This is a genomic window from Burkholderia sp. 8Y (assembly GCF_902506145.1).
Classification (GTDB): Bacteria; Pseudomonadota; Gammaproteobacteria; order Burkholderiales; family Burkholderiaceae; genus Caballeronia.
This window is the reverse complement of sequence record NZ_LR733548.1, coordinates 1-167,985: the sequence shown is the minus strand read 5'-3', so window position 1 is coordinate 167,985 and position 167,985 is coordinate 1. Positions and strand designations below refer to the sequence as shown.

General features: G+C 63.9%; 160 protein-coding genes, 6 pseudogenes and 1 CRISPR repeat array. Of the genes and pseudogenes, 68 read left to right on the top strand and 98 right to left on the bottom strand.

Features of this window, described 5'->3' with window-relative positions; translation table 11 throughout:
* Window positions 1-133: 133 nt before the first annotated feature.
* Window positions 134-711: direct repeats of the CRISPR family, unit length 29 nt; unit sequence GGGCCTATCTCCGCGTGCGCGGAGGAACC.
* A gap of 91 nt (window positions 712-802) precedes the next feature.
* The 15 genes from cas2e to GV035_RS28460 form a co-directional block, all read right to left on the bottom strand.
* Window positions 803-1,102: a type I-E CRISPR-associated endoribonuclease Cas2e gene (gene cas2e, locus GV035_RS28530; protein WP_159839397.1), complete on the bottom strand. Its 300-nt coding sequence runs from the start codon at window positions 1,100-1,102 to the stop codon at window positions 803-805.
* The gene (gene cas1e, locus GV035_RS28525; protein WP_159839395.1) at window positions 1,074-1,961 is read right to left on the bottom strand and encodes a type I-E CRISPR-associated endonuclease Cas1e; all 888 of its coding nucleotides are present in this window, start codon (window positions 1,959-1,961) and stop codon (window positions 1,074-1,076) included. The genes cas2e and cas1e overlap by 29 nt, the downstream gene beginning before the upstream one ends.
* Before the next feature lie 15 nt (window positions 1,962-1,976).
* The gene (cas6e, locus tag GV035_RS28520; RefSeq protein ID WP_159839393.1) at window positions 1,977-2,741 is read right to left on the bottom strand and encodes a type I-E CRISPR-associated protein Cas6/Cse3/CasE; all 765 of its coding nucleotides are present in this window, start codon (window positions 2,739-2,741) and stop codon (window positions 1,977-1,979) included.
* On the bottom strand, window positions 2,728-3,492 hold the full coding sequence (gene cas5e / locus GV035_RS28515; RefSeq protein WP_159839391.1) for a type I-E CRISPR-associated protein Cas5/CasD: 765 nt from the start codon (window positions 3,490-3,492) through the stop codon (window positions 2,728-2,730). The genes cas6e and cas5e overlap by 14 nt, the downstream gene beginning before the upstream one ends.
* Window position 3,493: 1 nt before the next feature.
* Window positions 3,494-4,669, bottom strand: a complete 1,176-nt coding sequence (gene cas7e / locus GV035_RS28510) for a type I-E CRISPR-associated protein Cas7/Cse4/CasC (RefSeq protein ID WP_159839389.1) — start codon at window positions 4,667-4,669, stop codon at window positions 3,494-3,496.
* Between the two features lie 46 nt (window positions 4,670-4,715).
* A complete protein-coding gene (gene casB / locus GV035_RS28505) occupies window positions 4,716-5,342 on the bottom strand; it encodes a type I-E CRISPR-associated protein Cse2/CasB (RefSeq protein ID WP_201304086.1) in 627 nt (208 codons plus the stop codon).
* Window positions 5,339-6,949: a type I-E CRISPR-associated protein Cse1/CasA gene (gene casA, locus GV035_RS28500; protein WP_159839387.1), complete on the bottom strand. Its 1,611-nt coding sequence runs from the start codon at window positions 6,947-6,949 to the stop codon at window positions 5,339-5,341. The genes casB and casA overlap by 4 nt, the downstream gene beginning before the upstream one ends.
* Before the next feature lie 19 nt (window positions 6,950-6,968).
* Window positions 6,969-9,608 carry a CRISPR-associated helicase Cas3' gene (gene cas3, locus GV035_RS28495; RefSeq protein WP_159839385.1) on the bottom strand — a complete coding sequence of 880 codons (2,640 nt, stop codon included), beginning with the start codon at window positions 9,606-9,608 and terminating at the stop codon, window positions 6,969-6,971.
* A 2,255-nt stretch (window positions 9,609-11,863) separates the two neighbouring features.
* A complete protein-coding gene (locus GV035_RS28490) occupies window positions 11,864-12,127 on the bottom strand; it encodes a hypothetical protein (protein WP_159839383.1) in 264 nt (87 codons plus the stop codon).
* Window positions 12,124-12,552: a dihydroneopterin aldolase gene (locus GV035_RS28485; RefSeq protein WP_159839381.1), complete on the bottom strand. Its 429-nt coding sequence runs from the start codon at window positions 12,550-12,552 to the stop codon at window positions 12,124-12,126. Before GV035_RS28485 ends, GV035_RS28490 begins: the two co-directional genes overlap by 4 nt.
* The gene (locus GV035_RS28480) at window positions 12,549-13,214 is read right to left on the bottom strand and encodes a sarcosine oxidase subunit gamma (protein ID WP_159839379.1); all 666 of its coding nucleotides are present in this window, start codon (window positions 13,212-13,214) and stop codon (window positions 12,549-12,551) included. The genes GV035_RS28485 and GV035_RS28480 overlap by 4 nt, the downstream gene beginning before the upstream one ends.
* Window positions 13,204-16,206, bottom strand: a complete 3,003-nt coding sequence (locus GV035_RS28475) for a sarcosine oxidase subunit alpha family protein (protein WP_159839377.1) — start codon at window positions 16,204-16,206, stop codon at window positions 13,204-13,206. The genes GV035_RS28480 and GV035_RS28475 overlap by 11 nt, the downstream gene beginning before the upstream one ends.
* Complete coding sequence (locus GV035_RS28470) at window positions 16,203-16,502, bottom strand: sarcosine oxidase subunit delta (RefSeq protein WP_159839375.1); 300 nt, start codon at window positions 16,500-16,502, stop codon at window positions 16,203-16,205. The genes GV035_RS28475 and GV035_RS28470 overlap by 4 nt, the downstream gene beginning before the upstream one ends.
* Window positions 16,503-16,515: 13 nt before the next feature.
* Complete coding sequence (locus GV035_RS28465; protein WP_159839373.1) at window positions 16,516-17,760, bottom strand: sarcosine oxidase subunit beta family protein; 1,245 nt, start codon at window positions 17,758-17,760, stop codon at window positions 16,516-16,518.
* 25 nt (window positions 17,761-17,785) lie between these two features.
* The gene (locus tag GV035_RS28460) at window positions 17,786-19,180 is read right to left on the bottom strand and encodes an L-serine ammonia-lyase (RefSeq protein ID WP_159839371.1); all 1,395 of its coding nucleotides are present in this window, start codon (window positions 19,178-19,180) and stop codon (window positions 17,786-17,788) included.
* Between the two features lie 309 nt (window positions 19,181-19,489).
* Here GV035_RS28460 and GV035_RS28455 point away from each other — a divergent pair, with 309 nt between their 5' ends.
* The 3 genes from GV035_RS28455 (at window position 19,490) to GV035_RS28445 (ending at window position 21,802) form a co-directional block, all read left to right on the top strand.
* Window positions 19,490-19,804 carry a hypothetical protein gene (locus GV035_RS28455; RefSeq protein WP_159839369.1) on the top strand — a complete coding sequence of 105 codons (315 nt, stop codon included), beginning with the start codon at window positions 19,490-19,492 and terminating at the stop codon, window positions 19,802-19,804.
* Window positions 19,805-19,922: 118 nt separating this feature from the next.
* The gene (locus tag GV035_RS28450; protein ID WP_159839367.1) at window positions 19,923-21,011 is read left to right on the top strand and encodes a GlxA family transcriptional regulator; all 1,089 of its coding nucleotides are present in this window, start codon (window positions 19,923-19,925) and stop codon (window positions 21,009-21,011) included.
* A gap of 26 nt (window positions 21,012-21,037) precedes the next feature.
* Window positions 21,038-21,802: a class II aldolase/adducin family protein gene (locus GV035_RS28445; RefSeq protein ID WP_159839365.1), complete on the top strand. Its 765-nt coding sequence runs from the start codon at window positions 21,038-21,040 to the stop codon at window positions 21,800-21,802.
* Window positions 21,803-21,880: 78 nt separating this feature from the next.
* Here the strand turns inward: GV035_RS28445 and GV035_RS28440 are convergent.
* Window positions 21,881-22,459 (bottom strand): annotated as a pseudogene (locus tag GV035_RS28440) (GlxA family transcriptional regulator); the annotation flags it as partial.
* A gap of 214 nt (window positions 22,460-22,673) precedes the next feature.
* Between GV035_RS28440 and GV035_RS28435 the strand changes: the two are divergent.
* The 5 genes from GV035_RS28435 to GV035_RS28415 all read left to right on the top strand — a co-directional run bounded on the left by GV035_RS28435 (window position 22,674) and on the right by GV035_RS28415 (window position 25,517).
* Entirely contained in the window at window positions 22,674-22,871 is a 198-nt protein-coding gene (locus GV035_RS28435; protein ID WP_159839363.1) for a hypothetical protein, read from the top strand.
* Window positions 22,872-23,017: 146 nt separating this feature from the next.
* Window positions 23,018-23,341, top strand: coding sequence for a hypothetical protein (locus GV035_RS28430; RefSeq protein ID WP_236572895.1), 324 nt, complete (start codon window positions 23,018-23,020; stop codon window positions 23,339-23,341).
* Between the two features lie 362 nt (window positions 23,342-23,703).
* Window positions 23,704-24,201 (top strand): type VI secretion system tube protein TssD, encoded by a 498-nt coding sequence (gene tssD, locus GV035_RS28425; protein ID WP_159839359.1) that lies wholly within the window; start codon window positions 23,704-23,706, stop codon window positions 24,199-24,201.
* A 2-nt stretch (window positions 24,202-24,203) separates the two neighbouring features.
* Entirely contained in the window at window positions 24,204-24,680 is a 477-nt protein-coding gene (locus GV035_RS28420; protein WP_159839357.1) for a DUF2778 domain-containing protein, read from the top strand.
* 360 nt (window positions 24,681-25,040) lie between these two features.
* A complete protein-coding gene (locus GV035_RS28415; protein WP_159839355.1) occupies window positions 25,041-25,517 on the top strand; it encodes an Hcp family type VI secretion system effector in 477 nt (158 codons plus the stop codon).
* A gap of 58 nt (window positions 25,518-25,575) precedes the next feature.
* Here the strand turns inward: GV035_RS28415 and GV035_RS28410 are convergent.
* Window positions 25,576-26,940: pseudogene (locus tag GV035_RS28410) on the bottom strand (IS3 family transposase).
* A 275-nt stretch (window positions 26,941-27,215) separates the two neighbouring features.
* Here GV035_RS28410 and GV035_RS28405 point away from each other — a divergent pair.
* Window positions 27,216-27,545: pseudogene (locus tag GV035_RS28405) on the top strand (class II aldolase/adducin family protein); the annotation flags it as partial.
* Window positions 27,546-27,621: 76 nt separating this feature from the next.
* Here the strand turns inward: GV035_RS28405 and GV035_RS28400 are convergent.
* The 7 genes from GV035_RS28400 to GV035_RS28375 all read right to left on the bottom strand — a co-directional run bounded on the left by GV035_RS28400 (window position 27,622) and on the right by GV035_RS28375 (window position 33,550).
* Window positions 27,622-28,614 carry a GlxA family transcriptional regulator gene (locus GV035_RS28400; RefSeq protein ID WP_159839353.1) on the bottom strand — a complete coding sequence of 331 codons (993 nt, stop codon included), beginning with the start codon at window positions 28,612-28,614 and terminating at the stop codon, window positions 27,622-27,624.
* A 7-nt stretch (window positions 28,615-28,621) separates the two neighbouring features.
* Window positions 28,622-29,524 carry a choline ABC transporter permease subunit gene (gene choW / locus GV035_RS28395; protein WP_159839351.1) on the bottom strand — a complete coding sequence of 301 codons (903 nt, stop codon included), beginning with the start codon at window positions 29,522-29,524 and terminating at the stop codon, window positions 28,622-28,624.
* Entirely contained in the window at window positions 29,517-30,695 is a 1,179-nt protein-coding gene (locus GV035_RS28390) for a quaternary amine ABC transporter ATP-binding protein (protein ID WP_159839349.1), read from the bottom strand. The genes choW and GV035_RS28390 overlap by 8 nt, the downstream gene beginning before the upstream one ends.
* 255 nt (window positions 30,696-30,950) lie before the next feature.
* Window positions 30,951-31,568 carry a flavin reductase family protein gene (locus tag GV035_RS28385; RefSeq protein ID WP_159839347.1) on the bottom strand — a complete coding sequence of 206 codons (618 nt, stop codon included), beginning with the start codon at window positions 31,566-31,568 and terminating at the stop codon, window positions 30,951-30,953.
* A 231-nt stretch (window positions 31,569-31,799) separates the two neighbouring features.
* A complete protein-coding gene (locus tag GV035_RS29215; protein ID WP_201304085.1) occupies window positions 31,800-31,952 on the bottom strand; it encodes a hypothetical protein in 153 nt (50 codons plus the stop codon).
* Window positions 31,953-32,165: 213 nt separating this feature from the next.
* Window positions 32,166-32,927: a hypothetical protein gene (locus GV035_RS28380; RefSeq protein ID WP_159839345.1), complete on the bottom strand. Its 762-nt coding sequence runs from the start codon at window positions 32,925-32,927 to the stop codon at window positions 32,166-32,168.
* On the bottom strand, window positions 32,867-33,550 hold the full coding sequence (locus tag GV035_RS28375; protein ID WP_159839343.1) for an MgtC/SapB family protein: 684 nt from the start codon (window positions 33,548-33,550) through the stop codon (window positions 32,867-32,869). The genes GV035_RS28380 and GV035_RS28375 overlap by 61 nt, the downstream gene beginning before the upstream one ends.
* Window positions 33,551-33,655: 105 nt before the next feature.
* On the opposite strand from GV035_RS28375, the gene GV035_RS28370 reads away from it, so the two are divergent.
* Complete coding sequence (locus tag GV035_RS28370) at window positions 33,656-34,768, top strand: AGE family epimerase/isomerase (protein ID WP_159839341.1); 1,113 nt, start codon at window positions 33,656-33,658, stop codon at window positions 34,766-34,768.
* Here GV035_RS28370 and GV035_RS28365 read toward each other — a convergent pair.
* Entirely contained in the window at window positions 34,765-36,306 is a 1,542-nt protein-coding gene (locus GV035_RS28365; RefSeq protein WP_159839339.1) for a methyl-accepting chemotaxis protein, read from the bottom strand. The genes GV035_RS28370 and GV035_RS28365 overlap by 4 nt on opposite strands.
* Window positions 36,307-36,571: 265 nt before the next feature.
* Here GV035_RS28365 and GV035_RS28360 point away from each other — a divergent pair, with 265 nt between their 5' ends.
* Window positions 36,572-37,009 carry a PaaI family thioesterase gene (locus GV035_RS28360; protein WP_159839337.1) on the top strand — a complete coding sequence of 146 codons (438 nt, stop codon included), beginning with the start codon at window positions 36,572-36,574 and terminating at the stop codon, window positions 37,007-37,009.
* A gap of 66 nt (window positions 37,010-37,075) precedes the next feature.
* On the opposite strand, the gene GV035_RS28355 is transcribed toward GV035_RS28360, so the two are convergent.
* From GV035_RS28355 to GV035_RS28340, 4 genes are read right to left on the bottom strand one after another with little or no spacing between them, the layout of a single operon-like run.
* Entirely contained in the window at window positions 37,076-37,924 is an 849-nt protein-coding gene (locus tag GV035_RS28355; RefSeq protein ID WP_159839335.1) for an ureidoglycolate lyase, read from the bottom strand.
* A 46-nt stretch (window positions 37,925-37,970) separates the two neighbouring features.
* The gene (locus GV035_RS28350; RefSeq protein WP_159839333.1) at window positions 37,971-38,714 is read right to left on the bottom strand and encodes an SDR family oxidoreductase; all 744 of its coding nucleotides are present in this window, start codon (window positions 38,712-38,714) and stop codon (window positions 37,971-37,973) included.
* A gap of 52 nt (window positions 38,715-38,766) precedes the next feature.
* The gene (locus tag GV035_RS28345) at window positions 38,767-39,612 is read right to left on the bottom strand and encodes an amidohydrolase family protein (RefSeq protein ID WP_159839331.1); all 846 of its coding nucleotides are present in this window, start codon (window positions 39,610-39,612) and stop codon (window positions 38,767-38,769) included.
* Window positions 39,609-40,655 (bottom strand): aldo/keto reductase, encoded by a 1,047-nt coding sequence (locus tag GV035_RS28340; protein ID WP_159839329.1) that lies wholly within the window; start codon window positions 40,653-40,655, stop codon window positions 39,609-39,611. Before GV035_RS28340 ends, GV035_RS28345 begins: the two co-directional genes overlap by 4 nt.
* A 193-nt stretch (window positions 40,656-40,848) precedes the next feature.
* On the opposite strand from GV035_RS28340, the gene GV035_RS28335 reads away from it, so the two are divergent.
* Both GV035_RS28335 and GV035_RS28330 read left to right on the top strand, forming a co-directional pair.
* Window positions 40,849-41,649, top strand: coding sequence for an IclR family transcriptional regulator (locus GV035_RS28335; protein WP_201304084.1), 801 nt, complete (start codon window positions 40,849-40,851; stop codon window positions 41,647-41,649).
* A gap of 88 nt (window positions 41,650-41,737) precedes the next feature.
* On the top strand, window positions 41,738-42,283 hold the full coding sequence (locus GV035_RS28330; protein WP_159839327.1) for a hypothetical protein: 546 nt from the start codon (window positions 41,738-41,740) through the stop codon (window positions 42,281-42,283).
* On the opposite strand, the gene GV035_RS28325 is transcribed toward GV035_RS28330, so the two are convergent.
* Window positions 42,280-44,715, bottom strand: a complete 2,436-nt coding sequence (locus GV035_RS28325) for a bifunctional acetate--CoA ligase family protein/GNAT family N-acetyltransferase (protein ID WP_159839325.1) — start codon at window positions 44,713-44,715, stop codon at window positions 42,280-42,282. The two genes, GV035_RS28330 and GV035_RS28325, sit on opposite strands and share 4 nt — an antisense overlap.
* 254 nt (window positions 44,716-44,969) lie before the next feature.
* Here GV035_RS28325 and parA point away from each other — a divergent pair, with 254 nt between their 5' ends.
* The 3 genes and pseudogenes from parA to GV035_RS28315 form a co-directional block, all read left to right on the top strand.
* A complete protein-coding gene (parA, locus tag GV035_RS28320; RefSeq protein WP_159839323.1) occupies window positions 44,970-45,632 on the top strand; it encodes a ParA family partition ATPase in 663 nt (220 codons plus the stop codon).
* A gap of 24 nt (window positions 45,633-45,656) precedes the next feature.
* A pseudogene (locus GV035_RS30005) lies at window positions 45,657-45,762 on the top strand (ParB/RepB/Spo0J family partition protein); the annotation flags it as partial.
* A gap of 71 nt (window positions 45,763-45,833) precedes the next feature.
* Window positions 45,834-46,721: pseudogene (locus tag GV035_RS28315) on the top strand (ParB/RepB/Spo0J family partition protein); the annotation flags it as partial.
* Window positions 46,722-46,761: 40 nt separating this feature from the next.
* On the opposite strand, the gene GV035_RS28310 reads toward GV035_RS28315, so the two are convergent.
* Window positions 46,762-48,126 (bottom strand): replication initiation protein, encoded by a 1,365-nt coding sequence (locus GV035_RS28310; protein ID WP_159839319.1) that lies wholly within the window; start codon window positions 48,124-48,126, stop codon window positions 46,762-46,764.
* A 1,648-nt stretch (window positions 48,127-49,774) separates the two neighbouring features.
* Here GV035_RS28310 and GV035_RS28305 point away from each other — a divergent pair.
* Window positions 49,775-50,971 carry a DNA-binding protein gene (locus GV035_RS28305; protein ID WP_159839317.1) on the top strand — a complete coding sequence of 399 codons (1,197 nt, stop codon included), beginning with the start codon at window positions 49,775-49,777 and terminating at the stop codon, window positions 50,969-50,971.
* Window positions 50,972-51,018: 47 nt separating this feature from the next.
* Here GV035_RS28305 and GV035_RS28300 read toward each other — a convergent pair whose 3' ends face one another.
* Entirely contained in the window at window positions 51,019-52,032 is a 1,014-nt protein-coding gene (locus tag GV035_RS28300) for a tyrosine-type recombinase/integrase (protein ID WP_159839417.1), read from the bottom strand.
* A gap of 257 nt (window positions 52,033-52,289) precedes the next feature.
* Window positions 52,290-52,646, bottom strand: coding sequence for a DUF2471 family protein (locus GV035_RS28295; RefSeq protein ID WP_159839315.1), 357 nt, complete (start codon window positions 52,644-52,646; stop codon window positions 52,290-52,292).
* 250 nt (window positions 52,647-52,896) lie between these two features.
* On the opposite strand from GV035_RS28295, the gene GV035_RS28290 reads away from it, so the two are divergent.
* On the top strand, window positions 52,897-53,085 hold the full coding sequence (locus GV035_RS28290; RefSeq protein ID WP_159839313.1) for a CsbD family protein: 189 nt from the start codon (window positions 52,897-52,899) through the stop codon (window positions 53,083-53,085).
* A gap of 94 nt (window positions 53,086-53,179) precedes the next feature.
* On the opposite strand, the gene GV035_RS28285 is transcribed toward GV035_RS28290, so the two are convergent.
* Window positions 53,180-53,782, bottom strand: coding sequence for a helix-turn-helix domain-containing protein (locus tag GV035_RS28285; RefSeq protein WP_159839311.1), 603 nt, complete (start codon window positions 53,780-53,782; stop codon window positions 53,180-53,182).
* Window positions 53,783-53,917: 135 nt separating this feature from the next.
* Between GV035_RS28285 and GV035_RS28280 the strand changes: the two genes are divergently transcribed.
* Both GV035_RS28280 and tdh read left to right on the top strand, forming a co-directional pair.
* Entirely contained in the window at window positions 53,918-55,126 is a 1,209-nt protein-coding gene (locus GV035_RS28280) for a glycine C-acetyltransferase (protein ID WP_159839309.1), read from the top strand.
* A gap of 85 nt (window positions 55,127-55,211) precedes the next feature.
* The gene (tdh, locus tag GV035_RS28275) at window positions 55,212-56,243 is read left to right on the top strand and encodes an L-threonine 3-dehydrogenase (RefSeq protein ID WP_159839307.1); all 1,032 of its coding nucleotides are present in this window, start codon (window positions 55,212-55,214) and stop codon (window positions 56,241-56,243) included.
* Window positions 56,244-56,251: 8 nt separating this feature from the next.
* Here tdh and GV035_RS28270 read toward each other — a convergent pair whose 3' ends face one another.
* Window positions 56,252-56,881 carry a YceI family protein gene (locus GV035_RS28270; protein WP_159839305.1) on the bottom strand — a complete coding sequence of 210 codons (630 nt, stop codon included), beginning with the start codon at window positions 56,879-56,881 and terminating at the stop codon, window positions 56,252-56,254.
* Between the two features lie 240 nt (window positions 56,882-57,121).
* Between GV035_RS28270 and GV035_RS28265 the strand changes: the two genes are divergently transcribed.
* The gene (locus GV035_RS28265) at window positions 57,122-57,592 is read left to right on the top strand and encodes a hypothetical protein (protein ID WP_159839303.1); all 471 of its coding nucleotides are present in this window, start codon (window positions 57,122-57,124) and stop codon (window positions 57,590-57,592) included.
* A gap of 247 nt (window positions 57,593-57,839) precedes the next feature.
* Here the strand turns inward: GV035_RS28265 and GV035_RS28260 are convergent, their stop codons facing one another.
* Entirely contained in the window at window positions 57,840-58,220 is a 381-nt protein-coding gene (locus GV035_RS28260; RefSeq protein WP_159839301.1) for a hypothetical protein, read from the bottom strand.
* A gap of 153 nt (window positions 58,221-58,373) precedes the next feature.
* Here GV035_RS28260 and GV035_RS28255 point away from each other — a divergent pair, with 153 nt between their 5' ends.
* A complete protein-coding gene (locus tag GV035_RS28255; protein ID WP_159839299.1) occupies window positions 58,374-59,036 on the top strand; it encodes a response regulator in 663 nt (220 codons plus the stop codon).
* Window positions 59,033-60,412: an ATP-binding protein gene (locus GV035_RS28250; protein ID WP_159839297.1), complete on the top strand. Its 1,380-nt coding sequence runs from the start codon at window positions 59,033-59,035 to the stop codon at window positions 60,410-60,412. Before GV035_RS28255 ends, GV035_RS28250 begins: the two co-directional genes overlap by 4 nt.
* Before the next feature lie 46 nt (window positions 60,413-60,458).
* On the opposite strand, the gene GV035_RS28245 is transcribed toward GV035_RS28250, so the two are convergent.
* The 3 genes from GV035_RS28245 to GV035_RS28235 form a co-directional block, all read right to left on the bottom strand.
* Window positions 60,459-61,046 (bottom strand): hypothetical protein, encoded by a 588-nt coding sequence (locus GV035_RS28245; protein WP_159839295.1) that lies wholly within the window; start codon window positions 61,044-61,046, stop codon window positions 60,459-60,461.
* A gap of 325 nt (window positions 61,047-61,371) precedes the next feature.
* Entirely contained in the window at window positions 61,372-62,286 is a 915-nt protein-coding gene (locus tag GV035_RS28240) for a LysR family transcriptional regulator (protein WP_159839293.1), read from the bottom strand.
* A 95-nt stretch (window positions 62,287-62,381) separates the two neighbouring features.
* A complete protein-coding gene (locus GV035_RS28235) occupies window positions 62,382-63,788 on the bottom strand; it encodes an MFS transporter (RefSeq protein WP_159839291.1) in 1,407 nt (468 codons plus the stop codon).
* 272 nt (window positions 63,789-64,060) lie between these two features.
* On the opposite strand from GV035_RS28235, the gene GV035_RS28230 reads away from it, so the two are divergent.
* A complete protein-coding gene (locus tag GV035_RS28230; protein WP_159839289.1) occupies window positions 64,061-64,831 on the top strand; it encodes an IclR family transcriptional regulator domain-containing protein in 771 nt (256 codons plus the stop codon).
* A gap of 23 nt (window positions 64,832-64,854) precedes the next feature.
* Here GV035_RS28230 and GV035_RS28225 read toward each other — a convergent pair whose 3' ends face one another.
* Entirely contained in the window at window positions 64,855-65,388 is a 534-nt protein-coding gene (locus GV035_RS28225) for a nucleoside deaminase (protein WP_159839287.1), read from the bottom strand.
* A 1,014-nt stretch (window positions 65,389-66,402) separates the two neighbouring features.
* On the bottom strand, window positions 66,403-67,008 hold the full coding sequence (gene wrbA, locus GV035_RS28220) for an NAD(P)H:quinone oxidoreductase (protein ID WP_159839285.1): 606 nt from the start codon (window positions 67,006-67,008) through the stop codon (window positions 66,403-66,405).
* 177 nt (window positions 67,009-67,185) lie between these two features.
* Here wrbA and GV035_RS28215 point away from each other — a divergent pair, with 177 nt between their 5' ends.
* Complete coding sequence (locus tag GV035_RS28215; protein WP_159839283.1) at window positions 67,186-68,484, top strand: FUSC family protein; 1,299 nt, start codon at window positions 67,186-67,188, stop codon at window positions 68,482-68,484.
* A gap of 189 nt (window positions 68,485-68,673) precedes the next feature.
* Here the strand turns inward: GV035_RS28215 and zwf are convergent, their stop codons facing one another.
* The 4 genes from zwf to GV035_RS28195 all read right to left on the bottom strand — a co-directional run bounded on the left by zwf (window position 68,674) and on the right by GV035_RS28195 (window position 74,030).
* On the bottom strand, window positions 68,674-70,149 hold the full coding sequence (zwf, locus tag GV035_RS28210; RefSeq protein WP_159839281.1) for a glucose-6-phosphate dehydrogenase: 1,476 nt from the start codon (window positions 70,147-70,149) through the stop codon (window positions 68,674-68,676).
* 181 nt (window positions 70,150-70,330) lie between these two features.
* Window positions 70,331-71,230, bottom strand: a complete 900-nt coding sequence (locus GV035_RS28205) for a LysR family transcriptional regulator (RefSeq protein WP_159839279.1) — start codon at window positions 71,228-71,230, stop codon at window positions 70,331-70,333.
* 77 nt (window positions 71,231-71,307) lie between these two features.
* Window positions 71,308-73,386, bottom strand: a complete 2,079-nt coding sequence (locus GV035_RS28200) for a 2Fe-2S iron-sulfur cluster-binding protein (RefSeq protein ID WP_159839277.1) — start codon at window positions 73,384-73,386, stop codon at window positions 71,308-71,310.
* 23 nt (window positions 73,387-73,409) lie between these two features.
* A complete protein-coding gene (locus tag GV035_RS28195; protein ID WP_159839275.1) occupies window positions 73,410-74,030 on the bottom strand; it encodes a glutathione S-transferase family protein in 621 nt (206 codons plus the stop codon).
* 237 nt (window positions 74,031-74,267) lie between these two features.
* Between GV035_RS28195 and GV035_RS28190 the strand changes: the two genes are divergently transcribed.
* Entirely contained in the window at window positions 74,268-76,292 is a 2,025-nt protein-coding gene (locus GV035_RS28190; protein WP_159839273.1) for an AI-2E family transporter, read from the top strand.
* Here the strand turns inward: GV035_RS28190 and GV035_RS28185 are convergent.
* The 3 genes from GV035_RS28185 to GV035_RS28175 form a co-directional block, all read right to left on the bottom strand.
* A complete protein-coding gene (locus tag GV035_RS28185; RefSeq protein WP_159839271.1) occupies window positions 76,289-76,522 on the bottom strand; it encodes a hypothetical protein in 234 nt (77 codons plus the stop codon). The genes GV035_RS28190 and GV035_RS28185 overlap by 4 nt on opposite strands.
* Window positions 76,523-76,736: 214 nt before the next feature.
* Window positions 76,737-77,528, bottom strand: coding sequence for a 3-hydroxybutyrate dehydrogenase (locus GV035_RS28180; RefSeq protein ID WP_159839269.1), 792 nt, complete (start codon window positions 77,526-77,528; stop codon window positions 76,737-76,739).
* Between the two features lie 95 nt (window positions 77,529-77,623).
* On the bottom strand, window positions 77,624-79,024 hold the full coding sequence (locus GV035_RS28175; protein WP_159839267.1) for a GntP family permease: 1,401 nt from the start codon (window positions 79,022-79,024) through the stop codon (window positions 77,624-77,626).
* 278 nt (window positions 79,025-79,302) lie between these two features.
* Here GV035_RS28175 and GV035_RS28170 point away from each other — a divergent pair, with 278 nt between their 5' ends.
* On the top strand, window positions 79,303-80,748 hold the full coding sequence (locus GV035_RS28170; RefSeq protein WP_159839265.1) for a sigma-54 interaction domain-containing protein: 1,446 nt from the start codon (window positions 79,303-79,305) through the stop codon (window positions 80,746-80,748).
* A 94-nt stretch (window positions 80,749-80,842) separates the two neighbouring features.
* On the top strand, window positions 80,843-81,097 hold the full coding sequence (locus tag GV035_RS28165; RefSeq protein WP_159839263.1) for a hypothetical protein: 255 nt from the start codon (window positions 80,843-80,845) through the stop codon (window positions 81,095-81,097).
* Window positions 81,098-81,151: 54 nt separating this feature from the next.
* On the opposite strand, the gene GV035_RS28160 is transcribed toward GV035_RS28165, so the two are convergent.
* Entirely contained in the window at window positions 81,152-81,721 is a 570-nt protein-coding gene (locus GV035_RS28160; protein WP_159839261.1) for a lipocalin family protein, read from the bottom strand.
* A gap of 461 nt (window positions 81,722-82,182) precedes the next feature.
* Here GV035_RS28160 and GV035_RS28155 point away from each other — a divergent pair, with 461 nt between their 5' ends.
* From GV035_RS28155 to GV035_RS28150, 3 genes are all read left to right on the top strand, one after another.
* Entirely contained in the window at window positions 82,183-83,157 is a 975-nt protein-coding gene (locus tag GV035_RS28155; RefSeq protein WP_159839259.1) for an AEC family transporter, read from the top strand.
* A gap of 141 nt (window positions 83,158-83,298) precedes the next feature.
* Window positions 83,299-83,433, top strand: coding sequence for a hypothetical protein (locus GV035_RS29805; RefSeq protein ID WP_268892306.1), 135 nt, complete (start codon window positions 83,299-83,301; stop codon window positions 83,431-83,433).
* Between the two features lie 335 nt (window positions 83,434-83,768).
* Window positions 83,769-84,320 (top strand): NADPH-dependent FMN reductase, encoded by a 552-nt coding sequence (locus GV035_RS28150; RefSeq protein WP_159839257.1) that lies wholly within the window; start codon window positions 83,769-83,771, stop codon window positions 84,318-84,320.
* A gap of 73 nt (window positions 84,321-84,393) precedes the next feature.
* Here GV035_RS28150 and GV035_RS28145 read toward each other — a convergent pair whose 3' ends face one another.
* Window positions 84,394-85,767 (bottom strand): hypothetical protein, encoded by a 1,374-nt coding sequence (locus GV035_RS28145; RefSeq protein ID WP_159839255.1) that lies wholly within the window; start codon window positions 85,765-85,767, stop codon window positions 84,394-84,396.
* 108 nt (window positions 85,768-85,875) lie between these two features.
* Window positions 85,876-88,125, bottom strand: a complete 2,250-nt coding sequence (locus GV035_RS28140; RefSeq protein WP_159839253.1) for a hybrid sensor histidine kinase/response regulator — start codon at window positions 88,123-88,125, stop codon at window positions 85,876-85,878.
* A gap of 666 nt (window positions 88,126-88,791) precedes the next feature.
* Here GV035_RS28140 and GV035_RS28135 point away from each other — a divergent pair.
* The 8 genes from GV035_RS28135 (at window position 88,792) to GV035_RS28100 (ending at window position 96,393) form a co-directional block, all read left to right on the top strand.
* Window positions 88,792-89,160 (top strand): response regulator, encoded by a 369-nt coding sequence (locus GV035_RS28135; RefSeq protein WP_159839251.1) that lies wholly within the window; start codon window positions 88,792-88,794, stop codon window positions 89,158-89,160.
* Entirely contained in the window at window positions 89,153-89,776 is a 624-nt protein-coding gene (locus GV035_RS28130; RefSeq protein ID WP_159839249.1) for a chemotaxis protein CheC, read from the top strand. The genes GV035_RS28135 and GV035_RS28130 overlap by 8 nt, the downstream gene beginning before the upstream one ends.
* A gap of 11 nt (window positions 89,777-89,787) precedes the next feature.
* Window positions 89,788-90,729 carry a GGDEF domain-containing protein gene (locus tag GV035_RS28125; RefSeq protein WP_159839247.1) on the top strand — a complete coding sequence of 314 codons (942 nt, stop codon included), beginning with the start codon at window positions 89,788-89,790 and terminating at the stop codon, window positions 90,727-90,729.
* Window positions 90,730-90,940: 211 nt separating this feature from the next.
* Window positions 90,941-91,789, top strand: coding sequence for a presqualene diphosphate synthase HpnD (gene hpnD, locus GV035_RS28120; RefSeq protein ID WP_159839245.1), 849 nt, complete (start codon window positions 90,941-90,943; stop codon window positions 91,787-91,789).
* Window positions 91,789-93,075 carry a hydroxysqualene dehydroxylase HpnE gene (hpnE, locus tag GV035_RS28115; RefSeq protein WP_159839243.1) on the top strand — a complete coding sequence of 429 codons (1,287 nt, stop codon included), beginning with the start codon at window positions 91,789-91,791 and terminating at the stop codon, window positions 93,073-93,075. Before hpnD ends, hpnE begins: the two co-directional genes overlap by 1 nt.
* The gene (gene shc / locus GV035_RS28110) at window positions 93,075-95,054 is read left to right on the top strand and encodes a squalene--hopene cyclase (RefSeq protein WP_159839241.1); all 1,980 of its coding nucleotides are present in this window, start codon (window positions 93,075-93,077) and stop codon (window positions 95,052-95,054) included. Before hpnE ends, shc begins: the two co-directional genes overlap by 1 nt.
* Before the next feature lie 89 nt (window positions 95,055-95,143).
* Window positions 95,144-95,800 (top strand): phosphorylase, encoded by a 657-nt coding sequence (locus tag GV035_RS28105; RefSeq protein ID WP_236572899.1) that lies wholly within the window; start codon window positions 95,144-95,146, stop codon window positions 95,798-95,800.
* 119 nt (window positions 95,801-95,919) lie between these two features.
* Window positions 95,920-96,393, top strand: coding sequence for an acyl-CoA thioesterase (locus GV035_RS28100; protein WP_159839237.1), 474 nt, complete (start codon window positions 95,920-95,922; stop codon window positions 96,391-96,393).
* Between the two features lie 56 nt (window positions 96,394-96,449).
* Here GV035_RS28100 and GV035_RS28095 read toward each other — a convergent pair whose 3' ends face one another.
* Both GV035_RS28095 and GV035_RS28090 read right to left on the bottom strand, forming a co-directional pair.
* Window positions 96,450-97,466: an MlaA family lipoprotein gene (locus GV035_RS28095; protein ID WP_236572893.1), complete on the bottom strand. Its 1,017-nt coding sequence runs from the start codon at window positions 97,464-97,466 to the stop codon at window positions 96,450-96,452.
* A complete protein-coding gene (locus GV035_RS28090; protein ID WP_159839235.1) occupies window positions 97,463-100,120 on the bottom strand; it encodes an MMPL family transporter in 2,658 nt (885 codons plus the stop codon). Before GV035_RS28090 ends, GV035_RS28095 begins: the two co-directional genes overlap by 4 nt.
* Window positions 100,121-100,381: 261 nt before the next feature.
* Between GV035_RS28090 and GV035_RS28085 the strand changes: the two genes are divergently transcribed.
* The gene (locus tag GV035_RS28085) at window positions 100,382-100,999 is read left to right on the top strand and encodes an MlaC/ttg2D family ABC transporter substrate-binding protein (RefSeq protein WP_159839233.1); all 618 of its coding nucleotides are present in this window, start codon (window positions 100,382-100,384) and stop codon (window positions 100,997-100,999) included.
* A 1-nt stretch (window position 101,000) separates the two neighbouring features.
* Here the strand turns inward: GV035_RS28085 and GV035_RS28080 are convergent, their stop codons facing one another.
* Window positions 101,001-101,639: a response regulator gene (locus tag GV035_RS28080; protein ID WP_159839231.1), complete on the bottom strand. Its 639-nt coding sequence runs from the start codon at window positions 101,637-101,639 to the stop codon at window positions 101,001-101,003.
* Entirely contained in the window at window positions 101,629-103,041 is a 1,413-nt protein-coding gene (locus tag GV035_RS28075) for a cache domain-containing protein (protein WP_159839229.1), read from the bottom strand. The genes GV035_RS28080 and GV035_RS28075 overlap by 11 nt, the downstream gene beginning before the upstream one ends.
* 160 nt (window positions 103,042-103,201) lie before the next feature.
* Between GV035_RS28075 and GV035_RS28070 the strand changes: the two genes are divergently transcribed.
* From GV035_RS28070 to GV035_RS28055, 4 genes are all read left to right on the top strand, one after another.
* Window positions 103,202-105,286, top strand: a complete 2,085-nt coding sequence (locus GV035_RS28070) for a carbon starvation CstA family protein (protein WP_159839227.1) — start codon at window positions 103,202-103,204, stop codon at window positions 105,284-105,286.
* 17 nt (window positions 105,287-105,303) lie between these two features.
* Complete coding sequence (locus GV035_RS28065) at window positions 105,304-105,498, top strand: YbdD/YjiX family protein (RefSeq protein ID WP_159839225.1); 195 nt, start codon at window positions 105,304-105,306, stop codon at window positions 105,496-105,498.
* 142 nt (window positions 105,499-105,640) lie between these two features.
* Window positions 105,641-105,880, top strand: a complete 240-nt coding sequence (locus GV035_RS28060) for a type II toxin-antitoxin system Phd/YefM family antitoxin (protein ID WP_159839411.1) — start codon at window positions 105,641-105,643, stop codon at window positions 105,878-105,880.
* A complete protein-coding gene (locus tag GV035_RS28055) occupies window positions 105,877-106,272 on the top strand; it encodes a type II toxin-antitoxin system VapC family toxin (protein ID WP_201304083.1) in 396 nt (131 codons plus the stop codon). Before GV035_RS28060 ends, GV035_RS28055 begins: the two co-directional genes overlap by 4 nt.
* A gap of 67 nt (window positions 106,273-106,339) precedes the next feature.
* Here GV035_RS28055 and hpnH read toward each other — a convergent pair whose 3' ends face one another.
* The 3 genes from hpnH to GV035_RS28040 are packed head-to-tail and all read right to left on the bottom strand — an operon-like array spanning window position 106,340 to window position 108,724.
* Window positions 106,340-107,494, bottom strand: a complete 1,155-nt coding sequence (gene hpnH / locus GV035_RS28050; RefSeq protein ID WP_159839223.1) for an adenosyl-hopene transferase HpnH — start codon at window positions 107,492-107,494, stop codon at window positions 106,340-106,342.
* A 13-nt stretch (window positions 107,495-107,507) separates the two neighbouring features.
* Window positions 107,508-108,479: a 4-hydroxy-3-methylbut-2-enyl diphosphate reductase gene (gene ispH, locus GV035_RS28045; protein WP_159839221.1), complete on the bottom strand. Its 972-nt coding sequence runs from the start codon at window positions 108,477-108,479 to the stop codon at window positions 107,508-107,510.
* A gap of 56 nt (window positions 108,480-108,535) precedes the next feature.
* Window positions 108,536-108,724 carry a hypothetical protein gene (locus tag GV035_RS28040; protein ID WP_159839219.1) on the bottom strand — a complete coding sequence of 63 codons (189 nt, stop codon included), beginning with the start codon at window positions 108,722-108,724 and terminating at the stop codon, window positions 108,536-108,538.
* A gap of 194 nt (window positions 108,725-108,918) precedes the next feature.
* On the opposite strand from GV035_RS28040, the gene GV035_RS28035 reads away from it, so the two are divergent.
* Entirely contained in the window at window positions 108,919-110,121 is a 1,203-nt protein-coding gene (locus GV035_RS28035) for a glycosyltransferase (RefSeq protein ID WP_159839217.1), read from the top strand.
* An 18-nt stretch (window positions 110,122-110,139) separates the two neighbouring features.
* Here the strand turns inward: GV035_RS28035 and GV035_RS28030 are convergent, their stop codons facing one another.
* From GV035_RS28030 to hpnA, 3 genes are all read right to left on the bottom strand, one after another.
* Window positions 110,140-110,670: a hypothetical protein gene (locus tag GV035_RS28030; protein ID WP_159839215.1), complete on the bottom strand. Its 531-nt coding sequence runs from the start codon at window positions 110,668-110,670 to the stop codon at window positions 110,140-110,142.
* A 219-nt stretch (window positions 110,671-110,889) separates the two neighbouring features.
* Window positions 110,890-113,136 carry an NADP-dependent isocitrate dehydrogenase gene (locus tag GV035_RS28025; RefSeq protein WP_159839213.1) on the bottom strand — a complete coding sequence of 749 codons (2,247 nt, stop codon included), beginning with the start codon at window positions 113,134-113,136 and terminating at the stop codon, window positions 110,890-110,892.
* Between the two features lie 338 nt (window positions 113,137-113,474).
* Window positions 113,475-114,485 carry a hopanoid-associated sugar epimerase gene (hpnA, locus tag GV035_RS28020; RefSeq protein ID WP_159839211.1) on the bottom strand — a complete coding sequence of 337 codons (1,011 nt, stop codon included), beginning with the start codon at window positions 114,483-114,485 and terminating at the stop codon, window positions 113,475-113,477.
* A gap of 173 nt (window positions 114,486-114,658) precedes the next feature.
* Between hpnA and GV035_RS28015 the strand changes: the two genes are divergently transcribed.
* The 5 genes from GV035_RS28015 to GV035_RS27995 all read left to right on the top strand — a co-directional run bounded on the left by GV035_RS28015 (window position 114,659) and on the right by GV035_RS27995 (window position 120,802).
* Window positions 114,659-117,799 carry a response regulator gene (locus GV035_RS28015; RefSeq protein WP_159839209.1) on the top strand — a complete coding sequence of 1,047 codons (3,141 nt, stop codon included), beginning with the start codon at window positions 114,659-114,661 and terminating at the stop codon, window positions 117,797-117,799.
* A 16-nt stretch (window positions 117,800-117,815) separates the two neighbouring features.
* Window positions 117,816-118,652, top strand: a complete 837-nt coding sequence (locus tag GV035_RS28010; RefSeq protein ID WP_159839207.1) for a CheR family methyltransferase — start codon at window positions 117,816-117,818, stop codon at window positions 118,650-118,652.
* Window positions 118,653-118,654: 2 nt separating this feature from the next.
* Window positions 118,655-119,254, top strand: a complete 600-nt coding sequence (locus tag GV035_RS28005; RefSeq protein WP_159839205.1) for a chemotaxis protein CheB — start codon at window positions 118,655-118,657, stop codon at window positions 119,252-119,254.
* A 38-nt stretch (window positions 119,255-119,292) separates the two neighbouring features.
* On the top strand, window positions 119,293-120,432 hold the full coding sequence (locus GV035_RS28000; protein ID WP_159839203.1) for a hybrid sensor histidine kinase/response regulator: 1,140 nt from the start codon (window positions 119,293-119,295) through the stop codon (window positions 120,430-120,432).
* Between the two features lie 73 nt (window positions 120,433-120,505).
* Window positions 120,506-120,802 (top strand): acylphosphatase, encoded by a 297-nt coding sequence (locus tag GV035_RS27995; protein WP_159839409.1) that lies wholly within the window; start codon window positions 120,506-120,508, stop codon window positions 120,800-120,802.
* 11 nt (window positions 120,803-120,813) lie between these two features.
* On the opposite strand, the gene egtD is transcribed toward GV035_RS27995, so the two are convergent.
* Window positions 120,814-121,782, bottom strand: coding sequence for an L-histidine N(alpha)-methyltransferase (gene egtD, locus GV035_RS27990; protein WP_159839201.1), 969 nt, complete (start codon window positions 121,780-121,782; stop codon window positions 120,814-120,816).
* A gap of 296 nt (window positions 121,783-122,078) precedes the next feature.
* On the opposite strand from egtD, the gene rarD reads away from it, so the two are divergent.
* The gene (gene rarD, locus GV035_RS27985) at window positions 122,079-123,047 is read left to right on the top strand and encodes an EamA family transporter RarD (RefSeq protein ID WP_159839199.1); all 969 of its coding nucleotides are present in this window, start codon (window positions 122,079-122,081) and stop codon (window positions 123,045-123,047) included.
* A 27-nt stretch (window positions 123,048-123,074) separates the two neighbouring features.
* On the opposite strand, the gene GV035_RS27980 is transcribed toward rarD, so the two are convergent.
* Window positions 123,075-123,986 carry a LysR substrate-binding domain-containing protein gene (locus GV035_RS27980; protein WP_159839197.1) on the bottom strand — a complete coding sequence of 304 codons (912 nt, stop codon included), beginning with the start codon at window positions 123,984-123,986 and terminating at the stop codon, window positions 123,075-123,077.
* Between the two features lie 212 nt (window positions 123,987-124,198).
* Here GV035_RS27980 and GV035_RS27975 point away from each other — a divergent pair, with 212 nt between their 5' ends.
* From GV035_RS27975 to GV035_RS27955, 5 genes are all read left to right on the top strand, one after another.
* Window positions 124,199-125,482, top strand: coding sequence for a hypothetical protein (locus GV035_RS27975; protein ID WP_159839407.1), 1,284 nt, complete (start codon window positions 124,199-124,201; stop codon window positions 125,480-125,482).
* A 40-nt stretch (window positions 125,483-125,522) separates the two neighbouring features.
* Complete coding sequence (locus tag GV035_RS27970) at window positions 125,523-126,443, top strand: glutamate/aspartate ABC transporter substrate-binding protein (protein ID WP_442859615.1); 921 nt, start codon at window positions 125,523-125,525, stop codon at window positions 126,441-126,443.
* A gap of 36 nt (window positions 126,444-126,479) precedes the next feature.
* Entirely contained in the window at window positions 126,480-127,217 is a 738-nt protein-coding gene (locus GV035_RS27965) for an amino acid ABC transporter permease (RefSeq protein ID WP_159839193.1), read from the top strand.
* A gap of 4 nt (window positions 127,218-127,221) precedes the next feature.
* Window positions 127,222-127,899, top strand: a complete 678-nt coding sequence (locus GV035_RS27960) for an ABC transporter permease subunit (RefSeq protein WP_159839191.1) — start codon at window positions 127,222-127,224, stop codon at window positions 127,897-127,899.
* Between the two features lie 126 nt (window positions 127,900-128,025).
* Window positions 128,026-128,976, top strand: coding sequence for a LysR substrate-binding domain-containing protein (locus tag GV035_RS27955; RefSeq protein ID WP_159839190.1), 951 nt, complete (start codon window positions 128,026-128,028; stop codon window positions 128,974-128,976).
* 6 nt (window positions 128,977-128,982) lie between these two features.
* On the opposite strand, the gene GV035_RS27950 is transcribed toward GV035_RS27955, so the two are convergent.
* The 3 genes from GV035_RS27950 to GV035_RS27940 all read right to left on the bottom strand — a co-directional run bounded on the left by GV035_RS27950 (window position 128,983) and on the right by GV035_RS27940 (window position 131,152).
* The gene (locus GV035_RS27950) at window positions 128,983-129,255 is read right to left on the bottom strand and encodes a hypothetical protein (RefSeq protein WP_159839188.1); all 273 of its coding nucleotides are present in this window, start codon (window positions 129,253-129,255) and stop codon (window positions 128,983-128,985) included.
* A gap of 80 nt (window positions 129,256-129,335) precedes the next feature.
* Complete coding sequence (locus GV035_RS27945; RefSeq protein WP_328699824.1) at window positions 129,336-130,295, bottom strand: putative bifunctional diguanylate cyclase/phosphodiesterase; 960 nt, start codon at window positions 130,293-130,295, stop codon at window positions 129,336-129,338.
* A gap of 383 nt (window positions 130,296-130,678) precedes the next feature.
* The gene (locus GV035_RS27940) at window positions 130,679-131,152 is read right to left on the bottom strand and encodes a hypothetical protein (RefSeq protein WP_159839186.1); all 474 of its coding nucleotides are present in this window, start codon (window positions 131,150-131,152) and stop codon (window positions 130,679-130,681) included.
* Between the two features lie 358 nt (window positions 131,153-131,510).
* On the opposite strand from GV035_RS27940, the gene GV035_RS27935 reads away from it, so the two are divergent.
* Window positions 131,511-131,843, top strand: a complete 333-nt coding sequence (locus GV035_RS27935; protein ID WP_159839184.1) for a hypothetical protein — start codon at window positions 131,511-131,513, stop codon at window positions 131,841-131,843.
* Window positions 131,844-131,949: 106 nt separating this feature from the next.
* Entirely contained in the window at window positions 131,950-132,348 is a 399-nt protein-coding gene (locus GV035_RS27930; RefSeq protein ID WP_159839182.1) for a hypothetical protein, read from the top strand.
* A gap of 119 nt (window positions 132,349-132,467) precedes the next feature.
* Here the strand turns inward: GV035_RS27930 and GV035_RS27925 are convergent, their stop codons facing one another.
* The 3 genes and pseudogenes from GV035_RS27925 to GV035_RS27915 all read right to left on the bottom strand — a co-directional run bounded on the left by GV035_RS27925 (window position 132,468) and on the right by GV035_RS27915 (window position 135,177).
* A complete protein-coding gene (locus GV035_RS27925) occupies window positions 132,468-133,034 on the bottom strand; it encodes a transglycosylase SLT domain-containing protein (RefSeq protein ID WP_159839180.1) in 567 nt (188 codons plus the stop codon).
* A gap of 104 nt (window positions 133,035-133,138) precedes the next feature.
* The gene (locus tag GV035_RS27920; protein ID WP_159839178.1) at window positions 133,139-134,533 is read right to left on the bottom strand and encodes a DHA2 family efflux MFS transporter permease subunit; all 1,395 of its coding nucleotides are present in this window, start codon (window positions 134,531-134,533) and stop codon (window positions 133,139-133,141) included.
* Window positions 134,534-134,640: 107 nt separating this feature from the next.
* Window positions 134,641-135,177: pseudogene (locus GV035_RS27915) on the bottom strand (phosphonate degradation HD-domain oxygenase).
* A gap of 157 nt (window positions 135,178-135,334) precedes the next feature.
* Between GV035_RS27915 and GV035_RS27910 the strand changes: the two are divergent.
* Together GV035_RS27910 and GV035_RS27905 are read left to right on the top strand one after the other, a co-directional pair.
* Window positions 135,335-135,598 (top strand): hypothetical protein, encoded by a 264-nt coding sequence (locus tag GV035_RS27910; protein ID WP_236572890.1) that lies wholly within the window; start codon window positions 135,335-135,337, stop codon window positions 135,596-135,598.
* Window positions 135,599-135,659: 61 nt separating this feature from the next.
* The gene (locus GV035_RS27905) at window positions 135,660-136,214 is read left to right on the top strand and encodes a J domain-containing protein (RefSeq protein ID WP_159839174.1); all 555 of its coding nucleotides are present in this window, start codon (window positions 135,660-135,662) and stop codon (window positions 136,212-136,214) included.
* A gap of 10 nt (window positions 136,215-136,224) precedes the next feature.
* Here GV035_RS27905 and GV035_RS27900 read toward each other — a convergent pair whose 3' ends face one another.
* The 4 genes from GV035_RS27900 to GV035_RS27885 form a co-directional block, all read right to left on the bottom strand.
* Window positions 136,225-136,473: a hypothetical protein gene (locus GV035_RS27900; RefSeq protein WP_159839172.1), complete on the bottom strand. Its 249-nt coding sequence runs from the start codon at window positions 136,471-136,473 to the stop codon at window positions 136,225-136,227.
* Window positions 136,474-136,772: 299 nt separating this feature from the next.
* The gene (locus tag GV035_RS27895; RefSeq protein WP_159839170.1) at window positions 136,773-137,144 is read right to left on the bottom strand and encodes a VOC family protein; all 372 of its coding nucleotides are present in this window, start codon (window positions 137,142-137,144) and stop codon (window positions 136,773-136,775) included.
* A gap of 14 nt (window positions 137,145-137,158) precedes the next feature.
* Window positions 137,159-137,467, bottom strand: a complete 309-nt coding sequence (locus GV035_RS27890) for a hypothetical protein (RefSeq protein WP_159839168.1) — start codon at window positions 137,465-137,467, stop codon at window positions 137,159-137,161.
* Between the two features lie 131 nt (window positions 137,468-137,598).
* A complete protein-coding gene (locus GV035_RS27885) occupies window positions 137,599-137,808 on the bottom strand; it encodes a hypothetical protein (RefSeq protein ID WP_159839166.1) in 210 nt (69 codons plus the stop codon).
* A gap of 242 nt (window positions 137,809-138,050) precedes the next feature.
* On the opposite strand from GV035_RS27885, the gene GV035_RS27880 reads away from it, so the two are divergent.
* The 4 genes from GV035_RS27880 to GV035_RS27865 all read left to right on the top strand — a co-directional run bounded on the left by GV035_RS27880 (window position 138,051) and on the right by GV035_RS27865 (window position 141,463).
* Window positions 138,051-138,581, top strand: a complete 531-nt coding sequence (locus GV035_RS27880) for a DUF3280 domain-containing protein (protein ID WP_159839164.1) — start codon at window positions 138,051-138,053, stop codon at window positions 138,579-138,581.
* Between the two features lie 146 nt (window positions 138,582-138,727).
* Complete coding sequence (locus tag GV035_RS27875) at window positions 138,728-139,792, top strand: beta-propeller fold lactonase family protein (protein WP_159839162.1); 1,065 nt, start codon at window positions 138,728-138,730, stop codon at window positions 139,790-139,792.
* 109 nt (window positions 139,793-139,901) lie between these two features.
* Window positions 139,902-140,312 (top strand): hypothetical protein, encoded by a 411-nt coding sequence (locus GV035_RS27870; RefSeq protein WP_159839160.1) that lies wholly within the window; start codon window positions 139,902-139,904, stop codon window positions 140,310-140,312.
* Between the two features lie 125 nt (window positions 140,313-140,437).
* Window positions 140,438-141,463, top strand: coding sequence for a sensor histidine kinase (locus GV035_RS27865; RefSeq protein ID WP_159839158.1), 1,026 nt, complete (start codon window positions 140,438-140,440; stop codon window positions 141,461-141,463).
* Here GV035_RS27865 and GV035_RS27860 read toward each other — a convergent pair.
* The 11 genes from GV035_RS27860 to GV035_RS27810 all read right to left on the bottom strand — a co-directional run bounded on the left by GV035_RS27860 (window position 141,394) and on the right by GV035_RS27810 (window position 151,662).
* Window positions 141,394-142,092 carry a response regulator gene (locus GV035_RS27860; protein WP_159839156.1) on the bottom strand — a complete coding sequence of 233 codons (699 nt, stop codon included), beginning with the start codon at window positions 142,090-142,092 and terminating at the stop codon, window positions 141,394-141,396. The two genes, GV035_RS27865 and GV035_RS27860, sit on opposite strands and share 70 nt — an antisense overlap.
* 5 nt (window positions 142,093-142,097) lie before the next feature.
* Entirely contained in the window at window positions 142,098-143,285 is a 1,188-nt protein-coding gene (gene pqqE / locus GV035_RS27855; protein WP_159839154.1) for a pyrroloquinoline quinone biosynthesis protein PqqE, read from the bottom strand.
* Between the two features lie 24 nt (window positions 143,286-143,309).
* The gene (gene pqqD / locus GV035_RS27850; RefSeq protein ID WP_236572897.1) at window positions 143,310-143,609 is read right to left on the bottom strand and encodes a pyrroloquinoline quinone biosynthesis peptide chaperone PqqD; all 300 of its coding nucleotides are present in this window, start codon (window positions 143,607-143,609) and stop codon (window positions 143,310-143,312) included.
* A 5-nt stretch (window positions 143,610-143,614) separates the two neighbouring features.
* Window positions 143,615-144,349, bottom strand: coding sequence for a pyrroloquinoline-quinone synthase PqqC (gene pqqC, locus GV035_RS27845; protein WP_159839401.1), 735 nt, complete (start codon window positions 144,347-144,349; stop codon window positions 143,615-143,617).
* A gap of 45 nt (window positions 144,350-144,394) precedes the next feature.
* A complete protein-coding gene (pqqB, locus tag GV035_RS27840; RefSeq protein ID WP_159839152.1) occupies window positions 144,395-145,315 on the bottom strand; it encodes a pyrroloquinoline quinone biosynthesis protein PqqB in 921 nt (306 codons plus the stop codon).
* Between the two features lie 31 nt (window positions 145,316-145,346).
* Window positions 145,347-145,916 carry a cytochrome b gene (locus GV035_RS27835; RefSeq protein WP_159839150.1) on the bottom strand — a complete coding sequence of 190 codons (570 nt, stop codon included), beginning with the start codon at window positions 145,914-145,916 and terminating at the stop codon, window positions 145,347-145,349.
* 63 nt (window positions 145,917-145,979) lie between these two features.
* Window positions 145,980-146,801: a formylmethanofuran dehydrogenase subunit C gene (locus GV035_RS27830; protein ID WP_159839148.1), complete on the bottom strand. Its 822-nt coding sequence runs from the start codon at window positions 146,799-146,801 to the stop codon at window positions 145,980-145,982.
* The gene (fhcD, locus tag GV035_RS27825; protein WP_159839146.1) at window positions 146,798-147,739 is read right to left on the bottom strand and encodes a formylmethanofuran--tetrahydromethanopterin N-formyltransferase; all 942 of its coding nucleotides are present in this window, start codon (window positions 147,737-147,739) and stop codon (window positions 146,798-146,800) included. Before fhcD ends, GV035_RS27830 begins: the two co-directional genes overlap by 4 nt.
* A 5-nt stretch (window positions 147,740-147,744) precedes the next feature.
* Entirely contained in the window at window positions 147,745-149,454 is a 1,710-nt protein-coding gene (locus GV035_RS27820; RefSeq protein ID WP_159839144.1) for a formylmethanofuran dehydrogenase subunit A, read from the bottom strand.
* Window positions 149,451-150,620 (bottom strand): formylmethanofuran dehydrogenase, encoded by a 1,170-nt coding sequence (locus GV035_RS27815; protein ID WP_442859614.1) that lies wholly within the window; start codon window positions 150,618-150,620, stop codon window positions 149,451-149,453. Before GV035_RS27815 ends, GV035_RS27820 begins: the two co-directional genes overlap by 4 nt.
* Before the next feature lie 343 nt (window positions 150,621-150,963).
* Window positions 150,964-151,662 carry a HisA/HisF-related TIM barrel protein gene (locus GV035_RS27810; RefSeq protein ID WP_159839140.1) on the bottom strand — a complete coding sequence of 233 codons (699 nt, stop codon included), beginning with the start codon at window positions 151,660-151,662 and terminating at the stop codon, window positions 150,964-150,966.
* A 13-nt stretch (window positions 151,663-151,675) separates the two neighbouring features.
* Between GV035_RS27810 and GV035_RS27805 the strand changes: the two genes are divergently transcribed.
* The 3 genes from GV035_RS27805 to GV035_RS27795 are packed head-to-tail and all read left to right on the top strand — an operon-like array spanning window position 151,676 to window position 154,415.
* Complete coding sequence (locus GV035_RS27805) at window positions 151,676-152,707, top strand: ATP-grasp domain-containing protein (protein ID WP_159839138.1); 1,032 nt, start codon at window positions 151,676-151,678, stop codon at window positions 152,705-152,707.
* Complete coding sequence (locus tag GV035_RS27800; RefSeq protein WP_159839136.1) at window positions 152,704-153,822, top strand: hydantoinase/oxoprolinase family protein; 1,119 nt, start codon at window positions 152,704-152,706, stop codon at window positions 153,820-153,822. The genes GV035_RS27805 and GV035_RS27800 overlap by 4 nt, the downstream gene beginning before the upstream one ends.
* Window positions 153,823-153,827: 5 nt before the next feature.
* Window positions 153,828-154,415 (top strand): amino acid kinase family protein, encoded by a 588-nt coding sequence (locus tag GV035_RS27795; protein WP_159839134.1) that lies wholly within the window; start codon window positions 153,828-153,830, stop codon window positions 154,413-154,415.
* Here GV035_RS27795 and GV035_RS27790 read toward each other — a convergent pair.
* The 6 genes from GV035_RS27790 to GV035_RS27765 form a co-directional block, all read right to left on the bottom strand.
* A complete protein-coding gene (locus GV035_RS27790) occupies window positions 154,406-155,110 on the bottom strand; it encodes a (5-formylfuran-3-yl)methyl phosphate synthase (RefSeq protein ID WP_159839132.1) in 705 nt (234 codons plus the stop codon). The genes GV035_RS27795 and GV035_RS27790 overlap by 10 nt on opposite strands.
* A gap of 22 nt (window positions 155,111-155,132) precedes the next feature.
* Window positions 155,133-155,702, bottom strand: coding sequence for a DUF447 domain-containing protein (locus GV035_RS27785; RefSeq protein WP_159839130.1), 570 nt, complete (start codon window positions 155,700-155,702; stop codon window positions 155,133-155,135).
* Between the two features lie 70 nt (window positions 155,703-155,772).
* Window positions 155,773-155,847: a pyrroloquinoline quinone precursor peptide PqqA gene (gene pqqA, locus GV035_RS27780; RefSeq protein WP_008354335.1), complete on the bottom strand. Its 75-nt coding sequence runs from the start codon at window positions 155,845-155,847 to the stop codon at window positions 155,773-155,775.
* 183 nt (window positions 155,848-156,030) lie between these two features.
* Window positions 156,031-157,431, bottom strand: a complete 1,401-nt coding sequence (locus GV035_RS27775) for a DUF6513 domain-containing protein (RefSeq protein WP_159839128.1) — start codon at window positions 157,429-157,431, stop codon at window positions 156,031-156,033.
* Entirely contained in the window at window positions 157,410-158,009 is a 600-nt protein-coding gene (locus GV035_RS27770; protein WP_159839126.1) for a flavoprotein, read from the bottom strand. Before GV035_RS27770 ends, GV035_RS27775 begins: the two co-directional genes overlap by 22 nt.
* Window positions 158,006-160,054, bottom strand: a complete 2,049-nt coding sequence (locus GV035_RS27765; protein ID WP_159839124.1) for a sigma-54-dependent Fis family transcriptional regulator — start codon at window positions 160,052-160,054, stop codon at window positions 158,006-158,008. The genes GV035_RS27770 and GV035_RS27765 overlap by 4 nt, the downstream gene beginning before the upstream one ends.
* A gap of 336 nt (window positions 160,055-160,390) precedes the next feature.
* Here GV035_RS27765 and GV035_RS27760 point away from each other — a divergent pair, with 336 nt between their 5' ends.
* Complete coding sequence (locus GV035_RS27760; protein ID WP_159839122.1) at window positions 160,391-160,864, top strand: dihydroneopterin aldolase; 474 nt, start codon at window positions 160,391-160,393, stop codon at window positions 160,862-160,864.
* Window positions 160,865-160,879: 15 nt separating this feature from the next.
* Here the strand turns inward: GV035_RS27760 and GV035_RS27755 are convergent, their stop codons facing one another.
* From GV035_RS27755 to GV035_RS27720, 8 genes are all read right to left on the bottom strand, one after another.
* Complete coding sequence (locus GV035_RS27755; protein WP_159839120.1) at window positions 160,880-161,269, bottom strand: hypothetical protein; 390 nt, start codon at window positions 161,267-161,269, stop codon at window positions 160,880-160,882.
* Window positions 161,270-161,348: 79 nt separating this feature from the next.
* Entirely contained in the window at window positions 161,349-161,858 is a 510-nt protein-coding gene (fae, locus tag GV035_RS27750) for a formaldehyde-activating enzyme (RefSeq protein ID WP_159839118.1), read from the bottom strand.
* 186 nt (window positions 161,859-162,044) lie between these two features.
* A complete protein-coding gene (locus GV035_RS27745; protein WP_159839116.1) occupies window positions 162,045-162,905 on the bottom strand; it encodes a triphosphoribosyl-dephospho-CoA synthase in 861 nt (286 codons plus the stop codon).
* Window positions 162,892-163,851 carry an ATP-grasp domain-containing protein gene (locus GV035_RS27740; RefSeq protein WP_159839114.1) on the bottom strand — a complete coding sequence of 320 codons (960 nt, stop codon included), beginning with the start codon at window positions 163,849-163,851 and terminating at the stop codon, window positions 162,892-162,894. The genes GV035_RS27745 and GV035_RS27740 overlap by 14 nt, the downstream gene beginning before the upstream one ends.
* The gene (mch, locus tag GV035_RS27735) at window positions 163,824-164,831 is read right to left on the bottom strand and encodes a methenyltetrahydromethanopterin cyclohydrolase (RefSeq protein ID WP_159839112.1); all 1,008 of its coding nucleotides are present in this window, start codon (window positions 164,829-164,831) and stop codon (window positions 163,824-163,826) included. The genes GV035_RS27740 and mch overlap by 28 nt, the downstream gene beginning before the upstream one ends.
* A 4-nt stretch (window positions 164,832-164,835) precedes the next feature.
* On the bottom strand, window positions 164,836-165,987 hold the full coding sequence (locus GV035_RS27730; protein ID WP_159839110.1) for an ATP-grasp domain-containing protein: 1,152 nt from the start codon (window positions 165,985-165,987) through the stop codon (window positions 164,836-164,838).
* Window positions 165,987-166,916, bottom strand: coding sequence for an NAD(P)-dependent methylenetetrahydromethanopterin dehydrogenase (locus GV035_RS27725; RefSeq protein ID WP_159839108.1), 930 nt, complete (start codon window positions 166,914-166,916; stop codon window positions 165,987-165,989). Before GV035_RS27725 ends, GV035_RS27730 begins: the two co-directional genes overlap by 1 nt.
* Before the next feature lie 45 nt (window positions 166,917-166,961).
* The coding region (locus GV035_RS27720) for a beta-ribofuranosylaminobenzene 5'-phosphate synthase family protein (RefSeq protein WP_442859613.1) at window positions 166,962-167,985 on the bottom strand (1,024 nt) is incomplete at its 5' end.

The following is a 167,985-nucleotide window of genomic DNA, read 5'->3' as shown; positions in this document are numbered from 1 at the left end:
GCGCTGCTGCATAGCGGCGTGCGGCGTTCGGCGCTGCGGGCTACGCCCTTCGCACCGAACGTCGCACAGAAGGATCAACTGAAACCACTGGCATCCGGTTTCTGCACAGCTTGACGCACACAACTCAAATCCAGGGCCTATCTCCGCGTGCGCGGAGGAACCAACATCAGGCTCGATGCGATCAAAATCGCCATGGGCCTATCTCCGCGTGCGCGGAGGAACCGGCGAGTTTTCCGAAATGCCGAGAATCGTCGCGGGCCTATCTCCGCGTGCGCGGAGGAACCTGGCGGTGATGTCCTCGTGCCTCAAGGGCGCGGGGCCTATCTCCGCGTGCGCGGAGGAACCTCGCAGGGGTGCGAGTGTTCGAGGATTCGGTGAGGCCTATCTCCGCGTGCGCGGAGGAACCGATCAATTGCGCATCTTCGCGCTCTTGATGCAAGGCCTATCTCCGCGTGCGCGGAGGAACCGATTCGGACTGCAGGTCTTCAATGCGGCCGGGGGGCCTATCTCCGCGTGCGCGGAGGAACCGCGCCGACCTTTTCCCTTCCCGATGTAGAACGGGGCCTATCTCCGCGTGCGCGGAGGAACCTGCTGGTAGGCGTAGCCGCCCTGTCCCCTCATGGGCCTATCTCCGCGTGCGCGGAGGAACCCGCCCGTAGGTCCTCCATGCGGTCCCCGAACGGGGCCTATCTCCGCGTGCGCGGAGGAACCTCTCCGTCATAACTCAATGATTGAGAACGCAAAACCCCGAACCTGATCCGCCAAAAAATCCAAATTTCCAAAGAACGAATGTCACCCCGACCTACCTCACTCCCCGCCTCACCAAATACATCCCATCCACATCCACGAGCTGCCTCGCAGGCGATCCCAACTGCGCGATCCCGATTCCCCCGACCGCATCGAGCTCCCGCCAAACCATCACGACGCTGCCCCTCGGCTCGGCGCTGTGCCACTCGGCGAGCACGGACCACGTCCGCTCGCGCACGCCCTTGTTCATCCGCGGCGCGACGTACACGCCAGCCGATACCTCCAGCATCACCGAGGCCAGATACCCACGGAAGCGGTCCGCCACGTCACGCGTCACCACTACGACCAGCGCCATCCGCCTCCTCCAGCTTCTCGTCCACTCGCAGTACTTGCTTGATGCGATCGATCATCGCGGGAATCACCTGCTGCTTCCGAAAGACGCGCGCCGCCTCTCGTCGCACGAGCCGGTCGATCGTCTCCGCGCCACGCTCGGCCTGCTTGACCGCGGCAAAGGCTATCGAGAGCGTCACGTCATCGCGAAATAGATCAGCGATATCCAGGACGAATGCCTGACCCGAGTCCTCGTGGATGAATCCCAACTGAGGCACAGCCGCAAGCGCCTGCACGGCGATGGCCGCCGCCGCTTGCACAGCCGTCGCCGCGTGATTGATGGCCTGATTGGCGAGATCGGCGGCCTCGGGATTCGCGCGGTCGTAGTGCCGTCCGTTCCAATCGATGCCGAATTGCTGCGCGCGCAGCCGATAAATCGTCTTCACGCGCGCTCCTTCGATGCCGCGCAGCGTATCCAGATCGCGATGCGGCAACACCTCGCCCAACCGGAGCGCATACATGTGCCGCGCAACGGCCAGGCGTCGGCGCGCGCTGCCCCACAGCTCGGCTTGCCGCCGCGCGACATCCGAGCGATCGGGCATGAGCGGCAACGCGGTGTAACTGCGCACCCCGCTCGCGCCAACCGCCGCAAGCAGGGTGCCGTGGCGCGCAAGCAAACGCAGTGCGTCATGCGTCACGCTGCCGCCGGGGCCGAGCAAAATCATAGATACCGACTGATGCGGAATCTGATCGGCGTACTGCCCGCTCGTGAAATGCAGGCATCCATCGATGACGCTGAGTTCGCCGCGCTCCAGCCACAGCAGCCCGTGACGATCCCCATGCGGCACGCGCGACGTGTCGAGCCCCAGCCGCCCCTTCAGCATGTCGCGCCTGCGCGATCAACCGTCGATAGAGGCAGGCTTCAGCACCAACATGCCGAAGCCGAACGCCCGATGCCGTCCGACGCCGCGCGCAAGCAGCCGAGCGAAGGCATCCGCCTCTTCGACACGCAAGTGTCCGCTGAACACCGCATCCGGGCCGTCGATGGAACGTGACTGTCGAGGCGTGCCGTCGCCAGAAACGGCTTGCGTGCGACGAAGCACCGGCGTGAGCTGGAACCGCGTCATGCGAGCTGCGACCAGACTGGCCGCTCCAGTCGATTGAAACTGTTCGTTCAGCCATTCGGCGTAGACGGCCTCGCGTCGAAGATCGTCGTCTTCGGGACTTTGCGAGCACGCGACCAGGAACGCATCGCGTTCGCGGACTCGTTTCTCGTCAACGTCCTCGCGGCGTCGCGTGGGCCGCACGCGCACTTCGAAGCCCAGAACGCGCCCTGCCTGCCATTGCGTCGGAAACGCGCGGATGTTGAGTCCCGCGCTACGCGGCCCTGCATCGAGGCCGAGTGCATCGGCGAGTTCCGGCGCGGCGCAGAGCGCGCTCGCCTCCCGCAACGCCTCGGCGGAGTGTGGGGAATAGGCGATCAGCCCGGCACGCGCGTCGCGGTAATAGAAAGGCTTGGGCGCGAGCGGACCAAAGACTGCCTGCAGCGCCGCGTGCAATGCGTAACCGAGATCGCCGCCGGACGGCAGCACGCCATGCCGCGATGCCCACAGCCCGAACTTCTGCGGATCGGGCTGACAGTGAATGAGATTAAGCGCGGCCATACGAGAATTCCGGCGATATCGATGGATGTTCGACGAACGATGCCCGCTTCGCGCTCATGTCGAGAACGGGACGCCATCCGCCATGCACGCCGCTCGTCCAGTTGCGCTCGTCGCAGACGTCGAGCGCCTCTGTATTTGCCTCAGACATCGTGCCTTCGTCTTTCGGCCATTGCATGCGGAAGGCGTCATCGGCGACGCCTGGAGGCAAGGGCGCGCGCAGTAGCGCATCGAGCACATGCTCGGCGTCGATGAAACCGGCGAACACGCGCGTGGACGGCAAGCATGGTTTGCGTCCGATAAAAAGCGGACGCTGCGGCCGGTCGAGCGCGCGAGCAATGTCGGCGAGCGTGGGTGACTCGTCGGCGGGATCGAGCCGCAATGCGACCAGCGCGTCGAGGCCGGCGTGATAGTCGCGGTATCGCAGATGCGGACTCTTATAGGTGTCTTCGCCGCCATCGCGCGACTCGGGAATGCCTCGCCACGTCCAGCCGCTATCTCTCCGCGAGATTTGAGCCGTCTGAAAGTCGCAGAGCCGCTCGCCGGAATTGTCCAGCCGCGTTCCCATCACGAGACGCGTCTGAAGGCGATCATGCTTCTCGCATTCGCCGCGATCCCAGCCGAGCGCGTTCGCGATCAGCCCGGTAATCATCGATAGCGCCGGGAAATCGCGGATCACGCCGTACCTGTCGATCGCCTCGCCTCCGAACGCGACGAGCGGCGCACGCAGGCGCATCAACATGTGACGCCGCATGTCACGCGCCCTTGACGATGCGCGTCTGCACCCAATTCGCGAGCTTATCCAGCGAATAGTGCTTGGCGTTCGGGATATCGGCGGGATTGAGAGCGACAAAGCCTCGGTCCAGCGCGCCGTAAGCGGCATCGTGCTTCTTCAATTCCTGCACGATGCGATCGACAGCGGCGTTGCGTATATCATGGCCCTTCAACGGCAACGCGGTTTCGAAAGCCGCACTCAGGCTGCGCGGCTGCCAATCTCCCGTCTCGACCAGCATGAGATTCGCATAGCCGAAAGGAGCGGTCGATCCGCGTTTTGCGCCGGGGCTAACGGTTGCGATCAAATGCAACAGGTGATGCACGACCTGAGCAGCAAGCTCGCGCCGGTCCGGCGACGCATTGAAGCACTCGCTGGCGGCGATTCCTTCCAGATTCGCCACCAGTTGCGGAATATCCACGACGACGTAACCGTAGTAAAGGCCCGATGCCAGTTCGGTATCGAAGAGGCCCGCCGAGCCTTGCTCGCCTGCTTCCCGAAGCAGATCGTCGACCACGGTGAAGTAGTCGTTCTCCACCTGCGCCTCGTGCACCGTGAACGCATGCGCGACGTACACAGCGGCATCGCGCTGGGCGAGCACGTCGGATGTCACCATGCGCCCGAACAACGCCGATTCGAGACCGCTGCCATGCTTAAGCGCGACGATATTGGCGGACTCGCTCTTCAGAAACGCAGCGACTGCCGCCTTGAGGCCGTCTTCGTCCTGATGCTCGCGCGCAAGGGCCGTGCAACGTTCGACCAGGTACTTGATCTCCGCCGTGCCAAGCAGCACCGCCTGACCTGTCTTGACCGCGTCGTCTCCTTTGCGGGGCTTGCCGGCCTTGTCCAGAAGACCGCCGAAGCGCAACGCTTCGACGGCGGTCTGCGCCAACGCCTCAGAGACGCCATTCTTGACCAACTCGTCGCGAACAAGCGCGAGCGTTTCGCGAGAACGAACGGCCATCGGAACGCCGAGCGTCGAAAGCGCATGACGGTCGTCCGCAACGCGCCAGTGTCGCTTCAGACATTGCGATGAAATGCGCGTGCGAATGGCATCGCCCATAGGCAGCCGCTTGGCCATGCCGGAATCGTCGCGGTTGAGCAAGGCGGCGGAATAGCTGTGCAGCGTGTGAATCTGAATAAAGCGCGGATACGTCATTTTCTTGTCCTAGACTTGTCGAACGTTGTTGCCAGCCTTCCCATCCTCAGTCGTCCCGCGATTCGCCAGGCATCGCCGAGAAGAACGCATGCGCGATATCTAGGCGAGTCTTCTCAGCGATACGCCGTCCCTTGTCATCGCGCGCGCCTTCGTTCAGGACGAGCCTCGCGAGTTGTACCCAGTTAGGCTTCACGCTTTTGCTCGCCAACAACCGAAGGACGCGGCGCAGCAACTGGAAGAACACCGTTCCGCGCGCGTCGAGCAGCCGCGTCACGCGCGCCTCCGAGACACCGGCCGTCGCGAGTTGTCGGCCGAAATTCGCGCCGATGCCGCCGCTCTCCGCGCCTCGATCGTGCCCTGCAAGCGCGATGCCGTATGCGATGAACGCCCATCGGCGCCATCGGTCGACACTCCAGTGAATGGTGTCCAGCTTCGCGCGCTGTGCGGCGTTTGTGAGCGCGGCGATTTGCGCGGTGGTGAGTTCATCGGCGTCCGGGTCGAGACGCGCGAGCGCCACGCGGTCGTTCTTCGATGCCTTGACTCCCTCCCCGGCGTCTTTTAGAAACGCAGCAATCGCTTCTATTTGGTAGCTCAGGCTGGGCGTCGCAGTCTGTGCAGCAGCTTGCCCCGCAGACTGTTCCGGCGCTCCGGCCGATGTATCTGTCGACTTCAAATCGCACGTCCTCGCATATCCGTTTCCATAGCTGCCTTGCGCGCTTGCGAACGTTGCTTCAGCACACGCGCCATGGTCTGCAGTGCTTCCTTCTTTGAATGGATACCGACGCGAAAGCGCGAGAGCGCCGCGCTCTGCGCACGATACCGTCGCGTACTCGCGCGCGGCCCTGCCACGAACGCGCGAATCAATACCTGTTGCGCGCGATCCGCCAGTTCACCGAGCCATTGCTCGTGCGCAAGTTCCCGTTCTTCAGACGTGTTGCCATCGACTTCCACGATCAGGTCGTCGAAGAAGCGACAGTCTTCGGCCTGCTCGAATGACTTCGCGAAGCGACTCGCCTTGTCTTTCTCGTCGTCGGAAGCGGTGTCTTCGCCGTTGGCAAACAGAGCGCAGAGCGCGCCCCATAGCACCGTGCGCATACCGCCGATCACGCTGATACGCCTTTCGGCCGCGTAGGCAAGTTCATCGATGTTGCCATTCAGAAACGCCAAGCGCATGTTCCGCGATATAGGTATGCGTCGTTCGTGATAGCCCTCTGTCTTTCCCTGCCCGCGCGCGACAGCTTGCGCAAGCAGCACGATGCCCTTCTCGCCGTCCTCGCGCGTGATATTTCGAGTGATCGTCTCTTTATAGTCGCCTTCGAACGCCAGCTTGCTCATCAGCTTGTAGTCGAACCCCGTAGCCGTGATGGACAACGCTTTTCCGCCGACGACTGCGACGGGCGTCCAAGCGTCTCCGGTTGCGCCCTTGCGATCTGTCGCTGCAATGCGCGTGGTCTTGCTACTCGTCGTGAGCGCGAAGAGCTTTCCATTCGCCAAGTCCAGGCGCACGCGGCGGCACACTTCGATATAAAACGGATCGAGTTCGCTGAACGAGAGACTGCTAACGCCGTCCCAAGGCTTCGTCCAGACCAGCGCAATTCCGTTGGTTCCCTTGAGCCCGATCTCGTCGACGATCTTCTGACGATGCTGAAGCAGCCGCCGCGTGTCGCGCTGCCACCGCTTGCCCCAAAGTCCTTGCGGAACCGCTCCGAAAGCCGGCCGGCTGGACAGACCGCCGTTCATGCGTGAGATGCCGTAGTTGCCAGCGCCCATGACGCCCTCTTGCGTCTGCAAACTCACGAGCGCGTACACCCAGTCCTCCGGCTGCGCGTTCGTCATGCGCGCGGCTTTCACGTCGTGATTGCGCGAAGTCACCAGCATGTCCAACGCGTCGGGCGTAACAAGCGGCGCTTTCTTCCACGTGTGCGATTCCCCTGGCGCGCACGGCGCTTGCAAAAAGGCGGGACGGTCGTCAGGCGCAACGAGCGAAAACGCGGCGCCATCCGGATCGTCGTCCGGCGTCAGAGCGAGAAGCGCCGCTCGCCATTCGTCCGCTGTTTCGAAGGGCTCCGACCGCCCCGCTGCGTGCAACGCAATTGCCGCCAGTTGGGTCAAGAACGCATGCCACGGATGCCGTTGATGCGGCCGCAACGCAGGGAAGTCGCGCACGGTGTCGGCCGTCATCGCGACGAACAGATCGGGCAGCGTGGCATTGTGCGCGTGACCCGAAGCATCGCGATAGCGCAGGAGGCGGTCGTCGAGCAAGCGATGGTGGAGGGTCATGTCAGTCATCGTCCTTGCGTCACGCGTTCACACGCTCGACGCCGTAACGGCCATAGCGGAACACGTTCGTGCCGAGCGTGAATTCGAAGCCGTGCTCAACGAGCTTAATGCTGGAGGGTTTCGCGTCTGGATCGACGCCGTCGTCCAGCATGTGATGACGCAGCGCGATACGCTGCACATCGACGCCGAACGGACCGGGCACGGGTGGATCGAATTCGACCAGGCGGTCTTCCATGCCAAGCCGGGTCGCCAAGCGTCGCTCGTCGTCCGGGAACAGAAGGTCGAGGAATGGCGTCTTGTAGTCGAGCGCATGCATGCGGGCAAGAGACCGCTCGGCCCCTTGCCCGCCTTCGAGTTGTTGATGGAGCTTTTCCCACGCGGGTCCAAGTTCGCTTTGAATCGCAAGCAAACAGTCGCGGTGCGTCGCGCGTTCGACCAGAAGACGGTTATCGCGCGGAATCACGCGGCACGGCGCTTCTTCGATGAGTCGTCGGGTGGCCTCGATCATGCGCAGATCGCGGTACACGCCGCCGCCGTTCTTCGATCGCCCGAGTCCATTGCGGGGCTTGTCGAGATAGGCTTCGAGCGAATTCCCGGCTGGCGTCAACACCCACGCATGTGCGTCCCGAAAGCCCTCCGGACGCTCTCTTGGGTCTCGCTCGTGCCGATGCAGACGCCCGATGCGTTGCAGCAGCACATCCATCGGGCAGATATCGGTGATGAGCAGATCGGCGTCGATATCGAGGCTTTGCTCGAGCGTCTGCGTGCCGACCACGATGCAGCCCTTCAGCGCCGCGCGTGTCTTGCCGAGGCGCGATTCCACCGCTGCATCGAGCAGCGGACGGTCCTGGCGGCTGAAGCGGCTGTGATGCAGCGTGACGACGCCGTTCACGTCGAACAGTATTTCTCGATCGCCCGAACCGTCGATCAGGCTCTCGATGGCACGCTGCGTCGCGATGGCCGACGGGACCGTGTTACGAATGACCAGCACGCGTGCGCCACGGCTCGCTGCATCGATCACCAAACGCGCGATCCGCTCGTGGTCATCCATTGCGTCGAGCGTGGACCAGTGGACGGTCTTGGACGCGCCACTGGCCGACAAGCCACGGATGTTCGCGCCGTCAGTCAGCGCGGGATAAGGCAAGGCGCAGGCTTGCTCCACGCTCGGCAAAGCGAGCGCCGCAGCGGACCTCTGCGCAATCTGCTGGAAGCGCGTGCGTTGCCTGGAACCGAGCGTCGCTGACAACAGCAATGCATGGCTGCCCGTACCCACGTGCGCGCTCAACACCTGCTCCAGCAGTTGCGACATATAGACGTCCGACGCATGCACCTCGTCGACGACCAGCAACGATCGGCTCAGCAAGGCATGACGCATGTGCGCGTGACGGACCATGAGCCCGGCGAGCAGAACCTGGTCGATGGTGCCGACCGCGATCGTCGCCGCCAGAAAACGCTTCGGCGATTCCGCCGCCCAGCGCGTTGCGGCTCTCGCGTCGTCGGGGTGATCGGACCATTGCACGTTGAAGTCGGGCAGCGCGATCTTGTCGCTGCCGTCGGCGCTTTCATAGCCCGGCAGCGCGCGAACGACAACGGGCGCATCGAGCGGCCAGAGACAACGCACGAACTTCCGCACACGTTCGTACACCTGCGCTGCGGCGACGCGCGTCGGTAGCGCGAAATACAGCGAATCGACCTTATGCTCGGCCAAGAGCCGGACGAAGCGCCATAGCGCAGCTTCCGTCTTGCCGCTACCCGTCTCCGATTCGAGGATGAGCAAAGGTCCGAGGCGACTGTCACCAAGCGCGGCTTGCACAGGCCTCGGCGCTTTGCCTTCGAATGCGAACTCGAACGAGATAGGGCGTTGCAGGAGCTCGATGCGCGCGGCGCACGCATCGAGGCCGATTGTCGATACAGCACGTGTCGCGCGTTCTTCAGCCTCCGCTCGCGTCCGGCGTGTGCCCGGCTCGCTGAACGGAAAAAAGCCGGGATGTGATCCGAGCCAATCCGCGAACTGCATGACGCCCGCGAAAAGATGAACGAACGCCGGAGTCGATGGCAGCGGTTCGCCATCGGTTTCGAACGCGCGGGAGAAGTCTCGCTGTAACTGTTCGCCGATGTTTAGTATTGCTTCTTTGGGACTGTAGATAACGGAGCCTGCGCGGTCTTGCACCGGCTTCCAGATGATCGGGTCTTGACCGTGCGGCATCGGCAATGGACGGCCGTGATGCGAAAGGCTCGCCAGGAGCAACGAATCCGCGCCCGGACCCCATGTTTTGATGGATTCGAGCGGCAAGCAGGAAGCGAGGTCGTCGTCGCAAAACAGCAAGAATGCTTCGACGCCATGACCCGCGGGCGACGGCCAGCCGGCCGGCGCGTTGCCTTTCCAACGCTTGGCCTGGAAGCCGCTGTTCGCCTTGCCTAAATCGTGGAGGCAAGCGAAGACCGCAAGCCGCTCGATGTCTTGCTCGCTCAAGACTCGACCCGCCACGGTGTCGAAGGCGTTGCGCAAACGCGTGCCTTGTTTGAGCGCGGCTAGAAAGCAGGCGGCGACGTCCATCATGTGGTCGTACAGCGGGTGCATGCTGCGTTCGCCGATGCAGTCGGCGGCGTCGCGGCTAAGTTTTCCCCACGGCTCTAGCGGATGCGCTTGCGGTTCCATGATTGCCTGCTGTGGTCCTCGTCGTGCTTTTCATTTATTGCGGATATTCGTTCGCAATGCTTAGGTTAGCATCGGATCAGGCCCGAAGACGCGCACTTTTCTGTCAAAGTTTTTTGATGACAGGGCGCAGGTATGTTGGGCGTCGCGTGATGGTTTCACTGCTTTTCGGCAACCGTATTCGGACGGATGCGGTCGTCCGCCGCATAGTCAACTGGCGCTCGACGCACGCAATTGACGGCGCATCTTCGACCCACCATACTCGCGTGCTGGCAGTGAATTCGGAACATCGGGTACGCTGTTTGTTCTTTAACATCATTGAGTTAGGTGGTAGGGGTTCCTCCGCGTATGCGGAGATAGGCCGCTTGTTGATCGTCAGACACGGACGCTGGTCGTGGTTCCTCCGCGTATGCGGAGATAGGCCGCGTGGTGGCGAGTCCTGCGCCACTGCCTGTGGTTCCTCCGCGTATGCGGAGATAGGTCCAGCCAGGCTCAGACCACCGTGCGCGGCACGAGGGTTCCTCCGCGTATGCGGAGATAGGTCTGAACAGGTGGCCAACTTCGGTGATGCGCTTACGGTTCCTCCGCGTATGCGGAGATAGGTCCCTAGACGCAGCAGCCAAAGCGAATATATTCGCGGTTCCTCCGCGTATGCGGAGATAGGTCCTTGTCGGTGGGAATCTTGCCGATTGCCTGAGCGGTTCCTCCGCGTATGCGGAGATAGGTCGCCGGACGCTGCGATGGACCGGCGACACGCTGGTTCCTCCGCGTATGCGGAGATAGGCCGTGGATCGAGTTCAGCGGGCAGGGCACTAAAAAGGTTCCTCCGCGTATGCGGAGATAGGCCTTTGAAGATTCCACCCATCAATCCCTCCAAGCCGGTTCCTCCGTGTATGCGGAGATAGGCCCGTGATGCCTACGCCGCGCAAGTTTTGGCGCAAGGTTCCTCCGCGTATGCGGAGATAGGCCCGCGATCTTTAGCGCGTATGTCGAAAGCCCTTTGGTTCCTCCGCGTATGCGGAGATAGGCCCAGACGAAGATAACACCGGGAGGAGCGTTGAGCGGTTCCTCCGCGTATGCGGAGATAGGCCGTTCGCGACGATCAGAGCAGTCGCCAGATCCGGGGTTCCTCCGCGTATGCGGAGATAGGCCCGTATCTATATCGGTACTATTGCAACTAATGCAGGTTCCTCCGCGTATGCGGAGATAGGCCGCTTTCCCGTCACGCCGCACCCCCTTTATATCGGGTTCCTCCGCTTATGCGGAGATAGGCCCGCGCCTGGCACATGGCCGTGCAGAAGCGTTTAGGTTCCTCGGCGTATGCGGAGATAGGCCTCGACTAGATAGACGACGCGGTTCGTGACGTCCGGTTCCTCCGCGTATGCGGAGATAGGCCCTCGCAGCCGCAGACCTACCTTCGAGCCTGGCAGGTTCCTCCGCGTATGCGGACATAGGCCCGCGTCGCGCGTCATTCTCGATCCATCGCTCATGGTTCCTTTGCGTATGCGGAGATAGGCCCGAGCACGCGGAGATGTCCAATCGGGTGGCCCTGGTTCCTCCGCGTATGCGGAGATAGGCCCGTTAAGGGATGCGTAAGAGCGGATATGGCGAAGGTTCCTCCTCGTATGCGGAGTAGGCCCTGGCTGATGGCCTTTCTCGGGCTTGCGCAAGGGTTCCTCCGCGTATGCGGAGATAGGCCTTGTCGCGAGCAGGCGGCGCTGCTCGGCGGGGAGGTTCGTCGCGTATGCGGAGATAGGCCCTCCTCGAACATGAAGCCCACTTGAGACGAAAAGGTTCCTCCGCGTATGCGGAGATAGGCCCCAAGGTGAGAAGCTCATTTCTCTTTGGTGTGAGGTTCCTCCGCGTATGCGGAGATAGGCCGTCGCCGTGAATCGACAGTACGACTTCGTAGCCGGTTCCTCCGCGTATGCGGAGATAGGCCGTACTTGACGCCGTACATGATGAGCGGCTGCCAGGTTCCTCCACGTATGCGGAGATAGGCCGGTATTCCAAGTCGGTTGGCACGACGCAATGCGGGTTCCTCCGCGTATGCGGAGATAGGCGCAGTCGTCGACGCCTCACCCCCGGAGTCGAGTCGGTTCCTCCGCGTATGCGGAGGTAGGCCGCAGTGGGAAATCGCCAAGGGCTATCTCGACATGATTCCTCCGCGCGTGCGGAGATGGGCCGTTCGCCGAAGTGCGCAGGCGCACGCTCGCGGAGGTCCCTCCGCGTATGCGGAGACAGACCAAACAGATACCTCACCCCCCAAACCTCGCCCGCGCCGCCTTCGCCACCCCCACCAACGCATCCCCACTCAACCTAGAAGCGATCTCCTCAACATACGCATGATGCCGCCCCTCAAGCGCCGCACCCAGATACTGCGCATGCAAATACCGAATCAGCGCAATCCGCCGATGCCCCAACGCGATACTCCTATCCAGCAGCGCAAGCGCCGCCTGCGCATCGTGCTCTTTACAGGCGCGTTCGGACAAACGCGCCGCCGCATCGCGCGATGCGTTCATGCGCTCGATACAGCCAACGCCTGATGCGCGCGCAACGCATCGTAATCCGCGCGCCGCCAGTCGAGTTCGAGCGCGAGCCTTCGCGTGCCCTCGCGAATCTTCGGCTTGTGCAGCGTGAGCGTCAGCGCATCGAGCTTGGGCCATTCATCGAACGATAAAGCGGCGATCTCCACAGCAAGCGTTTCGAGCAAGCGCGTATGCGTCTTCGCTTGCAGATAGGCCGTCACGCGATTGCACCATGCCTCGTAATCGATCAGCTCGTCTTCGCTCGGCATGCCGCGATACCGCAGGCTCGCATCGATGGATAAAGCCTGCGGCGCAGCATGCTCGTGCTCATACAGCCCGACGCGCGTCATCACGACAAGTTCATCGACCACGACGCGCCACCCTTGCCCGCCCGCATGCAACGGCTCGAACGGCTTCATGCGAGTAGCGGCTCGGCTGCATCGAGCATGATCTTCACGAAGTAATCCGCGAAGCTGCGACGCACGATGATTTCGAAGCGATCGCCGCCCAGCGGCACCAGCGTGATAGACGCCTTGAAGTAGTGACTCTGCGCGCACTGTCCCGCGCCGAAAACCTTCGGATGCAGATCGAGCGGACAGCCGCGCGACAGGACATCGCGCGTGCGCGGTCCGTCGATATCGAGCACCGTGTAACCGCTGCCGATATCCACCGCCGATGCGAACGCGCCCGCGAACGCCTCACGCAAGCGTGCTTCGAGCGGCGCGGCTCGCGATGCATCGTGCGGCGCTTCGGAAACCACGAGCCATTCGTCGGGTCCGAGCCACAGCATGTCATAGCCATTGCCCTTCGCCATGGTGTTCGGCTTGTCCGGCGGCGCACAGCCGATCACGCTCTCCACCGCACGCACGAACGCGGCATCGCGGGTATCGCCACGCACGTTCACGAGTTGAAGGAACAGCCGCTCCGTCAAACGGAACGCCTTCGATGCGCCCGCGTGATGCGCCTTCATCAACGCATCCGCGCCCACGAGCGGCGACTCCTGCCACGTCGGGCCCAGGCTGCCCTGCCCGACCGTCATGCGATCGACGACGGTCGAAGAACCTTTGGTTTCATTCCACATGCTGACGTGCTCCTTCGCTGTCGTAGAACACTGAACTGGTGATTTTGGCGTTGATCTGCTTGCCGCTCGCAAGCGGGATCGTGACTGTTTCGCCGATCTTGTCGAGCCCGCCCTTCACGACGGCCAACGCAATCGAACGCTTCAAAACAGGGCTGTAATAGCTGGACGTGACATGACCGAGCATCGGCGCCGTATCGCCCTGGAAGGGTCCGGCGACGATCTGCGAGCCTTCGGGCAGCACGAACGAAGCATCGTCCGTGAGCAGCCCGACGAACTGCTTGCGTCCCGCCTTCGCCGTATCCGAGCGCGTGAGCGACCGCTTGCCGATGAAGTCCTTCGACTTCGCGACGAGCCCGCCCATGCCGAGGTCATACGGCGTCATCGAGCCATCCGTGTCCTGTCCGACGATGATGTAGCCCTTCTCCGCGCGCAGCACGTGCATCGTTTCCGTGCCGTAGGGCGTGATTTCGAATTCCGCGCCGGCTTCCATCAGTGCTTCCCATACCGCGCGGCCCACATTCGCCGGCACGTTCACTTCGTAGGCCAGCTCGCCCGAGAAGCTGATACGCATGACACGCGCCGATGCACCCGCCACCGTGCCATCGCGATAGCTCATGAACGGAAACGCGGCGTTCGCGAAGTCGATGTCACGGCAGACCTTTTGCAGCACCTTGCGGCTGTTCGGGCCGACGACCGCGAACGTCGCCCAATGATCCGTCACGGATGCGAGCCGCACGCGCATGTCGGGCCATTCGGTTTGCAGCCAGCGTTCGAGCCACGTCAGCACGCGCGCCGCGCCGCCGGTGGTCGTCGTCATCATGTAGTGCTGTTCGGCGAGGCGCACGGTCACGCCATCGTCGAAGATCATGCCGTTCTCATCGAGCATCAGGCCATAACGGCACTTGCCGACTTCGAGCTTGCTCCACGGGTTCGTATAGACCCAGTTCAGCAGTTTGGCCGCGTCGGGGCCTTGAATGTCGATCTTGCCGAGCGTCGATGCATCGAGAATGCCGACGCTTCGACGCACCGCGAGCGATTCACGCGCGACCGCCGCATGCATGTCTTCACCGGCCTTCGGGTAGTACCACGGGCGCTTCCAGTTGCCGACATCCTCGAACATCGCGCCGTTCTGCACGTGCCATTCGTGGATCGCGGTCTTTCGCACGGGATCGAGAAACTCGCCGAGTTCGCGGCCCGCGAATGTTCCGAACGTCACGGGCGTGTAGTTCGGGCGGAACGTGGTCGTGCCCGTTTCCGGAATGGTCTTGCCAAGCGCCTGCGCAAGAATCGCCATGCCGTTGATGTTGCCGAGCTTGCCTTGATCGGTGCCAAAGCCCATCGCCGTATAACGCTTGACGTGCTCGACCGATTCGAAGCCCTCGCGCGCTGCGAGGAAGATGTCGGCGGCGGACACGTCGTTCTGGAAGTCGACGAACTGCTTCGGGCCGCGCGTCGCCAGATCGCGTTCGCCGACGAGCCATAGCGGCATCAACGGCGCTTCCGTGATCTCCGCGACCTTCACCGGCTGCGCCTTCGCGACGATATGACCCGCTGCGCGCGCCGCTTCTGCGCCCGCATCAGAACCGAAACGAATGCCGCGCGCCAGCGTGAAGTCGCCCGCGCATGCGCCGACGCTGCTCTCGGCCTGCATCGCCTTGCCGGGCACGAAGCACGCTTTCTCGTCGTGCCAATGCGCCTTGCCGCCCGATTGCGCGAAGAGATGCAGCACCGGGCTCCATCCACCGGACATCACGACGAGGTCGCAAGGCAGATCCGTCTGCTTCGCGCCGACCTTGCCATTTGCATACGCAGCGACTTCCACCGACGACACGCGCAGCTTGCCGTGCGCGGCCGTCACCACGGCGTTGTTCATCACGCGCACGCCGTAGCGTCGCGCGGCTGCGGGCAAGCTTGCCTTCGATTCCGCCGCACGCGGGTCGATAACCGTTACCTGTGCGCCCGCCGCCTTGAGGTCGAGCGCGCATTGATAGGCGTCGTCGTTGTTCGTGAACACGACGGCATTGCGGCCCGGCAGCACCGCATAGCGATGCAGATACGTCGATACGGCGGAAGCCAGCATCACGCCCGGCAGATCGTTGTTGCCGAAGACGATCGGACGCTCGTGCGCGCCCGTCGCCAGAATCACGCGCTTTGCCCGCACTTTCCACATCAGTTCGCGCGTGCCCTTGCGCATCGACACGGGCAGATGATCGGTCAGGCGCTGCGTCACCGTGACGAGGTTGTGGTCCTGATAGCCGAACGCCGTGCTGCGCGACAGTATCTTCACGTCGGGCATGTTGCGCAGTTCGGCTTCGATTCTTTGTACCCATTGCAATGCAGGCTTGCCGTCGATCTCCGCGCGGCACGACAGCAACGAGCCGCCGAGTTCGGGCTGATCGTCGATGAGCATCACGCGCGCGCCCGACAAACCCGCCGCATGCGCCGCAGCCAGACCCGATGGCCCGCCGCCGACCACGAGCACATCGCAATGCGCGAAGCACTTGTCATAGCGATCCGCGTCGCGCTCCTCGGGCGCCTTGCCGAGACCGGCTGCATCGCGAATGACTTCCTCGTACTTCGGCCACAGCTTGCGCGGCCACATGAACGTCTTGTAGTAGAAGCCTGCCGGAATGAAGCGCGCGATCTTCTGATTGATCGCCATGCGATCGTTCTCGATGTTCGGCTTCGCGTTCACGCTTTCCGCGACGAGTCCCTGATACAACTCGACTTCGGTCGCGCGCGCGTTCGGCACCGTATAAGCGCCTTTTTCGAGCTGTACGATCGCATTCGGCTCTTCGACGCCCGCCGTCACGATCCCGCGCGGCCGGTGATACTTCCAGCTACGCGCGACGAAGTGCTGCCCGTTCGCGAGCAACGCGGAAGCAAGCGTGTCGCCCTGAAAGCCCTGATACGTCTTGCCGTTGAACGTGAAGGTCAGCGCGATGGCGCGATTGATGCGCCCGCCCGTGGTGAGTCGGTCTTTCTGGCTCATTTCGACGCTCCCTCCTTGTTGTCCATCGCAGCCAGCGGACGGTCGAACGTCTCGTAGCCCTGAATCTCGTAGGTCACCGTGTCACGCTGCGCCTTGAACCAGCGGCGGCAGCCTTGCGCATGCATCCATTGCTCGCGATGGACGCCGCGCGGGTTCTTGCGCATGAAGAGGTATTCGCCCCATTCCCTGTCGGTGAGCTTTTCCGTGTCCAGCGGTCGCGCGATATCCGCTTCGCCGCCGCAAGAGAATTCGCTTTCAGCGCGCGGCCCGCACCAGGGGCATTCGATCAGCAACATGTTTCGTACTCCTTCAGTGCGCCACGGCAGCCGCGCCGTGTTCGTCAATCAGATGGCCGGTATAGAAGCGGTCGAGCGAGAACGGCGCGTTCAGCGGATGCGGCTCGTCGTTCGCGATGGTGTGCGCGTACGCCCAGCCGGAACCCGGCGTCGCCTTGAAACCGCCCGTGCCCCAGCCGCAATTGAAGTAGAGGCCCTTCACGTCGGTCTTGCTAATGATCGGGCACGCATCCGGCGAGACATCGACGATGCCGCCCCACTGCCGGTTCATCCGCACGCGCGAGAACACGGGGAACATCTCGACGATCGCTTCCAGCGTGCCTTCGATGATCTGGAAGCTGCCGCGCTGCCCAAAGCCCGTGTATTGATCGACGCCCGCGCCGATCACGAGATCGCCCTTGTCGGACTGGCTGATGTACGCATGCACCGCGTTCGACATCACGACCGTATTGACCACCGGCTTGATCGGCTCCGACACCAGCGCCTGCAACGGATGGCTTTCGAGCGGCAGGCGCACGCCCGCCATGTCCGCGAGCGTCGTGGTGTTGCCGGCCGCGACGATCGCGACCTTCTTCGCCTTGATATGACCTTTGGTCGTATCGACGCCAGTCACGCGATTGCCGTCACGACGAATGCCCACGACCTGACAGTTCTGGATGATGTCGACGCCCGCCTGATCCGCCCCGCGCGCGAAGCCCCAGGCCACCGCATCGTGACGCGCGACGCCGCCGCGACGCTGTATCGACGCACCCAGCACCGGATAGCGGCTATTGAGGTTGATGGTCGGCTCGAGTTCCTTGATTTGCGCGGGCGTGAGGAACTCGGCATCGACGCCATTGAGCCGGTTCGCGTTCACGCGGCGTTCGGTATCGCGCACGTCTTGCAGCGTATGCGCGAGGTTCATCACGCCGCGCTGGCTGAACATCACGTTGTAGTTGAGGTCTTGCGAGAGACCTTCCCACAGCTTCATCGCCTTCTCATACAGCGCGGCAGATTCGTCCCACAGATAGTTGGAACGCACGATAGTCGTATTGCGCGCGGTATTGCCGCCGCCGATCCAGCCCTTCTCCAGAATCGCGACGTTCGTGATGCCGTGCTCTTTCGCGAGATAGTAGGCAGTCGCGAGACCATGCCCGCCGCCGCCGACGATCACCACGTCGTACTCGCGCTTGGGCTCCGGGCTGCGCCATTGACGCTCCCAGTTCTCGTGATACGACATGCCGTTGCGCAGCAGGCTGAATATCGAATAGCGGCTCATGGGTTTCTTCCTTCGTAGCGGTGTTTCAGCATTCGATGACGTTCACGGCCAGCCCGCCGCGCGACGTCTCCTTGTATTTCGTCTTCATGTCCGCGCCCGTTTCGCGCATCGTCTTGATGACCGAATCGAGCGACACGTAATGCTGGCCGTCGCCCTTTATCGCCATGCGCGCGGCATTGATCGCCTTGATCGCGCCCATCGCGTTGCGCTCAATGCACGGTATCTGCACGAGTCCGCCGACGGGATCGCATGTCATGCCGAGGTTGTGTTCCATGCCTATTTCAGCGGCGTTTTCTACTTGCGCAGGCGTTCCGCCCATGACGGCCGCGAGCGCGGCGGCGGCCATCGAGCACGCGACGCCCACTTCGCCCTGACAGCCTACTTCCGCGCCGGAGATCGACGCCGTCTCCTTGTAGATGATGCCGATGGCCGCCGCCGTCAAAAGAAAGCGCACGATGCCTTCATCGTTCGCGCCGTGCATGAACTTCACGTAGTAGTGCAGCACGGCGGGGATCACGCCCGCTGCGCCATTCGTCGGCGCAGTCACCACGCGCCCGCCCGATGCGTTCTCTTCGTTGACGGCCATCGCGTAGAGATTGACCCAGTCGAGCATGGAAAGCGGATCGCGCAGCGATTCCTCGGAACGCGAGCGCAATTGCGCGCACAGGTCCGCGGCGCGGCGCTTCACATGCATCGGACCGGGCAACTCGCCGCGCTCCTTGCAGCCACGCTCGACGCACGCGGCCATCACACGCCACACGGCCAGCACGCCTTCACGCACTTCCTGCTCGCTGCGATTCGCGCATTCGTTCTGCAACGCGACATCCGCGATAGACAGACCTGTCTCCCGGCAGACGCGCATGAGATCCTCGCCGGTCCGAAACGGATGCGGCACGTTGGCGCCCGCGCGCACGCCGTTGACGCGATCGCCTTCGCGGTTCGTCACGAAGCCGCCGCCGATCGAGTAATACTCTTTCTCGACGAGCAATTGGCCGTGTTCATCGAACGCCTGAAACCGCATGCCGTTCGGATGCACCATGCTCGACCCCGCCGCGCCCGGCATCAGCTTGCGATAGAAGCCGATGTGCTCGCGCTCGTCGAACACAATGGCGTGCTTGCCGAGCAGGTTCAGGCGCTTCGTCGCGCGGATGTCGGCAAGGCGCGGCGCGATCGTGTCCGGATCGATCACATCGGGCAGATTGCCTTCGAGCCCGAGCAGCACGGCCTTGTCGGTGCCGTGGCCCTTGCCCGTCGCACCGAGCGAGCCGAACAATTCGGCCCGGACGCGGGTGACGAAGCCGAGCAGGTTGGCGTCCTCGATATGCGACGCGAAACGGCACGCCGCGATCATCGGCCCGACGGTATGCGAGCTGGAAGGACCGATGCCGATCTTGAACAGATCGAAAACGCTGACATTCATGGCGTGGCCTCAGAGTTGGCGGTTCGCGTCGCCCGGACGAGCGAGCGCGTTCGACATGGCCTCATTGCACCAAACCGCAATTCCGGCTGATAGAACAAAAACGGCATCGAAATGGGATGGCGGCGTCAGCCGCGTAGCAGAGCGCGTCTGACGCGGCGCGTTTTTGCGCAGCTTCGTTGCAAACCGGGGCATTTTTGAGATTGCTCCGAACGGCTAAACAGATGCGTCTCGGTATATTCCCTAGGTCCGTGAGAGCCCGCCTGAGCGCGCCTCTCGTCTTAGATCCTCATGTTTATCCCGTTTGCAGCAATGGAAAGTCACGCTCTTCCCGATCAGTTCTTCAAGTCCTGGGTCCTCGCGTTTCTTGTCGGCGTCGGCGTCGTCGGCGCGCTTCAGGCCGCAGGCGTTCTCGCCCCCGAACACGTGCTCACGCGCGAAGCGCCTCTCTGGGCCACGCTGATGCTTCTCTGCTCGATCGATCCCGCGCTTCGCTACTTCGGCGTGTTGAAAGCCGAAGTCGAGCAGCGTTGGGGCGATTACACGGTCGCGAGCCTCCTCGGCCGTTCGACGGGCGCGCTCATCGGCGGCGTATTCGCCTGGGCGTTCGCGGTGCTCGGCGCCTGATTCATCCCCCCACGCCGCGCGATCTGCGCGGCGTTCCCCGTTTTCCGACCCATGCGCCCGTTGCGCGCGCCCGGTGTTATGCTCGCCGAATAGTCCCGAGCCGCCGCACCTCACGCGCATGAATCCCGCAGAATCTCTTCCGCCGCTGTCCATCGACGGCCAATCGAAATCGCGCATCCGTTTCGGCATCGTGCTGTTGCCGAACTTCACGCTGACCGCGTTTTCCGGTTTCGTCGATCTGCTGCGTCTTTCCGCTGACGAAGGCGACTTCAGCCGCCCGGTGCGCTGCTCGTGGAGCGTGATCGGCGAAACGCTCGCGCCGGTGCGCGCCAGTTGCGGCATCCAGATCACGCCGTGGGAAACCTACGAGCAAGCCGAACCGTTCGACTACGTGGTCGTCGTCGGCGGGCTGCTGCATTCGGGCTCTTCCGCGAGCGATGCCACGCTGCAGTTCATCCGCCGCGCGGCCGGCCGCGAGGCGACCATCGTCGGCATGTGCACGGGCGTATTCACGCTGATGCGCGCGGGCGTGCTCGACGGACATCGCGTGTGTGTGAGCTGGTTCCACTATTGGGACTTCGTCGAGCGATTTCCGCAAGCGGATGAGCAACTGCTCGTCGCGGACCGGCTGTTCGTGATCGACAGAAGGCGCATCACGTGTTCGGGCGGGCGTGCTTCGATCGACGTGGCCGCGGCCATTCTGCTGCGTCACTTCGAGACCGCGACGGTGCAAAAGGCGCTGCGCATTCTGCTCGTCGACGACATGCAGAAGGGCAACGCGCCGCAGCCGCATCCGCCGGGCCTCGCGCCCGCCACGCATCCGAAAGTCAAGCGCGCCATTCTTTTGATGGAGCAGCACGTCGGCCGTTCGCTCACGCTCGATGAACTCGCGCACAAGCTCGATATGTCGACGCGGCAACTCGAACGCCTCTTCAAAGCCGAGACGGGCAAGGCGCCGCAGGCGTACGCCAAGCAGGTGCGGCTGCGCACGGCCGCGTGGCTGCTCACAAGCTCCGACAAGACGGTGGCCGACATTGCGTCGAGTTGCGGCTTCTCGGACGCATCGCACCTCGGCCGCGAGTTTCGCAAGCAGTTCGGCTTGCCGCCGATGATGTACCGCGAGCAGCGCGGCGCGCAGGACGCGGAAGAAGTGAGTCACGCAATGGACTACGACGAGACGTTTCCCGGCCGCGCACAGGCCATCTGATCGATTCCAACCGAAGGAGCAATGGCATGGAGACTGACGGATATTCTCAGGAAGAATGGGCACTGCGCTGCGATCTGGCGGCACTGTATCGTGTGATCGCGCATTTCCGCTGGACCGACATGATCTTCACGCACATCAGTGCGCGGGTGCCGGGGCCGGAGCATCATTTCCTCATCAACCGATACGGCGTGCTCTTCGACGAGATGCGCGCATCGGACCTGGTTCGCATCGACAGCGAAGGGCGCCCGGTCGATGCGAGAGCGGCCGACCATCCCGAGCGGTATCGCGTGAATCCGGCGGGCTTCACCATTCACTCGGCCATTCACATGGCGCGGCCCGATGTCGTGTGCGTCGTGCATACGCATACGCCGGCGGGCGCCGCCGTGTCCGCGCAGAAGCAGGGGCTCTTGCCCATCAGTCAGCATGCGCTCAAGTACTACGGGCAGATTAGCTATCACGACTACGAAGGCATCGCGCTCGATCTCGCAGAACGCGATCGCCTCGTCAATGATCTCGGCCCGCATAACGCGATGATCCTGCGCAATCACGGACTGCTTGCGTGCGGCAGATCGATTCCCGCTGCGTTTCAGGAGATGTATTTCCTGGAGCGCGCATGCGAGATTCAGCTGCGCGCGCTGGCGGGCGGCGCCGAGTTGAACCTGCCTTCGCGCGAAGTCTGCGAAATCACCGCCGCGCAGTATCGCAGCGATGAAATGGAAGGCATCACCGCGCTGCAATGGCAAGCCGCGTTGCGCATGATCGAAGGCGGCAAGACGGATTATCGGACGTGATCGTCGTTTTCCGGCGGCAGTTGTGCGCCGCCGGAAAGCCGTTGCGTCTTGGACGAAGCCCGTAGGATGCCTAATGAGTCACGCGGATAGACGCCGCTCCGCGCTCGGCGCATGGCCGAACTGCGCGCGGTACGCCTTGCTGAAGTGACAAGGCGAATGGAAGCCGCAAATGCTCGTCACACGGGCAATCGATGCATCCGTGTTGCGCAGCAGGTCGCGTGCGCGACGCAGGCGCAGCGTCAGGTAGTAGTGTGTCGGCGAGACGCTGAGGAACATCTTGAACATGCGCTGAAGGTGCCGCTGTGACAGATGCACGAGCCGCGCGAGTTCGTCGAGCGAAAGCGGCTCTTCGATATTCGCTTCCATCAGCCGCACGACTTCCACCAGTTCTGCCCGCGTGAAGCCGACGCGCGCATCGACCGGAATGTGCTGATAGTCGCTTGAGCCGCGTATGCGCTCGACGATGAACTGCTCCGACACTTGCGCCGCCTGCGCTTGCCCGAGCCGCAGACTCACGAGATTGAGCATGAGGTCGAGCGGCGCGGTGCCGCCCGTACAGGTCACGCGGTCGCGATCGATCACGAAGAGTTCGTCGGCGAAACGCACATGCGGAAATCGCTTGTTGACCGGCGACATGTCCTCCCAATGCAGCGTGCAAGGTCCATCCGTAAAGGGTGAGCGCGATGCGTAGAGATCTTCCATCATTTTCTTCGATCCCTTCGCCGCCCGCGCGAGCCGCGCCGCGCGCTCCTGCGGTTCTCCTACTCGCGCACGGTCGGTCTGTCGCCTAAGCTGCCGATTCAATCCCCGCCATCGATCATCACGAATCACCCGCAAGCCGTCGCATCACTGCAGCCATGCACGCGAGCGCTTGAAGCAACAGACTGCGAGTGTTGAAGCGCTGACGGGCCGCTCGCTCGATCAATCGGTATGGAAAGCCGAAGGCGGATCAGCGGACGCTAAGCCGCCACCGTACTCGTCAAACCCGCTGGAAGCGCATCCGATCATCGAGCGCGAGAAGATTACTTCGATGTATCACGACAACATTAGCGAGGAAACCGGGCAATGAATCGGTGAGCGCTGGTATTGCCGCGTGCGCGATGTTGACTATGAGGGGCACCCGCGATGCTCAGGCTTCACCGCGATCGAAGCCGCGATGCGCGCCTATGTCGCATACAAGCTCGGCGCAGACCTTGATCAATTGAAGTGATGACGATGCAGATGATGATGGCGGGCGCTGCGCTTCTGAGCGTGACCGCGTGCGCCACGGCACCCGCACCCGATGTGTTGGCGAATGCAGACTATGGCTCGTATCCCGTTAACTATCTCGATGTGATCGCGGCATACCACGAAGACACATTCAAAGAACCATCGAGCGCGCAAGTGAAGGTGCTCTTCGAGCCGCGCAAGTCGTGGACAGTCTGGAATTACAAGAAGGTCTTTGGCTATCGCACGTGTGTCACGGTGCATGCGAAAAATAGCTTCGGCGGTTACACGGCGCGAAGCTCACGAGCGTATTCATCCGCGTTGGTCACGTGATGCGGTATGACCAATCGGAAACATCAAGCCCCATGAAAGCCGTATGCGATGCACTCGCGGTAGAGGCACCGAATGAAGAGGATTGATGTATCTCCTTCGTAGCGTGCCTTACTCCGCACGATGGAACCGCAAGCTCGGTGCGTTCACTCACGCGGCAAATGTTCCATGTTCATATGCACTTGCTGGTGATGCTGGAGCACGAACGCAATTACGAAGATGGCGGATGATCGGCCGCGCTTGCTGCGAGGCAGTAAGTGCTTCGCAGCAAGCAATAGTCGTGCGACATAAAGCCATACAAAGCATTGCCAGTAAACGCTACCCTTGCCGTTCCAATCTTGGCAATTAATTAGGAGATGCTAAGTATGGTTATGCCGGTTCATCTGTTCATCGAAGACGATCAAGGAAACGCGCTATGCGGCTCGTGCACCGTTGCTGACCGTATCTGTAGCATTGAAGTCATCACACTATCGCACGGCTTAACGCTGCCGATTGATCGTGCAACAGGGAAAGTAACCGGGCACCGATCACACATGCCCTTCGTGATCGAGAGAGCAATTGATCGAGCTACGCCTTTGCTCCATCAAACGTTTATTGATGCGCGGACAGTTCAATCGGTGGGAGCACGCTCCTATCACATGACCAATGCGGGAAAGGAAGAGCCGTGTTACAGCATTCCATTAACCGGTGTGAAGATTGCGGCAACCTCGCCACTGGTCGCGAACAATAACGAGAGCAATCGACGCCATTACGATCACACCGAACTGGTTGAACTTTGCTATGAAGGCATTACGTGGCATTTTGACGATAGCATTCTCAAGGTGTCGAATTCGCTTGATCGCGTGCGCGAAGCGAGGGCCTGAAGATGCCAGTGCGATGCACTTTTACCCTAAACAATCGCGAGCATTCCACACTTGTTTGTGAGGGATATGGAACCATAGAGGCGTTTTCAGGTAACAAGAAAGGCCGTGACAACCCCGCGGAAATCGCAACCCCTGACATTGGACCAATACCGCCCGGAACGTACTATTTAATTGATCGGCGATCTGGGGGCTTGTTGGGTGGATTGCGCGATATCCTTACACCGCTATATTCGACGGATCATTCAAAGTGGTTTGCCCTGTGGAACCCTAAAACCGGTGACGTTACGATGGTCAACGGGATCATGCGCAGAAACTTTCGGCTGCATCCCGAAGGTCCGCTTGGTCTTAGTATGGGATGCATCACCGTTGTAAATCCAGCCGAATTTGAATTCCTGCAACGGTTCATCCGTCGTTCTCCGCCAATGCTGTCGGTGCCCGGCTCATCCTTGAAGGCATATGGCACGGTGACGGTTCGATGACTTCACGAGCATTTGGCTTTCTCAAGTGCGTAACACGTAGCGGCCTCATCTTCATCGCGTCGGTCGCTGGCGGTGTGTGGCTCTCACGCGCTATCGTCATTCGTCAGGGAGAAATGCCTCATTGGATGGAAGTGAGCGCTCGTCATCTACTAGCGGCATTCGGGAATCAAGACCCCCCCATTGAAGACATCATTGATACGAGCGTATTCGTGATTTTTTCTCTTTGCTCAATCCTTGTAGGTGCACTCTTGATCGCAACGCTACGCTCGCTTAAGCGCTGGCGCGCGGCACGAAACACACGATAAGGTAAATGGGTTGTGAACCCGCGCAGTGCTTCTCAATTAGGTAATCTAACCCTCAATGGCTTCAGATATTTTCATTCAGTTCGATGGGATCAAAGGCGAATCGCACGATGCCGCTTTCCCTGATGCGATCGATGTGATGCACTGGCAGTTCCTCGTGGAACAAGATGCGCGCATGCTATCCGGGTCCGGGGGAGGCGCAAGCAAGGCTTCGGTGTCCGATCTGGTATTCCAGCATGAACTAGACTGCGCATCGCCCACGCTCGCCGCGTTTTGCTTCCAAGGCAAGCACATAAGCGAGGTGAAGCTTTCCATGCGCAAGGCGGGCGGGATGCCGTTCACCTTCTATCGAATTACCCTCTCTGATGTAGTCATCACGAAGGTCTTGCCTTCGGCCGATGGCAGCTACGCTATCGAGACCGTTGGCCTTTCGTTCTCGCGTATGAAGCAAGAATATTTGCTTCAAAGCCGGCAAGGCGGAAACATGGGCGCCGTTACCGGTTTAATCGATGTTCGCCAAAGTCGAACCGCGTAGCCGCTGTTCGCGAAGCCCGCCTAAATGAACTGACCCCTCAAAGTTGGACAGTGACAAGCTAGGCGGCCAAGGGCTGAGTCCTGTAATGCACGGGACTCAGCCCTTTTAGTTTGAGCCTGATGCGTTCGTGATTGTAGTAGCGGATGTAACGTCGCAGTCCGGCCTGCAGTTGTTCGATGCAGGTGAAACGGTTCAAGCGGAAGAACTCCGATTTGAGCGTAGCGAAGAAGCTCTCCATCGCCGCGTTGTCCAGACAGTTTCCTTTGCGTGACATGCTTTGTTGTACGCGATGCCGGGCCAGTGTTTGCCGCCAGGCGCTCATCTGATACTGCCAGCCCTGATCCGAATGCAGCAAGGGCCTGTCGCCCTTGCTCAGCCGGGCGAGCGCCTTCTTCAACATGCCACTGACGAGTTCGAAGCTCGGGCGGCGGCTCGTCTGCCAAGCCACGATTTCCCCGTTGTACAGGTCCAGCACGGGTGACAGGTAAAGCTTCTGACCGTTGACATTGAACTCTGTCACATCGGTCGCCCATTTCTGGTTCGGCCCGTTCGCCTCGAACTCGCGGCTCTACAGGTTTGGCGCGATGCGTCCGACCTCGCCACGCCAAGACCGGTAGCGCTTGGGACGTACGAGCGATTTCAGTTGCATTTCACCCATGAGCCGTTGCACCGTCTTATGGTTGACGATTCGGCCTGTGTGACGGATGGCCCATGGTGATGCGCCGGTAACCATAGCGGCCCTTGTGGCGCTCATAGACCGTACGGATCGCCTCTTTCAGTTCGAGCTGACGCTCACCGGCCTCCAGCGTCCGCAACTGGTAATAAAACGTGCTGCGCGCCAGCCCCGCGATCTTCAGCAGGGTGGCCAGCGGATGCGCGGTTCGAAGTGCGCTCACGATTTGCGTTTTTTCTTTTGCGCTGCCTGCTTTTTTGCCTTGAGCAGCGCATCGAGCTTTTTTGGGTACGCCACCTCCGCGCGCAGGTACTCGTTTTCCTTAAGCAGTTCTTCGCGCGTGCGCCCGTCGGGCATCTTTTCTTCAGTCGGCTTGTCGGGCTGAGGGTTGATCATTTTCCGAGGACGCCCTCGTCGACGGGGCGCCAGAGCGTGAATACCGCCCTCATCATACCGACGTGCCCAGCGCGACACGCTGCCTGCATCACGGATGTCATACAGCGCCGTGACCTCTCGGGCCGACAGTCCGTCGCGCCACATGCGCTGCAGTACTTCCAGCTTGAAGCGCGCGTCGTAATGGCTGTGCTTGCGACGCAGCGCTTCGCGACCGTGTACACGAAAAGCCGCCACCCACCGACGCAGCATCGAATAGTCGATTCCATGCGTTGCAGCCAGCATAGGCAAGCTGGCGTCACCGCCCAGATAGGCATCCACTAACTTTTGCTTAAACCGTTCATCGTACTTCGCCATGAAAAACACCCCAAAGGTTGGATTGATGTCCAACTTTTGGGGTGCAGTTCAAAACGCGGACTTCTTTGTTGCCTGATCACGGCCGATCCATTGCCGCCGCTCGTTGCTCTTCTGCATCTGCACCGCCTTCGCCTCCCATCTCACCAAGCTCTACCATGCCTTCTTCCCGCGATTCATGCGTGTCCGATGTGCCCGCAGCTAGCACTATGTCATTCACCGTATCCTAATCCACGATCACCTGCACCGGGTGTGCTCCCAAGTTCTCAATGGTCACCTACGAAGGCATCGCGCTCGATCTCGCAGAACGCGATCGGCTCGTCAACGATCTCGGCCCGCATAACGCGATGATCCTGCGCAATCACGGACTGCTTGCGTGCGGCAGATCGATTCCCGCTGCGTTTCAGGAGATGTATTTCCTGGAGCGCGCATGCGAGATTCAGCTGCGCGCGCTGGCGGGCGGCGCCGAGTTGAACCTGCCTTCGCGCGAAGTCTGCGAAACCACGGCCGCGCAGTATCGCAGCGATGAAATGGAAGGCATCACCGCGCTGCAATGGCGAGCCGCGTTGCGCATGATCGAAGGCGGCAAGACGGATTATCGGACGTAGAAGTCGTTTTCCGGCGGCAGTTGTGCGCCGCCGGAGAGCCGTTGCGCCTCGACTAAACCGTAGGATGCCTAACGAGTCACGCGGATAGACGCCGCTCCGCGCTCGGCGCATGGCCGAACTGCGCGCGGTACGCCTTGCTGAAGTGGCAAGGCGAATGGAAGCCGCAAATGCTCGTCACACGCGCAATCGACGCATCCGTGTTGCGCAGCAGATCGCGTGCGCGACGCAGGCGCAGCGTCAGGTAGTAATGTGTCGGCGAGACGCTGAGGAACATCTTGAACATGCGCTGAAGGTGCCGCTGCGACAGATGCACGAGCCGCGCGAGTTCGTCGAGCGAAAGCGGCTCTTCGATATTCGCTTCCATCAGCCGCACGACTTCCACCAGTTCTGCCCGCGTGAAGCCGACGCGCGCATCGACCGGAATATGCTGATAGTCGCTCGAGCCGCGTATGCGCTCGACAATGAACTGCTCCGACACTTGCGCCGCGTGCGCTTGCCCGAGCCGCAGACTCACGAGATTGAGCATGAGGTCGAGCGGCGCGGTGCCGCCCGTACAGGTCACGCGGTCGCGATCGATCACGAAGAGTTCGTCGGCGAAACGCACATGCGGAAATCGCTTGTTGACCGGCGACATGTCCTCCCAATGCAGCGTGCAACGGTAGCCGTCGAGCAGCTTGGCCGCGAGCAGCGCATATGGCCCGGTGCAGATGCCGCCCAGCGGGACACCCGCTTCATGCACGCGCTGCAGCAGGGCGATCACGGTATCGTCGACATAATCGGCGACATGCCAGCCCCCGCAGACGATCAGCACGTCGGGCATGCCCGCTTCGTCCAGCGTCATCGCCGGCTTCACGGTGATGCCGTTGCTCGCGCGCGCCGGCTCGCCATCCGGCGTGATGACCGACCACGTGTAATGCTGCGCGCGGCCGATGTAGTTCGCCATGCGCAGCACCTCGACCGCGCTCGTGAACGCGATCATCGAGAAGTTCGGCAGCGTGAGAAAGCCGAAGTGCGCGAGATGGGCGAGCGGCGATTCGGCGGCTGCGGGGGCGATCGCGTCGCGCTTCATGGGCGCATCAGCCTTGTTGCGCGGCCGGCTCGCGGCGCACCCGCATCACCGACTTCAAGCCGGACAAGAGCGGTGCGCGCGCCATGCCCGGCGAACGTCCGAAGCTCTCCGTGATGCGATCCAGAATGATCGCGAGCAACACCACCGACAAGCCGCTTTCGAAGCCCAGGCCGATATCGAGCCGCTGAATGCTCGCAAGCACGTCGTTGCCGAGGCCGCCCGCGCCGACCATCGACGCGATGATGACCATCGACAGCGCCATCATGATGGTCTGATTCACGCCGGTCATGATGGACGGCAGCGCGTTCGGAATCTGCACTTTGTACAGCAGTTGCCACGACGTGCAGCCGAATGCCTGCCCCGCTTCCACGATCTCGCGATTCACGTGCTTGATGCCGAGCGACGTGAGACGCACCGCGGGCGGCATCGCGAAGATCACGGTCGAAAGAATGCCGGGCACGCGGCCCAGGCCGAACAGCATGGCGGCAGGAATCAGATACACGAAGGCCGGCATGGTCTGCATCAGGTCGAGCACGGGACGCACGACCATTTCGACCACCTTGCTCTTCGCCGTCCAGATGCCGAGCGGCACGCCCAGCAGCAAGCTGATAAACGTTGAGGACAACGTAAGACCTAGCGTGATGACCATCTGATCCCAGAAGCCCGTCGCATAGACGAGCAGCAGCGAGAGCAGCGTGAAGGCCGCGAAGCGCCAGCCGACGCGCCACAGGCCGATGCCCACGAAAATCGCCATGAGCGCCCACATGGGAACGGCCTGCAGGCTGTGTTCGATGAGCGCCGCGAAACTCTCGATGACCTTGCCGATGGAGTCGAACGTTTTGGCGTCGTGGTCGAGCAGATAGTGGACGCCGTGATCGACCCAGCTACCGAGCGGAATGATTTCAGACATGGGAACCTCGATGGCGCGTTAAGACCTGGAGCACGTTCGTCTTGTTGACCGAACCACAGTACGAACCGTCTGCATCGACGACAGGCAGTGGCGCAGGACTCGCCACCACGCGGTTCACGACGTCGTCGAGCGTCATGCTGCGCTGAATGCACTCGACATGATGGATCTGCGGCACGGCGTTGCCGCTCGCGTCCCGCCCGACAAAACCGCGAATGCGGCGCTGCGCATCCAGCACGAACGCGTATTCCGCGCTGCCGTTGAGCGTTTGCGCGACGCTGGACGCGTCGATCTGCGGCGAATGCTTCATGACCGGCACGGCGTCGGTCTGCATGAGATCGCCGGCCGTGAGGTAACGGCTCGTGTCGATGCCTTCGAAAAACGCCTGCACGTAGTCGTCGGCGGGATTCGTGATGATTTCCTGCGGCGTGCCGATCTGCACGACGCGCCCGCCTTCCATGATCGCGATGCGCGTGCCGATGCGCATGGCTTCTTCGAGATCGTGCGACACGAAGAGAATCGTTCGGCGCTGCTCGCGCTGAAGATCGAGCAGCACGTTCTGCATTTCCTTGCGCTTGAGCGGATCGAGCGCGGAGAACGCTTCGTCCATGATCATCAGGGAAGGATTGACGGCAAGCGCCCGCGCGAGGCCCACGCGCTGCTGCATGCCGCCCGACAACTGCGACGGCAGTTTCTGCGCGAACGGCGCGAGGCCCACTTGTTCGAGCACGGTCATGGCGCGCGCCTCGCGTTCCTTGCGCCCGATGCCCGCCACTTCCAGCCCGAATGCGGCATTGGATAACACCGTGCGTTGCGGCATCAGCGCGAACGACTGAAACACCATGCTCATGTCGCGGCGGCGCAGCGCCGTCAGTTCCGAGCGCGGCACGGCGGCCACATCGCGCCCGTCGATCAGCACTTTCCCGGCGGTCGGATCGACGAGCCGGTTGATAAGACGAATCAGCGTGGACTTGCCGGAGCCGGACAGGCCCATCAGCACGAAAATTTCGCCTTCCCTGACATCGAACGAGACGTTGTGTACGCCGACGATCTGTCCGGTACGCGCGAAGACTTCTTCCTTCGACGCGCCGGCGGCGAGCAGGTCGATCGCCTGTTTCGGATTGCCGCCGAACACTTTGCACAGCCCTTCGACCACTACCTTGGGGGAATCCATCGACATTCTCCAGAACCGTGGCGGACGCGCTTCCGCGCTCTGCATACATAGTTGCCAGAAAAAAGTGCCGTGAGCCGACTATTTGCGACAATCACATGTGGAAATACGACACCGACTTGTCGCGCTTTGACGGCAAGCGCCCGCGCGCCCTTACGGGACAAGGGTTTGCGGAGGAAGGGGGCGCAGCGCGGAAGGGTGGAGCGGTGTCGCGCCGCGACAAGTCGCGGCGCGAAGCCGATGCTTTTGCCGCTCGGCTCAGGCGCTCGGGCGGACCATCTGGAACATTTCGCCGATTTCGGCGTAGTCGGCGCGATAACCCGCACGCATGATCGGACGCGCGGCGGCTGTATCGAACAGACCGTCTTTCAGAAACTCGCTGCGGATATGCACGCCGACCACCTGGCCGAGCGCGAGCCAGTTGTTCATCGGCTGGCCGGCGAGATCGTGCAGGCGGACGACCTGGAGCAGCCGGCATTCGAGCGCCGCCGGAGACTCGGCCACGTGGGGCACGTCGACATTGCGGCCCGGCGCCTTCCTCAGCCCGGCGAGCTCGAACTCGTCGATTTCCGGCGCCACCGGCGCGGACGTGCGGTTCATGCGCTCGGCGAGCGGCCGCGTCGACATGTTCCAGACGAATTCGCCGGTTGCCTCGATGTTGCCGATGCTGTCCTTGCGGCCTTCGCTCGAAAAGCCGATCACGTACGGGAACGACGCGAATGCGCCAAAGAAGCTGTACGGCGCCAGATTCACGCCGCCGTCGGCGGTGCGACTGGAGATCCAGCCGATGACGCGCGGCGCGACGATCGCCTTGAAGGGGTCATGCGGCAGGCCGTGGCCTTCGCTCGGGTCGTAGAAGTGGACATCGCCGCTCATGTGGGGCCGCGCTATGCGCAAGGGTTCGTGAGAGCGAAAGGATACCGCGGCGGCTCGTCGGACGACGGGCGCGGGAGAACGGGCAGGGAAGGATGCTGCGTCGCGCGCTCTGAAGCGCGGGGGTGAACTGCTAGAAAAACTACAAGGACTAAAAACTGGCGGGCGGGTGTACGGCGCTTGCCGTCGCATCTTGCTTGTAATGGTGTGTCCCGCGCCGCCTTTAGCCGCGCATTACAGATGAATGCCGAAAGCCGTGCCGCGTGCCTTGCGTTGGCGCTCGGATTCGCGGAAACGCGCTTGATACGAGTAGTCTTTATCCATCGGAAGGTGCGGCGATTCAAACAGCGATGCGGCCTTTTGCAGCAGTGCGAAGAGGTAGCTCATGTCAGGCTCCGGTTAGTGATTGAGGGTTTTCCCTTAGCAATGATTATAGGGTTTGCCCGCACCGATTCCTAGTGCAATGCAGCATTTCTCTCGTAAAAATGTGGTAGTTTTTCTACACAACGCGCGATTTTGACCGGTTAGAAATAAGGGGCGGGACGGAGCGGGCCGCAGCCAGCGCATTCGGTCGACGGCGCGACAAGTCGCCGCAAGCGGCTATCGCGCGCTGAAGACGTCGGCGGGCGCGGTGTCCCCGGATGCCGGCAGGGCGATGCTCACGGCGAACGTCATCAGCATCGCGCCGAGGATGATCGCGAGTGACGGAAACGCGCGAGACGCGGTCGCGGCGCGGCATCGCTCGCGCGGACCAGAGCCGGGCGCATGGACGCGCGTCGCGGCAGAGAAAAACTTCGGGCTTTCGTCGGCCGAATCGGGCGCTTCCGCGATCAGGTCGCCCTGCATCGGCGTTGTCGACCGCTCTTGGTCGGGAACCGCCGTGCGCGCGCTGCGTCGCCTCGCCGACGATTCCACCGCCGCCAGAAACACCTCCGGCAATTCGAAGCCTTCGAAGGTGCCCTGACGGATATCGGTGTTCATCGCCTGCTGCGTGGCGCGTTCGGCGTCCTCGGCGAAGAGATCGAGCGTTTCGCCGGGGCGGATCGCATCGCGCAACTGGGCGACGCGCTGCGCGGTGCGCGCAGGACTCCGGCGGCTGGCTTTTGCGGAAGGAGCGGTATCGTCCGGTGAGGCGTCAGAATTTCGGGGTACAGCGGAATCTGGCATAGGTCGAAAGCTGCGGGTCGAAAGACTGCGGCCGGGACTGCTGGCGCGCAGCGCGCCCGTGCGGTCCGGCAATAAATTTCGAGGCCGCATTGTCGCACGGCTGCGCGCCTTCTCCAGCGGCTTTGCGCGATGTTTCAACCGATGTCGTCTTCGCGGAACTCGCGAACGACGCCGAGTTGCCGCAAGCGCGCGCAAATCGACCGATACTCCTGCTCCGACACGCGCGACAACTCGACCTGCACCTCGTCCGAATCGGGCGATTCCTCGCTTGGCTGTACGACGAACTGCTTCACGCGCGCGCTCCCCGGCCCGAGCGCCTCGTGCAGCGCATGAAAGGAGAGCGAACCGCGATCGACCAGCATCGTCAATTGTCTGCGCTGCTTCGCCGAGATGAAGCGTCGTTCGAGCGGCTTGAGCCCGGCCAGAATGATGAGGATGATCACGGTCGCGGCGATCGACGCCGTGTACAGGCCGCCGCCGACCGCGAGCCCGATCGCCGCGACGGACCACAGGCTCGCCGCCGTCGTCAGGCCGCGGACGATTTCACCGCGCAGCAGGATCGATCCCGCGCCGAGAAAGCCGATGCCCGATACGACCTGCGCCGCCACGCGCGACGGATCGAGCACCACGTGCTCGGCGTTGAGCGCACCGGCGAAACCGAACGCCGACACGATCATGATCAGCGCGGAGCCGACGCACACGAGCATGTGCGTGCGCAGCCCGGCGGCCCACGAGAGCCGCTCGCGCTCGAAGCCAATCACGCTGCCGAGCGCCGCTGCCATGACGAGCCGCGAAACAAGTTCGACGTTATTCAGCATGTTTTTCTCTCCTCGTGATGCCGGCGGGTGGCGCAACGAACGCCGTTTGTTATGCTTGCCAGGCTACGCCGTAGCGCCTCTCGGAACACTTCTAAAGACTGTCGTATGCAAGATCAAACCACGCCCGGCGCACCGTCGACGCGATTCGCGCATCCCCAATCCGGCGCGGCGCTGCGCGCGCATTACGCGAACGCCGTGCTGCCGATCTGGCGCGGCCCCGGCTTCAACGCGGCGCTGCGTTTGCCGTTCGAAGCGGTCGGCCCGGACGACCACGCGCCGCTGCCGCCCAAGCGTTATCGCGCGATGGCGTGCGCGCGCCAGTTGTTCGTCTTCGCCGATGCAGGCGATCTCGACCACGCCGCGACCTTGTTCGATTCCTTGCAGCATTACTTTCACGACACGCGCAACGGCGGTTGGTTCTATAGCGTGGATGCGAACGGCGCGCCGCTGGAGCGGCAAAAGGATCTGTACACGCACGCGTTCGTGGTGTTCGCGTGCGCGCACTACGCTCGCAAGAGCGGCTCGGCGCGCGCATTTGCCGTGCTGGATGAAACGGCGAAACTCATCGAAGCGCGTTTCCCGAATGCCGGAGATGTGCTGAATGCGGTCGTGGCGGAAGACTTCGCCGCGACGCTCGAAGGGCCGCTGCAGAATCCGCTGATGCATCTGACCGAAGCGTGGCTCGCCGCCCGCGAAGCAACGGGCGATGCCGCCTACGACGCACGGCTCGCGACACTCGCCGAATCGATCGCGCGCACTTTCGTGCACGAGCAGACCGGCTGCATCGCCGAATTGCCGATCGGCGCGGCAAATAATCGGCTCGAGCCGGGGCATCAGTTCGAATGGTATTTTCTGGTCAACGGCAGCAGTCATGCCGCGTTCAAGGCCGTCGCGCTCGATGAGCGGCTGGAACGCGCGTTCGACTTCGCGCAGAAGCACGGCATCGAAGCGGAAACGGGCGGCGTGTTCGCCGCGCTCGATGAAACGGGCCGCGTGATCGACGGCACGCAGCGCATCTGGGCGCAGACCGAATATTTGCGCGCGCTCGCCACGCGCGGCGATGCGCTGGGCGAACAGATCGACCGCTACGCCGCGCGCTTCCTGCACGCGCGCGGATGGGTCGAATGCCGCTCGGCCGATGGCAGCATCAGCCGGGCGGACATGCCGTCCACGACGCCGTATCACCTTGCCACGGCGCACGCGTCGCTGCCTGCTTAGGCGATCTGGAAGACCGAAACCGCCTGCTTCAACTGCCGCGTCTGTTCATGCAGCGAAGAGGCGGCGGCGGCCGCCTGCTCGACGAGCGCCGCGTTCTGCTGCGTCATCTCGTCCATCTGCGTGACCGCCTGATTCACCTGCTCGATGCCGATGCTCTGCTCCAGCGACGACGCGCTGATCTCCGCCATCATCTGCGTGACGCGCGAAATCGACGTGGACACTTCGCGCATCGCGGAGCCGGCGCGCTCGACCAGTTCCGAACCGTCGCTGACCTGCGCGACGGATTCGCCGATCAGTTCCTTGATTTCCTTCGCCGATTGCGCCGAACGCTGCGCGAGTCCGCGCACTTCGCCCGCCACGACCGCGAAGCCGCGGCCCTGCTCGCCCGCGCGCGCCGCTTCGACCGCCGCATTCAGCGCGAGAATGTTGGTCTGGAACGCGATGCCGTCGATGACCGAGATGATCTCCGCGATCTTGTCCGAACTCTGCGCGATCACGCGCATCTTCTCGACGACGTCGTCGACGACGCCCGAACCGCGCGAAGTCGCTTCGAGTGCTTCGCCCGCGAGCGTGTTGGCTTCGCGCGCGTGCTCGGCGTTCTGGCGCACGGTGGCCGTCAACTCTTCCATGCTCGATGCGGTTTCTTCCAGCGACGCCGCCTGATTCTCGGTACGCGCCGACAAGTCCGCGTTGCCGCTCGCGATTTCGTCCGCGCCGAAGTTGATCGAATCCGACGTTTCGCGCACGGTCTTGACGGTGTTGGCGACGCTCGCCTGCATCGTGGCGAGACCGGCGAAGAGACGGCCGATCTCGTTGGTGCCGCGATCCGCGATGCGCTCATCGAGACGCCCTTGCGCGATGCGCTCGAAGTGGCGGCCGGCTTCTTCCAGCGGTGCGATGACGCCCCTACGCAGCGCGAAATGCACGAGCACGATGCCCGCGATCAGCGCGACGGCGATCACGATGCCGACCGCGCGGAACAGCGCGTAGCGCGTATCGATGGAATCGAGATAGGCGTTGCTCGCCGCGTTGCCGAAATCGACGAACTTCTGCTGTTCCGCGAGATAGCGGTCCTGAAAGCCTTGCGTCGGCTGGTCGAGAAACGCCTGAATGTTGCCGGCGTCGAGATACTGCACCAACTCCGAAAGCGCCTTCGCGTAATCCGCGTACTTGGCCTGGAGCGCGTTCATGCGCGCGACGTTTTCATCGCCGGTCTTCGGGGCGTTCATGAAGGCGCCGAAGGATTTCTCGGCGCTCGCGAGCTGTTCGCGCGCGTGCTGCACAATCTCGACCGGCTCCGTGCCGCCACGGACCATGCGCGTGCCGGCGCGCGACAGGTTGATGCGCGCGTCCATCAGATGCTGCGTCGTCTTGTTGACGGCGTTGACCTGTTTGAGCGCGATATTCGAGAGGTTATTGACATCGTCATGCGTCGTCGAGAGGGACCAGAACCCAAGCCCTTCGGTCACGAGCTGAAAGACACAGAACACGACGAGTACCGCAAGCAAGCCCGATGCAACCTTGATTTTTCCAAACATCACTTCCACCCGTACTGACGAATTGACCGTTCCATGACGGCGACAGTGCGGGTTTACGGCAGGCAGCGCGACAAGCTTGAATCGTTTGCCGGCGAGCGTCCCATGCGGAATCGGCGCCGGGCGCGCGGGTGTTGCCGCTCGCGGCGATCGGCGTGACGCACCGAAACGCGCCATTGCACGATTTTTGCCGAACTTCCTTGCGAAGCGCGCGAACGCTATCTATTGTCTTTGCAGGACGGCGCCGAACCCACCAAGGAGTGTCCGAATGGCCGAAATTGTCGATATCGCACGCGGTGCACTGAACGCGCAGCCGTTCAGCGCGATGCTTGGAACCAAGCTGATGCAGGTCGATTCAGCGAGTCTCACGCTGTGTCTGCCGATCCGCGACGAATTGAGGCAGCAACACGGCTTCGTGCATGGCGGCGTGGTGAGTTATCTGGTGGACAATGCGCTCACCTTTGCGGGCGCGCTGAGGCTGGGTCCGAAGGTCGTCACGGGCGAATTCAAGATCAATCATCTGCGCCCGGCGGTGACGGGGACGCTGATGGCGCGGGCGCGCGTGGTTCATGCGGGCATGACGCAGGCGACCTGCCAATGCGATGTCTTCGTCACCGACGGCAATACCGAGCGGCTCGTCGCGGTCGCGCAAGGCACGATCACGCGCATCGGCGACAGCGCGGCCGAAGCCCTCTACGACGCGTAACTGCATTAATCCTTCCAAAAGCAAGAAACCTCGCCGCGGCGAGGTTTCTCTTTTGGCGCGCGGATTTTACTTCGCCGCGACGGTCTTCTGCTGCTGCTCGCCGAGACCCTGAATGCCGAGACGCATCGTCTGCCCGGCCTTGAGGAACACGGCGCTGGGCTTCACGCCCATGCCGACGCCCGGCGGCGTGCCCGTGGAAATGATATCGCCGGGCTGCAGGCTCATTGTCCTCGACAGATACGCGACCAGTTGCGCGACCGTGAAGACCATCGTCTTCGTGTTGCCGTTCTGATAGCGATGCCCGTCCACTTCGAGCCACAAGTCGAGCTTCTGCGGATCGGCGACTTCGTCCTTCGTGACGAGCCACGGACCGATCGGGCCGAACGTGTCGAAGCCCTTGCCCTTGTCCCACTGGGTGCCGTGTTCGAGCTGCCATTCGCGCTCGGACACGTCGTTGATCACGCAATAGCCCGCGACGTAAGCGAGCGCCGTGGCTTCATCGACGTACTTTGCTTCCTTGCCGATCACGACGCCCAGTTCGACTTCCCAGTCGGTCTTTTTCGAATCGCGCGGAATCTCGACGTCGTCGTTCGGGCCGCAAATGGCGCTTGTCCATTTGCCGAAGATGACAGGCTCGGTCGGCACCGGCAGATTCGATTCGGCGGCGTGGTCCGCGTAGTTCAGCCCGATGCAGACGAACTTGCCGACGCGCGCGACGCACGGTCCGATGCGCGGATTGCCCTCGACAACGGGCAGCGACGCCGGATCGACGGCGCGCAGTTTCGCCAGCCCTTCATCGGTCAGCGTGTCGCCGGCGATGTCGCCCACGACCGACGACAGGTCGCGAATCTGACCGTTCGCGTCGAGCAGGCCCGGCTTTTCCTGACCCTTGGGGCCGTAACGAAGCAGCTTCATCTGGTGTGATCCTCGTGGTTTCCGAAAGTTGAGAAGTGGCGGACGGTCAGTTGGACCAGCCGCCATCGATGACATGAATCTGACCCGTCGTGAACGACGACTCATCGGAGCCGAGATACAGCGCGAGCGCCGCGATCTCGCTCGCGCGGCCGACGCGCCCCATCGGCTGACGCGCGACGAACGCCGCCTGCACCTGCTCGACGGTCGCGCCTTGCGCCTGCGCCTGCTCCGCGATGCGCTCCGCAAGAGAAGGCGACTCCACCGTGCCGGGGCAGATCGCGTTGCAGCGGATGCCGCGCGTGACGAAATCCGCCGCGACCGACTTGGTCAAGCCGATGACCGCCGCCTTCGACGCGCCGTACACGAAGCGGTTCGGCACGCCCTTCACGCTCGACGCCGCCGACGACATGTTGATGATCGAGCCGCCGCCCTTTTCCAGCATCGCGGGCAGGAACGCGCGAATCGTGCGATACATGGCCTTGGCATTCAGGTCGAAGGCGAAGTCCCAGTCGGCTTCGGTTGCTTCGAGAATCGAACCGGGGTGCACATAGCCCGCGCAGTTGAACAGCACGTCGATTGCGCCGACCTCCTTCGCGAGATCGCTGATGGCCTGCGCGTCGAGAACGTCGAGCTTGCGCGCCTCGAACGGTTTGCCTTCGAGCGATTCGATGCGGATGTCGGTCGCGATCACGCGCGCCCCTTCAGCCGCGAACATTTCGGCCGTCGCGAGCCCAATGCCCTGTCCCGCCGCCGTGATCAGCGCGGTCTTGCCTGCCAGTCTTTGTACCATCCACTGCTCCAGTCCAGGTTAATTTTGAGACATGCCGGGTATATGGCGCGCGTCAGAGACGGTAGAACGCGCGGGCGTTTGCGCCGAAAATCGCGGCTTGCCCGGCTTTTTCGAGATGTGCGGTCAGGCGCGTGGCGGCAGCGTGCCATTCAGTGTAGCCGCCGTTGAGATTCAGCACCGGCCAATCGCTGCCCCACATCAGACGTTCCGCGCCGAATTGCTCGATTAAATGCGCGATGTACGGTTGCAGCGTGGCATCGGTCCAGTTCGGCGCGGCCTCGGTGACGAGGCCGGAGAGCTTGCAATGAAGCTGCGGCAGCGCAGCGAGTCGCGCGATGCCATCGGCCCAAGGCTGCCAGCCAGCGTCGATGCCATCGCGAATCGGCGGTTTGGCGCCGTGATCCACGACGATCCGCAGCTTCGGATATCGCCGCGCGAACTCGATCAGCGACGGCACATGGCGCGCGAGGACGAGCGCGTCGAAGGCGAGATCGAGGTCGATCAGACGCTGTACTGCCTCATCGCGAGGCGCGTGCGCGATCCACGTATCGTCGGGCAAATCCTGAAGCATCGGGCGCACGCCTTTGAACTTCGGCTCGCGGGCGAATTCGTCGATGATGTCCAACGCGCCGTCGGAATCGAGCGGAACCCAGCCGACGACGCCCGCGATCAATTGATTGTCGCGGGCCAACGCGAGCAGATAGCGCGTTTCATCGACAGTCGGCGCAGCCTGAACGACGACCGTGCGACGCACGCCGGTTGCCTCAAGCAGCGGGGCAAGGTCGTTCGGTCCGAATACGCGATAGAGCGGCTGAAGCTCGGGCGTGAGCCAGCCATAATCGCCGCGTGCCGGATCCCAGTAGTGCTGATGCGCGTCGATCGTTTCGTCAGCGATCATCGTGGCACCGGCGCGTTCGGGTGAAGCAAGCCTTCGGCGCGCAGCGCATCCCACAGCGCGGGTGGAATCGGCGTCGCAAAGGAAGCGGCGTTCTCACGCACTTCGTCCGGCGTCCGCGCGCCCATCAGGACGGTCGCCACGACTTTATGCGCATAAGGAAACTGGAGGGCCGCGCTCGACAGCGCCACGCCGAAATCGCGACAGACACGTTCCAGTTTGCCGACGCGTTCGACGATTTCTCTCGGCGCGTCGCCGTAGTTGAACTTGAGATCGCCGTGCGCGTTCGAATCCAGACCGCGCGCCAGAATGCCCGAATTGAACGCGCCGCCTAGCAGGATGCTGACGCCGCGTTTCTCGCACTCGGGCAGCAGGTCGTCGAGCGTTTGCTGTTCAAGCAGCGTGTAGCGCCCGGCAAGCAACGCGCAGTCGACGTCGTATTCGGCCATCGCTTCCATCACAGCCGCGCCCTCGTTGACGCCGAGCCCGACCGCCTTGACGCCGCGCGATTGCTTCAATTCATCCAGCGCGCGAAAGCCGCCCTCGTCCGTCAGTTGCCGCCAATAGCGCGCGTTATTCTCGCCGTGCGTGTATCGCCCGATATCGTGGATGAGCACGATATCGATATCGATCATGCCGAGCCGCTGCTGGCTGTCTTCGAACGACCGAAGGATGCCGTCGTAGGTGTAGTCGTAGATCGCCTGAAACGGCAGCGGATTTGCCCAGCCCTCGCTGCCGTCATCGGGCGTGGTCCGCGGCACAAAGCGGCGGCCGACCTTGGTGGACAGCACGAAGTCCTTGCGCGGATATCTGCGCAGCGCATCGCCCAGACGATGCTCGGCCTTCGTGTGGCCGTAATGCGGCGCGGTGTCGAAAAAGCGGATGCCTGCTTGCCACGCGGCATCGACCGTGGCGCGCGCTTCGTCTTCCGTGAGTTCGTGATACAGGCCGCCGAGCGGCGCGGTGCCGAGCGACAGCGCCGTTACATCCACCGAGGTGTTCGCAATGTTGCGGCGGCGTAAGACGTCCTGCTTCTCAGCGGTCATTTGCAAGCCTCGGTCAGTTGATGCGTTCGCTGCGGACAAAGCCGTTACCTGACGTACTGCACGGTGTGGCCGTTCATTCATTAATGAACGTATTATTCATAGACGCACAAAACCAAGTCAAGGATGGCGCAGCATCGGACGGTCGGTGTATTCCCTGATCACACCGACCCGACGCTCGAATGCAGGCCGACCCATGAACCGACAGACGCCAATCGCCGTGGACGCAGAAGACAACGATGCAGACCGATACCGCGCACCCGCCCTCGACAAAGGACTCGACATCCTTGAATTGCTTGCCGAGCAGAAGTCGGGACTGACGCGCGCCGAAATCACGAAACTGCTCGGCCGCAACGCGAGCGAGATGTATCGCATGCTGGAGCGGCTCGTTGCGCGGCAGTACGTCGTGCGCTCGCCCGAGGGCGACCGCTATTCGTTGAGTCTCAAGCTGTACGCGCTCGCGCACCGTCATCCGCCGACGAATCGTCTGATCGCGGAGGCGCTGCCCGTCATGCAGCGTTTCGCCGAAGCGGCGGAGCAGTCGGTGCATCTCGCCGTCTACGATCGCGGCAATCTGCTCGTCATTGCGCAAGTCGACGGGCCGGGCGCCTGGGGCATTTCCGTGCGGCTCGGCTCGCGCGTCGGGCTGATCGACACCGGATCGGGCCGCGTGATACTGGCCTTCCAGACCGACGAACAGCGCGAGCACATGCTGGCCGAGCACACGAAGGTCAAAGGCGAGTTGCCGATGGACCGCGCAGTGCTCGACGTTGATTACCAGCAGATCCGCGAAGCGGGATTTTCCAGGAAAGACAGTCAGCAATCTTTCGGCATCATCGACGTGACGTTTCCTCTGCTGGGTCCGTCCGGACAGGCGATCGCCGCGTTGACGTGTCCCTACATGCGGCGGATCGACGAGTACGTGGCGCCGTCCGTCGAAGACGTCACCGCGCTCCTGAAAGATGCCGCCGTTGCGCTTTCGATGTCGCGCGACTGAGCCGCGCACGGATCACGTTAGAATGGCGACCCTCTCGAAATAGCGGCAGCCGATTGCGAGCCGCCGTGCACACCTCGACGCATCATCCATGGCGAAACTTCTTTCCGATTCCGAATTCCAGCGTTTTTCCGAGCTTCAGCAAAAGCAAGCGAGCTTCACCATCACGGCGGAAGAGGCCGACGAACTGCGCGATATCGTCGCCCGTGCGCAGAAAAAACGCGACGATCGCGCCGCCGCGATGCAGGCGATCGAAGCGTATATCGCGCAATTCGACATCAGCCCGGACGAACTCTTCTCGCCCGAGCAGATCGGCGAGGCGGCGCGCACTTACGGCCTCATTCCCGCCGCCAAGAAGGAGCGCACGCTTCCGCCGCAGTTGACGTACAACGGCAAGCCGTACCAATGGACCTCGCGTGCGTTGCCCGACGAGATTCGCGCGCCGCTTTTCGAGGCGTTCACTGCGGGACATTCGGTGAAGACGTTCATCGCGACGCCCAAGGACGCCGCACGCTGCGCGCTCACCATCGCGCGGCTGGAACGCGAAACCGGCCTTTCGTATCCCGAAGCATTGCTGAATGAGCTTTCGCTGTCGCGCGAACAGATCGACGACGCGCTGTCAAAACTCGCCGCTTAATTGCCGGGGGCGTGCGGGGCGGACTGCGGCTGCGCGGGCGAACCGCCAAGCCGCATCCTGAAACCGACGACGCCGGGGTCCTCCGTGCGCGTCAACTCGAACCCAAGCTTGCGCGCCAGCGCGACCATGCCCGCGTTCTCGCGCAACGCTTCGCCGATCATCCATCGTGTGCCGCGCTTCTTTTCGTAGTCGATGATTCGCGTGAGTAGCAGCGATCCCAAGCCCTGTCCTTTCATGTCCGAACGCGCGGCAAGCGCGAACTCGGCCGTCTCGTTGTCCGGATCGGCGATGGCGCGCGCCACCGCGAGTGTCTCGGACGCGCCGTCCTCTTTCGAGCGCGTCACGATCAGCGCCATCTCGCGGTCGTAATCGATCTGCGTCATTCGCGCGAGTTGCGAATGATCGAAGCTGCGCACCGCGCCGAAGAAACGCAGTCGCAAATCTTCCACGGTGTTCGCGGCAACGAAGGCGCGATGCGCGTCTTCGTCTTCCGGTCGGATCGGCCGCACCGTGATCCGCATGCCGCGCCAGTCGAGCGTTTCCTCCATCGCTCGCGGATACGGCACGATCGCGAGCGGCTTGCGGTGCGCGCCCAACGTCAGCTGCGGCTCGTGTACCGAGACGGAGTCGCGCGTGACTCGCAACGTCAGTCGCAACGCAACGATCTCGTCGATATAGCAAACGAGCTGCGATAACGCCGTCAGCGCGATCAGCATCATTTCGCCCGGCAGTTCGCGCGAACGCGGCGAGCGCATGATCAGATCGCGAGCCAGCACCGGGTTCAGCGGCGGCAGCGCGAACTCATGAAGTGCATCGGCCAGCCCGAGCGCGCCTTCCGCCCGAAACTCGAACACCGGTCCGAATACGCGATGGTTTAAAAGGCGCGTCTGAATTTCGACTGCGTCGGTGGAGGTGGCATCGCTCGGACCTGGCTTCACCGCAATGCCGAAACGGACAAGGACGCGCGCCGCTCGCTCGCCATTCAGTTCGGCGATGCCGTTCGCAAGCGCGATGCGGATTTCGCTCTGCGCCTGATCGATGTCCTTTGAAACGTCGGCAGGCAACCCATCAGGCGTTTGCATCAGCAGTTCGCGCCCGTGCCTGAAGTCGACGAGCCGTGCGAACCCGCGCGCCAGTCGATGCGGCGTCGTATGCACGGGAATCCCGCTCGCGTGAAGTTCGTCGCGCGTCGCGGCATCGACGCCTCCGAAGAAGCACGCGAGCAAGCCGCGATACGCAAACCGGCGCTCGGCGATGAGCGTGCGGGCGACGTCGGAAACGGGCGCGCTGTGTGTCGGCGCATGCACGACGAACACCGTGCCGGTGTCGCGATACGGCGCGAGTGCCTGGAGCGCGGCGCCGAAATCGGCAGGCGATGCGTCGTCGCCCAAGAGAAGCGGATTGCCAGCTTGCGCTTTGGGCAACACGGCGGCGAAGGCGTCCCGAGCAGCCGGTGGCAGAGGCGCAAGGCCGTCGCCCGCCGCGCCGAACGCGTCTTTCGCAAGGGCGGCCACGCCGCGATCGCTGGTGATGACGGTGGCCACGTCGCTCGCGGCGACGCGCCCGACGCCGAGCGTCTCGATCTCGTCCAGAAGGTCATCGAGCGAATCGACGCGCACAAGACCCGCGCGGCGAAAGGCGGCCCCGTAGAGACGATCGAAGGGATCGTCGCGGCCGGTGCGGAGCACGAGCACGGGCTTGTTCCGTGCCGCCGCACGCGCGGCGGACATGAACTTGCGCGCTGCGCTGACTGTTTCGATGGCAAGCAGAATCGCACGGGTCGAGGCGTCGCTCGCCAGAAAGTCGACGACGTCGCCGGAGTCGACGTCGGCTTCATCGCCGAGCGCAACGATTCTGGAGAAACCGAGGCCGCGCGCGCGGGCCCATCCGAGAACGCCGTTCGTCAGCGCGTTCGATGCTGATACCCATGCAACGCCGCCCGACTTCACTCCGCAGACTGGCGCGCCTAGACAGGCGCCGATCGTCGGCGAAACGACGCCGAGGCTTCCCGGCCCGACGACTCGAAGCAAAAACGGGCGAGCCGCAGCGAGGGTGCGAGCAGTCCAATCGGGCCGCGTTGTCTTGCTTGATGGCGAGGGCGACGTCCCGTCGTCGCGATGACGCGCTTCACCGACGATCACCACCGCTTTCGTGCCTCGCTTGCCGAGCCGTTCGACCAGATCGGGCCAAGTCTCCGGCCGAGTGCACAGTATCGCAACGCTTGGCGCATCCGGCAGGTCGGAGACGTCGGCTAGGACCGACTGTCCGTCTAGTGACGTGTGCTTCGGGTTGACGGGCCAGATAGGCCCAGCGAACCCCGAGGACGCGACACGTTGCCAGACCATCTCTCCGATACTTCCCGCCCGCGACGATGCGCCGACGACCGCAATTGACCGTGGCGCGAACAGGATGTCGAGATTGCGAACGGTCATGGCGAACCCGCAAGAGTTTGGCTAGCGGTAAGCATAGGCGATTTTGCGTGCTGAGCAGTTGACCTTGAGCCACGCGGAAGGCTGGCGACCGGCGAGGCTTTATGCGCATAAAGATCGGCGCGCCGAGATGAGCTGGCCACCTTTATGCGCATAAAGCCTTGTCCGAATGGCCAACGCGCGCCTTTCCATCGAATATGACTGGAAAAATATCTAACGCTATGTAGAATTCCAATCGTACATATCTGGAGTCCAACGTGGCGGCGGAAATCATAGCGATCACGCAACAGAAGGGTGGTGTCGGCAAAAGCACAGTAGCAATGCACTTAGGCGCAGCCTTTCATGAGAAGAAGAAACGCGTGCTCGTCGTCGATGCCGATGGCCAGAACACTCTAATTCACTGGTCTAGCGCCGCGTCGGATGAGGCAACGGGCATCCCGTTTCCAGTCGTAAATCTATCCGAGGCTGGCGGCCAGATTCATCGCGAGATCAAGAAGTTCATCAACGACTACGACATCATCGTCGTCGACTGCCCGCCGTCGATTACTGAGAAAGTCTCGGGCGTCGTGCTCTTGGCCGCGAGTATCGCGGTCATCCCGACATCTTCGTCCCCGGCGGACTACTGGTCGAGCGTTGGGCTCGTCAAGCTCGTGCAGCAGGCGCAGATCATGAATGAGGATCTGCGCGCCGTCTTTCTGCTCAACAAAACTGAGGAGAAGCGGATGCTTACGCGAGAACTCAAGGTTGCGCTCGAGGAACTCGGTTTTCCCTTACTTAGAACGCAGATTCCGACGCGCGAATGCTACAAACAAGCGATGGCGCTTGGCCAGACCGTGCTGCAAATGACAGACCGCGGCTCGCGACTCGCTGCCGCCGAGATCCGCGCGTGCGCCGAGGAAATCCTCGGTATGCTCGCCTGACTTTATGCGCATAAAGGACCCCGAATGAAACCGTCGCAGTTCGCAAAGGGCTTCAAAGCCCGCCCCGATACCACCAGCAGTGAGAAACGGACCGCGCTCGATCGCCTGAATGCGATCGACGGTATCGTCGACATCCAGCAGGTGTCGCAGGCCGCAGCGAACGGCCGTTCCAGCGCATTCGTCGCGGACAATGAGACCGACGCGACCGCCGCGCACGAATCCGAGCAGTATCGGTCATGGCGGCGGGCGAATCGGTACACGACGGGGCAGGTCATCGAATTGCCGCTCAAGGCGATCAAACCGAGCCCGTTCAACCCGCGTCACTTCTATTTGAAGGCTTCGATCGCCGAACTCGCCGTCAATCTCGCGAAGCAAGGCCAGCAGCAAGCCATCCACGTGATCCCCGACTACGAGAATCCGGGGACGTTCTTCGTCAGCGACGGCGGCCGGCGCGTGCGGGCGCTCAAGGAGGCGAACAAGGAGGCGGTCAAGGCGGTCGTCGTCGACCTGCCGATCGGTATCGAAAGCTACAAGCTCGGCTACGACCTCAACGTTCAGCGCGACTCGCAGACGGTTTTTGATAACGCCGTCGTTTGGCGGCGTTTTCTCGACGAGCAACACTTCCAGAGCCAGCGCGAACTGGCCGACCACCTCGGCCTGGACGAATCGACGATCGCCGTTGCGTTATCCATCGCCAAGCTGCCCGAAAACGTGATGCAGGAGATGGTGGCGCGGCCGGACCGTTTCGGTTCCAACATGGCGTATCAAATTTCGCGTTATCACGCGGCGCGCGGAAGCGACGCGACGCTGCGGCTCATCAACAAGATTACATCGGACGACTTGAGCACGCGCCAGGTCGCGGACATCGTCAAGGGACGCGCCAGCGCCCAAGACGCGCCGAAGCCGCCCGGCCGGCAACGTTATTCGCAACGGCTCGAAATCAAGTTGGATGGCGTGGCGGTCGGCGATCTGAAATCGTATGGAGAAGACCGGCTGGAACTGCGGCTGCGAGGCTTGTCGCGCGAAAAGCGAGACGAGTTGCTTCATCAAATCGAGACGATGCTGCAGGCCAACACGACCAACGAATAACGGCTCGCCGCTGGCGCAACGCCACGGCGCTCTGCGCGGCTCAGCTTGCTCGCGACTGGCTGAGCGTGAAAGCGAGCAAGTCACCATCGGTCGGCTCGCCCCACGTCCTCCGGGCGAGCCAATCGAAGAAAGACGTTTCCGCGAGCTTGGAATCCAGTCCGCGCTTGCGCCAGTCGTCGCGCATATGCGCGCCGAGTTCCGGCAGCAATTCTTCCTCAAAGCTCTGGCGCGCGAGCTCCCGTTCTTCCTCACCTTGCTCTTCATACATGGCGCGGGCTTCCTTGCGCCGAAACGCCGAAAATTCGCCAAGCAATCGAGCCTTCAGATCGTCCGCAGCCGAGCCGCTCGTCGCGCCGGCCCGCGGTGACGCGCCGTTCGTTGCCGCCGGCAAAGCTTCGACCGGCGGCGCATAGCCCTTCTTCAGCGCGTCCTTGAACAGCGCGGCTGCACTGCGGACCGGCGGCAACGTCGTGCTGCGCATGCGCTGCTCCGTCATCAACAATGCGGCGCGAATGCGATTTTCTTCGCTATCGGCATAAAGCGTCTGCGCTTCCTTCAGCGGGATGCCGATCTTCACCATGCGGTCGACGAGCGTGCTGTCAAAGACGTTCGGATGTTCGTCCAGCGCGAGCATCGGTTGCTTGCGCTCGGTGACGCGGAACTGGATTTCGGCGACGCGCCGCCCCTCTCGATGTTCGACCAGTTCGACAAAAATATTCGTTACCGCGTTGACTTCCGCAATCGCGGGACGCAGGTAGTCGCGCTTGAAATATTTGTACTCGCGCTTAGCCTCATCGCCCGCTTCCGTGTCGGGCGTGCCCGACAGAATCGGCCGCCACCACTCCCACGTTTCGCGCATCGTCAGGTGACTGGGATTCGTCAAATACCGGACGCAGATTTCGTAAAGCGCGAGACCGGCGCTGCTGCGCAGTTGGCTTTGGAACTGCAGGCTCAGTCGAGCATACTGGACCGGGTCCAACAGCTTCTTCTTGATTTTCGGAGCGAACGAGAATTCGACCCAGACGCGACGCGTCGACGGGTCTTCGAGAATTTCAGCATCGGCGATCAGCGTCGATATACCCCACTTGCGCCCAGGCTTCTGACTCGAGGTTCCGGTGCTCCACTCGACCTGCACCGACACCATGCGGCGCAAGTGTTCTTTGACAAGCGCGGTATCGTTGGAATCGAAGGCGGAATTCGCGACAATGTCCGATAGCAGCGCGCGATAGGTATCGCCGGATTCGTCTGCTTGCTGCGCGACCGCCAGCAAGACGTTGAACAGCTTGCGAGTCAGCAGTGTGATCTTCCCGCTCTTGGGCTGAATCGCGATGGCTTCGACGGCCTTGCGCAATTCCGCCGAGCTGGGGCTGACTACGTCGGTCTTCTTTGCGCGCCTGGTCGCCATACGGGTAGGGAATACGGTATTGCGGCAAAGCATAACCGGTGGGGTGAACGCCGTCTACGGGGCGGCTTCACCATCGAAGGGTGATGTCGAGGCGACCGAAGGGGCTCACTGCGGTGCGTTCCCGTAAACCCTCACCGCTCACCTGAATGGCTCGTCTCATATTCCTAGAGCCGGCGCGGGTAAACGGATTCCCGCCTTTTCAGCCGGCTTGTCGAGGGGTTCTCGCGGCCCCCGAAAACTCTCACCGAAAAAAAATCTCGGCCGGAAAGCGATGTGGCGAGTCGGAGACAGTGCGTGTTGCCCGTTCGTTTTTCCCGCTGCGACGGGGCACTAATGCCCCCTCGCGTCCGCGCTCTCCTGAAAACTCTCACCTTTACGCGTAAAGCTGTCAGCGGATGCGTGCGACGAGCCTTCGTCGGTTGGGAAATGGCGGCGAATGGGTCCCGGAAAAAGCCACTTTTGCGAACACGGACCGCTTCAACGCCTCCCGGAACGCCTCACCTCTTCGCCCCTGTAAAGACTCACCTTTGCCCCGGCTAACGCGAAAATCGCTTTGCGAGAGAGCTCTCGTCGCAAGGAATCGGGCCCTGTCGTAAGTGGGCTCCCGAAAAGGCTCACCGTTGGCCTTCAGTACCTAGCCAAGAGCCGAGTGCTCCTCCGAGAGCCGGGCCGAATGTCGATATATTGCGATAAGTGCTGGTGACAGAACGCTCCAGACTCCGCTCGCCAGATTCCGCCCGATGTTCTGCAGGCGTTGAGCTCCCGAATCTTCTCACCGCTGCTTGGTTTGGCAAGCACAAAGCTCCCGTAAATCCTCACCTTCCGGACAGTTGGCGTTTGTGCCGTGTACCCGCAGCGGCTTTCGCTGCTATGCACAGTCCCGAAAAAGCTCACCGTAGGCTGTCGGAGCCGCCATTCGAGGGATTTCTGCGGGTTTAGTCCCGAAAAGTCTCACCCTCGACAGACAATATGCCCTGAAAGTACTCACCTTGCGGCAAAAATGACACAAAAGCGCCATAAAGTTATGTCGATCCCCAGTTCCTGCATGCTCTCACCGATCAAAACGCGTAGAAATCTACCGCTTCTGCCTCAGTGCGGTTGAGACGCCGGCGTACTCCCGGATACGCTCACCTGAACGTGCGAGCGGTTCCCCGAAGCCGCTCACTAACTATCCCGCTTCCTCTCACTGATCTTCCCGAAGGCCACCACCGCTGACACCCGTAGGGTCTCACCATACGTCCTGCAAACACTCACCAACCCGGCCCGAGAGCCTTGTCCCATAAGGGTTCAGCCAGGCGTTAACTGTTTTCAACTGGGTTCAAAGGTGTTTACTTTTATTACTCTCAAGCGAGAGTGCTCATAAGAGACACACACGACTGCCGAGCCGCTGCGTTGCCCGGATCTTCTCCCACTTCAACTGCCGTGAAACATACAATTCTGCGGCATGGACTCGACAACACTTGCAAAATCATATGGTTATTCGTTTTTCCTCATCGTGTTTCACATGCATGGACTACAATGGAGCGCGTCGTACAGCCGTTCCGCGTCGTGAAGCTTCGAAAAAGCGGCTTCTGAAATCTGCAACTCGACGGCTGTATCGGAGTGAACGTAAAACGTCACGCTCGACACAAACTATTGTTGAGGATTCATGGACTCACACGTTCGCGATACCGTCCGTCAAGAACTGGAGAGGCTGCGCGCAGCCGGCGCCCGCCGACAAGACCTTTCGCATCATGCGTGTAGGCGGCTGTTTTTCGACCTCGGCATCCGCCCATCGGTCACGGCGGTCCGGGACTTGACGCAAGTCGGCAGCGCAACGGACATCCCCAGGGATATCGATGCTTTCTGGGAGACTGTGCGATCCAGTGTTCGCGTGCGTGTCGAGGCAGGTGGGATCCCGCAGGCGCTCCAGGAACGCGCGGGCGAACTGTTGGCCGAGCTTTTCGCCGAAGCCCGAGTGCATGCGGAGACCGCGCTGGAAGGCAAGCGCGCTGAAGCGTACGAAAACGTCGGCAGAGCGGAGGCAAGCGCCCGTGAAGCGGAGATTCGCCTTCAAACCGTCGAGCAGGCGCGGCAACGTGCCGAGGCTCGAGCGGAGGAAGCGGCCGTGCGTATCGCGTCGCTGGAAGCGGAACTGAACCGGCTCCGCATAAGTGACACCGCCTCGCAAGCCGAACTACGCGACGCGATCGCGCAATCGAAGGCAGACAATGCTGCGCTTACCGAGCGTCTCGCGACGGAGCAGTCGCAGGCGGCGCGTCTGCGAGGCCGGATAGAGGAACTGCAGGACGAATTGCGCCGGAATACCGAACGATACGCCCAGCAAATCAACGATGCCGTCAAGGACGCCGAGCGCCGGGTCAAGCCGATGCTGGTCGAACTCGATGGATTGCGCGGCGTCGCTGCTACTTATCAGGCGAATATTCGGGAAGCCGGCCGGAAGGAGTTCGAGTTCATTCAACAACTGAGCGTCGCGCGCAGTCGTGCGGACCGCCTGGAGTCGCAGGTGCGCGCGCAGTCGGATGAAATCGATGCGCTGACGCGTGAGCGCGATGCACACCGCGTCCGGGCCGGAATGAGCGCCGAAGCCGGGAAGCTGATCGCGTCACTGGCGGCGGATGGACGGCTCACCGAAGGCGAAATCGCCGCCCTCGGCGCGCAAGCCGATCCATACGTGAGCGTGCCGCCTGCCTGTCCGGCCTGCGAGGACGGCGAGCCCGAATTGCAACTGCACGAAGACGAATATGAGTTGTCGTGCCCCAAATGCGAGCGCACATCGGGCGCGGCGACGTCAAAGCTGGCCGCGCTTTACAGCTTCCGTCACACATCCCGCGTGCGCGCGTGAGATCCGGCCACGATCAGAGTGATAGGTGAGCGTTTTCGGGAGTATCGTCAAACTTGGCCCGACCCTGCATCATCGCTTACGCCGGCCTGCGCCCGCGCGATGTCGCGCTCCCGTATTTGCTCACCCATCCAGTCCTGCCATGCCCGGTGCAGTCGATGCACCGATATCATTTGCTGGAATCCGAGCCATTGGCCAACGCGCTCGGGCTCGATCCCCTCGTCGAATAATTCCGCTGCGTAGGTATTGCGAAGCGTCTGCGGACTCGCTCGGGCGACGCGAGACGCGGCGATGCCCGACGCGGCGACGACCGCATCGATAGCGCGGAGCATCGTCGCTTTGTGCATGGGACGGCCGGACGGCGCTGCGGGAAACAGTAGCTCACCGGCTAATCCGGCTGCTTTTCGCTCGCCAATCCAGCCATCCAGCAACTCGACGGCAAATGGAGCGAGCCGCGCCTGCCGAATCAAAAGCGGATTCGAAGCGTCCACGGTCACGTAAGGCGCACCGGGCGCGTAACAATCGACGGTCAACTGCGCCGCCTCGCCGGTTTTCACGCCGGCACCTAGAAACGCGGCGACCAGCGCCCGGTCGCGCCGTTCACGCCAACGCTGCCCAGCCGGTAGCGCACCGAGCGGGGAGAATAGGTGCGCGACGAGCAGCGCCCGCTCATCATGCGTCAGGAACCCGGTCGGCTCGTTATCGCGTGCTTTGCGCCAGGCTGCGTCGCCGTCCTGAGCGATGAATCGCGCGGGATTGGTCCCCGCGGCTTCTATCTCCCGAACATGATCGAGCACGCGCTCGATCAAACGCAGGTAACGCATCCGCTGCGGCCGCCGAATGTCCAACTGCGACACGAACTGTTCGATGACGGGCCGCTGCACCGAATGAAGCGTCGCGCGTTTCGCCTGCAGCCATTCGAGGAAATTGCCCCATTGCGCGCGATAAACATCGGCCGACGAAGCGCGAAATTCTTGTTGAGCGAGCCAGGCGTCGAAAGCAGCATGAGGGTCGGCCTGCCAGTCGGCGCGCTGTTGGTCGAAGAGATCAGTAGTGTCTGGCATCGTGTTGGGAAGGCGCGCGGCGCTGTTTGCTTTGCAGAAAGAGTCGGGCTTCGCGTGGCCGGCGTCAAGGGTGCAGGCGCATGGGAGTGTGCAGAAGTGTCGACGTGCTTCGCTGAGAGTACGCGACATGCGCCAAAGGCGTCGCAGTGCGCGCGTTCGTTCGACAGCGGCACGGACCGGACGTCGGCGGGCGCTGTTTCCGCTTGCCAGGGACACACCGACGCGGAGGACATCTCATGCCCTAACGCGACGGGCCCTCAATGACCGGCGATGGCGAGTTGCGGTCGACCTTCCCGCGCGGCGCGTTCGTAGGCATCGACGGCGAATGCGAATACGGCGGGCAACGCATCGGAGGAGGCGATGTCCACGACGTCGTCGGTTTCGGGATACTGGAAGTTTTCGGGGCGCGCGAACAGTTCGCGCAGCGCGGCTTCGTGTCGCCCGGCGAACCCTAAGTCGGCGACGGCCTCGGCTTCGATGGCATGCAAAAGGCGCCACGTCAGCGGTACCCCCTGGTCGATGTAGCGGCCCGCGATGTGCCGCGTGATGCGTTCAAGGTCGCGCACAGCCCGCTCGAACTGCCTCTTGCTCAGATGCTCGGCGTTCATCTCCATGTTTTCACCCCCTCGCAGCGTTCTCGATACTGTATAAATATACAGTACTCGCACCGATGAAAACAGCGTCGCGCGCTTCGAGCCGGGTGTATGTGCGATTCCGCCTACGCGGGATTCAGACATCCGCTGCTACGCAAAGGCGGTGCAAAAGCGCATCGTGGAGCCGTGTTCGAATTACCTTTAGGCGCTGCCCGAGAGGGCCGAGGAACGAGCACCGCGCAGTTTCGCGCTGAATCCAAAGGAGAACCAGATGAACAAGGACCAAGTTAAAGGCGTCGGCGAGCAGGTGAAGGGGAAGATCAACGAGGTGGTTGGCAAGGCGACCGACGACCCTGCCCAAGAGGCGAAAGGCGACATGCAACAAGTCGCCGGCCAGATCCAGAAGGGAGCGGGCGACGTGCGCGAAGACCTCAAAGACAGCGTGAAGAAGAACCCGTAAGTGTTGAAAGAGGCCGCGCTTGCGGCCTCGCTTCAAGCCCGAGCGACGCGGCCGACTTGATGCGCATAAAGTTCTGCAGGCCGCCGCCGCGACCTCACCCGTGGATGACAACAAGCAGCGCCTTGGCTTCCGAACGCCCAACATTGCGGATGGCGTGACTGTCGTCCGCCGCATATCGCGCAGTTTCGCCCGCCTTCAGACGACGCGTCGACGCGGACGCATCCACTTCAATGGTTCCGTTAAGAACCGTCAAATGCTCGCGTGTGCCCGGTTCATGCGCGTTGGACCTCAGCGCCGCGCCGGCCTGCAACGTGAGTTCATACCACTCAAACTTGCCCGCCAATTCGATCGGCCCCCACACGCGGAGTTGATACCCGCCGTTGTCACCAGTTAACGTCGGTATGTCGTGTGGGCTCGCTACGCGAATCGCTTCAGCGGGTCGTTGTTGCGCGAACAATTGGTCCAGGCTAATACCCAGCGCGTTTGTCAGCCGCCACGCGACCGCGATCGTCGGGTTGGCACGGTCGCGCTCGATCTCCGACAACATCGACTTAGAAACGCCCGCCGCGCGCGACAAGTCGTCAAGGGTCAATCTCCTCTCGTTGCGCAATCGCTGAATATGCTCGCCGACGCGGGGTGGCACCGACACTGCCGCCGCCGTGTCTCCGGCTGCCGGTTCTAAACGCGAACTTGCCATGACGCTTTTGTTCCCTTAGAGTGTTCACCATATTGGAAATCGGTTCGAAATATCGAACACGTCCAATGCGATGAATGGACTATAACAGGGCTAGGAAGCCGCGTGCGGACTGCGCGGATGCAACCGGAAGAACCGATGAAAGACCAATACCTGTCTTACCTGCGCGACACCATCGACGACATCCGCGCGGCGGGGTTCTACAAGCACGAACGAGTCATTGCGAGCCCCCAGTCGTCCGACATCCGTCTCGCGAACGGACGCGACGTGCTCAACTTCTGCGCGAACAATTACCTCGGGCTGGCTGATGACCCGCGTCTGATACAGGCGGCGAAAGCAGGTTTGGATGCCGACGGCTTCGGCATGGCGTCGGTGCGCTTCATCTGCGGCACGCAGAACGTCCACAAATCGCTGGAAGGCGCCATTGCCCAGTTTCTTCAGACCGACGACGCAATCCTCTACTCCAGTTGCTTCGATGCCAACGGCGGCTTGTTCGAGACGCTGCTGGGCGATGAAGACGCGATCATCAGCGATGAACTGAATCACGCAAGCATCATCGATGGCGTGCGACTCTCGAAGGCCCGACGTCTGCGTTACAAGAACAACGACCTCGCGGACCTCGAAGCGCGGCTCAAGGAAGCGGATGCCGGCGGCGCACGGTTCAAACTGGTCGCGACGGACGGCGTTTTTTCGATGGACGGCATCATCGCGAATCTTGCGGGAATCTGCGATCTCGCCGACCGATACGGCGCGCTCGTGATGGTGGACGATTCGCATGCGGTCGGTTTCATCGGCGAAAAGGGGCGAGGTACGCCGGAGCACTGCGGCGTGCTCGACCGCGTGGACATTATCACCGGCACGTTGGGCAAGGCTTTGGGCGGGGCTTCGGGCGGCTACGTTGCCGCGCACAAGGAGATCATCGAGCTGCTGCGCCAGCGCAGCCGTCCCTATCTCTTCTCCAACACGCTCGCGCCCAGCATCGCGGCAGCGTCCCTCCGCGTATTGCAATTGCTCGACAGCGACGAAGGCGCGGCGCTGCGCGCACGCGTGCGCGAGAACGGCACGCGTTTTCGTCAGGCGATGTCTTCTCTTGGCTTCGATTTGGTTCCCGGCGAGCATCCGATCATTCCCGTCATGCTCGGCGATGCGCAACTAGCATCCCGAATGGCGAATGCGCTGCTGGACGAGGGCGTGTACGTGGTCGGCTTCTCGTATCCCGTTGTTCCGAAGGGACGCGCACGCATTCGCACGCAGATGAGCGCGGCGCACACCGCCGAGCAGATCGATCGCGCGGTGGAGGCTTTCGCTCGTGTGGGACGGTCGCTTGGCGTCATCCAGCAGCAATAGAGCGCCCGACTTTATGCGCATAAAGGGCCCGGACCTGCGCGGCCTGCCCTCCTCACCGCAAGAACGAACACCCGACGAACCACACATGAAAGCACTCGCCAAACTCGAACGCGCACCCGGCCTAACGTTGACGCGTGTGAAGCGTCCGGAGGTCGGACATAACGACGTCCTCATCCGCATCCGCAAGACCGCGATCTGCGGAACGGACATCCATATCTGGAAGTGGGACGACTGGGCGCAGAAGACCATTCCCGTGCCCATGCACGTGGGCCACGAGTACGTCGGTGAGATTGTCGAAATGGGCCAGGAAGTGCGAGGCTTCGCGATCGGAGATCGCGTCTCGGGCGAAGGCCACATCACATGCGGTTTCTGCCGGAATTGCCGCGCGGGACGACGCCATCTGTGCCGCAATACGGTCGGCGTCGGCGTGAATCGCGAAGGTGCGTTCGCCGAATATCTCGTCATTCCCGCGTTCAATGCGTTCAAGATTCCGGCTGATATTTCGGACGATCTGGCCACCATCTTCGATCCGTTCGGCAACGCGACACACACCGCCCTGTCGTTCAATCTCGTCGGCGAGGACGTGCTCATCACCGGCGCGGGTCCAATTGGTGTCATGGCCGCCGCGATTGCGCGACACGTAGGCGCGCGCAACGTCGTGATCACCGACGTCAACGACTATCGGCTCGAACTCGCGCGCAAGATGGGCGCAACGCGCGCCGTCAACGTCGCACACGAGAACTTGCGCGACGTCATGGGCGAACTCGGCATGACGGAGGGCTTCGACGTCGGGCTGGAGATGTCCGGTGTGCCGAGCGCCTTCACGGGAATGCTCGAAGCGATGAACCACGGCGGCAAGATTGCGCTGCTCGGCATCCCGCCTGCGCAGACGGCGATCGACTGGAATCAGGTCATCTTCAAGGGACTGGAGATCAAAGGCATCTACGGGCGCGAGATGTTCGAGACCTGGTACAAGATGGTCGCGATGCTGCAAAGCGGACTCGATCTTTCCCCGATCCTGACCCACACCTTTCCCGTCGACGACTACGAGCGCGCATTCGACACCATGCTCTCCGGCAACAGCGGCAAAGTCGTGCTCGACTGGACTGCGGCCTAGCCGCTCGCCTATTCCCTGGCTTTTCCGAATTCGGCTTGAATGGCGACGTGAACATCGTCGCCGACGGCTGGAAACCATGTCGTCAGGCCAAACTTCGCGCGGCTGAAGTGGCCGTTGGCGGAAAAACCGAGCGTCTCCTGCTTCGTCAGCGGGTTCACCGCATGGCCGTTGAAGGTGACGTCGAGTTTGACGCGACGGGTGACGCCCCGGATCGTCAGATCGCCGGTGAGCGTGCCGGTGTCGTCGCCGGTGCGCTCGAACGCCGTGCTCACGAACGTGATGTTCGGATAACGCACGGCATCGAACATGTCCGGCCCCTTCACCATCCTGTCTAGCAACGGCACGTTTGTATTGACGCTGGATGCGTCGATGGTCGCCTGAACGGGACTCGTCGCCATGCCACCGCCGTTCCAATCAAGCCGCGCCGATACCTTGTCGAAGCGGATAACGAATCGTGAGTAATGAAAGTGATCGACATCGAAGCTCACGTTCCAATGATGCGGATCGAGTTCATAGCGTCCCGCAGGAACAGTCGATTCGTTCGCCGAAACATGGTGCGTCACGACGTTTAAGGCCGTGCATGCGCCCAACAGCGCAATCGAGCCGAGCACTGCAAAACGACGCTTCATCGCGTTCATCGCGGACTGACTCCAAAGACGTTCTTTTCGAACCACGAATTCAAATAAACGACGGTCAAAGAGCAGTTAACGGCCGTCACGCGAATTTCGTCCGCGCATACGAAGGTAACGCGATTCAGGTAGAGTTCGCGTCGATTCTTATCTTAAAAAGGCGCCACGCCTCGCGCGACGGCGGATAACTCCATGCGCTTCTGGCCATCCCGCTTTCCCCCGCTTCGGTCCCGCTCGCTTGCTGCGACGATGCTGATCGTGTCAGCCGCCTTCTGCTGGGCATCGCCCGCGCAGGCCGCATGGTGCGACGACGGGCTGTGGATCGACGCAATGATCGGCTCGCATCACGTTCACCCCGACAAGCATTTTGAGCAGTTCAATCCCGGCGTCGGCGCTGAATGCTGGGTCGCGCCGCAATGGGCGGTAACAGCCGGCTATTTTCGGAATTCGCTATCGAAGCCGTCGTTTTACGGCGGCGGGGTCTGGGCGCCCGAATTCTTGCATTGGGGCTTCGTGCGGCTCGCCGCGATGGGCGGCCTGATCTCGGGATACGACTACGGTCGCTGGGGCATCGGACACGATCACATGGTCGGTCCGGTGGCCGCGCCGCTCGTGATGGTCGCCTATAAGCGCGTCGGAGTGAACTTCATCCTGATTCCGCCGATTCCGTCGAGCGATCTGCCGTTCACGATCGGATTTCAGCTTCGGGTGAAGTTCTAAGCGCCGAAGCGTAGCGCGAAATATCGCGCAATCGCATGCGCTGCGTGGGAGCCCGGGACTGCACGAAAACGACCCAAAACGCCCGGTCCCGAAAACTCTCACCTTAGCCACGCCGCGAAGCCCGCCGCCGGGCGCTCTGTACAGGCCGTTCCCGAAAACCCTCACCTCAGACCGTCACCACCGTCCACGCGGACAAAAAAGAGCCCGGCCAAGAGCCGGGCTCGAACCGGACCGGGCGAGTTCCGAGTCACGCCCGACCGCGTGGACTTCTTGCCGAGCGCGCGGCGCGGTGGCAGCGGCAGACGCCGCGACGCCGGCTTTCGGCAGGGTGCAATTCAAGATGCAGCTGAACGAGCCAGCCGTTCGCATCGTCGCGATCATTGTCGCGATGATGAGTCGCCGCGCACCGGCTGTTCGCGGCGTCGAACGCCAGCTTCGCGATGCGCCGCACGACGAGCATCACGCCTGCCGCGCTCACGAGCGTCGCCATGCGCAGCGCGATCGATTGCAACGCGTAGAGGTGGCCCGAGCATCCGCAGACGGCGAGCCACGCGGCATCGGAGGCCGCCACGCACAGCGCGATCAGCATCGCATGTGCGCGCAGCGAGACAAGAGTGGTCGCTTGCATCGGCAGTTCCCATGCGCACGGTCTGCGGCGCGCCTGGCGGTATAGTGCGGGCTGGATGCTTATGCGATGCTTAAGCACGGCGGCCGCCGCGTTAAGTGCCGCTTAAGCAGGACACGAGGAGAATGGCCGCGACGTTCAAGCTTGGGGAAGCACATGCGCCTGCTTTTGGTGGAGGACGATGAGATGATTGCCGAAACGGTGCTGGCCGCGCTGCGTCGTTCCAGTTACACCGTGGATTGGGCGCAGGATGGCCGCGCGGCCGAACTGTCGCTCGGCAATGACGTGTACGACCTCGTGCTGCTGGACCTCACGTTGCCCAAGCGCGATGGCCTCGATCTGCTCGGCGCCTACCGCAAGAACGGCGGCCATGCGCCTGTGATGATTCTCACGGCCCGCGACGCGGTGGACGACCGCATTCGCGGCCTCGACGCCGGCGCGGACGACTATCTGCTGAAGCCGTTCGATCTCGACGAACTCGCCGCCCGCGTGCGCGCGCTGCTGCGCCGCCGCACGGGCCACAAGCAGCTTGTCTATGCGCACGGCGACCTGTCGCTCGATCCCGCCGCGCACGAAGCCGTGAAGGGCGGCGTCGCGCTGAATCTCGTGCCGCGCGAATTCGCGCTGCTGCAGGCGCTGATCGAGGAGCCGTCGCGTGTTTTTCGCCGCTCGGAGCTCGAGGAGAAACTCTATGGATGGGGCGAGGAAGTGGGCAGCAATGCAATCGAAGTGCACGTGCATAGCTTGCGGCGCAAGATCGGCGCGGAGCAGATCGTGACCGTGCGCGGCGTGGGTTATCGGCTGAAGGGGATTGGATGAACTCCATCCGGCGCTGGCTGCTCGGCTGGCTCATTTGCGGACTCGCCGTGGCCTGCCTGCTTGCAGGGTACGGCATCTTTCACATGGCGCGGCTCGAAGCGGGCGAACTCTTCGACTATGAACTGCGCACCGTGGCGGTCTCGCTGCCAAGCACGGTCAGCGCCGCCGATGTCGCCGAAGGACGCAGTCACGACCTCGAAGGCATCGCGGATGACCGGCTCGTCATCGACATCTGGGACAAGACCGGGCGGCTCGTTTATCACTCGCCGCACGAACCGGCGCTGCCGCGTTTCGGCGACGGTTTCCGGTCCGCGGATCGCGAAGGCTATCGCTGGCGCGCGTTCGGCATCACGCTGCCGGATCGCTTCGTGCAAGTCGCGCAGCCGCTTTTCGTGCGCGACGACCTCGCTATTTCGCTTGCGCTGCGCACCATCTGGCCGCTGGCGCTCCTGATTCCGGTCGTCGTCGTGATCGTGCTGCTGGTCGTGGCGCGCGGTCTCGCGCCGGTGCGCTGGCTGTCGCGCTCGCTCGCCGCGCGCTCGCCCGAATCGCTCGCGCCGGTATCGCTGCCCGCGCCCACGCCTGTCGAACTGCGTAGCCTCGTCGATGCGTTGAACGGCCTGCTCGTGCGCCTGAATGACGCCTCGGAGGCGCAACGCACGTTCGTCGCGGATGCCGCCCACGAACTCCGCACGCCGCTCACCGCGCTCAAATTGCAGATACAGGGCGCCATCAGCGACGGCTCGATGCAAGTCGACGAAACGACTGTCGGCAAGATCGACGGCCGGCTGAATCGGCTGATTCACCTCGCGCAGCAGTTGCTCAGCATGGCGCGCGAGGACGCGGCGCGCGAGGCGGCCATCGCGCCGATGAGCCTGCGCACGCTCTGCGAGACGCGCGTGTCCGATTTCTCGTTGATCGCGGAAGCGAAGGCGATTGATCTCGGCCTCGAACTGGAAGCGGCGCGCAGCGAGCAGGACGCGTTCTCGATTCTCGGCGACACGCACGCGCTGGCGGTCCTGCTCAATAACTTGCTCGACAACGCGATTCGCCATACGCCGGCCGGCGGGCGCGTCGATGTGACGCTGCGCCGCGAGACCGACGGCATCGCGCTGACGGTGCTCGATACGGGCCCCGGCATTCCGCCCGACGAGATCGAGCGCGCGTGCGACCGGTTCTATCGCGGCGCCGGCACGCATGGGCAGGGCAGCGGGCTCGGACTGGCGATCGCGCTGCGCGTGGCGCAGCGGCATCAGGCGACGTTGACTGTCGCGAATCGCAAGGGCGTGAGCGGGTTGGCGGTGTCGGTGCGCGGCTTGCGCGGCGTCGAAATGAAAGCGCAAGCAACGGAGTGCGCGGCAGTCGCGATGCGGTGAGGCTTGGGGCTTTGCAAGACCAGAGCAAGAGAGAGGTCAGGGCTCGCTATTTCGACATCCAGCTAAAAAGACTTGGGCGGCTCACGTCGATGCCCTGAATCGCTGCCTTGATGGCTTTTCGACATTCACGCATGGCCGCATCAGCCTCCTTCAACTGCTGCTTGCTGGCGGTGCCGGAGCCGTTCTTGTCAAGCTGCTGCCGCACATCCTCGTCTACGACAGAGTCGAAGAAGGTGTCTACCCCCAGCACCGCGAACTGCTTCGCCATCTGGATGGAGTGATTGACCGAACGCAACCAATGCTCTCGCTCAGCGCCGCTCGCGTCGCGACTCAAGTAACCCGCGCGGCGAACTTCCAGCGCGAAGACTAAGGACTGAATGCGAAGCTTCAGTTCCTGAGCGGCGACACCGAATGAAAGCGAGTGCGGGTCTGCTTCCGTTACGGATCGGCCCTTGTTTATCGTGATGGAGAACAAATCGGAATCAAACACAGGCAGGCAATTCACGATCTTTTCGTAAAGGACCCTTCCTTCACTGAAGGCTTTGATTTGGTCGCCAATCATCGCGACGACGTCTTTGATGGTGTTTCCCATTCCGTTGGCGTAAAGGTGGTCGCCGCGTTTACTGATGGACATCAAATTTCCTCGAATGCGTATGTTTGGATTTCATATAGCGGAGAGATTATAACGTAATCCTAACGATATTCGTCTGCACTCAAACGCTCCTTATCCGGTTCAATCTGCACGAAACGGGGCGCTTTCGGCGGAAATCGTTACGCGGCTTGATACCCGTCAAGGCGGATGCTTGGTGTTGGCCCATATGAAGGCGTCATTCGCCGGACTCCATATGCGCAACGCATTGTTCCGGTCGACGCGTCGGTGCAAATTCGCGTGTATCGACTCATCGTCTGGACACGACGCCGATTGGCGGTGATGGACGGCCGTAGCACGGACCTCCCCATCACCCCGCGCCAGTCAACCCGACCACAAAATCAAGAAACGCCCGCGTCTTGGCCGGCGGATGATGCCGCGACAGATGAAACGCATAGAGCGGAAACCGCTCGTCGGGCCAGTCCGGGAATAGGTCGATAAGCTGGCCCTCCGCCATCAGATGCGCGTGACCGAGTTCGAGTATCTGCGCGATGCCGTAGCCCGACAGACACGCGCTCAGCATCGTGCCCGGATCGTTCAGCGTCAGATGCCCGCGCGTCTGAACCGTCAGCCGCTTCTTCTTGCGATGAAACTCCCACGGAAACGGCCGCCCCGTTTCGGGATCGCGAAACTCGATACACGTATGCGCGCCGCTCGCGAGCGCCTGCGGCGTCGCGGGCCGGCCGCACCGCTCGATGTAGGACGGCGCCGCCACCGTATGCACCGGCGTATCGAGCAACTTGCGCGCGACGAGACTCGAATTACGCGGCTCGCCGAAGCGCACGGCGAGGTCGAAGCCTTCCGCGATCATGTCGCCGAGACGGTCGCGCGTCAGCAATTCGAGTTCGAGTTCGAGATGCGCTTGCATGAACGCTTCGAGCTTCGGCCCGAGCACGAGCCGCGAAAAAATCGGATCGACGTTCACGCGCAGCCGCCCGCGCACGGCCGTCGCGCTGCCGGATGCGGTGGCTGCGGCTTCCTCCAGGCCGACGAGATGCGGCATCACGTGCTCGAAGAAGCGGCGGCCGTCGTCGGTGAGCGAGACCGTGCGGGTCGTCCGGTCGAACAGGCGAATCTTCAGGCGCGCTTCCAGACGCGCGATGGCGCGGCTCACGCCCGGCTGCGACATGCCGAGCTTGTCGCCGGCTGCGGCGAACGTGCCCGCATCGACGATGGCCGCGAACACGCTGATGCCGTTCAGGATGCGCTCGTTGAACCCCGCCATTCATGCCTCCGCGTCATGGATGAAGTGGCTCGCATGGTATCGCGAAGCAACAAAAAGGGCCCCGAAGGGCCCGTTAGAACACATGCAAACTACCTTCATGCGTGCGCTTTGGCCACCTTCTCGACGGCCATCGAATCCGCGCGCATGCGCTCGTATTCCTGCTCGGTCATCGGCACGGCGTCTTTCTGGCCGAGATCGTCCAGGCGAACGCGATACGTCTCGCGCGCCGACCACGCGGCAATCGCCGCGATGATCGTCACGCCGAACGCCAGCGCGCCGACCGTGAGCGGAATGTTCGACGACCCCGGCGGCGCGACTGCCGCGAAGAGCGCGGGCAGCAGCGCGGTAATCGTGGTGCCGATGTTCTGCGCAATCGCCATCGCCGAGACGCGCGAACGCGTCGGGAACAGCTCGGGGAAGAAGCTCGGGAAGATCGCGTTGTAGCCCTGGTACACGACGCCCCACATCAGCAGCGACATGACGATGGCGAGCGGCACGTTGCGGATGCTGATGGCGTACAGATACGCGAACGAGAGGAGACCGGCGAGCAGCGAACCGACGATCATCGGCATGCGGCGGCCGATCCGATCGGACAGATTGCCGACATACGGAATCACCACCACGGCGAGAATGTTGCCGACGACCGGAATCCACAGATACACGCTCTTCTGGAAGCCGATGCCATACGATGCCTGCACCGCGTAGGCCGCGCCGAAGATAGTCGCGACGACCGGGATCACGTTCATCAGCGCCATGCAGACGACGCGGATCATGTCGGGCGTGCTGTTCGCGAACGCTTCCTTGATCGGCGACTTCGGCAGACCGCCCTGCGCGTCTTCCGCGGCGAAGGCCGGCGTTTCGTGAACTTCGCGACGAATGATGTAGCCCGCGACCAGCACCAGCGCCGACAGCAGGAACGGCACACGCCAGCCCCAGGAATTGAACGTGGCTTCGGGCATGAACGCGGCGAGCGGCAGAAACACGGCCGCCGCCAGAATCTGGCCGGCCTGCACGCCCTGAAGCGTGAAGCTCGCGTAGTAACCGCGACGGCCGAACGGCGCGTGCTCCAGAATCATCGAGCTCGCGCCGGAGATTTCGCCCGCCACCGCGAAGCCCTGAATCAGACGCAGCACGACGAGCAACGCCGGCGCGAGCATGCCGACGCTGTGATACGTCGGCAGGAGACCGACCGCCATCGTCGAGAAGCCCATCAGGAACATGCAGATGAGCAGCACGTTCTTGCGGCCGTGCGTGTCGCCCAGATGACCGAGCACGAACGCGCCGATCGGACGCGCGACGTAGCCGACTCCGTACGTCGCGAGCGATGCGACGATCGCCACCTTCGGATTGCCCGACGGAAAGAACAACTGCGGAAAGATGAGCGCCGCCGCCTGCGCGTAGATGAAAAAGTCGTAGTACTCGAGCGCCGAGCCGATCCAGCCGCTCGCCGTCGCTTTTTTCGCCTGGCGGCCGCCGTGCGCCTCTTCCTTAGGGCTAGCCATTGAAGTGTCTCCGAATGATGGTTTATCGAGTGGTTCTGCTGCGCCTGTCGTTTGTTCTTGTCTACGATTGTCGCGCGATGCGCGCCGCCGCGTGGGAGGGCGGCAACGCAGTCGAGCCAGGCTCGCGAACATGTCCCTTACAGTGATCCGAGCATAAGAGCGCAGCCGCGAGCGGGCAACGATTTGTGATAAATTGTGCGCGATAATCGCACGCACGTGGTCGATGATCGACCGCTTTGGGGGTTAGCACTAGCAGAAGGCGCGAACCGCATATGACGAAACCGGCACTCGACAAACGCGACTGGATCGCTGGACTGGAAAAGGGATTGGCGATCCTCGAAGCCTTCGACGACCAGCACGCCCGCATGACGCCGACGCAAGCCGCCACGCGCACCGGCATGACGCGCACGGCGGCGCGCCGCTATCTGCTCACGCTCGCGCATCTCGGCTACGTGCAGACCGACGGCAAGCTCTTCAATCTGACGCCGCGCGTGCTGCGCGTCGGCTGGTCGTACTTCGACTCGGCGCGGCTGCCGCGCATCGTGCAGCCTTATTTGCAGCACTTGAGCGCGTCGATTCACGAGAACGTCTACGTGAGCGTGCTCGACGAATGGGATCTCGTCATCATCGCGCGCAACGGTTCTTCGCGTGTGATGACCACGGGCTTCGTGCTCGGCGCCCGCGTGCCGGCGGCGCTGATGTCGGCCGGCCTCGTGATGCTCGCCTACAGGCCGGACGAGGACGCGGTGCGCAAATGGCTCGACGCGACGGAGTTCCGGCCGTTCACGCCGTCTACCATCACCGACAAGGATGCGCTCTACGACAAGATCCGGCAGGCGCGCGTGGACGGCTACGTGGTCTTCGAACAGCAACTGCAGGTGGGCGTGCGCGGCGTTGCGGTGCCGATCAAGAATCGCCACGGGCAGGTGGTCGCCGCGTTATCCGTGAACATGCCCATCGGAAAGGAGACGAGCGAGGCCGCGCTCGCCCGCGTGCTGCAGCCGTTGCAGGAGACGGCGCTCTCCATGCTCAATGTCATCTAGCCGCGCGTTTCTTTGCGTGGCGTCTATCGCGTCGACCAGAACGTGCGCTGCACGCGCAGCACGTCGTCTTCGACTTCTGCGATTGGACCGATCAACTCCACCGGCTTTTGACAATGGTCGAAGACGTAGCGTGACGAGACGCTCATCGTGGGATTCTCGGCGTGGTTGCCGGTGGCTTCGAGGAGGCGCGCTTCGGTCAGCCCGTACACCACCCGCCCGATGTTCGCCCAGTACGCCGTTCCCGCGCACATGCAGCACGGCTCGACCGATGTGTACAGCGTGCATCCCCATAGATAGTCCGGCGTGAAGTTGAGCGCCGCGACGCGCGCGAGCACCGATTCGGCGTGATTGACGGTATCGACATTGCCTTGTTCCATCAACACGCTTTCCTGATCCGGGCCGACGAGAATCGCGCCGAACGGATGATGCCCGAGCAGCGTCGCGCGCTCGGCGACGGCGCTCGCGTGCCGCAGATGCCGGATGATCTGCTCGCGCGTGGGCGTGAGGCCCTGTGGCGGCAGCGTGTCGTGATGCGAGGCGGGGGCGGTCAGGCTCATGGTGTCGGGTCTCGCAAAGGTGAGGGCTTTCGGGATTGGCTTTCGGTGAGCGTTTTCGGGAGCGCGGTCGGTACGCCTTTTCGCTTCCTGTCGGCAACAGTAGAGGGTCGTGGGTTTCGACGCAATCGCTTATCGGGGCAAACGGGGGCGCGTGATTGCCGCGATGGCAGCGGGTGCCACGCGGTCTGCGCTTGCGATCGGCTGCCGACCGTTGCCGCTTACGTCCGACGCAATCGCTACATGGTCCTGCGAGCCGAAGCCAAGCGGTTTAGCGTGCAGAGAAGCGGAATGACATCGGCCAGAGGCGGTGCCTGTTCGCCGCGATGAGAACTAGCCCGAGGGAATACGCATGAGTCGCTACGGTCGCGGACTTTATAATCGCTACGTCGTTCGCACCCGGCACCACTGCCGCCCGGTGATAGCGACGTTGCGCTGGAAGGCTACGCCGCAGATTGATTTGGTGTCCGAATTATATGCAGCCAAAATGCGATTTGCCCGCGCCATTCGTTCGATCCGCGCAAGGTCCCGCGATACGCCGTGCTCGGACGCGACCGGCGCCCGCCGCGTCCGTCGATGTATAGCCGTTGCGCGCCTGAGCCGCCGCGAGTTGCGACTGCGCGATCGACTGTGGCTTCGTCGAGTCGCGGATCGTCCTCCGTCACGAGCGCGCCGTCCCTGAAACGCACCGGGACGATGGTGCCGGGCAACGGATGCGTTACGTTGACGCGAGAGGGAGCGAAACGATAAATCGGTTATGGATTGCAGGGTCGGCGGATGCGAGAAGGTAGTTTCAAACGCCAAACAAGAAACGGACCGGCGCGCGAAGCAGCCGGTCCGGTCGCGCCTTGCAGTGGCAGGCAGTCAAGGTGCGACGCGTTTCATATGCAGCGAGCGTGCCAGTCACGGTGCCACGGCCTGTAGCCAGGGCGAAGGCGGATCGCGCGCATCGCAAACGTCGCGTGAAGGCCAACAGAACCGGCGCATCTGTCGGGCCGCGCCAGTCAGTCCAGCGGCTTACTTGCCCGCGATCTTCATCGCCAGTTCGGCGACGTGCTTGCCCTGATACCGCGCGATGTCGAGTTCGTTCTGCGTCGGCTGACGCTTGCCGTCGGCACCGACGATCGTCGTCGCGCCGTACGGCGTGCCGCCCGAGATTTCCGCCATGTTCGTGAGCGCGGCGCACGCGTACGGCACGCCGACGACGATCATCCCGTGATGCAGGAGCGTCGTATGAAACGACGTGATGGTGGTTTCCTGCCCGCCATGCTGCGACGCCGTGGACGTGAACACGCTGCCGATCTTGCCGACCAGCGCGCCTTTCACCCACAGGCCGCCCGTCTGGTCGAGGAACGTTCGCATCTGCCCGGCCATGTTGCCGAAGCGCGTGGGCGTGCCGAAAATGATGGCGTCGTAGTTCGCGAGCTCGTCGATGGTCGCGACGGGCGCCTGCTGATCCAGCTTCACGCCGATCACGGCGGCCTGATCCGCCGGAATGGTTTCGGGCACGCGCCTGAGCGTGACCTCGACGCCCGGTACGCCGCCTGCGCCTTCGGCGACCGCTTGCGCCATGGTCTCGACGTGGCCGTACATCGAGTAGTAGAGCACCAGTACTTTCGCCATGAGATGTCCTCGGAGTGTCGCGGGTTGAGTGGGATACAAGGCCGCGCAGATTCGAGCGTGCGGCGGCGCGGGCTTTCAACCATAGCATCGGCGTGCGGATGGTGCCCGACGCAGCGATGCATTGCGCTCGCGCCGATCCGCGTCTACGCTCAGACAAGAACCTCGCCACCGCCGACGATGCCCGACGATCATTCGACGATCCACAGCCCTTCCGCCACAGCGGCATCGTCGCGCGGCGCATTCGCGGCATTCAATACGGTCGCGGAACTCGTGCGCGAGGCGTTCGTATCGCTCGGACGCGAACTCGCCGGAATCAGGACGACGCCCGCGCGCGCGTTCTTCGCGACGCAGGCGATGGCGTCCGTCGCGCTCGCCGTCGCGCTCGGGTACGCGTTTCATCTTGAGAACATCTGGTGGGCGGCAATCAGCGGCTTCGCGGTCATGCAGTCGAAATTCTCGGCATGCGCGCAGCGTGGCGTGCATCGTGTGCTCGGCACGCTCGCGGGCGCGTTGCTGGGCGCGACGGCGGGACCGCTCATCGGCGACACGCCGTGGCTGTTCGTGCCGTTGCTCGGGCTGATCGCGGGCGTGTCGGTGTATCGCGCGCTGGTGTCGGACGCGGGCTACGCGTGGGTGCTGGGCGCGGTGACGTCGCTGATGGTGACGTTCGAGGCGCATCGGCTCGCGTCGGCTTCGGCGACGGCATCGTTCGCGTTGCTGCGCGTGGCCGAGGTCGTCGTCGGCACCGTCGCGTGCGTGGCGGTTTCCGCGCTGTTTCACGCGGGGGCGCAGCGGTATCGACAGTCGCGCGGGGCGGCGGTTGGATCGAACGCGCGGGCCGCATCGACGGCGGATCGCGTCGATGGATCGAGCCGCGAGCCGGCGACCGTCTCCGTCATCGCATCGAATGCCGCTTCAATCGTGCAAGCCCACGCGGCACGCGCCGAACACGCGGCCCACGCCATGCGCAAGCGCCTCGCGTGGCATGCGGCGTGGTCGGTGGCGATACTGGCGTCCGTGGCGTATGCGTGGAACTTGCCGGGCTTCGCGCAGGCGATGGTCACGGCCATCGCCGTGTTGATCCTGCCGGCATCGGCGCTCGGCAAGCCGACGCGCCGGCCCATCGCGGCGCGCATGGTGCAGCGCATGCTCGGCTGCCTGCTCGCGGGCGCGGCGAGTCTCGCGCTGCTGCCGCTCATCGGCGACAACGCGCCCGCTTGCATGCTCGCGCTATGCGCCGGCGTGTGGATCGGCTGTCACGTGCAGACGGGCGCGCAGGGCGCGAGCTACGTGGGGCGGCAATTCACCATCGCGTTCATCATGGTGTTCGTGCAGGATCACCACTGGTCGTCCGATCCGATGCCCGCGGCGGTGCGGCTCGCGGGCATCCTGTGCGGAATCGGCGTGCTGGCGGCGGTGATGAGCGCGGGAAGGGCGCTGGCATCGCGGCGCGCAGCGCGCCCCGCGATGCGGTGATGTCATCCGGTCGATTTGCTTAAGCCTCGAGCGGCAACGCGACAGCGGCTTCGATGTCGATCGGCGTTTCTTGCTCTGCTCGAATGGCCATGCGCCCTATTGCTTCGCCGTCCATTCGAGATCGGTCTCGTCACCCGGAACGACCCAGTGATCCACCGCAATCCGCAGCATGCCAGCCGACCCGCGCGCTCAACCTTCTTCGGCCCAAGCCAGATTCTCGCGCGCCATCAACGCGGAAGACGCCGCCGGCCCGAACGTGCCCGCCGTGTAGCCGCGCGGCCGGTCGCCGAGTTCCTTCCAGCCGTCGAGAATCGGCTCGACCCACGCCCACGCCGCTTCCAGTTCGTCGCGGCGCATGAAGTGCGTGAGCCGCCCGCGAATCACGTCGATCAGCAAGCGTTCATAGGCTTCCGCGCGCCGCTGGGTCATGGCCTGCTGAAGGTCCAGATTCAGGTTCACGGGCAGCATCTGCATGCCGCTGCCGGGTTCCTTCGCGAGCATCTGCAACTGGATGGACTCCTCCGGCTGCAACGTGATGATGAGACGATTGCCGTAATTGCGCGGACCGCTCGGGATGATGGAAAACGGCAGATCCGCGAAGTCGATCACGATTTCCGAGCGCCGCGTCTGCATGCGCTTGCCCGTGCGCAGGAAGAACGGCACGTTCGCCCAGCGCCAGTTGTTGATATGCGCGCGCAACGCGACAAAGGTTTCCGCGCGGCTGTCAGGCGGCACGTTGTCTTCCTGCAAGTAGCCCTTGACCGGCTCGCCGCCGACCGCGCCCGCTGCGTACTGACCGCGCACGGTGTCGCGGGCGGTGTCGGAAACGGTCATCGGACGCAGCGATTTCAGCACCTTCAGCTTCTCGTCGCGCACGGCGTCGGGATCGAGCGAAACGGGCGGCTCCATCGCGACGATGCACAGCAGTTGCAGCAAATGGTTCTGCACCATGTCGCGCAGCGCGCCGGTGTGATCGTAAAAGCCCGCGCGGCTGCCGACGCCCACCGTCTCCGCCACCGTGATCTGCACGCTTTTGATGTACGGCGCCTGCCACAGCGGCCCGAAGATGGGATTGCCGAAGCGCAGGACCATCAGGTTCTGCACCGTTTCCTTGCCGAGATAATGGTCGATGCGGTAGATCTGATCTTCGTTGAAGTGCCGGCCAACGGCGTCGTTGATGGCGCGCGCCGAAGCGAGATCATGGCCGAGCGGCTTTTCCAGCACGACGCGCGCTTTATCGTCGACGATGCCCGCCGCCGCGAGGTTGTCGCAAATCGTCGTGAAAAGTTCCGGCGAGGTCGAGAGATAGAACACGCGCTGCGCGTTCTGGCGCGTGGCTTCGGCGAGCCGGCGGAAGTCGTCGGGGTTCTCGACATCGACGCGCACGTAGTCGAACAGTGCGAGAAATTTGTCCCAGGACTGCGCATCGAACGCATTCTCGTCGATGAACGGACGCGACTGCTTCTCCATGAAGTTCTTCAGATAATCTTCGCGCGTCCATTCCTTGCGGCCGATAGCGAGAATGCGCGTTTCGGCGGGCAGGTTGCAATGCGAGTGCGCCATGTAGAGCGCGGGCAGCAGCTTGCGCGCCGCCAGGTCTCCGCCGCCGCCGAAGATGATCATGTCGAGCGGGCGTTCGTTCACAGGAGAGGTCGGGTTCGTCATGGTGCGTGAGCCGTTGAGGTTCGGAAGAGCCGGTTTCGTCGAGCCGGAACGCGGCTGGGAGCGCAAAACCGCCGAGAGAGCTATGTTGCATGGTTTGCCGCCATTTTGCACGGCTCGCGCGCTAACGGGCGTTCGATTCCTCAAAGATTCACGAAGCCGCTACGCGCGCCGTTTAGCTCGTTTAGCGCAACGATTCATCTGCGCGCAGCGTCGCCACGGCGAGATCGAGAAACGCGCGGACCTTCTGCGTGACGTGACGTCCTTCGCGATGGACGAGGTGAATGGGCAGCGGCGGCGGCTCGAACTCGGCGAGCACGATCACGAGCCGCCCTTCGCTCACATGCTGCGCGACCTGATACGACATGAGCCGCGCAATGCCGAAGTCGGCGAGCGCGGCGGCGATGGCGGAATCGTTCGTCGTCGTGACGAGGCGCGCTCGCGTGCGGACGATCACCGTGCGCTCGCCGTCGTGAAGTCGCCATTCGGGCGGCGACGAGGAGCCCGTCGACGCGATGATCGTGTGCGCGTCGAGGTCTTCGGGGCGCGCCGGCGTGCCGTGCTTCGCGAGATAGGCGGGCGAGGCGCACAGCACGCGCCGCACGCGTCCGACGGGAATCGCCTGAAGCGACGAATCGGGCAACTGCGCGATGCGCACGGCCACGTCGATGCCCTCGTCGACGAGATTCACCACGCGGTCGACGAACCAGCAGTTCGCGTCGGCTTCGGGATAGCGCGAGAGGTAGTCGAGCACGATGGGCGTCACATGCAGCCGGCCGAAGAGCACCGGCGCGGTCAGCGAGAGCACGCCGCGCGGCGCCGCGTGCGTGCCTCGCGCGGCGAGTTCGGCGGTGTCCACTTCGCCGAGAATGCGCCGGCAGTCTTCGAAGAAACCGCTGCCGGCGTCGGTGAGACGCACGACGCGCGTGGTGCGTGTGAGGAGCCGCACGCCGAGCCGCTCTTCGAGTTCCGTGACGACGCGGCTCACGACCGAAGGCGACACATCGAGCTTGCGCGCGGCTGACGCGAAGCCGCCGGTTTCGACCACCGTGACGAAGGTCGACATTGCCTGAAAACGGTCCATGTCGGATGCGGAAAGCGGGCGAGAAAGTTGCCGTGCATTCTCGGGCATGCCGGGGCGTCCCGCAATCGCGCTGTGTTCTACAGATCGAGTCGAAGCGGGGCGTCGGTGTCGGCTGCCGGGCGTGCGCAGCAGATCAGCGCCTCGTTGTCATCGACATGAAACGCCGGCTCGCTCGCATACGACACCGCGCCGCTCACGATCCGCGTTCTGCACGTCCCGCACGTGCCGCCGCGACAGTTCGACTCCGTCTCCACGCTGCATGCTTCGGCCAGTTCCAGCAGCGTGCCGCTGGCGGGTTGCCACTGCGCGTCGCGTCCCGACTTCGCAAAGCGCACGGGCACCGCTTCGGTGGCGGGCGGGCGCATCGGCTTGATGTCGACGCCGCGATCCGGCGTTCGGACCAGCGATGCAGGACCGAACGCTTCCGCATGAATGCGCGTATCCGCGATGTTGAACGCGCGCAGGCCGTCGTATAGCGATTGCATGAACGCGCCCGGCCCGCACAGATAGAAGTCGTAGTCATTGAACGGCAGGAAGCTCGTCAGCAGGTCCATGTCGATGCGGCCTGACACGTCGTAATCGCGTTCGAACTGCGCGCCTCGCGGGTCGCTCAGCACGCGAATCACGCGGACCGCACCGCCCGCGCTTTGGGCCAGCGCGTCGATCTCGGCGGCGAACGCGCGGCTCGCGATCGTGCGCGCCGACGCGATCAGCCAGACCGGGCGCACGCGCCGCTTGCGCAGCCCTTCATAGACGACGTGACGCAGCATCGCGAGCATCGGCGTGATGCCGACGCCTGCGGCCAGCATCACGGCGGGGCGCGCTTCGAACGGATCGATCGTGAAGCTGCCCGCCGCCTGCCGCGCTTCGATGATGTCGCCGACCTTCAGCGCGTCGTGCAGATGCGCCGACACGCTGCCTTCGCGCTTCACGCTGATGCGGACCGCGCCGTCCGCCGGGCCGACCGACAGCGTGTACGTGCGCACGAGCGGCTTCGTCTCGCCCGGCAGCGTGACGCGCACCGGCAAGTGCTGCCCCGCCGCGTGCGGCACGATGCCCGCGCCATCCGCCGGTTCGAGCCAGAACGAGCGAATAGCGTCGCTTTCATCGACGATCCGGCTCACGCGATACGGCCGCCACGCATCAGCGAGCGCCGCGGCCTTCATGCGCTGCGCGGCTTGGCTCCAGTCGCCGGTCATCAGCGCGTTCGGCGACCAGCCCTCGCGGCGAAACGTCCAGCGCAGCGCGAGCGCGTCTTCGCGCAGCACGATGCGGCGCGGCACGAAGCGCCACAGGCGTTCCGCGCCCTGAAATGCGGCGGTTTCCGGCGATTCGGGCAGCACGCGCGCGTCGCCCGTGAGTTGCAGGACGTCGCCGGTTTCGAAGTCAGCGAACACGAGTCCGGCTCGGCCGTTGACCGCAATATTGCCGAGCGTGTTGAAAAACAGGTTGCCCGCGAAGTCGGGAATGGTGAGCGCGCCGTCATCGGACACGCGCACGAAGCCCGCCTTGCCGCCGCGATGCGACACGTCCACCTGACGATGCCCGTCCTCTCGGTCGAAGTACGACGCGACGAAAAACGTATCGGCGCGCTCGATCATCGCGCGGACGCGGGGCGATCGCGCATCGAGCGCGATTGGCGTGGACGACGAGGGCGAGGACGCATCGTGCACGAACGCGTAGTCGCGCAACTGAATGTATTGCGGACAATTGCCGAAGCTCTGCTCGACGGCCACGTCGAACGCGCGCCCGCCCGCCGCGTTGTCGCGATGAATCACGCCGTTCACGCGGTTGCGGCGTCGCGTATGCAGTTCGATGCCGAGCAAGCCGACCGAAGCGCCGTCCTCCAGGCCCGCATCGGCGGGATCGAGCGGATCGCGCGTGTGTTCGACGGACAGCGTCGTCGCATCCGGCGAGCGCAGAAAACCGGGGCGGCCGGTCAGAAAGGCGGCCCAGGCGTCGCCGTTGGCATCGACCGTTCCGGCAACGATAAACGGCAACTGCGCAAAGAATTGCCGATGCTGCTCCGGCATGAACGAACGCACGACGCGCGCGCCGACGTCGCGCATGCGTTCTGCGACGCCGGCGGCGGTCTGCATCTCGATCTCGCCGCGATGCCAAGGCGAAGGCGCGGTGATCGAAGCGGTGGCGGGCATGATGATTGTCTCCGGCGGGCGCTTCAGGCGCGCAGGCCCGCAGCCGTCGTCTGGAACGGCACGAAGCCCGGCAGGGCCTCGACGCGCGCGAGCCACGCCAGCACGTGACCGTATCCCGACAGATCGACGTTGCCTTCCGGCGCGCCCGCGATATAGCTGTAGAGCGCGATATCCGCGATGGTCGGATGCGCGCTGCCGATATCCGCGATCCATGCACGGCTTTGCAATTCGTCGTCGATGACCTTGAGCACCGCATGGGCGCGCGCGATGACTTCATCGGCGTCGAACTTGCGGCCGAACACCGTGACGAGGCGCGCGGCGGCCGGACCGAACGCAATTTGCCCCGCCGCCACGGACAGCCAGCGTTGCACGGCGGCGGCTTCGGCGGGCGTTTCAGGAAGCCATTGCGTCGCGCCGGTCTTCTTCGCGAGATAGACGAGGATGGCGTTCGAATCCTGAACGACGTGGTCGCCGTCGACGAGCACGGGCACCTGGCCGAAGCGGTTCAGGCGCAGGAAATCGGGCGTTTTGTGTGCGCCGGCGGCAAGGTCGACTTCCTCTTCCTCATGATCGATGTTCAGCAGATGCAGAAAGAGCCGCGCGCGGTGCGAATGTCCTGAGAGCGGATGGTGATACAGCTTCATGGCAACCCCTCTTGTGTGAACCGGGGAAGTCCCGGTCTCTTGCAAGCAGTATGGGTTCGTGCGCGACGAAGCGGAATGGGGCCGGGAATCAAATGACTATTCTCGTTCTCAGATCAATGGGCGCATTCTTGCGCGCGTCGCATCCCGTATCGGCTCACCGCAAGCCGCCGCGCTCCCGAACATTCTCACCGGCACGCGCCTTGCTTCGTCGGAAAGTATTTCCACGAGCCGACCTCCATGCCTCCACTTCCCGGCCCGCGCCGGCCTCCTGCGAAGATCCTGCCGCCCGACGCGCCGGGCCTGCGCGCGCTGGCGTCGCTGGTGGCGGTCGTCGTCGTGATTTGCGCGTTGTACTTCGGGCGCGCGGTGATGATTCCGATCATCCTCGCGATTCTGCTCAGTTTTCTGCTCGCTCCGTTCGTCGATTTCCTGCGGCGGCTGCGCTTCGGACAGGTGCCGTCGGTGATCGTGGCGGTCGTCGTCGCGCTGTCGGTGCTTACCGCCGTCGGCGCGCTGATCGGCGCGCAGGTCGCCCAGCTTGCGGGCGACCTGCCGAAATATCAGGTGGCCGTCGAGCGCAAGGTGGACAGCATCCAGCGCATGACGGTGGGCCGCGCGGACGCGATTCTCGGGCGCGCGTCGCGTGCGCTGAAGCGGCTGTCGCCCGCGCGCGAGCAGGAGCCGCGCGCGAACGAGGACAACCCGGCGGCGTCGCCCATCGATCAGCCTATGCCCGTGGAAGTGCACGAGCCCGCGCCGTCGCCGCTGGAGCTCGCGCAGCGGTTCCTGTCGCCGGTCATCAGTCCGCTGGAAACAACCGGCATCGTGCTCGTCGTCGCGGTGTTCATCCTGTTGCAGCGCGAAGACTTGCGCGACCGGCTGATCCGCCTGTTCGGTTCGCGCGACCTGCATCGCGCGACCACCGCAATGGACGAAGCCGCGCGCCGCCTCTCGCGCTATTTCCTCGCGCAGTTGGGCATCAACGTTGGCGTGGGAATCGTCATTTCCATCGGGCTCGCGGTGATCGGCGTGCCGGGCGCGCTGCTTTTCGGCGTGATGACGGCGCTCCTGCGCTTCGTGCCGTACGTCGGGACGTGGATCGCCGCGTTGCTCGCGGTGATTTTCGCGGCGGCGGTCGGACCGGGCTGGACCATGCTGATCTGGACCATCGTGCTCTACGGCGCGACCGACATCGTCGCCGGGCAGATCGTCGAGCCGCTCCTCTACGGACACAGCACGGGGCTTTCGCCGTTCGCGGTGATCGTCGCGGCGATTTTCTGGAGCTGGATCTGGGGGCCGATCGGCCTCGTGCTTTCGACGCCGCTCACGCTCTGCCTCGTCATTCTCGGGCGCCACGTGGACCGCCTCGAATTTCTCGATGTGCTGTTCGGCGACCGACCCGCGCTGACACCGGCGGAGAACTTCTATCAGCGTCTGCTCGCCAACGATCCGGACGAGGCGCTCGTGCAGGCGGAATCGCTGCTGAAGGACCGGTCGCTGGTCGCGTACTACGACGAAGTCGCGCTCGAAGGGCTGCGCCTCGCGCATAACGACGTGCTGCGCGGCGTCGTGACGGCGGACCAGTTGAAGCGCATCAACGAGTCGGCGCTCGACATCATCGAGGGGCTGGAGGACGCGGAAGACGTGATGCCGGCGGTCCAGCGCAAGGAAGAGCCGCTCGTGAGCCTCGCCACCGACGACACCGCTCCCGTTGCGTCCGAGTCGCCGCCCGAACGCTTCGACGCCGGCGCGGAAGGACATACGGCGTCCGTGCTGTGCATCGCGGGGAGAAGTCCGCTGGACGACCTCGCGGCGACCATCGCCGTGCAGCTTTTCCGCAAGCACGGGCTGGGCGCGGATCTCACCGGCTACGAGCGGTTCTCGCGCGGACGCTTCGGCGAAGTGGACCTCGCGGGCGTGACGATCATCTGCGTCGTCTCGTTCGATGCCGCCGAATCGCCGCCGTATCTGCGCAATCTGCTGCGCCGGCTGCATCAGCGCGCGCCCGCCGCTGAGCTGATCGTCGGGCTCGTGGTCGCGGAAAGTCCGCTGCAAGGCGAAGTGCTCGTGCGGACCAGTTCGGCGGCGGTGTCGTTCAAGGAACTGGTCGATGCCTGCGTGGCGGCCGCGCGCCGCCAGTCGACCGATGGCGTGTCGTGGGCCGGCCTCGACGCTCCGGCGAACGAACCCACGGCCGACGACAGCAGCCGCGCCGCGCAAGACGACGTGCCCGCCTTGCGCAACGCATTGGGCGACGCCTAGCGGTTGCCGTCGAAGAGATCGTTGAGCATGGTGTCGAACGATGCCTGCGCGTCTTCGAGCTCCTGCAGCGCGGCGTCGAACGTCTGGAGCGCCATCTGCGACGGCCGGCCGTCGCCTTCGGGCGGAAACTGCTTCTGCAGCGCGACGAACGCGGACTGCACCTGCCGCGTGGCGTTGACGATACGTTCCATCGCTCGCGCTTCTTCCGCGCGATTGTTCTCAGCGGTCATCGGAGACACTCCTCGTTGGCAATGTCCCGATAGTACCAAGCGCCGCGCGCTTGCAGACTACGCCCGTTCGGCTGGCGGCGCGACCGTGAAGAGCCGCACGGCTTCGTCTACCTGCGGCGAGCGGCGGTTCACATTACACAGACATGACGACGGATAGCCAACCGCCTTCCGGGATGATCGCGCCGCAGGGGTGCGGCGCATCGTCGCGAGCGGCTTACTGCGCGCTCCATCCGCCGTCGATCTGCAATGCCGAGCCGCGCATTTCGCTCGCGGCATCCGAGCAGAGAAACACGGCCATGTCGCCGATCTGCTGCGGCGTGACGAACTGAGCGGACGGCTGCTTTTCGCCGAGCAGCTTGGCACGCGCCGCGTCGGGAGAGAGCGACTCGCGGGCGGCGAGATCGTCGATCTGTTTCTGCACGAGCGGCGTCAGCACGAAGCCGGGGCAAATGGCGTTGACGGTGACGCCCGTGCGCGCGTTTTCCAGCGCCGCCACTTTCGTGAGTCCCAGAATGCCGTGCTTCGCCGCGACATACGCCGACTTGCCCGCCGAGCCGACCAGCCCATGCACCGACGCGATGTTGATGACGCGGCCCCAGCCTCGCTCGCGCATGGCGGGCAGCGCGACGCGCATCGTATGGAACGCGGAGCTCAGGTTGATCGCGATGATCGCGTCCCAGCGTTCGACCGGAAATTCGTCGATGGTCGCGACGTGCTGGATGCCCGCGTTGTTCACGAGAATATCGACCGCGCCGAAGCGTTCCGCCGCGAACGCGATCATCGCTTCGATTTCGGCGGGCTTCGTCATGTCGGCGGGATGGTGCACGCCCTGCACGCCGGTTGCCTCGATCTGCGCGAGCGCGCCGCTCACGTCGCCGAAGCCGTTCAGCACGAGATTGGCGCCGGCTTGCGCGAGCGCCGTGGCAATGCCGAGCCCGATGCCGCTCGTCGAGCCGGTCACGAGCGCGGTCTTGCCGGCGAGGATTTTCGATACGGATTGAATCATGAGCGGTTTCCTTTTTCTGTGGCTCTGCGGGCACGGCGAACGTTCAGCGCCTCATTGTCGGGCGTAGCCGGTGCGTCCGCCATTCCCGCAATCCATTACACGATGCCGGTCGCGTAGTACACGCCGATGACGAAGAACACCGCCAGCGTCTTGATGACGGTCACCGCGAAAATATCGCGATACGACTCGCGGTGCGTCAGCCCCGTGACCGCGAGCAGCGTGATGACCGCGCCGTTGTGCGGCAGCGTGTCCATGCCGCCGCTCGCCATCGCGACCACGCGATGCAGCACTTCCAGCGGAATATGCGCGGCTTCCGCGCCCTTGATGAAGACATCCGACATCGCGGCGAGCGCGATGCTCATGCCGCCCGACGCGGACCCGGTGATGCCCGCGAGCGAACTGACTGAAATCGCCGCATTGACGAGCGGATTCGGAATGCTTTTGAGCGCGTCCGACACGACCAGAAATCCCGGCAGCGCCGCGATCACGCCGCCGAAGCCGTATTCCGACGCCGTGTTCATCGCGGCCAGCAGCGCGCCCGCCACGGCGGCGCGCGTACCCGGCGCGAAACGCTCCTTCACGCGGCCAAACGCCGTCAGCACGACGAGCAGAATGCCGAGCAGCAACGCGCCCTCGACCGCCCAGATCGCGACGACCGGCTTGATCGCGGTCGTCACGGGCGTATGCACACCCGGCAGCGCATTCGGCGCGACGGTGTAGCTGCCGCCGTACCACAGCGGAATCCAGCGCGTGAGCGCGAAGTTCGCGACGCCCACGAGCACGAGCGGCGCGACCGCGAGCAGCGGATTCGGCAGATTCGTCGACTCGACGCGTTCCGGCTCGTTCACGAGCGAGGTGCCATAGCCCTCGCCCTTGGCCATCGCCGAGCGCCGGCGCACTTCCAGGAACGTCAGACCGACCACGATGATGAACACCGAGCCGATCACGCCCAGCCACGGCGCGGCCCAGCCGGTCGTCTTGAAGAACGTCGTCGGGATGATGTTCTGGATCTGCGGCGTGCCGGGCAGCGAATCCATCGTGAACGAGAACGCGCCGAGCGCGATGGCGCCGGGCATCAGCCGCTTCGGGATATTGCTCTGCCGGTACATTTCGGCGGCAAACGGATACACGGCGAAGACGACCACGAACAGCGACACGCCGCCATAGGTGAGCAGCGCGCACACGGCGACGATCACCGCATTGACGCGCGACTTGCCGATGTAGCGGATCGCGGCGGCCACGATCGCTTCCGAGAACCCGGAGAGCTCGATGACCTTGCCGAACACCGCGCCGAGCAGGAACACGGGGAAATAGAGCTTCACGAAGCCGACCATCTTCTCCATGAAGATGCCCGAGAACACCGGCGCGACGGCGGCGGGATCGGTGAGGAGGACGGCGGCGAGCGCGGCAATCGGCGCGAAGAGGATGACGCTGTAGCCGCGATAAGCGGCCAGCATCAGGAACGCCAGTGCGGCGAGCACGATGAGGAACGACATTGAGTCTCCGTTGATGGTTGTTCTTTGAACTTCATGCGAGGCCGGTTTGTCCGGGCCGTCGGCGGGCGCACTGATGCAGCTTCTGTGCCAACGGTCTCGAAAGCGCGCTGGCGCGGGCATCTGGGCGGCGGAGTGGACTGGACGTAGCCGCATTGTCTACGGATGGAGACATGACATGCTCCTTGACCCGCTCGATCCCAGCTAAATAAAGACCCTGCGCTGTCTCCGATTTGAGATACGCTGTCGCCGATTAGAGAACCGAACGGAGACAAGCGCCCATGCGCAACGACTGGACCAACGTTCCCGCCGACTACAGCGACGTCATGCGCCGCGCGATGGAATCGCTCTTCAAGACGTTCGAGAACCTGAGCGAAGGCGCATTCATCGTCGATGCCGACGCCCGCGTCGTCTGGATCAACAAGCGGTATGCCGCGCGCTTCGGCTTTTCCGATCCGACCGACGCAATCGGACTCGACTGCGAAGCCGTGATCCCGAACAGCCTGATGCGCGAAGTCGTCGCGACCGGCAAGCCGATCCTGCTCGACGTGCTGGAGACAGGCCGCGAGCCGCTCGTCGTCACGCGCCTGCCGCTGAAAGACGATCAGGGCGCGACCGTCGGCGCGATCGGCTTCGCGCTCTTCGACGAGATGAAGGCGCTCACGCCGCTCTTCGCGCATTACTCGCGCGTGCAGCAGGAATTGATCGCGACGCGGCAGTCGCTTGCGCAGGCGCGGCGGGCGAAGTACACGTTCGCGAGCTTCGTCGGCACGAGTGGCGCGAGCCTCGAAGTGAAGCGGCAAGCGCGGCGCGCGGCACTGGTCGATTCGCCCGTGCTGCTGCTCGGCGAAACCGGCACCGGCAAGGAACTGCTCGCGCACGCGATCCACGGCGCATCGACGCGGGCGGCCAAGCCGCTCGTCACCGTGAACGTCGCGGCCATTCCGGACACGCTGCTCGAAGTCGAGTTTTTCGGCGCGGCGCCGGGCGCGTACACCGGCGCGGAACGCAAAGGGCGCGTCGGCAAGTTCGAGCTGGCGGACGGCGGCACGCTTTTTCTGGACGAAATCGGCGACATGCCGCTGCCGTTGCAGGGCAAGCTGTTGCGCGTCTTGCAGGACAAGGAGTTCGAGCCGCTCGGGTCCAACCGCATCGTGCGCGCGGACGTGCGGATCATCGCGGCGACATCGGCGGATCTGCCGGCGCTCGTCGCGGCGGGGCGCTTTCGCGCGGACCTGTTCTATCGGCTGAACGTGCTCACGATTCACGCGCCGCCGCTGCGCGAGCGTCTCGGCGATATCGAGGCACTCGCCTACGCGATCCTCGAAGACCTGTCGGGCGAAGCGCGCACGGGGCGCATCCGCCAGTTCGTGCTGCATGACGACGCGCTGCGGCTGCTGACCGCGTGCGCGTGGCCCGGCAACGTGCGCGAGTTGCGCAACACGCTCGAGCGGGCGTTGATGCTGTCCGACAGCGAGCATATCGACGCGCGCGCGCTCGCCGCGTTCATCGATTCGAAGCCGGCTGCGCTGCCCGCGCCAGCGCAAACCGGAGCGGACGCGCCGGGAAGTGTGCCCTACGCCCAGGCGATGAACGATTTCGAACGCCGCTTTCTCGCCGACGCGCTGCGCGCGAGCGGCGGGCGCGTGGCGGAGGCGGCGCAGCGCATCGGCATCGGGCGGGCGACGCTTTACAAGAAGATCGCGGCGCTTGGCATCGAGGTGTGAGGCGGCGTTGCGCTGAATCGACGCGAAAGCTTCGCGTGGCATACTCGCGAAACACGGAATCGAACAATAACGACCTGAAAACAAGGGGTGCGGGATGAAGCTCGCCAAGGCAATCGGCTATATCGTCGTGCTCGCCGCGAGCGCGTGGGCGCTCGGCGGATGCAGCAGCGCGCCGCCGCTTTTTTCAGCCGATGGCCGGCCGACTCAGCTCGTCACCTGTCCGGCGTACGGCGGCTGGCGTCTGTGTACCGATAACGCGAAGGTCGCGTGTCCCGCCGGCTACGACGTGCTGGATCAATCCAGCGACAACAATCAGAATTCGCTGCTGCTCGCCTGCAAGGCGAACTGAGCCGGAACTGCGCGCCGCTGGTCGCCGCTTATCGTTGCTTATCGTCACGCACGCTCAGTCGTGCTGCGTTTCGCGCAGCATCGTGGTGTCGTAGCCGAGCGCCGCCGTGCGGACGAGCAGCGTGCGGCGCAATTCCGCCGAAGGGCGCGCCTCGCGCGTGAGAATCCAGAGATAGCGGCCCGTCGGTTCGCCGACGATCGACCACGCGTAGTCGTCGGCGTGATCGAGGATCCAGTAGTCGCCCACATAGAACGGCCCGAAAAACGACACCTTGAGCTTCGTTCCGTTCGATCCGGGCACTACCTTCGCGCGTCCCTCCGCCGACCGGTATCGTCCCGACAGACTCCCTTGCCGGCAGGCGTTGATGACCGAGATGAGACCGTCCTCGCGTCGCGCGTAGTTGGCGGTGACGGCTTCGCAGTTGCGCTCGAAGCGATTTTCGTAGCGGGCGAATTCGAACCAGTGGCCGAGATAGCGGTCGAGATCGACCGCCTTCGACGGCTCCGGCACGTTCTCGTTGCCGCTGCGCTTCGCGCCTTTCAGCCCATAAGCCGCAAGCGCGCCGATTCCCCCGATGGCGACGAGCGCCGCCGCGCCATACGCCCAAGGTCGTCCAGATTTCATTGGCTTCATCGTCTGTTGGAGATTATCCGGATAGCAATGACCGTTCCGACGCGGGCGGTCCCGGAAAGTCTCACCTTTAGGCCGCGCCGCACGGTGCGGAGCGTGGCCGCGAACCCGCAACCCATTGCGGTAATTGGCCTTTTTCGGGCATGGCCAGCGCGCGATCGATCGCGCCGGACGCCTCCCGAAACGTCTCACCTCAACCGGCGTCGCGCGCCAAGAGCGGGCGTTGCGCGCGTGCGCCGTCCATCGTGCCCGTCCACTTGGGGAAAACGCGAAGTGTCTGGAATCAATAGCTTGCAGTCGATAGTAAAAGCTTTGTCGTGCGTAGCATCGGACGCAAAGTGAGGCGGCGTCGCGCGGCGGCGCTCACCATTTAGCGGCTCCCGAAACGTCTCACCTCTCGATCTGCGGGTATGCTTTCGGCTCTTTCGTTTCGGCCCGCACGCCATCGCTCTTTCATGTCACCGCCGGTTTCTTCGCCCGTTGCGTTTCTCTCGTCGCTGCTCGGTCCGCTCGTCACCATCATCCTGCCCGTGTTCGGTCTCATTGCCGCGGGCTACGCGTGCCGCAAGCTGAACAAGCTAGGTCCGACGGCGGCTTCCGAGTTGAACCGCTTCGTCGTGTATCTCGCGCTTCCTGCGCTGCTCTTCGACATCATGGCCAAAACGCCGTTGAAGATGCTCGACCAGCCGGCGTTCATCGCGGTGTTCGGCATCGGCTCGGCGGTCGTGTTCGTGCTGACGCTCGGCGTGCGGTTGATGCAGTCGCGTCCCCTCGCCGATGCCAGCATCGACGGGCTGAACGCCGCCTATCCGAACACGGGATTCGTGGGCTTGCCCCTGTGCCTGCTCGCGTTCGGCAAGGCGAGTCTCGCGCCCGCCGTCATCGCGACGATCATGACGGTGTGCGTGCTCTTCGGCATCGCCATCGTGCTGATCGAACTCGGGTTGCAGACCGGAAGGGGCATCGGCGCGACGCTGTGGCGCGTAGCGAGATCCCTCGGCAAGAATCCGCTTCTGATCGCGCCGGTCGCGGGCGCGTTGATGAGCGGGAGCGGCGTCGCGGTGCCCGAAGGCGGCGAGGCGCTCATCAAGCTGCTCGGCGGCGCGGCGAGTCCGTGTGCGCTCGTCGCGCTCGGGCTGTTTCTCGGCGCGAAAGGCGAGGCCCGCAACGCGCGGACGACAGGCGCGCTCGTCGCGCTGAAGCTGCTGGCCCAGCCGCTCCTGACGTGGTGGCTCGCGTTTCACGTGTTCGCGCTGCCGCCGCTGTGGGCGAAAACCGCCGTCATCCTGAGCGCGTTGCCGACCGGCACCGGGCCGTTCATGCTCGCCGAGTTCTACCGGCGCGAGGGCAGCGTCACGTCGAGCACGATCCTCTTTTCGACCGTGCTTTCGCTCATCACGGTCACGCTGTGTCTTGCTGCGATGCTGTGAACTGCGCGCGAAAGTCGGGCGATTATTGCAATCGCGGCAAAGACCACTTCGGTTGCCGCCGCTTTTTCCGTCGCTGCCGCGCCGCTAAAGTTCGCCTCAACCGATCCGACCGGTCGGTCAACGAACTCAGTGGAGCATCTCATGAAGCGCATTCTTTCCGTTCTCGCCGCGTCCATCGCATTGTTCGCCGCAGCGGGCGTCGCGCAGGCGGCCGATTCGCAGCCGTCGGCGTGTCAAGGTCCGGCGTCGCAGTGCAACGTGTTCTTCGGGCAATGAGAGGGGTTCACCTTTCGCGGAACCCACACGCGAAACCCGCGCGCAGCCGCGTGGCGCAATCGTTTTGTTTCGTTCTTGAATCGAAAATCGAAGGCTGTCGAACGTTTTTCGGAGTTATCCACAGTTTCTGTGGATAAAGGTGGGGATAGCTGCGCGCAAACCGAGTGTTCATGCGGCGCGGGCTGGACTGCGCGATTGATCACAAAAATGGATCATCCCGCGCGCGGCGGCGCTCGGGTGACGACCGCCTGACGTTGGGCCTATGATGTGCTCTCGGGTCGGTTACAGACGACGTATCGGTCGTTCACTCTCATCCTTCGACGGGGGAAGATGTCATGGCGTACAAGATTGCAGTGGTCGTGGGCAGCCTGCGCAAGGACTCGTTCAACCGGCAGCTCGCACACGCGCTCGAATCGCTCGCGCCGAGCGATTTCACCTTCGAGCATCTGGATATCGGCAGCCTGCCGCTCTACAGCCAGGAATACGACAGCGATTTTCCGGAAGCCGCGCGCACGCTCAAGCAGAAAATCTCGGAGGCGGACGGCCTGCTGTTCGTCACGCCGGAGTACAACCGCTCGATTCCCGGCGTGCTCAAGAACGCGCTCGACTGGGGCTCGCGGCCGTGGGGACAAAACGCATGGGGCGGGAAGCCGGGCGCGGTCATCGGCACGTCGGTCGGCGCGATCGGCACGGCGCTCGCGCAGTCGCATCTGCGCAGCGTGTGCGCGTACCTCGACGTCGCGCTGATGGGACAGCCGGAGATGTACATCAAGCACGACGACAAGCGCATCGACGCGAACGGAAACATCGTCAGCGAAGATACGCGCAAGTTTCTGCAGACCTTCATGGACAAGTACGTGGCCTGGGTGCGCGATTTCGCGGCCTGAGGCGCTCGCAAAGAACAAGGGCCCGCGCAAGGCGGGCCGTCGTCGTAGACTCTTTACAGCGGGCGAGCGCCGGTCACACGTGATGGTGTCCGGTCACGCGATCCCAGCCGTGACGGACCGCCGCCTTGAACCGGTCCCACGTATCGCCTTCGGGGTGGCGGCTCTCCCAGTCGCGGCGCATCTCATACTCCATCTGGTCGTCCCACGCGCGGTTGCGGAAACGCTCGTCGTTGCCGAGCGTCGCGCCATACTGGTACGCGCCCAGATAGTCCTCATACGGCTCGCCGGTCGTCGCGTACTTCGTGGCGTAGTCGGCGCGGAAGTCCTCCTCGTACTCCATGTACTCGTTCGGCACGGTGCGCGGGCCGAGCGGGACGGCGGCCTGCGATGCCGCCGACGTGCCGATCGGATCGCCCGCCGCGCCCATCGCGGGCATCGACTGCGATTGCACGTTCAGTTGCTGCGGCTTCGCGGGCTCGTCGAGCGTGCTCAACGGCTCGATCGAATCGATGGAGCGCCAGTCCGTATTCGGATCGACTTGCACGCCGGTCAGCGGATCGGTCTGCGCCTGAGACTGAGTCTGCGTCTGAGTGGCAGTCGCCGCTGGCTTCGTCTCGACCTGCTCGTATTGCGTCGTCGACGGCTCCGGTGTGCCGCGCTGCGGGCGCGCAGCCGGCATCAACGGGTCGTCGGCGGGATCGGTCACGTAGTCGCGGGAAGTCAGCGTCGCGGGATCGTTGCGCGTGAAGGCTTCCGCGCCGGTTTCACTGCCTATCCCGCCGCCCGCCGGGGTGCGCGGCTCGCCGATCGGATCGAGCAGCGGATCGCCGAGCGGTCCGGCGAGCGGGTCGATAACGGGGGCGATCACCGGCTGCGCGACAGGATCGGCGGCGGCATCCGAACGCGGGTAAGCGCGCGCACGCGGCACGTCCGTGCGCGGCGCATTCACCGGATCGCGGCCCGGCACCGCGCTGCCGCGTCCGAGGCCGAGTTCGTCGAGGATGGAGTGATCGCGGTCGTCGGTGGCGGCGGGCGTCGTCGTGGCCGCGCCGTGCGAAAGCGTGGACCAGCTCGCCGCGCGTTCGTCGATGTCGATGGCACCGCAGTCCGTGAGCGTCGTGCGTGCGATATCGGCTTGGGTCTCGCTCGGTGTATCAACGGCGACGAGCACCGCGCCCCGGCGCACCGCTTCCGAGTAATGCGCGACTTCCGGCGGCTGATCGCGTCCGCCGAAAAGCATGCTGAAGAATCGTTCGATGCTGGCGAGCACGCCTGGCTGCGCGTGCGTCTCCGCGTCGGGCATCGTTGACGGCTGCGCGGCATCGTCACGCTGCGGGTTCGCCTGAAGCTCGATATCGCTGCGCGCGAAGCCCGCCGCGACGAGCGCAGAACGCGCGTTCTCGGCCTCTGTGTAGGTATCGAATACCCCGATGACGGTGTGTCGCATGGTCGCCTCCCTCTTGATGAGCGGAATCCGCGGATCGGCAACGCCGGGTTGCCGCACATGCGGGTGATAGACGCAACACTCGTGCCGGATCGGGAGGCCGCGCGTGCGTCAGCGGTCCACCGGGCGCGCCGCCTGTTCTTCGCGAATGCCGCGCAGCAGCGAATCGAGCAGGGCGATGTCGAACGGCTTCGAGAGCACGCGCGCATCCACTTGCCGCGCGCGGTCGAGTTCTTCCGCGTAGCCGGTGACGAGGATCACCGGAATGCGCGGCTCGAACCGCTGCATGCGCTCGGCCAGATCGATGCCGTTGAGCTGCCCCGGCATGTGGATGTCCGAGAGCACGGCGTCGAACGGGAAACCGGAAAGCGCCGCGTTCTCGCGGGCCGCTTCGAGCAGCGTCATCGCGGTGTCGGCGTTGAACACGTAGGTCACGCGATGACCCATCATCGTGAGCAGCGCCTCGGTGCCGGCGGCGACTTCCTCGTTGTCTTCCACGAGCAGCACGCGCAAGCCGTCCGCTTCCTGTGACGTCGCGGCGGCCTGCTCGGGTTCCGTACGCGGTGCATCGGCCGATGTCGCACGCGGCAGATAGAGCCGCACCGACGTCCCCGCGCCGATGGCGCTGTCGATGGTCGCAATTCCGCCCGCGCGCTCGCAGAACGCGAAGACCTGCGGCAAGCCGAGCCCGGTGCCCATGCCTTTCGGCTTGGTCGTGAAAAGCGGCTCGAACGCGCGCGCGAGCACGTCCGAACTCATGCCGACGCCGGTGTCTTCGAGCGAAATCTGCACGAATTCGCCGATGAGCGGAAAGCCGTCTTCGTGGCGGAAGCGCACGTTGTCCGCGCGCACGGTGAAGGTGCCGCCGCTGGGCATCGCGTCGCGCGCGTTCACGGCCACGTTGATGAGCGCGAGTTCCAGCTCCGCCGGATCGACGCGGATCGTCCACACGTCCGCCGCGACCTCCGCGTGCAGCGCGACCTTGGCGCCGAGCGACGCCCGCAGCAGTTCCCGCACGGTCGTCACCCATTTGCCGATGCCGATGACTTCGTTGCGCAGCGGCTGCTTGCGCGCGACGCCGAGCAACTGGCGCGTGAGCGACTGGCCGCTTTTCAACGCGCGCTCCATTGCCGTCAGTTCGCGGTCGAGCCCGATGGGCCCGCGTCGCCGCGCAATCTGCACGTTGGTGGAGACGATCATCAGCAGATTGTTGAAGTCGTGCGCGACGCTGCCGACCAGATTGCCGAGCGCCTCCATCTTGCGCGCCTGCCGGTACGCGGATTCGATCGAACGGCGCATCGACGCCTCCGCCTGCCAGCGTTCCCACGCTTCTTCCTCGATGGCGAGCCGCCGCAGCGACTGCCCGATCACGCCCCACAGCACGACGCACGGCGCGAAAATCGACAGCGCGAGCACGAGCAGATGCCGGTACCACTCCCTCCAGATCGTCTCGATAGGAAAGCCGCTCGACACATACACCGGATAATTGCCGACCCGGCGAAACGCGACGATCTTCAGCTGGTTGTCCAGCCCCGACACCATTTTGACCACGCCGTTGCGCGCCCCGGCCCGATACGCCCCGCGCAGCGGAGAACTCGCCGCGAGCGCCATTTTCGCGGGCGGGCGCTCGGGATACCACGCGAGCACTTCGCCGTCGGCGCGAGCGAGACCCAGCGACACGGTCGGGTTGTCGCCGAGCAGCTCGCGGTAGAAGTCGTTGAAATACGAGGGCCGCAGCGCAATCGACACCATGCCGGCGAACTGGCCGTCCGCCGTTTGGCGCGCGACAGCCGTGTTGAACACGCGCTCGCCGGCGACCTTGCCGAGCATCACGCGCGAAATTTGCGGGAGCCGGCTGTCGGCGCGCAGGCCGGCGAAGTCCTCGCGCGTGCCGACGCTGATCTCCGGCGTCGGCCACGCGCGGCTCGTGGCGAGCAGCTTGCCGTCGGGACCGAACACCGAGGCCGCCGCCACCTGGCGATAGCTGCCGATCATCTGGCTCACGCGCGAGTGGATGACGGCGTCTTCGCGGCGGATCGCGTCGGCGTCGAGATCGTCGAGCAGATCGACGATGCGTTCGTTGAGCGTGACGTTGAGTTCGAAGACCTTGAGCGCGTGCTCTTCCGCGATGCGCGCGTTGCGGGCGACGGCTTCGGAGGCGCTGGCTTCGCGGTCGCGGTAGTCGGAGATCGCGGTCATCGCGACGTAGACGCACGGCAGCACGACCGCCGCCACCAGCAGCGCGTAGAGCGTCATGCGTTGCGCGGCGAAGTTGCGTTCGGGCACGACCGGAAAGGGCGGTTCGTCCTGCCTCGCTTCGATGGCAGGCTCGGCGTCGGGCTCCTCACGTTGCAGCGTCATTTTGGCAGCGAAGTGGAAAACTTTACTCGAGCGTGCGCGCTTCCATCCGTTCGACGGGCGAAGGCCGGGGCGCGCGCGGTGCAATCGCTCGGGGCACGCACGATCCATGCCTTGCGTGCGGATGCGAACGCGCGTGCGGCGTCGCATTTAGCGAGATTCGTCGAAGCGCAAACGTACACAGAAGTAATGAATCGTTCTCCTGTGCAGTCATATCGGAATAAAATTCTCGTCTCGGTCGAAAGCATGGCAGGAATATCCCGAGCACGCGCTCTGACGAGTTGCTTTTGCGTGGGGAGCGTCCGACAATGCAATCTTCCGATCAATCTGCCGTTAGAGCGGGTGCCGGACATAACCGAGCTCGCGCTGCGAGCGGTGGACTCGAAACATCGCACGTCGAAGGCCGCGCGAGCGCGCAGGTCTAAAGGCACCACGACGCCAACCAGACGCTCGGATGCGCGTTCGCCGCGAACGGTTCCATCGCGCCAGGACGAAGCGCACCGCGCCCTGTGCATTCGCGTTCGAAGACGCCCGCCAACTCTGGCCGGCGATGAAAACGCCGCCTCTCTCCCTAAAGATTTCCGCAGCCGCGCCGTTAACGCCCACGAGAGCATGCCGTGTAGGCCATGTCTTCCCGTCAGCAACGAACGCTCACCGATTCGACCGACCATGCCTTTGCCGATTGTCATTGCCGATGATTCCCTGCTCGCGCGCAAGGTGTTGACGCGCGCACTGCCCGAGGACTGGGACGTCGATATCTCCTACGCGACGAATGGACGCGAAGCGCTCGCGCTGTATCGGGCGGGCCGCGCATCCGTCCTGTTCCTCGACCTGACGATGCCGGACATGACCGGCTATCAGGTGCTCGATGCCTTGCAGCACGAAGACCTCAACACGTTCGTGATCGTCGTGTCCGCCGATGTGCAGCCGTTGGCGCAGGAGCGCGTGCGCGCACTCGGCGCCATCGCGTTTTTGCCGAAGCCCGTGACGCCCGAGGCGCTGCGTCCCGTTCTGAAGGAGTACGGTCTCCATGGTTGAACCCGCCCTCAACGAAGACCAGCGCGACGCGCTGCAGGAAGTCGCCAACATGGCGATGGGCCAGGCCGCGACGCGCCTGTCGAAGCTGCTCGGCACGTTCATCGAACTGTCGGTGCCGCGCGTGCGCGTGGTAAGCGTGGCCGAAGCGTCGGCGGCGCTGCGCGAAATGACGGGCATCACGGACGCCGTGACCGCCGTGCGGCAGGGCTTTCGCTCCGACATCAAGGGCGAGGCGATCGTGCTGTGCAAGAGCGGCAGCGTGGATGACCTCTGCGCGCTCGTCGACGATCCCTACACGAAGTCCACCTACGAAGCGACCACGCGCACCGAACTCGTGTTCGACGTCGCGACGGTGCTGATCGGCGCGTGCGTGTCGTGCATTCTCGACCGCCTCGGCCGCGCGCCGATTTTTTCCCCGCCGGGCATGCTCGGCGCGGAACTCGCGCTGGAAGAAGTCTTTCAGCCCGCGATGCTCGCGTGGAAAACGGCGCTGCTGCTCGAAGTCAACTTCGCGCTGGAGGACCACAGCTTCCGCGCGCATCTCGTGATGCTGATGGCCGAAGACGCCATTGCGCATCTGAACGAGGCGCTCGACGCGCTTCTTTCCAGCTTCTGACCCGCGCCGACATGGAACAACTGCGGCATGTGCTGAGCGAACTGGTGATCGAGCGCGTGGGCTTCGGCATTTTCGTGCTCGACCGCGATCTCAACGTGCTCATGTGGAACCGCTTCATGGCGGACCACAGCGGCAGGACGGCCGAGCAGGTCACGGGCAAGTCGATTTTCGCGAGCTTTCCGGAACTGCCGCGCGTGTGGCTCACGCGCAAGGTCGAAAGCGTGTTTCAGCTAGGCAGCTTCGCGTTCAGTTCGTGGGAGCAGCGGCCGTATCTCTTCAAGTTCGATCACGACCGGCCCATTACCGGCGGCGTCGACTTCATGCAGCAGGACTGCACGTTCATGCCGCTCACGCACGAGCGCGAAGTGCGCGCCGTCTGCGTGACGATTTCCGATGCCACGCACGCGAGCATGATGCAGCGCGCCCGCGACGAAGCCGTGGCGAAGCTCCAGGAATTCGCCGATCGCGACGGGCTGACCGGCATCGCGAACCGGCGTTATTTCGAGCTGCGCATCCGCGACGAATTCTCGCGCTGGCAACGCTACGGCGGCGATCTGTCGATGCTGCTGTTCGATCTGGACCACTTCAAGCGCATCAACGACGAGTTCGGCCATCTGGTCGGCGACACGGTGCTGCGCGTGATGGCCGAGCGCGTCGCGGCGGCGGTGCGCGTGCAGGACGTGTTCGGGCGCTTCGGCGGCGAGGAATTCGCGCTGCTTCTGCCGTGCACGCATTTCGAGGACGCGATGATCGTCGCCGAGAAAGTTCGCCGCGCGATTTGCGAAACGCCCATCGACGTGCAGGGCGCGCGCGTGCCGGTGACGGCGAGCGTCGGCGTCGCGTGCGCGCGGCGCGAGGTGACGTCGTCGTACGAGGCGCTCATCAACGAGGCCGACGCCGCGCTGTACGTGGCGAAGCGCGAAGGCCGCAACCGCTGCGCCGGCTTCGCCTGATCGGGCCGCACGCGCCGCCGCAAGGCGCAACCGCCGCGAATCATTGGTATACTCCTAGCCGCTTCCGGCGCAGTTCGCAGCCGCCGCGCGCCGGCCGTCTCCTTCGGTCATTCCCTCTCAGCGCCACGTCGTTCCGCGCGCTTCCCGGGATCGTCGGAACCGGCGCCCGATCTCTTAATTTGCCCTTGGGGGCGCCACAGCGGAGTCCGTCTTGGCCGTTTCCAATTTCATCGCCGACGAAACCACCACCGACGCCGCGAAGGCATCGTCGGGAAGTTCGTTCTACCTCGCCATGCGCATCCTGCCGGCTGCGCAGCGCGACGCGATGTACCAGATCTACGCTTTCTGCCGCGCGGTGGACGACATCGCCGACGAAGGCGCGCTGCCGCGGCGCGAACGCGCGCTCGCGCTCGACGGCTGGCGCGAGGACATCGACGCCTGCTATCGCGGCGCGCCCAAGCGCACCCTCGAGGCGCTCACCCGCCACATCCACGCGTTCCACCTGTCTCGCGACGACTTCCACGCCGTGATCGACGGCATGGCGATGGACGCCGCCGGCGACATCGTCGCGCCCGACGAAGCCACGCTGGATTTGTATTGCGACCGTGTCGCGAGCGCGGTCGGGCGGCTGTCGGTGAGAATCTTCGGGATGCAGGAAGACGCGGGCCGGCGGCTCGCGCATCACCTCGGGCGCGCGCTGCAACTGACCAACATCCTGCGCGATATCGACGAAGACGCCGCCATCGGCCGCGTCTATCTGCCGCGCGAACTGCTCGCGCGCGAAGGCATCGCGACGACCAGTCCGGCGGCGATCGTCGGCGATGCGCGCCTGCCGCGCGTGTGCGCGGTGCTCGCCGAGCGCGCGAAAGGCCACTACGCGCAGTCCGACGCGATCATGGCGGCGTCGCCGCGCCACGAGGTGCGCGCGCCGCGCATCATGTCGGCGGCGTATCGCACGGTGCTCGACGCGAACCTGAAACGCGGCTTCGACCTGCCGCGCACGCGCGTGCGTACGCCGCGTGCGCGCCTGTTGTGGATCGTCGCACGCAATCTTCTCTGATGTCCCGGCTCGTACACGTCGTCGGGGCCGGTCTCGCCGGCCTCGCCGCCGCGGTGCAGGCGCAGCGGCGCGGCGCGCGCGTCGTCCTGCACGAGTCCGCGCCGCACGCCGGCGGCCGCAGCCGCTCGTATTTCGACGCCAAGCTCGGCATGACGGTCGACAACGGCTGCCATCTGCTGCTGTCGGGCGATCACGCGACGCTCGCCTATCTGCGCGCCATCGGCTCGGCCGATAGCGTGAGCGGCCCGACGCAGCCCGACTATCCGTTCTTCGATGCGGCGAGCGGGCAGGCGTGGACGCTGCGCATGACGCCGGGTCGCCTGCCGCGCTGGGTCTTCGACGCCGAGGCGCGTCTGCCCGGCACGCAGCCCGCCGACTATCTCGCCATGCTGCCGCTTTTCTTTGGCAAGCCGGGGCGCACCGTCGAGCAATCGCTGCGCGCGCGCGGCCGCGTCTGGGATCGGCTCGCACGGCCGCTGTTGCGCACCCTCCTCAACGCGGACCCCTCCGAAGCCAGCGCGACGGTCGCCTCGAATCTGCTGCGCGAGACGCTCGCGGCGGGCGGACAGGCGTGCCGGCCGCTCGTCGCGAAGAACGGCCTGGCGCACGCGTTCGTCGAGCCCGCGCTACGGCTTTTGCAATACGGCGGCGCGGATATCCGGCTCGGCGCGCGGGCCACGGGCATCGGCTTTTCCGGCACGGATTCGAAGGAACGGGTAAGCTCGCTCGCTTTCGAGGGCGCGGGCGAGCCTGTCGCGCTCGGCGCGGGCGATGGCGTCGTGCTGGCCGTGCCGCCCGACGCGGCGCGCGCGCTGCTGCCGGAGATCGTCGCGCCCGATGAATTCCGCGCGATCGTCACGGTGCACTTCGCCGTCGATGCGCCGATCGGTTCGATCGGCGCCGAGCGGCTGACGTTCTTCGTGAACGGCGCGGCGGACTGGCTGTACGCGAGCGATGGCCGGCTGACGGCCACCATCGTCAGCGCGGATCGCCTGCTCTCGACGCCGCACGAGGACATCGCGGCGGCTGTCTGGCGGGACGCAGCCAACGCCGTGCGGATGCCGCCCGTGCCGATGCCGCCGTGGCAGGTCGTCGCCGAAGAGCGCGCGACCTTCGCGGCGGTGCCCTCGCAGGAAGGTTTGCGGGCCGCGACGCGCACGCGCTGGCCCAATCTCACGCTCGCGGGCGACTGGACGGCCACCGGCCTCCCCGCGACGATCGAAGGCGCGATCCGCTCCGGCCAGAAAGCCGCGGACGTGCTGTTGAACCCATCGATGGAACGCTGATGAACGATTTGTCCCTGTCGGCCGTGGGCGCGCCGGCGTCGCACGCCGCGCTCGACCACGCCGTCACCCACGCCACCGACGCGCTGCTCGCGGCGCAGTTTCCCGAAGGCTACTGGCTCTACGAGCTTGAAGCCGACGCAACGATTCCCGCCGAATACGTGCTGCTCGTCCATTACCTCGGCGAGACCGCTGACGCGAAGCTGGAAGCGAAGATCGGCCGCTATCTGCGCCGCATTCAGCGCGAAGACGGCGGCTGGCCGCTCTTCAGGGACGGCGCGATGGACGTCTCGGCGACCGTGAAGGCGTACTTCGCGTTGAAGATGATCGGCGATTCCCCCGACGCGCCGCACATGCAGCGCGCCCGCCAGGCCATTCTCGCGGCGGGCGGCGCGGAGAAGGTGAACGTCTTCACGCGCATTCTGCTCGCGCTCTTCGGCGTGGTGTCGTGGCGCGCGGTGCCGATGATGCCCGTCGAAATCATGCGCCTGCCGATGTGGTTTCCGTTTCACCTGTCGAAGGTCTCGTACTGGGCGCGCACGGTGATCGTGCCGTTGCTCGTGCTCAACGCGAAACGGCCGGTGGCGCGCAATCCGCGCGGCGTGCGTATCGACGAAGTGTTCGTCGAACCGCCCGTGAACACCGGCATGCCAGAGCGCGCGGGGCATCAGAGCCGTGGCTGGTTCACGTTTTTCCGCGTCGTCGATACCGTGCTGCGCGCGACCGACGGCGCCTTCCCGAAGGCCGGCCGCGAGCGTGCGATCGCGGAGGCCGTGCGTTTCGTCGACGAGCGGCTGAACGGCGAGGACGGGCTCGGCGCGATTTTTCCGGCGATGGCCAACTCGGTCATGATGTACGACGTGCTCGGCTATCCGCCGGAGCATCCGAACCGCGCGATCGCGCGCAAGTCGGTGGACAAGCTGCTCGTCATCGACGAAGCGGACGACGGCGAAGCCTATTGTCAGCCGTGCCTGTCGCCCGTGTGGGACACGTCGCTCGCCGCGCACGCGCTGCTCGAAACCGGCATGCCTAAAGCGCGCGCGGCGGTGGCGCGCGGGCTCGAATGGCTGCGTCCGTTGCAGATTCTGGATGTGCGCGGCGACTGGATTTCGCGTCGCCCGAACGTGCGGCCCGGCGGCTGGGCGTTCCAGTTCGCGAACCCGCACTATCCGGATGTCGATGACACCGCCGTCGTCGCGATGGCGATGGAGCGCGCGGGCCGCGAAAACGGCACCGCCATGTTCGACGAGGCGATTTCGCGCGCCCGCGAATGGGTCGTCGGCATGCAGAGCAGCGATGGCGGCTGGGGCGCATTCGAGCCGGAGAACACGCAGTACTACCTGAACAACATTCCGTTTTCGGATCACGGCGCGCTGCTCGACCCGCCGACCGTCGACGTGTCCGCCCGCTGCCTCTCGATGCTCGCGCAACTCGGCGAAACGCCCGCGAACAGCGAACCGGCGCGCCGCGCGTTCGACTACATCGTGAAGCATCAGGAGCGCGACGGAAGCTGGTACGGGCGCTGGGGCATGAATTACGTCTACGGCACGTGGTCGGCGCTCTGCGCGCTGAACGCGGCGGGCGTCGCGCCGACGGACTCGCGCATGAAGCGCGGCGCGGAATGGCTCATCGGCATTCAAAACGCGGACGGCGGCTGGGGCGAGGACGGCGAGAGTTACAAGCTCGACTATCGCGGCTACGAACAGGCGCCGAGCACCGCGTCGCAGACGGCGTGGGCGCTGCTCGGGCTGATGGCGGCGGGGCTCGTGGAGCATCCGGCGGTCGCGCGGGGCATCGACTATCTCGTGCGGACGCAGCAGGCGCATGGCCTGTGGGACGAAACCCGCTTCACCGCGACGGGCTTTCCGCGCGTCTTCTATCTGCGCTATCACGGCTATCGCAAGTTCTTCCCGTTGTGGGCGCTCGCGCGTTACCGCAACCTGACGCGCGAAGGCGAGACGCGCGTGACGGCGGGCATGTGAACGCACGCGACCCACGTTCCGCCGCGCTCTCGCGTGCCTCGGGCGCTTCCGGCGCTTCGGGCGGCGCGCCGGTCGTCGCGGTGACGGGCATGGCGTTCGAGGCGAAGATCGTGCGCGGACGCGGCGTCGATGCCGTGTTCGCCGCGCGCGCCGACTGGCTCGAACGCGCGCTGTCCGATGCCGTCGCGCGCGGCTGTTCGGGCATCATCAGCTTCGGCACGGCAGGGGGGCTCGCGCCGGATCTGGAGCCGGGCGCGCTGATCGTCGCGCAGAGCGTGTCGGGGCCGTTCGGCACCTTGCCGACCGATGCCGCGTGGTCCGCGCGCATCGTGGAAGCGTTCGCCCACACGTCGCTTGCCCGCATCACGCGCTGCGGCCCGATGGCGGGCGTCGCCGCGCCGGTCACGAGCGAGTCGGACAAGCGGTCGCTGCATTCGTCGACGGGCGCGCTGGCGGTAGATATGGAATCGCATATCGCTGGCGCGATCGCGACGGCGCGCGGCTTGCCGTTCGCCGTGTGCCGCGCGGTGGTCGATCCGGCGTGGCGCACGCTGCCGCCCGCCGCGACTGCCGGCCTGCGCGACGACGGCACGACCGCCATCGGTCCGATTCTGCGTGAGCTCGCGCGTCAGCCGTCGCAGATCGGCGCGCTGCTGCGGCTGGCAGGCGACGCACGCGCCGCCCGCGCGACGCTGGTTCACGCGCGCCATGCGCTCGATAAGGCGCGGGCGCTTTCTTTCGACTAGCGCGGCTCGTTAGTCTTGCTTTCTGCGGGTTAACCCTCACGTTGGTTATAATCAGGGAAAACCCTAGTTTGGCTGCCGACCGTACGCAGCCATCGCAGGAACGAAAGAGGAAGCGCACCATGAATTTTCACACTCGCAAGTGGGTCAAGCCGGAAGACCTCAACCCTAACGGCACCTTGTTCGGCGGCAGCCTGCTGCGCTGGATCGACGAAGAAGCCGCCATCTACGCCATCTCTCAACTGGGCAACCAGCGCGTCGTGACCAAGTTCATGTCGGAGATCAACTTCGTCAGCTCGGCGCGTCAGGGCGACATCATCGAACTGGGCATCGCCGCGACGAACTTTGGCCGCACGTCGATCACGCTGCGCGCGGAAGTGCGCAACAAGATCACGCGCAAGAGCATTCTGACCGTCGAGAAGATGGTGTTCGTCAATCTGAACGAGCAGGGCGAACCGGCGCCGCACGGCCGCACGCAGATTCGCTATGCGGACGAGTTGTTCGAAGCCTACCGGCGCGATCAACCGGCGGTGGAAGCGCCGAAAGCATCCACCGATGAAATGAGTCTCGAAGAAATCGCCGACGCGGCGCATTGAGACAGAAACGGGCGCGTGAGCGCCCGTTTCGTTTTGCAGCAGTACCGGCAGCGGCTTTACTTGCTTTGCGCCGGATCTTCGTACTGAGGAAGGCCCTGCGCCTTGCTCCAATTGGGCGACGGCGCGCTCGGTGTCTCGCCCGCGCCCGGTGCCGGCGATTTCGGCCCCACGCCGCCCGCAGGCGATGCCGCCGCGCCCGGATCGACATAGTTCGGCAAGCCTTGCTCGCTGCTGCCGCTGCCGGGCGTGCTGGCTCCTTGCGGCGCGCTGGCGCCTTCCGGCGCGCTGGCGCCTTCCGGCGCGCTGGCTCCTTCGGGCGCGCTCGCGCCTTCGTCGCCGTAATCGGGCAGCGTCGCCGACGTGCCGCCGCCCGTCAGCAGATACTGGCGGCGCTGCGTGTAGGCATCACGCACGAACGCATATTTGTCGAGCGCCGCTTGCGAGAGCAGATCGGTCGCGCCGAGCAAGTCCGCGCGCGCGCTCACGAAGTTCACCCCATACAGCGGCCAACGGAGTTCGGCGTCCGCATAGCTCACCGGATTCACCCGCCAGTCGACGAGCCAGGTCGTCGAATCGCGCACCGAACTCGGACCGAGCAGCGGCAGCACTACATACGGCCCCGACGGCACGCCGTAGTGACCGAGCGTCAACCCGAAATCCTGATGATGCTTGGGCAAGCCCGCAGGCGATGCAATGTCGATCAGCCCGCCGATGCCGAACACGGAGTTCATCGCGATACGCATCAAGTCTTCCGTGGCGTCCGTGATCTTCAACTGCAGCAGGTTGTTCGCGAAGTTGCTGAAATCGCCCAGATTCGAGAAGAAGTTGCTGACCGCCGTGCGGAACGGGCTCGGCGTCCAGTTCACGTAAAACTGCGCGACCGGGCGGGCCACGTACGTGTCCACACTGTCGTTGAACGTGAAGATGGTCCGGTTCATCGGTTCGAGCGGATCGTGCGGATTGCGGTCAGGACCCGTCGCGCAACCAGCCATCAGAACTGCGCCTGCCACGGCGAGACTCGTCGCCAGCTTGCGAAGCGCAGCAGCGGCAGGCGCCGCTGGAGCCATTGTCATTCTTCAATTCCTCTTAGATTGTCATGCCGCTGGCTCGCACGCAGCCTCGCGCGGTCCGCCGCGCGCACCTTGCGCGGCTTGCCCATCAGCACCGGCTGAAACACCACGGCGCCGATCAGCGTGCACAGGAGCGACAGCGCCAGCAGCCGTCCCATGCTCGACGTGCCCGGGTGATGCGAAAACCAGAGACTGCCGAAAGCCGTGGCGGTGGTGGCCGCGCTGAACATCACGGCGTGCGTGAGGCTCGATTGCAGAAGGCGCGTCTGCCCTTGCCGCCATGCCATCACGAAGTAGATCTTGAACGCGACGCCGACGCCCAGCATCAGCGGCAACGCGATGATGTTCGCGAAGTTGAGCGGCATGCGGAAGACGACGCACAACTCCAGCGTCACGATCGCCGAAACGAGCAACGGTACCAAAGTTCGCAGAACATCGCCGAAACGACGCAGCGCGATCCAGAGCAGCACGGTGATGGCGATAAGCGAATACAGCGCGGCATGCTCGAACGCGGCGATGATGACCTCGGCGGAATGGCGCACGGAAATCGGCCCGCCGATCGCGTTCGGCTCGACGCGCTGCACGGCGTCCGCAAAGTGCGCGAGCAGCGTGTCGTCGTTCGGATCGACGCCCGGCGGCGCTTTCGGCGAGACGTTCACGAGCGCCTGACCGGCCGGCGTCACCCATGACTCGACCATCGCGGGCGGCAGCGTCGCGCGCGCGATTTCGCTCGGCTGCAACAGCGCGCGAAGCTGCGCGAGCGCGAGGCGCAGCGGCTCGGCCATCGCGTGCTCGGCGCGGTCGCGCGTGGCGGCATCGGCTTGCGCGAGCTTCGCTAGTGTCGCCGACAGATGCTTCGCTTCGGGCGCGCCTGTGCCGGGATGCTCGTCGGCGGCGAGCGAAAGCTGGCTCGAAACGCGCTTGAGCGTGGCGACGCGCACCGCGTCCGTCACGGGCGACGCCACCGGCTGATCCAGCGCGGGCAGCAGTTGAGCGGCGGCGGCCTGGATCAGCTTCAGCTTGGCGGGCTGATCGGCGGGAATGAGCGACGAAAGCGTCGTCGCGCGTTCCACTTCCGGCAGCGTGTCCAGCTTCGCGGCGATGCGGTCCGCGTCCGCGAGCGAGGGGGCGAGCACGGCGACATCGTTGACCGCGGCTTCGGGCGAGTCCTTGAGCGAGATGAGCGTCGCCATCGACTCGGTGCGCGGGTCTTTCAGATGCAGCGGATTGAAGTCGAAGCGCAAGTGCCAGAGCAGCGGCAGCGCGCCGATCACGACGACGAGTGTGCCGATCAGCACCGGCTTGCGATTGCGGTCGAGGAATTCATCGACGGGCGCGAGCATCGGAAAGCCGGGCGCTTTCGGCTCGCCGGGCGGCGCGAAAACCTTGATGAGCGCGGGCAGCAGCGTCATGTTCGTCACGTACGCCACGAACATGCCGACGCCCGCGATCAGCCCGAGCTCCGACACGCCGCGATACGCGGTCGGCAGGAACGAGAAGAAGCTCGCGGCCGTGGCGGTCGCGGCGAGCGTGAGCGGCACGGCCACATGCCGCGCGGTTTCGGCGAGCGAGACGTCGAGCCGTTTGTGCCGATGCCGCTCTTCGCGATACTTGACGCCGAACTGGATGCCGAAGTCCACGCCCAGCCCGACGAACAGCACCATGAACGCGACGGAAATCATGTTCAGCGCGTGGACCATCATGAGGCCCAGCGCGGCCGTCACCGACAGTCCGACGAACAGCGTGATGAACACCGCGAGGATCATGCGCTTCGAGCGCAGCGCGACCCACAGAATCATCAGCACGACGAGGAAAGTGAGCGCGCCGTTGAGCGCCGCGCCGTCCTGCACGGAGGCGAATTCCTCGTCGGCGAGCGGCTGCGCGCCCGTCAGATGCAGCGTCGCGCCGTATCGCTTGTCGAGGCCGAGCTTCGCGGCCACCGCGCGGATTTCATCGGACGTGCCGGCCGCCGCTTTCAGCGCGCTGAAGTTGAGCTGCGGCAACACGGTGATGAAGGCGCGACCGGGTCCGTCGCCGCCCGGATTGGCGACATCGCGCCACGAGAACGCGGCGGGCTGGTTCGCGAGCACGCGGTCCAGCACGGTCGCGCTGCGGCCGAGCAGATTGGCCATTTGGCCGAGATTGACCTGACCGAGCATCAACGGCACATTGAGCGTCGTGTTCAGCGTCTGCGCGAGGCCCGTGAGCGTGGGGTCGTGCGCCAGCGTGTTGATGAGCGGGCGCGCCTGCACGAGTTGCTTCGTGATCTGATCGACCTTGTCCGTCGGCAGATAAAGCAGGCCGTTGTGCGCGAAAAATTCGCCGCCTTCCGGCTGCGAGACCGACTTGAAGCGGTCCGGCTCTTTGGCGAGCGCGGCGGCGAGTTCGTTCGCGGCGGCATCGGCGAATTCGGCGGCGGGCGCTTCCACCACGATCAAAAGCGTGGCGCCGCGCTGCGGAAAGGCTTGCTCGATGGCGTCGCCGCGCGCTGCCCATTCGGGCTCGTTTTCGATCAACTGGCTGACGTCGGTGCTGATCTTGAAGTGGTGAACGACATAAATCGTGGAGAGGATGCCGAGCAAAATCGAAGCGGCGATAATCCACGCCGGCCGGCGAATGGCGAGCGTGACGAAACGGGTAATGTTGGACGTCAGCATGAAGACGCTACCTGGTGTGTCCTGTTATTTTCGCGGACCGCATGTCGCGAGCCGCGTGATGGCGCTGCCGGGTTCGCGCCGGCTTTCGCTTTGGCGGCCGAACCGCGAGTCCAACGACGACGGTTGATGCCGCGCAAGTATACCGGTGGAGACGGCGCGGTCGGGAGCGCGGTGAACTGTCGGCCCACTGGTCTGTCGATATACTGGCTCGACCGCCTCGCGAGTTGCGCCGAACAATTGGATCATTAGAGAACGGGTGCCATGAAACGCTATCTGTCTGTCTGCTTCGCTTTTCTCCTCGCCACGCTGTCGTTTTCCGGCGCGGCGGTCGCACAAACGAGCCCGGAGGCCGTCGTCAAAAGCGCGGTCGAAGGCACCGTCAACGCGATGAAGGCCGACCCGCAAGCGCGCGGCGGCGACATGGCGAAGATCACGCAACTCGTGCAAGCGCGCTTTTTGCCCGCCACGGACTTTCAGCGCACCACGCGCATTGCATTGGGCAAGGCGTGGGCCAGCGCCACGCCCGAGCAGCAAAAGCAGCTTTACGACCAGTTCCAGACGCTGGTCGTGCACACGTATGCGGCTTCGCTCGCGCAATTGCGGGATCAGGACGTGACGTTCCGCTTCGATCCACCGAACCTCGACGCGGGCGCGAAAGACGCCGTGGTCGAATCGCACGTCGTGTCGACGGGCGGCGACAACCCCGTGCGTTATCGCCTCGGCAAGACGGCGCAGGGCTGGAAAATCTACGACATCGACATGATGGGCGCCTGGCTTATCCAGGTCTATCAGCAGCAGTTCGCCGGCCAGCTTCAGAAGGGCGGCGTGGACGGCCTGATTAAATACCTGTCCGAACACAACGCGCGCTCGGCCGGCTGAACTAGCCGCGCCGATTCTCCACGGCGAACTTGATCAGCTCCGCCTGTCCATCGATGGACAGTTTGCGCTTCAGATTGAGCCGGTGCGTCTCGACCGTGCGGACCGACAGGCCGTGCTGCGTTGCAATCTGCTTGCTCGACAGGCCCTCTGCGAGCGCATCGAGAATATCGCGCTCGCGCGGCGTCAGGCGTTCGAGCGGCGTTTGCATCGCCTGAGCCTGAATCATGCGGGCGGCCAGTCCCGCGCTGAAGAAGGTCTTGCCGGCGAGTACCGCGTCGATCGCCTGAATGATTTCGGCGGCGGGCGAATCCTTCAGCACGTAGCCGCTCGCGCCCGCGCGCACGGCCTGCATCACGTATTCCACGTTGTCGTGCATCGAGAGCATCAGCACGCGAATAGCGGGGAAGCATTCGTGGAACCGCGCCGCCAGTTCGATGCCGCTCATGCCCGCCATGCCGACGTCCATCAGCACGAGATCGGGCCGGGTCGCTTCGTCGGCGGCGAGCGCGAGCGCCTCGTGGCCGTTGCCCGCTTCCCCGATGACCGACAGACGCGGCACGGCTTCGAGCCGCGCGCGCAGGCCGTCGCGCACGAGCGGATGATCGTCGACGAGCAGCAGTTGGGCGGGTTCAGGCGTCATCGGACAATCCTTGCAGAGTCGGGGCGGACAGCGGCAGCGGCACATGCGCCGTGAGCGCCGTGCGGCCCAGTTGCGACTGGATGGCGAGCGTGCCGCCGAGCGTGTCGAGCCGTTCGCGCATGTTGCGCAGGCCGAGACCGCTCGCCGGATCGGCGAGCGCGGATGGCGCGTCGAAACCGCGGCCGTTGTCGCTGACGACGAGCCGCACTGCGTTCGGCGCCACATCCAGCGCGAGCGTCGCCCGCGTGGCGCGCGCGTGCCGCGTAATGTTGTTCAGCGCCTCCTGCGCGATGCGAAATAGCACCGTATTGACCGGATCGGGCAGCGTGGACGGCTTGCCGCCCGCCGTCCGCTCGAAGCGCACTTCGATGCCGTCCTGCCCGTCCATCTCGCGCGCGAGTTGTTCCAGCGCGGCGGCGAGGCCGAGATCATCGAGCATCGTGGGGCGCAGCGCGTGCGAGATGCGGCGCACTTCGCGCAAAGTCGCGGCGAGACGCCCGAGGCCCGTGGCGAGCGCGGCTTCGGCGGCGGTCTCGCGCGCGGGCGCGCGTTCAAAGCGCGCGAGCGCCGATTCCAGCAGCAGCTTGACGGACACCAGCATCTGGCTGATGCCGTCGTGCAGTTCGCGCGACAGCCGCGCCCGCTCGTGCTCCTGCGATTCGACCACCTGCCGCGCGAGCCGCTTGAGCTTCGCGTCCGCGCTGCGATGCTCGCTGATATTGAGCACCGCGCCGCACAACGCAATCACGCCGAGCGCCGCCAGCGCAATGCCGCCGATCCACATCACGGTCCGGTCGATGTTCGCGGCGGCCTGACCGTCGATGCGCGTGAGCGCCGTCTCGACATCCTCCAGATAGATGCCGGTGCCGATCATCCAGCCCCAGCGTTCGAGCGGCACGACATACCCGAGCTTCGGCGCGAGTTGCCCGGTCGAGGGCCGCTGCCACACGTACCGCACGTAGCCGCCGCCCTTCGACGCTTCGCGAATCAGTTGCTGGATGGTCAGTTCGCCTGCGGGATCGCGCATGGTCCACAAGTCGCGCCCGACGAGGTTCGGCTGACGGGGATGCATCAGCGACTTGCCGTGCATCGTGTAGACGAAAAAATAGCCGTCGCGGCCGAAATCCAGACGATGCAGCGCATCGAGCGCAAGCTGGCGGCGTTCGTCGTCGCTGCGCGGATCGTCTGCCCGCGCGTCGTAGTACGGCGCGATGGCGCTCTTCGCCAGCTCGACATAATGCCGCAACTCGACTTCCTTGCTCGACATGTACGCCGTTTGCAGCGTCGCGTGCTGGGCGCGGGCGAGCGTCGTCGCCTGCTGGCGCACGCCATACTCGATCCCGCCGATGGCGAGCGCGAACGGCACGATGGCGAGCAAAACAATCTTGGCTTTCAGGTTCATGACGCTGGAACGTTCGATGCTCTACGTAGTACCGCGTAGAGCGCGTACGTAGTTGTCCGGTTGTGAGGTCCGGGACGAAGGCGAATACTACACGCCCGAGGCGCCCCACGGCTCGAGCCGCGCGGGCGGACATCCAAGACTTACTCAAAAAGGAGACACCATGAATCGGGCTTCCGGATTCCTGGTATGGATCGCGCTCGCGCTGCTGGGCGCGTTCGCATTCGGCACCATCGCGCTCGGGCACGGCGAGCGGGTCAGCGCACTATGGATCGTCATCGCGGCGGTCTGCGTGTATCTCATCGCGTATCGCTTTTATTCGCGCTTCATCGCGGGAACGGTGCTGAAGCTCGACGGCTTGCGCATGACGCCGGCCGTGCGCCACAACGACGGCCTCGACTACGTGCCGACCAACAAATACGTGCTGTTCGGCCACCATTTCGCGGCGATTGCAGGCGCGGGTCCGCTCGTCGGTCCGGTGCTGGCCGCGCAGATGGGCTACACGCCCGGCATGCTGTGGATTCTCGCGGGCGTCGTGTTCGCGGGCGCGGTGCAGGATTTCGTCGTGCTATTCATTTCGACGCGCCGCGACGGCCGCTCCCTCGGCGATCTCATCAAGATGGAACTGGGGACCGTGCCCGGCGTGATCGCGCTGTTCGGCGCGTTCCTCATCATGGTGATCATTCTCGCAGTGCTCGCGCTGATCGTCGTGAAGGCGCTCACGAATTCGCCGTGGGGCACGTTCACCGTCGCCGCGACGATTCCGATTGCGCTCTTCATGGGCATCTATACGCGCTTCATTCGTCCGGGGCGGATCGGCGAAGTGTCGATCATCGGCTTCGTGCTGCTGATGCTCGCGATCACCTACGGCGGACAGGTCGCGCAATCGCCGACGCTCGCGCCATTCTTCACGTTCACGGGCATTCAGCTGACGTGGATTCTGATCGGGTACGGCTTCATCGCTTCCGTGCTGCCGGTGTGGCTGCTGCTCGCGCCGCGCGATTATCTTTCGACGTTCCTCAAAATCGGCACGATTCTCGGCCTCGCGATCGGCATTCTGATCGTCGCGCCGGAACTGAAGATGCCCGCGTTCACGAAGTTCGTCGACGGCTCGGGTCCGGTCTGGGCGGGCAACCTGTTCCCGTTCCTCTTCATCACGATCGCGTGCGGCGCGGTGTCGGGCTTCCACGCGCTGATCTCGTCGGGCACCACGCCCAAGATGATCGACAACGAAGTGAACATGCGCTTTATCGGCTACGGCGCGATGCTGATGGAATCGTTCGTCGCGATCATGGCGCTCGTCGCCGCGTGCGTGATCGAGCCCGGCGTCTACTTCGCGATGAACAGCCCGGCCGCGCTGCTCGGCACCACGCCGGACGCCATCGCGCACACGGTGACGTCGTGGGGCTTCACGCTCACGCCGGACATGCTCACCTCGACCGCGAAGGCCGTGGGCGAGACCACCATCGTCGCGCGTGCGGGCGGCGCGCCGACGCTTGCCGTCGGCATGGCGGAGATTCTGCATCGCGTAATCGGCGGCCAGGCGATGATGGCGTTCTGGTATCACTTCGCGATTCTTTTCGAGGCGCTTTTCATTCTGACCGCGGTCGATGCCGGCACGCGCGCCGGGCGCTTCATGCTGCAAGACCTGCTCGGCACGTTCCATCCGGCGCTGCGCCGCACGGAATCGCTGGTGGCCAATCTGATCGCCACGGGCTTGTGCGTCGCGGCGTGGGGCTACTTCCTGTATCAGGGCGTGGTCGATCCGTTCGGCGGCATCAATACGCTGTGGCCGCTCTTCGGCATCTCGAATCAGATGCTCGCCGGCATCGCGCTGACGCTCGGCACCGTCGTGCTGTTCAAGATGAAGCGCGAGCGTTTCGCGTGGGTGACGATCATCCCGACCGTGTGGCTGCTCATCTGCACGCTGACTGCCGGCTGGCAGAAGATCTTCGACGCGAACCCGAAGGTCGGTTTCCTCGCGCATGCCGGCAAGCTGCGCGACGCGTTCGACGCGGGCAAGGTGATGGCGCCGGCGAAGTCGTTGCCGGAGATGCAGCGCATCATCTTCAACGATTACGTCGATGCCGCGCTGTCGGGTTTGTTCATGTTCGTCGTGGTGAGCATTGCGGTGTACGGCGTGCTCGTCGTGCTGCGCGCGCGCCGCGAGGCGCGGCCGACGGTGCGCGAAACGCCGTTCGAGCCGATGCCCACGGGCGGCGGCGCGACGGTCCGCGCGGGTCATTGACTTCTGGAGTGACCGATATGCTCAGCGATCTTCGACAGGCGGGACGGTATCTCGGCCAGGCAATGCGCCTGATGGTCGGCATGCCTGATTACGATGCGTACGTCACGCACATGCAGACCACGCATCCCGACAAGCCCGTGATGACGTACGCGGAGTTCTTTCGCGAGCGGCAGGAGGCGAGGTATGGGTCGGGGGCAGGGAAGTGTTGTTGATCTTTGACTGACGCTTGAAGGCAGTGAGTGCGAACGCGACGGTGAAAGCCGTCGCGTTTTTCTTTTGAGGTCGAAAAAGTCCGCTTTGCCTATTCCATCCGGCCGAGCCTAAAATGACCACCATCACGTGACTAGGGCGGATATCATGTCTCACAAGCGAGTGTCGAAATCAGAGTTCAAGGCAAAGGCGCTTGAATATTTTCGGCTCGTCGAATCGACAGGAGAAAGCATGATCGTGACGGACCATGGAAAGCCCGTGCTGGAAATCAGGCGGTATGACGACTCGGCGCTGACGCCGCTGGAGGAGTTGCGCGGCAGCGTGCTGTTTTGCGAAGACCCGTTCGAGCCGATCGGCGAGGACGACTGGGAGGCGTACCGGTGATCGTGCTGGACACCCATACGCTTCTATGGTGGGTCAGCGGAGGCGCACTGAGCAAGCAGGCGCGCGCGGCAATCGAGAAGGAATCAGGCGAACGGGGCGAGATCGTCGTATCGACCATCTCGGCTTGGGAAATCGCGCTGCTCGTGCGGCGCGGCAAGATCGGACTTTCCATGGACGTCGGCGACTGGATCGACAAACTGAACCGAATCGACGCCGTGCGTTTCATGCCGGTGGATAGCAGCATTGCCATCAAGTCGATCGACTTGCCGGGGCAGTTTCACAATGACCCGGCGGATCGCTTGATCGTGGCAACGGCGCGTGCGCTGTCGGCGCCCATCGTGACGAGGGATCGGTTGATCCGCGAATACGAGCACGTCAGGACGATCTGGTAGCCGCAAAAGAAAAAGGGCAGATGACCCTGCCATCCGCCCTTCGTCCTTATTACCGCTCAACCGAAACTCAATGCGCCGCTGCAGCCGTCTTCGACCCCTTGTTCTTCTGCGCCCGCCCGATCTCTTCCAGCTTGATCTCGACGTGCTTCGAGAACACGTACTCGGCCGGACGCTGCTTGTCGATCGGCAGTTCCTTCGCGTACGCGCCTTCCGTGCGCGGCCCGCGCATCGACACGCCGAGCGCCTTCAGCGGATGCGCCACGGTGTCCATCACGGCGGTCGCCTCGAAGCCGCTGTGGACCATGCAGTCCGCGCACTTCTCGTAGTTGCCCGTGCCGTACTTTTCCCACTCGGTGGTTTCCATCAGTTCCTTGAAGGTCTTCGCGTAGCCTTCGCCGAGCAGATAGCACGGACGCTGCCAGCCGAACACCGTGCGCGCGGGGTTACCCCACGGCGTGCACTGGTACGTCTGGTTGCCCGCGAGGAAGTCGAGGAACATGGCCGACTGGCTGAACGACCAGTTCTTGCCGTTGTTGCCGCGCTTGAAGATTTCGCGGAACAGGGTCTTGGTCTTGTCGCGGTTCAGGAAGTGCTGCTGGTCCGGCGCGCGCTCGTACGCGTAGCCCGGCGAGACCGTGATGCCGTCCACGCCCATCGGTCCGAGCGTGTCGAAGAACTGCGCGACGCGTTCCGGATTGGCATCGTTGAACAGCGTGCAGTTGATGTTCACGCGAAAACCGCGGCGCTTGGCTTCGCGGATCGCTTTCGTGGCCTTCTCGTACACGCCGTCCTGCGACACGGAATGGTCGTGCATGGCCTGATCGCCGTCGAGGTGAACGGACCAGACGAAGTACGGGCTCGGCTGGTAGTCGTCCATCTTCTTTTCCATCAAGAGCGCATTCGTGCAGAGATACACGAACTTCTTGCGCTCGATGATGCCCTTCACGATCTGCGGCATTTCCTTGTGCAGGAGCGGCTCGCCGCCCGCGATCGAGACGACCGGCGCGCCGCATTCGTCGACGGCGCCCAGGCATTCTTCCAGCGACAGGCGCTGGTTCAGGATCGGGTCCGGATAGTCGATCTTGCCGCAGCCGTTACACGCCAGATTGCAGCGGAACAGCGGCTCCAGCATCAGCGCGAGCGGATAACGCTTGTTGCGCGAAAAATGCTGGCGGGCGATATACGCGCCAACGCGGACTTTCTGAAGCATCGGAATAGACAATTGCGTCCTCTCCTTATTCTTCGCGAATCGCCGTGGCCGCCGTGGCCGACAGCGCGGCGAGCGGTTGCAGCAACTTCGCGGGGAGTTTGAATTCGACCTTTTCCTCGCGGCCGTTCATCGTCGTCACTTCGACGTGTCCGAATGCGCGCAGGGCATCGATCACATGTTCGACCATTTCTTCGGGCGCCGAAGCGCCCGCCGTGATGCCGACCGTCTGCGCATGCGCAAACCACTCGGGCTTGATCTCGGAACCGTCTGCAACCAGATAGCTCGGCACGCCGCTTTCGGTGCCGATCTCCCGCAGACGATTCGAATTGGAACTGTTGGTCGCGCCGACCACGAGCAGCACGTCCACTTGCGTCGACAGCTCGCGCACCGCAGCCTGCCGGTTCTGCGTCGCGTAGCAGATGTCGCGCGTGTCCGGCCCGACGATATCGCTGAAGCGGCGCTGCAAGGCATCGATGATGCCGCGCGTGTCGTCGACCGAAAGCGTCGTCTGCGTGACGTAGGCGACCGGCGTGTCGGACGGCAGCGACATCGTGTCGACTTCGGCTTCGCTCTGGACCAGCACGACGTTGCCGGGAATCTGACCGACGGTGCCTTCCACTTCCGGATGCCCCGCGTGACCGATCAGAATCAGCGTGCGTCCTTGCGATACATACTGCCGGCCCTGCACGTGGACTTTCGTCACGAGCGGGCAGGTGGCGTCGAGCACATCGAGACCGCGCGCCTCGGCATCGCGTTCGACGCTTCGCGCCACGCCGTGCGCGCTGAAAATAGCGACCGCGCCTTGCGGCACTTCATCCAGTTCTTCCACGAAACGCGCGCCCTTGCCACGCAGATTATCGACGACGTGTCGGTTATGAACGATCTCATGGCGCACGTACACCGGAGCGCCATGCCGTTCGAGCGCCCGATCGACGATTTCGATCGCACGGACCACGCCCGCACAAAAGCCGCGGGGTTGAGCAAGGATGATACGCATGTTCGAGCGAACTCCGACTAGCGCGGGTTTCGGGTTACGGGCGCGCGACTGACGCTTCAATTGCGAAGCATTGCATACGCAATGCCTGCAAAAGCCGGAAAGCACACCGGAAGAAGGACCGGTAAATTTGTCTGCGCGCCAAGGTTGGCCGTGTATTCTAACGCGTTCCCTTTTTGGGCGCTCGCTGCGCGGCGCTCGCGAAGGCGCGGCGGCGCCATGAAAATACGCCAGTTGGTCAAAGCCATTAAACTGTCGGACGCTCGGGGCGCTGCAAATGCCGCCGCATCGCGATTCGCGCGCCGTGCGAATGCTTGGCGGCTGGTTTCGGCAGGCCGCTCGCCGCCTGATTCGTGTGTCCTCCGTGCAACGTGTTCTTCGCCGTATCCCCGCGTGCATGAGTGCGCGGCCCGCACTGCGGTTCAAAGTCTTCGTCTAATTCATGCTACTGATCGCCTGGCTGTCATTTCTGATCTGGAACGTGCTGCTTTTCGCGCGCGGCGGGTTCTGGCGCGCGCAAGCCGCGCCCGCGCTTTCGGACGCGACCGTGCACGCCGTCGGCAACTCGGAGATCGCGCGACGCGGCGCGTGGCCCGCGCTCGTCGCCGTCGTGCCCGCGCGCAATGAAGCCGACGTGATCGGCCGCGCGGTCGGCTCGCTCTTGAAGCAGGACTACGCGGGCGCGTTCCACGTCGTCGTCGTCGACGATCACAGCACCGACGGCACCGCCGCCGCCGCGCTCGCCGCCGCCCGCGACCTCGGACTCGAAGACCGCCTGACCGTGCTGACCGGCAAGCCGCTGCCGCCGGGATGGTCGGGGAAAGTGTGGGCGCAGTCGCAGGGCATCGATGCAATCGACTCGCTGGGTCTTCCCGCCGAATTCCTGCTGCTCACCGACGCCGACATCTACCATCCGGCCGATGCCGCGACGCAGCTCGTCGCGCGTACGATTCTGGAAGACCGCGATCTCGTCTCGCTGATGGTGCGCCTGCGTTGCGACTCGCCGTGGGAGAAGGCGCTGATCCCGGCGTTCGTGTTCTTTTTCGCGAAGCTGTACCCGTTCGCGTGGGTCAACGACACGCGCAAGATGACGGCGGGCGCGGCGGGCGGCTGCATGCTCGCGCGCCGTTCGGCGCTGGCGGAAGCGGGCGGCATCGAATCGATTCGCGGCGAACTGATCGACGATTGCAGTCTCGCCCTGCGCATCAAGCATCGCGCGGGCAGGGCGGACGCGCGGCCCATTCGCCTCGATCTCGCGGAGCGCAGCGAGTCGCTGCGTCCCTACGACGACTGGCGCGAAATCTGGAACATGATCGCGCGCACCGCGTTCACGCAGTTGCGCTATTCGCCGCTGCTGCTGGCCGGCACGATGCTCGGCATGGCGCTGATCTACCTCGTTCCGCCCGTGTTCGCGCTGACATGGGGTGCGCGTGCGTGGCCCGCCTGCGCGGCCTGGGCGATGATGTGCATCGCCTACGGGCCGATGCTGCGTTACTACCGGCGGTCGTTGTTGTGGGCGCCGCTGTTGCCGTTCGTCGCGCTGTTCTACGTCTCCGCGACGTTCGGTTCGGCCGTGCGCTACTGGCGCGGCAAGGGCGGGCAATGGAAGGCGCGGGTGCAGGCGCCGACGCAGGAAGGTTCTTGACGGAAGGCGGCGTCGGACTTAGCGCCGCGTCAGCATCGCGTAGAGTTCGACGACCATATCCGGCGAAAACGTGAACGGCACCCAGCCGTGACCCGTGTGCCGCATGATGAGGAGGCGGTCGCCGTTCGCGTGCTTCTGCACCGCCATCACCGGATTCTTCGTCGCGGCGAAACGCCAGCCGGGCGCGACGCCCATCGGCTGTTCCACCGACATCGACGCCCGTACGTTCGACAACTCCTCGATCAACTCCGACACGCCCTCCGGATTCAGCAGCACCGACTTGCCCGCGATGGTCATCTGAATCGTGTCGCGGTCCGGGCGCGAAACCGTCAGCGCGGGCGGCGTCTCGGGCTCGGGGTCGGCGGGCGCTTGAGCGGTGAGCGCGGTTTCCTGGGCCTCGTCCGCGCGGGGCGGCGGCGGCGCGGGCGGCTCGGCCATGGCGTCTGTAGGAGATTCGTCGGCAGCGCCGATGACAGGGGAAACGGTGGCGGCCCGGAGGAGCGCATCGAGGCTCGACTCCAGCGCGCCGAGCTGGTCATGTAGATTCATGCGAAGTGGAATGTCTTGCGAAGCTGGCAGCGAGGCCAAGGATTTTACCCGCTCCCCTGCCTGCGAGCCGGCACACGTTGTAACCAAATGCTGTGAGTCGACGCGGGCTGAGTCGCCGCTTTGACGGAACGCTGCGAGGGCGTTCTGAGAGAAATCGCGTTGGCATGGACGCCAACGCGATAAGGAACGCGGGCGTCGCTGCCCGCGCCCCATGCCACGTTACTTCGACTGCGCCTGCGCGAGCGCGGCGTTGAGCGTCTGGCTCGGACGCATCACGGCGGCGAGCTTCGCATCTTCAGGCTTGTAATAGCCGCCGATATCCGCTTCGCTGCCCTGCACGGCGTTCAGTTCCTCGACGATCTTCTGCTCGCTTTCGGCGAGGCGCTTCGCGAGCGGCGCGAACAATTCGGCGAGTTCGCGGTCGTCCGTCTGATTCGCCAGTTCCTGCGCCCAGTACATGGCGAGGTAGAACTGGCTGCCACGGTTGTCGAGCTGGCCGGTCTTCGGCGACGGCCCCTTGTTGTTGTCGAGCAGCTTGCCGGTGGCGGCGTCGAGCGCCTTCGCGACGAGCTTCGCCTTCGCGTTGTTGCTCTTGATGCCGAGTTCTTCCAGCGATACCGCCAGCGCGAGGAACTCGCCGAGCGAATCCCAGCGCAGGTGGTTTTCCTGCACCAGCTGTTGCACGTGCTTCGGCGCCGAGCCGCCCGCGCCCGTCTCATACAGGCCGCCGCCCGCCATCAGCGGAACGATGGATAGCATCTTCGCGCTCGTGCCGAGTTCCATGATCGGGAACAGGTCCGTCAGGTAGTCGCGCAAGATGTTGCCGGTCACGGAAATCGTGTCGAGGCCGCGGATCACGCGCTCGAGCGTGTAACGCATCGCGCGCACTTGCGACATGATTTCGATGTGCAGCCCTTCCGTGTCGTGATCCTTCAGGTACTTCTCGACCTTCTTGATCAGCTCGTTTTCGTGCGGACGATACGGGTCGAGCCAGAACACCGCCGGCATGCCCGAGTTGCGCACGCGCGTGACGGCGAGCTTCACCCAGTCGCGGATCGGCGCGTCCTTCACGAGGCACATGCGCCAGATGTCGCCTTGCTCTACTTCCTGCGTGAGCGATTCGATGACTTCGTTCGTCGCGTTATCGACGATACGCGCGGTGCCGTCTTGCGGAATCTCGAAGGTCTTGTCGTGCGAGCCGTACTCTTCGGCCTTCTGCGCCATCAGGCCGACGTTCGGCACCGTGCCCATCGTGCGCGGATCGAATGCGCCGTTGGTCTTGCAGAAGTTGATGATTTCCTGATAGATGCGCGCAAACGTGCTTTCCGGAATCAGACACTTCGTGTCTTGCGGACGGCCATCGGCGCCCCACATCTTGCCGCCCGCGCGGATCATCGCCGGCATGGACGCATCGACGATCACGTCGTTCGGCGCGTGCAGGTTCGAGATGCCCTTCGCCGAATCGACCATCGCCAGTGCGGGACGATGTTCGTGGCACGCGTGCAAATCGCGGATGACTTCATCGCGCTGCGATTCCGGCAGCGCATCGATCTTCGAGTACAGATCGACGAGGCCGTTGTTGACGTTCACGCCGAGCTCTTCGAAGAGCTTCGCGTGCTTGGCAAACGCGTCCTTGTAGAACACCTTGACCGCGTGGCCGAAGACGATCGGGTGCGAGACCTTCATCATGGTCGCCTTCACGTGCAGAGAGAGCATGACGCCGGTCTTGCGCGCGTCTTCCATCTGATCTTCGTAGAACGCGATGAGCGCCTTCTTGCTCATGAACATGCTGTCGACGATCTCGCCTTCCTGAAGCTTGACCTTCGGCTTCAGCACGATGGTTTCGCCGCCTTTCGTCACGAGTTCCATGCGGACTTCGCGCGCTTTGTCGTTCGTGATGGACTTTTCGCCGTGATAGAAGTCGCCGTGCTTCATGTGCGCGACGTGCGTGCGCGACGCCATGCTCCATTCGCCCATGCTGTGCGGATGCTTCTTCGCGTAGTTCTTGACGGCGAGCGGCGCGCGGCGGTCCGAATTGCCTTCGCGCAGAACCGGGTTCACCGCGCTGCCGAGGCACTTCGAATAACGCTGCGCGATGGCCTTTTCTTCGTCGTTCTTCGGCTCTTCCGGATAGTTGGGCACCTTGTAGCCCTTGCCCTGCAATTCCTTGATCGCGGCGACGAGCTGCGGCACCGACGCGCTGATGTTCGGCAGCTTGATGATGTTGGTGTCGGGAAGCTGCGTGAGGCGGCCGAGTTCGGCGAGGTTGTCCGGCACGCGTTGTTCTTCGGACAGGAATTCTGGGAATTCGCCGAGAATGCGCCCGGCGAGCGAGATGTCGCTGGTTTCCACATTGACGCCGGCCGGAGCCGTGAACGTGCGGATGATCGGCAGAAAGGCGCTGGTCGCGAGCAGCGGAGCTTCGTCGGTCAGGGTGTAGATGATGGTGGGTTGCTGATTACTCATCGCTTGTCTCGACATCCAGAAACGGGTTGAAAAAGGACCGCCGGCTGCTGTGGACCTGCGCGGGCGCCGACGCGCCGCTGCGGCCGCACGCAACATGGTTGCTCGCGCCTTCCGGCATCAGTCCGCTATTTTGCCTGAATTTGAGGGCGTCGCGTGCGAACGAGGGCCTGCGCAGGCACTGAAAAACGGCTGTTTCCCCATTATTTCAACAACTTAGTTTTTTTAGGTCTTATACAAGAGTTGCAGCGCGGACGGCTCGCTGGACGCCGCCGGCGCAGTCGTCGTACGCAAACGCGTGCCGCCTCCCGGCCGTTCGCGGCTCGCGACGCCCGCGCGTCTCAGGTGCCGAGATAGCCGTTGGCGCGGAACCAGTCGAGCGCATCGCGCAATCCTTCGCGATACGGCCGCGCCTGATAACCTAGCTCCGCTTCCGCCTTCGCCGACGTGAAGTACATCTTGTTCTTCGACATCCGCAGGCCATCGACGGTGACGAACGGTTCCTTGCCGCTCACCTTCGCGAACATTTCCGCGCCGATGGCGAGCGGATACAGCGGGCCGCGCGGCAGCTTGATCGTCGGCGGTTTGCGGCCGACGAGCCCCGCGATATCCGCGAGCATCTGCTGGAGCGACAGGTTCTCGCCGCCGAGAATGTACCGCTCGCCGATCCTGCCGCGCTCGAGCGCGAGAAAGTGACCGTTCGCGACATCATCGACGTGCACGAGATTCAGCCCCGTATCGACGAACGCGGGAATCTTGCCCGTTGCCGCCTCGACGATGATGCGCCCCGTCGGCGTCGGCCGCACGTCGCGCGGGCCGATCGGCGTCGAGGGATTCACGATGACGGCAGGCAGCGCGTCGCTCGCGATCATCCTTTCCACCGCGCGCTCCGCCAGCACCTTGCTGCGCTTGTACGCGCCGATGGTGCTCGCCGCATCCGACGGCTTGGTTTCGTCGACGATCGCGCCGGAACGCGTGACCTTCAGCGTCGCGACGCTGCTCGTGTACACGATGCGCTCGACGCCTTCGGCGAGCGCCGCGCGCATCGTGGCCTCGGTGCCTTGCAGATTCGCGCGCTCGATCTCGCTCGGGTCCGGCGCCCAGATGCGATAGTCGGCGGCAACGTGAAACAGATAGCGCACGCCCTCGAGCGCCGCGCGCATCGACGCTTCGTCGCGCATGTCACCGACGACGATTTCCGCGTCGAGCGATTCCACGTTCTTGCGCGGACTCGTCGCGCGCACGAGCAGCCGCACGTCGAAGCCGCGTTCGATGGCGAGCCGCGCGAGCGCCGACCCGACGAAACCCGAGGCGCCCGTGATGAGCACGCGAGAGCCGGAAATATCAGTCATTCTTACCTCGTGAGATGCGCTGTGCGCGCGATCGTTCGTAACAAGTGCCGCGCGGAAAATCGCTGCCCGAAACGCCGCCGGGGCCGATGTGACAACGCGTTGCGGCTCGTGCTAAGGTCCGTGCCTGCTGCGGGGCGCGCGGCCTTCGCAAACACGGACACTACTGGTCAACGATGCCTCAAGACACTCGCAACCACGCTTTATGGATCTACTTCGCCATCGCGCTTTCGCTTGCGGTGGTGTTCGCTATCGATCTGCTGACGCCCATGCGCGTCGCGATCTGGGTGTTCTACGTGCTGCCGGTCGTGCTGTGCATGTGGATAGACCGCCCCGCCGTGCCGATGATCACCGCGGGCGCGTCGTCGGTGCTGATGATTCTCGGCTACGCGCTGTCCACGGCAGACGCCACCGCCAGTCACGACGTCCTGCAACTGAATCGCGCGATGGGCATTTTCGTGCTGCTCGTGCTCTCGGTCGTGGCGCATCTGTATATCAAATCGCGGCTTGCCGTACAACGCACCGCGTGGCTACAGGAAGGCGTCGCGCAAATGAGCCTGCAATTGCGCGGCGAACAGTCTCCGGCTTCCATCGGCGTGAGCATCCTGCGTTCGCTGATTCCGTATGTGAACGCGAAGGTCGGCGTAGTCTACGCTCTCGAAGGCGAGACGCTCGAACGCATCGCGGCGTGGGCGCTGCCCGACGAGAACGGCGCGCCGCGCCGCATCGCGCGCGGTGAGGGGCTCGTCGGGCAGGCGCTCGTCGACAAGCGCGTGCTTCAGCTTCGCGATGCCTCCGCGCATTATCTGAAGGCGGGATCGGCGCTCGGCGCGGCGGCGGCATCGCGCGTGATCGTCGCACCGCTCTTCGCCGATGGCGATGTGACCGGCGCGATCGAAGTCGGGTTCGTCGGCAACGAAGGCCGGTTCGACGACGCCCGCGTGCTGCTCGAACTGGCCGCCGAAGCGATGGGCATGGCAATGCGCTCGGCGCGGTATCGCATGCGGCTCGTCGAATTGCTGGAAGAAACGCAACGCCAGAGCGAAGAATTGCAGGTGCAGCAGGAAGAACTGCGCGTGTCGAATGAAGAACTCGAGGAGCGTGGCCGCGCGCTACAAGATTCGCAGGCGCGACTCGAACAGCAGCAGGCCGAACTCGAACAGACCAACGTGCAGCTCGAAGAGCACGCGCAGCATCTGGAGCGACAGAAGGCGGAACTGCTTCAGGCGCAGCAGGAGTTGACGGCGAATGCGCTGGAGATGGAGCGCGCGAGCCAGTACAAGTCCGAGTTCCTCGCGAACATGTCGCACGAGTTGCGCACGCCGCTCAACAGCTCGCTGATTCTCGCGAAGCTGCTTCAGGACAACAAGCACGGCAATCTGACGGACGAGCAGGTGCGCTACGCGGCGACCATTCATTCGTCCAACAGCGACTTGCTTTCGCTCATCAACGACATTCTGGATTTGTCGAAGGTCGAAGCCGGGCAGATGGACGTGCAGTTCGCGCCGACGGCAGTCGAGTCGCTGTTGCAGGCGCTCAGGCAATCGTTCGCGCCCGTCGCGGAAAGCAAGGGACTTTCGTTCGTCACCGAAATCGACGACGACGTGCCGCAGTACTTCGTCACGGACTCTCAGCGGCTGCTTCAGGTGCTCCGCAATCTGCTGTCCAACGCCTTCAAGTTCACCGAGCGCGGCAGCGTGACCGTCGCCGTGATGCGCGCGGGCGATGACGCGGTGCGCTTCGAAGTGCGCGACACGGGCATCGGCATTCCGCGCGACAAGCAGGATCTGATCTTTCAGGCGTTTCAGCAGGCGGACGGCACGACGAGCCGCAGATACGGCGGCAGCGGCCTCGGCCTTTCGATCTCGCGCGAGTTCTCGCGGCTGCTCGGCGGCTCGGTCGGTGTATCGAGCGAAGTCGGCCGGGGCAGCGTGTTCTCGGTGACGCTTCCGATTGCCGCCCATGAAGGCACCGTGACCGCGAAGCTCGACACCATCGGTCATATGAAGGAGCCGGAACCGGCTGCCGTCGAGCCGCCGCGCGCAGTCGCTCCCGCTCCCGCTCCCGCTCCCGCGCAACCGGTGCCCTCGATGCCCGAGCCGCAAGGCATTGCCGACGACCGTGCGAAACGCCAGCGGCCGGATCGCGTGATTCTCGTGATCGAAGACGATCGGCGTTTCGCGCACATCCTGTACGACCTCGCTCACGAACTCGACTTCGATTGCGTGCATGCGGCCACGGCGACGCAAGGCGTCGAACTCGCGCGTTCCATGCAGCCGAACGGCATCCTGCTCGATATCGGCCTGCCCGATCAGTCGGGACTCACGGTGCTCGAATGGCTCAAGCACGACCCGCTCACGCGCCATATCCCGATTCACATCCTGTCCGCCACCGATCACGCCGATGTCGCGCTGCATCTAGGCGCGATCGGCTACACGCTCAAGCCGAGCGCCCGCGATGAACTCGCGCAGGCCATCCGCAAGCTCGAAGCGCGTTCGTCGCAGGGCGCGCGGCGTGTGCTCGTCGTCGAAGACGACCTGGCGCTGCGGCAGAGCATCCACGCGTTGCTGGCGAGCGAGACGGTCGGCATCGTCGAAGCCGGGTCGATCTCCGAAGCACTGGAGGAGATGAAGCGCGCGCCGTTCGATTGCGTCGTGATGGACCTGGCGCTCCCCGACGGCTCGGGCTACGAGTTGCTGGAGAAGGTCTCGACGAGCAGCGCACACGCGTCGCCGCCGGTGATCGTCTATACGGGCCGGCAGATTTCGCAGGAAGAAGAACAGCGCCTGCGCCGTTATTCGAAATCGATCATCATCAAAGGGGCGAAGTCGCCCGAGCGCCTGCTCGATGAAGTCACGCTGTTCCTGCACAGCGTCGAAAGCGCGCTGCCGCCGGAGCAGCAGCGCATGCTGCGCGCGGCGCGCCAGCGCGACGACGTGTTCGAGGGCCGCACCATCCTTCTCGCGGAAGACGACGTGCGCAATATCTTCGCGCTTTCGCGCGTGATCGAGCCGCTCGGCGCGACGCTCGAGATCGCGCGCAATGGGCGCGAGGCGCTGGAGGCGCTCGCGCGCCGCGACGACATCGATCTCGTTCTGATGGACGTGATGATGCCCGAGATGGACGGTCTCACCGCAATGACCGAGATTCGCAAGCACCCGGAACACGCGCGCCTGCCGATCATCGCGCTGACGGCGAAGGCCATGCAGAGCGATCGCGAAAAATGTCTCGAGGCGGGTGCGGACGACTACATATCGAAGCCTATCGACGTGGATAAGCTCGTGTCTTTATGCCGCGTCTGGCTGCGGCAGCGATGAACCGGCATTCGACCCGATGAACGACAGCAAGCACGAGGACGACGCCACGTTCGACATCGAACTGAAGCTGATCCTCGAAGCCATCTATCTCAAGTATCAGCACGACTTCCGGCATTACGCGGTGAGTTCGCTGCGGCGCAGGCTCGCGCAGGCCGTGCAAGACCTCGAGTGCGAGACGCTTTCGCAGTTGCAGCAGCGCATCCTGCGCGAACCGGCGCTTTTCGGGCGGCTCTTTCAGTACCTTACGGTGCAGGTCAGCGAGATGTTCCGCGACCCGAGCTACTTCCGCGCGATACGCGAGCAGGTCGTGCCGATTCTCCAGACGTATCCGTCGATCAAGGTGTGGGTCGCCGGGTGCAGCAGCGGCGAAGAGCTGTGGTCGCTCGCCGTGCTGTTCGCCGAGGAAAACATCGCGGAGCGCACCGTGTTCTATGCCACTGATATCAATGCGGAAGCGTTGCGGCAGGCCGAGAGCGGCATCTATCCGCTGGAGCGCATGGCGGGCTTCAGCCAGAACTACCTCGCGGCGGGCGGCAAACGTTCGCTATCGGACTACTATCATGCGGCGTACGGGGCGGCGAAGTTCTCGCAGACGCTCAAGTCGCGCGTCGTGTTCGCGGATCACAGCCTCGCGACAGACAGCGTGTTTCTCGAAGCGCATCTCGTGTCGTGCCGCAACGTGCTGATCTATTTCGATCGCGCGTTGCAGGATCGCGCGCTCGGCCTTTTCAGCGATTCGCTCGTGCGGCGCGGCTTTCTCGGACTCGGCAGCAAGGAAAGCCTGCGTTTTTCGAAGCACACGGACCGCTTCGCGGATTTCAACGCCCGCGAGCGGCTTTATCAAAAGGTATAGCGATGAGCACCGCAGCCCTCACCGATGCCTTCGACGCCGTGGTGATCGGCGCGTCTGCGGGCGGCGTCGAGGCGCTCAATCTGCTCTTGCCCGAGTTGCCGCGCGACTTTGCGCCGCCCGTGCTGATCGTGGTTCACGTGCGGCACGGCCAGCCGAGCCTCTTGCCCGCGCTCTTCGCCGAACGCTGCCGCTTGCGCGTGGTGGAGCCGTTCGACAAGGACGAGATCGCGCCCGGCACGGCGTATTTCGCGCCGCCCGGCTATCACATGATGGTCGAGGCCGAAGGCGGCGAGCCGCCTGCAATTGCGCTGTCGGTGGACCCGCCGGTGCGCTTCTCGCGTCCGTCGGTGGACGTGTTGTTCGAATCGGCGGCGCATGCGTACGGCAAGCGGCTGCTCGGCATCGTGCTTTCCGGCGCGAACGACGACGGCGCGCGTGGCGCCCGTGCGATCCGTGACGCGGGCGGCGCGTGCTGGGCGCAGGACCCCAAGACCGCGTCGGCGACTGCGATGCCGCTCGGGGCGATCGCGCAGGGTGCGGTGCAGGACATTCTCACGCTGGACGACATGGTCGCGCGCCTTGCCGGGCGCACACGCCGATGAGCCGTCAGACAGGCAACAACGAAGCAAGGAGTCATCAGATGACGCAACCCATTCACGTGCTGATCGTCGACGACATCCGCAACAACATCACCGCGCTGGAAGCGTCGCTCGCGCGGCCGGATCTGTCGGTGCTGAAGGCGGAATCGGGTCCGGCTGCGCTCGAGCTTCTGCTCAAGCACGAAGTCGCGCTCGCCATCCTCGACGTCAACATGCCCGGCATGGATGGCTTCGAACTGGCCGAACTCATGCGCGGCAGCCCGCGCACCGCGCACGTGCCGATCATCTTCCTGACCGCCACGGCGCAGGACACGAACCGCACGTTTCGCGGCTACGAAGCGGGCGCGGTGGATTTTCTCTACAAGCCGTTCGATTCGCGCATCCTCAATTCGAAGGTCGATGTCTTCATTCAGATCGAGCGGCAAAAGCAGCAGCTTGCGACGCAGCTCGCGACCGTGCAGCAACTGCTCGATGCGAACGAAATGCTCATGGCCGTGCTCGGTCATGATCTGCGCACGCCGCTGTCGGCGGTGATCGCATCGGCGGAATATCTGGCGCGCTTCGTGAAGGACGAGAACGTCGCGAATATCGGCACGCGCATCAAGTCGAGCGGCATGCGCATGGTGCGCATGGTCGACCAGTTGCTGAACCTCGCGCGTCTGCGCGGCGGCCGCGTGACCTTGCAGCCGCGAGCGGTCGAACTCAGCACGCTTGCGAAGAACATCGTCGAGGAATACGAAGCGCGCGTCGGCAAGGGACGCATTTTCGTGCTGCGACAGGGCGACACGCTCCTGCAAGGCGACGGCGATCTGCTCTCGCAAGTGTTCTCGAATCTGATCGGCAACGCGCTGCAACACGGGCTCGAAGGCGCGTCGATCCAGGTGCGGCTCGAAGGCGGCGCGCAGGAGGTGAGCATCATCGTGCAGAACGCGGGCGAGATTCCGCCCGACCTGCTGCCGACCATCTTCGCGCCGTATCGGTCGGGGCGGCGTCAGCACGATTCGGGCGGGCTTGGTCTCGGGCTCTACATCACGCGCGAGATCGCGCAGATGCACGGCGGCGACGTGAAGGTGCGTTCGTCCGCCGAAACCGGCACGATTTTCGAAGTGACGCTGCCGCGCGTGCCGCGTCCGCATACCGGCGATCGCGCGGACATCGCGCAGCCGTTTCGCCTCGGCTGACCGCGCCGGTCCGACGCGGATCGGCGCGCGTGACTACAATGCGGCGTATGAATCAGTCACGAGGAATTGCATGATGCCCGGCCCGGATCTCGATACGAGGATCGAAACTTATTACGTGCGTGTGAAAGGCGTGGTGCAGGGCGTCGGATTTCGCCATCACACGGTGCGGCGCGCACATGCGCTCGGCGTGCGCGGGTATGTCGCGAATCTCAGTGACGGCTCGGTGGAAGCCGTCATTCAGGGCGCGGCGAATCAGGTCGACTTGATGCTCGAATGGCTGCGGCGCGGGCCGCCGCACGCCCGCGTCACGGATTTCTTCAGCGAAGAGCGTTACGTCGAAAAGCGGTACGAACGCTTCGAGCAACACTGAGCACGCACGCTCTAGCGCGCCACCAGCAGACTTTCCGCGAAGTGCCATTCGTCGTCGCGCCATTGACGCGTGCATTCGAAGCCTGCATCGACGGCAATCGGCGCGACTTCTTCGGCTGCATACTTGTGGCTGCTCTCCGTCCAGATGGTCTCGCCTTCGCGGAACTCGACGCGCAGACCGGCTTCGCGCACGCGCACGGTGAGCGCCCGTTTCGCGCGCAGATGCATTTCGATGCTGCGTGCATCCGGATTGAAACGCGCGACGTGTTCGAAGGCATCGAGCGGAAAGTCGCCGTCCAACTCGCGATTGATGCGCGCAAGCAGATTCAGATTGAACGCCGCCGTGACGCCGATGGGATCGTCGTAAGCCGCGATCAAGACCGGCAGCGGCTTGATGAGATCGGTGCCGAGCAACAGGGCGTCGCCGGGTTCGAGCATGCTGCGAATCGACTGAAGGAATTTGGTGGCCGCAAGGCGCGCGAAATTACCGATGGTGCTGCCGAGGAACAGTACGAGGAGCCGCTCGCCTTCGTTACGCCGGGCGCTCACTTCAGAGAGTCCGGCGAGATAGTCGCGTTCGTAGCCGACAATCGAAATGCGCTCGATATCGCCCAATTCGCGGCGGCACAGTTGCAAGGCCGTGCGCGAGATTTCGATCGGGTAATACGCGGTCGGCTGCTTTTTACACAGTGCTTCGAGAATGCGGCGCGTCTTGCGCCCGCTGCCGCTTCCGAGTTCCGCGACTTTCACATTGCCCGGCAGCGCGGTCACGATGTCGGCGGCGTGTGCCTTCAGCACGCGTTCTTCGGCGCGCGTCACGCCGTATTCCGGCAGCGCGGTGATGACTTCGAAGAGGGCGGAGCCGACTTCGTCATACAGATACATCGAAGGCAGTTCTTTCTGGGGCCGCTTGGACAAGCCAGCATGGACGGCTTCGGCAAAGGCGCTGGAAAAGCGGGGCGACGGTGCAGGTTGAGTCATGACGTCTCCATCGATGCGGCGTTTTCTTCGCGTGCTTGCGGGCATGAAGCACGGCGTTGGATGCGGCTGATGCAATGACGTGAGCGGCGGCTGACTGATGCGTGGCGCCGCTCGACTTCTGTCTTCCAGGTTGCCTGACGGCGTGAACGGTTTAAGACAACGCGGTGAGAAAAAGAGTTCGCTGATTCGAGCGTTCTAGCAAGAAATGCGCGCGTCAGCCGCACGAGCGGCGTTTAGAATGCGCAGTTCTCCGCTTCGTCGGCCATGCAATTACTCGGCGCCCTGCGCTTCTTTCGATGAATCAGCATGTTCTCGGACGCGGCATTGCGCTTTCCGTCGCCGCTTCCGCTTTGTTCGCGCTCATGTCGGGCTATACGAAGTGGCTTGCGCCGCTCGACGGACTCGACATTTTTGCATGGCGCATCGTCTGGACACTGCCCGGCGCGTTGTTGCTCGTGGCCCTGCGCAAACGATGGCCGCCATTATGCGCGCTCGTTGCGAAGCTCGCCAAAAACGTGCGCCTGCTGGCTGCTTTCGCCACGACTGCCGCGCTGCTCGGCGTGCAGTTATGGATCTTTCTATGGGCGCCGCTGCATGGTCGCGCGCTGGAAGTGTCGCTCGGCTACTTTTTGATGCCGCTCGTGATGGTTCTGCTCGGGCGCTTCTACTATCGCGAACCGCTGGACGCGCTGCAATGGGCCGGCGTGACTGCCGCCGCGGTCGGCGTGGCGCATGAACTGATCGCGACGCATGCATTCGCGTGGCCGACGCTCGTCGTCATGCTCGGCTATCCGCCGTATTTCATATTGCGGCGGCGCTTCAACGCGGATCCGCTAGTGGCGTTCGCCGTCGAAATGATGTTGCTCGCGCCGTTCGCGTTGATTGCGCTCGTCCTGCGCGGTTCGTTCACCGTCGTGGCGCATTCGCCGCTTTTGTCGATGGTATTGCTGCCCGGCCTTGGCGCATTGAGCACCATCGCGCTCGGCTCTTATCTTCGGGCAAGCCGCTATTTGCCGCTGGCGCTGTTCGGCATTCTGGGCTACGTCGAACCGGTGCTGCTCGTGGCTGTCGCGGTCGTCCTCCTCGGCGAGCCCATTTCAGCGAGTCAGTGGGGAACGTATGGGCCGATATGGATGGCGGTTGCGCTGACCGCTGTGCATAGCGCGCGGCTCTTCCTGCGTGAGCGCGCAATGAAAACCGCGTTGCCCGTCAGTGAGCATCACGCGGGTGTCGAACATGAAATCGGCGCGCAGCGTGTCGATTGAGCGGTTCGTCGGAGTCGCGCCCCAGCGTTATCCGCTCACGTCCGAGCCGAGCGCATGCAGATGCGCGTCGAGGGCTTCGACGAAACGGCGCGCGAGCAGAGACGGAGCCGTGTGCAAAGGCATGGCCATGCGCACGGCCACGTCGACAGACGGCATGAGCGGCCTGATCGACAACTTCCCCGCATACGTGTTGGCGACATACGGGTTCACGATGCCCACGCCGTTACCGGCCGCCACCAGTGCGCAGATCGTGATCGACGACGTCGTCTGAATGGAGAATTCGGCCGGCATGCCGTGCGCGAGCAGCAGGTTCTCGATGTCGATCGTGAGGTCGTCCATCTCGCCCAGCGAGAGCAATGGCTCCGATCGCAGCATCTCCACGCGCACCACCGATTCGGTTTCGAGCCGATGACCCGGCGGTAACACGCATACGGCGGGCGTCGTCCTGATGACGGCCGTCTCGAAGTCCTGTTCGTCGAGCTTGCCCGTGGTCAGCACGAGGTCGAAGAGATCCTGGCGCAGCAAGTCGGTCAGTTGCGTCGTGGCGAGCGTCTGAATGTTGATGTACGTCTCCGGGAACTGCGTCCTGAACGTCCGGACGACCTCCGGCAGCAGCCCGACGCCCAGCGTGGGCGTGCAGCCGATGCACAGTGCGCCCGTGCCCGACTTGCGCAACAGCGATACCACCGACTCGATCTTCTCGAGCCCGTCGAAGTGCTTCTGAACGGTCTTGTACAGCAGCTTCCCCTCGCTCGTCGGTCTCAACCTCCCATGATGCGCTTCAAACAGCTTGAGGCCCGAGCACCTTTGCAGTTCCGCGAGGCGGCGGCTGATCGAAGGCTGCGTCGTGTTGAGCATCGCCGCGGCGCCAGTGGTGGTGCCTTTCTGCATGACGGCGCGAAACGCCTGGATAAGCTGAAAGTTCAACGGTCGGGTCATGTGTTTCGCTTTCTGTCTGACGGGGATGCATAGCGCATCGCGCAACTGCGCTCGGCGTATATCGAAACTGAATAGCATCGCGACAAATTCGAATTTTATCGATTCAAAATGCAGCGATATGCTGACGTCTACTTTTCGTCAAGGGCCTTTCGCCGATGCGTTCGCTTGATGCCATTCACACCGCCGCGACGGCCGGAGCGATATCGTCCGCCATGCACGCCGTCGTTCGTCCTTGCGCGGCGAGCCGCCTCGGCGACGGCACAGCGCATCATTTCTTCGGCTACTACAACAAAACGGCATGGGACCGCACCGGGCGATATGTGCTGGCGCATCGGGCCGCAATGATGGATGCGCCTCTCGCACCGGAACTCGAAGTCGAGCTCGGCTGCTTCGACTTGCAGAACGATGGCGCTTTTCACGCCTTCGACACGACGCGCGCGTGGAACTGGCAAATGGGCTGCCAGTTGCAATGGCTGGACGGCGAGCCTGGCCGCAAGGTCATCTACAACGTGCGCGCGCACGAAGTATCCGCGCGTTTTCCGGGCTTTGGCGCGACGATCCTGGATCTCGACACGGGCGCGAAGCGAGCGTTGCCGATGCCCGTCTACGTGACCGCGCCCGATAGCCGCTACGCGCTGTGCGTCGACTACCGGCGTCTCCACGTCACGCACGAGACCATCGGCTACAGCGGGGACGGGGGACCGCTCAGCATGCTGCGCGCGCCCGCCACGGACGGGATATATCGGATGGATCTCGCGACCGGCAAGGTGACGCTCCTCGTCAGTTACGCGGCGTTGCGCCGTTTCCATTCGAAGCGATCGATGGAGCAGGCGATTCATTGGGTCAGCCACATCGAGATCAATCCGTCGTCGTCGCGCGTGTTGTTTCTGCATCGTTGGACCGAGCGCGTGGAGGACGAAACGTGCTTCCTGCATCGCCTGATCACGATGAATCCGGACGGTACCGGCATGCGTCTGCTCGAATGCTCGGACCATCCGCTTCCACAACTCGCTAACGCGTTCGATCCGAAGGCCGTCGGCACGTTCGACTATGAGAAGTCGGAGTATCAGATCTCGCATCCATTGTGGCGCGACGACTCACATATCATCGTGTGGGGTCCGCATACCGGCGAGATTCACTACCACCTCTACGAAGACAGCGACGCGGGCAACGTGACCGTGATAGGCCGCGACGTGCTCACCGAAAACGGCCACATGTCGTTCTCTCCCGTCGACTCACGCTGGCTGCTCTCCGATACCTATCCCGACGCGCAGACCGGCAAGCGCGGTCTGTTTCTCTTCGACGTTAGCGACGGCGTGCGCATCGACCTAGGCGAGTTCTACGCGACGCCCGAGCTGAGAAAGGAAAACCGCTGCGATCTGCATCCGCGATGGAGCCGCGACGGCATGGCCGTTTGCATCGACTCCGTGCACGAAGGCATGCGTCAGATGTACGTGGTCGACGTCTCGCCCATTACGGGCGCGTGCGGCCCATAGCAGCGGCGCGAGCCGCACGCAACCTTCCATGGAGACGAGCATGAAACGACTCTCTACGCTGCACGCCGTCACGCGCATGGCGGCCGGCATCTTGACGCTGGCATGGATGGCGACCGCGTCGGCGGCCGAGCCGGCGCTCACCGGCACGCTCGAGAAGATACGGAGTGAACACGCCGTCACCATCGGTTATCGCGATGCGTCGATTCCGCTGTCCTACTACGATGCGCAGCAAAAGCCGATTGGCTACTCGATCGACTTCGCCAACCTGATTGTCGAACGCATCAAGTCTCAACTGAGGCTCGCGGAACTGACGGTGCATATGATTCCGATCACGTCGCAGAACCGCATCACACTGCTGCAGAACGGCACGATCGACTTCGAATGCACGAGCACCACGAACAATGCCGAGCGCGCGCAGCAGGTCACGTTTTCGAACAGCTTCCTCGTGATCGGCACGCGCCTGCTCGTCAAAAAGTCCGCAGGTATCAGGGACTTCGCCGATCTCGGCGGCAAGACCGTCGTCGTCGGGGCGGGCACGACGTCGGAGAAAATATTGCGCAGATTGAACGCCGAGAAGTCGATGGACATGCATATCATCAGCGCGAAAGATCATTCGGAATCCTTTCTTATGTTGTCGACGGGCCGCGCAAAAGCCATGATGATGGACGATGCCTTGCTCGCCGGCGAGCGCGCCAAGTCGCCGCATTCCGACGACTACGAGATCGTCGGCACGGCTCAGTCGTACGAGGTCTACGGATGCATGCTGCGCAGGAACGATGCGCCGATGAAGGCCGTGATGGACGCAGCCATCGCCGACGCTCAAAGGTCCGGACTCGCCGCCCGAATCTATACGCGCTGGTTCATGCAGCCGATTCCGCCCAGGCAGATCAATCTCGGCTTTCAGATGTCGCCGCGCGTGCAGGCGCTGTTTGCGCAGCCGAGCGACAAGCCGGCCTCCTGAGCCGCGCACGAGCGTCGCGCAAGCGCAAACGGAACAATGGATTACTCGTGGAATTGGCGCGTGCTGTTCAAGCCCGTTGCGACGGGCGAACCGCACATCTATCTGGACTGGCTGATCTCGGGCCTGCTCAACACGGTCGTGCTGACGGTGCTCGCGTTCTTGCTGGCGATGGCAATCGGCGTGGCCTTCGGAATCATGCGCACGTGGCCCAATCGCGCTGCACGAGCGGCCGCCGCGATCTACGTGTCGGTCTTTCGCGGCGTGCCGCTGATCGTGCAGTTTTTCATCTGGTTCTTTGCGCTGCCGGAGTGGCTGCCGGCCCCGCTCGGCGACTGGCTCAAGGCACTGTCGCCGAATGTGCAGTTCCTGAGTGCATCGGTGCTCACGCTCGGCGTCTACACCGGTTCCCGCATCTGCGAGCAGGTGCGTGCGGGATTGATGGCGCGCCCGCGCGGACAGCTTCACGCCGCGCTCGCGCTGGGACTCACGCGTGCGCAGGCGTATCGGCATGTTCTGCTGCCCATGACGTTACGCACGATCGCCGGGCCACTGACGTCGGAGTTGCTGATCATCTCGAAGAACTCGGCGGTGGCATCGACAATCGGTCTGCTCGAATTGTCGGGACAGGCGCGGCAACTCGTCGATTACACCGCACAGCCGTATGAGTCGTTCATCTGCGTGACGCTCGCGTACATGGCGCTGAACGTCGTGATCTTGTGCGGCATGGGCCGGCTGCGTCGGCGCAAGAGCGTGCCTGGATGCGTGGAGAATTAACCGTATGTTCGACATGGATTGGCAGGCCGTACACGCCGCCAGATCGGTTCTGCTCGAAGGCATGGGCGTCACGCTGCAAATCACCGTGGTGGCCATTCTGTGCGGCCTTGCGTGGGGCACCGTGCTGGCGGTGCTGAGTCTGTCGCCGATCCGGCTGTTGAAGACAGGCGCGCACGTCTATGTCGCGCTCCTGCGCTCGATACCGCTCGTGATGCTGCTGCTGTGGTTCTTCCTGATCGTGCCTCAGTTCCTGAAGGCGCTATTCGCTCTGCCGCCGGGCGTGGACGTGCGGCTGATCTCGGCGATGGTCGCCTACTCGCTGCTCGAGGGCGCCTTCTTCTGCGAGATCATCCGTGCCGGGATCGCCAGTTTGCCGCGCGGCCAGATGTACGCCGCCCAGGCGCTCGGCATGACGCCCGCACAATCCATGCGCCATGTGATCCTGCCACAGGCGTTTCGCGCGATGACGCCCGTTGCGCTGACGCAATGCATCGTGATCTTTCAGGACACGTCGCTCGTGTATGTGATCGCGCTCGGCGATTTCTTCCGGCGCACGACAGCCATCGGCGAACGCGACGGCACGCTCATTCCGATGCTGCTCTTCGCGGGCGCGACGTATTGGCTTGTCAGCACGACATTGATCGCAATGACTCGCCTGCTTCAGGCAAGGCTTGCGCGGTGATCGATTGCGGTATTGACCGAGGCCGGGACGCCTTCCCGAGCGTCCTGTGTTCAAAGGCGCTATCCGGCGATTCGCCGTGGACGCTTAAGCAAACCGTCACGGCGCAATGCCGGACTTTGGAAAGACATGAAGATCCACCAGCTTCGCGCGCTTGTCGCTGTCGCCGATACAGGCAGCGTGCGTGGCGCCGCGCGCTTGCTCCATGCGTCGCCGGCGGCCATCACGCAGAGCCTGCAACAGATCGAGGGCAATCTCAGGCTTCAACTCGTCGCGCGGACGCCGTCGGGTGTCACGCTCACATCGGACGGGCGGACGCTGCTCGAACACGCGCGCCTGATCGTTGGTCAGATCGCGCGCGCGCATCAGGCTGTCGACACGATGCGCGGCGAAGCGCGCGGGCGGCTTTCGATCGCGGTGACGGCGTGGGTGGCGATGACGTTGCTGCCCGAAGCCGTGCTGCGGTTTCGGCAGATCATGCCGGATGTGCAGTTGGAGTTTTTCGAAGGATTGCTCGCGATCGCGAATCCTCGCCTGCGCGACGGTAGTCTCGACATCCACATCGGGCGTCAGACGCCCGGCGACACTGCGTCGGAATTCGCATTCAAGCCGCTCTTTCTCACGACGCTCGCGGTCGTCGCACGGCAAGGTCATCCTCGCGCGGAAAGCCGGGCGCTTGCCGATTTACTCGATGTGGACTGGCTCGTCGCACTCGATCCGGAGACCGAAGGGCTCGCGCCGTACACGATGTTCGAGAAGCACGGTTTGCCCGCGCCACGCAGTGTCCATTTCCTGCATTCGCTGACGGTTGCCGTCTCGTTGCTGCAAAGAACGGATATGGTCAGCATCTTTCCGTGGCCGCTCGTCGAACGCTGCCCGCCGCACGAATCGCTCTGCGCGATTCCTCTGCGCGAGCAACTCGATGACTCGATCGTCGGCGTGATCACGCGGCCGGGACAGCCGCGCAGCGCGGCGGTCGAGTGCTTTGTCAATTGCCTCATCGACACCATCCGCGATCCGGCGTGGAAGAGCACGCCGGAGATACGGAAGGCGATGAACTCCGTCGATGTGCTGATCTAGCGCGCTTCACCGAAGCGGTTGCAGCGCAGTCCATCGAGTCCAGCCGGTCTCGCTATTCGGCTTGGCGACGCGGAATGCCCGCGAGCCGTCGCCAAAAATAAGCGACTCGGTATGGCAGGCGTTCGTATCGGGAATGCCGCGGGTTCCGACGTAGCCGAGTTCATGCTTGAACTGTAGATTGCCTTCCCGCAGCAGGCCGAGATAAGACTGAAATTCTTCGTCGCTTGGTTCATTAGCACAACGATTCAAGAGCGTCGCGACGAACTCTGCATCAAACATGGTTTCCTCCCGATGTGTGCCATCTGCGCTGGCACTGTCTTGGCATGCTTATTCTGGCGGCGAACCCGGCAACGCGCGGGTTATTGCGCGAGGTCTGCGCGCTTTTGCGTTAATGCACGAGTGAATTCCGTCGGGCTTGTCGCGCGGCCGAACAGATATCCCTGCAGCGTGTCGCAGCCGAGCGCCCATAGGGCCGTAGCCTGTTCGGCGGTCTCGACGCCTTCGGCGGTCACGGTCATGTTGAGCGCATGCGCCATTTCGACGAGTGCACGTGTGATCGCAATCGAATCATGACTGCCCGGCAGATCCGCGACGAACAGGCGGTCGATCTTTAGATTATGCAAAGGGAGTCGCTTCAAGTATGACAACGACGCATAGCCCGTCCCGAAGTCGTCGATGGCCAGCTTCACGCCAAGATCGGAAAGTGCCGTTGCCGTCTCTGCGACGGACGCACTATCGGGCATCAACATGGTTTCGGTGATTTCCAGTTGCAACGCCGAGGCTTCGAGTCCGGTGCGCTCGAGGCACGTCATGATGTGCCGCACGAGGCTTTCGTCGAATTGAACCGGCGAAACGTTCACCGAGACGACGAGGCGCGGCGCAATGGTCCGGCGCCAGCGAGCAGCCTGAACGCAGGCCCGCCGCAAGACCCAGTCACCGATGTCCTTGAGCAAGCCGGTCTTTTCGGCAAGCGGTATGAATTCTGCCGGCGCGACGTCGCCCAGTTCCTTATTGGTCCACCGCAGTAGCGCCTCGGCGCCTACCGTTTCGCGAGAGACACAGTCCAGTACTGGTTGATAGGCGAGCCTCAATTCGCCAGCGGCCAGCGCATGAGGCAGCAACGCTTCGATGCGCAGGCGGCGCTCCTCCGGTAAGAGCTGCACGCCGCCGCTCGCGTTCGATGTCCCCAGCGAGCGCGGCGGGAAAGAGGCGAGCTGAGATGTCCGCCCGTTCATGCGCAATGGAAGAGTTCGATGCATCATCTTCGTGGTCCTATGCCAGGCAACCAGTGACTGTCGTTCACCAGCCAGTGCCGCCACGATAGCGCGCCATCGTCAACGCGAATACGCATTGGAACGGCTAACGCGTAAAGCAAAGGTGAACACCGTCGGCTTACTCACAGCGGACATGGTGCTCAGTGGTCGAACTCACTCCCGATTCCGCGCCATCGCGTTCGGACGCCGCCCGCATCAGGGAACGCCTGCGATCAATCGCGTGCAGACGGTTGCATTCCTTGAGAGATCCGGCGCGACGATCACAGATGGGTAGTCCTCGACATCGGCAAAGATGTAGCAAGTCTTTATGGAATCGTCTTCATGAAAACGCCCATGAAAAAGCGAGCCCGCAGGCTCGCCAGATGTCACAACGCATGGAGCAATTCTGCCGACGCGCCCCATGCGCGATGCGATGACGCCGGCCTCCCTTACTTCTTCGCCGCGTCGACCTTCGCATCGGCAGCCGCCTTGTTCGCGTCGCTTTGTGCCTCGACTTTTTCTTTGTCGGCTTTGGCTTGCGCCACCTTGGCATCTTGCGCTGCGTCCTGTTTCTTCTTGTCGGCCTTGGACTGTGCAGCGTGCTGCTTCTTGTCGGCTTTCGCCTGTGCCTTGGCGGCATCACCGCGGGCGTCGGAGGCTTGCTCCGGCGTGGTCGCCTGCGCTACCTTCGCGGCTTCCTTGTTGGCATCGTCCTGCGCGGATGCCTTGTCCTTGTTGGCGGATGCCTGCGCCTTGGCGGCATCCTGTTGAGCGTCGGTCTTTTTCCGGTTGGCTGTGGCCTGAGCCTCTGCCTTCTCGTGATTGGCTTTGACTTGCGCCTTGGCGGCATCGGATGCGGCCGTTTGCGCCAAGACAGTACTGACGATCAGCGTGGATGCGAGAGCGGCGACGATTTTCTTCATGATGTTCGACTCCTGTGATCCTGCGTTTCCGTGGACACGCCATGATCGGCATGTGTCGATGAAAACGCCGGGACGCGCCGCGCCGTTGACCGCGTACTCGTGACAAACCGTAACCTGTGCGAGCAAATGAAACGGGGTTGCCATCTTGCGCGCGAGTGGCCGAGCCGTCGAAGGAAGTCAAGAGGCGCTTTGTTACTGGCGCGCGAATAGCGCCTGACTTGTTACGTGGGTTATTTAGGCATCCGTATCGTCGATTTGTAATCGTCGAAATGTGCCGTTACCAACGGCTGCACTTATTTCCAATGCGTCTGCCTAAGATGCGGTGATACACCCGGCAATCGGGAACGGAGAAGAAGTCATGAAACGCGCAGCTCTCGTCTTGTTGATGATTGGTAGCTTGTCGGTGGCGGGTGAGGCATCCGCCCACGGCCACGGCGGCGGATATGGTCATGGCGGTGGCCATGGGGGCGGCGATGGCGGCGCAATCGTCGGCGCATTGATCGGCGGCGCGGTGCTGGGCGCATTGGTGACGTCGGTCGTCAACGCTCAACCGGCTTATGCGCAGCCGGTCTACGCGCAGCCCGCCTATGCACAACCGGCCTATGCACAACCTGCGCCGCCGGCCGGTTATTGCTACGACGGCTATCGGCGCGCCTATGTCCCGTGCGCGCCCGCTGGCTATGGCTATTGAGCCGCCGCGCGCCAAGCCGATGCGGCACGTTGCTTGCGCTTGAGAGATACGGCTGGTGCAGCGGCTTTGCTGCATCGACCGGCACGCTAACTCTTGGAGACTTGCAATGAAAGCGATCAGGACGAAGCTGGTAGTTTCGGCGCTGGTGTTGGGCTTGTCAGGCGGCGTTTATGCGCAGGCAGGCGGTGGTGGCGGCGGTGCGGGTGGCGGCGGCGCAGGCGGCGGTGGCGGCGCGGGCGCGGGCGCCGCAGGCGGCATGGGCGCGGGCGGTAATGGATCGGCGGGTGCGGGTTCGAGCGCGTCGGGCAAGGGCGGCGGCGTCGGAATGGGCGGCACGGGCATGGGCGGATCGACCGATGGCACCACGGGCACCGGCGTGAACAGCGGCATGGGCAACAACGGAGCAAACAACGGCATGGGCCAAGGCACGATGCAACGCAGCGGTCCGGGCAGCACCGGCAGCACGAGCCCTGGCGGCATGTCGCACGGCAACAACTCGCAGTAAGCGCAGTTGAACGCGATGAAAGCGGCTAAAGCCGCATGTGAGCGCGCAAGCGGGTTTTATCGCCGCGAGGTTTGCGGCATCCGCCACGCGGCGGCGCGCATAAAAATTAGAAAACGCTATTACTGACCAGGCGCGGACGCCGAATAGACCGCTGCCACAGGTTCGAAAGTCTTGGCCCTGAGACTCACCTTCTCCGCATAGGCACGCGAACCGCCGTAGTTCTTGAGCGCGGCATCGACATCGCCTTGCGCGGATTTCAGATAACCATGCAGAATAGACGAGCCGATTTCGATGTTCGTTTCCGGCTCCATCAGGTCGACATTGCGCACGAGTTTCCTGTGCGCGGACGGCACCACTTGCATGAGCCCGGTGGCATTGTTCGCGCCGATGGCGGTTTCCTTGAAACGCGATTCAATCGAAATGATGGCGAGCAGCAGCGCCGGCGGCAGCGAATATTTCGATGCCGAAGCCATGACTGCGTCCGCTATCGTTTGCGCTTTCTCGCGAGCGACGCCGAACTTGCGCGTGATGACTTCGGAGATCTTGTGACGCGCGGCGTCGAGGCGGGAGTCCTGCTGCACGACTGCTTGCGGGTTCGCGTCGCTGGCGGCGAGCGTGTTTTCCTGAGCGAAGGCGGTGTTCACGCAGGTCAGAACAAGGGCGAGGAGTAAGAATGTGCGGCGCATCGGACTAGCAAGGTAAGCGGTGCCGCATTATATCGCTATAAAAAGTCCTTTGCGATCAGGTACTTGTCTTAAATACGAAGTATTGTTTCGCGAGCCGGAAGGATTTACTTGGCCGACGGCGCCGAGATGCCTTCGCCCGCGTCGTCGGACAGGCGCGCGAACATCGGCAAGGAGGCGAGCACGAGCAGCGCCGTCGCGATGAACCCGCAGGCGAGTTGCCAGCGTTCGGTCTGCGAGTGACCGGCGACGAGCATCGTCGCCTGGACGGTTCCGGCTGCGACCGTCACGCCCAGCGCCTTCATCAATTGCTGCGCGGTGCCTTGGAACGAAGTCGCTGCGGCGAGGCGCGGCTTGGGAACGTCGGCAAAAGCGAGCGCGCCCATCGTCGCGAAACTGAGCGAGCGGCCGAGTCCCCCGACGAGCAGCAGCACGAAAATGGCGCTCGCGGGCCACGCTTGCGACATCGTCGAGCAGACCGCGAGCACGGCGGCGAACACGACGCTGCCCGCGCACAGCACGGTGCGTACCGAGAAGTGCCGCAGCGCGAGGGCGGTCATCGGCCGCATGCAGAACGAGCCGAGCGCGCTCGCGAAGGTGACGAGTCCGCTGGCCGACGCGCTATAGCCGAAGCCCGTCTGCAACGTCAGCGGCACGAGAAACGGCAGCGCGCCGGCGCCCGCGCGAAACAGACTGCCGGCGACCGTCGCGGCATGAAATGTCGGGATCGACAGAAGCGAAAAGTCGATGGCCGGATTCGGCGTCTTGCGGCAATGCGCGACCGTCGCCCTGAAAAGCAGCGCGCCGACGATGACACACACCCAAGGCGCGCCCGCAGGCAGCACGTTGCGCCCGGCGCTTTCAATGCCGGTCATGAAAAGACTCAGCGACGCGCCCGACATCAACATGCCGCGCAGATCCGGCGGCGTGCGCGCTTCGGGCGGCGAGGGCGGCAAGAGTTTCCATGTCAGCAGCAGTCCCGCGAGGCCGACCGGCACGTTCACCCAGAAGATGCTGCGCCACGACAGCGCGTCGGTGAGAAAGCCGCCGAGCGGCGGACCGAGCAGCGGGCCGACGAGCGCAGGCATCGTCAGCCATGTCGTTGCTTGCAGCAGTTCTTCGCGCTTGACGCCGCGAAACAGGATGAGGCGGCCGACGGGCACCATCATGGCGCCGCCGAGTCCCTGAACGACGCGTGCCGCGAGGAGTTGCGGCAGGTTCATCGCGGCGGCGCACGCCACGGAGGCGAGGGTGAAGGTCGCAATGGCCCACATGAAGACGCGCCGCGCGCCGAAGCGATCGGCGACCCAGCCGCTCGCGGGAATGAAGACCGTGAGCGCGACGAGATAGGCGGTGATGGCGCTGCTCAAGTGGACGGCATCGACGTTGAGGTCGCGCGCCATCGCCGGGATCGCGGTCGCGACGATGGTGCCGTCCATGTTCTGCATAAAGAGCGCGCTTGCGACGACAGCGGCGGTGATGCGGAAGTTGCCGCCGTTCATGATGCCCGGCTCGCGGACTTTTCCGGACGCTCGGGCCGCGTAAGTATGATGTAGTCAGCGTGCATGCACGCCAGTTTACTCGAACGGTCATTGCACCGTCCGCCGCGCTACGCAATGTTCGCCGCAATGTCCAGATAGTGCGCGAGAGGCGGCGTGACACGGCTTGCGTCCTTGGCATCGTCGTCCCAGCGTCGCAGAGCCAGGGCGTCTTGCGCATACGGTTTGGCGAGGAACGCACGCGCGTTGTCCGCGTCGAACACGCCGCCTTGCAACTGCAGACTGCGCACCGAATCCGCCGAGAGCCGCGCATGATACGCGGTCGCGCACAGGCAGCGTTTCGCGTCGACATGCAGGCGGATCGGTTCGAGCACCGCGTCCGAAAACACGGGTCGCAGAAAGGGAAGCGCCTAGTACTGGTGCAGATCGTCGATACCGCGTTTCGTCGGCGTCTCGCCTTTCAGATTCAGCAAATGGCCGAGGTCATGCAGCAGCGCCGCGACGATAGACTCGCGGCTCGCGCCCGCATTCTCCGCGAGCGACGCCGTCTGCACCGCATGCCGCAACTGCGTGACCGCTTCGCCGCTATGAGCCATCGAGCCGTGAGCATCGAACAGATGCCGGATGTCGTCGAGAGAAAGGGCCATCGTAAGAAAGCGGCCTCGCGCGTATGCTGGACGGAATGAAGCCTTGGAACATCGCTCTTCAATGTGACGCGCTCATGGCGCATCCATTCACGTCATGCCATTCTCGTTCAACCGACGCCCCGAACTCGCAGGACTTGACCGTCGCGCACGAAGCAACGTGCGACGGCTGGCGTGGCATTTCGCGCAACGGCACTGGACGCTGCACGCGCCGGCCGTTGCGTGGCTCGTCTTCGTGGCGCTGCATACGCGATTCGGCCTCGTGCCGGACCAACGCCAGTACATGTACGTGACGCTCGCGTTTTTCGTCGCGGTGGTTATCGTCATTCGACTGCATATCGCGCATCATCTGCGCGCCGCGCGCGCCATCCATGATGCATTAGGGCCGCGAAGTCTCAGTGCGATCATTCGCGCGCGCCGCTAGCGCGCAAAGGCCCCATTTTTAGCGTGTTACGATGCCTCGCGTCACTTCTCAACGACTGCACATGGCAACGCTATACGAAACGCTAGGCGTCGATGAACACGCCACCGAAGACGAGATCAAGCGGGCCTATCGCAAGGCAGCCATGCGCTGCCATCCTGATCGCAATGCCGGGAATGAAGATGCGGCACGCGCCCGATTTCAGGAAGTGAAGGAGGCGTACGCCATTCTGTCCGACCCCGCGCAACGCGAGGTGTACGACCGGACCTTCGCGGAAGAAATCGCCCGCTGGGAAGCTCGCATGCGCGAAGAGGAAGCGGAGCGCGAGGCGCTGTATGCGAAGCGCGTATCGCTTGCAATGCGCTTCGCAGCGCAGGGTCATAACCGTGATGTCGTGTTCGGCGTGCTGCTTGGACAGGACTGCGATGAAGAAACCGCGCGTCGCATTGCAGAAAGCGTCGTGGCACTGCATGAGTCGCGTCAAGCGCCGGTGCAGCCCGATACAGAAGACAAAGAACCCGCCGAAAAAACGGCTGAAAATGCGAAAGCCGACGAGACCAACGCCGCGAATCCGCTGGGCGCGATGTGGTTCCAGTTCTTCAACAACCTGCGCTTATAGGCGCCAGTTTTCAGGCGGCAAGCCTTTCCATACGCAAGTTCTCTCTGCGCGGTGCGGCGGGATAGACGCACCACTGCCCGTCGTCGTGACGGAAGAAGAACAGTGCCTTCGATGCAGCGCCTTGCACCGTTTCCACGCACACGAAACGCCGGTGATCGGCGCGCGTGCGGCTGAACTGCTTGACATGCACCGGCACGCTGGCCGGCGCAAGCCATTTCTCGACCAGATAACGAAGTGATTGTTCGTTCGCGCATTTCATCTGAAGTCTCCTGCATGCGGCGTTCATGGCTGTATATCGGCCGAAATCCTCCGACGCTTGAGTCGCTCATGAAAGACGCCTGCCGCACCGCATCACGCACTTGAGAAAGCACTTGAACTCTACGCCTCGAACCGGCATGAAGTACATGCTTTGGCGAAATAGCAACAAGCGGGAAGCCGATGCTTCATCGTCACGCCGCATGGCGCGCGGGTATGTACGCGAACCGTCGTATCAATTGCTCACGTTGCGCTGCCTCACACAAGCAGCGAAGCGAACGTCATGCCGGAAGACGCCTCGCGTCAAAGCGGGCGCGCGAAGCTGAGTTCGTGGCCGTCCGGATCAGTGAGATGAAAATAACGCTCGTTCCAAGGCGCGTCGCGCGGTGCGAAGTGCGGCTCGATACCTTGCGCCTTTACGTTGCTATAGAACGCGTCGACGTCGGAGACATAGATGATGACGCGGCCCCACCATTGAATGGGGCCGTGCGTCTCGCTGGTGATGTTGAGGAACGAAGTGCCGAGCGCGAAAGACGTGAACGCTTCGTTCGCACCGCCATGAACGATGCGAAAGCCCAGTGCCTGATAAAAGCCCACGGCGCGCGCCATGTCATGAGTGGCAAGCGTGACCGCGCTAAGACCTTCGACGCGCGCATCGTCGTGTGGGATCGCCATGCAAGTGGGTTCTGTCAGGAATGGTGATGGTGTGACACGATGGACAGCACCGAGAGGTCCGGATGCGTGCCATCCACGATGCTCTTGCCGATATGCCGCGCATCGTCCACGGCATCTTCAGCCGTCTTGTATGCGTCGTCGCCGTCGGCGTGAAAGTGAACGGCTTCTCCGGGCACGTCCGCATTCGCGCCGTGCAGGCACACGTGACCGATAAACCCGTAACGTTCAGCGTTTTGCGGCCCGGGCTTGGGTTGCGCATGCACGCGGATATCGAAGCCTTCGTACTCGAAGACATGCCATTGAGCAGGGAGGTCGCTGGCCATGATCGTCTCCTGTTTCGCCATGCTGGCAAGCCAACCTTACTCCTCTTGACGTTGCGAATCCATTGGCGAAAGCATCGACGAAAGCAACGGCGGCGCGTATGTGCTCACGCACGCGCGCCGCTTGGCATGCGTCAAACGATATAAGGTCCGCCGACGCGTCCTTCGAAGATGGCGATGTTCATCTGCCAGTCGTCGATTGCAGCGTTAGAGCGGCCGTCGACGGTCGCGAGAACGGACCGTCCCCCGACAATGTGCTGCATCTGCTGCCGCGACAGCGCGGCTACGATGGGGCGCGTGGCGGTGTCGAGCGAGAGGTCGGTAATGACGAGAGCGGGCTTCATGGCGGTTCTCCTGGCGGCTTGATATAGAGTGGATCGAGCACTTGCATGTGCTCGTTCGGAATTTTTGCAAGGCCCATGCCAAAGCGTGCGCCATGCATGCACCGGCACGAGGTGTATGCCGTTCGGCGTTCGCACGCCGCGCTTGCCCGCAGTGCTGGACACCGGTATGTTGGATGCAAGCCGACAGACGCCGCGCGTGCTGTTGGCGCTCGTGTCACGACTGATCCATCGGGACCGTAACCATGACAATCATCGTCCGCGCGCTGGCTGTTTTCGTCCTTTGCGCGTGGCTATTTGGCCGCGTGCAGGCGCAAGACGCGCAGCAGTCGATCGCGCTTCTGGATTGCACCCTGATCGACGACAACGCCGCCTATAACGATGCCGACACGAACCGCATACAGGCCGCGCGCCTTGCGATGGTCAGCAACGCATTGCGCGACGAACTGCGCCTACACACGCCCTTTCGCGTGGCCGACAACGCGCCGGCGAGCGATCTCATTGCATCGCTGCAGCGCGGGCAGGATATGAACGCATGCAATGGTTGCGAGCTTCGTGTGGCGCGCGAGCTGGGTGTATCGCGCGTCGGCGTGTGCTGGGTGCAGAAGATCAGCAATCTGATCCTCAATATCAATTTGCGCGTGGAAGACGTCGATAGCGGCGCCACAGTCTTTCAGCGTTCGGTCGATATGCGCGGCAACACCGATCAATCATGGCGGCGCGGTGCGAAGGCGCTCGTCGATCTGCTGGCAAGCGATGCGTCTGTCATGCGCTAAGCCGCGCTCGCGTGCCGCGCATTTCGGGAATTTCTCCCGCCTTGCGGCGTTGCTTGCGCGCAGTGTCCTGCGCTAAGTTGACTGTGGGCTCGCTTTCACTAAGGCCCGCTAAAACGATACAAAGAACGTTTAGCCCGGAGACGACCATGCATGTGAGCTTCAACGCGATGCGCCTTGCCTGCGCGTCGCTGTTAGCGCCCGCGCTGCTGATTGGCGCGAGTCACGCGCAGGCGGCAGCGCCGACAGCGTATGTGACGAGCGAAAGCACGGGCGTCGGGGTGATCAATCTGGACAGCCTGTCGCTTGCGCGCACGATCGACATCGGCAAGGACGGTCCGCGCGGCCTGAGTCTCAACAACGACGGCACGCGCCTTTACGTCGCGAATAAATCGACGGGCGATCTTTCGGAGATCGACACGTCGACGGGCAAGTTGCTTAGACGCGCGAAGATCGGCAAAAATCCGGAGTTCGTGCGCGTGCGCGGCAACGATGCCTATGTGACCTATGAGCCCGGCGAATCGGGCGCACCGCCTAAGCCCGGACAGCCGCAAAAGGACGACGACGACGCCAATTCGCCGCCGGCGGAAGTCGCCATCGTCGATCTCAAGACGATGAAGATCAGGCATTCCGTCAAGAGCGGCCATGAGACCGAAGGCGTCGAGTTTTCGCCGGACGGAAAGCTCATTCTCGTGACCAACGAAGGCGACGACACGGTATCGGTCTATCGCGCTGCCACGGGCCAGCCCGTGCGTACCGTGAATCTGCCGAAGGGATCGCGCCCGCGCGGCATCAAGGCATCGCCTGACGGCAAGGACTATGTCGTCACGCTCGAGAACGCGAACAAGTTCATCGTGCTCGAGGGAAGCGACCTCAAGCCAGGCAAGACCGTCGACACGAAGGCCGGCCCCTATGGCGTGTCGTTCGATCCATCGGGCAAGCGCTTGTTCGTGGCTGCCTCGCGCGACAAGACGCTGCAAGTCTTCGATGCTTCGACTTACGCGCATATCAGCGACGTGCCAATCGGGCAGCGTTGCTGGCACTTCAGCTTCACGCCGGATGGCTCCAAGCTATTGCTCGCGTGCGGCCGCTCGAACGCGGTGTATGTGCTCGACGCTTTGAGCTACGCGACCGTCAAGCAGATCGGCGATCTGCCGCTTCCCTGGGGCATCGTGACGTATCCGCCGAGCGCGGGTTCCATCACCGGACGATGACGCGCATCACGGGCCATTTCGTTTTGTGCCGCGCATCATTGCGTATTCCACGTCGCGCCTCGCTGCGGCCGGCTGCTAGTATCAGTTAGGCTCGCCGGCGAGGACAATCATGCGTACATTAGCCGAGGCGTTCGACGCAATCAGCGATACACCCATGCGCAAGCGCGTTCTTATCGCAGCGCAGGGCGGCACGGGGAATTGCCGCTGGCTGCCCGCGTCCATCAACAGGCACGGCATGCTGCATTTCGAAGAGCGCGAAGAGGATGACCTCGAAATCGACGACGAAGCCGCCGATGCCGTGCGCATGTTCGACGCCGGCTCACTCTCTTCCTGCGCAATGGTCGTGCATCTCGGCGCGCTCGGCGTCGGCGCGCTCGTGATGGGACCGGAATCACCCAGCGACGCCATGCGTATGCTCGAACAATTGAAGGCGCATGCGCTAAGCCGCTTCGTGGAAAATTACCTGGCGGAATTGCGCCAGCGGCGGCCAGCCAAGATCTATCCGTTCAAGCCGCGCTGATTCATTCGCGGCGCATCTGAATCCATCACGCACCGGGAGATTCTCCCGTTCGCGCACATAAGCGGATGAAACGTGCGGTGGCGACTGCGCCTCCTGAAGGATGCGTGCGTAGAATGCTTTGCGTGATGCCATCCGAGCCTCTGTCCTCTCATGCGCAAGCGCACTCGACGCACGCGCCGCGTTCAACGGTAGCGCGCGATCTCGTCTGCGTGCTTGCCGTCACGCTCATCGCGGGCGCGATCTTCGCGCGCTTCGATTTCAGCGAGTTCACCTATCGCTGGACGCGCAGCGTTGAGCGTTTTCAGCTCGACGAACTGCCCGCTACGCTCTTCGTGCTGGCGCTCGGCTTCGCATGGTTCGCGTGGCGGCGCTATCGGGAGGCTCAATGCGAAGTGCGCCGGCGTCGCACGCTGGAGGAAGAAGCGGAGCATCTGCTTGCTGAAAACCGGCGGCTTGCCAATCAGGCTATTTCCGCGCAAGAAACCGAGCGCCGTCATCTTGCGCGCGAATTGCATGACGAACTAGGTCAATACCTCAACGCCATGTCGCTCGATGCCGCGCGCATTCGCGACCTCTCTGCCGAGCGCGAAGCGGAAATCCATCGGCTTTCGCTGGCGTTGATGCAAAACGCCACGCACGTGTACCGCGAAATCGGCGGAATGATACGCAAGCTGAGACCGATCGGCCTCGATGAATTCGGCTTGCCGACCGCGCTCGAGCATTGCATCGAAGGCTGGCGCGAACGCTTGCCGCAAGCGGCTTTTTCGCTGACGGTGGAAGGCGACTTCGACCATCTCAGCGATGCGCTCAATATCACGCTGTATCGGCTGGTGCAGGAAGGGCTGACGAACGTATCGAAGTTCGCGCGCGATGCACGCGTCGAGATTTACCTGGTGCGCGCGTCAAGCGCGGGCGAAATCGTCGTGACGATGGCCGACGACGGCCCCGGCATCGACCTCGACATTCCGCGCAAGGGCTTGGGACTGATCGGCATGCGCGAGCGCGTCGAGGCGCTCGGCGGTGAGTTTCATATCGCAAGCCGCCCCGGCGAAGGCTTCCTGTTCTGCGCCCGCGTTCCTGTTCACGCGGGACTGCCATTGCCGAGCGAGCCGAACGGCGCATCCGCCGCGCCGGTGAAATCGGCGAAATGAAGGCCGAGGCGATTGGCGATCTGTGCAAGCTGCACGCCATTGTCCGCACCAAATTTCTGGCGTATGACCGATTGATGATTCGCCACGGTTTTCTGGCTGAGGCCGAGTTTCTCCGCGATGCTGGGCAAGGTATAGCCCTGAACGAGCAGACGCAATACTTCGAATTCACGCGCGGATAATTGCCGCCCCGGCGGCCCTTCCTGAATCGTTTCGCGCAATGCGAGCGCCTGCGATATGTCCGGACTCAAATAAGCGATGCGCCGCGCGACGGAACGCACCGCTTCGACCAGCACATCGGGTGCGCTCGCCTTGGTCACATAGCCGCGCGCGCCGGCGTCGAGCGCGCGACGCACGAAGATCGCTTCCTCGTGCACGCTGAAGATCAGCACGCGCGCCTGCGGCTCACGCGCGAGCATGCGCCGCATCGCTTCGATGCCGCTTGCGCCCGGCAATGCAAGGTCCATCACCACGACGTCCGGCTGCAACGCGCAGAATTTCTGATACGCCTGCGCGGCGTCCGCTGCTTCACCCGCGACGCTCACGTCGGGGCTCAGTTCCAGCAGGCGCTTGTAGCCCTCACGCACGACTGCGTGATCGTCCACCAGCAGCACGGAGATGTCAGCGGTCACGGTGGTTATTCTCCGTTATCCGAATCATTTGCGCGATGCGCCGTGGAGAAGCGCCGCGAATTCGCATCGTTGCGAAAGACAATGGGCTGCTCGGCCGGTTCCGCTCTGACCGATGCAGCACGCACGACTTCGATCACGCGTTCATGATGCGGGGACTTGTCGCACACGGGGTCCGCGTTTGCGGGATCTTCCGTGAGCAAGTACGCCTGGCAGCGGCAGCCACCGAGGTCGATCGCTTTCTCGTCGCAACTGCGGCACGGCTCCTTCATCCAGCCGAAACCACGAAAACGGTTAAAGGCATCGCTTTCATACCAGATGTCTTTCAGCGGTGTCTCTTTGACGTTCGGAAACGTGAGACCCGGCAAAGAGCGCGCCGTATGGCAAGGCAGGGCTGCGCCATCGGGCGCAATGCCGAGGAACACGGAACCCCATCCATTCATGCAACGCTTCGGGCGGCGCTCGTAATAGTCCGGCACGACGAAGAATATCTTGCACTTGTCGCCTATTTCGCGGCGATAACGTTCGACCACCGCTTCAGCTTCCTGCAACTGCTCGGCGGTCGGCATGAGCTGCGCGCGGTTCGCATGGGCCCAGCCGTAGTACTGCGTGTTGGCCAGTTCGAGGTACTCGGCGTCCATCGCGAGCGCCATGTCGATGATCCGGCCGATATGCGGCAAGTTATAACGATGCAGCACGCAATTGAGCACCATCGGGAAGCCGTGCGCTTTGATGAGACCCGCGACGCGCTTCTTGAGATCGAATGTCTTCGTGCTCGATAGAAAGTCGTTCAGCTCCTGCGTCGAGTCCTGAAACGAGAGCTGAATATGATCGAGGCCGGCGTCCTTGAGCGCGGTGAGACGCTTGTCCGTGAGGCCGATACCCGACGTGATGAGATTCGTATAGAAACCGAGCTTGCGCGCCTCGGCGACGAGCGTTTCCAGATCGTCGCGAAGCAGCGGCTCGCCGCCGGAAAAGCCGAGTTGCGCCGCGCCCAGCGCGCGCGCCTGGCGCAAGGCGTCGAGCCATTGCCCGGTATTCAGCTCTTGTGTGTGATCCGCATAGTTCACGGGGTTGTAGCAGAACACGCAGTGCAGCGGACAGCGATACGTCAGCTCGGCAAGCAGCCACAACGGCGGCGGTATGACCGCGCCTTCGTGCTCGTGTTTCGCAATGGGTTCGGACAGATCGGTCATGCTCGTACCTCGGCTTGCACTTCTTTACTCGAGCCAGCCGCGCGAGCGCGCACCGGCAATGAAAGCCCGCACATCGTCGCCCAGATTGCTCGCATTGAACGCGTGCTCCAGGTCCGCGACGAGGGACGGAATATCGCGCGTGCCGTCACAACGCAAAAGAATCTGCGCGGCGCTTTGATTGAGCTTCACCATGCCTTCAGGATAAAGCAACACGTGCGCATCCTGCGCGGGCTCCCATTGCAGGCGAAAAAGTCGCTTGAGCTTCGGATGCAACGAATCATCCGGTGCTTCGACGGCTTCCTTCACGCGCTGCGTCGGATTCATATCGCTCATGACGGGAACGCCTTTTCGATGGAGTCGAGCATGGTCCAGAGAATATCCAGCTTGAATTGCAGGATGTCGAGCGCGCGCTGTTGCTGCTCGCGTGTCGTGAAATGCGCGAGCGTCACTTCGAGACCATGCTCGACATCGCGCTGTGCAAGCGACACACGCGAGCGAAAGTAAGCCAGACCATCCGCTTCAATCCACTTGTAATGCTCGGGCCATGTGGCGAGACGGTCCTTGTGAATCTGCGGCGCAAACATCTCCGTCAACGACGAGCACACCGATTCCTGCCACGGCGCACGCCGCGCGAAGTTCACGTAGGCGTCGACGGCGAAGCGCACGCCGGGCGTGACGAGCTTCAACGACCACAGATCGTCGCGCGAGAGACCCACTGCATCGCCCAAGCGTGCCCACGCTTCTATGCCGCCGGGCTGATCGTCGTAGCCGTCGTGATCGAGAATGCGCAGCACCCAGCGGCGGCGCGTTTCACGATCCGGGCAGTTGGACATGACCGCAGCGTCCTTCAGCGGGATGTTGATCTGATAATAGAAGCGATTCGCGACCCAGCCCCGGATCTGCTCGGGCGAACATCCACCGCTATTCATCTTCACGTTGAACGGATGGTGAATGTGATACGCCGTGCCCTTCGCGCGCAGTTGATCCTCGAACTGCTCGCGCGTCCACGCAGGCTCCGCTGTCTTCACTGCGGTAAAGAGCGGGCCGGTTGTGGGGTTCAGCATCGGCGTGAACGGGCGGTCAGGCATTCATCGTTCTCCAGGAAATTTTCATAGCTCGAAGCTCATGCCGTCGTGCGCGACTTCGATGCCATGCTCCGACAGGATGCGCCGTTCGGGACCGTCTTCGATGAGAATCGGGTTCGTGTTGTTGATATGAATGAGCACCTTGCGCATTCCATCGCTTGCGATCGAATCGAGTACGTCGATCATGCCGCCGGCGCCGCTTTGAGCAAGATGCCCCATGTCCGCACCGGTCTTCTTCGTGAGCCCCAGACGGATCATTTCGTCGTCGGTCCATACGGTGCCGTCCACTAGCAACAGGTCCGCCGCGCGCATCGCTTCGAGCACATGCGGCTCGATTGCGCCGAGGCCCGGCGCATAGAACGCGCGCTTGCCGGTTGCGCTATTCGTGAACATGAGGCCGATGTTGTCGCCCACTTCGGGCGCTTCGCGGTGCGGCGAATAAGGCGGCGCTTTGCTCGAAAGCGGTAGCGCGTCGATCCGCACGCGCGGCAGTTCGGGCACGCTCAACGCGGCGCCGTCGAGCGCAATGCGCCGATGCTCGACGCCGCAGTAATGCGACAGAATCGACGTGATCGGAAAGCCCGTCGAGAGGTCTTGCCACGCGGCGTCGGTTGCATAGAGCGGTAAAGGCGTGCCGCGTTCGCGGAGCATGAGCAGGCCGGTGACATGATCGATCTGCGCATCCATGACGATCACCGCCGCAATGCCCGTGTCGCGCACGCGGCGCGCGGGTTGTAACTCAGGGTTCGCCGCGATCTGCGCGAGTATGTCCGGCGATGCATTGACGAGCAGCCAGTCCTCGCCGTTATCGCTGACCGCGATGGACGACTGCGTGCGCGCACGCGCCGCGATGGTGCCGCGACGCACGCCATCGCAATTGCGGCAGTTGCAGTTCCATTGCGGAAAACCGCCACCCGCCGACGAGCCCAGTACACGAATCTTCATGAGCCTGCCTCGCTGGCTCGCTTAACGGCGCTCATGGCCACATTCTCCTTAACAGTCCGTCTTTATCGATAAGTTCATGCTTCATCGCCCCTAGAAAATGCAGCACGATCAGCGCGGCCATGATCCACGCGAGATAGACGTGGATGCCGAAGAACAGTTCGCGCATGGCCTTGTCGTCCCATCCCCATTGAGGCAAGAGCACGCCCCAGAAGCGCGTGCCGAACTTGTTGAACGACGAGCCGAGATAGCCGGTGAGCGGCATCGCGATCATGCCAACGTATAAAAGAGCCTGCGTGGTGCTCGCGGCGGCGCGTTGCCACGCTCCCATCGGCGGCAGAGGCGGGCGGCCATAGGCCAGGCGTACCAGGATGCGGATCAGCACCAGCAGGAAAACCGTCATGCCGAGTGACTTGTGGAAGTTGATGAGCGTCGACTTAAACGGCAGCCCGCGCGGCAGGCCGACCATATAGAAGCCGATGCACAACATCGCGATGATGGCGGCCGCGATGATCCAGTGCAGCGCGACGAGCGGCCGCGCGAAGCGATCGTTCGCCGCGCGCGTTCTATCGTGCGTCGCGGCGGCAACCCGCACAGCGGTCATGGCGCGCCTCCTTCGACAAAGGGCAATCGTCCGCCGGATACAAGCTTCATTGTTCTCGTCTGTTCATGAGTTGGCGATCAGCAATTCCCCGCGTCCGTCCACGGCGAGATCGCCAGCGTAGCGTGTCGGCAAGACTTCCGCGCGAAGCGCCGAGAATGGGGCGATCTCGGACGCGAGCGTGCGCGCAAGCAGCCGCCAGAAGACATCGAAGCCACGGCCGCCGTCGGTGAACGTCGGCCCGATCCGCTGCGGCGCATTCAATAGTACGACCGTACCGCGCCGCATGCCATAGCCGACGTGGGCGCCCGTTTCGCCTGCGATGCAAAGCGTGCCCGCCACGAGCCGCGATGCCGCGAAATCGCCCGCGTTTCCGCCGACGAGCACGGTGCCGCGCCGCATGCGGTCTGCAAGACGCGCGCCCGCGTCGCCATGAATGACCAACATGCCGCCACGCATGCCTTCCATGTCGCCGGGCAGCGCGCCCGCCGCGAAGTCGCCGACTTCTCCGCGCACCGTCAGCCGTCCGCCTTGCATTTCGCATGCGGTAAAGCGGCCCGCATTGCCGTGAATATGCAGTTCGCCGCCGCTCATGCCGATGCCCGCGTAGTCGCCGACATCGCCGTGTACGCTGAACGAGCCTTCATCGAGCGATGCCCCGATGCGATCCAGCCACGCGACATCGCCTTCAATACGCAGTGATGGCGCTTGCGCTTCGATTCGCGTGATGTCGAAAAGATCGGCTAGCGCGCATTGTTCGCCGTGACCTTGCAACACCAGTTGCGCGAGTTCGCCGTGCCCGAGGCAAGCGAGTGCCGAAGGCAGTAACTTCGACCCATCGACACGAAAGCCGGGCGCATTTTTTGCCCGCAACGCAATGGCGTTCATGCGCGGCCCCCATCGACGGCCGCCGCGAGTTCGTGCAGCCTGAAGTGATAAGGCCCGAGCTTGCCGCCATAGTTTCCCGCTGATATGCGCAACACGCCACCCACGCGCCCTATGCCTGTCGCGGCCGCGATGCCGGCCGTCATCGCCGCGCCGACATCGGCATCGGTCAGACCGTCGATCACGATTTCGAGCACGCATGCAACGTCGGGCGTCAGTTCGCTCTTCTTCGACAAGCCGATAAGCGTCGGGCAGAACGCATCGTTCGTGGATGCAGTCGCGCCCGCATACTTGGAACCGATCTTCGAGCCCGAACGCACGACGCCGCCGGGAAATGGCGTAATGATATTCGGCAGCGCGTGCATCGCGGCAACCGCGGCTTCGGCTGCGTTCAGCGCGCTGTCGAGATCGCGTGCGAGAAACAGCAGGTTGCCGCCGCCAACCGCCTTAACCGTGGCCGTGAATTCCTCGCACACGAACTCGCCGTCCATGACGGGCACGCGCCAATAGCGCGTCCCACCGAGTACTTTCGATATCTGAAAGCCGTCGCCGAAGAAGCGCAGTCCCGCGCCGAGCGGCGCGTTGTCGGAAAGCGGCGCGCGGCTCGTTGCCGGGTCGATGCCGCCATAGACCGCTGTGGTCGGACACGTGAGCACGCATTGCCCGACACGCCGTGCGATTTGCCTGGCCAGTTCCTTCGACGACACCGCGAACATCAGCACCGAGATGCCCGGCCTGCCATCGGGCGTCTCATCGGCCGCGAGATCGCGCTCGATGCCCGCTTCGCATCCGCAATCGATCACGGACGTCGCGAACCCCGTCAGCGAGTTCGCCGCGTGACGCGCCCAAGTCGGCGTATGTGCGGTGATGACAAGGCGTGTCGCCTTCATCGGGAACGCTTCGGCGAAGGTGTCGTCGATCTGCGTGTCGTTGATACGCATGGCCGTCATGCTCGTCCGTTCGCGCGCGTGGCGAGGCACGCGACGGGCAGAAGCCTGCCGCCGTTGCAGCATGCGCAGATTTCGTCGTCGCCGATAGCCGTGTTCTCGAAGCGCGCGGCGAGGTTGGCCTCGGTAAAGGCGCGAACGCACGCTTCTATCGAGCGATCATAGTCCGGCTGCACGTAGTGAATGCCGCCCGTCGGCGTCTTGAGAAGCGAACCGTCGCGTGCGATCAATTCGCCATCCTTAAAGACATATGCGGGTGAGGTGAACATGCGCTCGCGGTCTGCGTTTTCGCGATACACGGCGATATCCGCCGCTGCGCCCGCGCCGAGATGCCCGCGATCCGCGAGGCCGAGCAGACGCGCGGGGCCGGCACGCGTGATGATGGCGATTTCGTACAGCGAGAATTCCCGCGTGATGTCACCGAGGGCGCTCGCGGTCCTGGCTTCGGCGTGCAGCGTGTCGAGCTGTTCATCGCGAAAGGACTTGTCCATCAGGAGCCGTATCAGATGCGGATAACTCGTGAATGGACCGCCGTTCGGATGATCGGTGGTCATCGATACGCGCCACGGGTCGTCCACGAGCAGGAAAATCTCCAGCCCGATGATCCATTGCAGCGTATTCACGAAGGTCTCTTCGCGATACCGGAACGGAAGCACGCCGCAGCCGCCATCGCATTCGATATCGCCGAGCACCCACTTGCGCGGACGCGCGAGCGGCGCGTTTCTGAACTGCATCATCGTGTCACCGGAGGCCGTGACAGTCTGACCGAAGATGATCTGTCCCACGTCGATGGTCACGTTGGGACGCGCGTTGACGGCTTCCGCGATGGCTCGCGCGCCGGATGAGAATTTGCGCGGCCCTTCGGTGCCGTAGCTATGGAACTGGATATGCGTCAGATGGACAGGCAATCCTTCGGCGGCATCCATCGTCGCGATGGTCGAATCGACATTGCCAGGCACGCCGAGATTGCTCGCATGAACATGCAACGGATGCGGCACGCGCAAGTCGGTCAGCGCGCGAGTCAGCGTCCTCAACACATCGCGCGGCGTGATGCCGTAATGCACGTGTGCTTCGTCGAGATCGAGCGAACGCTGATTGAACTTGAACGCGGAGATGCCGCCCGGGTTGACCACTTTGACGCCTAGCGCCTTGCTTGCATGGATGGTCCAACCGACGTAATCGCGCATGCGTTCGAAGTCTTCGCGTGCGGCCAGCATTTGCAGGAGCAGTTCGTCGTTGCCCATCATCACATAGGCGCCGTGATCGATGATCGGCGTATCGCCCATCTCCAGATGCGTGTGGCGCGCATTCGAGGCGATCATCGCGGGCTCGAATGCGGCCGTATAGCCCATCTCCGCATAACGATAGCCTGTCGCGAGCGTGCCCGGCGCGCACGTGCCGCAAGAAGGCAGGCGCATGTAGCGGCCTTCATCGGGCTTGTTGGGCACGGCACGCGGATCGTCGCGATGATCCTCCGGCAACAGCAAACGCGAGAGATTGGTCTTGCCGCCGCCGATATGCGAATGCAGGTCGATACCGCCCGCCATGACCACCATGCCGCTTGCGTCGAAGTCGCTTTCGGGCGCGATCTCCTGACGTTCCAGGCGATCCACGATGCGCCCGTCGCGAATGAAGATATCGCGCTGTTCGCCGTTGATGCCGTTCGTCGGATCATAGACGATGCCGCCTCTCAAACACGCAGTGCTCACGACGTTCTCCCCGCGCGTATCGACTGTAAGAGTTCGCTCGCGATGGCGGCGACGGTCGGCAAGGCCGCTTCGCGCGCCGGCACGAGCGGCGCCACTACCGATGTATCCATGCGAAAGAGGTGTCCGCTGCTATCGACGCCGGGCGTCGCGACTGGAATGAAGACAGTCGGCGCGCTGCGTTCATCGAGCGCAGTCGCGGGATGCGCGAGGACGATGGCGGGTATGTCGTCGGCGAGCGCATCGGGCATCGGTTCGGGACCGAAGCTCGACACCCATAGCAGTGCGTCGATCTCGTGCCGTTGCAAAAGCGTCTGCGTGCCGTAGCGATGCGGATCGTGATCGAGCGGCAACCCGGCCGTCACGCGCGTTCTAAGCGGAAAACCGGACAGCCATGTGACGGCCTGATTGACCGAGAGCGCGCCATCGTCCCCGGTCAATGCGAGCACGCCCGCGCGCACGGTGCGATTCAACGTCTTCACGATTTGGTGTATCGCTTCGATGGCGAGCGCCGCATGCGGCCCAGGCAGCACGGCGGGCTCGTAGACGAACGCGGTGTAATGCGCTGCGCGAATGCGCTCGGTCAACGCTTGCAATACGCGGGCGGTATTGGCGTCGGTGAGCGCATTGGGCTCGCGGCCTTCGAGAAGGGCTGACCAGAGAGCGAGCGTATCGAAGGTATTCGTATTGAGCAGCAGGGCTTCGGCATGCGTGGCGGCAGTATCGCCGTCGCATCCGACGAACAGGATCTTCGTTTCACGCTGTGCGCTTTGCAGCCGCTCGTAGAAGCGCGGATAACGACGCGACGGCTCGCACCCGAACACGACGATGAGATCGGCGCGCGAACGCACTTCCGATAGCGTGGTGAAGAGCGCGCCGCGATCCTGCAACGCGAGCGTGGTTGCGGTGAGTGAATCGCCATGCAGATGATCGAGGATCGCGCCGCTGTGTGCGGCAAGTTCATAGAGTGCGCGCGCCCCGGCGACGTCGGTGGCGAGGCCGCCGAAGAGCGGGCGATGCGATTGCATCAGTATGGCCGCGGCTTGCGATACTGCCGATGCGATGTCGGTGGGCTTTCCGTTGATCTTCGGTTGGTTGTGCGCCGTGTCGGCGTTCATGCTCGCAAGCGAGCGGGCCAGCCTCGGGCAGGCAGTGTTCGTTGCGCTCATGCGCGCGTCGAGGCTGACGTCCAGCGCGATGTCGTCGCATAGGAGCGGGCAGAATGGACAGGTCCACGGGCTTTGCGCTCGCGCTGGTTTGGGGGAGTCAGGCATGGTCTGCTTTTTGAGCAAGGTCTATGCCGGTTTCTATGTCTGCCTTTTGGTTGTGTCGTTGAACTTGTTCGACAAGATGACAAGTTCAACGAGACCCAAGGCGAAGCGAACGTCGAAATGAGCGCCATACCTGAAACACACTGTCACGCGCGACATGCACCGCCCGACCGCAAATCACCAGCACCCCAAAAAACAAGCCCCATTGGCATAAATATTGAGTCACCCCGGCGACCGCCACTCAAACCGTCCGATCATGAATCGCCGACGCAACGAGCCACCCTTGCGCGCCGCACCGCGCAATCCGCGCCACATCATCGCGATGCCGCACACCGCCCGCGCCGATCAAACCGCGGTCACCGGCCATCGCGCGTACGGCGGCAAACGTCTGCAAATCAGGGCCGGCGTTCGCACCGACGTGATCCAGCGTCATGACGATCACGCGCGAAGGCCACCACGCGCTCTCACCGTGCAACGTACCGAGCGCGCGCCCGCCACGATAGTCGAGCGACAAAATCGGCTCATAGCCGGCCGCACTCGCATCGGCGATCGCGCTTGCTTCAATCAAGGTCTCGGTGCCGAACACCGGCACGAGCGTCGCAGCCGCCGCGTGTGGCTCGAAGCGCACGATGCGCCCGAACAGCGCGTGCATCGACGCGAAGTCGCTAAAGCCCGCGTCGAGCCAGATCGCGATGCCATCGCCCAAAGCATGTCGAAGCGCGGCGAGTGCTTCGATATGCGCGCCGCGTCCGAGAATCGCGCCGAGATCGGCCACGTATAGCGTGGACGCGCCGGTCGCGGCAAGCAAAGCCCGCGCGACATCCACGGGATCGCTTGTCGCGCACAACGAAGACTGAATCGGCCGGTAGCGCGAACGCTCGCCGCGCACGGCGCGCACGGCGTGACCGTCGAGCAGATCGAGGACGGGTATCACCTGCATGGATGGCTTTCCCTTGACCAGACTATTCGTGTTCGAGTATCTCACCGGCGGCGGTATCGATCCCGATGTCGCAAGCGCAGGCAGCCTCGCGGACCTCAGCGCGCTGATCGTCGAAGGCCGCGTGATGCGCGATGCCATCGCCGACGATTTGCGCGCGCTCGATGGAGTCGATGTAACCATCGCCACGTCCTGCTTCGAGCAGGGTGACGAGCATCACGCTCATGCGCGCCCTGAGAGCGGCGAACCGATAACGCACTTTGTCTCACGCATCGCGCATGAGCACGACTATGCCATGGTCATCGCGCCTGAATGCGACGGCCTGCTCTTGCGGCTTCATGATGCAGTCGGCGCGGCGCGCTGGCTCGGTTGTTCGAAGGAGGCGATACGCGTGGCATCCAGCAAGAGCGCGACGGCCGCGTGCCTCGCCGCATACGGCATCGCTGTGACGCCCGCGCTCGAACCGGAGCGCGCCGTCGAAGCGGAAGCGCGCCGCTGGGTGGTGAAGCCCGACGACGGCGCGGGCGGCCTCGACACTTACGTCTTTAACGAACTCGGCGCGGCGCGCGAAGAATACGAAGCGCGCGCAGCGGCGGGACGCAATCCTGTGCTGCAGGCGTGGATCGAAGGCGAAGCGCTCAGCCTGTCGCTGCTCTGCGACGGCGCAGGCGCGCGGCTACTGTCGATCAATCATCAACGTATCGGGCTTTCCGATGCAGTGCAGTCGACTCGTCATCAGCGCGTCGTGCAGTTCGATGGCGTCGATGTCGACACGATCCAGCGTGATAGCGAACGAGGCCGCGTGCTTGAAACGCTTGCGCAACGCGTGGCGCACGCGCTTCCCGGCTTGCGCGGCTTCGCGGGCATCGACGTCGTGTGGCATGCCGAGCGTGGGCCTGTCGTCATCGAAGTCAATCCGCGGCTGACCGTGGCTTATGCGGAACTCAGCAAGGCGCGCAAGCTCGCGGCCGAATTGCTGGCGGCGCATGGTGTACCGGGCTTCGGACAGGATGACCCATGCGTGCGCGCGTGCGGAGTTTCGTCATGACGACGCGTGCGGGCGACGCGCCGGTCTTCGGCTGGGACGTGGGCGGCGCGCACGTGAAGGTGTGCATGACAGCGGCCAGCGCGGTCGTCGATGTCGCGCAATGGGCGTGTCCGTTGTGGCAAGGCATCGCGCATCTGGAGCGAGTCATCGAGGACGTGTTCGAACGCTGGCCGCAAGCCGCCGATGCCCCCGCGCGCCACGCGGTCACGATGACCGGCGAAATGGTCGATCTCTTCGCGGACCGCGCCGAAGGCGTGCGCGCGCTGACCCGAACGCTTGCGCAACGGCTCGGGCCGCGCACGATGTTCTACGGCGGCAAGGCGAACTGGCTCGCGCGTTCTGCCTGCGCGGACGGCTGGCGCAAGGTCGCATCGGCGAACTGGCTGGCGAGCGCCGAGTACGTCGCGACGCGCCTGCCCGATGCGTTGCTCGTCGATGTCGGCAGCACGACGACGGACATCATCCCGATCGTCGCGGGCAAGGTCGCCGCGCGCGGCATGAACGATGCGCAGCGTCTCGTCAGCGGCGAGCTCGTGTATCAGGGCATCGTGCGAACGCCGTTGTGCGGCGTCGCGCATCGCATCGCATTCAGGGGCGAAACCTCGGGCGTGATGAACGAGTGGTTCGCGACGACAGCGGATGTGTATCGTTTGACCGGCGAGTTGTGGGACGCGCACGATCAGCACCCGAGCGCGGACAACGGCCCGAAGACGCAAGCGGCGAGCCGTGCGCGCATTGCACGAATGATCGGACGTGATGCCTGCGATGCGAGCTCCGATGAATGGCGGCGTTTCGCGCTTGCATGGCGGCACGAGCAGTTGCGCACGCTCGAAGCGAATGTGGCTCGCGTGAGCGCGCAGCATGACGCGCTGGCAAGGGCGCCGATCGTCGGTGCGGGATGCGGGCGCTTCCTCGCTGCCGCAGCGGCGCAGCAAGACGCGCGTGGCTACGTGGACTTCGCGCGGCTCGCGGGCGTTGCGTCGCATGGTGCAGAGCGGGCCGAATGGGCTTCGACGTGCGCGCCGAGCGTGGCGGTGGCGCTGCTCGCGGCATCGCCGATTGCGGGCATGGAAGCGGGCGGCTTCGACGAGCCGCTCGATCTCGAGCGAGGATAACGGCCATGTGGGTGGTCAAGATCGGGGGAAGCCTGAGTCACGATCCCGCGCTGCGCGAATGGCTGACGCGGCTTTGGGAACTGGGCGGCGGGCGCGTGGTGATCGTGCCGGGCGGCGGCGATTTCGCGGACGCGGTGCGGCAGTATCAGCGCGAATGGTGCTTCGACGACCTCGCCGCGCATAACATGTGTCTGCTCGCGATGACGCAGTACGCGATCCTCATGCAAGGCGTGCTGCCCGAACTCGTGCTGGCATCGAATGAAGAACGCATCCGGCGCGCGCTGCGCGATGGCCAGGTGGCCGTATGGGTGCCGACCGATCTGATGCGTACCGCGCCCGACTCGATGACCAACTGGGACACCACATCCGACAGTCTCGCTGCATGGCTTTCGACGACGCTCAACGCCGAGCGCCTGATGCTCGTTAAGTCATGCAATATCGAAGCACACGCGCCGCTCGAAACGCTGGCCGCGAGCGGGATCGTCGATCGACGCTTTCCTGCCTACGTGAAAGACGCGAATTACCTGGTGGAAGTTTTCAGCAAGGGCGATGCGTCGGTCATGCGAGACCGGCTCCTCGCGTTTCAGGCATGAGCGGTCATGCGCTCGCCATGTAGCGCACGCGCCCACTGACGCACACGCAACGGATCGAGCCGGCCCGCGCGTCCATCGCGTTCGTCGCATAGCGCGCCTCTGAAGCCCGCGATATCGGGCGACAGCGCGCGTATTTGTTCGAGATCGGACCACCTGAGCGATCCGGCGAGCGCGGTCATCATGCCGCCCGAACGCGCTTGCGAAAGGCACGCGGCAAGCGTCGCGGTATCGACGCGATCGAAGAGTGTGCGGCCGTTCTTGTTCGCCGTGTCGAACACGAGCGCGACGAATCCGAGCCGCGCCGCCAGCATGGCGAGCGCACTGTCTATGCCGTCGTCGGACAGCAGCACGGGCACGACCGTCGCGGGCAAGGACGCAAGATGATGCAAGCACTGAGCGGCGAGCGGTCCGGGCGTGACACCGACCTTCACGTAATCCACGCCTGTGACCGCAACGTCGAGCACGCGGGTCGAGATTTCAATGAGCGCGTCGTTAGGCAAGTCGCCGATGGTCGCGCTAATGGGCCGCACCGCATACTGCGCGCGCAAGGCACGCACGATTCGCGCGATTTCGTCCGTCGCGACGCCGCCGAGCGCGCCCGCATGCGGTTCCTTAAGATCGATCAGATCCGCGCCGGCGTTTGCGGCATCGAATGCTTCATCCGCCGAGCGGACGCTCGCGAGCAGTGCGGTCATCGTGAAACTCCAGAGGATGGCATCAGGAACGAAGCGTCTTCGCGCGATGCTGTTCGATCGCCTGCATGAGCCAGTTCCATGCGGTGCGCTCAGCATCGCCCGCGGTTTTGTCGATGGCAATGCGCAGATAGCCGATCTCGCTATCCACTTTGTCTTGCGGCAACATGAAGAGACGGCTGACGAGAATCGCGCCTTCGACGACTGCGGCCTGCGCGCGGTTGAAGCCGGGAAACGGCGCGTGCGTCTCGCGATGCACGCATTCCATGCGCAGCGTGGGGCGCGTCTCGTCATCGGTCAGTTCGACAAGACTCAGCTCGACATGCGCGAGGCTCTCCGCGAGGCGCACGCTCGGCACCGCGGTGGCGGGAAGCGTCGGCCAGTCGCGTTGAAAGCCCGTGACGCAGCCCGCGAAAACACGCACATCGGTGGTGAAGTTGATGACGGCGCTTTGGGTCGATATGACGTTATCGAGCGTCGTCGAAGGGCGAAACGGCGCGAGAATCGCAAAGCCTTCCTCGAAGCGCACGCCCATCGGCGCGACATGCGCGCGGCCATCGCGATCCGCCGTCGTGACGATCGTCTCGTAGATCATGGCTGTCCGCGCATGCGTTCATCAGTCGAAGCCGCGCGAAGATGCCGCTTCGCGCGGTAGTGCGCCGCGCTCAGCGCGTGGCGATGTACATCGTGATTTCGAAACCGAAACGCATGTCGGTGAAGCTCGGCGTGGTCCATTGCATCGCTATTTCTCCTTGGGTGAACGAGTAAGTCAGTCATTGCCAACGACATCGCCCGCGGTCCGGACGAAGTGCGCTCGCGAAGCGACGCAAGCGCCATGCCAACGCATGCAGCTATTGCCCGGGCGAGTCACTGTGACGGAAACGCAGCAAAGTGTCCCGCTTGCGGGGCGTGACGCCAGGTAGTCACCGCTTCTTCATCGTGGCGCCGGGCGCGCGCCACGTCGTCAGATCTTCCTCGGGACGATCCACTTCGCATCCCCAGTCGAGTGGCTGATCCTGATCGAAACGCTTGCCGAGTTGCCATGCAATCTCCGCGCGCGCAAGCTGAACGCCCATGTAGAACGCGTGTCCGCCGTCTGCTTCGAGCTTCAGGCCGGGATAGAGCGCGAATGGGTCGCTGCCGATGCCGTGCCCCTCGCGGTTATACACATGGATGCCTTCTTCCGACACCTGAACGCGAAAGTTAGGATCCCGTACGGAACGGGCGAGTTCGTCGATTTCCGCTGCGCTATAGGGAAAAGGGCGCTTCGCGTGCAGCGCGGAGAGGTCGCCCGAAATGCCTTTGGGCAGCGTCTGAGTCTCGCGTGCCGCGTGCATGACGCGCCGCGCGACATCGGCTTCGCGCACGGCGCGGCGCGCGTGCAGGCTCACGGATGTCGTCAGCACCGCCGCGACGCGCAGTTCCGCCGCCATGCCGAGCAGCACCGCGTTGATGCCGCTCGTGTCCGCTTCGGTCAGCTCCGTCACATTGCCGATGCCCATCATGATCGCGACATCCGCATGGCGCTCGCGCAAGTTCACATAACGCGCGATAGACACCGCGAGCCCGAACGGAATCGGGTCGAGAATCGGATCGGCGAGGAACGGGCGACCCCGCGCTTTCATCGCGTCGATGGCCGCATCGAGCGACGCCATGTCGTGCGGCTCGCGCGGCACGAGAATGGGCGTCGATGCGGTTTCGTCCGCGATCCACAGCGTATCGACGTTCAGGCTCATCAGATAATCGGCGCCCGCGCGTCCTCCGCGTAGAAGCTCGTCGGCGAGCATCGAATCGATGCTCACGCGATAGCCCTCGTTCTTCAGCATGGCGACCGCGTCTTCGAGATGCGGAAACGGCGTCTCGGGCAGGCAGCCGATGTCGATCACATCCGCGCCCTGGTTCGCGTAGTCGCGCGCCCGCGCGGCGATGCCTTCGAGATCGAGATGCGGCGCATCGACAATCTCCGCGAAGATCTCCGTCTCATAGCGCGATAAATCCACATGCCTTGCCTCGCGCCCGAAGAACTGCGGCAAGTCCTTCACTTCTTCGGGACCGCGCTCCACTTTCACGCCATAGTGCGCGGTGAGCGCGTCGAGGTCGCCACGGCATCGGCCCGGCACGATCATGCGGCTCGTGCCTGTGCTGAGAGGCACCGCGACGCGCCGGCGAATCATGTCGGCGGTCATCAGTCCGGCCACTTGCAGCCCGATCTCGCGCACTTCCCACGTGAAAGCCGATTGCGCGTCCGCAGGCGCGATGCCTTCGAGCACGCGATAAAGGCTCTGCTCCGCGAGCCTGCCGGTCAGGAAGACAATGTGTTCCATGCGAGATTCAGGTCCGAAAGCCGCCGTTCGAGCTCGGCCTTCAGGTCGTCGAGCGTGCGCGCGACGGTCGTATGTTCGATGCGCGCGAGCCGTTCGACGTTTTCGAATTCGATGGCGCGCGGCCTCAGTTCCACCCATTCGCGCGGCGTTTGCGTGATGACGCTCGGCGCGGTATCGCATGCGAAAACGATGCCCGGCACGCACTGCTTGCCGGCCTGCGCGAAGAGATTGGTGGGCAGCGTATCCGAGATGCCGAACGCGCATTTCGCCACCGTGTTGCTGGTCGCGGGCGCTATCACGACGGTGTGATAGTCGCCGTGATAGAGCATGCCCACGGGCACGCTGCTCGCGCTGTTGTCGCGAAAGACCTTGAAGTGCTCGCGCAGCTTCTTGATGGGCCAGCCATAGAGCGGCAGCACTTCTTCGCCCGCGCGCGACAGGAAGAGGTCGCAGCGCGGCAGGCGCAATGCGAGATCGAGCGATTCCTCGATCATGTGACCGGAGCCGGTCACGCACCACGCGAAACGCGCGTCGGGTTTGAACTCGTCGAGCCGGCGGGCGGGCGCGGGCTGCGTCATGCGTCGTGCGGCGCGGATGAATCGTGCGACAGCCGTATATGCAGCCGATGCATCTTGCGATACAGCGTATTGCGGCTGATGCCGAGCACCTTCGCGACGTTGCTCACGTTCCAGCGATGCTCGTCGAGCAGCAGCAGCACAGTCTCGCGTTCTCTCACCTGAATCGCGTTGAGCGCGGACGTGTCGGCGTCGTCGGTGAGATGCGGCGGCGCAGTGGCCGATGTTGCCGGCGTACTCGCTGGTCCGAGTGCACGCGTGCCGTTCGCGATCTCGGGCGGCAGATGCGCGCAGCGAATCTCGGGGCCGTCGCAAAGCGCAATGGCCATTTGCAGCACGTGCCGCAATTGGCGGATATTGCCGGGCCACGCATAACTCAGCAATGCCTGTCGCGCTTCCGCGCTCAACGCGGGCGGTTCGTCGGATTCCGTTCCGAGAATATGACTGATGAGCGCGAGCGCATCGGCGCGTTCGCGTAAGGGCGGCAAATTGATTTCGATACCGTTGAGCCGGTAATACAGGTCTTCGCGGAACATGCCTGTCTGCACGAGTTCCGCGAGATTGCGGTGACTCGCGCTGATCAGCTGGAAGTCCACCTTCACGGTCGTTTCCGCGCCCAGCGGCGTGACTTCGTGTTCTTCGAGCACGCGCAGCAGGCGCGCCTGCAACGCGAGCGGCATGTCGCCGATTTCATCGAGAAACAGCGTGCCGCCATTTGCCTGCACGATCTTCCCTCGCCGTCCTTCGCGCTGCGCGCCAGTGAATGCGCCCGCGCGATAGCCGAACAATTCGCTTTCGATGAGATTCTCCGGCAGCGACGCGCAGTTCACCGCGACGAACGCGCCGGCTCCATTCGGGCTGATGCTGTGCAGCGCATTGGCGAAGACTTCCTTGCCCGTGCCCGTTTGCCCGCGCAGGATGATTGGAATCTTGCGTTGAATCACGCGTGCCGCGAGCTGAATCTGCGAGGCCATGCGCGGGTCGCCGAATTCCAGATGCGAGAGTTTGTCGAGACGGCCCGCGCCTGCGTTTTCTCGCGAGTCCTTGCGGGCTGGCTTCGCACGCGCATTCGACGTCAATGCGGAATCGTTCATGACGATGCGCGTCGCGCCGCTTGCCGCTTCGCGCGGCGTCTGGGCGGTGACGAAGAAGCGGCTGTTCGCCTTCGCGCTATACACCGTCACCGGATGAAACGAGCCGCGTATGCTGCGCGCGATCATGTCTTCGAGCGATGCGTTGAACGCCTCTTCGATGCGCTTGCCGCATAGTTCCGCCGGCGAACGCAGGTCGAGCTGAAAGAGCGCGCTGCGGCTCGCGGCGAGCACCACGCCTTCGTCGCTGACCGCGAGCTTGCCCGCGTGCAGCGTGCCGACGAACTCAGGACGGCTATGAAAGTGGACCATGTTCGCGTGCCGGTAACGCGCATCGATCAGACGATTTTCGATCATCTGCCGCGACATGCCGACGAGTACCAGCGAATGCTGCTGCAGCAGCTTGGAGCGGCTCGTCACGTCGAGCACGCCCGCGATTTTGCCGCGTTCATCGAAAATCGGCGCGGCCGAGCAGGTGAGCGACGTATAGCGCGAATAGAAGTGTTCGTGCTGGCACACGGCAATGCAGTCGCGCTCGACGAGGCACGTGCCCATGCCATTCGTGCCGGCTTCCCGCTCGCTCCAGAGCGCGCCGACGCGCAGGCCGTCGGCGGCCACGGCCTCGCCGAACGGCACCGACGACACCTGATGCACGATCACGCCGTCCGCATCCACCAGCACGACCGCGAGTTCCGGATCGGCGAGCTGTTGATACAGCGTCGTCATTTCGAGCTTGGAGCACGCGATGAGATCGCTCGCGGCTTCGCGGCGATCCGTGAGTTCGCGCGTGGTCAGCACGGGCGGCATCACGAAACGGCCGGGATCGAGGTGGAATTCGGTGAGGCACCGCATCCACGATTGCGCGACGGAATCGCTCGCGCGCCGCGTGGCGAGCGGGTTATTGACGATGTTCAGCACTTCCCGGACATGCGTGTCTACGTCAGCAAGCGACGACATGGGGCCGTGTCTCCGTGGCGTTCCTGTCACGTTCGCGCATGAGCCGCGCGAGCGTCCGACGCCGAATCTGTTTGTATTTCCGCTGGCGCCGCGGCCGTCTCGTTGCCGTCGTGCTTTCGCCGCACGCGTGCGCGCCTCGTGGCCGGGCGTGGAATTCGGTCAAGGTTGCCGCCTCGATCGGGCCCGGTTATCGAAAACTCTACATCCGATGGCGCGCCGGTTCAATAAGTAGTCGCATAGAGTTTGGCCGTTGCGCGCACTTTTTGCTTTTCCCTCGCGAATAAGCAGACTCTACGCTCGATCCACTCACCGGGCCGCTCGCGCGGCGACACGCATATGGGCCGATTCGATCCGATCCGCGAAGCCGTTCGCGACATGCCACGCGCCGCCGGGGAGAACCCGCCGATGGACATCGTTTTTATCGAGGGACTGACGGGGCAGACGGTGATCGGCATCGACAAGACCGAGCTGCACGACGCGCAGCCCGTGCGCATGAGTCTCGCGATCGGCGTGCCGTCGTTGCGGGCCTGCACGACGGACCGAATCGAGGATACGGTCAACTACGCCGCGGTGCGCGAGGCCATTCACGCGTTGCTCGCGTCGCATCGCGTGCAGCTATTGGAGGCGCTGGCCGAACGCATCGCGCAACTCATCATCGCGCAGTTCGGCGCGCATTGGGTGAGGGTGTCGCTCGCGAAGCCCGCGAAGTTCGATGACGTCGATGCGGTGGGCGTCGTGATCGAGCGGCGGCGCGCGTCGCCGGTGGAAGGCGGGCTCGGATGGATCGGCCTGGGCTACGTGCCGCAATGAGCGTCCGGTGCGCGCTTACTTGGCCGCCGATGCGGGTTTCACGAGACCGCACGCCTTGAATGCTTCGCGCTGAAGCTCGCGATACTTCTTCGTCTGCGCCTTCGCGCGATCGACGCGAAACTCGCCGCCGCCTTCGCCGCCGAGCGTGGCGTATTTGGAAAACGTCGATTGCTCCACGAAGTCGTCGTAGGTCAGCACTTGCGCGATCTTGTCGATGGCGCACGAGCACTTATAGACGTTCACGAAGTCATGCCCGTTGTCGTCCATGCAGGCGAGCACGTATTCGACGCGGCCTTGCGTGGGATAGTCGTGTCCCTGAGCCGGCGCGTCCGCCGCCGCGAACGACAGCGGGCTCGCGAGCGAGCAGGCGACGAGCAGGGTCAGGGGCAAGCAACGTGGGGTCATTCGATGAACCTCGTTTCGTGGTCGATGCGAGGCGGCCGGCGCGGGATGATGCGCGTCGGCCGCTTCCCACATGGACGTCTCAGGCCGCCGCGAACGGATGCGCCACCGACGACTTCCTCGACACCACTTCGGAAGCCTTCGGTTCGCCCGCTACCGCGCGCTGCAGGGCTTCCTTGGTCGCCTGATAGTTGAACTCCTGAATTTTCTTGTCGTCGGCCGCTTCCCAGTGAATGAACACGCCGACACAGATGAACAAATCGTCGGCTTCGTCGGCGGGAATGGTGCCGTCTTCCACGCTGTCGGCGACCGCGAGCGCCACCGCGTGCTGCGCGGGGCCGAACATCTGCACGGCCTGTTTCGCGCCCTTGATCGTGACCTTGTTGAAGAGAATCGTATTGGGCTTGGTGATGAGATTCGGCGCGACCACGGCCAGCAGCGACGTGAAGCCGTCCTTGTTGTTCGTGAGCGCGTGGCAGAACGCGGTCTCCGCAGCGGAGCCTCGCGGTCCGATGATCAAGTCGATATGCGCGACTTCGTTGCCATCGCCGACGAGCGACTCGCCTATCATGACGCGGTTGATCTTGGCCATGCTGTTCCTCCAGTGAATGGTTCTTGGGACGATCGACTTGCTCTCGGCTCACGGCGGCCACGGTCGATAACCCGAAACCGCGCAAGGCGTTTTCGATGCAAACGGCTGCACACGCGGCGGCATAACCGCGTACGTCCTAAACATGATCCGTGCCAATTTCCCGAAGCCGCCGGGCGCCTTTGAAAATCACGCGATCAGTAACGCGATGAAAAGCGCCGCCACGGCAAGGTCGGCGCTCGTTCCCGGATTGATGCCTTGCGCCTTGAGTTCGGCGTCCCACGCATCCAGCTCGGGCGCATGCGAAGGACGGCCCGCAGCGCGCCAGTTCGCGCGGTGCATGGCGGCATCGCGCGTGACACTTTGCGCCATCGCCGCGCCCGCTTTGCGCACTATGTGCGAGTCGGGCCACGTGCAGAGGAACGTGAGGAACGCATCCAGCATGGCGGCTTGCGCGTTCGCGATCCCCGCGATGCCCGCGTCTCGCGCCGCATCGAGGCCCGCGCCGAACACGTCCGCGAAGCCGTTCGCGTACTGCCGCGCGATGCTGTCGCGGTCGGCGGCGAGCGTCATCGCGGCGCGCAGGTCCACGGTCGGCGGCGCGTGCACGGACTGTTCGGGCGCTTCGCCGAGGCCGCCGGGATTGGCGAGCGCGATCGCGCGATAGGCGAGACGCGCATCCTCCACATCGAGCGATGCGAGCACGCTTTCGGTGGCGGCTTGCCAGTGTTTCGCGTCGAACGCCTGGTTGCCCGGCAGACGTTCGAGCCCGGCGCACAACGGCGCGGCGAGCAGCACGATGCCCAGATTCGTGTTGCAGCCAACCGCGTCTGACGTGCGGCGCACGGCCTCCAGAATGCGCGCGCCGATGCGTGCGCCCGGCAAGAAAAGGCCCGCTGACGCCACCGCCGCGCTCTCGATGAACTGCGCCGCCGTCATGCGGTGCCCCGCGCTCGCGATGCTCACGTTGCCGGGCTTGCGCGTCTCGACATCGAGCGCGCAGGCGCGCAGGAACGCCGCACGCGCGTGCGCGTCGTCAGGCGCGGGCATCGGCGCTGGCCAGCGTGAGCGTGCGCTGCGATAGAGCGAGCTTGCGGTCGAGCAGATCGTCGGCGAGCAGCGCGGCGATATCGAGCGATGTCACCGATTGCAGCCCGCGCCACGCCGCCACGCCATTGACTTCGAGCACGAGCGGGCGTCCGTTCGCGGCGATCAGATCGACGCCCGCGTAATCGAGCCCGAGCGCGCGGCTCGCCCGCACGGCCGTGTCGGCGAGCGAGGGCGTCAACGCTGCCGGCTCGCAACGCGCGCCACGCGCGAAGTTGTGAATCCAGTCATCGCCGCCCACGCGCTTCATCGCCGCGACCGCCTGCGTGCCGATCACGAGCACGCGCCAGTCGAAGCCCGGATGCCCGGCATCGACATATCGCTGAAGATACGCCACGCCGCTGAAGTCTTCGAGCGATGGCAACGGTTCGCACGCGTGGTCGCCCAGCCGCCGCAAGCCCTTGCCCTGCGAACCGAAGAGCGGCTTTATCACGAGCTTGCGGCCCGCCGCCGCTTCGCGCATCAATACGCGCTTGGCGAATGCGGGCGATTCGCCGGCCCACGTCGCGGGCGTCGGCACGCCATATCGGTGGAGCAGAAAGCTCGTCATGGACTTGTCGACGCTGCGTTCGATGGCGCGCGCATCGTTATAGACCGGCACGCCGCTTTCGCGCAGGGCATGCAGAATGCCGAGCCGCAGCGTGACCTGTTCGAACGTGCCGCCGGCGATACCGCGCACGAACACCGCATCCGGCAGCGTGTGGCCGAAGCCGGGAATCGCGAGACCGTGCGGTGCCCACGTCGTATCGATGCGGCAATCCGCGAGATCCACGCAACGCGCTTCGACGTCGCGCGCGCGAAAGGCTTTCCTCAGACGGCTCGTGTGCCAGCCGGTCTCGTCGGTCATGATCGCGACGCGTGTCATGGCGCCCCTTGCGTAACGTGCCATTGCGCGTGGAGCAGCGCGGGGTCGAGCTTGCCGCCGTGATACGTCGCGCCGCTTTCGAGACTGGACACCCACGCTTCGGCGGGCGCGAAGAGCGCGGCATCGATCTGATAGAAGTCGTAGTTGAACGACTTGAATATCTCCGCGAAGGGCCTGCCGTAGTCGCGCGCGTTCAGCGACGGCAATTCGGCGGCGAGGCGTCTCGCGGCGGCATCGCTTTTCACGGTCAGATGCACGCGGCCGCCGTAGAGAATCGCGTCGTTGGTGCGACCCATGGCCTGCGCGTCGTCGGGCGCGGGCGGAGGCAGGGGCGCGCTGCCGCTCGCTTCGACGATTTCGCTCAGATCGACGCCCAGAACGTGCGTCTTGTGCAGCGCAACTTCCACGACGCGCGCCACGACCTGCACCGTGCCCGCGACAGAGTGTGTCGGCGTCACCGCGATGACGAGCTTGTCCGCTTCGAGACCGCAATCGTTGATGACTTTATCGATGACCACGTGCGGCGGCAGACGATTCACTTCCATGACGAGCGCGCCGCGTTCGTGTCGGTCGCGATAGCTCAACTCGTCGAAGAGCGGCTCCTTGCACGCCAGCGCGCGCGCGGGGCCGGAGCCTAGCGAGAAGAACTTCTTGCCGCCCGTCTCCTCTTTCGTCGCGGAGAGGCTCCAGCCCGCGTACTGGCTGCCGAGGCAGGCGAGCACCGGACTGGACGTATGCACTTCGATGAAGGTCGGCCAGAGCGGAGCGGCATCGAAAGCCGTGCGGCGCGCAACGTGGCCGAGCCCGCCCATGCAGATTCGCGCGATGAGCACGCCCGCGTCCGCGCTGCCCGGTGCATCGACGCCCGCATCGACGATGATCGTGCCGGCAGGCGTGCGCGTGATGCCGACGCGAAGACGCTCGCGGTGCTCGATCAACTGCGCGACGAGCGGCTCGCTGATCGCGTTGACGCTCAAGGCGGGAAGTGCGCAAGTCAGTGTCATGTCTTTAGTGGCTTGTGATGCGTTGCAGGATGCGCGCGCATTCGCTGTCCAGCGCCGCGCGCAGCAAGTCGAGTTCGGGCGCGGCGGCCATCATCGTGCAGACGGGCATCCCCGCTTCGATACGCGCGCCGGGCAGCGGCACGTCGTGGCACGCGGGATCGGCGAAACAGGCGTCGCTGAACGCCTCCGACGCCACGAAGCCGTGCTGCGCGAACACGACGCGCTGTCCCGCGACCAGCGGCGGTCGCCTGAACGCGGTGTCCGTGCGCGGCAACGCGCCGTCGAGGCACGCGTCCAGGTGCGCGTCGATCAGGCCATGCGGCCACGCGTCGGGCCAGGCGGCTTCGTAGAGCGCCATCGTCGACGATGGCCGTGTGTTGATTTCGAGCACCTGGAAGGTGTCGTCGTCGAGCAGGAAGTCGAGACTGCCGAGACCGGTCAGGTCCGTTCGCCACACGATCGTTTCGATCGCTTCAACGATGCGCGCCGCCGTGTCGCGCGGCAACGTCACGGGGCCAAGCGATCCCGCATGGACGAAGGGCAGACGCTGCGTGCTCACGGCGAGCTGTTCCGCGAAGCCGATGACCACGGCTTCCCGCTGCGCCGCGATGAAGAGCGCGGACATCGAACGGCCTCGCGCGAGCCGCTGAAAATAGGCGCCGGACGGCAGGGTATCAATATCGCGCGCCCATTCGATATGCGTGCCGCCGCAGCCGTCGCACCGTTTGACCAGCCAGTCGCGCGCATCGGCGGGGCGCGTGAAGCGCACATCGGGATGCGCGATATGCGCGTCGTCGAGCAACGCGAAAAAGCGCCGGGGATCGCGCACGGCAGCCGACTGCGCGCCGTTGCCGATGAAACGCGGCATGCCCGGCGCGCGGCTCAGTTCCATGGCAAGCGGCTCGAAGCCGCTCGTCACGACGAGGCCCAGCATACGCGGCAGACGTGCGACGCGTTCGAGCGCATCGTAGAGACGCACGCGGTCTATCGACAAGCCGTCGCCGCCGATGTCGAACCACTGGCCCGCGTGCTCGCGCGTATCGCGGTCGCCGAAGATATCCAGCGCGACGACGTTCAGCCCGGCGCGCGCCGCCGACTGCGCGAGCAAACGCGCCGACAGCCCCGCCACCGCGACGCGCGGTGCACGCGCGTCCATCACGCGTCCTGTCCCGCGACGATCGCGCGGGCTTCGTCGAACGCTTCGGGAAAACCCAGGTACACCGGCTTGCCGCCGGTCCGCATGCGCACGAACAAGCGATGCTCCGCCTGATACTTCACGTTGCCGATGGCGAGCGCCCCGATGCCGATCGCATCCGTGCGTGCCGCGCCGGCAAGCGGCTTGCCGTCGTCCATGACGTTGACGCCCGCGATGCCTTCGGGCGGCACCGCGTTCACGTCGGCGGCGATCAACAGATGCTTCGCGTGCGCGAGATCGGCGGCGGTCATCACTTGCACACCGGCGACCGCCGTCGCGAACACGATCTCCGCTCGCGTCAGTTCGCGATGCAACTGCGCCGGCGTTCCCGTCGCGACGCCCGACGTCGCGATATCGAAGCGCCGGTTGATCTCGTCGCTCACTTGCGTCGCGCGCGACTGGCTCGAATGACTGGCGACGACCACGTCCGCGCCGAGCGATGCGGCCATCGCCGCGGCGACGCGTCCCACCGCGCCCGTGCCGCCGAGAATGACGACGCGCTTGCCGTCGAACCCGACCTGATGCACGGCCTTCAGATGCTTCTCCGCCAGCGCGACGAGCGCGGCGGCGGTCGTGTAGGCGCCGCTGGGATCGGCGAAAACGGAGACTTCGAACGGCGGCACCATCGCGTTGCGCGCGCGTTCGAGCATGTCGGCGGCGAGCATCACGTCGCGTCCGCCGAGAAAGATGCCCGTGCGCGACACGCCCTTCGGCCCGCGTGAAAAGATGGCGTCCTGCGTGAGTTGCACGACGCTGCCCTCGTCCACGTTGCAATACGGCACGACGATCTGATAGCCGGCATCCGCCGCCATGTTGACATCGAAGGGACTCATTTGCGGCGTGCTCGTGAACATGTGCAGCACGTAGGGTCTTTCGGCGGCATCGGGCATGGTCTGGGCTCGGTCGATAGGAAAGTGATGCGTTGCAGCGCGCGATCACGCAGCATCCGCGCCTGACGCGCGCGAATCGGCGGCTTGCCACGTTGCACCGCGATTGCGCGCCGTGGTGATGGAGAAACTGAGCGATGCCTGCTGCGCCGCCCGTTGCGCCGTGGCGAGCGCGCGTTCGGCCTGCTGCGCCCCTGCAACGAACGCGAAGCCCACTGGCCCCCAAGATGTCTGTCCGATGCCGGCCTTCTGTTCGGCGGCAACGGCTTGCAGCGCGCGCGCCACGGCGGGGCTCGCGAACACGCCGCCTTGGGCGGGCGCGAAGTAATCGCCGATGGTCTGCTGCATGTCGCAGATGGCGTCGGCGAAGATATCGAACTCGCATTCGGCGACGGCGGGCAGAAGGCGCATCAACACGAGATGGGCGAGATGGGCGGCGAGCGCGGCGGGAAACGGCGCGAGCGAGGCGAGGCCGCGTTTCTCAGCATCGCCGTGCAAGCCTTCGCGCGATGTGTCGTCGATGAGCAGCACGCGCCATGCATCCGGAAACGGCTGGCGCGCGAGCAGTGGCGGCAGTGTGGCGGTCTCCGTGTGGGCGGTGCTGCGTCCGCCGTCGACGATCAGTCCGCCGTGATCGAACCCGTGTATGCCGATGCCCGAGCGCGCGCCGCGTCCGAGAATGCGCGCGATATCCGCTGTGGGGAGATCGTGGCCGGTCACGCGGGCGAACGCGGTTCCGATCGCGAGTGCGAGTTGCGTGCCGGAGCCCAGGCCCGTATGCGCGCGCGGCGTTTCGTGCACGTCGATATCGACGGGTTGCGTCACGCCTAGCGCCGTGTGCAGTTTCGTCAGATACGCCTTGATGCGCTCGTGCTGCGCTTGCGTCGATGCGCCGTCGATGCGCGCGGTGCGTTGAGCGCGTCGCGCGGTGATGCGCGTGCCATGCCCCTCGATGACGAGCCCCACGCTCCCGAAGGCGCGGCCGAGCGAACCGTTCGGATCGATAAAGCCGAGATGCAGCCGGGCATACGCCGAAAGGGTGATCGCCGGGGGCGGCGATAGACGGCCGGGG

Coding starts and splice junctions, on each gene's coding strand:
- cas2e (WP_159839397.1), bottom strand. CDS start 1,102: ATGGCGCTGGTCGTAGTGGTGACGCGTGACGTGGCGGACCGCTTCCGT.
- cas1e (WP_159839395.1), bottom strand. CDS start 1,961: ATGCTGAAGGGGCGGCTGGGGCTCGACACGTCGCGCGTGCCGCATGGG.
- cas6e (WP_159839393.1), bottom strand. CDS start 2,741: ATGGCCGCGCTTAATCTCATTCACTGTCAGCCCGATCCGCAGAAGTTC.
- cas5e (WP_159839391.1), bottom strand. CDS start 3,492: ATGCGGCGTCACATGTTGATGCGCCTGCGTGCGCCGCTCGTCGCGTTC.
- cas7e (WP_159839389.1), bottom strand. CDS start 4,669: ATGACGTATCCGCGCTTTATTCAGATTCACACGCTGCACAGCTATTCC.
- casA (WP_159839387.1), bottom strand. CDS start 6,949: ATGACCCTCCACCATCGCTTGCTCGACGACCGCCTCCTGCGCTATCGC.
- cas3 (WP_159839385.1), bottom strand. CDS start 9,608: ATGGAACCGCAAGCGCATCCGCTAGAGCCGTGGGGAAAACTTAGCCGC.
- GV035_RS28490 (WP_159839383.1), bottom strand. CDS start 12,127: ATGAACGCATCGCGCGATGCGGCGGCGCGTTTGTCCGAACGCGCCTGT.
- GV035_RS28485 (WP_159839381.1), bottom strand. CDS start 12,552: ATGAAGCCGTTCGAGCCGTTGCATGCGGGCGGGCAAGGGTGGCGCGTC.
- GV035_RS28480 (WP_159839379.1), bottom strand. CDS start 13,214: ATGTGGAATGAAACCAAAGGTTCTTCGACCGTCGTCGATCGCATGACG.
- GV035_RS28475 (WP_159839377.1), bottom strand. CDS start 16,206: ATGAGCCAGAAAGACCGACTCACCACGGGCGGGCGCATCAATCGCGCC.
- GV035_RS28470 (WP_159839375.1), bottom strand. CDS start 16,502: ATGTTGCTGATCGAATGCCCCTGGTGCGGGCCGCGCGCTGAAAGCGAA.
- GV035_RS28465 (WP_159839373.1), bottom strand. CDS start 17,760: ATGAGCCGCTATTCGATATTCAGCCTGCTGCGCAACGGCATGTCGTAT.
- GV035_RS28460 (WP_159839371.1), bottom strand. CDS start 19,180: ATGAATGTCAGCGTTTTCGATCTGTTCAAGATCGGCATCGGTCCTTCC.
- GV035_RS28455 (WP_159839369.1), top strand. CDS start 19,490: ATGGAAAGTCACGCTCTTCCCGATCAGTTCTTCAAGTCCTGGGTCCTC.
- GV035_RS28450 (WP_159839367.1), top strand. CDS start 19,923: ATGAATCCCGCAGAATCTCTTCCGCCGCTGTCCATCGACGGCCAATCG.
- GV035_RS28445 (WP_159839365.1), top strand. CDS start 21,038: ATGGAGACTGACGGATATTCTCAGGAAGAATGGGCACTGCGCTGCGAT.
- GV035_RS28430 (WP_236572895.1), top strand. CDS start 23,018: ATGCAGATGATGATGGCGGGCGCTGCGCTTCTGAGCGTGACCGCGTGC.
- tssD (WP_159839359.1), top strand. CDS start 23,704: ATGGTTATGCCGGTTCATCTGTTCATCGAAGACGATCAAGGAAACGCG.
- GV035_RS28420 (WP_159839357.1), top strand. CDS start 24,204: ATGCCAGTGCGATGCACTTTTACCCTAAACAATCGCGAGCATTCCACA.
- GV035_RS28415 (WP_159839355.1), top strand. CDS start 25,041: ATGGCTTCAGATATTTTCATTCAGTTCGATGGGATCAAAGGCGAATCG.
- GV035_RS28400 (WP_159839353.1), bottom strand. CDS start 28,614: ATGAAGCGCGACGCGATCGCCCCCGCAGCCGCCGAATCGCCGCTCGCC.
- choW (WP_159839351.1), bottom strand. CDS start 29,524: ATGTCTGAAATCATTCCGCTCGGTAGCTGGGTCGATCACGGCGTCCAC.
- GV035_RS28390 (WP_159839349.1), bottom strand. CDS start 30,695: ATGGATTCCCCCAAGGTAGTGGTCGAAGGGCTGTGCAAAGTGTTCGGC.
- GV035_RS28385 (WP_159839347.1), bottom strand. CDS start 31,568: ATGAGCGGCGATGTCCACTTCTACGACCCGAGCGAAGGCCACGGCCTG.
- GV035_RS29215 (WP_201304085.1), bottom strand. CDS start 31,952: ATGAGCTACCTCTTCGCACTGCTGCAAAAGGCCGCATCGCTGTTTGAA.
- GV035_RS28375 (WP_159839343.1), bottom strand. CDS start 33,550: ATGCTGAATAACGTCGAACTTGTTTCGCGGCTCGTCATGGCAGCGGCG.
- GV035_RS28370 (WP_159839341.1), top strand. CDS start 33,656: ATGCAAGATCAAACCACGCCCGGCGCACCGTCGACGCGATTCGCGCAT.
- GV035_RS28365 (WP_159839339.1), bottom strand. CDS start 36,306: ATGTTTGGAAAAATCAAGGTTGCATCGGGCTTGCTTGCGGTACTCGTC.
- GV035_RS28360 (WP_159839337.1), top strand. CDS start 36,572: ATGGCCGAAATTGTCGATATCGCACGCGGTGCACTGAACGCGCAGCCG.
- GV035_RS28355 (WP_159839335.1), bottom strand. CDS start 37,924: ATGAAGCTGCTTCGTTACGGCCCCAAGGGTCAGGAAAAGCCGGGCCTG.
- GV035_RS28350 (WP_159839333.1), bottom strand. CDS start 38,714: ATGGTACAAAGACTGGCAGGCAAGACCGCGCTGATCACGGCGGCGGGA.
- GV035_RS28345 (WP_159839331.1), bottom strand. CDS start 39,612: ATGATCGCTGACGAAACGATCGACGCGCATCAGCACTACTGGGATCCG.
- GV035_RS28340 (WP_159839329.1), bottom strand. CDS start 40,655: ATGACCGCTGAGAAGCAGGACGTCTTACGCCGCCGCAACATTGCGAAC.
- GV035_RS28335 (WP_201304084.1), top strand. CDS start 40,849: ATGAACCGACAGACGCCAATCGCCGTGGACGCAGAAGACAACGATGCA.
- GV035_RS28330 (WP_159839327.1), top strand. CDS start 41,738: ATGGCGAAACTTCTTTCCGATTCCGAATTCCAGCGTTTTTCCGAGCTT.
- GV035_RS28325 (WP_159839325.1), bottom strand. CDS start 44,715: ATGACCGTTCGCAATCTCGACATCCTGTTCGCGCCACGGTCAATTGCG.
- GV035_RS28310 (WP_159839319.1), bottom strand. CDS start 48,126: ATGGCGACCAGGCGCGCAAAGAAGACCGACGTAGTCAGCCCCAGCTCG.
- GV035_RS28305 (WP_159839317.1), top strand. CDS start 49,775: ATGGACTCACACGTTCGCGATACCGTCCGTCAAGAACTGGAGAGGCTG.
- GV035_RS28300 (WP_159839417.1), bottom strand. CDS start 52,032: ATGCCAGACACTACTGATCTCTTCGACCAACAGCGCGCCGACTGGCAG.
- GV035_RS28295 (WP_159839315.1), bottom strand. CDS start 52,646: ATGGAGATGAACGCCGAGCATCTGAGCAAGAGGCAGTTCGAGCGGGCT.
- GV035_RS28290 (WP_159839313.1), top strand. CDS start 52,897: ATGAACAAGGACCAAGTTAAAGGCGTCGGCGAGCAGGTGAAGGGGAAG.
- GV035_RS28285 (WP_159839311.1), bottom strand. CDS start 53,782: ATGGCAAGTTCGCGTTTAGAACCGGCAGCCGGAGACACGGCGGCGGCA.
- GV035_RS28280 (WP_159839309.1), top strand. CDS start 53,918: ATGAAAGACCAATACCTGTCTTACCTGCGCGACACCATCGACGACATC.
- tdh (WP_159839307.1), top strand. CDS start 55,212: ATGAAAGCACTCGCCAAACTCGAACGCGCACCCGGCCTAACGTTGACG.
- GV035_RS28270 (WP_159839305.1), bottom strand. CDS start 56,881: ATGAACGCGATGAAGCGTCGTTTTGCAGTGCTCGGCTCGATTGCGCTG.
- GV035_RS28265 (WP_159839303.1), top strand. CDS start 57,122: ATGCTGATCGTGTCAGCCGCCTTCTGCTGGGCATCGCCCGCGCAGGCC.
- GV035_RS28260 (WP_159839301.1), bottom strand. CDS start 58,220: ATGCAAGCGACCACTCTTGTCTCGCTGCGCGCACATGCGATGCTGATC.
- GV035_RS28255 (WP_159839299.1), top strand. CDS start 58,374: ATGCGCCTGCTTTTGGTGGAGGACGATGAGATGATTGCCGAAACGGTG.
- GV035_RS28250 (WP_159839297.1), top strand. CDS start 59,033: ATGAACTCCATCCGGCGCTGGCTGCTCGGCTGGCTCATTTGCGGACTC.
- GV035_RS28245 (WP_159839295.1), bottom strand. CDS start 61,046: ATGTCCATCAGTAAACGCGGCGACCACCTTTACGCCAACGGAATGGGA.
- GV035_RS28240 (WP_159839293.1), bottom strand. CDS start 62,286: ATGGCGGGGTTCAACGAGCGCATCCTGAACGGCATCAGCGTGTTCGCG.
- GV035_RS28235 (WP_159839291.1), bottom strand. CDS start 63,788: ATGGCTAGCCCTAAGGAAGAGGCGCACGGCGGCCGCCAGGCGAAAAAA.
- GV035_RS28230 (WP_159839289.1), top strand. CDS start 64,061: ATGACGAAACCGGCACTCGACAAACGCGACTGGATCGCTGGACTGGAA.
- GV035_RS28225 (WP_159839287.1), bottom strand. CDS start 65,388: ATGAGCCTGACCGCCCCCGCCTCGCATCACGACACGCTGCCGCCACAG.
- wrbA (WP_159839285.1), bottom strand. CDS start 67,008: ATGGCGAAAGTACTGGTGCTCTACTACTCGATGTACGGCCACGTCGAG.
- GV035_RS28215 (WP_159839283.1), top strand. CDS start 67,186: ATGCCCGACGATCATTCGACGATCCACAGCCCTTCCGCCACAGCGGCA.
- zwf (WP_159839281.1), bottom strand. CDS start 70,149: ATGACGAACCCGACCTCTCCTGTGAACGAACGCCCGCTCGACATGATC.
- GV035_RS28205 (WP_159839279.1), bottom strand. CDS start 71,230: ATGGACCGTTTTCAGGCAATGTCGACCTTCGTCACGGTGGTCGAAACC.
- GV035_RS28200 (WP_159839277.1), bottom strand. CDS start 73,386: ATGCCCGCCACCGCTTCGATCACCGCGCCTTCGCCTTGGCATCGCGGC.
- GV035_RS28195 (WP_159839275.1), bottom strand. CDS start 74,030: ATGAAGCTGTATCACCATCCGCTCTCAGGACATTCGCACCGCGCGCGG.
- GV035_RS28190 (WP_159839273.1), top strand. CDS start 74,268: ATGCCTCCACTTCCCGGCCCGCGCCGGCCTCCTGCGAAGATCCTGCCG.
- GV035_RS28185 (WP_159839271.1), bottom strand. CDS start 76,522: ATGACCGCTGAGAACAATCGCGCGGAAGAAGCGCGAGCGATGGAACGT.
- GV035_RS28180 (WP_159839269.1), bottom strand. CDS start 77,528: ATGATTCAATCCGTATCGAAAATCCTCGCCGGCAAGACCGCGCTCGTG.
- GV035_RS28175 (WP_159839267.1), bottom strand. CDS start 79,024: ATGTCGTTCCTCATCGTGCTCGCCGCACTGGCGTTCCTGATGCTGGCC.
- GV035_RS28170 (WP_159839265.1), top strand. CDS start 79,303: ATGCGCAACGACTGGACCAACGTTCCCGCCGACTACAGCGACGTCATG.
- GV035_RS28165 (WP_159839263.1), top strand. CDS start 80,843: ATGAAGCTCGCCAAGGCAATCGGCTATATCGTCGTGCTCGCCGCGAGC.
- GV035_RS28160 (WP_159839261.1), bottom strand. CDS start 81,721: ATGAAATCTGGACGACCTTGGGCGTATGGCGCGGCGGCGCTCGTCGCC.
- GV035_RS28155 (WP_159839259.1), top strand. CDS start 82,183: ATGTCACCGCCGGTTTCTTCGCCCGTTGCGTTTCTCTCGTCGCTGCTC.
- GV035_RS29805 (WP_268892306.1), top strand. CDS start 83,299: ATGAAGCGCATTCTTTCCGTTCTCGCCGCGTCCATCGCATTGTTCGCC.
- GV035_RS28150 (WP_159839257.1), top strand. CDS start 83,769: ATGGCGTACAAGATTGCAGTGGTCGTGGGCAGCCTGCGCAAGGACTCG.
- GV035_RS28145 (WP_159839255.1), bottom strand. CDS start 85,767: ATGCGACACACCGTCATCGGGGTATTCGATACCTACACAGAGGCCGAG.
- GV035_RS28140 (WP_159839253.1), bottom strand. CDS start 88,125: ATGACGCTGCAACGTGAGGAGCCCGACGCCGAGCCTGCCATCGAAGCG.
- GV035_RS28135 (WP_159839251.1), top strand. CDS start 88,792: ATGCCTTTGCCGATTGTCATTGCCGATGATTCCCTGCTCGCGCGCAAG.
- GV035_RS28130 (WP_159839249.1), top strand. CDS start 89,153: ATGGTTGAACCCGCCCTCAACGAAGACCAGCGCGACGCGCTGCAGGAA.
- GV035_RS28125 (WP_159839247.1), top strand. CDS start 89,788: ATGGAACAACTGCGGCATGTGCTGAGCGAACTGGTGATCGAGCGCGTG.
- hpnE (WP_159839243.1), top strand. CDS start 91,789: ATGTCCCGGCTCGTACACGTCGTCGGGGCCGGTCTCGCCGGCCTCGCC.
- shc (WP_159839241.1), top strand. CDS start 93,075: ATGAACGATTTGTCCCTGTCGGCCGTGGGCGCGCCGGCGTCGCACGCC.
- GV035_RS28105 (WP_236572899.1), top strand. CDS start 95,144: ATGGCGTTCGAGGCGAAGATCGTGCGCGGACGCGGCGTCGATGCCGTG.
- GV035_RS28100 (WP_159839237.1), top strand. CDS start 95,920: ATGAATTTTCACACTCGCAAGTGGGTCAAGCCGGAAGACCTCAACCCT.
- GV035_RS28095 (WP_236572893.1), bottom strand. CDS start 97,466: ATGACAATGGCTCCAGCGGCGCCTGCCGCTGCTGCGCTTCGCAAGCTG.
- GV035_RS28090 (WP_159839235.1), bottom strand. CDS start 100,120: ATGCTGACGTCCAACATTACCCGTTTCGTCACGCTCGCCATTCGCCGG.
- GV035_RS28085 (WP_159839233.1), top strand. CDS start 100,382: ATGAAACGCTATCTGTCTGTCTGCTTCGCTTTTCTCCTCGCCACGCTG.
- GV035_RS28080 (WP_159839231.1), bottom strand. CDS start 101,639: ATGACGCCTGAACCCGCCCAACTGCTGCTCGTCGACGATCATCCGCTC.
- GV035_RS28075 (WP_159839229.1), bottom strand. CDS start 103,041: ATGAACCTGAAAGCCAAGATTGTTTTGCTCGCCATCGTGCCGTTCGCG.
- GV035_RS28070 (WP_159839227.1), top strand. CDS start 103,202: ATGAATCGGGCTTCCGGATTCCTGGTATGGATCGCGCTCGCGCTGCTG.
- GV035_RS28065 (WP_159839225.1), top strand. CDS start 105,304: ATGCTCAGCGATCTTCGACAGGCGGGACGGTATCTCGGCCAGGCAATG.
- ispH (WP_159839221.1), bottom strand. CDS start 108,479: ATGCGTATCATCCTTGCTCAACCCCGCGGCTTTTGTGCGGGCGTGGTC.
- GV035_RS28040 (WP_159839219.1), bottom strand. CDS start 108,724: ATGGCTTTGACCAACTGGCGTATTTTCATGGCGCCGCCGCGCCTTCGC.
- GV035_RS28035 (WP_159839217.1), top strand. CDS start 108,919: ATGCTACTGATCGCCTGGCTGTCATTTCTGATCTGGAACGTGCTGCTT.
- GV035_RS28030 (WP_159839215.1), bottom strand. CDS start 110,670: ATGAATCTACATGACCAGCTCGGCGCGCTGGAGTCGAGCCTCGATGCG.
- GV035_RS28025 (WP_159839213.1), bottom strand. CDS start 113,136: ATGAGTAATCAGCAACCCACCATCATCTACACCCTGACCGACGAAGCT.
- hpnA (WP_159839211.1), bottom strand. CDS start 114,485: ATGACTGATATTTCCGGCTCTCGCGTGCTCATCACGGGCGCCTCGGGT.
- GV035_RS28015 (WP_159839209.1), top strand. CDS start 114,659: ATGCCTCAAGACACTCGCAACCACGCTTTATGGATCTACTTCGCCATC.
- GV035_RS28010 (WP_159839207.1), top strand. CDS start 117,816: ATGAACGACAGCAAGCACGAGGACGACGCCACGTTCGACATCGAACTG.
- GV035_RS28005 (WP_159839205.1), top strand. CDS start 118,655: ATGAGCACCGCAGCCCTCACCGATGCCTTCGACGCCGTGGTGATCGGC.
- GV035_RS28000 (WP_159839203.1), top strand. CDS start 119,293: ATGACGCAACCCATTCACGTGCTGATCGTCGACGACATCCGCAACAAC.
- GV035_RS27995 (WP_159839409.1), top strand. CDS start 120,506: ATGCCCGGCCCGGATCTCGATACGAGGATCGAAACTTATTACGTGCGT.
- egtD (WP_159839201.1), bottom strand. CDS start 121,782: ATGACTCAACCTGCACCGTCGCCCCGCTTTTCCAGCGCCTTTGCCGAA.
- rarD (WP_159839199.1), top strand. CDS start 122,079: ATGAATCAGCATGTTCTCGGACGCGGCATTGCGCTTTCCGTCGCCGCT.
- GV035_RS27980 (WP_159839197.1), bottom strand. CDS start 123,986: ATGACCCGACCGTTGAACTTTCAGCTTATCCAGGCGTTTCGCGCCGTC.
- GV035_RS27975 (WP_159839407.1), top strand. CDS start 124,199: ATGCACGCCGTCGTTCGTCCTTGCGCGGCGAGCCGCCTCGGCGACGGC.
- GV035_RS27970 (WP_442859615.1), top strand. CDS start 125,523: ATGAAACGACTCTCTACGCTGCACGCCGTCACGCGCATGGCGGCCGGC.
- GV035_RS27965 (WP_159839193.1), top strand. CDS start 126,480: ATGGATTACTCGTGGAATTGGCGCGTGCTGTTCAAGCCCGTTGCGACG.
- GV035_RS27960 (WP_159839191.1), top strand. CDS start 127,222: ATGTTCGACATGGATTGGCAGGCCGTACACGCCGCCAGATCGGTTCTG.
- GV035_RS27955 (WP_159839190.1), top strand. CDS start 128,026: ATGAAGATCCACCAGCTTCGCGCGCTTGTCGCTGTCGCCGATACAGGC.
- GV035_RS27950 (WP_159839188.1), bottom strand. CDS start 129,255: ATGTTTGATGCAGAGTTCGTCGCGACGCTCTTGAATCGTTGTGCTAAT.
- GV035_RS27940 (WP_159839186.1), bottom strand. CDS start 131,152: ATGAAGAAAATCGTCGCCGCTCTCGCATCCACGCTGATCGTCAGTACT.
- GV035_RS27935 (WP_159839184.1), top strand. CDS start 131,511: ATGAAACGCGCAGCTCTCGTCTTGTTGATGATTGGTAGCTTGTCGGTG.
- GV035_RS27930 (WP_159839182.1), top strand. CDS start 131,950: ATGAAAGCGATCAGGACGAAGCTGGTAGTTTCGGCGCTGGTGTTGGGC.
- GV035_RS27925 (WP_159839180.1), bottom strand. CDS start 133,034: ATGCGCCGCACATTCTTACTCCTCGCCCTTGTTCTGACCTGCGTGAAC.
- GV035_RS27920 (WP_159839178.1), bottom strand. CDS start 134,533: ATGAACGGCGGCAACTTCCGCATCACCGCCGCTGTCGTCGCAAGCGCG.
- GV035_RS27905 (WP_159839174.1), top strand. CDS start 135,660: ATGGCAACGCTATACGAAACGCTAGGCGTCGATGAACACGCCACCGAA.
- GV035_RS27900 (WP_159839172.1), bottom strand. CDS start 136,473: ATGAAATGCGCGAACGAACAATCACTTCGTTATCTGGTCGAGAAATGG.
- GV035_RS27895 (WP_159839170.1), bottom strand. CDS start 137,144: ATGGCGATCCCACACGACGATGCGCGCGTCGAAGGTCTTAGCGCGGTC.
- GV035_RS27890 (WP_159839168.1), bottom strand. CDS start 137,467: ATGGCCAGCGACCTCCCTGCTCAATGGCATGTCTTCGAGTACGAAGGC.
- GV035_RS27885 (WP_159839166.1), bottom strand. CDS start 137,808: ATGAAGCCCGCTCTCGTCATTACCGACCTCTCGCTCGACACCGCCACG.
- GV035_RS27880 (WP_159839164.1), top strand. CDS start 138,051: ATGACAATCATCGTCCGCGCGCTGGCTGTTTTCGTCCTTTGCGCGTGG.
- GV035_RS27875 (WP_159839162.1), top strand. CDS start 138,728: ATGCATGTGAGCTTCAACGCGATGCGCCTTGCCTGCGCGTCGCTGTTA.
- GV035_RS27870 (WP_159839160.1), top strand. CDS start 139,902: ATGCGTACATTAGCCGAGGCGTTCGACGCAATCAGCGATACACCCATG.
- GV035_RS27865 (WP_159839158.1), top strand. CDS start 140,438: ATGCCATCCGAGCCTCTGTCCTCTCATGCGCAAGCGCACTCGACGCAC.
- pqqE (WP_159839154.1), bottom strand. CDS start 143,285: ATGACCGATCTGTCCGAACCCATTGCGAAACACGAGCACGAAGGCGCG.
- pqqD (WP_236572897.1), bottom strand. CDS start 143,609: ATGAATCCGACGCAGCGCGTGAAGGAAGCCGTCGAAGCACCGGATGAT.
- pqqC (WP_159839401.1), bottom strand. CDS start 144,349: ATGCTGAACCCCACAACCGGCCCGCTCTTTACCGCAGTGAAGACAGCG.
- pqqB (WP_159839152.1), bottom strand. CDS start 145,315: ATGAAGATTCGTGTACTGGGCTCGTCGGCGGGTGGCGGTTTTCCGCAA.
- GV035_RS27835 (WP_159839150.1), bottom strand. CDS start 145,916: ATGACCGCTGTGCGGGTTGCCGCCGCGACGCACGATAGAACGCGCGCG.
- GV035_RS27830 (WP_159839148.1), bottom strand. CDS start 146,801: ATGAACGCCATTGCGTTGCGGGCAAAAAATGCGCCCGGCTTTCGTGTC.
- fhcD (WP_159839146.1), bottom strand. CDS start 147,739: ATGCGTATCAACGACACGCAGATCGACGACACCTTCGCCGAAGCGTTC.
- GV035_RS27815 (WP_442859614.1), bottom strand. CDS start 150,620: ATGAGCGCAACGAACACTGCCTGCCCGAGGCTGGCCCGCTCGCTTGCG.
- GV035_RS27810 (WP_159839140.1), bottom strand. CDS start 151,662: ATGCAGGTGATACCCGTCCTCGATCTGCTCGACGGTCACGCCGTGCGC.
- GV035_RS27800 (WP_159839136.1), top strand. CDS start 152,704: ATGACGACGCGTGCGGGCGACGCGCCGGTCTTCGGCTGGGACGTGGGC.
- GV035_RS27795 (WP_159839134.1), top strand. CDS start 153,828: ATGTGGGTGGTCAAGATCGGGGGAAGCCTGAGTCACGATCCCGCGCTG.
- GV035_RS27790 (WP_159839132.1), bottom strand. CDS start 155,110: ATGACCGCACTGCTCGCGAGCGTCCGCTCGGCGGATGAAGCATTCGAT.
- GV035_RS27785 (WP_159839130.1), bottom strand. CDS start 155,702: ATGATCTACGAGACGATCGTCACGACGGCGGATCGCGATGGCCGCGCG.
- GV035_RS27775 (WP_159839128.1), bottom strand. CDS start 157,431: ATGGAACACATTGTCTTCCTGACCGGCAGGCTCGCGGAGCAGAGCCTT.
- GV035_RS27770 (WP_159839126.1), bottom strand. CDS start 158,009: ATGACGCAGCCCGCGCCCGCCCGCCGGCTCGACGAGTTCAAACCCGAC.
- GV035_RS27765 (WP_159839124.1), bottom strand. CDS start 160,054: ATGTCGTCGCTTGCTGACGTAGACACGCATGTCCGGGAAGTGCTGAAC.
- GV035_RS27760 (WP_159839122.1), top strand. CDS start 160,391: ATGGGCCGATTCGATCCGATCCGCGAAGCCGTTCGCGACATGCCACGC.
- GV035_RS27755 (WP_159839120.1), bottom strand. CDS start 161,269: ATGACCCCACGTTGCTTGCCCCTGACCCTGCTCGTCGCCTGCTCGCTC.
- fae (WP_159839118.1), bottom strand. CDS start 161,858: ATGGCCAAGATCAACCGCGTCATGATAGGCGAGTCGCTCGTCGGCGAT.
- GV035_RS27745 (WP_159839116.1), bottom strand. CDS start 162,905: ATGCCCGCGCCTGACGACGCGCACGCGCGTGCGGCGTTCCTGCGCGCC.
- GV035_RS27740 (WP_159839114.1), bottom strand. CDS start 163,851: ATGGCACGTTACGCAAGGGGCGCCATGACACGCGTCGCGATCATGACC.
- mch (WP_159839112.1), bottom strand. CDS start 164,831: ATGACACTGACTTGCGCACTTCCCGCCTTGAGCGTCAACGCGATCAGC.
- GV035_RS27730 (WP_159839110.1), bottom strand. CDS start 165,987: ATGGACGCGCGTGCACCGCGCGTCGCGGTGGCGGGGCTGTCGGCGCGT.
- GV035_RS27725 (WP_159839108.1), bottom strand. CDS start 166,916: ATGCCCGATGCCGCCGAAAGACCCTACGTGCTGCACATGTTCACGAGC.